The sequence below is a fragment of the Rosistilla oblonga genome (assembly GCF_007751715.1).
In the GTDB taxonomy this organism is placed as follows: domain Bacteria; phylum Planctomycetota; class Planctomycetia; order Pirellulales; family Pirellulaceae; genus Rosistilla; species Rosistilla oblonga.
Window position 1 is genome coordinate 6,286,193 of sequence record NZ_CP036292.1, and the last position, 230,686, is coordinate 6,516,878.

130 protein-coding genes, 1 pseudogene and 2 riboswitches (1 of these 133 only partly in view) are annotated in these 230,686 nt (G+C 58.4%); of the genes and pseudogenes, 63 read left to right on the forward strand and 68 right to left on the reverse strand.

The window, feature by feature from the left end; genetic code table 11:
• From CA51_RS22330 to CA51_RS22350, 5 genes and pseudogenes are all read right to left on the reverse strand, one after another.
• On the reverse strand, positions 1-5,462 hold the 5' end (the start) of the coding sequence (locus CA51_RS22330) for a GEVED domain-containing protein (RefSeq protein ID WP_145123360.1). It extends 7,744 nt beyond the left edge of the window; only the first 5,462 of its 13,206 coding nucleotides appear in the window; its start codon is at positions 5,460-5,462; its stop codon lies beyond the left edge, outside the window.
• A 454-nt stretch (positions 5,463-5,916) separates the two neighbouring features.
• Entirely contained in the window at positions 5,917-7,431 is a 1,515-nt protein-coding gene (locus CA51_RS22335; protein ID WP_231745837.1) for a serine/threonine-protein kinase, read from the reverse strand.
• Between the two features lie 196 nt (positions 7,432-7,627).
• Entirely contained in the window at positions 7,628-8,239 is a 612-nt protein-coding gene (locus tag CA51_RS22340; RefSeq protein ID WP_145123362.1) for a sigma-70 family RNA polymerase sigma factor, read from the reverse strand.
• A 277-nt stretch (positions 8,240-8,516) separates the two neighbouring features.
• Positions 8,517-9,320: pseudogene (locus CA51_RS22345) on the reverse strand (IS4 family transposase); the annotation flags it as partial.
• A gap of 290 nt (positions 9,321-9,610) precedes the next feature.
• Entirely contained in the window at positions 9,611-10,630 is a 1,020-nt protein-coding gene (locus tag CA51_RS22350; RefSeq protein WP_197451397.1) for a zinc-binding metallopeptidase family protein, read from the reverse strand.
• 414 nt (positions 10,631-11,044) lie between these two features.
• Here CA51_RS22350 and CA51_RS22355 point away from each other — a divergent pair, with 414 nt between their 5' ends.
• Positions 11,045-11,212: a DUF1328 domain-containing protein gene (locus CA51_RS22355; protein WP_145101520.1), complete on the forward strand. Its 168-nt coding sequence runs from the start codon at positions 11,045-11,047 to the stop codon at positions 11,210-11,212.
• Positions 11,213-11,508: 296 nt separating this feature from the next.
• On the opposite strand, the gene CA51_RS22360 is transcribed toward CA51_RS22355, so the two are convergent.
• Positions 11,509-12,990 (reverse strand): sigma-54-dependent transcriptional regulator, encoded by a 1,482-nt coding sequence (locus CA51_RS22360; RefSeq protein ID WP_145123365.1) that lies wholly within the window; start codon positions 12,988-12,990, stop codon positions 11,509-11,511.
• Between the two features lie 324 nt (positions 12,991-13,314).
• On the opposite strand from CA51_RS22360, the gene CA51_RS22365 reads away from it, so the two are divergent.
• On the forward strand, positions 13,315-13,818 hold the full coding sequence (locus CA51_RS22365) for a response regulator (RefSeq protein ID WP_145123366.1): 504 nt from the start codon (positions 13,315-13,317) through the stop codon (positions 13,816-13,818).
• A 21-nt stretch (positions 13,819-13,839) separates the two neighbouring features.
• On the opposite strand, the gene CA51_RS22370 is transcribed toward CA51_RS22365, so the two are convergent.
• Positions 13,840-20,007, reverse strand: a complete 6,168-nt coding sequence (locus CA51_RS22370) for a PAS domain-containing protein (protein ID WP_145123367.1) — start codon at positions 20,005-20,007, stop codon at positions 13,840-13,842.
• A gap of 488 nt (positions 20,008-20,495) precedes the next feature.
• On the opposite strand from CA51_RS22370, the gene CA51_RS22375 reads away from it, so the two are divergent.
• Together CA51_RS22375 and CA51_RS22380 are read left to right on the forward strand one after the other, a co-directional pair.
• Complete coding sequence (locus CA51_RS22375; protein ID WP_145123368.1) at positions 20,496-20,966, forward strand: PA2169 family four-helix-bundle protein; 471 nt, start codon at positions 20,496-20,498, stop codon at positions 20,964-20,966.
• Positions 20,967-21,135: 169 nt separating this feature from the next.
• Complete coding sequence (locus CA51_RS22380; RefSeq protein WP_145123369.1) at positions 21,136-21,318, forward strand: hypothetical protein; 183 nt, start codon at positions 21,136-21,138, stop codon at positions 21,316-21,318.
• Positions 21,319-21,517: 199 nt separating this feature from the next.
• Here CA51_RS22380 and CA51_RS22385 read toward each other — a convergent pair whose 3' ends face one another.
• The 6 genes from CA51_RS22385 to CA51_RS22410 all read right to left on the reverse strand — a co-directional run bounded on the left by CA51_RS22385 (position 21,518) and on the right by CA51_RS22410 (position 27,833).
• Positions 21,518-22,750, reverse strand: coding sequence for an alpha/beta hydrolase (locus CA51_RS22385; protein WP_145123370.1), 1,233 nt, complete (start codon positions 22,748-22,750; stop codon positions 21,518-21,520).
• A gap of 267 nt (positions 22,751-23,017) precedes the next feature.
• On the reverse strand, positions 23,018-23,389 hold the full coding sequence (locus tag CA51_RS22390; RefSeq protein WP_145123371.1) for a hypothetical protein: 372 nt from the start codon (positions 23,387-23,389) through the stop codon (positions 23,018-23,020).
• A 230-nt stretch (positions 23,390-23,619) separates the two neighbouring features.
• Positions 23,620-24,315, reverse strand: coding sequence for an N-formylglutamate amidohydrolase (locus tag CA51_RS22395; RefSeq protein ID WP_145123372.1), 696 nt, complete (start codon positions 24,313-24,315; stop codon positions 23,620-23,622).
• 46 nt (positions 24,316-24,361) lie between these two features.
• Positions 24,362-25,606 carry a glutamate-cysteine ligase family protein gene (locus tag CA51_RS22400; protein ID WP_145123373.1) on the reverse strand — a complete coding sequence of 415 codons (1,245 nt, stop codon included), beginning with the start codon at positions 25,604-25,606 and terminating at the stop codon, positions 24,362-24,364.
• Positions 25,603-27,078 (reverse strand): RimK family protein, encoded by a 1,476-nt coding sequence (locus tag CA51_RS22405; RefSeq protein WP_145123374.1) that lies wholly within the window; start codon positions 27,076-27,078, stop codon positions 25,603-25,605. The genes CA51_RS22400 and CA51_RS22405 overlap by 4 nt, the downstream gene beginning before the upstream one ends.
• A 20-nt stretch (positions 27,079-27,098) precedes the next feature.
• On the reverse strand, positions 27,099-27,833 hold the full coding sequence (locus CA51_RS22410) for a cysteine peptidase family C39 domain-containing protein (protein WP_145123375.1): 735 nt from the start codon (positions 27,831-27,833) through the stop codon (positions 27,099-27,101).
• A 275-nt stretch (positions 27,834-28,108) separates the two neighbouring features.
• Here CA51_RS22410 and CA51_RS22415 point away from each other — a divergent pair, with 275 nt between their 5' ends.
• Positions 28,109-28,498, forward strand: coding sequence for a heavy-metal-associated domain-containing protein (locus CA51_RS22415; protein WP_145123376.1), 390 nt, complete (start codon positions 28,109-28,111; stop codon positions 28,496-28,498).
• Between the two features lie 132 nt (positions 28,499-28,630).
• On the opposite strand, the gene CA51_RS22420 is transcribed toward CA51_RS22415, so the two are convergent.
• Positions 28,631-29,524 (reverse strand): alpha/beta hydrolase, encoded by an 894-nt coding sequence (locus tag CA51_RS22420; RefSeq protein WP_145123377.1) that lies wholly within the window; start codon positions 29,522-29,524, stop codon positions 28,631-28,633.
• 278 nt (positions 29,525-29,802) lie between these two features.
• On the opposite strand from CA51_RS22420, the gene CA51_RS22425 reads away from it, so the two are divergent.
• Together CA51_RS22425 and CA51_RS22430 are read left to right on the forward strand one after the other, a co-directional pair.
• A complete protein-coding gene (locus CA51_RS22425) occupies positions 29,803-30,825 on the forward strand; it encodes a DUF4261 domain-containing protein (RefSeq protein ID WP_145123378.1) in 1,023 nt (340 codons plus the stop codon).
• A gap of 89 nt (positions 30,826-30,914) precedes the next feature.
• Positions 30,915-31,862, forward strand: coding sequence for a lipoprotein N-acyltransferase Lnb domain-containing protein (locus tag CA51_RS22430; protein WP_145123379.1), 948 nt, complete (start codon positions 30,915-30,917; stop codon positions 31,860-31,862).
• Positions 31,863-32,102: 240 nt separating this feature from the next.
• Here the strand turns inward: CA51_RS22430 and CA51_RS22435 are convergent, their stop codons facing one another.
• The 3 genes from CA51_RS22435 to CA51_RS22445 all read right to left on the reverse strand — a co-directional run bounded on the left by CA51_RS22435 (position 32,103) and on the right by CA51_RS22445 (position 97,660).
• Positions 32,103-57,554 (reverse strand): Ig-like domain-containing protein, encoded by a 25,452-nt coding sequence (locus CA51_RS22435; protein WP_145123380.1) that lies wholly within the window; start codon positions 57,552-57,554, stop codon positions 32,103-32,105.
• Positions 57,555-57,934: 380 nt separating this feature from the next.
• Positions 57,935-77,896, reverse strand: coding sequence for a tandem-95 repeat protein (locus CA51_RS22440; protein WP_145123381.1), 19,962 nt, complete (start codon positions 77,894-77,896; stop codon positions 57,935-57,937).
• Between the two features lie 129 nt (positions 77,897-78,025).
• Positions 78,026-97,660 carry a tandem-95 repeat protein gene (locus tag CA51_RS22445; protein ID WP_145123382.1) on the reverse strand — a complete coding sequence of 6,545 codons (19,635 nt, stop codon included), beginning with the start codon at positions 97,658-97,660 and terminating at the stop codon, positions 78,026-78,028.
• A 663-nt stretch (positions 97,661-98,323) separates the two neighbouring features.
• Between CA51_RS22445 and CA51_RS22450 the strand changes: the two genes are divergently transcribed.
• The gene (locus tag CA51_RS22450) at positions 98,324-98,893 is read left to right on the forward strand and encodes a TPR end-of-group domain-containing protein (RefSeq protein ID WP_145123383.1); all 570 of its coding nucleotides are present in this window, start codon (positions 98,324-98,326) and stop codon (positions 98,891-98,893) included.
• 171 nt (positions 98,894-99,064) lie between these two features.
• On the opposite strand, the gene CA51_RS22455 is transcribed toward CA51_RS22450, so the two are convergent.
• The 8 genes from CA51_RS22455 to CA51_RS22490 all read right to left on the reverse strand — a co-directional run bounded on the left by CA51_RS22455 (position 99,065) and on the right by CA51_RS22490 (position 110,811).
• Positions 99,065-100,300 carry an AAA family ATPase gene (locus CA51_RS22455; protein ID WP_145123384.1) on the reverse strand — a complete coding sequence of 412 codons (1,236 nt, stop codon included), beginning with the start codon at positions 100,298-100,300 and terminating at the stop codon, positions 99,065-99,067.
• Between the two features lie 99 nt (positions 100,301-100,399).
• The gene (locus tag CA51_RS22460; RefSeq protein ID WP_145123385.1) at positions 100,400-101,899 is read right to left on the reverse strand and encodes a type II and III secretion system protein family protein; all 1,500 of its coding nucleotides are present in this window, start codon (positions 101,897-101,899) and stop codon (positions 100,400-100,402) included.
• A gap of 80 nt (positions 101,900-101,979) precedes the next feature.
• Entirely contained in the window at positions 101,980-103,014 is a 1,035-nt protein-coding gene (gene cpaB / locus CA51_RS22465) for a Flp pilus assembly protein CpaB (protein WP_145123386.1), read from the reverse strand.
• Positions 103,015-103,412: 398 nt separating this feature from the next.
• Positions 103,413-103,976: an A24 family peptidase gene (locus CA51_RS22470; RefSeq protein WP_145123387.1), complete on the reverse strand. Its 564-nt coding sequence runs from the start codon at positions 103,974-103,976 to the stop codon at positions 103,413-103,415.
• 294 nt (positions 103,977-104,270) lie between these two features.
• Entirely contained in the window at positions 104,271-104,441 is a 171-nt protein-coding gene (locus CA51_RS22475; RefSeq protein WP_145123388.1) for a Flp family type IVb pilin, read from the reverse strand.
• A gap of 159 nt (positions 104,442-104,600) precedes the next feature.
• Positions 104,601-104,674, reverse strand: a riboswitch (cyclic di-GMP riboswitch).
• 445 nt (positions 104,675-105,119) lie between these two features.
• Complete coding sequence (hemE, locus tag CA51_RS22480) at positions 105,120-107,054, reverse strand: uroporphyrinogen decarboxylase (protein WP_145123389.1); 1,935 nt, start codon at positions 107,052-107,054, stop codon at positions 105,120-105,122.
• Between the two features lie 65 nt (positions 107,055-107,119).
• Complete coding sequence (locus CA51_RS22485) at positions 107,120-109,471, reverse strand: DUF4159 domain-containing protein (protein ID WP_145123390.1); 2,352 nt, start codon at positions 109,469-109,471, stop codon at positions 107,120-107,122.
• A 173-nt stretch (positions 109,472-109,644) separates the two neighbouring features.
• The gene (locus CA51_RS22490; RefSeq protein ID WP_197451399.1) at positions 109,645-110,811 is read right to left on the reverse strand and encodes an aldose 1-epimerase family protein; all 1,167 of its coding nucleotides are present in this window, start codon (positions 110,809-110,811) and stop codon (positions 109,645-109,647) included.
• Positions 110,812-111,003: 192 nt separating this feature from the next.
• Between CA51_RS22490 and CA51_RS22495 the strand changes: the two genes are divergently transcribed.
• The 4 genes from CA51_RS22495 (at position 111,004) to CA51_RS22510 (ending at position 116,362) form a co-directional block, all read left to right on the forward strand.
• Positions 111,004-112,260, forward strand: coding sequence for a cupin domain-containing protein (locus CA51_RS22495; protein ID WP_145123392.1), 1,257 nt, complete (start codon positions 111,004-111,006; stop codon positions 112,258-112,260).
• 162 nt (positions 112,261-112,422) lie between these two features.
• A complete protein-coding gene (locus CA51_RS22500) occupies positions 112,423-113,442 on the forward strand; it encodes a sugar phosphate isomerase/epimerase family protein (protein WP_197451400.1) in 1,020 nt (339 codons plus the stop codon).
• 155 nt (positions 113,443-113,597) lie between these two features.
• The gene (locus tag CA51_RS22505; protein WP_145123393.1) at positions 113,598-114,728 is read left to right on the forward strand and encodes a Gfo/Idh/MocA family protein; all 1,131 of its coding nucleotides are present in this window, start codon (positions 113,598-113,600) and stop codon (positions 114,726-114,728) included.
• A gap of 281 nt (positions 114,729-115,009) precedes the next feature.
• Positions 115,010-116,362, forward strand: coding sequence for a DUF1501 domain-containing protein (locus CA51_RS22510; protein ID WP_145123394.1), 1,353 nt, complete (start codon positions 115,010-115,012; stop codon positions 116,360-116,362).
• 513 nt (positions 116,363-116,875) lie between these two features.
• On the opposite strand, the gene CA51_RS22515 is transcribed toward CA51_RS22510, so the two are convergent.
• Positions 116,876-118,156, reverse strand: coding sequence for a radical SAM protein (locus CA51_RS22515; RefSeq protein WP_145124303.1), 1,281 nt, complete (start codon positions 118,154-118,156; stop codon positions 116,876-116,878).
• 447 nt (positions 118,157-118,603) lie between these two features.
• Here CA51_RS22515 and CA51_RS22520 point away from each other — a divergent pair, with 447 nt between their 5' ends.
• Positions 118,604-119,860 (forward strand): DEAD/DEAH box helicase, encoded by a 1,257-nt coding sequence (locus CA51_RS22520; protein ID WP_145123395.1) that lies wholly within the window; start codon positions 118,604-118,606, stop codon positions 119,858-119,860.
• Positions 119,861-120,057: 197 nt separating this feature from the next.
• Here CA51_RS22520 and CA51_RS22525 read toward each other — a convergent pair whose 3' ends face one another.
• Positions 120,058-121,029, reverse strand: coding sequence for a 3'-5' exoribonuclease YhaM family protein (locus tag CA51_RS22525; RefSeq protein ID WP_231745839.1), 972 nt, complete (start codon positions 121,027-121,029; stop codon positions 120,058-120,060).
• Positions 121,030-121,398: 369 nt separating this feature from the next.
• Here CA51_RS22525 and proS point away from each other — a divergent pair, with 369 nt between their 5' ends.
• Positions 121,399-122,913: a proline--tRNA ligase gene (gene proS / locus CA51_RS22530; RefSeq protein ID WP_145123396.1), complete on the forward strand. Its 1,515-nt coding sequence runs from the start codon at positions 121,399-121,401 to the stop codon at positions 122,911-122,913.
• 368 nt (positions 122,914-123,281) lie between these two features.
• On the opposite strand, the gene CA51_RS22535 is transcribed toward proS, so the two are convergent.
• The 4 genes from CA51_RS22535 to CA51_RS22550 form a co-directional block, all read right to left on the reverse strand.
• The gene (locus CA51_RS22535; protein ID WP_197451401.1) at positions 123,282-124,967 is read right to left on the reverse strand and encodes a glutamine--tRNA ligase/YqeY domain fusion protein; all 1,686 of its coding nucleotides are present in this window, start codon (positions 124,965-124,967) and stop codon (positions 123,282-123,284) included.
• Positions 124,968-125,055: 88 nt separating this feature from the next.
• Complete coding sequence (locus CA51_RS22540) at positions 125,056-125,646, reverse strand: RNA polymerase sigma factor (RefSeq protein WP_145123398.1); 591 nt, start codon at positions 125,644-125,646, stop codon at positions 125,056-125,058.
• Between the two features lie 52 nt (positions 125,647-125,698).
• Positions 125,699-126,784 carry a protein arginine kinase gene (locus tag CA51_RS22545; protein ID WP_145123399.1) on the reverse strand — a complete coding sequence of 362 codons (1,086 nt, stop codon included), beginning with the start codon at positions 126,782-126,784 and terminating at the stop codon, positions 125,699-125,701.
• 27 nt (positions 126,785-126,811) lie between these two features.
• Positions 126,812-127,333 carry a UvrB/UvrC motif-containing protein gene (locus CA51_RS22550; RefSeq protein ID WP_145123400.1) on the reverse strand — a complete coding sequence of 174 codons (522 nt, stop codon included), beginning with the start codon at positions 127,331-127,333 and terminating at the stop codon, positions 126,812-126,814.
• Between the two features lie 257 nt (positions 127,334-127,590).
• On the opposite strand from CA51_RS22550, the gene trpE reads away from it, so the two are divergent.
• From trpE to CA51_RS22595, 9 genes are all read left to right on the forward strand, one after another.
• Positions 127,591-129,096: an anthranilate synthase component I gene (trpE, locus tag CA51_RS22555; protein WP_145123401.1), complete on the forward strand. Its 1,506-nt coding sequence runs from the start codon at positions 127,591-127,593 to the stop codon at positions 129,094-129,096.
• A gap of 492 nt (positions 129,097-129,588) precedes the next feature.
• Complete coding sequence (locus CA51_RS22560; protein WP_145123402.1) at positions 129,589-133,011, forward strand: PAS domain S-box protein; 3,423 nt, start codon at positions 129,589-129,591, stop codon at positions 133,009-133,011.
• A gap of 127 nt (positions 133,012-133,138) precedes the next feature.
• Positions 133,139-133,885, forward strand: coding sequence for a hypothetical protein (locus CA51_RS22565; RefSeq protein ID WP_145123403.1), 747 nt, complete (start codon positions 133,139-133,141; stop codon positions 133,883-133,885).
• Positions 133,882-135,390, forward strand: a complete 1,509-nt coding sequence (locus CA51_RS22570; RefSeq protein WP_145123404.1) for an ATP-binding protein — start codon at positions 133,882-133,884, stop codon at positions 135,388-135,390. Before CA51_RS22565 ends, CA51_RS22570 begins: the two co-directional genes overlap by 4 nt.
• 107 nt (positions 135,391-135,497) lie before the next feature.
• Entirely contained in the window at positions 135,498-136,763 is a 1,266-nt protein-coding gene (locus CA51_RS22575) for a response regulator (RefSeq protein ID WP_197451402.1), read from the forward strand.
• 139 nt (positions 136,764-136,902) lie between these two features.
• Complete coding sequence (locus CA51_RS22580) at positions 136,903-138,426, forward strand: sulfatase family protein (RefSeq protein WP_145123406.1); 1,524 nt, start codon at positions 136,903-136,905, stop codon at positions 138,424-138,426.
• A 101-nt stretch (positions 138,427-138,527) separates the two neighbouring features.
• A complete protein-coding gene (locus tag CA51_RS22585) occupies positions 138,528-139,685 on the forward strand; it encodes a glycosyltransferase (RefSeq protein WP_197451403.1) in 1,158 nt (385 codons plus the stop codon).
• Positions 139,686-139,706: 21 nt separating this feature from the next.
• On the forward strand, positions 139,707-140,705 hold the full coding sequence (locus CA51_RS22590; RefSeq protein ID WP_145123408.1) for a vWA domain-containing protein: 999 nt from the start codon (positions 139,707-139,709) through the stop codon (positions 140,703-140,705).
• 199 nt (positions 140,706-140,904) lie between these two features.
• Positions 140,905-142,665 carry an alanine/glycine:cation symporter family protein gene (locus CA51_RS22595; protein ID WP_145123409.1) on the forward strand — a complete coding sequence of 587 codons (1,761 nt, stop codon included), beginning with the start codon at positions 140,905-140,907 and terminating at the stop codon, positions 142,663-142,665.
• A gap of 116 nt (positions 142,666-142,781) precedes the next feature.
• On the opposite strand, the gene dusB is transcribed toward CA51_RS22595, so the two are convergent.
• Together dusB and CA51_RS22605 are read right to left on the reverse strand one after the other, a co-directional pair.
• Positions 142,782-143,819 (reverse strand): tRNA dihydrouridine synthase DusB, encoded by a 1,038-nt coding sequence (dusB, locus tag CA51_RS22600; RefSeq protein WP_145123410.1) that lies wholly within the window; start codon positions 143,817-143,819, stop codon positions 142,782-142,784.
• A gap of 199 nt (positions 143,820-144,018) precedes the next feature.
• A complete protein-coding gene (locus CA51_RS22605) occupies positions 144,019-144,444 on the reverse strand; it encodes a response regulator (protein ID WP_145123411.1) in 426 nt (141 codons plus the stop codon).
• Between the two features lie 410 nt (positions 144,445-144,854).
• Between CA51_RS22605 and CA51_RS22610 the strand changes: the two genes are divergently transcribed.
• Complete coding sequence (locus tag CA51_RS22610; RefSeq protein ID WP_145123412.1) at positions 144,855-145,733, forward strand: hypothetical protein; 879 nt, start codon at positions 144,855-144,857, stop codon at positions 145,731-145,733.
• A gap of 734 nt (positions 145,734-146,467) precedes the next feature.
• Here the strand turns inward: CA51_RS22610 and CA51_RS22615 are convergent.
• Genes CA51_RS22615 through CA51_RS22625 form a run of 3 tightly spaced genes read right to left on the reverse strand, consistent with a single transcriptional unit; the run spans position 146,468 to position 148,811 of the window.
• A complete protein-coding gene (locus CA51_RS22615) occupies positions 146,468-147,226 on the reverse strand; it encodes a TadE/TadG family type IV pilus assembly protein (RefSeq protein ID WP_197451404.1) in 759 nt (252 codons plus the stop codon).
• A gap of 32 nt (positions 147,227-147,258) precedes the next feature.
• A complete protein-coding gene (locus CA51_RS22620) occupies positions 147,259-148,380 on the reverse strand; it encodes a vWA domain-containing protein (RefSeq protein ID WP_231745840.1) in 1,122 nt (373 codons plus the stop codon).
• A 20-nt stretch (positions 148,381-148,400) separates the two neighbouring features.
• Positions 148,401-148,811 (reverse strand): TadE/TadG family type IV pilus assembly protein, encoded by a 411-nt coding sequence (locus CA51_RS22625; RefSeq protein WP_197451406.1) that lies wholly within the window; start codon positions 148,809-148,811, stop codon positions 148,401-148,403.
• Positions 148,812-149,308: 497 nt separating this feature from the next.
• Between CA51_RS22625 and CA51_RS22630 the strand changes: the two genes are divergently transcribed.
• The 3 genes from CA51_RS22630 to CA51_RS22640 all read left to right on the forward strand — a co-directional run bounded on the left by CA51_RS22630 (position 149,309) and on the right by CA51_RS22640 (position 152,623).
• On the forward strand, positions 149,309-150,535 hold the full coding sequence (locus CA51_RS22630; protein WP_145123415.1) for a peptidase associated/transthyretin-like domain-containing protein: 1,227 nt from the start codon (positions 149,309-149,311) through the stop codon (positions 150,533-150,535).
• A 175-nt stretch (positions 150,536-150,710) separates the two neighbouring features.
• Entirely contained in the window at positions 150,711-151,622 is a 912-nt protein-coding gene (locus CA51_RS22635) for a dihydrodipicolinate synthase family protein (protein WP_231745841.1), read from the forward strand.
• Between the two features lie 164 nt (positions 151,623-151,786).
• Positions 151,787-152,623: a hypothetical protein gene (locus CA51_RS22640; protein ID WP_145123417.1), complete on the forward strand. Its 837-nt coding sequence runs from the start codon at positions 151,787-151,789 to the stop codon at positions 152,621-152,623.
• Positions 152,624-152,743: 120 nt separating this feature from the next.
• Here the strand turns inward: CA51_RS22640 and CA51_RS22645 are convergent, their stop codons facing one another.
• Both CA51_RS22645 and CA51_RS22650 read right to left on the reverse strand, forming a co-directional pair.
• Positions 152,744-153,355, reverse strand: a complete 612-nt coding sequence (locus CA51_RS22645; protein ID WP_145123418.1) for a tetratricopeptide repeat protein — start codon at positions 153,353-153,355, stop codon at positions 152,744-152,746.
• A gap of 71 nt (positions 153,356-153,426) precedes the next feature.
• A complete protein-coding gene (locus CA51_RS22650; protein ID WP_145123419.1) occupies positions 153,427-153,828 on the reverse strand; it encodes a hypothetical protein in 402 nt (133 codons plus the stop codon).
• 313 nt (positions 153,829-154,141) lie between these two features.
• On the opposite strand from CA51_RS22650, the gene CA51_RS22655 reads away from it, so the two are divergent.
• The 19 genes from CA51_RS22655 to CA51_RS22740 all read left to right on the forward strand — a co-directional run bounded on the left by CA51_RS22655 (position 154,142) and on the right by CA51_RS22740 (position 172,807).
• Positions 154,142-154,351 (forward strand): RES family NAD+ phosphorylase, encoded by a 210-nt coding sequence (locus CA51_RS22655; RefSeq protein WP_145123420.1) that lies wholly within the window; start codon positions 154,142-154,144, stop codon positions 154,349-154,351.
• An 85-nt stretch (positions 154,352-154,436) separates the two neighbouring features.
• Complete coding sequence (locus tag CA51_RS22660; RefSeq protein WP_145123421.1) at positions 154,437-154,997, forward strand: hypothetical protein; 561 nt, start codon at positions 154,437-154,439, stop codon at positions 154,995-154,997.
• Between the two features lie 13 nt (positions 154,998-155,010).
• Positions 155,011-155,136 carry a hypothetical protein gene (locus tag CA51_RS26430; RefSeq protein ID WP_261343039.1) on the forward strand — a complete coding sequence of 42 codons (126 nt, stop codon included), beginning with the start codon at positions 155,011-155,013 and terminating at the stop codon, positions 155,134-155,136.
• Positions 155,137-155,188: 52 nt separating this feature from the next.
• A complete protein-coding gene (locus tag CA51_RS22665) occupies positions 155,189-155,380 on the forward strand; it encodes a hypothetical protein (protein WP_145123422.1) in 192 nt (63 codons plus the stop codon).
• 19 nt (positions 155,381-155,399) lie between these two features.
• Positions 155,400-155,623, forward strand: a riboswitch (cobalamin riboswitch).
• 170 nt (positions 155,624-155,793) lie between these two features.
• The gene (locus CA51_RS22670; RefSeq protein WP_197451407.1) at positions 155,794-156,849 is read left to right on the forward strand and encodes a DUF1559 family PulG-like putative transporter; all 1,056 of its coding nucleotides are present in this window, start codon (positions 155,794-155,796) and stop codon (positions 156,847-156,849) included.
• Positions 156,842-158,413, forward strand: a complete 1,572-nt coding sequence (locus CA51_RS22675; protein ID WP_197451408.1) for a cobyric acid synthase — start codon at positions 156,842-156,844, stop codon at positions 158,411-158,413. The genes CA51_RS22670 and CA51_RS22675 overlap by 8 nt, the downstream gene beginning before the upstream one ends.
• The gene (cobO, locus tag CA51_RS22680; protein WP_145123424.1) at positions 158,403-159,017 is read left to right on the forward strand and encodes a cob(I)yrinic acid a,c-diamide adenosyltransferase; all 615 of its coding nucleotides are present in this window, start codon (positions 158,403-158,405) and stop codon (positions 159,015-159,017) included. The genes CA51_RS22675 and cobO overlap by 11 nt, the downstream gene beginning before the upstream one ends.
• Positions 159,017-159,685 carry a bifunctional adenosylcobinamide kinase/adenosylcobinamide-phosphate guanylyltransferase gene (gene cobU, locus CA51_RS22685; protein WP_145123425.1) on the forward strand — a complete coding sequence of 223 codons (669 nt, stop codon included), beginning with the start codon at positions 159,017-159,019 and terminating at the stop codon, positions 159,683-159,685. Before cobO ends, cobU begins: the two co-directional genes overlap by 1 nt.
• Positions 159,682-160,677: an ABC transporter substrate-binding protein gene (locus CA51_RS22690; protein ID WP_145123426.1), complete on the forward strand. Its 996-nt coding sequence runs from the start codon at positions 159,682-159,684 to the stop codon at positions 160,675-160,677. Before cobU ends, CA51_RS22690 begins: the two co-directional genes overlap by 4 nt.
• A complete protein-coding gene (locus CA51_RS22695) occupies positions 160,678-161,682 on the forward strand; it encodes a FecCD family ABC transporter permease (protein WP_145123427.1) in 1,005 nt (334 codons plus the stop codon).
• Positions 161,679-162,476, forward strand: coding sequence for an ABC transporter ATP-binding protein (locus tag CA51_RS22700; protein WP_145123428.1), 798 nt, complete (start codon positions 161,679-161,681; stop codon positions 162,474-162,476). Before CA51_RS22695 ends, CA51_RS22700 begins: the two co-directional genes overlap by 4 nt.
• 5 nt (positions 162,477-162,481) lie before the next feature.
• On the forward strand, positions 162,482-163,468 hold the full coding sequence (cbiB, locus tag CA51_RS22705; RefSeq protein WP_197451409.1) for an adenosylcobinamide-phosphate synthase CbiB: 987 nt from the start codon (positions 162,482-162,484) through the stop codon (positions 163,466-163,468).
• Positions 163,465-165,207 carry a 5,6-dimethylbenzimidazole synthase gene (gene bluB / locus CA51_RS22710; protein ID WP_145123430.1) on the forward strand — a complete coding sequence of 581 codons (1,743 nt, stop codon included), beginning with the start codon at positions 163,465-163,467 and terminating at the stop codon, positions 165,205-165,207. The genes cbiB and bluB overlap by 4 nt, the downstream gene beginning before the upstream one ends.
• The gene (locus CA51_RS22715) at positions 165,204-165,686 is read left to right on the forward strand and encodes a MotA/TolQ/ExbB proton channel family protein (protein WP_145123431.1); all 483 of its coding nucleotides are present in this window, start codon (positions 165,204-165,206) and stop codon (positions 165,684-165,686) included. Before bluB ends, CA51_RS22715 begins: the two co-directional genes overlap by 4 nt.
• A complete protein-coding gene (locus tag CA51_RS22720; RefSeq protein ID WP_145123432.1) occupies positions 165,683-166,036 on the forward strand; it encodes a DUF2149 domain-containing protein in 354 nt (117 codons plus the stop codon). Before CA51_RS22715 ends, CA51_RS22720 begins: the two co-directional genes overlap by 4 nt.
• A gap of 116 nt (positions 166,037-166,152) precedes the next feature.
• A complete protein-coding gene (gene cobN / locus CA51_RS22725; protein WP_197451410.1) occupies positions 166,153-170,280 on the forward strand; it encodes a cobaltochelatase subunit CobN in 4,128 nt (1,375 codons plus the stop codon).
• A 15-nt stretch (positions 170,281-170,295) separates the two neighbouring features.
• Entirely contained in the window at positions 170,296-171,345 is a 1,050-nt protein-coding gene (locus CA51_RS22730) for a nicotinate-nucleotide--dimethylbenzimidazole phosphoribosyltransferase (protein ID WP_145123434.1), read from the forward strand.
• On the forward strand, positions 171,345-172,157 hold the full coding sequence (locus CA51_RS22735; RefSeq protein WP_145123435.1) for an adenosylcobinamide-GDP ribazoletransferase: 813 nt from the start codon (positions 171,345-171,347) through the stop codon (positions 172,155-172,157). Before CA51_RS22730 ends, CA51_RS22735 begins: the two co-directional genes overlap by 1 nt.
• Positions 172,154-172,807, forward strand: a complete 654-nt coding sequence (locus CA51_RS22740; protein WP_145123436.1) for a histidine phosphatase family protein — start codon at positions 172,154-172,156, stop codon at positions 172,805-172,807. Before CA51_RS22735 ends, CA51_RS22740 begins: the two co-directional genes overlap by 4 nt.
• A 92-nt stretch (positions 172,808-172,899) precedes the next feature.
• Here CA51_RS22740 and CA51_RS22745 read toward each other — a convergent pair whose 3' ends face one another.
• The 5 genes from CA51_RS22745 to accD all read right to left on the reverse strand — a co-directional run bounded on the left by CA51_RS22745 (position 172,900) and on the right by accD (position 177,216).
• Entirely contained in the window at positions 172,900-173,838 is a 939-nt protein-coding gene (locus CA51_RS22745) for a glycosyltransferase family 2 protein (protein WP_145123437.1), read from the reverse strand.
• Between the two features lie 228 nt (positions 173,839-174,066).
• On the reverse strand, positions 174,067-174,279 hold the full coding sequence (locus tag CA51_RS22750) for a hypothetical protein (RefSeq protein WP_145123438.1): 213 nt from the start codon (positions 174,277-174,279) through the stop codon (positions 174,067-174,069).
• The gene (locus CA51_RS22755) at positions 174,257-175,096 is read right to left on the reverse strand and encodes a hypothetical protein (RefSeq protein ID WP_145123439.1); all 840 of its coding nucleotides are present in this window, start codon (positions 175,094-175,096) and stop codon (positions 174,257-174,259) included. Before CA51_RS22755 ends, CA51_RS22750 begins: the two co-directional genes overlap by 23 nt.
• 296 nt (positions 175,097-175,392) lie before the next feature.
• Entirely contained in the window at positions 175,393-176,346 is a 954-nt protein-coding gene (locus CA51_RS22760; protein WP_145123440.1) for a serine/threonine-protein kinase, read from the reverse strand.
• 30 nt (positions 176,347-176,376) lie between these two features.
• The gene (accD, locus tag CA51_RS22765) at positions 176,377-177,216 is read right to left on the reverse strand and encodes an acetyl-CoA carboxylase, carboxyltransferase subunit beta (protein WP_145123441.1); all 840 of its coding nucleotides are present in this window, start codon (positions 177,214-177,216) and stop codon (positions 176,377-176,379) included.
• A gap of 384 nt (positions 177,217-177,600) precedes the next feature.
• On the opposite strand from accD, the gene CA51_RS22770 reads away from it, so the two are divergent.
• The 5 genes from CA51_RS22770 to CA51_RS22790 all read left to right on the forward strand — a co-directional run bounded on the left by CA51_RS22770 (position 177,601) and on the right by CA51_RS22790 (position 183,309).
• The gene (locus CA51_RS22770) at positions 177,601-178,392 is read left to right on the forward strand and encodes a phytanoyl-CoA dioxygenase family protein (protein WP_145123442.1); all 792 of its coding nucleotides are present in this window, start codon (positions 177,601-177,603) and stop codon (positions 178,390-178,392) included.
• Between the two features lie 123 nt (positions 178,393-178,515).
• Positions 178,516-179,592 (forward strand): Gfo/Idh/MocA family protein, encoded by a 1,077-nt coding sequence (locus tag CA51_RS22775; protein WP_145123443.1) that lies wholly within the window; start codon positions 178,516-178,518, stop codon positions 179,590-179,592.
• Positions 179,593-179,625: 33 nt separating this feature from the next.
• Positions 179,626-179,952, forward strand: a complete 327-nt coding sequence (locus tag CA51_RS22780; RefSeq protein WP_145123444.1) for a Rieske (2Fe-2S) protein — start codon at positions 179,626-179,628, stop codon at positions 179,950-179,952.
• A gap of 350 nt (positions 179,953-180,302) precedes the next feature.
• The gene (locus CA51_RS22785; RefSeq protein ID WP_145123445.1) at positions 180,303-181,979 is read left to right on the forward strand and encodes a DUF1553 domain-containing protein; all 1,677 of its coding nucleotides are present in this window, start codon (positions 180,303-180,305) and stop codon (positions 181,977-181,979) included.
• A 28-nt stretch (positions 181,980-182,007) separates the two neighbouring features.
• On the forward strand, positions 182,008-183,309 hold the full coding sequence (locus CA51_RS22790) for a DUF1501 domain-containing protein (protein ID WP_145123446.1): 1,302 nt from the start codon (positions 182,008-182,010) through the stop codon (positions 183,307-183,309).
• A 127-nt stretch (positions 183,310-183,436) separates the two neighbouring features.
• On the opposite strand, the gene CA51_RS22795 is transcribed toward CA51_RS22790, so the two are convergent.
• The 8 genes from CA51_RS22795 to CA51_RS22830 form a co-directional block, all read right to left on the reverse strand.
• Positions 183,437-184,720 (reverse strand): hypothetical protein, encoded by a 1,284-nt coding sequence (locus tag CA51_RS22795; protein ID WP_145123447.1) that lies wholly within the window; start codon positions 184,718-184,720, stop codon positions 183,437-183,439.
• Positions 184,717-187,374: a serine/threonine-protein kinase gene (locus CA51_RS22800; protein WP_145123448.1), complete on the reverse strand. Its 2,658-nt coding sequence runs from the start codon at positions 187,372-187,374 to the stop codon at positions 184,717-184,719. The genes CA51_RS22795 and CA51_RS22800 overlap by 4 nt, the downstream gene beginning before the upstream one ends.
• A complete protein-coding gene (locus CA51_RS22805) occupies positions 187,361-188,035 on the reverse strand; it encodes a sigma-70 family RNA polymerase sigma factor (protein WP_145123449.1) in 675 nt (224 codons plus the stop codon). The genes CA51_RS22800 and CA51_RS22805 overlap by 14 nt, the downstream gene beginning before the upstream one ends.
• A gap of 142 nt (positions 188,036-188,177) precedes the next feature.
• On the reverse strand, positions 188,178-189,524 hold the full coding sequence (locus CA51_RS22810) for a matrixin family metalloprotease (protein WP_231745842.1): 1,347 nt from the start codon (positions 189,522-189,524) through the stop codon (positions 188,178-188,180).
• Between the two features lie 91 nt (positions 189,525-189,615).
• Positions 189,616-190,050, reverse strand: coding sequence for a hypothetical protein (locus CA51_RS22815; protein WP_145123450.1), 435 nt, complete (start codon positions 190,048-190,050; stop codon positions 189,616-189,618).
• A gap of 448 nt (positions 190,051-190,498) precedes the next feature.
• A complete protein-coding gene (locus CA51_RS22820) occupies positions 190,499-190,786 on the reverse strand; it encodes a toxin-antitoxin system HicB family antitoxin (RefSeq protein ID WP_197451411.1) in 288 nt (95 codons plus the stop codon).
• Between the two features lie 2 nt (positions 190,787-190,788).
• Positions 190,789-191,247, reverse strand: coding sequence for a putative toxin-antitoxin system toxin component, PIN family (locus CA51_RS22825; protein WP_261343040.1), 459 nt, complete (start codon positions 191,245-191,247; stop codon positions 190,789-190,791).
• 461 nt (positions 191,248-191,708) lie between these two features.
• Complete coding sequence (locus tag CA51_RS22830; protein WP_145123453.1) at positions 191,709-193,901, reverse strand: peroxidase family protein; 2,193 nt, start codon at positions 193,899-193,901, stop codon at positions 191,709-191,711.
• 464 nt (positions 193,902-194,365) lie between these two features.
• Here CA51_RS22830 and CA51_RS22835 point away from each other — a divergent pair, with 464 nt between their 5' ends.
• Positions 194,366-194,668, forward strand: coding sequence for a hypothetical protein (locus CA51_RS22835; RefSeq protein ID WP_145123454.1), 303 nt, complete (start codon positions 194,366-194,368; stop codon positions 194,666-194,668).
• A 222-nt stretch (positions 194,669-194,890) separates the two neighbouring features.
• Here CA51_RS22835 and CA51_RS22840 read toward each other — a convergent pair whose 3' ends face one another.
• Positions 194,891-195,877, reverse strand: coding sequence for an AAA family ATPase (locus CA51_RS22840; protein WP_145102122.1), 987 nt, complete (start codon positions 195,875-195,877; stop codon positions 194,891-194,893).
• A 134-nt stretch (positions 195,878-196,011) separates the two neighbouring features.
• On the reverse strand, positions 196,012-197,349 hold the full coding sequence (gene hisS / locus CA51_RS22845) for a histidine--tRNA ligase (RefSeq protein WP_145123455.1): 1,338 nt from the start codon (positions 197,347-197,349) through the stop codon (positions 196,012-196,014).
• Positions 197,350-197,515: 166 nt separating this feature from the next.
• Between hisS and CA51_RS22850 the strand changes: the two genes are divergently transcribed.
• Complete coding sequence (locus CA51_RS22850; RefSeq protein ID WP_145102126.1) at positions 197,516-197,836, forward strand: P-II family nitrogen regulator; 321 nt, start codon at positions 197,516-197,518, stop codon at positions 197,834-197,836.
• A 161-nt stretch (positions 197,837-197,997) separates the two neighbouring features.
• Here CA51_RS22850 and CA51_RS22855 read toward each other — a convergent pair whose 3' ends face one another.
• The 3 genes from CA51_RS22855 to CA51_RS22865 all read right to left on the reverse strand — a co-directional run bounded on the left by CA51_RS22855 (position 197,998) and on the right by CA51_RS22865 (position 201,466).
• On the reverse strand, positions 197,998-198,444 hold the full coding sequence (locus CA51_RS22855) for a DUF4430 domain-containing protein (RefSeq protein WP_145123456.1): 447 nt from the start codon (positions 198,442-198,444) through the stop codon (positions 197,998-198,000).
• A 41-nt stretch (positions 198,445-198,485) separates the two neighbouring features.
• Positions 198,486-199,763 carry a tyrosine--tRNA ligase gene (gene tyrS, locus CA51_RS22860; RefSeq protein ID WP_145123457.1) on the reverse strand — a complete coding sequence of 426 codons (1,278 nt, stop codon included), beginning with the start codon at positions 199,761-199,763 and terminating at the stop codon, positions 198,486-198,488.
• Between the two features lie 101 nt (positions 199,764-199,864).
• Complete coding sequence (locus CA51_RS22865) at positions 199,865-201,466, reverse strand: aldehyde dehydrogenase (NADP(+)) (protein WP_145123458.1); 1,602 nt, start codon at positions 201,464-201,466, stop codon at positions 199,865-199,867.
• A gap of 23 nt (positions 201,467-201,489) precedes the next feature.
• Between CA51_RS22865 and CA51_RS22870 the strand changes: the two genes are divergently transcribed.
• Complete coding sequence (locus tag CA51_RS22870; RefSeq protein WP_145123459.1) at positions 201,490-202,968, forward strand: SGNH/GDSL hydrolase family protein; 1,479 nt, start codon at positions 201,490-201,492, stop codon at positions 202,966-202,968.
• A gap of 332 nt (positions 202,969-203,300) precedes the next feature.
• Here CA51_RS22870 and CA51_RS22875 read toward each other — a convergent pair whose 3' ends face one another.
• Positions 203,301-203,813 carry a YaiI/YqxD family protein gene (locus CA51_RS22875; protein ID WP_145123460.1) on the reverse strand — a complete coding sequence of 171 codons (513 nt, stop codon included), beginning with the start codon at positions 203,811-203,813 and terminating at the stop codon, positions 203,301-203,303.
• Between the two features lie 147 nt (positions 203,814-203,960).
• On the opposite strand from CA51_RS22875, the gene CA51_RS22880 reads away from it, so the two are divergent.
• Positions 203,961-205,739, forward strand: a complete 1,779-nt coding sequence (locus CA51_RS22880; RefSeq protein WP_145123461.1) for a glycoside hydrolase family protein — start codon at positions 203,961-203,963, stop codon at positions 205,737-205,739.
• 82 nt (positions 205,740-205,821) lie between these two features.
• Here the strand turns inward: CA51_RS22880 and mntR are convergent, their stop codons facing one another.
• A complete protein-coding gene (mntR, locus tag CA51_RS22885; protein WP_145123462.1) occupies positions 205,822-206,283 on the reverse strand; it encodes a manganese-binding transcriptional regulator MntR in 462 nt (153 codons plus the stop codon).
• 220 nt (positions 206,284-206,503) lie between these two features.
• On the opposite strand from mntR, the gene CA51_RS22890 reads away from it, so the two are divergent.
• The 5 genes from CA51_RS22890 to CA51_RS22910 all read left to right on the forward strand — a co-directional run bounded on the left by CA51_RS22890 (position 206,504) and on the right by CA51_RS22910 (position 211,482).
• On the forward strand, positions 206,504-207,628 hold the full coding sequence (locus CA51_RS22890; protein ID WP_145123463.1) for a DUF1559 domain-containing protein: 1,125 nt from the start codon (positions 206,504-206,506) through the stop codon (positions 207,626-207,628).
• Positions 207,628-207,969: a hypothetical protein gene (locus tag CA51_RS22895; RefSeq protein ID WP_231745845.1), complete on the forward strand. Its 342-nt coding sequence runs from the start codon at positions 207,628-207,630 to the stop codon at positions 207,967-207,969. Before CA51_RS22890 ends, CA51_RS22895 begins: the two co-directional genes overlap by 1 nt.
• Positions 207,970-208,275: 306 nt before the next feature.
• Positions 208,276-209,373 (forward strand): GNAT family N-acetyltransferase, encoded by a 1,098-nt coding sequence (locus CA51_RS22900; RefSeq protein ID WP_145123464.1) that lies wholly within the window; start codon positions 208,276-208,278, stop codon positions 209,371-209,373.
• Entirely contained in the window at positions 209,370-210,590 is a 1,221-nt protein-coding gene (locus CA51_RS22905) for a GNAT family N-acetyltransferase (RefSeq protein ID WP_197451413.1), read from the forward strand. The genes CA51_RS22900 and CA51_RS22905 overlap by 4 nt, the downstream gene beginning before the upstream one ends.
• Before the next feature lies 1 nt (position 210,591).
• Positions 210,592-211,482: a cupin-like domain-containing protein gene (locus CA51_RS22910; protein WP_145123466.1), complete on the forward strand. Its 891-nt coding sequence runs from the start codon at positions 210,592-210,594 to the stop codon at positions 211,480-211,482.
• Positions 211,483-211,616: 134 nt separating this feature from the next.
• Here CA51_RS22910 and CA51_RS22915 read toward each other — a convergent pair whose 3' ends face one another.
• From CA51_RS22915 to nhaD, 9 genes are all read right to left on the reverse strand, one after another.
• The gene (locus CA51_RS22915) at positions 211,617-212,300 is read right to left on the reverse strand and encodes an ABC transporter ATP-binding protein (RefSeq protein ID WP_145123467.1); all 684 of its coding nucleotides are present in this window, start codon (positions 212,298-212,300) and stop codon (positions 211,617-211,619) included.
• 62 nt (positions 212,301-212,362) lie between these two features.
• Complete coding sequence (locus tag CA51_RS22920) at positions 212,363-213,595, reverse strand: ABC transporter permease (protein ID WP_145123468.1); 1,233 nt, start codon at positions 213,593-213,595, stop codon at positions 212,363-212,365.
• Between the two features lie 274 nt (positions 213,596-213,869).
• Complete coding sequence (locus CA51_RS22925) at positions 213,870-214,646, reverse strand: hypothetical protein (RefSeq protein WP_145123469.1); 777 nt, start codon at positions 214,644-214,646, stop codon at positions 213,870-213,872.
• 125 nt (positions 214,647-214,771) lie between these two features.
• The gene (locus CA51_RS22930; RefSeq protein WP_231745846.1) at positions 214,772-215,293 is read right to left on the reverse strand and encodes a hypothetical protein; all 522 of its coding nucleotides are present in this window, start codon (positions 215,291-215,293) and stop codon (positions 214,772-214,774) included.
• Between the two features lie 281 nt (positions 215,294-215,574).
• The gene (locus CA51_RS22935) at positions 215,575-218,802 is read right to left on the reverse strand and encodes an efflux RND transporter permease subunit (RefSeq protein WP_145123470.1); all 3,228 of its coding nucleotides are present in this window, start codon (positions 218,800-218,802) and stop codon (positions 215,575-215,577) included.
• Between the two features lie 12 nt (positions 218,803-218,814).
• Complete coding sequence (locus CA51_RS22940; protein WP_145123471.1) at positions 218,815-220,338, reverse strand: efflux RND transporter periplasmic adaptor subunit; 1,524 nt, start codon at positions 220,336-220,338, stop codon at positions 218,815-218,817.
• A gap of 304 nt (positions 220,339-220,642) precedes the next feature.
• Positions 220,643-221,071 carry a hypothetical protein gene (locus CA51_RS22945; protein WP_145123472.1) on the reverse strand — a complete coding sequence of 143 codons (429 nt, stop codon included), beginning with the start codon at positions 221,069-221,071 and terminating at the stop codon, positions 220,643-220,645.
• Positions 221,072-221,250: 179 nt separating this feature from the next.
• The gene (locus tag CA51_RS22950) at positions 221,251-222,621 is read right to left on the reverse strand and encodes an NAD(P)/FAD-dependent oxidoreductase (RefSeq protein WP_145123473.1); all 1,371 of its coding nucleotides are present in this window, start codon (positions 222,619-222,621) and stop codon (positions 221,251-221,253) included.
• An 80-nt stretch (positions 222,622-222,701) separates the two neighbouring features.
• Complete coding sequence (gene nhaD, locus CA51_RS22955) at positions 222,702-224,048, reverse strand: sodium:proton antiporter NhaD (RefSeq protein ID WP_145123474.1); 1,347 nt, start codon at positions 224,046-224,048, stop codon at positions 222,702-222,704.
• A 619-nt stretch (positions 224,049-224,667) separates the two neighbouring features.
• On the opposite strand from nhaD, the gene CA51_RS22960 reads away from it, so the two are divergent.
• Complete coding sequence (locus CA51_RS22960; protein ID WP_145123475.1) at positions 224,668-226,215, forward strand: sulfatase; 1,548 nt, start codon at positions 224,668-224,670, stop codon at positions 226,213-226,215.
• Positions 226,216-226,819: 604 nt separating this feature from the next.
• Here CA51_RS22960 and CA51_RS22965 read toward each other — a convergent pair.
• Positions 226,820-227,806, reverse strand: coding sequence for an AraC family transcriptional regulator (locus CA51_RS22965; protein WP_197451414.1), 987 nt, complete (start codon positions 227,804-227,806; stop codon positions 226,820-226,822).
• Positions 227,807-228,073: 267 nt separating this feature from the next.
• Here CA51_RS22965 and CA51_RS22970 point away from each other — a divergent pair, with 267 nt between their 5' ends.
• A complete protein-coding gene (locus tag CA51_RS22970) occupies positions 228,074-229,600 on the forward strand; it encodes a DUF1254 domain-containing protein (RefSeq protein WP_145123477.1) in 1,527 nt (508 codons plus the stop codon).
• Between the two features lie 107 nt (positions 229,601-229,707).
• Entirely contained in the window at positions 229,708-230,640 is a 933-nt protein-coding gene (locus CA51_RS22975; protein WP_145123478.1) for a DUF1254 domain-containing protein, read from the forward strand.
• Positions 230,641-230,686 lie beyond the last annotated feature (46 nt).

Consider the following 230,686-nt stretch of genomic DNA (forward strand, 5'->3'; position numbering starts at 1 on the left):
AGCTGCAAGACGTAGACGGCACCTCGATTCATACCGCCGGTGTTGTCGTACGGAGAACCAACAGCGATATCAATGATCTCATCCCCGCTGACATCGCCAAGCGATGCCACGGACGCTCCAAACCGGTCATCTGCGGAAATGCCGATCCCTGTGCTCTGAGAGATGATGTTCCGGCCTTGCTCCGTGCCATCATCGTTCATGAACACGACGAAAGCTGCACCGCTGCGGCGATTGGCGAGCGCGTCAGAATAGGTCGGGGCACCGACCAGCAAGTCGGTCACAAGATCACCGTTGAGGTCCCCAAGATTGACGACCGAGCTACCGAAGTCACCCGGTCCTGTGATCACTTCGTAATCGTCGACCACACCATCCGCACCCATCAGGAGTATGAAGACACGGCCATCCCCTTCGAATCCCGCGGCCCCCACGGCCAGATCATCGTGTCCGTCCGCGTCGATATCTCCGATCGAAGCGACCGAGATCCCAAAACCGGCTAATTCAGACAGCGGTGGTCCATTTCCGCTGTCGCCTCCGATGATTGCGGAACCAATCGATTTCCCATCGCGACCCAGAAAGACGACATCTAGTCGGCCCGCGGCTTCGCTACCGATCCCAGTTGATCCGATGACGACATCGGGAATGCCGTCGCCGTTCAGGTCCCCCGATCCCGTGAACGATTCGCCCAAACGGTGCGTCTGAAGGTCGACAGGAATCGCGGTTGACTCCACTCGTTTCACGGTGCCATCCGGATTCATCAAATGGATCTCTACGCCGGGAGAGTTTCCACCGATCAACACCGATACGGCCAGATCAGTTGTCCCATTGCCGTCAATGTCTCCGATGTTGTGAAACGCCCCGACGACAAGCTGAGGCTGCGGCGTGGTCGCTGTGGAAACAATGCTTCCGGAGTTTCCGATCGCGGCATCGCCATAGTCAAACATCGTTTGTGCCGGTGCAGACGGTGTCTCAATCGTGACCAGATAGTCTTCCACTTCTCCATCGCTGGCAACACCCGTCGGCAATGCGGCGGCTTCGTCGGTGCTGAGTCGAAAACGAGCGTAAGTGACGCCTGCTAATCCGAGCGGCAACTCAGGGAAAACAAGCGTGACCGACTGGTTGATTCCGTATGGGATAACGTCTGTCGAAACCCGTTCGCTTTCGTCAAAGGATCCATCGAAATTGGTATCAATCCAACCGTACAGTTTTGCGTCGACACCGGACTCGTTGGTCACCAGTAGTTCGATGGTTGGCACACCTGTGATGTGCAGATCACGCACCGGGTCGACCACGCCGTCGTCGTCGTCCGAATCTGCAGCGGTCGAGAGGCTCGGCAGCTCATCGATGCTAACCGATTCGCCTAGATAGAGTCCCTCAGACATGCCATGTCGCGGACCGTCGTCCGTCAGAAACGTGTTGTAGTCCCACGCCGCCGTACCCTTTCCCACGTCTGGTGCATCACCCAGATCGCCAATCAGGGTGAATTCCGGCCTCGGGTAGTCGATCACCAGTTCCCGGCGGCCATAGCCATACGCTCTAACAAGGGTTCCTACAAGAATTTCATTGACGCCATCATTGTTGAGATCCGGAAGCGGCGTGGCGGAGAAGTCATAGACAGTACTGTCGTCACCTGCGTCTTTGATTGATTGCACTTTGACCGTTCCGTCGCTATTGAAGAGCACAATCCGCTTGGTGCTTCTCGTGTAGATCCTGAGATCGGGTACGGCATCCCCGTCAAGGTCTCCCGCAGGGACCAGCACGGCGTCCTCTAATGAAACGGTCGTTCCGATCCGAGATTCCTGGATGACCTGATCTACGATCATCGAGCCGTTCCGATCCAGCAACAGGACGTGGACGTCCGACAGATCCCTATTTGACTGATCAGATTCCGCAACCGCCAGGTCGGGAACGCCATCCCCGTTGATATCGCCCACAACGGTCAGTGACGCACCAAAGGCGAGAAGGCCATCAGCTCCTTGTAGACCAGGCGTATATTTGTCAACGATCTGCTGGCTCTTCACGCTACCGTCTGGGTTCATCAGCAGGATGTGAACACCGCCCCATGAGTACGCCGGTGCTTCGGTCCCAACGTTGCGACTGGGAGTACCGAGAGCAATATCAACGACACCATCGCCATCAATGTCCCCCAAGCCGGTTACGGCGGCGACTTCGTCGCCCACATCAATCGACGCTGTCGTGCGGACGGTCCCATCGGTATTAAGGAATAGCACATGGGCATTGTCACCGCCGACCAGTAAGTCCGTGATCCCGTCTCCGTCAAGATCTCCGATGTTTGCCACGGACGATCCAAGGCCGGGAATCGGTTCGGTGAGTCCCCCACGAAGTATTGTTCGCGCGTACGGATAGCTCACCACCTCGCTGGAAATCTCCGTCACTCGTTCGACCCGCCCGTTGTTACTATAGGGCAAGGTGCCGGCGCCCATGAACAGGACATGCAGGGCGCCCATCTCCGGGCTTCCCAAGACGATATCTGTCACACCGTTGCCGTCGAGGTCGCCCACAGTCGTCAGCGAATGCGCGTACTCCTGGTTGTCGATGGGACGCACGGCTTGATTGAAACTTTGGGTGGTTGTCGGCAAGCTCCGCACCAAGCCATCGATACGGATCGTTTCCGACGCGGCCGCCAGATAGACGAAGTTGTCGCCAGTGTGTCCTGGCAGCGCCGCCAGCGATGACATGGGAATATCCACATCGTCGTACAGGCTGTCCCGAATAATCCCCGTGCTGCGTTCCACAGTTCCATCGGATTCTAAAAAGAACACAAAAGCCCGATTCATTGCACCAACAGCCAGTTCAGCGATGCCGTCGCCGTCCATATCTCCCATCGACGCCAATGAGGCGCCAAATAGGGATTCGCCGTCATTCGGAATTTGAGTGAACGACTTGAAGCCAGCCGTTGAGCCTGCCAGAGGACTCTGGTTCATGAACAGCAGATCGACGCGACTCGATTGAGGCCCCGAGACCGCGAGATCGGGAACGGAATCGCCGTCGATGTCGCCGAGTCCGACAACCTCAGTGCCCCAACTGGGCTCCGTTCCAGGAGGGGAAGCAATCCGCTGCAAGCGCCCACCGGTCAAGTCCTCGTTCATCAGCAACAACTGTACCTGGTGCCGTGTACGATCCGCCGTCAGAGACGAAACCACCAGGTCATCGATGCCATCCCCGTTCATGTCGCCCACCACATCAATCGATCCGCCGAGCTGACTGAACGAAATTCCATTCGTATCAATGTCGAGCTTGACATAGTTCTTTACGAGGCTTTCCGAATTAAGGTACAGGACGTAGATGGCTCCCCGGCTAAATGAATCGCCCGGAGCGCTGACGAAGAGGTCCGTATAGCCATCGCCGTCCAGGTCGCCCGCTTCTGCCAATGCGGCTCCGAATCGGTCATTGGGGGCGAGGGGCCCCATGCCGCCCGTGTTGGAAGCGATTAGCTTCGCAGTCTGTGCCCCGCGTTGGAAGCGAATGATCGTTTGAACACCGCCACTGTCGAACCCAAATCCGCCATAGCCCGGGACACCCACTGCGATATTGGCAAGAGTCGCATCTTCGGCGACCGGCATACCCGACGCATCCACCTTGCCGATATAAGCCAGCGCTCGATCTTCGCAGGCAGGGCAGAGGGTATCGAATATGAAGGATTCCGTGAAGTCATCGATGTGATCTTGCCCTTCGTCATTGTAAATGGCTTCCGTCAGGCGACTGCTGATGAGTTTGCCATCCTGGAAACTGATTAGTTCGGTCGCATCGTCCTGAAGTGGAATTGCAGTCGAAGCGACCGAATGGACAATGCCGTCAAAAAAATTCGTCGAGGTCTGATGAGCAATCATCCCGTCAGTGTTGAGGAGATAAACATGGGTTCGCCGCGACGCTCCAACCGCTAAGTCCGGAACTTTGTCCCCATCCACGTCCCCCAGTGCCGTTAGCGAATCTCCGAAAACGTAGTCGCTTTCCCCAAGCCTATTTGATGACCTGACGGTGCCATCGGCGTTCAGGATCAGGATGTCGGCTGAGGAGACAGCCCCTACCGCCAGGTCCGGAATTCCATCGCCATCAACGTCGCCCAGACCGACCACAGACTTCCCCCATTCATTCCTGGCAGGAATTACGTCCGTACCGGACTGCAGCAACCGGGTTTCCTGAACTGTCCCGTCGGCGTTCATAAACAGCAAATGCACAGCACCAAGGCTCTGCTTTTGCGCGATCGCAAAGTCGCCGATTCCGTCGCGATTAATGTCACCCACGGCTGCGACCGTTGATCCAAATCGCCCCTGGTCGTCCAGCTCCGGCACTCCGTTCATTCCGGACGCATAGACCACACTCTTCTCAATGACCGTTCGGCCATCCACCACGTCGAGAAAGAGTAGATAGGCGGCCCCGCTGTCAGCGCCAGCAGTATCATCGCCTGGTGCTCCCACCAACAGGTCCGTGACCCCGTTACCGTCCAGGTCACCAGTGGCACTGACGGATGCGCCGAACAGATCGAAGTCGTTCAGTTCGTGCAGTCCCGACATCCCGGATGCCAGATAGTCGGTTTTCAGCACTGCGCCGAATTCATCGCGGTACAGCAGGTGCACGGCACCACGATCGTTCCCTCCCGTGTCGTCTCCCGGTGCCCCCACGGCGAGATCGATCGCGTCGTTTTCATCAAGATCGCCAATGGTCACCATGGAACTGCCGAAATCGTTGTCCGCCAACAGTCCCGACGAAATCTCGGTGCTCAGGCGCAACGGTGAAGATTCAATGCGTGTCGGAATGGTTACCTGCGCCTGGTAGTCTTCGATTTCCCCAATTCCCGCCGCCCCCGTCGGATTTTGAGCTGCGGTGTCGGCGTCCAGCCCTAGCCGGAAACGCGCGTAAGTTCTGCCGTGAAAACCGGGCTGAATTTCCGGAAACTGCAGCGGGACAGATTCCGATATGGCAAAACCGACGTCTGCCGACGCGCGTTCCGTTGCGTTATCAAATACCCCGTCACCGTTGAAATCGATCCAGCCGTACAGCGTCGCTGGCTGCCCGGTCGTATTGGTCACGAAGACGTTGACCGTGGGGCTGCTGGTCACGGTCACAGCCAGATCGAGAGTTGGGTTGCGAAGGCCGTCTTCGTCGTCTCTAGGGCCGGTTCGATCATCATCTCCAGCAGCCTGTTCATTGGGCTGGGCGTCCGCTTCCGAATCCGGGATCGCTCCCATGAACAACCGCGAGCTGACCTCGTGACTGGGCCCGTTGTCGGCCAGCAAGGTCTGGTAGTCGCCGACGCCGGTGCCGACGCCCAGATCCGGCGCATCGCCAAAATCAATTGCCAGCAAGTGCCGATCCTCCAACCGTTCGACGATCGACCGTCGCTTTCGTCTTTGCAGCGAGTTTTTGCGGCGTTTTGCCAGGGAACGGCGTGATTTGCTGGTAGCGACGAAGCGATCGAATTGGCGAATGGGTGAGAACGTCATGGAAAACTCAATCTTTTTGCGGAGATATCCAGGATTTACAAGCCATCATGTATCCATGCGGAAACCGAATCGAATCGGTCCACACTTTTCTGTTCTATTGCCAGACACGGCGGCAGCCTGGCTGTGACAATCGTTGACGAAGTCTGCCTCGGCGTTGCTGTTTGAATCGATTTCGGAATGCCCGTCATTGACGTGACATCGCAGCTTTCCCACGTTTTTCTGTCCGGCGTTCAGGTAGTCGGTGACGACGATGCCCGTTTTGTGCGAAAGTTGAAATGGTAAGACGGGCTCTACTGGTCTTAGGCGTCCGCGTCCGCGTCAACCGGAAAAGAAAAACCAAGAACTTTGACAGTTTTCGTTGAACGCCACCTCTGGCGAGCCTATTAACAGCATGCTGACAGAGGTTGCCTGGCAGAGTACTGGTAGGAATGACGGAGGCAGAAAGGTAGAATTTTCAAATCCCCGTATTCATTTTCCTACCTGCATGTTCCGACCTTGCCGCAGCTATCGTTGTTGGCTGATGGCGTTGCGTATTCCATCGATTCGCCAATATGCCGATCGATAGATAGATCACCTGCGAAAGGCTGATCAACAAGACCAAGGCGTGAAAACTCTTCTTGAAATAGGGGAACGGACCGTAAATGGGATCGAGCAAACCCACGAAATCGCCAATGATCAAGAGCGGCACAAAAACGCCTCCGCTTAACAACAGCAACATCGCGACTCCCATCGCCCAGATCTTTTTGCGAAGTCCCAAGACGGCCAAAACCAGTACCGGCAGATTAATGCAAGCGATGATCGCAAGGGCTTGAATCGCTGGTGTCCATGGATCGTCACCAGGAAACCATGGCCCCATCACCAAAGAAATGGAGTACAAGACCCAGACAATCAAAGCGGACATTGCTGCGATTGTAGAAATACATGCTTCGCGTGTGCGCCGAGCATCGCGACACCACACCAGTGCTCGTGCAAGCCATGTCATCTTGCGAGCGGAAATCGTTTCTCCTGCGGCGAAGGCGGCTAAGTCCGCCGCCAAGACGTCTGCGGATGCATAACGATTTTCCGGTGTCCTGCTAAGACACCTGTCAATGATCGTTCGGAGGTCAGGCGGAACGTCCGAATGGACAATCGATTCGCGCGGCTCATATTGAAAGAACGACAAGATCTCAACATAGGTCTTTCCACTTAGCGGCGGTTTCCCATCGATCAGTTCGACCAGTAAGACTCCTATCGAATAAATGTCCGTCTGAAAAGTGATCGGCCCCAAATCGGGCAGCAACTGCTCGGGGGCCATGTACAACGGAGTACCAATGATCAGACTGCTGCGAGTATCAAAAATCGGTTCATCAGAAAATTTGGCCAATCCAAAATCGGTCAGACGCGGTCGGTAGGCTGACAATGGTATCGATTGCGGGAGCTCAATTTCCGATGTGCCAGTGGCTTCCAGCCACTTGAGTTCCGACTGCCCCTTTGCATCAAAAGACAGCAACACATTGCTGGGTTTGATATCGCGATGGATCACTCCCTTGCCGTGAGCATAGGCCACCGCATCGGCCAACTTGCTGACAATCGAGGCAATTTCGATCACGCTCGGTCGCTTCGTTTGAGAACCGAGCCAAGTCGCCAAGTCGGGACCATCACAGTAGGACGAGACTAGGTAAACGGTTTCCCCCTCACATCCGCTTTCGTAGATGGGGATGATACCGGGGTGTTCGAGCGAACCTGCCGTGCGGGCCTCATGAATCATCTGTTTTCGGCGAACCGAGTCCTGGATCAGATCGCGTCGCGGAAGCTTAATCGCAACATCGCGACCGATCGCTTCGTCGCGTGCAAGATAGATGACGCCAAAACCGCCACTGCCAATCTCGCGAATAATTGTAAAACGACCAACCTGCTTCGGAATCGCATGACCGTCAGCGGCAAGCGGAACTTCGGGCGGTTGAGCCGAATAATGCTTGGCAAGTCGCATCAGCAACGCGGCTTTTTCGTGGATCGGTTCCTCGTCGTTTTTCTCGCCAGTTCCCGAAGCGGTGAACAACTCGGATATGGATTCCAACTGCTCGACACTTGCCCCAGTTGCAAGCAGTTGGAGTGTGTCATCCAACTCCGACAGATCATCGCAATTGCCTGGAATTTCATCATCGATATCACCAGGGGCATCCATATTAACCCCGACTTGAGCAAACCTGCGAATCAAATTGCCGCAGCTTGTGTTGGAGAAACTTCAAGATGCGTCCCCACCGCTTCCGCACGGTATCCTCTTTCATATTGATTCGAATTCCTATTTCGCCAAACGCTAGTTTCTGCTGGTACCGCAGCGTCAAGATCTGCTGGTCCATTTGATCGAGCATACCGATCACACGATGCAGTTCACGATCGAACTCGTTAGACACAGCGACACTCACTGGGGACTTTTCGCTGTTTATTAACAGCGGGCCCGTTAATCGATCAAGCGGCTGTTCTCGTTCCACGCTCCGCATCTGGGCAACCACAAACCTACGACGCGAGTCTTGCAGATTATGAGCCAGGATTGCCCGCAGCCACTGATTGAACTCAGCGATCGATGAGCCAGAGAAAGAGGAAAGCGTATTGGAAGCCTCGAGAAAGGTGTTTTGGACAATGTCCGACGCTCCCACTTTAGACTGCCACCTTCGCGCGATCGACTGGCGAGCGATCGTTGTCAACTGAGGAATTAGGCGTGCGATTAGCGATACGTCAAACGCTTCGCGGGAATCATTCGAACACTCCGCAATGGCCTCGGTTTTCGTATTGAGCATAACTGGAATCGGGAGGCTATATGGATTGGTATCGAAGCGGGGCGAAGCCCCATACCGGAGCACCAAACCGCCCCATTCTGGCGAGGCCGAGTAAAGTCCGCAAGTTTTTTTGACATTTATTTTCCGGTTACCGCCACAGCAGGCGCCTAGCACCTGCTTTAGCCCAGGCTAGAGTCCTGTCAATTAAAGACAATTTCGCTATCCCGACAGGAATTCCAGGCCAATAGCCCTGTCAGTCATACGCAAGTCATGGTGAGTCGTCGCGACCGAACGCTTGCTAGGCCAGCGAGAAGTCTTTCATTCGTCGCAGGCCGTTCCACATCGCTTCGGCACCTGGTGGTGCGTCACCGCGACGATTGTTGTGGCCGCCAAGCTGACCGATCATTGAAACCAGCTCGCCCAAACTTGGCGGATCGCTCGGTAGCGGTTCGTCACGGACCACTTTCCAAACCGGCTTCCACTCAAACTCATGGAAGACCGCTTCGCAGTCTAGATCAGGACACTGCCGCCCCAACATCGTCAGATACATCAGCCGCCATGCGACGACCTTGTAGATCATCAACGCGCGACGTTGCCGGGCGTTGGTTTCGAGTTGAATCTCTTCGATCTTACAGCCCGATTTGTAGACTCGGAAATAGGTTTCGATTGGCCAACGTGTGACATAAACATCGATCACCCGCTGAATCAGATCGATCGTGTCGATCGGCAGACTACTGAGCAGTTGCCAGTGAACTTCGGTGTCATCACCTGGTCCGTTCACCTCGCGGATCTCCACCACCGACAGTTCCACCTCGGGCAGTTCAGCCTTTCGCATCTGAGGCGGCTTGACGGTCAATCGCTTGGCACGAACGTCCAGCGTCGCTCGGCGAGCGGCACGCTTGGGCGTGGTAGGCAAGTCGACCTGCAGCCTCATCGCGACCGGAGCACTGGCGACTTCATCGGCAACCTTTTTGTAAACGTTTGGCCCTGTCGCGATGTCCCGCTCGGGCGTACAACGCGGCTGTTTGGCGCGAATAACGAAATCAGCCGAACTAGGATGCTGAGCCGCTTCGACAAAAATGTCGTACAGATCCGATTCACGATCGGAGACGCCTGATGACCTGTTTGTCGGGCGACTGACCGGCTAGCTGGCAAGCATGTCGGTAGCCCTGCAGCCAACGGAAGGACTCTTTCTCTTCGATCGGCAACTGCTTTCGCTGGTCGCTGTTTTGGCCGAGCGTTTCGGGGTTGTGCGAGAACAGTTTGACGTCCCTCACGCCCAAGTCAAAATAAGCCCTAGCCACGCCCGGGATCAGGTCACCACCTCACCTGCCCAACCGAGCAGCCGGACTGCGAGGTTGGCAGCGTGTGGATTTGTCACGCCGGTTCTTTCTATAGCGCCAGGCGTAGGTTGTCGATGAACTTCAGCTTTTCGACGACAGCTTCGGAATGGATTTCGGGGACGAGATCCAATAGCCCCATGTCGCGATTGAACTCATTGGCGACGATGCCGATGTCGCGATAAGCGGTTAGCATCTGGTTGAAGTCGGAGCCGTCGGCGGTGACTCGCGTGCGATCGAAGTGCCGCGCGGTTTCGACGACTGCCACGATATCCATGTAACCGGCAAAGGTCTCGGCAAAGTCCTCCCAAGGATGCATCGTAGAATACGCAGAGATGAATCGGTCCTGCCAATCGGGAATCGCGCCGTCGGCGTAATATCGCTTCTGCGCCTCCGCGTAGCTAGGTTCGCGTTCGTCGCCAAACAGTGATCGAAAGGCATCGAGACAATTCGGTTCCACCAGCAACTGCCAATAGTAGTGCCCTAGTTCGTGGCGGAAATGGCCGACCAGTGTTCGCTGTGGCTCGCCGAACTCGACTCGCGTCTGCTCCCGGTGCACGCTGTCGGCTTCGGCGATATCGATCGTAATCAACCCATCGGCGTGGCCTGTTGAAACCGGTTTAACCGCCGACGACTTGAACTCGAATTGCAACACTGGGCGACCGTCGGACGAACCGCTTTCGGTTTCGTTTTCGGGCTCGCTGACGATCGGTAAACCGATCCGTTCGATATCGAACAGCACGCGATGCTTGGCTGTTTCCAAACGTTGCCACTTCAGCAAATTATCGCCCACCGTGAGATCGGGAACGACGGAATTAAGCCGGCAGTAGCGGCACAGGGGCTGTTCCGACGCAGCGTCGACTCCACGGTTACAGACCGCGTGCAGCGTCGCATTGGAACACATCCGGCACTCGCGATGACAGTGATCGCAAACCAACGACCCGTCGTCGGCAACCGCCATCGAACGGACCGCGTTGCAATGCGGGCACATCGCCGTCGGCCGACTGCAAGCGACACATTGAACGCTGCCAAAGAAGAGGGTGCCGCCACACTGACAATAAAAGGATCGCATCGGATCGGAGCCGTTGGTTGGATTGATGAAGGAACGGGATCGAGCTGTAGCAGGAAGACAGCATTCGTCAACATGCTCCCGGCAGAACTTCGCCGGGGAAGCGTCAGCGTGTTGAGAAGGCAAATAGGATGCCGCACCGCAGCAACGCAGCGGAATCATCGCAACAAAGAGTAAGTAGGCACTTAAAAGGTACTGTTCGATGCGGCTGACGAGTGGAAGAGCGCGATTTGAAGCCATCGCGAACGCTGACCGTTCAGCTTTTGCAAGCTGACAGGAAGAAAAGCCGCAGATATCAGCTATCGGCGCAATTGGCACGACAATCGCGTTACCGTTGCCTTCAGCGAAACGAGTGGCTGCTGATGTTCACAACCACCTTTCGCAACTTTCTGTTCCTCAAACCATTTGGAGATCGCCATGTTAGGCTGGGCTTTAACGTTTCTGATTATCGCATTGATCGCCGGAGCTCTGGGCTTTGGAGTTGTCGCCGGTACCGCAGCAAGTATCGCCAAGATCTTGTTCGTCGTCTTCCTCGTACTTTTCGTGATCAGCCTGATCGCAGGTCGCCGCGGCCCGGTGGTATGACCGGCGATCGATTCGAATCGTGGCCCTGCGTGAACCGCATCGCCACGAACTCGATCGCCCGATCGATGCCCTCAACAACGGCGAGTCTTCTCCCCCGTGCATGCAGTACGGGGTAAGGCATCGCGGGGATTGGCATCGTGCTGACAACCGCTGCACTAACAACGCAACAACATGTACCAGGTGCGAGTCGTCAGCGGATCGCAGCGTCGCGATAGAGAAGTCGTCGCGACCAACGATCGCCCCGAGGCCCAAGCGGCAGCGGAGCGATGTCGACGACGATAGTTTGTGGCGGACGATTAGTTCGCCGACACGTCGCGATAGAGTTGAATTCCATAAGTGATCACGCGGTCGCGAAGCTTGCCGCGCGTGATGCCAAGAATCTCAGCCGCTTGGCTCTGATTCCCGCCCGTCTCCTGCAAGACTCGCAAAATCACAAAGCGTTCCAGATACTCGATCGTCTGAGCGTAGACGTCGGTCGACTTGTCCCGCAACAGTCGTTCGACCAACTCCGGCAACTTCGATCCGCAGACGCCTGAGTCATCCGCTTTCTCCGTCGCCGCTTCGCCGGAAGTTTCTTCAGCAGCCGCCGGTTCATTGGAATCGCTTGGCGCCGTCAGTTCTTTCGGCAACACGTCGGGTACGATCACTGGCATCACGCAATCGAGCACGCAGCGCCGGATTACCGCTCGCAACTGGCGGACGTTGCCAGGCCAACGATAGGCGTTCAGAAGGCTGAGCGTCTCCGGAGCGATCCCCTCGAGATCGGGCTTGTTCAGATCGTGCTTCGCCTGGGTCAGAAAATGCTGCACCAACAACGGGATATCACTCGACCGTTGACGCAGCGGCGGCAGATCGATCGTGACGCCGTTGAGCCGATACAGAAGATCCTCGCGATATTCTCCCTCTTCGACCATCTTCTCCAACGGGCGATTCGTGGCGGCGATGATCCGCACATCGGTTTGCAATTCTTTGTTGCCGCCGACGCGTTCAAACCGCTGCTCTTGCAGAACTCGCAAAACTTTAGCTTGTACCGACGCCGCCATATCGCCGATCTCATCGAGGAACAGCGTGCCGCCGTTGCATTGTTCGAACTTGCCGATGCGACGCGTTTCGGCGCCGGTGAAGGCACCTTTTTCGTGGCCGAACAATTCGCTTTCCAGCAAGTTGTCGGGGAGCGCTGCACAATTGACCGCCAGGAACGGCCCCTGATCGCGATGACTGTATTGATAGAGGGCGCGGGCGACCAGTTCCTTACCGGTACCACTCTCGCCACGGATCAGAACGGGAACATCCTGCTTGCTAACCCGACCGATCGACTTGAAAACTTCCAACATCGGTTGGCTCTTACCGATGAACAACTCGCTCGAATCATCGGGCAGTTTATCGTCGGCAGCAATCGCCACCGCAACGCTACTCATCTTGCGTTGCTCGATCGCTTTATTGACCAATTTTTGCAGAGGTTCCACAGCCAACGGTTTGGCGATGTAATCGAACGCTCCCAACTGCATCGCTTCGATCGTCGTTTGACTGCCCGCATCGGCGGTCATAAAAATCACCGGCAAGCGACGGTCGTGAGCGCGGATCTCACAATAGATCGCCATCCCGCTGCGGTCGGGCAATTGGATGTCCAACAGCACCACATCAAACGACTTCGACTTGACCTGTTCGAGGCCTTCCTCGCCCGTAAGCGCTGTGGTCACTTCGGCAAACGGCTCGAGCGCTTTGGTGGCCAACAACAGGATGGCTCGATCATCGTCAATGACCAGAATTTTTGGCATGCATACTTCGCAAGATTGGGAACACTCAGTGAAAAACTTCCAACAGCAGTCGGTTTTAGTATATCAAGGTCCGACGAATTCCAAGAGGTCCCCAAAGATTGGCCGATCGAACGATTCAACCGCCGCCGATTCCCGCACCGTCAATCACATGTCCAATCGCCACCACAATGCACAACTGTACACTTCTATATTGGCTGGATAAAATGAATGACGACGGAAGCCTGCGGGGCGAGTCGACACCGCCTGCGGCCGACGGACCAGTGGCACACAACTTGCTACTGATGAATGGTTTGACGAGCCCTCTTCTACGACGCGAATAAAAATATGCCGAACTCCGAACAACCCAAACGCTGTGTGATCGCGGACGACGTTCGAGCATCACGCGAGATCTTGAAATCTTGGCTGAGCGATTGCAACTTCGAATGCAGCTTGGCAACCGACGGCAACGAAGCCTGGGAGATGATCCAGCGAGCGCCAACCGATATGCTGATCACCGACATCGAGATGCCCAACTGCTGCGGGCTGGAATTGTTGCAGCGGATCCGCGCCGATCCGTCGCCGCAAATTCAATCGATCCCCGTGTTGATGATCACCAGTCTTCACGACGGGCAGATCCAGCAGACGATTCGCCGCTTGGGAGGCAACGGTCTGCTAGCGAAACCATTGGACCAGTATTCAACCTATTCGATCGTGTTGGCGGTACTGGCTGCTGGCGACGACCGCGATTCATTGCTGGTCAGCGATCCCAACGGCAAGATCAACGGCGATGGTTTGGTTTCGCCCACCTTCCGCCGATTGCTGAAGCCGCTGTTTGCAAGCGAGCCTTAACCGCGGCGCACCTCACAGGCGTCAAGCTTCTTGCGCCGTGGTGAAGCGGTGAACCATTTCGGTAAGTCGTTCGACGTTGATCGGTTTACTGAGGTAGTCATTGCAGCCCGATTCGATGCAACGCGACATGTCCCCCTGCATCGCATCGGCGGTCAGCGCGATGATCGGCCCGGTGTAGTCCATCCGCCGCAGTTGTTCCGCGGTCTGATAGCCATCCAATCGCGGCATCTGCATGTCCAATAGGATTAGATCGTATTCGCCCCCTTGGTTCCGTCTCTCTCGAACCATCTGCAGCGCGACCTCACCATCTTCGGCTTCATCGACGCGAGCCCCCGCCTTGGTCAACAACAGCTTGCTGAGAAAGCGAATATCGCGGCGGTCATCGACGACCAAGACGCCACAGTCCAGACGAATTTCGCTGGTCGCGGTGTCGCTTGGCGATGCCTCGCAGGCCAACCGAGGTTGAATCATCGGCACCTCTTGAACGTCCCCGGTGGCGATTGTCACGGTGAACGTACTGCCTTGGCTGAGATTGCTGCGGACCGAGATCTCGCCGCCCAGCATCTCCGTCAAACGCTTGCTGATCGCCAGCCCCAATCCGGTGCCACCAAACTCGCGGTTGACGTTTCCGTCTCCCTGCGAGAAGGGCTGGAACAACCGACGCTTCTGCCTCTCGGACATGCCGATGCCCGAATCGACCACGTCGAACTGCAACCGCGGCGATTGGCCCTGGAGAAAGCGGACGAGGATATTCACTCGGCCTTCGGTGGTGAATTTGATCGCGTTGCCGACCAAATTGATGAGGATCTGTTTGAGTCGTTTGGGATCGCTTTGAATTTCCGACGGGATCAGACCTTGATATTCGACATCCAGTTCCAATTTGCGTTCGGACGCCCGCACCTCCATGATCGAACGCACATCTTCGACCAACCGGTTGGGAGCAAACCGCTCGTGGCTGATCTCGAATTTGCCGGCTTCGATCTTGGAAATGTCCAAGATGTCGTTGATGATATCCAATAAAAAATCGCCGTTGCGCCGGATCGTGCGAACGTGCGCCAGAGTCTCGTCATCGTTGACCTTCTCGGCAATCAAATCGGTGTAGCCCAAGATCGCCGTCATCGGGGTGCGGATCTCGTGGCTCATGTTCGCCAAAAAGGCACTCTTGGATTCGTTGGCAGCGACCGCTTGTTCGCGGGCTTCTTTTAAGGACTGTTCGAACTGCCGCTGTTGCGTGATGTCCAACAACGTGCCGATCAACTGCGTCGCCCTGCGATTACCCTCTTCTCCCGGATCGTCATCGGCAAACAGCGGCTTGGCCTGCAAACGCACCCACCGCGTGTCGCCATTGGGACAAACGATCCGATGATCGATGCTGCGAGTCGCCGTATCGGGATGTTCCACGAGATCGCGGTAGTGCCGGGCGCAAGCCTCGCGGTCGTCCGGATGGACCCAGTTCAACATCTCATCGACCCGGATCTCGGTCTCGTTATCGACGCTGGAGACTCCCACCAACCGCTCCAGTTCCTGCGAGTAGGTGACGGTTCCTTTGACGAGATCGGCATGCAACATCCCAAAACCAGCCGCTTCGGCTGCGCTTCGCAATCGCTCTTCGCTCAGCTTGATCGCCAGTTCCGATTGTTTTTCGTCGGTGATGTCCCAGTTCAGTCCATGCATTCGGACGACGTTGCCGTGATCGTCGCAAATCACCGTCCCAACGCCAGCCATCCAGCGGATCTCGCCGTTGGAACGGACGATCCGAAACTCGGTATCGTAATCCTCTCGATCCGCAGCCGACTGGCCCCACACATGACGCAACGCCGACACGTCGTCGGGATAAACGTACTGAAAGAACAGATCGATCGTCGGATTCTCAACAGGTTCGATCCCCAGCAGCGCGAACATCGCCGGTTCCCAAACGCTTTTCTCCTCGGACCATTCCCAAGCCGCCATGCCTCCCGCTTTAAGAGCCATCGACATCCGCTGGTTGCTTTCGATCAACGCCAGATCGGCTTTCTTGCGATCGGTCACATCGCTGGTGATGCCGGTCAGAGATTGAGGATAGCCTTGCGAATCACGAGTCACCAAGCCACGGGTTTCGGTCCAACAGACCTTCCCGTTATCCGCTCGCACGATCCGCCAATCGAACCGAAACTCATCGCTTGTCCCTTCCAACAACGCCCGCAGCTGGGACGCTGCGAAATCGCGATCGTCGGGATGGATGATCTGCAACGACGACTCAAACGCTCCGTCGTAATGTTCCGCGTTCATCCCAAAAATCTCGAGCAGTTCATCCGACAATAGGAGCTGGTTTTCGCGCGGAATCCATTGCCAGCTGCCCAACCGCCCCGCGTTGAGCGACAGTTTCAGGTACTGTTCGTTCTTCTGATAGTCTTCCAACAAAGCGAGCAACTTGGTCCGTTCGGCCGACAGTTGTTCGGCGTGCGCCCGGACCTGATCCTCCGCTGCCTTGCGATCGCTGATATCGACTCCCGATGGAATCAGATATTCGACCCGACCGTTTTCATCCAAGACCGGCGCGATCATGAAATCGATCATCAAACGGCTATCGCCCTTCGCATAAAGCCCCACGTCGAACCTGACCCGCTGGCCGGCAAAGGCTTGATCCATCGCTTCTTGAATACGCTGGGCCACGCGGTCGTCATAGGTCCACCACGGGCACTCGGCGAAGTGTTTTCCAATCACATCCTCCCGCGTTAACCCCGCAATGCTCATCGACCGATCGTCGACTTCCCAAAGCTTGCCATCGAGCCCGATCACACCAACCAATCCCAATTGGTTATTGATCACGCGTCGCAGATGGGCTTCGCGGCGTTTCGTCTCCATCTCGGCTCGAGCCCGCTCGATGCGGATCCCCAAGCGGTCGACGATCTCCTGCAACAGCCGCAGGTCATCGGGCTGCCAGACGTAGGGTTCTGACTTAACCGCACTGAGGACAAATCGTGTCGGCAGATCGGTCACGTAGGCGGAGTTGCAAAACGCGGCGACCTGGATAGCCCGGAGGTTCTCGGCAACCGCCGGGTCGATCGAACCACTCTGCGTATCGCAGGAATAGATCTGGCGACCGGCAAGCAGGTTCCGACGCTCGGTTTCGCTGTGGAATTTTGCGGAGTCGTGCCTGCCAACGATACTGGTAAGCCCTTCGTCGCAGTGCTCATAAATCACTTCTGCGTTTTCGGTCGCCTCATCGAACTCGACCAGACAACACCGCGAGAGCCCCAGATACTCAGCCGTCCGCTGGACCGCGACCTTCATCAAGTCGGTGTCCGACATCAAGGGGCTGAACTGCGCTTGCAAGTCGGCGAGAAAACCGAGGTTCAGTTCCAGTCGTTTCCGCGCATCGATGTCGATGTTCATTCCGACCCAGCGGCGAATCGTACCATCGTGCCGACGCTGCGGGACCGCGCGAACATGATGCCACTTCCAATCGCCCGAATGATGCAGCAACCGATACTCGCCCGAAAAGGCTTCGCCCGTGTCGAGACTGGTCTGCCAGACGGTTAGCGTCGCGTCGCGATCATCGGGATGAATCACATCGGCCCACCCGCGGCCCTTCCACTGTTCGAACGTCTGCCCGGTGAAAGCTCGCCAGCTGGGCGAATCCTCGATGATATTCCCCTCCGCACTTGCGATCCAAACGATCTGGGCGGAGACATCGACCAACGATTGAAACAATTCATGGCTGTTTCGCAGTTCGCTGACATCGGTAAAGGTCACGACCAAACCATCCGCCTCTCCGGTATGCGAGCGGTAGGGCAACACGCGGCGGATAAACGATTTCCCCGATCGCGCGACAACGGTGTGTTCGATGACTTCCCCGTCGTGGATCGTTGTCGGATCGGGCAGTGGCGGCATCTGTTCGACACTGGGGACAAACATCTCCAAGGGTCGGCCGACGTCGGTACTGATCAATCCATAGATTTCACAAATCGCCGGAGTATAGCTGCGGATCGACAGATGTTGATCCAGGAAGACCGTGGCGATCTGGGTGCTGCGGAGCAGGTTTTCGAGATCGGCGTTGGACCGCGCCGTCGCATCGCTGCCCAGGCGGATCTCTTCTTTCGAAGTCTCCAGTTCCTCGTTTGCCGATTGCAGTTCCTCATTCATCGACAGCAGTTCTTCGTTGGACGACTTCAGCTCCTCATTCGCCGCTTCCATGTCTTGCATCGACCGATCGAGATCGCTGCGCAACGTCTCCAGCTCGCGTTCCATTTGACTGATGATCGCATCGGCATCACTCTCGCCGCTGCCGGCGGAAGCGTCGACGTCTTCGCGGCGAAAGGGGAGTCCAACGTCGTGAAAGACGACCATCAGCAGCGGTTCGTCTTCGCCCAACTGAGGCATCGGTTGAACAGTCAGCATCACGCGCTGGACCAGTTCGCCGACGCGGATCGATAAATTTTCATGCTCCACCCGCCGCCGCAGTTTCTTCGCCTCAGCAATTGCAGCCCGCAGACCGATCCGCAATCCGCTGTCAGCCAATTTGATGATGCTGGTTTGGATCGGGCCACCGGAGAAGTTCAGGTACTTCTTGATGTTCGACGAGCTGGTCAAGATCTGCCCCGTGGCATCGATCACAGCGGTCTCGGGGGTGAATTCGTCTAACGCGATCTTCTGCATCATCTCCGTCAGATCGACCGATGCATCGGGCAGCGACGAAGGATTTGACGGCTTCGGCATCCGCGGGCGGCGAGTCGACGTGTCGGTCGACTGCATCGCGGTCCCCTTACGCTGCGAGATCCGCAGCCTGGCATCGATCGGACGAAACAGTTCCCCATGGGAGGTGATGTTTTCGCTGGGCCCCAGAAACAAATACCCCGACGGCCGCAGAGCGTAGTGGAACAGCGGTATCAATTTGTTCTGCAGGTGCGGACCGAGGTAGATCAGCAGATTGCGACAACAGATCAGATCCTGTCGGGAGAAGGGAGGATCGTGGATCAGATTGTGCGTCGAAAAGAGCACCAAGTCTTGGATCTGCTTGGTCGCATGATAAGTGTTGCCTCGTTTGACGAAAAAACGCTGCAGGCGTTCGGCGGAGACATGTTCTTCGATCCCCACGGGGTAGGTTCCCGTCCGGGCAACCGCCAGCGCACGTTCATCGATATCGGTGGCGAATATCTGCACCTGCGGCGGTTCCGCCAAACGGTCCATCGCTTCGCAGCACAAGATCGCCATCGTGTACGCCTCGGATCCGTTAGCACATCCCGCAACCCAGATCCGCACGCAATCGTTAGGCCCCCGTTGATCGAACAGCTTAGGCAACACGTGCTGCGCCAACGCTTCAAACGCCTCCGGATCGCGAAAGAAGGTCGTCACACCGATCAACAATTCGTTGAACAGCGTTTTGGCTTCCTCTTCATGATGCTGCAAGTAGTCGACGTAATCGCTGGCCAGTCCGATCTTCAGGACTTGCATCCGTCGCTGAATACGGCGGGTGAGCGTATTGAACTTGTAGTGCTGAAAGTCGTGCTGAGTCGCATCAAACAGAGTTTGGGTGATCGCAGGAATCGCCTCTTCGATCTGATCCCGCAACCGCGGTTTTTCCGGTCCCACTTGCAGCCCCAGCAAATGCTGACGGTATTGCAACAATTCGCGAGCGATCTCCGCCGGCGTCAACACATGATCAGCCACGCCGGTCGTCGCAGCGCTGTGAGGCATCGAATCAAACTTTGCTGACTCGGGCTTCTGGGCAAACGTTAGACCACCGCGATCTCCGATCGCCTTGAGCCCCAAAGTCCCATCGCTTCCCGCCCCCGAAAGAATCACCCCAACCCCACGGTCTCGTTGATCCTCGGCGATCGCATCGAAGACAGAATCGATCGGAGTCGACGGTCGCAGCGTCCTCGGGCGATCGACAACTTCGACGACTCCACGCTCTAGTTCCAGCAATTTGTTTGGCGGACACACATACAGTTTACCCGCCGCCAACCGCATGCGGCCGGAAAGCTCGACGACCTCCAAATCGGTCCAATGCGCCAGCACCGACGACAACAACGATTTGCTGGACGGGTCCTGATGCTGGACAAAAACGATCGCCAGCCCCGCAGCGTCGCCGATCGCTTCGAGCAACTCTTTAAACGCTTCCAATCCACCAGCCGACGCCCCTACGCCAACGATCAACGGCGCCGTGGCGTGATTCGAACGATCGGTTGAACTATCGATGTCATTCATAGGTTCGAGCCCAGGTTGGACCTGCAGACAGCTGCGTGTTCGATTCGTCGCAAACAGAGTTCATCGATCGGGATGTCCTTGCGGTTTGGTCCACCTGCCCCCACAAATGGAGCGTCGTCGCGGGGAACGCTCCTGCCACCTACCAGCCAACCAGCGCATCGCTCCTCTCTGCTGATTGATTGAAGAGAATTCGCTTCAGTCGGTCAACTCCCTTCCACGACAGGCAGAGGTTCCCCAGGGGCAACTCCCGTACCGTCCGCTAGCACCCCGCGCGACCAGGCTGGTCGCTGGAAGATCATCTGCCGCATGCGACCTCTGAGTCACCGTCGTTGATCCAACGCGTTAACACTTGATTTCGTTAGTCATACGCGGCCAGCAGCTGCTTTCCCTACATTCCTGGCACGTGGTTTGCGTTACCTACCTCGCGATGCGGAGCCGATGTGGATCCCGCAGATCCAATGCTTTTTAGTTGCTACTGGAGTGAAATCATGAGTCTTGAAACGAAGACGAACCTCAACGAATCGACAGTCACCAAACTTCAAAAATTGATCCGTGCCAACATCGACGCCTACGACGGCTTTCGCGAATCGGCCGAAGAGATCGACGATATCACCTTGGCGAACCTGTTCCGCGAAGTCGCCAACGAACGGTCGGCACTGGCCACCGAACTGCAGAACTACGTCCAGTGGAACGGGGCCGAAGCGGAAGAGGACGGATCGGTCGCGGCGAGCGTTCACCGCAGCTGGATCAACGTCCGCAGCAAGATCAATGGCGGCGATCCCTACGTGATCCTGATCGAAGCGGAGCGTGGCGAGGACCACATCAAACACGCTTACGAAGACGTCTTGAAAGAGACAGCTGGCAGCGCGATGAACGATGTCCTGACGGCGCAATACGCGATCGTTAAAGCGGGACACGACAAGATCCGCGATCTCCGCGACAGCTACAAAAATCGCTAGTCCCGGCGTACAGAAGAAACACACAACGCATCGGAACTCTCCGATGCGCCGACAATCCCAGTTCCATTTCCCCCGCAGCGTTTCGTTGCGGACAGCAATCGGATTCGCGCCGCGAATTCCGACCGTTAGTTCGACTGGCGAAGACGCTAACTATTAATGAGGTTTCCCGATGAATGCGACCAAAGATCTAATGCGTGCCTTTTTACTGATCTCTGCTTTTGCGATGAGCTGCCTGTTGGTGGGTTGCGACAACGAGGAGACCTTGTTGGACGTCGACACTCCCGACGGCGGCGGAGTCGAAATCGAACGTTCGTTGGATACCGGCGCGCTCGATATCGATGTCGGCGAATGAGCCGCGACTGCCGCGAATTGAACAAGCGTCCGGAGCATCCCAGCGAGCGTTATCACCGTGGCGTTCCTAGCGGGCCGACGACGCTCGACGTCTCTAGATTCTCGCCGACAAAAGACTGTCGGCCCTCCCGCCGCCGAACCAGTCAGGCGAGCGGCGATATGAGCAGGCGGCAAATGGCGACAGCTAGTTCGCGCGACAGCTAGTTCGCCATCCGCAAGCTGCGGATCTCAGGCTGTCCGCCGACGTGCGGATGCCCAACTGCGTGCGGCGGCACCGCTCCGGTATCGAAGAAGATATTCTGCCGGACGAGCGATTCGATCCGCCGATCGGCGACGTATTCGAGATAATTATGATCGCTCCCCACACTGCGAGCTGCGTCGTATTGGTGGACGCGATCGCTGGCAAGCTGATGTCGGCCAAGACCGCAGAGCCCGGTATAACCGAGAGCGGGCGTGTGGTTATCCAATTTCAGAAAGCGATAAAGCTTCAGGTACTGGTCGCGAGAGTTGTGCAAAACGAACAGGTGATCGACTGGACGTAGTGCCGCGTTGCGGCTTGTCACGAAGCAATCGTTACGAATTGCAGGAGCCAACAGGGCCAGGTTGATCCAAGGGAGTTCCGGATCGGTCATGGGCAACCGAGAACCGCACAACGATCCGCCGCCCAGTAGATGCATCGCTCCGACAGCCAGCCGGCCACCAAAGCTGTATCCAATCACCGATACCTGTTGTTGCGGTTGGATCTCGGTAATAACGCGGGCCAGATGGAACGCGTGCAAGTCGGCTCGCGCCGCTTTGACGCGGACGTCTCGTAACTGGCCACTGATCTTATCGGCCGGCCACATCCAGATCACAAAACGGACGGCGGAGTCGGGGCGTTGCCAGTTCAGAACGGTTTGGTCGTATGTCTGCAACCCACGCCGCAACGCCTTCACCTCGGGCGTACGATTGCCATGAACAAAGAGAATCGTTCGCATCGGAAGCGGACCGGCGTTGTCGGCGAAGAAGCTCTCTGCCGACTCCGTCTGCCAACGATTCCCCTCGATGCGTCGACGAAACTGAAGCGACTGGACCGGCGCATGGTGCGACCCGACGCAGCGGCTGCTGATCGTCCAGACCTGATCCAACGAACGGACATCAAACTCCGCAAGCGGCGCCGTCTCGAGCTCTGCCGCAACAGCCTCTTTACCGACGACATCTTCGGCGACCGATTCGGTCGGCTCGGCAAGCAGAGAATCCCCGATCGCAGCTTCGCCTGATGCCGCGCCGTCGGCGGCCGGCGTTTCGATTGGTGTCGCAATCGCCGAAGGGGCCGCTGGCGGAGCGGCCTGAAGCTGCGATGGCGGGGCCGACTGCTGAGCCAGCAATTGAGCGGGGACCAGGATCAGGGACAACAACAGTCCGATGAGCAAACCAAATGGAGACGCCGTCATGTTTTTGTCAGTCAAAACCTGGGAATACTAACGGAGACGTCGTCGCGGGGCACAGGCCTGCAGCGCGATAAAGGGTTCCGCACGCGAGCTTTCGCCGTGCGGAATAGAGCGACGGACTCCGTTTCAGTTTAGCTTGTCGCGACGCGTTTCGCCGCTGGCACTCTATAATAGAAGCCCGGCAACCGAAAAGTTGCCGGGCGTCGGTAGGGATAAAAGGGCCTATCGGCCGTGCCGCAGCGGTCGGCCTGCGGCGACTGACGAAAGCGATTATTCAACCGCCTCGAGTTCATCAGCCTTCTCTTCGCCTCGTTCTTCTACAGCGTCGGCCTTGTTTTCGCCGCGGGCTTCCTTCTCGTCAGCGATCGCTTCACCGCGGTTTTCGATAGCATCAGCTCGCTCTTCCGCCCGATCCTGCACCGCGTCGGACGCATGGTCGGTTCGGTCGCGGAGATTTTCCGCCGCGTTCTGCGAAGCTTCGCGAGTCGCTTCGGCTGACGATTGCGACGAATCGCGGATATCTTCGGCTTGCTGCTGGGTTTGGTCACGGATCATATCGGCCTCTTGTTCCAACGCCGATTCATCGCAGCCAACAAACAAAATAGTACTGAGTGCCAATGCGCTAGCGGTTAAAGTCTTCATCGATCTCTCCTTGTTTTGCATTTAAATCTGCTCGCGAACATTCGCGAGCGGCAGAACGGGGAAATCGCAAACGCTGTGCCAGATGCCTCAGATGCAGGGAAAACACGATTCCACAGCGGTCGACCGATCGAACATCGACAATTGTGAACGCTTTTGCACCAACTCGATGATCTCCCGCCGACATGGCGCTTGATCCGCCCCGGCCCCGTTTCGGCAAGCGATAGGGTTGATCAAGACTTCTCCAAAGTCGCCTGCAGCGTGGCGGCGAGGTCCCGTTTCAACCGCTGCCAGCCGCTCGCCGGGCCAACCAACGCCTGGTTAACCTCCACTTCAATGCCGATGTAATACGGATCGGGAAATCGCTGTCGCAGCGCAGTCGTCAAACCGTCGGACCGTCCGAGATAGGGATAATTTCGGCGAGTCCGCAGATCGGGGCGGCTGATCTTCAAAGCATCTCGCCAGCGATCGCAAAGCGCTTTTTCAGCCGGCCGCCGCGGATCGTACAACAATCCGAGCTCGGCGGTCCGCACCTGCCCATCGAGTTCGGGAACGAAGGAGTGCAGCGATAGATGCAAAACGGGAATCGCCGCCGCGACGCGATCCTCGATCCATTCTTCGACTCTCTGGCGATAGGGCCAATAGTAACGTTGCAGGATCGTCGCTTTGTCGCGTTGATCGAGCGATCGGCTGTACTGCGAAAACAACTGCCGATGATTCGCAGATCGATTGACTTCGACCAACAGTCGCGAGACCGTTGTGCGAAACAGGACTGCGGAAAATCGCCGCTGCAGCATCCGGCCCAGAGCGAGCGTGCCAGGGTCCCAGCCGCGATGCCCCTGCAGCACCGATCGGGCATCGACAAACAGATGTTCGTATTGGGAAGGGATATGATTCGTCGCGTGCTCGCAAGTCAAAATCAACTCCATCGGACACTCCCTCTCCTCCGCCGAGCGGCCTCCCCTGCGGGTCGACCTATGCGATGACAAAGGAACGCCCGGCGGTCAAACAATCGCTCAACTCGCGGTAGACCTCGGTCAACCGCTGCGGCCGCAGATCTTCTCCCACCGCCCGCGCGATCCGCGTCGCCAACGAGCCATGACGCAGGATCGGCTGCAGATCCTTTTCCACGTCGCCAATCCGCGGCTCATGCTCCGCCCCGACCTCGATAAGATGCCGCCACAGCTGGCCGGCGGTGATCGATCGATCGGTGATTCCAAACTGCTGCAGGTATTCAGCCTCTTCGATCACCGTCGCTTCGACATCGGCCGAGACTCGATCCAACAGCGCCGACAGCGCCGGTGTAGAGACATGTTGTTGCATCGTCAACGGTTGCCAGCGTTCGGCGACGAGAGACTTCAGAGCCGCGATCGCCGCGACGCAAATGGCGATGTCGACCCCGGGATGCTCTTGCACATCCATCACTCGGATCTCGACCGAACCGCGATCGAAGCGAGCGATCGCGCCGCGGGCGTTCAGGAAATTGGCATCGAACACACCAGCCGAATCGTAGGGAGCGATCGCCGATCGCAGCCCCGCAAAGATCTGCTGGCGATAGCTCGCTTCGTCGTAGATCGGTTCGGGGATCATATCGCCGGTCAGAAACGGAACGCGTTGGCAATGCTCGCGGACCTTCTGCATCCGCATATCGCGCCACGGGCCGAATTTGCGCTGCACGATTGGCGAACTGGCGGCGAGCGCCGGCAGGATCGGCAACAGCAGACGCACCGCCGCGTGCAGCCGAGCGAATTCATCATCGTTGGCAAAGGGGAGATTCAGGTGGACGCTTTGCACGTTGGCCCAGCCGTGCGTGAAGCAATTAAAAATGGAGTGGTAGGCGTTGTAGATCTCCGCGCATTCGTGAGGCCACAATTGCGTCTCGGTCGCGGGATCCATCCAGGGATGCATTCCCGAGGGCATCAAAATCGCATCGCTGCTGGCCAAGGCCTGCTGCAAACTGGCAACGCCTTGCTGCAGGTTGGTCCCCAACGCGATCAGGTCGGCCGTCGGTTGCGATCCCTTCAGCTCCAAGACGTGCAGCGCCAGTTCGTTGCTCCACGTCGTCGGTCCGCAATCGAAATCGCTTGTCGGCCGCCCGGCGGCAGCTTGCAGCACTCGATCGGCGACCGGTCGGACATCGAGCGTCTGGCGGTCGACCACCATATACTCCAGCTCGATGCCAAACGCTTCAAAAAGTGACAATCGACGCGGTGCGTTCATTGCGTGAGATCCATCGATTTGATCCGTTCGATCCGTCGCAGGAACGACTCCATAATGCGTCGATAAAGATCGTCTCGGAGGTACTTGTCTTCGATCCCCGAATCGAGATTCGGATTGTCATTGACCTCGATCACGAAGAAGTGCCCATCGGCTTCTTTGATGTCGACGCCATACAGGCCATCGCCGATCAGATCGGCAGCCTTTTGCGCAAGGGCGACCGCTTTCCGCGGTGCGATCTCGACCGGCATCGTTTCACACTTGCCATACTTGCCATTTTTTTCTTCGGAGTCCTGTTTGATGATCTGCCAATGCCCGCGGGCCATGTGATACTTGCACGCATACAACGGGCGGCGATCCAAGATTCCGATCCGCCAATCGAAATCGGTCCGCATATATTTCTGCGCGACAACGAGTTCGGAATCTGCGAAATAGAGTTCCAATTGATCGGTTAGTTCCTGCAACGATTCGACTTTCACCACGCCTTGCGAGAACGCGCTGTCGGGACGCTTGAGCACGCATGGGAAACCGAGTTCGGCGGCGATCCGCTGCGCATTGCCGCGATGGGCGACAATCGTTTCGGGGGTCGCGATCTTGGCTTTATGTAACAGCTCTGCCAGATAGACTTTGTTGGTGCATTGCAGGATCGATTTAGGATCGTCGATCACCACCAGCCCTTCGCGTTCGGCGCGGCGAGCCAGGCGATAGGTGTAGTGGTTGACCGCCGTCGTTTCACGCAGGAACAACGCGTCGAACTCCAGCAACCGCCCGGCGTCTTCGATCGTCACCAATTCGGCGTTGATGCCGACGCTGGCCGCCGCTTTGACCATCTTTTGCAATGCTTTTTCGTCCGACGGAGAGTTCTCGGCTTCGTTCGGATTGTGCAATATCGCCAGATCAAATCGATAGGAAGTCCGTTTGGTCTTGCCGCTCGAACCGTGGTTGAAGTGACGCTGCGCCTGTTCGGCAACAAAAGGTTGATGCGACGCCGGGATATCCTCCAACCCGATCGCATGGGCGCTCGACAGCCGCCATTTTTTCCGCCGCACGAACTCGAACCGCAACAGCGGAGCTTGGAACATCGTCGACAGTTCCCGCGCCAAGCGGTTGTACCGCGTAGCGAGATTGCGTCCGAAATAGACGCTCATCGAAAACTTGTCCGAATGCAGCGGAGCCAGACATTGATTGATCAGCCCCTCTAACTCCAGCGGCACCAAGCGGATCGCTTGCCGCTGCTCGAGATCTTGAATCGTGACGACGCTTGGAAACGGCCGATGCCCGCGTGCTTCGGCCAACAGCGACACGTAATAGCCTAAGCTTTGATAGCGATACGAACGGGCCAGGTTATACAGCTTGATATTGCGACGGCGATTCCAGTCTTGACTTGTCAGATATTCATGCGGGTCGACGATCTCGACACCGGGAATATTGCGAATCCAATCCTGCTCTGCCTCGGTAACGATTACGACAGCCATCGATCTTCACGGTCCTTCAGCTAGGTTTGTGGACGCAGGACAAGAAAATTGGAATCAAACGTGACGATGCCCAACAGCACCGCCGCCGCCACGTGGTCGATCGGCGACCAATAATACGATTGCGATGCGCCGCCGGAATTCGGGTGCAGCGGATCGGCGATCATCACCGAATCGGCTTCGTCGTCATAACCGCTCAGCACAACAAAATGCCCAACCGGTTCGCCTCGCAGGTCATCGGGGATGCTGCTGATACCGCGTTCATCGGGCGGCTGAGGGCACTCGCGAGCCTCTTGATACAAAAACGTGGCGCTCAGCCCCGCGAGCATCGGGACGCGCTCGGTCAGATGCTGCCGGATCAACGGGCGTTCCAACGGTTGCATTCGCACCTGGCCACCCAACGCGATGAAACGCAGGTACGCGTCGGTCGCCACGGCCAGACGAGGGTTCGAATCCCCCTTGCACTCCCGCTGCCGCTGCAAGCGTTCGGCGAGATCGATATCGGACCGGTTGAACCAACTGGGGTCGAAGACTTGCACGTTATACGTGTAGATCGTCGCGGTAAAACCGCGGACCAGAGCGTGGCAGGCCAGCTGAACCGCCAGCGTTCCTCCCATCTCCAGTTGAGGAATGTCGGCCAGGATTTGGGAGACCGGCATGTGGACTCCCCAGTAGCGGTAGATCGCCTGGAGACAAGTCGCTCCACAGGCGGAATCCGTCGGCTGGGTTTCAATCTCAACGGGTAGAGTCAGCTTCATACGTGCAGGCGAACGGTAGAGACCATCGAACGCCGGCCTCGATCGATGAGCCGGTTTGCGCATGATAACACCGGCCGATCCTTATTGAGAAGGACTCAATTTGAAAATCGAATTGTCGCAGCCGCTGGGCGCGCTCTTGGTTGGGTCCTCGTTCCGACCTAGAATAGAAAGCCCGCGATGCTGGCAGCGTCGCTGATCGGTCGGCGGTGGATCCCACGCGCCGGCCGCCCACCATTAACAAACTCAATTCCCAAACACTCAAACCGGAGAATCCAATGCGATTCATGGTCTATGTTGTCGCCGTACTGATCGCCGCAGGCATCGTCTTTGTCATGGGTAAGCCCAGCGAAACCGCTCAGCAGAGCGATCCAAACGTTGCTAGCAGCACCACGCTTGCTGTCGATTCTGGATCGGACGTCGATGTCCAGAGCGTGGCGCTAAGCGTCCCTGGAATGCACTGCGCCTTTGGTTGTTACCCAACCGTCAAAGAGGCATTGGAATCGGTCGACGGAGTCCAAGGTGTCGAGCTGGCCGAGCAGAAAAGCGAAACCGAGCTGGACAACAAGACTGTCTTCGTGACCTTCAACAATGCTTTCAAACTGGAAACCGCATTGGCGAAGCTGGAAAAGGCGGGCTTCGACGCCACCAAGATCGACGCCAACTAACCGCATCTGTCTCGATCGAATCAGCAGCCGCAGACTCTCTGCGGCTCCCCGATTTCTGATTTCAACAACAGCCCACGCGATGCGGCCATCGCTTCACCGCGGTCGCCAGCGGTGGCGAGACTCACGTTGAAATCATTCCGCCAGCAGCTTGGCGAACAAAAAAGCTTGTGCGTTGGCAAACGGGGTCTTCGAGTGTCCGCGGATCGCCAGATGGCATTCCTGCCCAACGCTATCGGCTTTCTCTTTCATCTTGACGCCGTAGACGGGGTGATGGATTCCGTGCCCCGCATTTTTTGACGGCAGCGTCATGTCGGCGGAATAGGTCATGAACAGCGGAGGATCGTCGCTGCTGACGTGATTGTAAGGCGAGAATTCGACATACAGTTCGCGGTGCTTGTCGTAGTTGGCCAGCGCCCCGGCCATCGTCGCTTCGCCGACTGCCATGTTGATCATCCGGTGCTCCAGCACGCCCGGTCCCAGCCAGGGTTCGATGACCTTGGGGTCGATCGAGGTCTGTCCGGAAGAGACGGCAGCGGCGGTAACTCGCGTCGATTGACGGGCCACGGGGTCGCCCGATTTCGGATCGGCCAGATCGTCGTGGCACAACAGCCACATCGAAGTGCATGCGCCGGCGCTTCCGCCGGTCAATGCGATCCGGTCGGGGCGGATGTTCCACTCGCTGGCCTTGCTGCGAATGAACTGGATCGCGCGAGCGGCGTCGTGCACCGGAGCGGGCAACGGCACCTCGCCGGTCAAACGATAATTGATCGCGGCATAAGAGATCCCTTTGTCGAGGAACGGTTGGACGTCGGCGGGGCGTCGTTTTTTGTCGCCGCCGGTCCAGCCGCCGCCGTGGATATAGACCAACAACGGACGCGGCCCATCGCCTTCGGCCTGCCAAAAATCGATCACCTGCAACGCGTGGTCACCATAGGGAACGTTGGCGTGCGTCGGAGCTTGTTGGGCGTCGGCGGTCGATGCACAGATCAACAACGCCGCGAATGCGGCTACGCAAACAGATTTCATCGTGGCAGCTTTCTCGAGGGTGGGGATGCGTGGCTGGCCACTCCAACGGAGAGGGTCGAGGCGGCCAAACTAGTCGCGGCGACTGGGTGAGCTATGTTATAACAACGATTGCAGCCTGTTTCTATCAAATCCTCGATCGACCGCCGCTGTCGGCGGTCGCCGCACAGTAAATCGCGGTGGCAATCCAACAGCGGTCGCTGGCGGCATCGCGTCGCCCGGTCGTCAGTGTCACCAAATTGCAGTACAACGGTGGGCGAGAGGAGCGTCAAGGAAACGCAATGCCGAAGGGTTTTTTTTCGCAAGGTCTGTGTATCTTATTGAGCGAGCCGGTTTCGCTGGATCGGATCGCGCAAGCGCTACGCGGCTTTGAGATAGTCGGACAGCCGACTGGTGGTGACGATGAACTGATCGACCTGCCATCGCTGCTGCTAGGGTTCCGCCCCGACGTCGATGGCCAAGTTTTACTGAGCGTCGTCGAGAATCGCTGGCCCGACGAGATGGGAGATCCCCAAGAGCAGCCCGACGTGTTTGTCGCTTGGTCGCTGGGACAGTTTGGCCCGCTGGCTTACCCGGGTTGTCTGGAGCGAGCGACCGAACAGGCATGGGCTTGGGAGGAGTGCCGCGAGGCGACTCAAAAGCACACCTGTTTCATCCGCGTTCTGTGCAGCTACGTGATCGGAGTCGCCGACGAAGACGCGCCTCTGTTGCCCGAAGATTACGACGCCATCGACGAGATGGAGTATCTGACGAAGATCGCCGCGGCGCTGCTGACGATCCCCGAAGCGATCTGCTATTTCAATCCCGGCGGCGAAGTCTTGCGCGACGAGGATGGACTGCGGGAAGGGCTGAATTACGCCTGGAGCCACCATCTGCCGCCGTTGGACATGTGGACCAACGTCCGTCTGTTCCGCGCGACCGACGAGTGGTCGTTGATGGATACCGTCGGCAACGGACAGTTCGATCTGCCGGACGTCGAAGCTGCCTACCTGGCCGATAAATACGAAGCCACCGAAGTCGAAGGTTTCCTTCGCAACGCCTCGCTGTACATGCTCAAAGAAGGGGATGTCATCGAAGAGGATGACACCGCCGATGGCCCCGGCGACATCGTTTGGCGAGCGATCTTGTGCGACGATGCCCTCACCGATCCGCCTCGCCCGACGGTCCGCTGGTTCCCCGACGACGGCAGCGAAGCGCCGACGGAGTTGACCGACACGGGATTGTCCGACGATGAGATCGAAGAACAGCTGGATGAGCTGATGGACTTCGAAGATCCCGAAGACGACAACGAAATGCCCTTCTAAACGGGAATTGCAAGCGGGAACCGGTCGGTTGGTCCTCGCTAGCGTTGCTGCGGCCTGCGATCGCCCCTTCGTCTGGATGCAATTCGATCTTGACATGCGCTGCCACTTCGGCGATCTATGTCCCGATGCGGCAACGGCTTAACGCAACGAATCTGCTCCTGCTCCAAACGCTCTGCCTGATCGGCGGGGCGAGCGGTTGTGGCGTGTTGCGCGGTGACGTACCAGCCACCGAGATCGCCGAGAGCCTGCCGACGCCAGCAAAACTTGTGATCGACCTCGCCTCGATGGAAGGTCCTTCGCAGCGTCGCGATTGGCGTCCCGAATTAAGCGTGTTGCCCTACGCGGAATTCGACGACGAAGACGATAGCGTGATCGTCCACAACGTCCGCCAGTGCCGCTGGCGTTCGAGCGATGATTACGACGTCAAACACAACGACTGGAAGTTCCGCTGGGAAGACGTCCAAGGGGTCGACTTTATCGTCGTGCCGTTTCAAGACACGCCGATGCTAGCCCATACGATGCTCAGCTTCGATCTCGGGGATGATCGCCACATGGCACTCAGCATCGAAGCCCGTTTGGAAGCGGGCGAGACGTATTCACCGATCGCTGGCGTAGCGCGACAGTTCGACCTGATGTACATCCTTGGTGACGAAACCGATCTGCTGGGCATACGTGCCGAGGTTCGCCGGAACGACATCTTCCTCTATCGATCCAAAGCGACGCCGCAGCAATCGGCGCAGATCTTGCGAAGCGTCTTAGAACGCTGCAATCAGCTGGTGCAAACGCCCGAGTTCTACGACTCGCTGCGAAACAGTTGTGCGACCAACGTCGCCGACCACATCGCCCCCTTCGCTCCTGCAAGCCTGGCGACCGATTGGCGATTGATGCTCCCCGGGCACAGCGACAAGCTCGCCTACGATCTGAAACTCATCGACAACTCCAAACCGTTCGAACAGGTCCGCCGCGAGGCCTTTGTCAGCCTCAAGGCTCGCCAACACCTCGGTTCGAAAGACTTCTCACGGCTGATTCGCGAGTAACCTTCCGAAGCGATCGCCAGCAGGATCCGAGGGCGTCCCGATTCGCACCGCCGAATCGATCGAAGCCTCCGCCGCAAACTCCGCTCCGCTATTGGGGCCCGCCAGTTTGCCGGCGCTCCGTGGAGCTGCAAAGAAAAAGGCCGGCGACCGACACAGGAAAGTCGTGTCGACACCGGCCATGAGCGCTGAAGAGGCAACCGGTCTCCCAGTTGCCTCGGCAAGCTTTTTAAGGCAAACGCTTTAGAGTCCAAACTCGCTGAAGAACTGATCCAGCGAATCGTCCTGCGAATCATCGTCCTCTTCGTCGTCGCTCAAATCGACAGCGATCTGATCCAAGACGGCGTCGAACTCCAGCGGTCCGGCGACGGTCTGCGAATCGCTCTCCAACGTCGAGACAACGACGTCTTCGGGCAATGCTTCGCCGTACGCATCGGCTTCGGTCAACAGCGTTCCACTGGCCACGATCGGCGGTTGCGGTGGAACAGCCAAAGACTGTTCGGCTTCCCCGGCAAATGCCGACTGACGGTTCAAGTGGTTCAGAATCACCAACGCATCCAGCGGCTGGACGATTCCGTTACCGTTGACGTCATAGAAAGGACCGTTCAACGGGTCGATGACGTTTGCTTGGACCAACGAATCGACGTCGGTGACGTTGCTGCGGTTCAGATGATTCAAGATCACCAAAGCATCGATCGCCGAAACAAATCCGCTGACGTTGACGTCGGTGACACTCATCGCATTTTGGCCCATGCTGGCCGCGACGGGAATCGTGACCAGGATCGGATCCGAAGCGAATCCGGCGGCGTCTTCGATCGTGAACAGGAACGAATCGACACCCTGGAACCCGGCGGCACCTTGATAGGTCATTTCGCCCGTCACAGGATCGACAGTCACCCAACCGCCATTCACGGTTTGGATTGCTCCCGGGTTGCCCGGATCCTCGTTACCGTAGACGTGGATCGAGGCGGGGTTGAGCGTCAAACCACCGTTGAGATCGACATCGGTTACCGGATTGAACGACGTCGTTCCGCCGGTGACGATCTGGGAGGTGACAATCGTGTCCATCGAAGGCGTCGCTGTGACGCTGAGATAGACGGTTGCAGTCCCCGAAACAAGCCCTTGCGAATCCTCGACCGTGTAGGTGAACTGGTCGGCCCCCAGATACGATTCATCGGGAGTGTAGCGGATCACGCCGTTTGGCTGAACCACGACCGAACCGTGAGCCGGCTGAGTCGCTTGGACGCGGTCGGCGGCGATCTGACCATCGACATCCGTATCGTTGCCCAGCACGTTCAAGTCGGTAACTCGATCGGCAGCGACAGCGATCGGCGCGGCCAAGCTGCCATCGGAAACCGCGTTGGGGCGATCGTTGACTCCGGTGATCTCGACGCGGATCGTCGCCGCATTACTGCGTAGACCGCTGAAGCTTTGATCGCCCGCAGGATCATCGATCGCACGATAGACAAACGAATCGGTCAGCACGCCATTGGTCGTCAAAGCGTCGATCTGCGTGGAGGTCGACGGATCGTATTGAATCGAACCGTTGGCCAACAGCGTCACGGTGGCTCCCAATGTCGTTGTCGTCACGATCAATCCATCGGCACCAAAGTCGACGACTCGTGTCGCATCGCCATCGGGATCGCTGACCAACAAACCGGCGGTCCCCGCGGTTCCAGCGATTCCACTGATCACCAACAGCGTCGCGGGCTCTTCGCTGGTCGTATACGACTGACCAGCCGCCGGGCCTGGCATCGCGATCGGTGCGTCGTTGACCGGCGTGATGTTGATCGCCAGCGTCTGATCGATCGAACGGTTCTGGTTCGGCGATTGGCTCAGCCCATTGTCGGTGACATAGACACGAACCAAGATCGGCGAACCGTCGGGCGTCGACACAAACGGCTTCGCGGTGAAGCGTAAGTTGCCGTTTCCATCCAACGTTGGCTGAACCGAGAACAGACTCGACTGGCTCGGATTAACAAACTGGAGATGCATCGTCGGCAACTGGCCGCTGTTGATCTCATCCTGAGGTCCCACGACGATCGCAGCCGGATCGATCACCCGTTGGTTGAACGGCCCCGAGCTTTCAGCAACAGTGACCTCCGCGGTTTGCGGAGTCGCTGGGTCGGCTGGCGTCTCGGTGACTGCAGCGGTGAAGTCGAACGTGGGAGCATCGTTGATCGCACCAACGGTGACGGTAAATCGTTCGCGTGGATCGCCAGCTCCCGGGTAAGATGCCGACGGCGATTGGTCGTCGGTACCGACGATATCCAATACCGCGCGACCGCTTGCGTCAGGCTTCAGCTTCAACCGCAACGTGCCGTCAGAATCGATGCCGTACGGAGCGGCGAATTGATTCGTTGGAACGCCTTGGTTGTCCAACACAAAGTTGGCGTCGTCGAAGATCGAATCGGCGGGAACCTGCAGTTCGCCCAGGACCTGGGTGACGGAGAAGGTTACGACCTGATTCGCTTCGTCCTGAGCGGTATCTGGTCCACCGCGGACGCCGACGGCAAAGTCGACGACCACGATGTCTCCGGTCACCGGATCGTAGGCGAAATCGGCTCCCGATACGTTCTGATCCTCGCTGAAGATCTTGTCCGATCCGATGAAGAATTCAGGCGGATCGTTGACGGAATCTACGGCCAGCGAAATCGTTCCGACGCTGCGGCGTTGCGCGTTGGCGTCCATCTGCGGAGCAACCGAATCGGCTGTCTTGCCACCAGCGAAGTAATAACTGACGCCGTCGTCCTGAGTCACGTAGGTGAAGGAGTCGCGGAGGCCGCCGGACGAATTGAAATTGACGGGCGGAGTGTACAGCAACCGCGGCGGATTGGCGACCACATCGATGCGAACCGTTCCGCCTCGCAGCGTTGTGATCGGACCAACGTTCACTGCACCGTTGATGTTGCTTCCCAGGCTGTAAAGGCTGAGCGTCTGTGTCAGCGATTCGCCAACGTAGAAGACGCTGTCGGGACCAAGATCCTCGCCCGGACCGGCGGAGTCGCGCGTCGGTTGGACCGCGGCCAACGAGTCGCCGTTGTTGAGTCCGGTCAGGTCGACAAACAAGTCCGCCGGATCGATCGGCTGGTCGACGCTTCCCTCGATGATCGAGATCGGGTCGATGTGTATCTTGCCTTGCGGATTGTCGTTGACCGGCCAAATATCGACAGCGATCGTTCCGGTTGCCGTCTGCGGATCCGCGATTGGACCAAACGGATCGGAGGTCTGATTCAGCGTTCGATAGCTGATGCCGTCGTCTTGAACCATGTACTCGACCAAGATCGGCGGCGCGACGCGAACGCCAGCGGCCGACATCGTGTAGTAGTTCGTCGGCGGCAGGACGCGAATCGATCGATCCGATTGGTTGTAGGTGACGGTTGTTCCCGCCAGGACAGCGGGATCGATCGCTTGTAACAAGCCGTCGTTGGCAGCCGCTGCGGCAGCCGTGGTGCCAAACTCTGCACGCGCGATCTGCGCGGTGATCGTTGGGGTGCCGACGGTTCCACCGCTGACCGACGTGATCTCGATGATCTCGCTGCCCAACAGGTAATAACCCAACGGTGGCTGCTTGTCGAAGGTTGCCGAAGTCGCCGCGGCGGTGATCGGCTGGGTCAGCTTGGCGATCTCGCGGTCGACCGGAATCGATGTCGCTCCAGCCAGCGTCAGCCCAGCTGTCGTTTGGCCCGGCGTGTTCCCGGCATCGGTTCGATCTTCCAACTTGCCCGCGTCGGCTGGATCGTTGACGTCAAACGTATCCCAACGATCGTTTCCAGTTAACAGAGCTGGGAAGATCGTGGCCGCTTGATCCTCGATGATGTGGATCCGATCATCGTTGGCTCCCGGCGCGTCGTTGACTGGACGCACGGTGACGTCGACACGGAAGTCGGACATCGCGGGACTCGCATCAGGATGCGAATCGCGAACCGTCAGCGTCAGGAAATCGTCCTCGCCGAAGTAATCGGCGGGGCCGGTGTATTCCAGATCGTAGTCGCCGTTTGGCTTGCGAGCACTCAGCGTCAAGACGCCGCCCAAATCCGAAGTGGCGGTCATCGTGCCATCGAGATTCGTCGTGCCGCCGGTCAGGAACAAACCAAATCCACTGTTCGGATCGCTGGGATCAAACGGAATCGTTGGTTCCCCGTTGGGACCGCTGCTGACCTGTGCCAACGCCAATACGTTTTCGACGATCCGCGGCTGCCCATTGGTTCCGCCATCCTCTAACGCATAGAAGCGGAAAGGAGTTCCCACCGGTGCGTCGTTATCGGGCCGGACTTGGATCACAACCGTTCCGGTTGCCAACCGAGGATCGTAACTGCCGTAGGGCTGAACATCGTTGATGTCCAACGTAGCGGTTGAATTTCCACCACCGATCGCGAACGACCACCCATCGTCGTAAAAGTTGTAGGTGAACGAATCGGTGTCGCTGGCGTTGAGACTGAAGAAGTCCTCTTGAGGGATGAACAGCAGTTCGTTCTGCCCGGTCCCCGCGTTCAGCTGAACTCGCACCGTGTTGCCACGCGATGTCAGATAGTCGCCCGATGGTACCAAAGCCAGTGATTGCGTGAGCGTTGCGCTGTCGGCAACTGTATAGATTCCGTCGGGTCCAACGTCTTCTAACGGTCCCGCGGAACCTTGATCGGCAGCCGATGGTGGTGAATTCAGACTCAAGTCGCTGATGTCGATGAACAATTCGTCTTCAGTGATCACCCGCGTCGTCTCTTCGACAGCATCGCGGATCTCGACAGTGCTTCCGACGGGAGCATCGTTGACCGGCCAAACGTGAACGGTGACCGTTCCCCATGCCAATTGCGAATCCTCGATCGGCGCACCCACGGGAGTCTCGGGGCTACCGTCGTCGACATACGTTGTTCCGGTATCGCTGAATTGATAACGGAAGACAAACGGAGCGTGAACTTCATTCCCGTTGCGGTCGCGAGTATACATGTCCTGCGGCGCCCGGACCTGCAGCGTCGTTCCATCCCAGACGACCGAAACCTGATCGCTAGGCGTCGCTGGCAACGGATCGCCATTGATGTCGGTGAACAGCCCGGTCAACGAAAGCGTTGTCGGGTCGAAGTCTCCGTTGCCATCCAGGTTCGGATTATTGACGACATGGATCACGTCGGCGTTATCCGGAGTGACGACCGTATCTTCGGGTGGCGCGATCCCGGTGCGAGGATTTTGCCTTGGGAACGTGTCGGGCAAATCGTTACGCAACAGGAACTGAGCGTCGAAGGATGCAACGGTGTCCTCGAGAATGTGAACGCTGTCGGCAACACCCAACGGTGCGCTGTTGACCGGATAGACATAGATCCGCGTCTGGAACGGCACGTCGTGGATACGCGTCACGCCATCGAGTTCAAACAGCGTCAGGTCGACGGTATCGATTCCGAAGAAGTCGGCTGGCGGAGTGTAGACGACGTCGTAGTCGCCGTTGGCGGTCCTCGCTCCCAACGTCAACGTACCACCCTGGCTTGTCGCCAGCGTTCCGACGCTGGTGTCCAGATAGAGTTCATCCTCTTCAAGGATCGGATTCCCCAGCGAGTCCAAAATCGGATTGCCGGCGGCGTCGACAGCGATCGGTCCCGATTCGGCACCGACGTAGCTCTTCAAGAAGTCGACGAAGGTTACCGGCAAACTGTTTTCGATCACGGCACCGTCGACGATCACTTGGATCGCTTCGCCCGCGTCGGGGTACTGGGTCGCTGGATCGTTGTCGTCGTCGATTTCATCGGGAATGACCGGGACGTCGTTGACCGGCGTCACGTTCACCACGATCGAACCGTTGGGCATCGCTCGCAGCGAATTCGGCATATTCACGATCGTTCCGTCGGGCAGACGGACATAGTTATCGGGAGACGACAGATCAGCCGCCGTAGCAACAGGAACATCAGCCATCACGTAAGCGACAGTCGATTCGGCCCCGAGAGCCCCTGGAATCCGCAGCGTATGCGAATCGAGATAGTCGACGAAGAAGTTGAACTCAGCGAGGACGCCTTCCAATTCGGCAACGATCGCCGCAACGATCTGCTGTCCAGTCGCTGTGGGCAGGACGTCCACGTCGTAGGTGCTGGGCGTTCCATCTCCCATCGTATCGAGCCCGATCGTGATCACGTTCCCGGCCAGATCGGTTAGCGTGATCTGATCGTCGTCGCTGACACCAACGGCTGCGTTGGTTCCATCGCCAAACGTAACCTTCACCGCTTCGTAGTCTTCGACAAGGTATTCGATGAAATCGGGTTCGCCGCCATCGGTGAAGAAGTTCGCCGCGGGGGTGTAGGTGATCAATTGAGTGATCGGGTCGAATTCAACCGTCGCACCATACCGGGTCGGACTGATCACACCGACAACCCGCACGCCTTGGTCACCGGTTTCATCGATCGCCGAACTGCCACCGGAAGCGTCGCGACGCGGGCCCGGTTCGTCGACTTCAAAGAGACCACCGGTGCCAACGTTCGCTTGATTCTGAATCAACAGGTCGCGGACATCGATCGTAAACGAACCATCTTCGACAACGGTGTAGTTTCGAGCGCGATGATCGTCCGACAAATCGGTCAATGGATCGTCGTTGACCTTGTTGAAGTTCAGCTCGATCGTCCCAGTCGATTCGCTATCCGAGAGCGGATCAACAGGATGCGTTCCGGGGTTGTAGGTTACGGGAACCGTCGTGCCCGGCAGCGTGATCTGCGTGATGTTGCCATCGAAATCGCGATGCAACAGCGTCACATCGACAGGAATCACATCGGATCCGGTCGGCAGATCGAACTCGCTGGTACCAAACAGTGCCCGCGTGATGTTGTAGACGTTGGACGTCCCTACGCGGCCGGTGACGCGAACGAATTCATCGCCGATCAAATATTCGGCGTTGATATCCAATGGCGTGGTGCTGTTGACCACCATCGTCGATGCGCCCGTCAACAAAGGTTGCGACAGGACGCCATCGCGAAGCTCCACCGAAGGACTGGTGGGAGCGTTGTCGTACTGGATCATCACGGTCGTCGCATCTTTGCCGACGGTGCCGTTGGCCAGCTCGGTAGCATCGTTCAGAATCCGCGTGCCGTCGGCCAGGATCTGCGTTCCGTCGGCGAGGATCGCGTGGAAGTCACGCAGCGTATAAGTGAACTTCGCCAGCCCGACGCTGTTCTCCTGCGGCACGATCCGGATTGCGTCTTCGATACGTCCGTCGCCGAAGTCGTACATCGGCAGGAAGTTGACGTTCAATTCGACGTCGACCGCTGGATCTCCCACAGGACGAATTCCGCTGGCGGCGACGATACGCAGGGTTTGGCCCCCTTCGTTCAATGGCCCTGGCAGATCGCCAAACAGCAACGCCGATGCAGGCAGGATCATCTCCAAACGAGCCGATCCCGGTGCGTCACCGTACAAACCAAGGTTGCGTTGCACGATCGCTTGGAACGTTTCGCCGCCAAATTCCAAAGGCAAGGTCGAACGAACGATCTCGGTGCCGAAGGTGATCGACGCTTGGTCGCCGCTGGCGAAGGTCGTGCCTGGGCCAAAGACGACTTCGATTTGGTTTCGCGACAGCATCGTAACGGTCGGCGAAACCGTGCTCGACGCCGCCAATGCGACATCGACAAGACTTTCGTTGGCATCGAGGCTCTCGATCGTAAAGACAAACCGGTCGTATTGATCGGCTGCAAGCGTCGGCAGGTTGGCGGTGATATCGAATCGGATCTGATCGGGATCGATGTCGATCTCGTAACCGTTTGGCAGCGAAAGTTCAGGATCGCTCGCGTCGTCAGCGATCGTGCTATTGAAGCTACTGAGGACCTCGATGCCGCCTGTCGCGTCGCTGTTCTCGAAGCGTTCGACAACAACCGACTGGCCGAGCAGCGATGCCGGGGTCGGAGGCAGCAGGGTCGGTGCAACGGTCGTGCTGATGTCGATCCCCGCTTGATATCCGTCGGCGATCGTCATGCCTTCTTCGAACAGTACGATCAAGCCTTTGCCGTCGGCGGTGATCCCGACCGACGGTTGGGCGTTAGCCGATGCGTCGACAGTAAAGCCGGTAATGAACTCATCCACAGCCAGTCCGTCGAAGCGGAATTCATAGCGATCGAATTGACCAGCCTGCAGCGTGCCGCGAATCAACGATGGATCGGCGGGAGCGGTTGGCAGATCAAAGCGAATCGAATAGGCATCGACGTCGATATCGAACAGCGAATCGAATGGAGCGAGTTCCGGTTCGGCAACGTCTCGGTTTGGATCGCCCGGCAACCGCGGATCGTTGACGATCGTGACCACTCCGGCAGTATTGGCGATGCCAACACGCGGATTCCCGCCAGCGTCGACCAAGTCGTAGGTTCGCGAAATCGCAACGCGATCTCCCAGCCCCTGCGGGTCGCCATACCACAACGGTTCCCCGTCGAAGTCTTCCAAAACGTCGATCCGCGGGATCGCGCTGTCGCCGACATCAGCAGTTCCGTTTGGACGCGGCAACGGGACGTCGTTGACTGGATCGACGACCAACGTAACCGTCGCTGGACGGCTGGTGCCATCTTGGTGCACGCTGGGGACGCCGATTCCCGCTTCGGTATCGAGCACGTTGTAATAGAACAACAGCTCGCGGCCTCCGATGCCGTTGGGATTTGGATTCCCCGCCAACAGCGGCAAGTTGTCGGTGTTGTAGTTCGGCGCCAGTTCCAACTCAAAACTTCCGTTGGCAAACACCTTCAAGGTACCGGCGATATCGCCATACGAATCTTCAAAGTCGACGAAGGTTGTCGAACCGCCAAGCTCGATGACCTGCTTGCGTCCGGTGAATGGATTGATCACCTCAAGAACATTAACGGTCACCTCATCGACGTCGTTTGCGGTGACAACCAATGGGTTCCCCGCAGCGTCGACAGTTGGATTGCCTTGATCCTCGGTGAAGCGGAAGAAATCATTAGCAACGATCGGTGCGTTTCCGCCCAGCACGGTGATCTGGTAGTCCTCGACTTCACCGCCCACGGCGATGTCGTCTGCCAACAGATTGCCACCGTTGCTCAAGCGAACACGCATGTCGGTCAGTCCGCCGATCTTGGCGTTGACCGGAGTCACGATCTGGACCGTGTTGACGCCTTCGAAGACCGGTTGGTTGCGGAAGACTTGTTCGCCCGGATCGCCGAAGTCGCCGTCCTGGTTCCAGTCGACCCAGCCGTCCAACAGTCCCGATGCGAGCACTCCATCGCGCAGTCCGTCGACGACGTTGGCCGATACATAAACATCGATCTCCGCAGGACGCACCTGGTTCAGATCGTAATTGAAGACAGCCCGGTAGGCGGGGAAACGAACGCCATCGGCGACGCCGCCATCGGGATCCAGTCCCGCCCCCGGTGCGATCGGCGTGTCCCAATCGGCTTCGCGATCGATGCTGTTGCCAAGGATCGCGTAATCGGCTTGCTGCGGCAGGATCACGTGACGCGCACCACCGGCGGCATCGGTGTCCAACGGTGTCAGCGGCGATTCGGCAACGTCGGCGTTGCCAAAATCGAGGCCGGGTTCGCCTAGCCCCAACTGTCCTTCGCCGAAGATCACGATGAACTTCGATTCGCCATTGGCTCGGTTCGGCTGCAGCGAATTGCCCGCCAGGTCCTTGATGCCAGTCACAAAGACCGTCGACAACGAGGTCTTGGCTTCGTCGAGTCCGGTCAGATAGACCGACCCGCCGCTGACCGAAGCTTCCACGTCGAAGCGTCCCAACGTCGATTGCGACGCTGTCGCATCGTGAACCTTCGTGATCGCTCCGACCACTTGAGCTCCCAACGCATCGCTGGTGAAGGCGACGCTTGGGATGAACATCACCGGGACGGCTCCGCCCGAAACACCTTCGGCCAACAGGACTCCCGTCGCTGGGATGTTGTATCCATAACCTTCGTTCAGAATCACGCGAGTCGGATCGTCGGCGTCGACAGCGGCATCGGGAAGTCCCAAGATGCTGGAGTTGCGAATTGCAGCGGCCACTTTTTGGGCCAACGATTCGGCGGTGTCGTTATCCAGGAAGATCCGCGTCGCTCCGGAGATCGTCGCGCTGCCACCGCGAACGAATTCAAAGGTCTCCGTCACACCGGCGGGGTTGGTGATTTGGAACGATTGTCCCTGCAGGTTGTTGGCACCCGCAGTGCCGTCGATAAACGAATAGTCCCCCGCGGGAACGGCCAGCGACAGCGAAGCGGTAACGCCCGGCTGACCGACCACGGTTCCCGATAGCGTTTCGATATCGAACCGATCTCCCGCGGTGCCGCCGATATAAACGCGGCCCCCTTCGATCGCTTGAGCGCGATCCAATCGCAGATCGGCCGAACGCATCGCGGCGGCGATCTTGGTCGCAATCCCATCGCGTCGCACGCCATCGACAACTTGATCGTCCATCGCATCGCTGGCGAAGACGTAGACCGGGACGTTGCGTGGACTCAGCTTGACAACGCTGGCTCCGGCGTCCACATCGGCTGGTGGCGTTCCGTAGAAGCCACGCAGGACGGTCAGTTCGTCGCCATCGATCGCCACGACTCGCAACACTTCGTTGCCGATCAGCAGCAGGTCGCCCACTTCAGCTCCCAATCGCGCGACGTCGAAGACGGTGATCGTCGACGCAAAACTGGTGACGCCATTTACAACCGTTGTGGCTTCGGCCGCGTTCTGAGCGACGACGACGGAGGCGTCGGCATGGTTGACGGCGACCGAGTTCAATTGGCCGCGAGCAACCGTCAATCGGTTGGCAACGCGATCGACCGACAAGACCTTGACGTATTCGGCGGCTTGAGCCGAAGGAGTGGCGGAGAGCAACGCGGCACCACTGGCTGCCGCTGCCGCGACGGTCCCCAATTGAGCGCGTTCGATGTTGTAGGTGCCAGGAGATCCGGCCACAGCACCGCTGATCCGCACGACTTCGTCGCCGATGTTGTAGTAGCCATTGGGCAGTCCCAATCCGGCGACAAGCGTCAGACCGCTCGACGACAGCGACTGAGTCAGCGTGTCGACCGAAGCGCCCGTCGCGAAACCACCTGGAATCATCAAGAAGTCGCCCGCCGCGATGTTTAGCGCGGCGACGTCGTCGACATTGAGAACGGTCTCGTCATCGCGGAACAGCCCCGCGGTATCGAGCACGGCTGTCAAACCCGATGGATCCTTCAAGCCTTCGACCAAATTGAAGGCTGTAAATTCAGCTCCCACGCGGACGCCACCGGGGCCCGGATGCGAGGTCCCCAGTTGGCCGCGGTCGACGGTCAAGCGATTGTTCGCGTAATCGATGCTGCGAACCGCCATGACTTCGGTCTGGTTGGCGGCAAACAAATCGGTCCCCGCCGGGGCGAAGCCTGTCGATTCGATCGCCAGCACGCTGTAGGTGAAGCTGCCAGTCGTGAAGTCGACAAGGTCGCCAACCTGGATGATCGAACCGTTCAGTTCGTACAAGCCGGCTGGAATTTCGGCATCGACAGTCAACGTTGGATCGGCTGCGGCGAACGACGATGCATCGGTAGCGGCCGTCAGAGTCGCTGCGGCGAGGTTGCTGGAGAAGCCGCCTCGCACGACGACGTAATCGCCAGGAACGACTCCCAAAACATTGACATCGACGACATCGATTGTCGTCTGGGTAGTATCGACAGCGGTGGTCAGCGTCGACAGATGATCCGCACTCACGGGAGTCACGGTTGTTCCATCGATCGCGGGAGCGTTTGGTACCGTACCGAAACGACCGCGGACCACGGTGATCGGATTCGCCGACGCGTCGCTGACAACAAAGACTTCGTTGTTGACGCGGATGAAGTCGCCGGTCGACAACGCGTTTCCGCCACCAACGCTTAGATCGTTCAGCCGCAGTCCATCGCTGGCGTCGAACGCCGCAACGGGGAAGATGAACGTTCCGTCGACAGCTCTCGCAGCCGAGGTGCCCAAGACGCCACGCTCGACCGTCAACGTATTCCCAGCGATTGCGAGGACCTGGACGATCTCGTCGTTGATCCGCAGATAATCGTTGGCTGCGAGGCTCAACTGAGCCACGTTGGCAACGGTCAGCGTTGTGCTGGTCGATGTGAAGACCTGACCGGCGGGGCTGGCGATCGTTGCCACGTCGAGGGCATCGACCAAGAACACGTCGTCGGTATTGGCCGCCGCCGCAGGTGTGGTAGCAAACTGGCCTCGCACAACTTTCAAAGTGTTTCCGTCGATCGACCGTACTCGCAGCATTTCACTGCCGACGCGAATGTAGGTGTTCTGCGGCGGGACCATCGCTTGGTCGCTGGCGAACTTGGCGGCGATCGCTGTCGCGTCGGAAACCGTCAGCAACGTCTCATCGGCATCGAAGCCGCTCTTATCGAGCGCCGATTCGTTGACGCTGACGGGAGCCGCAAGCGCGAACACTGCTCCCGTGTTCTCGACCAACGCACCATGGCCGATGCTGGTCGCGGTGGTACCAAACTGGCCCCGTTCGACTGTCAATGTGTTTGCCGAGACACTGACGACGCGGACCAATTCATCGCCGATTTTCAGCAACGCATCCGGCAGGATCCCCGCCGCATCGAAGACTGTCAACGAAGTGCTGGTGGCCGACAGTCCAGCCGCCGCGTCGATCGCCGTGGCGTTTCCTTCGGTCAACTTGATCGTCGTGCCAGCGACTTCGGTCAGCGTGTGGATTTCAAACGTCTTGGAAATCCCGTCGATGCCCTCGTAATCCCCCGCGTCGCGGTAGGAGAACGTCTGGCCATCGGCAACGGTGTTCGCCGATCCGGAGACCGACATTCCGATCGTTGTCGGTGTAATGATCTGACCGGCGGTCGCTCCCAATTGAACGCCTCCGTCGACAACAACCGGCGACAACTGAAGATCGATGCTCACCTGTCCCTGCAACGCAACCATGATCGCATCGCGAACGTTGGTCGCCGAATCGCCGTTGGCGACGATCACGGGAACGCGGCCCGCGTTGCGAACCGCATCGGCTCCGCTGGCATCGACAAACTCGAAGACTCGTACCGGTCCTGCTGGCAACGCGATCGAGAACTGATCCCCGAGTCCGATTCCACTGCTGGTGACTCCCGACAAGACGTTCAAGACCAACGGTTGGTTCAGGTTCAGCACAAACCCGCTGTCATATTCAAACACGACGGGCGTGTCGCCATCGGACAACGTGAAGGTGTCGCCGTCGGAATGAGCGACCCCCGATCCAAATTCGTAAAGATTCGCATCTTGGTTCAGAAGGAGGATCTCGTAGACTGCGTCGGGACGCCAGATTCCAGCGGTGGGAGTCAGGGCGATCTGACGACTGGTCTTGCTGTAACCAAACGTGTAGTCCTTGTCTTCGACCAGCGTGCGGCCGTTCTCGCGGACGATCACCGACAGCGCCGAGATCGTCGAAGCGTCGGGGCCGATCTGATTGAACTCGCTCAACTGCACTCGGAACGACGACAGCACGCCGCTTTCGCGTGTGTCGCGGAAGACCGAGTTGGCGCGAGCGTCGCCGTCGATCAGCACGCCTTGCGACTGTTCGCCATCAAACGGAGTCAACAGTTGAGCCAGTGGGCCGCGGCGATCGGATCGATCAAGCGCTCCGCGATCCTTGATGATCGCTTGTCCTTGTCCCGAGCTGTTGTTGACCAGCGGATCGTCTTCACGCAACTGGCCGACCAAATCGCGGTTGGTCACCTTGATCGGACTCAGCCCAATCCCCACCGAATTCTTAGTGGAGGCAAACAGCGAGCGATCGTTTTGGTTTTCGATACTCTTATCGATGATCGGGCTGCCGGCCGCGGGATACAGATTCGGTACGCCGCTGGCAGGATCGAACTGGAACATGCCAAACAGTCCCGCCGCCCCCAGATCCAACGAATCGGGTTGCGACGGATCGCTGACCGTGTCGCCGACGATAAAGACATCGTCCCACTGGATCGCACCACCAATCGAAATCCGATCGGTTTCTGTAGCCGTTCCGGGAACCGAAGCCAACGCACCTTCGTTGACGACGGTTGTCCCGCGGATCACGGTGGTTCCGGCCCCCGTAATATTGATCCCCGTCGCATTTTCGACAAGCACGTTGTTCAACAACGTCGGGCTGGCACCGTCGTTGACTCGAATCCCAGTTCCCGGACCGTAGATCGTGTTGTTGACGACGCGAGCAAACGGCGCAGGGGCGCCGAGATTGCTGCCTGCGGCGGAACCGTCGCCACTCACAAAGATGCCGTTGGCATTGCGAATCAACAGATTGTTTTGGATCACCGCACCGGGGACCAAGTTGTTGGCGTTGAGCGTCGGGAAGTTCTGAACCGCACCGGGCTTAGGGCGATTCCCTTCATTGGGCACCTTGCTGCCTGGTGTGACATCGCCCGCGTCGACGACGATTCCGGTCGCCGTCGAGAAGCTGATCGTGTTCGAATCGATCACGAACTGCCCTTGATCGCGGTGCAGGTTGCGATCGCCATTGTCTTCACCACGACCGTTGTCGACACCGGTCACTACAGGATTCAAGATCGGCGTCCGCATCCCGTCGATCGCGACGATCAATTGATAATCGTCCGTCGGATCTAGCCGGAAGCGACTGAACGGAGTCCCCGACAAGATGTCTGAGATTGAAACAAGACTGGACAGATCGGGCAGATTTGCTGGATCCAAAAACAGCGGCAGATCCGTGTCGGAGATCTTCCCGATAACAATTTGATATTCACCCGGTGTGTCAATCGTGTGTTCTACGAATGGCGGATAGCCGAGGATTCCCGCAGCAAGAACCGTTGTGTTCGAGATATCGGAGAAATCGATCAACGCGATGATGCTGTTGAAGCTTGGATCGGGCATCTCGATATTGACTGTCGTTCCAGGCTCGTCGACGGTGAACCGATAATGATCGGCGCGTGCGGACGCATTTCCTTTGCCATCGATCGTGATGAGAGGACGAATCTGGCCATCGGGAGCGACCGCCAATTCGTACAACTCGCCGTCGAGGCGTTGAGCGTTCGAAGTAAACGCTTGCGTTAAGATATTGACGCTACCGAAGGTTCCACCCGCGTCGGCAACCATCGTTGGCGACGTAAATGTCGAACCGCCAAAGTTGTCGGTCGCTGCATATCCGTGCAGCACGATAGTGGTATCGCTGGCGTCGTTGAGTCGACCTCCGCTGGAAGTCGCTTCGATCCCCAGCACGGCGCGGACCGAGCTGCGATTGATCGCACCGCGAATCGCATCGGCGATCTCTCCGGCGGTACTGTCGATGCGGTACGAGACCTCGACATTGCCGGGCTCGATTCCCGAAACCGGCGCACCGGGAGTGACGTCGTTGAATTCAAAGGTCAGCGTTTCGTACCCGTTGGAAAGGTCGAAGGTATCGCCGTCGACAATGTGCGCCCCGCCATCGCCGATCTCAAGATTAAAGCCTTCGGCCAAGCGGTCGTTGATATCGAAGCGTTCTCCCTTGCCAACTTGGACTCCGGTTCCAGCCGGATCCGACAGATACTCGCGTCCCAAACGGACTTCTAATTGGTAGGGGCCTGCAGGAACATCGAGAGCAACGGGAGCGACACCGCTGGTCGATGAATAGACAAGCGCCTCGTGATAGGGATTGTCGGCCAAGTTCGACCCGCTGCCGCCGGTCGCCGATTCGCCACGTTCGGCCAAACCAACCACGATGTCGTCCAGATAGACGCCCATCGCTCCGCCCAGACCGCGCGACCGTTCACCCGCTCGCAACAGTTCCGCGACCGAATCGGTTCCGCCCGTGTAGACGCCAAAATCGGAGCCTGGCAGCGAATCATTACCGGCGTGTTCGCCACCGATCAACGCCATCGGCTTGTAGGCAGGTGCCAGGAAGGCCGCCGAATAAGTCGACGCATCCTGCGTAACGGTTGCATCGTAGAAGCGGATCGCATTGGACGTCGCGATCCTTGGGAAGCTCTCCAACTGCACCGGCGCTGTCGCATCTTTGATCGTGCCAGCCAAGACGGTTTGCGTCGCCACCAGCACCTGATCGACGTTCATGCTGTAATCGACGGGGATCGCGTTTGCCCCGCCCTGGACTCCAGGCGTTCCGACGACATAGTCGACAAGCGTTCCAAACCCATAGGATCCGGCCAACGTTTCGTTGCTAAATTGCAACAGCGATGGATCGCTTGGATTAACAAATGCTCCACCCACCGAGGCTGCAATCTTTTCAGCAACCGTCGCGGCGCTGTCGCTGGCCAAGATGTTCCCGCCGGTTTGCAGCGAGATGATTGTTGCGCCACCCGGTCGCGTCAAATCCAACGTGCCACCAGCGGCAGCAACTTGAGCTCCCGAAGGCATCCGCACGACCAACCCGAGATCGTATTCGAAGGTCTCCGAGTAGTTTGATCCAGCGAGCGAACCGGCAACAGTAAAGGCTTGGCCGTCGACGATTTGATCGCTCGGCAACATCTGCAGATCGGTTTGATCGGGGCGACTCTCGCCCGCCGTCGAAAACTCAAAGCGAATCTTGACGTCGTTGTCGCCAGCCCAGGGACTCAGATCGATCCGAGCTTGCCGGAAGACGTTGTCGTCAAACAGCTCTTGGACAAAGACTTGGTTGGCGACATTCGTGTAGCCACCGCTGCCAACGGGATCGTATTCGTGCACGTTACCGCGACTGTCTTGCCAAACGCGGTTGTTTAACGCATCGTCCATGTTGTTGGTGGCAACCAGCTTCCATTGCTGGTCGGCACCGGCGACATAAACGCGAAGCGAATCGCGCATCACGTCGTCGAGATTTGCTTCGCTGAACGACGACGGGTTGTCGTCAGCGTTGGTGTTTTCCGAATCGAGGATGTAGTTGAAGTACAGCTTCGGCAGGTCGGCGCCGTCGATCCCCGACAAATCGATCGATTCACCTTGGATGTTTCCGTGGGCACCGCCGAGGAAGTTGTAGCCGCTGAAACCTTGCAAGTCATCGGCGCGAACGGTGCCGATATCATTGCCTAGGTGGTTGTAGTCTTCGCCGAGGGTATCGAAACCAAATCGCAGGCTACCGCCGCCAAGAACATCGGGGCGATCATCCAACGCGTCCATCCCATGGCCCGCCGCCGGTGCGCTACTGGAAAGATGCCACAGGTTTTGGTCAAGGTTGCTGAAGAACAAACCCGCCAGGGCGCCGGAACCATCAAGTGTTCCATAGATAGGCACACTATCCGCACCATATTGGAAGATGCGCTGAGCCGTCCCGCCGGTTCCATCCATCGTAAATGCGTACAGGTTGCCCGTTGCACTTTCCACTCCAAAGTACATGCTCTCAACACCGGAGATCCCGTTAACCGCATCCGTGAAGTTTGCAGGCCCCTTGGTGACTTGAGCAAAGCTTAGCGTCGATCCGTCGGCAGCCTGAATCGCTTCGGCAGACGTTGGGTCGATCAACAGCCTCGGTGCGCCGGAGATATCGCCAGGATCATAGTTTGTCGTATTGTTTTCGGTGATCGACATCTCCCAGACCGCGCCAGTCGTGGTAAACGCGTAGAGGAGCGTCTGCCCTGCGGTGGTACTTGTCACGAGAGACGTAACATTTCCCGTGTTGCCACCCGTCGCAGGTGAAGTCGTCGGAATTTGAACCTGAGCGATTGCATTTGTACCCGCCCACGGTGCTTCCGATGGGATATTGAATCCGGTGTTGTTCTGAATCAGCGGATCTTGTGGATTTGCTGACTGGAATCCGCCAGGCATCGAAATCCCATTGCGAGACTGCACTGCGCCGGTGTCAGCACTCAACCGGTAGATCAAATTATTTGCGTTGATTGCCCCAGCATTGCCAGAGATCACGTCGGCCGTGTTCCCAGCATTCCGCCCGACGTTGCTCCCATTAAAGGTTCCTCGATTGGCGAGACCGTACAGATAGCTAGAGCTTGAGTTGTTGTCTTCATAGAACGCCAGGCTACTAAAGAGCATCCCGGAATCGGCATCGGTTCGATTGATGTGCGGGTTCGTTCCGCCCTGATTGAAATATTCGTAGGTCACAATCCCAGTTGCACCAACGGTGGTGAAAGATCCGTCGGCCGCAATCGAATAGACGGTGTCGGTGTTCGTATCGCTGGAACTGCCGATACTGCGTTCAATGGCAAGGACAAGCCCCGTCGAGCGCTGCGCCGCAGCGTTGATCGGGCTAGTATCTTCATCGATGATCGCATCGTGGCGACCTGTGTAGGGATTAAAGATGTTGATCTGAGAGTTATTGGTGTCCTGCACTCCAACGCGGCTGATCCCAATTAGCGGGATGTCGCCAAAGTGCCAATCGATCACGCTCTCGGGCGTAAACGCTACCTCTTTAGCAGAAGGCAATTGGGCGGGATTCGGATTGGTCGTCTCGAAACGCGAGTCCTCGGTGCTGAAGCGGTCGTCGATAATCCGGACCGTCGGATCCAGCGGCTCCAAGCGGAAGTTCTTATTGGCAGCGTTTTGTTGCGTGAACTGCTGCATGTCAGCCAGCATTTCCGCGGCGGTGCTGACGACGACCGAGTAGTTGCCGTTGGGCAGTTCCAATGGCCCGATAAACGCATCGCGAGTTCCCTGCGAACCGCGCGACAGGTCGGTTTGAGTCGTCGGTTGGCCGGGAACGACAGGGGTGACTTGATCGTCCAGAATGTTTGAATTCGTTCCCAAAGCGACCAAGTTGCCGCTTTGATCAAAGACGTACAACGTCGTGTCGGGGCGGACCAAACCGTCGGCCCAATCGATGTCGAAGACAAGCGACGTGTTCATTCCAGGAACGCTGCTGCGTTGCAACGAATCCTGAGCGATTTCGAAGGTGTACCGATCCTCCGACGCGTCGATATATCCCGAAGCGGAAACAGCGCCGCGGTCGGTGTTGGCAAAGCTGCCGATATTGATCGTGCTGTTCCCACCGGGATGCATGATTTCGGCGGCCAGCGGCGAATGAGCGGGGAGCCCGATAGCGCTGATCGCGGTATCGGCGTAACGCAGATCGGAATATCGCACAACCGAACCAGCCACCTCATCGGTCTCGCGCAAGCGGACCTGCATCTGGTAACCACCGGTCGTGCCGTTCTCTCCACTGACGCGGACGTAATATTTCTTAGTCGATCCCGTTGTGCCTGGAAGCACGATCCGCAAGCCGGCATCGCCGGGGTTCAGCGAATACAGATCGCGATAGCTGCCGTCGGCGTTGGTCAACGGATCGATATCCATTCGCATCGGCATCGCATGCCCATCGCGCACCGACGGATCGACATAGGTCAATTGCCCCGCCGCATCTTCGCTCGCCGAATCGGTACTGCGAGCCAAGACTTTGCCGTTGCCACTGCCATCGACCTCGATGATCTCGATCATCGAATTCAATCGAGGATCGGTGTTGTCGATATCGATCCAGACCATCGTTCCGGCAACGCCTTCGAACTGATAGGTATCCTGATCGCCGACGTCCGCGATGGCACCATAAACGGTGTAGCCCAAGCGAAGGTTTTCATCCCCCGACTTCTCATCTTTTGCCAACAGCCCCAGATCTTGATGGCTGCCGATCTGGCTGTTGATATCGCCAAACGCGCCGATCGATCCCTCGCGTTCGGTATAGGTTGCGACGTTGCGATCGTGGCTGTAAGGATCAAAATTCAAGCCCTGCCAATTCGTGCTCGACGGCAACAGAACGGTGTCGCGATGCGGTTGCCCCAACGGCGAGAAGCCTGCACCGACGGTGTCGTCTTCCGTCGATGTGATGATCACGGGGAACCCAGGTTGTCCCAAGACAAGCAACCGACCGCCGATGCGATCGGTGATATCCAACGATCGCCCGGTCGCCAGGATCTGCGCATCGCTGTCGGCTTTCACCACCAACGACTCGGTGCTGCTGCTCTGCAGACGCAAACCGCCGTAGGTGTGGAAGTCGGGAATCACGATATCGTTCCGCAACACGTGCACGATGTCGGTATCGTCCCAGACGACTTCGGTCATCAGCACTTCGCCGCGAACCAACAGACCGTTGATGCCATTGGCAAGCAATTTGCCATCGCTATCGGTCCCCTGTCCGAACTGGTTCCCGCGAATCACAGGGCCAACGTTGGCCGGTGGGACTTCGTAAGCGTCGACGTTGCCAGTCTGACGCCCGGTGTCGAAGCGGAATTCGGCATCCAGCGAGTTTGCGTTGATCGTGATCGCAGCGCCGTCGTTCGACTGAATCGTATTGCCCACGATCGTTGGCTGAGCCGCGGTGACGTGGATCGTTGCGCTCGAATTTGGTGCCAGCCCGCTGCGGCCTCCATCCTGTTGTGATCCCACGCCGTCGGCGTTGTCTTCGAACAAACTGTTCGCGATCCGCGCGTTAGCTTGATGGATCTGAATCACGTTGTAGAACGCGGTACCACCGTCGGTACCCGTCGTGCCGCCACCGAAGGAGAGCTGCGCGTGATCGATGCTCAGACCGCTCGTTGGCGAGGCGTAGATACCAGCCCATTCGCCCTTGCTGCCTTCGCTCGCTCCATCGTCATTGGTATCGAAACTGCCGCCGCGGCCAAAGCGATCGTCGGCGCGACCTGTAAAGATGATCTCGCGGCCCAACACGCCCTCGGCGATCAGGTTGGCGCCAAACTCCAGCTCGATCCGAGCCCCTTGGTTCTTGACAATCGTACCGGGGTCGATCACCAAACTAGCGTCGGTTCGCGGGCGAAGCGAAACCGGTTCCAAAACCGCAGCGGTCGGCGGTGCGGCGATGAGATCGTCGACGTAATCGAGCGTCGATTTATCGAGCTCAGCGACCAACAAGAATTCCCCGCCGCTGCTTGCATCGCTGCGATACAGCCGACGTGCAACAAAGTCGCCGGTGGCAGGCGAAATGTTCGCCAGCTTCACCGATTGGCCTGCGGTAAGCGTTACGGATTGCGCAGTCGAAGGTTGGCTTTCGTAACCAAACGCATCGACGTAGGTGTAACGATATTCGTAGTTGCCAGCTGGCAGATTGCCGCCAGCCTGTGGGATCAGACCAACGATCGGCGACGCAGGAATCCTGTGCAGCAGCGAGCCGCCCGCGTTTCCATTGACAACAAGGTTCTCTCCCAACACGTGAACGATATCGGTATCGTCGAATCGCGCGGCGACCTCCAATTTCAACAGCTCATCGCCAGCGGGCGTATCGAGCCGGACAAACAGACCGTTTGTCGAATTCCCCAACAACGTGTTCCCCGACACGTCGGGACCGATCCGGTCGTAATCGGCGACAAACCCGTCGCCGATCGATGAACGCTGGTAGCGTGGCCCAACAAACTCCGAAACCTCGAAGGTGCTCGGATCGGCTGAGATCGCCGCGTTGGAACTGTCGAGGATCGTGTTGTAAGAGATCTCCGCTCGCGCTGCCGACAGATGGACTGGATCGATCGTACGACCGACAGTGGAGACCTGTCCGCCGCCGAAAGAGATCTGCGCGTGGTTGATGTAGTTCCCGAAGATCCCTTGGAATTCGAGATCGCCTTGGCCCTGTTGGCGATCGACATCGTTGCGGATTTCGATACCGCCCCAGTCGCCAGGACCAGCGGGTTGGCTGGTGTCGCGGTTGGAGTTTTGCCCGATCGAAGTGTCGTTGTAACTGGTGAAATAGACGGGATCTTGAGGCGTTCCGAGGACCTTGATCGAACTGCCGCTGCGGTCGTCACCGTCGTCGCTGCTGCCGACCGAAATCTGGCTGTCCAAAAACTTCATGATCACGCCCGCTTCGACCATCAAGCTGACGCCGCCGGGCAGCAACAGATTGCGACCATCGGCCAAGGTGTCGTTCAACGATTGGACGTAACCGATCTCGTACGCCAGGTTGTCGTCGGTCGTTTGCAAATCGCCATCGTCACCCGCGTCGGGCAACAGTCGGACAACGACGTGATCGATCGAATTAGAAGTGTCATCGATGATCGTCTTGGCAGCATCCAGAGCCGCCGAGATGTTTTGATAAGGATTGTTGGCGGATCCCGGAGTGCCCAAGCCCGGATCGAAATCGACAACATCTTGCCCGGTGGGGATCACAAACAGAGTCTGTTGGCCGGCGACATCTTCGACGGGACGGAACCAGAAGTTGTAATTGCCCCCCGCGTTTCCGTCGCGGTCGCCATCCAATGGGCTTCCCGCGCCGTCGGTCAAAGTGCTGATCTTGGTGATCGTCGTTCCATCGGCCACGTCGATCGCTTCGGTTCCCAATTGAGCCCGCTGCAATTGCAGCACGTTGCCCACTGGCGGTGCCACGACGCGAGCGACTTCGCTGCCGATCCGAACAAGATCGCCAGCGACAAACAGACCGCCATCGACAACCGAAACGCTAGTCGCTCCGGCGGCAATGTCCACACCGCCATTAACCAACGGCGTGCCCGGATTGGCATCGGCTTTGAAGTCCAATCGCAGATCGTAGACTCCCTGGCTGACACCACCAGCCGATGTCGTTCCGGCGTTGGGATCGAAGAAGTCGTTCCCCTCGGCCGCGACGCCTACGTAATACGTTCCGGGCTGGACCGAATATTGGATAAACGAATCGGTCCCGAAGTAATCATCGTTCGATGAAACCAGTTCCAACCGTTTGTTCCCCGACACATCGGTCAACTCTTGGAACAGCGTCAAACGCGTATCCAACAGACTCGACACGTTCATTCGCTCGGCGATCGTCTGCGCTTCCAAGGTCCCTGGCCGGACGACATCGATCTTATAGAGATCGACATCCAACGCCTCTTTTTGCAACAGATGCTCGCCGTGAATCAAATCGGATTCCGCGGGGAACGCCCACTCCGAACTTGTATTCAGCGAGGAATACGCTCCCTCGGATCCCTGGAACGTCCCCGGTGGAAGATCGTAAGAGTGACCGAGTCCCAACACGTGGCCGATCTCGTGTAGCGCAGTATCGTAGAAGGAACCGCCGAACGTATTGGACGAACTGTCTTGATAATCGACGTAGTCCATCGTGACCTTAGTGCCACCCGCCACGCCAGCAACGCCACCTACGCCGCTGACCAAAGCGGGATCGTGCAAGCTGAGATCGCTCACCAACAACTGCAATCCACCGGCCCCTTCGACCTCGTAGAAGTCGATTCCATAAGCCTCGCCGTAGATATCGAGAATCTCGCGGAAACGCTGCTCCTGCTGGGCACTCATCTGATTGTATTGAGCCTCGCCCTGGATCGTTCCGATCGGAATGTTCCGCATGAAGGTGTAGGGCAGCGTCGCAATCGCGTCGTCGCCATCACGACTGCCAGGCGAGGCGTAGTGATCCTCGGCACCACCGGTATGCGTCACATCGATATCGCGATGGCCTGGTTCATCGACGGCCCCAGGGTTATCGGCTAAGCGAAACGCATCGATCGAAGTTGCGTTGCGGATCTCTTCGCTGACCAACAGCGACCAATTTCCGTCGACCGGAGGTGCGACCAGGGTTGCGGCATCGGCAGCCAATACGCCCGGATCGCTGCCGACGGCAGGAAGATCCAAAACCGCGGCGGCCGGCTGAAAGACATCGCCGACGCGGAGTCGCAGATTGTCGCCGTAGGTGGCCAACGGAGCGGCGAACAACAGCGTCACCTTGCGATCGTCATCGTCTCGCGTGACCGTGGTCGGTAACACGGGAACGTCATCTTCGGTGCTGACGGTCCCCTTGTTGTCGATCAACTGGTAGAAGGCGGCCTCATTGATCACCGATCCACTTTGGAACAGATCCAGATCGTCAAAATAGACTTCGATCTGATCCAACGCCGGCTGCATCGTCGTCGGATTGACCGGCTGTGGCACAACCGCCGTCACCCTCGCTCCTAGTTCCAATTCGAACCCAACGACCTCGCGGCTGGCGGTTGGGTTTCCAGGAACCAATTCGGGATAGATCGGTTCGAACGGCACGCCCGAGGCGTCTGTCAAATCCGATGTTACCGACAATTGGTAAAAGCCATCGCGGAGATTTTCGGCAAACCGAACAATCACCTGACTTCCCTGCACCTCGAGATGTCCAACCGGCACCTCGACAAATCCATTGGCAAAATCGCCGGTCTCGCTGTATTGCACCGAGATTGCACCGTCGACCGACGACTGGCGAATCGCATCGCGACTGGCAAACGAAAGCGTCAATTCCGTAGGGGCGACACGCCGGATGTTGTCGATCGATTGATCGTCGGGATCCAGATCGAACAGATCGCCATTGTTCGGCGCGACGGCGATCAATTGTGGATGCGCTTGGTTAAAGTTCGGAACCGTACCGGTGATCATGTACTGACCGACGCTGCCGTAGTCGGTGTATCCGGTCGGCGGATTGACCGATGGGTCACCAAATCCAATCCCATCGACGCTGACAAAATAGAACCCGGCTTCGAGATCGGTCGTCAGAGTCTTACTGAGCCCGGCACCGGTTGCTACCGCCAGCTCATTGCCAGCGATGTCGTACAACCGCGCATCGATATTCAAATTGCTGCGGTGCAATGTCTGCGACAAGTTGGTGCCAAAGTCGTCGCTGTTTTCGTAGCTGACCGAATAACTGCCCGCACCGTTGGAAGTGTACAGCCGCGAAGCGTACGAATCGAAAGTTAATTCGATCGTTCCGGATCCAACTTGGAATCCGAAGTAGTCCTTGTCGGTGCGATTGCCGATCACGCCAAACTGCGTCGCAACAACATCTTCCGCCAGCGACACCCCCGTCACGCTGAGATTGGTGGCGGTGTCGATCGTATCGCCATGATCATCGGGGCGGAAACCAAAACCGTAGTTGGTGATCCTCTCCATATCATCTTGGTTGGGGTTGCTGGTGTCGAAGTATTCACCGTTGTCCCAGGTATCGATGTGAGCCGAAAACGCAGCTCCCATGATCGAGCCCCAGCGATGTTCCCCGGTGCCATGGGCGCTGTAATAAGTAGCTCCCCCAGCGGCCAAACCGTCGTGCCCCAATCCCAACGCATGCCCTACTTCGTGCGAGATCGTGGTTGCGACCGAACTGACGCCTGCGTTGTAGACCCAAACCGGCGTATCGGTCGCTCCGGGGAAGTCGTAGCCGTCGTCGAAACTGCTGCCGTAGGCGATGCCGCCACAGCCGCAGGAGATCACATTATCGGTAGTCAATACAGCGCGCACGCCCCATGCATCGTCTCCCGCACCGGTGTTGACCAACGCAGCTTCGCCGGGATCTTCGGTCGTCACATTGACATCGAAGGGACTGAAGTCTTCAGCGACGCGTTGCCACAGATCTTGAATCCGCATCAACTCGGTCGTCGTAAATGCCGCCCCATTGTTCTCGGGATCATACGCGGGCGAGTTGATCGTCACACCGCCTTCCCAACGCGAGGTAGTCACTGCGCCATCGGCGTCGATGAAGATCGTGTGCTTGGCGCTCGGATTGCTGTGCAGACGAAACGTGTCGGCCAAAGGGGCAAACGCGATCCCGGCAACCGCCGAATCGCCCTGCGCCGAAAGCGAGTTGTAATAAGCCAAGTCGGCGTCGATCATCGCCTGCGTTTCCAGCAGGCCGTGATCGGCGTAAACCGTGCCTGTCGATCCGGCGACCGCGTCGTTCAGCGGAGTCGACGAGACGACTTCATGATCGTGCAACTCCGCTGCGGCTAGCGACGCTGCAAACGCGTCGACTGCGTACGGACCATATTGAGTCGTATGCGCTTCGGCATGCAGGGAGGGCAAAAACGAATTCGGCTCGACCGACAACAGTTGACGAGGCTCTAAGATCTCATTGAGCAGACGTCGCTTTTCCAAACGGTTTTTGATGCGGTTTTTCAGCTCGAGAGTCTTCTTTGATGTCCGCCAAGTCATGCGATTTCGCCCTTACAGAAAAAACGATCGGATAATTGATTTTTGAGGAAACAAATGCGAGGAATTGCGATCTAAATCTTCGTGAAGCAGATGGAATGCCGACCGCGATAGCTGCACGAGACCCCGCAATAGGTGGGGAGGTCTCATACTAGCTACGCGTTGTAGTCCATGCAATAAAATCGCAAGAATCGTTACGACCGTGAGCTGCAGAGAACTCTGCAGTTTCCAGGTCGCTATGCGCAGTGGCCCACATCGTGATGGCAAGATCTTTGCCGCGGGCTCGCGTTGATAACGAATCAGCCTCTGAGTTGTCCTCAGAATCCCTAAAATCGGTCCAAATTAACAAACATTTGGACCGATTCTGAGCTGTTCCTTAATCGCTAGAAGTTGCTCCAGAACTCATCGAGTCCTTCGGCGGTGGGTTGATCGTCTCGCGAATCGGCGAGTTCATCGATGACGGGATCCAATTCGATCCGGCGGCCAGTCTCCTCTTCGCCCAACTGAGTCAAAGCAAGCGATGTCGCCGCTTCGGGTGTCAGCTCTTCGGGCTCTTCGGCCGGAGCATGCATCCAAGTTGCAGCACCCACGACGACCGAGGAGACATCGGGAGCAACAACCGCTTCGAATTCACCGCTGGCACCATTGGTACCGTTGAGGTAATTGATAATCGTCAGCGCGTCCAACGGAGTGATCGACCCGTCGCCGTTGACGTCCATGAACGGCCCATCGGAAATCGAGATCGTGCCGTTATCGACCAACGCATCGACATCGTTTTCGGTGTTCCGATTCAGATGATTGATAATGATCAACGCATCGATCGGCGAAACCTCTCCGCTGTCGTTGACGTCGCGGATGTTGAGCGTGTTCTGCCCAGCACTTCGCGACACCGACACAACAACGCTGGTCGGATCGGAAGCCAAACCAAGCGTGTCGGCGACGGTGTACTGGAACTGCGCCGTTCCCACAAAACCGTTGGCGGGAGTAAAGCGAACCATTCCACCTGCCAGCACCTGCACCGATCCAACCGCTTCTGCAGGCTGGGTCGTGATTCGCAGACTGGCTGGATCCAACGCACCCGCAACGCCTTGATCGTTGACCAACACATCGATATCGACGGGGCGATTGATCGAGGTTCGAACAACATCGCCGCTGGTGATCGGCGTGTCGCTGACCTGCATCGAAAGCGTCAGCGGGCCGCTGCGATTCCCTTGCTCATCGGCGATCGTGAATTGGAATTCATCCGATCCCTTATAGCCTTCGCGAGGGCTGTAGCTGAGCGTGCCGTCGCCGTTATTGGTCAACGTACCGTTGAGCGAAGCGAGAGTCACAACCAACGATGCCGGATCGACGCCACCGGTCGATGATTCGGGATCTTCGACCAAATCCAACACGTTGATCACGGTCACTCGGTTGCTGGCAACACGAATCTGATCCTGCGTCAATCGCGGTGCATCGTCGCGTCCGCTGACAGTGATCGAAACACGGCCCTCGGAAACGCCGACGACGTTGTTCGAATCGACAACCTGATACGTAAACGTATCGACTCGCGACTCTCCCGTCGTCAAGCGATCGAGAATCTGCGAAGTCGACGGATCGTAAACAAATCCACCTTCCGCTTCGTTCTGATCGTTGAGGGTGAACGTGACAGTTGCTCCCAACGAGGTGATCCCCGTCAGCGTACCGGCTGGCCTGCCACCAAACGCGTAGATCGACAACACGTCGCCGTCGATGTCGACGTCGTTCGACAACACGCCAGGTCCATCGATTTCCAGCAGCGTATTTTCATCCGTGCTGTAGCTATCGTTGACCGGAACCGGAATGTCGTTGACCGGTACGATCGAGATCGTCAGCAGGATCGACTGCGATCGATTCATGTTATCGCCGGTCGCAAGTCCGGTATCGACAGCCGTAACCGTCACAACGGCTTCACCATTCTGATTTGGTGCAGGCGTAAACCGCAGCCCGCCGGTCGATGTGACCGATGGGGCCAGGGCGAACAATTCGGGTCGATCGGTGGTGACAACAAAGTTGACGCCTTGGCCCTGTTCGTCGAGTGCCGACGCGGGGCCCGCCGCGATTGGCGATGCCCACGTAGGATCGAGATAGAATCCGCTGCCCTCGGTCACTTTGATCCGGTTTGGATCGTCGGGTGCGTTGGGATAACCAAACTCGGGCGGATCGTTGACCGCGTTGACGGTAATCGTGAACTTCTGCGACTCCGATGCCAACGGATTGTTTGGATCGTCGTCGATCGCTGTCACGGTCACGATTGCGATTCCGTTCTGATTCAACTGGAGGTTGAATTCGAGATCGCCATCGGGGGAGATGCTGATGTCGGGTCGCTGCGTGACAACTCCCGACGCATCGCTGGAGATCTGATCGAACAATCCTGGGTTGGTCGTCGTGACTTCGAAGCGAACGTTTTGCGATGCTTCATCCAACGCGTCGCCAGGACCTGGACGAACCGATTTCACAAAGCCGGGCAGCGTCACGTGCCCAGGATCGTTGGCGTCGTAAACCGTCGTGTCCTCGCTGACGGTCACGTTTTCATCGATCACAAACTGCGGAGGATCGTTGACCGGAGTGACTTGAATCTCCACCGTTGCGGTCGATCGCAGCGGCGATGAATTCGCAACCGGGTTGCCGTTGGCATCCAACGTAAACGTGACGCCATCGTCTTGGATCGTGTACGTAAACGTATCGACCATCGCGGCTGTCGAACTAGCAAAGTTCAACGGCGGCGTGTAGAGAACCTGCTCGAATCCGTTTGTCAAATCGCTATCGGTATCGATGAACTGAACCGTTCCACCGCGGGATGTGGTGATCTCCGTCGAAGACGCGTTTGGCGACAGCACGATCAACTTCTGCGACAGCGTTTCGCCGGCGGTGTCTTTGATATTGTTGCCACCGAGATCTTCGTTTGGCCCCGCCGAATCGAGCGACGTCGGCAGCGATTGACCGATTCCCAAGCCGGCGACGATCGCGTCGGTCGGAATCAATTCGCTGACGTCCAACGTCAACGGCGTATCTTCGGTGACACGGTTGATCAAAGTGTGGACTTGGCCCAGCGGAGCATCGTTGACAGGGAAGACCTTCAACTGCAACGGCACGTCGACAGTCTTCGGATCCGCTTGAGAGACATAACCGCCGTTGCCATCGTCGACGAAACTGATCCCTTGATCGCTGAGCGTGTAGATCAGGTTCAACGGTGGTTGAGCGGAGGTGGTCGCGTCGAGCTCGGTGAAATAATCGCGTGGTAAGGTCACTCGCACGCTGCCATTGCCGAGCAGCGAAACAGCCGCTCCCGCAGGTGCACCCGCACCAAGTCGGATGCCTTGAACAACCAAACTCTGCGGCACGTTTCCGACGTTGTCGACGTCGGTTGTTTCATCGATCCCCGATTCGTTGACCAATTTGTCGGTGAACAACGGCCCCAGATCGATCACCAAGTTGGTGTCGTCTTCGATCGCGTTAACCGATGTTGGCGTCGATGCGTTTGGATCGAACGGAGCATCGTTGACAGGTCGGACCGTGGCGGTGATCTCGACGTCGGTCTGCAACGCCGGCGAACCACTGTCGGTAAGCGTCAAGCGAATGATGTCGATGCCGAAGAAATCAGCGGCCGGGGTGTAGGTCAGCTGATTACCAACGATCTCGATCGATCCGCCCTGAGTCGTCGTCAGGTCGTTGTTTGTCGCCGAGATCGTGACGTTGCCGGTTTCATTTGGCCCGTCGAAGATCCCGAAGAACGCAACGGCATCGTCGAAGACCATCGCTTGGTCTTCGAGCGTCTCGAACTCAGTCGTGCTGATCACGGGAGCGTCGTTGACAGGATTGACCGTCAGCGTGATTCGGCCGACTGTCGTCTTGGCATCGTCTTGCAAGCGAACCCAACTGCCATCGGCCAACTGTTGATAGCCCGTTGGCGGATTGTTTGGATTCGCTGGCGCGGCAGTCGGCACATACGACTGCGGCAATCCAGTCGAGGTCGCAGGGGTTGTCGGTGGCTCAAAGCCATTGGTCGCTGTGTCGACATCGCCGATTCGATAGAAGATCGCATCGGTGCCAAAGAAGTCGGCAGGAGGCGTGTAGAGAATGATCGGATCGCCCGCGAGGTTGGTACTCAGTACCGCGGTGCCTCCGTTTTCGGTCTCCAACTGGATTCCATCGGGGAACAAACCGTCGACGTCTTCCGCCAACGCAACCTCTTGGTAGGTCAACTCGAAGATATCGCGATTGCTGACTCGGTTTGGTGCCGCATCGTCGTCGCTCAAGATCGAATCGACAGAGATTTCAAACGCGGTATCCTCGATGGCTGTCAAGTTGAGGCCAGCGTGCGATGTTTCATCGGGAACCGGCGCGTCGTTGACCTTCAAGAATTCCATGGTCACGGTCGCGGCGATCGCCGATTGCAGCGGATCGCTGACGCCGTTGGTCATTCCGTCGTCGGTCACATGGTAGACGAACTGCGCGATTCCGACGGAGTGCTGTTGCGGCACGATCTCGATCATCGGCTCTGGCGTGCTGCTGTCATTGATGATCCGCACGGTTACGGGAACCGTCTGCGAAGCTGGCAGGCCTGGCGTGATCCCTTCGGCGAAGGTGATCTGCAGGTTCTCCAAAGCCGCTTCGTTGGCTGGGAAGCCGCCATCGTTGGCCAACAACACCGACCATGGAATGCGAACGACTTGGTCTTCGAGATAGCGGAACGCAGGCAGTCCCGAGGCGACCGAAGGATCGTCGACAACAACCGGCACGTCGTTGACAGGAGTTACTGTCAGCGTGACGGTTCCAAATTCGTTGGATGGCATCACACCATCGAACGCACGATAGGTGAACGTTCCGGTGCCGTAGAAGTTGAGAGCCGGTTCGAAGGCAAACGAACCGTCACGATTCAGACGCACTACGCCAGCGCGACCACCATCGATCGGGATCTGCTTAGGAAAACCGGTGCCATCGATATCGAAGACCGACAACCCGACGCCATCGTTTTGCAGAATGCCGCTGCTCGCGGGAATCGTAAGCGTCGTGTCTTCGGCGGTCGTGTAAGTATCGACAGCGTTTCCAGGATTGACGACCGGTGGCGTACCCACCAGGTTCTCGACGACGTAATCCTCGACCTCACCGCCCACAGCGATGCCAGTCGGGCTGACGCCGCCGGTTTGCGAAACGCGGAATCGTGCATAGGTGATCCCTGGAACAAATCCGTCGACCAGCGGCGCGGGGATCGCGATCGATTCGATTCCGGTGGAGACCGGTCGCATCGATACGATCTGTTCGCCCAAGTCGTCGAAGTCGCCGTCGCGGTTGAAGTCGACCCAACCATCCAGGACACCGGCACCTTGCACAGTGACTTGGATCACCGAAGCGGTGTAGTTCGGATTGAAGAAGGCCTGCGTCAGATCGACGCCATCCTCGGCGGCATCGCCATCGGCGGTGATTCCGACCACGTTGGCATCCGTCTCAGCAGTGGTCACACCGCTGCCAAGCGAAACGCTACCGGGAACGATGACGTGCCGGGCTCCGTTGTCGTCGAGGAGCGTTGCATACGGTGCATCGCCAAAGTCGAGCGTCAGACCTGGGGTCAAGATCGTGAATTGCGTTTCGCTGTTGGGGCGATTCGGTTGCAACGGGTTGCCAGCGATATCGCGGATCGCCGAAACGTCGACTGAACTGAGGTTGCCGCTTGCATCGACAACGTCGCTAACGCCACTGAGGAACAGCGTGTCGCTGCCTCGCAACGTTGCAACTCCAGCAAACGGACCGTCGTTCGGATTCGAAGCGACATCGATCTCGTTGATCGCTCGCACCAAAGCCAACGCCATTTGGCTGCTGCTAAAACTCAGCGGACTGAATTCGACGCGAACCGCTCCGCCAGCAACGCCGTCGGCGACCAAACCGCTGTTGTTCATATCGAACGTCGTTCCCAGCGGTTCGTTCAATTGAACGATTCCACCAGCTTCAGCGACAGGTTGAATTCCAAGGCTCGATTGGCCGATCACGCGAGCGATCTCCGCCGCCAATTCATCGGCGTCCAGCAGCACGTTGAGGCCCGGGATCGAAGGATCGGGCTTGGTCAAGCTGATCACCTGGTTGCCAGGCGTGGTTGCCGGATCGACGTTCGAATCGTTGAACTCGTAGCGGACCGTGTTGCCAGCAATCGTTAGAGTGAAACTGGTTCCATCGATCACCGTCGGAACGCCACCGGCGTCGACAGGCACTGCCAAGTGCAAGCTCTCTTCGACACCCGGGGTGCCGATCGAAACCAACGCCGAACTGTCGACGTCGACCGTGACGCTGGTAGTACCGCCAAGCTGCACCACGCCCTGTCCGAGATCGCGAGCACTATCGAGTTCGACCGACGCACCGCGAACCGCTTGAGCGATCGCCGCAGCGATCTCTTCGTGCGTCGCAGTCGGCTGGATCGCGATTCGTTCATGCCCAGCAGTGATCGTGGCGACCGAATCGGTATCGAATTCGAAGGTCGTCGTGCCAGCGGAATGCGTGACAGTCAACAACTCACCATCTTGAACGCCCGCTGCAACACCTTGCTGTGTCAGACCCGATTGCTCGTCGCCCGCGGTGCTCAACGCCAACGCAGGAGAGTTACCGATCTGGATCTTGTCGCCGGCAACTGCCACGGGTTGCAAGATCGTGGAATCGTTCGCTGGCAGGTTCGCCAACAACGTCGTGATCGCTGCCAGGATCTTGTCGCGCAACTGCGTCTGAGTATCGGTGACGTCGAAGGCGATCGGAGTCCGCGTGGCGCTGAAGTTGGCGTCGCTTGTCAGTTCGAAGACACGTGTTGTGCCGCCGTCGTTGATCGTAAACGTCTCGCCATCGACAACGGCGCTTCCACCGTTGGCGGGCACGACCAAAGTCAAGGTTTGCGGGACGATCAGCACATAACCGCTGTCGTATTCCAGCGTCGCTTCGATCCCGTTTTCATCGGTCACGATGACTTGGTCGCCATCTTGAACCGCCGAACCAGTCGGCGCGGTCAGGACCATCCGATCACGATTGTTCAGCGTGATCTCATAGATGCTCTCCGGACGCCAGATCCCGGTCAGCGGAGTCAGCAGAATCTTCCCGTTGGTCGGCGAGAAGCCAAGCGAATAATCGACTCCCTCGGTCAACAAGCGACCGTTTTCGGTGATGCTGATGGCCGACAGATCGGTCGGATCGCCCGCGGGATCGATCGTCGCGACATCGGGACCGGTTCCGTTGATGTCGGAGATCAGAATTTCGAAGTAGTTCAGCGAGCCCTGCGTCAATTGAACGTAGGTATCGTTGGGATCCTTGTCCTGCCCGCCGCTGTCGTTGTCCTGCGGAGTGACCAGGGCAGCGACTGGGCCAACAAAGTCGGAGCGTTCGAACGCACCGAGATCCTTGAACACATTCTGTCCGGTACCCGATGCAGGCGTGCTGGGGTCGTCGGTTCGGAATTGTCCCGTCACGTCGCGATCGGGAGCCAGGATCGGCGACGCGCCAATTCCCAACGGTCCCTTGATCGTCAGCATGTAGCTTCGATCGTTGATCACTTCGCGAGAGGTATCGATCGCGGGAGAATCGACAACGGGATAGAAGTTGCGATTTTCGGGGTCGACAAAAACGGGCGTCGCGGGATCGCTGACCAATACAAACGACGTTCCCAGATCGCCACCGCGATAGGTGCTAGCCGTTCCGGTGCGGTAATACAGCGACGTGCTGACTTCCGTCGTGGCATCGCTCGACGCATCGACCGAGATACCGGTTCCCACGTTGGCGACGATATTGTTGCTGAGCGTTGGGCCGGCATTGTTTTGGACCTGGATGCCGATCCCCGCTCCCGAACTGTTTCCATAAACAGTATTGTTAAAGATGCGTGCAAACGGAACTGCCGCGTCTTCGGTAGCTTCGCCCGCGATTCGGATTCCCGCGGTGCCACTGGCGACCACGATGTTGTTGAAGACCGAAACGCCGGGAGCCAAGCGTTCGTCGTTGAACTCTTGGGTTGCACGCGGCGGACCGGCGTGCGGTAGCGAACCGGCAAGCGGTGAGATCTCGACGTCGCGAGCACCAGGGATGATGTTGATACCGTAAGACAACGCATCGCTGATCACGTTGCCTTGCAACAGCACTTGACCTTGATCGCGTTTGCGATTGCGGTCTCCACCATCGACGCTGTTGAACTGGTCGACGCCGTACAGCGTGTAATCGTCCTGTTCGCCTGGGAAGACGTTGCCGAAGAAATCGGTGACAACTGGCGTCATGTTATTCAAGTCGGCAAAGTCGGAGTTGCCGAAGTTGTCGACCGCCACGGTTCCGTGAAGAGCCACGACGTAGGAGTTGCTTGGCGTCCCCAAAACCGTCGTCGATCCGCTGATCGATCCATCCAGCATCGAAGCCGTCACGCCCAAGGTCGCTTGAGCTTGAGCTCCATTGATGGCGTCGCGAATGTTACGGCCCAGTTCGGCGCGAGTCATATCGCCCAACGGATTGAATGGAATCCGAACGTTTCCGGCGACCGACAATCCATAACCAAGTTGGCCTGGTGTCAGCGTAGCATCATCAAATTCGAAGGTGACGGTGTTCGTTCCATCGCTGAGATCGAACGTCTGACCATCGTAAACCTGTTCGGGCGACGGAGCGTTCAACGACACACCGGTTGCCAATCGATCGTTTGTATTAAACGTGCGATAGACAAACAGATCGCGAATAAAGCCATCGGGCTCGGTACCGTAATCGGCACCGGTACGAATTTCGACCTGGTAATAACCGGTGTCGGTTTCCGCTTTCACACCGTTGCTGAGCAATGGTTCGTATTCGAGGTTGTCGACAAATCCAGTCTGGTCGGAAGTCGAATTGATCACCATTTCGCCCCGCTCGCGGAAGCCGACGATGATGTCGTCCAGATAGACGCCAGTGAAGGCGTTGTTCTGGCTGCGGAACGCATTGTCGATGCTGGTCGAAGTGAACTGACCAAACTCATCGCCCGGCAAAGCGTTTCCGCCGGAGCCATGTTGCGACAATCCCATCGGTCCGGAATCGAGCACGTTGTAGCCGTAAACCTTGATCAGATAGCCGTTGCGAACCGGATACGATGTAGTGACGTCCTGGGCTCCAGCGAGATTTAACGCCTCGGTGAGACTCTTCTGCACCTGGATCGCAACTTCTTCAGCGGTCATTCCCGAATGGACCGCGATCGGCGTATTGCCTGCGGTGACGCCCGGTTGCCCGACGATAAACCCGCTGGGCATATCGACCGAAGCTCGGCTGGTGGTCACGCCTTCGACACTGATCCGATTTCCCATCGTTGTATCGAGATGAGCAGTTAAACCAGCACTCAACAACTCATCCTGCAGGCGTTGAGCGATAGCGCTGGGCGTGTCGGTCAAATTAAAGTTGATCAAACCGTCGCCAACGACCTCGGTCCCGCCCTCTTGGAACGTGAAGCGATGAGCATCGATCTGCACAAATCCTCCCGAAGGGATCGTGACAGCACTTGGCACACGCATCTCCAGCCCGTTGTCGAACTCGAAGGTCGACAACGCGCCAGTGCTTGCGTCCCGCAACTGCATCGTATCGCCATCGGTGATGTTCGCTCCCGCGACAGCTCGCAGTTCTTCACCACCCAAGAATGGACTTCCGATCGCCATCGAACCCGCAGTCGAGAAATCGAATCGGATCCGAACGCCCGACATCCCAGCAAAATCGTCCAACGACACGCGAGCCTGACGCCAACTGACAGGAGCACCGTTGTCGTTGACGTCGTATAGTTCCTGAACCAGATCGGTTCCACCCGCAGTAAGCTCGTCGAATTCGTCGCCACTACCGCTATTGATAGCTCGCGGTTGGCTAGGGTTCAACCCGCCGTTAGTGTTAAATCCGTCAGGAGACCCACCGGCGTCGGTGCGATCGCTGTTGTTGGTCGCCAACAACCGCCACACGCCGTCTTCGCCGGCGGCAAAGACACGCAGCGAATCGAGCATCCAATCGTCGCGATTGGCCCCGTTGGAACCGGCCAGATCGTCGTTGGCGTTTTCGGTTTCCAGGAAGTAGTTGAAGTACAGAGCGGGACGATCAGCCGAACTGTAGGCCGACAGATCCAACGGATTACTTTCGATCGACCCCAACGCACCGCCGGGGAAGTTGTACGTGTTGTAGTCTCCAGCGTAGTCGTCGACCACGCCTGCACCGCTGCGATTGTCACCGATGTCGTAGATACCGTTCCAATTGCCGGTCTGGATATCGCTGCCCGAGGTGCGTGGATTCTCGAATCCGAAATACAAGTGATTGTTGCTGGTTCCCGATTCGACGTTGCGATTGGAATTGCCATCGGGCGAGGGGTCGACGCCGTAACCATCCTGATCGCTGGCGGCACTTCCGATATCGGGATTGCTGTTCGAAACGTGCCACAGGTTGACGTCGAGATTCGAAAACGCCAATCCGGTCGCGCCGAACTGATTGGTTTGCAACGACGTTGCCCCGTTGGCGAAGATCGCTTGTGGCCGGCCCATCGTATCAAACGCATAGATCGTACCGTTGGTCGCGACACCAAACAGCGTATCGCTCAAGCGACCACCTTCCAGGTTCCGTGGCCCGACCGTCAAACCCGAAAACTGGATCCGATTCCCATTGGCATCGGTCAACGTCGCGATGTAATCACCGCGATTGCTGGACGATCCTAGTTGGAACGGCGCCGCATTAGAAGACGACGTGTTTCCGACCACACGGTACAAGTCGCCTGTTTCACTGACGGCGAACAATTCGACTTCGTCAAAGCCATCGAATCGGAAATCGGTTTCCACGGTCGCCAAGCCGGTGATGTTGCCGCCACCGGGCGTGTCTTGAACATCGAAGGCACTGCTGATCGATGTGTGCTCGAACAGGCCATCGACAGCGACCAGTTTGTCGCCGTATTGATCGACGCCGAAGTTCAACGACTCCAACACACTCGCCAATCGCGTCGCCAACTCGGTCCCCGATTCCCCGACAACCAATGCCACGGGAACGCGTCCAGCCTGAACGCCCGCGGTGACTGGATCGCCAGAGACCGTCATGTAGGTCGCTGTGGGAGTGACACTGATCGCAGTGGCACCAGCAAAGATGGTCGACGTTCCAACGGCGACGGTATCCAATCGAGATCCGAAATCGGAGACGTCGAGATCGCCAAATGCTTCAGCGATCTCTTGGCTGGAAGCAAACGCGTTGATCGAAAGCGCAACCGCACCGGGAGTTGTAATCCCCGCCTGGCCAGTCGCCAGCAGGCCGCTGGAGCCGATCGAGATCGATTGTTCGCCTTGAATATCGATTTCGTCACCGACCGCAACTGCGGACAGGCCACCGATATTTGCTTGATTCACCGCAGCAGCGATCGCTGTCGCAAGCTGTGCCGATGTCTGCGTTGCTTGGAATGCGATCGCGATCCGGTTGGGATCGTCCAACGTGTTATTGCTGTCGAATTCGAATTCAAGTGGGAAACCCGACGCGGTCGTGACTGTCAACGTATCGCCGTCGCTGATGCTGGTCACACCGCCAACTTGTTGGGACTGTAAGATCTCGCCCGTGTCGACTTCGATCGCATGAATCGATCCCGACGAATCGGTGATCGTGATCAGATCGCCATCGGTTAGGGTGCCCAAACTGGTATCGAAATCGATCGACAGCCCGGAATCAAACTCCAACGTCCCCGTCCCGCCATTTTGCGAGACCGTAAACAGTTCCGCATCGAGAATCGACGGGAACGGTACGACATTCACAAACGCGCTCTGCGTATTCAGGATTTCATCGATGTCCGTATCGATGTATCCGCGTTCGACGACGACGGTACCCGATCGATAGTCTGGTGCCGATCCGCCGACCACGCCATTGGCGTTGGTGCGGTTGCCGCTTGGCGAACTGATGCCAGCCCCATTCGACGGATTGTGCCGGTAGATCCAGTTGGTTTCGTGAACATCATTAACGCTGACATCGGCGCGTTGCGACACCGAAACCAAAGCGAGATCCTTGGCAAATTCACCGATCTGCGTGCTGTTGCCGCTGGCGCCGACGTAGGTGATCGCTTCGAATGACAATCCATCACCGTTACGCGTGGTGCCACCTTGAGTGTTACTTTGGGCACGTTGTGCAGTGCCGTTGGCCGGATTCACCTCATACGTAAGGATCCCCGCATCGCCGACCTTGTTGGAGTCGCCACCCTCGGTCGACAACCGCAAGAAGTCATCGTAGTTGGCGTCGGTGATCGCTCCGCTGGTTTCACCAAAGCCGTACAGATTTCCGTCGGGACGCATCGCGATATCGCGAACGTTGTATCCCGTACCGCCGTCGGTCGAATTCGAAACGATCGACTCGCGAACCCCGGTGTAAGGATCGACTGTCGACAACGTCGAACTGGTCGTCACGTACAACACAACATCGCTAAGCGTATAGTCGATGCGGTTGCTGTTGCCATCGAAGGCCACCGTGACCGGTGCGGTGGCAGTCGTCGAACCGGCAAATCCTACCAACCCGTTGCCGGTGTTGAAGTAATTGTCTTGAATGCCATCGTCGTTGAAATCGTGATCCGATGAGATCCGTTCAACGCTGCTGATCGGTTCGACGCGGACCAACGGATTGCTTGGATTGGCGGTCTGGAATTGTTCCAGTTGTTCGCTGACCCGGCTGTTGTTGGTGACCGCCAAGTAGTAGCTGCCCGCGGTCAGTTCCATCGTCCCCAGCCAAGCGTCCAACGGACCTCCCGAACCACGCGACAGATCGTTTTGGTCGACGCCTTGGTTTGGAGCACTCTGGTCGTCGAGAATGTTCGAATCGGTACCGAAGGCCAACAAGCGGATCTCGTTGGCGCCGACGCCGCCGATATCGGGACGCCCGAACAACCAGATCGATGTGTTAGGCCGGGCCAAGCCGTCGGCATAATCGACGTCGATAACGACAGGTGTGTGCAGAACATTTTGGTTCAACGGATCGACCGAATCGGATTCGACCTGGAATTCGAACCAGTCGATATCGTCGGTACGGCTGGGGTTGGAGAGGTCGAAGATCTGTCCGGCAACCGACAACGCAGCCCGATCGGTCGCGTTGAGCGCGCCCAAGTCGATAGCACCGCCGATGGTATTGTTCCCATCGCTGCTGCCGGTCATCGGTTCGGAAGCTTCACCCAATAGCGGGCTGTGCATCGGCAAGCCACGCACCTCGATCGCCGAGGTTGCATAACGGATCTCGGCCTGACGAATCGTCGATCCACCATGCTCTTGCTGTTCGCCGATTCGCAACTGCAACTGATACGTGCCGCTGGTTCGTCCTTCGCCGACAAGATCGTTTTCGTACGCGACGCCATCGGCCGGATCGTTCACGATATCGCGGGGCTGAGGATCGTTCGGATCCTGGTTGTTGCTGCGAACACGAACGAAGAAGGTGTTTGTCGTCCCCGTCGATCCTGGCAATGTCAATCGCATGCCGGCGTCGTAGAGATTGGTCGAATAATCGTCGCGGAACGAACCGTCGATCGAATTGGTCGGTCCCAGCGGATCGCGTTGCATCACGTTGACGCGGTTGGCTGGCAGCAGGCTTTCGTTCGCCAACAGCGTGGTGGTCATCGTCGATTCGGCGTGCGAATTGTCGCTGAGTGCGATGATGTCGCCATTGACGTTGATGACTTCGATGATCGTATCCAAAGCCGACGAAGTTCGGTCGATATCGATCCAAACCTCGGTCCCCGCTTTGGCGTTAAAGCTGTAGACGTCGACGTCGGCAGGCTGGCTGATCACACCATGCACGGTGAATCCAAGCCGCAGGTTGTCGTCGCTGCTGGTTTCCGATGCCGCCAAATCGCCCAGGAACTCGGCGCTGCTGGGGTTGGCGTTGTTGCCGACAGCGTTTTGCGATTGCACGCGGTCGGGCGATTCGGTCTCGTTGACGGTTTCGACGTTTCGGTCGTTGCTGAATTCATCCAGCACCAAACCCTGCCAATCGCCAGCGGCCGGTGTCGTTGCGTTTCCGTTGCCATTGGTGTCGCTGAGCGCTTGCCCCAAGGGGTCGAACCCGGCACCCACGGTGTCGTCGTCCAAACTTGTCAAGACAACGGGGAATCCAGGAGCTCCCAATACGTGCAGCGTGCCGCCGACGCGATCTTCGATATCCAGCGGTCGCCCGGTGGCGATGATCTCAGCTCCCGTACCAAACTTGACAACCAAGCTCTCCTGCGGATCGCTCTGCAATCGCAGGCCGCCATAGCTGAACAGATCTGGGATCTGAATCAATTCGGGACCGCCCTGCAGGTCGGGGCGGAAATTATCGACGACGTGTACGATGTCGGTGTCATCCCAGACGACTTCGGTCGTCAATGTGCCGCCGCGAACCGCCAAACCATTGATCGCGTTGTCGCCCAAGCGGTTTCCGTCGACCAGCGGACCAAAGTTGGTGCGGACATCGGTGCGATTGTCGGCAGTTCCGGTTTGACGTCCATAATCCAACACGATCTCGCTGTTGAGCGCGTTGACGTTGATGCTGATCGCAGCGGTCAGCCCCACGTCGTTGTTGCGGATCACGTTGTCGACGATCACCGGTTGCGCGTTGCGAACAAAGATCACCGCGGGCTCGTTGAAACCGTGCCCGTCGCGTTGCACGCCAGCTTGGCCACCCAGCCCCGATGCGTTGTGTTCGAACGTTGTATTGGCAACGCGGCCTTCGGCTTGAATGATCTCCAAGGCGTTAAAGCCGGCAAACGTACCACCGGTCTCCACGACACCGCCAGCAAACGCGATATACGCGTGATCGATGCTGACACTACCGATTGGGCCGATGTAGATACCGCCCCAATCGCCAGCCGATGCGACCGTTGCCGCAACGTCGCCGTTGGTGTCAAAACTTCCACCGGCACCGTATCGGTCGTCCGAAGACGAGGTAAACAGGACCTGTTTCCCGTCGGTTCCCTCGGCGATCAATTGAGCGCCAAATCCGGTTTCGATTCGGGCGTCGTCCATTTTGACGATGATGCCTGGATCGATCGCCAGCCGCGCATCGGTCCGCGCCCGCAGTTGGGTCGCGCTGATCGTCGGCAGGCTGTCGAGCGGATCGCCAGTGATGGTTCCGATGATCAGAGTCGAACCATCGTCGACAAAGCTGCTCTCGTTGAGATTTGTGATCCCAGCCACATCGAACTCACCGCTGACGGTGTTCAAGCGATAGATCACGCGGAACTGCGTCTCGCCACTGAAACCGGTGTTCAAAGCGCCCAACTGAGTGATCGGCGACGAACTGGTCTCCAACCCCGAGAAGTTCTCGAAACTCACCTGTTCGCCGGCGGCTGTCGTGACGCGGATCACCTCGTCGAAGACAACTTCGGTTTGATTACCGATCGAGGCCTCGTTCAGCAGCCCAATCCGATAGACGTGGGTGCCAGCGGGGAGCGTCGAATCGATGTTCGGTTCCGCAGTCGCAACGGTTGCGTTAAGCGTAGCGCCAAGGCTGGTGCCGAGATCGACATACGAGGTGCGGTTACGGTCGAGTTCCGCAACCAATTCGAACTTACCGGCGCCATCGGGTTGGCTGCGATACAGTCGCCGTGCAATGAAGTCGCCCGTGGCCGCAGGTAGGCTGGTCAGCGCGACTTGTTCTCCAGCGACAACGTTGATCGACGCGGTTGCATCGCTCGGCAACGATTCTCCGCCAAAGCGATCGACGTAGGTCACGCGATACGTGTACGTTCCGGTCGCCAAGGTGCTGTCGGCGTTGGCCGAAGCGTTCGACACGATACCTGTCGCTGGCGGCTTGGTCGACTCCAGAATCGGACCACCTGGGGTCCCTTGGATCAACAGGTTTTCGCCGATCACATGGACGATATCGGTATCGTCGAAGCGGGCGGGAACCGACAGTTGTTTTGTCGCTTCACCAGCAGGCGTGTCGACGCGAACGAACAACCCGTTGGTCGAATTGCTCAGCAGGACGTTGCCGCGAATATCGGGACCGACGCGGTCGTAATCGCTGACAAACGCATCGTTGCGTTGGTACAGCGGAGAGTTGAAGTTGGTCTCCAGGAAGCTATCGCCATCGGCGCTGATCGCCGCGTCGGCACTAAATTGGATCTCGTTGTAAAGCAGCGTCGGTCGCGCGGCCGACATATGGATTGGGTTGACCGTCTGGCTTTGGCTGTTGACGGTAACACGACCACCGCCGTATTGGAAATCGCCATGCCCGACGTAGTTCAAGAAGATGCCTTGTCGCTCCAAGTTGGCGCGTCCCTCGGCATTGTCGACGTCGTTTTTGAATTCGATACCGCCCCAGTTGCCACTGGCTGGCGTGGTCGCCAGCGGGTTGGTGTCGACGCCGATCGATTGATCGTCGTAACTTGTGAACCGCACCTCGCCGTCGCCACGGCCAAAGATGCCATTGGTGCCGACCAGAATATCGTTGGCGTCGCGGAGATCGTAATACGGGGTGCCGAGCACCTGCAACGAACCGCCACTGACATCGACACTGCTGCTGCTGCTGCCAGCGACGATCCGAGCGTCCTTCAATTTGAAGATCGCCCCAGCGTCGATCTGGACATGCACGCCCTGCGGAACTTCCATCGTCGCACCATCAGCCAACGGTGCATTGGACGAACCACCGCGACCGATCTCGTAAGCGAAGTTATCGCCCAGCGTGGTCATGTTGCCATCCAAGCCACCGTTGCCGACGATCCGAACCGTGTCGCCCGGACGTGCGGCGGCAAACGCGTTTTTGATGTTGTTGTAGGGATTGTCTAGCGTGCCGACCAATTGCCCCACACCGTTGTTGGTGCTGTGCGATTTATCGACATACAGCGTCCGAGGCTGCGTCGGCGTCTGCCCCGCCAGATTGCCTTCATCCAGCACGCTGCGGAACCAGAAGTTGAACTCGCCACCGGCGGCGCCGTCGCCATCGCCGTCCAACGGCGTCCCCTGCGTATCGACGATCTGAGAAACCGAGTTTGGCGAGAAGTTCACCAGCAGTTCATACGTTCCCTCGCTGGTTCCTCCCATGCCGCTGTCGGGCAAAGACAGGTCAAACGCTTCGTTACCCGAAGCCGATACGGCCAGATAATATTCGCCCGGCTCGAGGTTCAATTCGATGAACGCATCTTCGCCGTAATAATCGTCGTTGCGGGCGATCAGTTCCTGAACACCATCGTTGTCGCGATAGACCGACAGATAGGAATCCAACAGGCTCGCCGAACCGTTCAATCGTTCCGCAAACGTCTCAGCGGTGAAGACACCCGCCTCGGCGACTTGGAATTTGTAGACGTCGATGTCGCGACTTTCAGGCCGGTACAGATGTTGTCCCAGAACGTTGTCGACGTCGCCAGGGAGCGATGGTTCGACAGGATTGACGGCTGTCAGATTCGTGGCGCCGTTGTTGGCATACGTCACGCCAGCCAGCAAATTCTCTTCGCCACCCAAGGTGTAGTTGCGGATGACTCCCGAAGCGACGGTGCCGGGAGGGGCTTCGCTGGCCGATCCGACTCCCAGGGCCGACATCACCAACGTCATCGCGTGGGCGTAATAGCTGAGCCGCGAGGCGTTGAGCGGATCGGGGAGGCTCGATTCGTTGAACCATGATTCGCCAGCATCCATCAAGACGACGGTGCGGCCAAAGGTGTGAGCTTGTTGAGCGATTTCGGGTTGATTGGCGACCGAACCGAAGACGCCGCCAGGGCCGCTCTCGATACCCGCCACGACAAGATTGCCGGTCACGATCGTCAAGCTGACGCCATCGATGCCGTTGACGCTGTGCGAATTGGTTTCGACAAAGTCGATACCCCAGCTATCGCCCAAGACCTCAAAGATCTCCCGCACCCGCTGTTTTTGCGCGTCGGTGATCGCATTAAACAAACTTTGTCCGAACCCGTCCTGTCCGTAAGGTAGGCTAGTATTGAAGTTGTAATATAGTCGCGAAATCGACGATCCCGTGGTGCCATCGAGCTCGTCGCCGTCTTGGAACAAGAAATGGCTCAGTTGATCGAAATCGCGCAGCCCCTGTTCGTCGTATCCGCCGGGATATTCCAACGCGTAACTATCCAACGCTCGGATCTCTTGTCGAATCAGCGTCGACGTCGATCCACTCAACGCGCCCAACGACAACGAATCGGCTCCCGCAAAACTGCTGCCGACATCGCTGGAAACTCCCAATCGCAGATTGGTCGTCGAAACCGTTTGTCCCTCGCGAGTGTCGATCGCGATTCCATCCTCGGTGACCACCGGAGACAGATTCAGTTCGGGATGAGCTTCGAGCGCCGACAGAATCGCGTCGCGGATCTGTGCGTTTGTCGCGCCAGCCGAAATCACGATCGGCATGTTGGTGGGCGAGCTGATCGCGGTCGACGAATCGGTGAACTCAAAGGTTACGCTAGTTCCGTCGGTCAGCGAGACCGACATCAGATCGCGTTGGACTCCCGAAACGATCGGGTCGGTGAAGTTCAGGTCGGCGGCGTTGCCGGTGAAACGCAGTACAGCCGGATCGACTGACGCGGGCTGGATTGGATGATCCTTCGAAGCGACTTGATCGCTGCTGCCGACGCGCAATCGGAACGTCGCCTCTCCGCTGGCGATTCCCGCCAGGACCGGAATCTGTGCCAAGTCCGAGATACCAGTCGTCCCCGACGTATCGGTGAACTCGTTGAACGTCAGGACGGCGCGATCCAAGCTCGGATCGTAACTGATGCTGGTCGGTTGGACGACGACGTCGTCGTTTCCTGAAACCGTATCGTTTGTCAAAATCAGCTGGTAATACTGCGGTTGAACCACGCGTGGCTGATTCGCCAACGTCGCCGGATCGGACGAACTGGTGATCACGCCAGCCCCCAGGTCCGAGAGATCGTCGTCGTTGAAGTAGACGACGATCTGATCTTTCCGCTGGATCAAATTGCCAACCGCATCGCGGCCGATCGGTTGGGGAACGACAGCGACAACCTGCGCGCCAAGTTCCAATTCGAAGTACAGCGTTTCGATGTTGTCGTTGACGCCATCGATCTCGAAGCCATTCACATTGGCTGGTTCAAACAGCACGCCGCCAACGTTCTGGCTTGTCGAAACGGTGCGAACACCCTCGATGTCGCGGCTGGCATCGTCGAACCCAAACACGCGCACGCGGTAGCTGTCATCGGGCAATGTTTCGCTGAACCGCGCGACGACGACTCGCTGCGTTTCATCGAGGCCCAGATAACCAGGAGTGATCGTGATGTCATCGCCATCGCCAAAGATGCCGTTGACCGAACGCGTGATCTCGATTCCCTTGGCCAACGTGTCGGCATCGATCGCGTCGTCGCTGGCAAAACGGAGCGTCAGTTCGGTCGGCGCATCGTCCAACAGATTGCGTGGCGACAGCGTGGCGAGGTCCAACGACCCGGTACCGCTGGCAAAATCCTGAGTGCTGGCAAACAGGCTGCCCGCATCGGGATTGATGCCGATCAATTGTGGCCCGCCTTCGGAATCGTCGGTCGTCGGCAGAGACACCTTGTCGCGAGTTCCGATGTTGTCGATCAACGCCTGCAGCGGATTGACCACCGCGCCGCCGGCTTCGGGGCTGGTCGCCGAGAGAGCGAATTCACGGCTGCTGATAAATTCCTGCGGCTGTGCGTCTTGCGGGTTGGATCCCAACACGCCCATCGCTGGCGTCAGGCCACGCAGCGTCTGAGCTCCCGCGGATTGCACGTCGGTCAGCGTCAGCACCTGGCCGAGTTCGTGCAGCACCGAATTGGCGATCGAGAGGGACGTGTAGGTCAGATTCCCCGACGTCAGCGCGTCGCTGGGCGTCAACGTGCCGGCATTCAATTGGCTGTTGAGATTGTCGACAAAGACGGTTCCAATCGAACTGCCAACCGCTGCGGTGTTGGGATTGCCAGCACCATCGCGAACATCGTTTTGCAGCGTTGTTCCGACCAGAGCGGGCGATCCGCCAACCGTGTTGCCGATCAACAGCGTGTAATATTCGCTGGCTCCGTTGATCGGAGCGACTCCCGCGTCGCCGATATAGATGTCGATGTCCAGTTCTTGCCCCGCAGCCAGTGGGCTGGCGGAGTTTGTACCGGCATCGGGGATGTTCAAAAAGCCCGACCGAACTTGAGCCAAGACTTCGTTGGCGATCTGCTGCTGGTCCCCCGCGGCGAACCCGAAGCTAGAAGCATCAAAGGGAGCGACCGTGTTGCCGCTCTTGTCGACCAATTGCCCCTGAGTCGATTCGACGAAATCGAGCACAAAAGTGAGCGAATTGGCATCCAATAATTGCCGCGCTTCGAGCACTTCATGCCGCAAAGCACGTCGCGACAGCTTATTGCGCCGTTTGGCACCGATATCTCGTCGGCGATTTTTGTTGTTCAAAAGCTCACGTTCGATGCTTCTCTTCATCGATTTTTTCCTTGGGAACTAGCCAAGCGACGCGGCAACAGAAGCTGCCGGTCGCTTGAAATCGCTTAGTAACGAATATGGTGGTGGGGCTATTATCTCAATCAATAACTCGAAGGGTTGCCTACGAGTCTAGTCATTCAGGCGGAAATCACCCAGCAATTGGTCGATCGCAGCATCAAATGTTTCCGCGGCCTCCTGCTCTCCATCTTCCGACCCGGGTACCGCGATGGCATCCAGAACCAAATCCATTTGGTCGTTGTGCAAACTGTCAACGACCTCAGCATGATCAACGACCCCATGATTCTCAAGATCTTCGATCAAATCGGTCGTCGAATCAGCATCGGATGCCGCCGGCTTAGGATTGACCAACTGAGGCACATTCACCGCACCGCGACCGGCAACGACCGAACTGGTCGCATAGTCGATGGCGTCGGTCGAATCATTCGCCTCGCCCTCAGCCGATGGTGTGGCGGATCGCTGATTCAGAGCATTGATCACCTGCAGGGCGTCGATCGCCGTGACATAGGCATCACCCGAAACATCGTAGAACGCCGGCGGGGTATCGAGATCGAGCACCGAGATGGCGGTTCCCGAACTACGGTTCAGCAGGTTGATGACCAACAGGGCATCGATCGGCGAGACCGTTCCATCGGCGTTGACGTCCAGCGAGTTGCTTGGGTTCTGGTGCGACAACAACGGGGTGCCGATTTCCAACAAGACTGTCGCAGTGCTGCTGAGCCCATTGGAATCGGTGATCGTGTACTGGAACGAATCGACGGTTCCAGTCTCTCCCGAGGTATTCGTGTAGACGAATCCGCCGGTCGCCGCATCGACAGTGATCGTGCCCGTGTTGTTCAACGGTTGCGTGAAGTTGGTGATCGTAAACGAATCGCCATCGCCATCGAAATCGTTGGCCAACAGTCCCTTGGTCGGATCGCTGACGCGGTAGATACCACCTTGGAAGATCTCTGCCGGATTGGCTGGGTTCGGATAGACGTCGCCAACGGCTGTCGGTGCGTCTTCGACCGAATTGACAGTCACCAAGAACTGCTCCGAGACAATGAAGCCCGATCCGTCACCGACTTCCACCGTGATCGTGGACTGGCCGCTGGCGTTTGGCACCAAGGTCAGTTCCAGTTGTCCGGTGGCAGGGTTGTAGACCGCGGTCACAACACCTTCGTCGCTGCTGGTCACGTCGAACTGCAACGTGTCCCCATCGGGATCGTTGAAGATGTTCGCCATGTTGATCGGCGCGATCTGTGCGTCCTCGGGGACCACCAGGTCGTCCAACGTTCCGATCACCTGAGGTGGATCGTTTTCTGGATTAACCCGCACATTGATCGTCAGGCGGTTGGAGATCAAGCCGGTGGAGTCTTTCGCCTTGACGTAGACCGTCGCGATTCCCGACGCATTGGCTTGCGGCGTGATCGTCAACAATGGTCCGGTCACGTTGGCATTCACTTGAGCACCGCCAACACCCGGCACAACAACCTCTTCGACCTCGTAGGTCAAGAAGTCACCGTAGACGATATCGGGATCGGTGAACAAGCCGTCGAGATCGACGAATCCAGGAGCTCCGTCTTCGGTCAACAACACGCTTGTTGGAGTTGCCGAAACGGTGCGAGGAGCGTCGGGCTGCGACACAACCGTGATCGTTACATCGGCGGTGTTTGTGCTGCCGTCGGCATCGCGAACCGTGTACGTGAACTGATCGGTTCCAGCGTAATCGGCTTGCGGAGTGTAGACGAACTGGCCGTCCGGAGAGATCACTACGCTGCCGCCGGCTTGAGTCGTGATCGTTCCGGTATTGGTAACAATCAACACGTCGCCGGGGTTGCCGTCGGGATCGCTCGCTCCGGTCAACAAACCATCGATCAGGACGGCACTGTTGTCCGAATCGAACGAGACGTCTTCGTTTGTGGTCACGAAGTGGTTTCGCAGTACCGGTGGATCGTTGGCTTCACCAACATCAACCGTCACCGTCACGTTGACGCCCTGCGATGGAACACCGTTGTCGACCACGCGGTAGACAAAGCTGTCCTGGCCGCTGAAATCGAACAGCGGAGTATAGATCAGGTCGGTTCCCTGAATCCGTACGGTTCCACCACCGGCGGTGGCACCGCCAGCGGTCAGTTCGATGCTGAGCGTTTGATCCGATTCGTTTGCTGGGCCCGGAGTGAAATCGTCCGACGTCGTCGCAGTCAGATTTCGCAACAGGCTGTCGATCGGAACCGTCAGGGCAAAGTCTTCGTTGGTCGCCAGCGTTTGCTGTGTCGCACCGCCGCGAGGAGCATCGTTGACGCTGCCCACGTTGATCGTGACTTCCGCAGGTGCCGAGACCAGCAAAGCGCCGGTGGCATCGAACAGAGTCTGATCAAACGCTCGGTAGCTGAACGTCTCGGTTCCGAAGAAGTCGGCGTTTGGCGTGTAGGTGAAGCTACCGTCGGCCAGCAGTTCCAGCGTACCGTTGGCAAGGGTTCGCGTTCCAACATCCTCGGCGTAAACGCTGAGCGTTGTCGATGGGCGAGCCACATCGTTGCTCAACACACCTTGGCTGGCGTCGAGGCTAAGCACATTGTCTTCGAAGACGCTGTACAAGCCGCCGACGTCGGGATTGGCAGTCGTTTGACCGCGGACGATGCGAACCTGATAGTCTTCGACTTCGCCGTCGAGCGCCAGTCCGGTAGGAGCCGAAACTCCCGCGGTGCTCAATCGGAAGCGAGCCATCGTGGTCACGCCCTCGGGAGACTGCAGGATCGCTGCAGTCGAAGGAACAGTGATCTCGAAGGTCGTCTTCGACGAGATCGCAACGTGCTCGAAAATGCGTTCGCCCGGATCATCCCAGTCGCCATCGCGATTGAAATCGATCCATCCGTCCAACAGGCCTTCGCCGGTTACGTCGACTGTCAAAATCGTCGTTTCACCAACTTGCAAAACGGTGGTCGGCGATTCTGGCGAACCAAACGTGACGCCGTCTTCATCGTCGGCGATCAGAGTCAGATTCGATCCCGAAAGCGTCTTGCCAGCCAACTGCAACCCGCTGCGACGGATGGCGTCGACCAGGTTGGCCGCCAGAGCGGCGGGAGTTGTCTTGGCACCGAAGTCCCCATCGGGATCAAACGCGATGCGGATATGGTCTTCGTTGAACATGCCGTCCGAATCGACTTCGAACGTGACGCGTTCCAAACCGTTGTCGATAACCAACAACCGACCTTCGAACGACGCGGGGATTTCCGCGTTCGCAGTGCTGACCTTGATCGTTGGTCCGGCGGGGTTTTCCGCGGTGATCGTGAACAGAGCAGGTTCGGTTGGATGAGCGGCATCGTCGGTCAACACGACTAGCGAGCTATCGTCGCCGTCGGCAGCACGTTGCGGCTGGCCATCGGCATCGGCGTCGACCAACTGACCCAAGATCGGACCGTCGGGGACCAACAAGTGGCGAGCCCCGTCGTATTCACGCGACGTTGGGTAGCGTCCTGGAACGTCGTCGACTGGATCGGGAGCGTCGCCGTAATCGAACTGAGCTCCCGACAACAAGATCGTAAACGTAACGGTGTCGTCCAACTGGTTGCTCTTCAACGGATTGCCCACGTTGTCGGCAACCGCACGCAAGTAGTAGTTCGGGATCGACTGGTCGACCGTCGTGGCACCTTCCAGGAAGATCGTGTTGTCGCCTCGCACGCTTGCACTCAGCGATGGAACACGCGAACTGTTGATCGCTTCGATGATCGCATCGCGAACTTCGATATCCGAAACGGTGCCCGAGCGGACGACGGAGATCGGAACCGCACCGCCCGGTGTACCGCTGACCTCGACCGAATTGGTGTTGGCAACATCGATCGTTGTTTGCGAGGTCGCACCATCCATCGTGATCTGGCTGCCGTTGACTGTCGTGGCAATTCCCAGGATCGAATTACGGATCGCTGCAGCCAAGCTGACTGCGACGTCGTCGGACGTTCCGGTGGAACTGAAGATCACCGCTTGGTTGCCCGCGCGAACTCCGCCGCCACCAACGCTCCGTTCGAATTCGAACGTCACGGTTTGGACACCGTCGGAGATCGTGACAAACTCGCCATCGCTGACCGTGCCGCGACGGCTGGTCAACGGTGTGCTCGCCGGGATCACCAACTGCGATTCCTCGACGCCATCGAGTTCGACCGAACCGCCAACGCTGGTTCGCGATGTGATTCCCAAGCCCGATGCGTTGATCGCCGCTTGGATGCTCGCAGCGATCTGCGTTGCCGAGTCGCCCAACGTGTAAGGGATTGCCACGGAGTTCGGATTGTTCAACCGGGTCGGCGTGTTGAGATCGAACTCGAAGACAACGGTCTGGCCGTTGTTGGTGAGCGTAAAGGTCGCTCCATCGGGAATCGAAACACCGCCGGCAGGTTGCACGCTCAAGACCAACGGCCCGGCGATCGTCAACGTCGAGTTGGTGGTCACGCCAGGTTGCCCCGACGCTTGCAGTGGCGAACCGTCGATGATTTCCATCACCAAGCCAGCTTGGCCACCGATCGAGATCAGCCCGCCATCGATTGCCGTTGGCGACAACCCCAGCCCGGTTTGGGCGGCGATTGCAGCGACGGTATCTTGAGCGATGCGTTCGTTCGAATCGGTCAGTTCAACAGGGATCAATTCGACCGAGGAATCGGGCAAACCATCGCCGTCGGCGTCGACATCGATCGCCACGTCAGCCAGCGGTCCGTCGGTCAAGATCGGCAGACCGGTGTTCGGATCCAAAGGATAGGTGAGCACGCGATTGGATTCGATTTGAATCGCGATCGGCACGCGGTTGGTGACTCCATCGCCACCGATCTCGCCATTGTCGTCGGCGTAGATCAAGGTGCGGATATCTTCGAACCCGTCGCCGTTGATGTCGCGTGGGAACCGCACATCGAGGATGCCATCGCCGTCGAAATCGGCTTCGTAGGCAACCGCCGAGCGTGCAGGGTAGAACAACGGTCGATCGACATCGCCATCTTCGTTCGAATCGATAGCGATCGTGACCGCGGCAAACGTCGATCCGTTTGGCCCAGGCAACATGATCTGCAACGCTTCGTTGACGCCGTTTCCATCGACGTCCAGGAATTGCCGGACGTCTTCGAATCCGTCTTGATCGAAGTCGGCGGGGAACCGCAGATCCAATTCCAGGTCGTTGTCGAAATCAGCCTCGAACGGCGTGATCATCAACGCTGGCATATCGATCTGAACATCCAACACGCCATCGAGATTGCTGTCGAACGTGAAGGTGAAATCGGGAACCAAGTTGCCCAAAACATCTTGCTGCGAAACGCCATCGACATCGATTTCGACGCGTTCGATCACGCCATCGGAATTGCTGTCGACAAAGGTGTAGACGTCGACAACGCCATCGGAATTTAGATCCGTTGGAACCGTGAAGTCGGCCAAACCGTCGCCGTCGAGGTCGTGCGAGACAACCGCACCAACGATCAGGCTCGACGTTGGAACGTATTGGAATTCAACCGTGCTGCCGCCGTTAGCCGCGTCGCCACTCGAGAGCGAGAAGCCATCGCCATCTTGCAGCGGACGAGCGTATCCGACCGACGAAACACCGCTGCCGGTGGTCGTCACGCTGGCACCTTCGGAGAGTCCTAGGAAGATGATCCGATTGCTTACGACTTCAGGCTGTGCCGCCAAGTCGGAGACGGAGATCGCTTGAGCGATCGCGTCGGCCAATTGACGGGTGGAGGTGAACGTCGTGATATCGATCGCGACATTGTTGCCCGACGTGTTGCCGTCGGTATCGAGTTCGAACGTGACGCTCAAACCACCGTCGTTGATCGTAAACGTCTGACCATCGGCGACGCCACCGATGCCGAAGCCCAATTCGGAGATCGACAGGGCGATGCTGCCCACGGGCTGGCCGATCGCGCTGAATCCGGTATCGACAACGGTCCCCGATTGAGCCGCGAGGAACAACGTTCCAGGATCGATCGATGGATCCGAAGACGAGATCTCAACCGCAGCGATCGAGAACAAGCGACTGCGGATTGCAGCGGTGATGCCATTGGCAATCTGTTGCTGATTGGTCGTGCTGGCGAAGGTCATCGCCACGTTGCCGTCGGCTACCGAACCATCGGTGTCGACTTCGAAGACAAAGCTGTCGCTGCCCGAGGTGATCCGCATCAGATCGCCATCGTAAACGATCGTGTTGGCGGGCACTTGGACTTGCAGATTGCCATCGACCATCGTGCTGCTGAGTCGCGAGACAGGAGCCGATGTGACCGTCGCGGTCCGTGCTGGCTTTGGAACCAACGTGATCAGACCACCAACCGGCGCGGCGGCCGTCTGGAATGGGAACTGATTGCTATTGATGCTGTTGATGCCGGTTTGGATATCCTCGGCAACCAACGTTGGGTTGGCGGGATTGCGGATCGGAATCTGAAGATGATTCGTCGCGACCGCTGCCGTTCCAGCAAAATCCAACTCGAAGGTAAACGTCTGCGTTCCCGAGGTGATCACGATCAGATCGCCGTCGGCAACCTGTCGCACAGGATCGACTTGGATCTGCGAATTGACTGCCGAATTGGTGACTTCGATCGCGGGAACCGTCGGCTCGTAGCTGACCGATACCGTTTCGCCCTGCTTCGGCGTCAACAGGATCAAACCATTGCCAGCGTTGGCGACGGCATCCAGTGGGAAACGTGTTCGGTCGACCAAGACCTCGTTCAACGAATTCACGATATCCGCTTGTGTGTCGGTCAACACAAACGGAACGGGAACGTTTCCTGCGAGCGTGGTTCCGTCGCGGTCGAACTCAAACGTTGTGACCGTCAAACCATCGGGCGAAGTGATACGGATCCGATCGCCATCGCGAACGCCACCCGCTCCGCCGCCTGCCAGCGGAATTTGCAGGTTGATGTCGGTCGGCAACTGCAACTGGTATCCCGTCTCGTATTCGAACGTGACGGTTCCACCTTGCGTATCGGTGACGACAAACTGCGATCCATCGACAGCTTGGGTTCCCGGAGGTGCCAGCAACACAAAGCGATCGCGATTGTTGATGCCAATCTGGTAGACCGCATCGGGCAACCAAGCACCAGCCAACGGATTCAGGATCACGGTTTCGGTTGTCGCGTCGTAACGGAAGGTGTAATCGACGCCCTCCTCCAACAGTTTGCCGTTTTCGAACAGCGTGACCACGGCACCTGGTTTGCGGAGATCTTCCAGAGCGGAGTTGATCACCGTGTTGTTGTCGATATTCGATCCGACAAACGGATCCGATGGATCGGCAACGTCTTGCAGACGGATGCGGAACTCCGACGGCGGCGGCGACTGCAGATCGACTCGGGTCAGGTTCCGATCGGTATCGGTTCCCGCACCATCGTTGTCAAACGGCAGGATCAGCGTCGCACCGGGACCAACAAAGTCGGCGCGATCGACAGCACCGCGATCGACAAACACGTTACCACCGATACCCGGCGGGGTCGCGACCGACGGATCGTCGACTCGCAACAGACCAAACACATCGCGGTTTGGTGCCAACACAGGGCTTGGCGAGATTCCCAACGCGTTCTTCAACGATGCGAACTGATCGCGTTCGAGCAGCGATTCGATCGACGAATCGATCGCGTACGAACCTGGATTCGGGATAAAGTTATCCCCTTCAGGGTTGTTGACGATCTGCTGGCCGCCAGGAATCACGTCGTTGAAATCGTCGAACACGTTCCCTGGATTGACGTTCGATGCCGAACCTCGCACGCCTTGGAAGATGTTGTTACCAACGATCACTTCGTCCTTGCGAGCAGGATTTGGGCCCAACACGCTAGTCGTTTCATCGACGACACCGTTGCGGGTGTTCATGATGATGTTGTTCAAAATCGTGGGGCTTGCACCACGCACCATGATCGCCGATTCGGGAAGGAATCGGTTTTGATTGGTGCTCAACGATTCGCCAGTCAACGGCGTGCCGTTAACCGAAATCGTGGCGGCGTTGCTGATCACGACAAACTGCTCGGTGGTACCATCGCCGGTGCTACCGGTGCTGTTCAAGCGATCGTGTCCAAAACCGTTCTGCGAATCGATCGCGGTTCCCAAAGCATGGTGGAACCGCAACAGGATCTCGTTGATTCCGGGATCGTCGCCCGAGATACCGCCCAGAGCAACCGCTTCGACGCGTGAGACGGGACCGTTGAGTCCGCCTGGGCCGTTGCCATTTTCGTGGTTTGGCAGCGTGTTACCGGCGGAGTTATTGATCGTTGTCGCCAAGTTGCGAGCTTGGTCCCAAGGACGATCGTTTGCGGGAACCGTAAACGTGTTGGTGTTACCCGCGACGTCGGTGATTTGGACCGTGTCGCCAGCGTTCAGGTCGGCCAGAGCCAAGATGAACTCGCGTGGAGCCGAGACGTTGATATCGATCTCATAATCGCCTTGTCCGTTTCCATCAACACGTCCGGCCAAGCTCAACGGGTCGTAGCTCTCGTTGCCCGCCGCACTGACGGCAACGTAATAGGTTCCCTTGTAGGTCGCGGTGAAGTCGAGATACGGATCGTTGCTCGCCGCTTCGCCAGGAGCTTGTCCGGATTCGTTGAAGTCGGCTTGAATCGCCAACCCCGATCCGAGGCTCGCCGGACGTCCTGCACTGTCGAACAGACGCAGCACGGTGTCGACTGGGTTGATGATCGAGCTCGCTCCAAACGAATCGACATCGACTTGAACGCGATCGCCCGCGTCGAGTTCGATTCGGTAGATATCGACATCTTGCAAGGCACCCAACGATGGCGAATCGCCGATCGCGCCGGTGGTGCTAAACGACAGCGGCGTCACTGCCGAACCCTGATGCGTGACCACGGCTCCCGCGATCGTGTCGTTGGGTTCGTCGACTCCCGAGCCTACCGAATCCGTCAGATTCCCATCGGCACCATAGATCGTATTGTTAACGATCCGCACAAACGGCTGAGGAGCTTCTGCAAGGGTCAATTCGCGAGCTGTCAACCAGCGGCGTGCTTGAATCGGTTGGATAACAACGTTGGTTACGCCTTCCAGATAAAGAGCTGGATTGACGAAGCCCATCTCTCCGGCACCGTTGCCGGTGTTCGAAGTGATGCTGTCTTCCAGCACGCTTGGGCCGATCGTCGGCGTGACCAAACTGACCAGATTGTTGGTTACCAACACGCTGCCCAAGATCGCATCGTACATCGCCGCGACGACTTCGTGTTCGGTATAGCCGAAGCTGCGGTTTGGTGCTGTCCCCTGCGGATTGTAGGTCGTCCCACCGGCATCCTTACGGATGTAGATCGGTACCGCACCGGCGGAAACGCCATCGCCACCACGCACGCCGCTACCACCGTCGCCGGTGACGTCGCCACTGATGTCTTCAAATTCGAACAGCACCGAGATGCCGGCTGCCCAAATGGTCATCTGATCGCCATCGGAGATCGCATCGCCAAAGTGAACCTCGGGAACTCGCGGTGTATTGGTCGCCGCGGTCGCTTCGGTCGTATCCTCAGCCAATCCAAAGTTGCCGTTGGTATTGATGATCCAAGTCGGCGTTGTCCCTTCGACAGTGATCCCAGAAACGCCAGATTGATCGATGACGTTGTTGACAACCACGGCACCGGGAACCAAGCCCCCTTCGACCGAGTTGTTCAGAGCGCGAAGGTTGCGAACCGCCCCGCCGTAGCTGCGTCCCAGATTCGGCTGGCCAAGATCGCCGTGAGGCGTTCCGCTGCCGAAACCGGTGGGCGAGCCATCGGCGCGGAAGTCTTCAGGATCCTGTTCGCGGTCGGCACCTTCGATCCAAACACCGTAGACCTGCGAATCGCTGATCACGTTGCTGTGGATCAACAATTGGCCCTGCTGGCGTTTGGCGTTTGTGTCGCCAGTGCCCAAGTGAACGATCGCTGGCAAGGTTACGCGGCCGTCGACGGCGATCAGGTTCGGGTTCCCAGCATCTTCGCTGGAGATCGAACGGGCGCGGATGAAGACTGCCGAATCGTTGGCGTCGACAGGGCTGAGGCTGTCCGCCACATCGGCGACAACGACCTTCACGGTGTAGACGCGAGAAGCGACCAAGCCGCCGATCGTTGCTGTCAACGGACGCGAGATTCCGTCGAAGCCGGTCTCGGTCAAGAACTTGCCAGCCATGTTCGGATCGTTGTTGACGACTTCCGCTTCGGGCAGGTTACCCGCTCCCACAGCATCCAGTCCATTGATAGGCACTGGTACCGTCACAGGAATCGAATTCAGCGGATCGCTGTCATCCATGTACGAAAGGAAGACAGCCGCAACATCGGGGTTGGCTCCGTTTTCGAAGAACTCTTCCGATGCAAAACCAAGCTCCAGGAACAGGCTCTTGAGCCCGCTGACATCATCGAAGCTGAACTGGAATTCCAGCGAAGTCGAATCGACCGTGGTGCTACCGGCCGGCAGGACTCCCGGGGTATTGTCGACGTCGTTGTCACCAAAGCCCGACGCCGAAGCAGTCGTGTTGTCGCTGAGGTTGAAACCGGTCACGGTCGACAGGTCGCCGTTGGTCAAGACAACGCCTTGATCCATTCCCAGCACCTGCGATCCACCGGTGAAGCTGCCAGCGTTGCCGTTCAAGAGTGCCGAACCCGATACCAGAGTCAGCCCATCGCCCAACAATTGGCTAGCCAATGCGTCGGGATCGGTGCTTGCGGTAACCGACAGCGATTCGTCGGCAAGCTCTGCAAAGTCGCCGCGGACGCTGCCGAAGAGGTTGATCCGCGCGTCGCCTTGCGTGCTACCCTGAGTGATTCCACCGCTGGAAGCCGCACTGAAGCTGGCTTTCGCTGCAACCGCAGGACTGTTGATCGCAGCGATCATCGCCCCGGCAACCGTGCTGGCCGAATCGGTCGGCTGGAACGGAATCTGCACGCGGCCCAGCGTGACGCCGCCGGTCGAATTGAATTCGAATTCTTGTGTGATGAAGCCGTCGCTGAGTTCAAAGAAATCGCCGTCGGCCAACTGATAACCGGCGGGAGCGATCACGGTGATCGATTCCGACTGGCGATCGTTGGTGTCGAAGACCTCGCGGACGTTCAGCGAAGTCCCCACGGTGTCGGCGTAATCGGTTCCAGGTCGGACCTCCAACTGATAAGCACCCGAGGTGAATGTCCCCGGCGTACCTTGTTGAACGAAGTCGACGTTGGAGGCGGTCACGAACGAAGAACCGGTGACAAGTTCACCGTGCTCTGCGAAGCCAACGATAAAGTCGTCGACGTACAGACCTTCGCCCGTCGAACCGCCCGGCGTGTTGTATTGGAATTCAACCGTCACGCCCGAATCGCCAGCGAAATCGGCCAGCGAAATTCTCGCTTGACGCCAGATATTGTCGTTTGTCAAAACGCTACCGCTGAACGCCGTATCGCTCGACGCAACCGTTTGTCCCACGGGATCATCATTGCTGGTGATTCGCACCGAGACCAGATCGCCGGGATCGGTATCCAAGGCGTAGTTGAAATACAGGAACGGTTGATCGCCGGCGGTGTATCCCGACAGATCAAACTGGTTCGCCGAAAGAGTCCCGCTGCCAGCAGCTGGATTGAAATGCAGACTCTCGTTCAAAACCGAACCGCCCAACGCACCAACAGCATGTCCTTCGACCGACACATGCAGGGTATAGTTGCCGTTTTCGATCAACGTATCCGGAGCGGTATAGGTTCCGGTGGTCGCGTTAAACGTCGAACCGTCTTCGACCACGGCGACCACGTAGGTTCCAGGAGCCAACGTCGTGTCGATCATCGGATCGGCAAAACCGCCAAACGAACTGCTGCCGGTGTCGAAACCGTTGTCGACACTGACGGCCACGGGAGTCGTGAGATTGGCATCGACGCCGGTGATCGCAAACAACTCCAACGTGAAGTCGTCCGACCCCAACGTGTTGAGGAAGTCGAATCCGTTATCGATGTCGAGGATCACGCGGTTGCCAGCACCGGCATTGGTGTCCGGAACCGTGAAACGGAAGAAGTCGACGCTGTCATCCAAAACACCTCGAATCGAAGTGTGCGGAATCGTGGTCGATGTGTTGATGTCGACAAAGTCTTGGGTGATATCGCTGTTGAAGTTCAATCCCCAGTTGGCCGCAGAATCGATGCTGTCGGCCGAGAACAACGTGTCGTTCGATTCGACCTCGGGCTGTTCAGCCAACAGAGGGTCGATCCCGATGCGTTCCCCATCAAACGTCGAATACAGGCCGTGCCCGACTTCGGTCGCTCGATTGGTCGTGACTTGCCATCCGGCAGGCAGCGTCGATTGATCGATGAACTGCAGAACAGCAGGTGGGTTATTGGTGTTTGGATCGATCGCTTCGATATGATCGTCGACCAACCGCTTGATCGATGCGATCGGTTCGCGGCGGAGCAGCGGATCGGTTGTCAGAATCGAAGGCACTCGGCTCGATTCGGTTACCGCGACAAAATACGAACCCTCTGGCAATTCGACCGATCCGATAAACGGATCGCCCGCGCCAACGCTACCGCGATCGAAGTCCAAGGCGGGATCGCTGTTCAGCGAATCGCTGCGGTCTTCGGCAATATTGCTGTCCGCACCGGTGTAGACCAGTCGCGGCGGCAGGCTGCCCGATTGCCCATCGGCGTCGTAATAGACCCACAGCGTGGTGTCTGGACGTCCCAGATCGTCGGCGTAATCGACGTCGAAGACGGTTGGGAAATGGGATCCCGAACTGCCGTCGGTGCTGATGATGTCGAACTGATAGAAGTCGATATCGGTCAGATTCGACAGTTCGCCACCAACGCTCAAGACGGTCAAATCGCTGTTCAACAGGTTGCCGACATACTGAGCCCGATCTTCGGAAGACGCGGCGTTGGTGAAGATGTTGTCGTTGCTGATCGACGAACCAGGACCTTCATCCTCCTGCGCCTCACCCAACAATGGGCTGTGGTACGGCAAGCCCTTGGCGTGGATACCGTGCTTGGCATAACGGATATCGGCGTACCGAACCGTCGAACCCGAGAACTCCTGTTCCTCTTGCATCCGGATCTGGAATTCGTATTTGCCAGTCGTGATACCGCCGGCGAAATCGTTTGGATCGACCGATGCCGATCGAATTCGGACGTAATAGGTATCGCGGGCACCGCGGACACCCGGCAGCGAGATGCGGAATCCAGCGTCGCGCGGATTCGTCGTGCCGTATTCATCCAGCAGACCAAACTCGTTGAAGTTGTTGAGCTCTTCGGCTCCCTTCTGCAACGTTCCCAGTTGCTCGTCACGCAAGCCAAAGTTCTCGAACAGTTCGTCGGTGCTATTGGTGCTTCGCGCCAACAGCTGGCCTTCGGAATCGAGCACTTCGACGACGGTGTCCAGGTTGAAGCTGGTGCGGTCGATATCGAGCCAGACTTCGGTACCGGCAACAGCGCTAAACGCATAGACGTCGATGTCGTTTTCGGTCAAGAAACCGGAGACTTCAAAGCCCAATCGCAGCGTGTCGTCGGAGTCGTATTGGCTGGCGGCCAAGTCACCGATCACTTCGGGGTTAACCGTATCGGCGTTCAGACCAGGCGCTGGCGCGTCGTGCGCTTCGCGTTCGAGCACGACCTCGACGTTGCGGTCGTTGGAGAATTCATCCAGGTAGATACCGCGCCAATCGTTTGGCTCTGGACGCGTTGCCCATAGATCGTTGTTGGTATCGGTATGCGGAGTCCCATCGGGCTTCAACGAAGCACCGACGGTATCGTCGGACAACGCCGTCAAAACAACGGGCGATCCGGGAAGACCGATAATCTGCAACGTACCACCGACGCGATCGTCGATGTCGCCAAGAGTTCCCGTTGCGGTCAGACCGGTTCCATAAAACGGATCGGCCGAACTGCCCGAGCCGATGTCTTTGCCTTGGCTGGTCGTCTCGGAGCCGGCGAATTTCACGACCAAGCTCTCGTCGGGACGGCTCTGCAATCGCAGACCGCTACTGCCGTGCAGGTTCCCCGTGATGAACTGCTGGTAAGGGACGTGCACGATGTCGGTGTCATCCCAGATGCTGCGCGTCGTTAGGATCACAGCGGATACCGCTAGCTCGCCAGCGGACAAAGGATCGCCTGCGACCGTGGTATTGACCGTGATCACATTGTCGGGCGTTCGAACATCGTCGACCCCAGGAACCCGGTCGCCGACGACGTTGCCAACCGTGTATTGGCTCGTCTCGCTGGTGAACTCGCGTCCGCCGACGAAGATCGTGTCGCGTCCGCGAATTTCCAGACCGTTGAGCCCGTTATTGTCCATCCGGTTGCGGCGCACCAAGGGGCCGTAGTTGTCGTCGAGATCATCGATCCGCGCGATCGGGCCGGTATCGCGGCCGATGTCGACGATGTATTCGTCGGTCATCGAATTACCGTCGATGTTGATCGTGCTACCGACGTTGTTGATGAACGTATTTCCAACGATCACCGGTTGGGCACCGCGAACGAAGATCGTTGTTCCGCTGAGCGCCCGGAACGATTCGCCAGCATCGGCCGATGGCGCGTCGCGAAGATCGATCGCAACGTTGTCCAAACGTCCCAAGCGGTCGCGAGGCCCTTGGCCGCCCAAGCCCTCGTGATTGTCTTCGAACGAGGTGTTGGTGATCCGCGCCGTCGCTTGCTGCAGCTCGACAGCACTGAACGCACGGAATGTACCTTCGATGCGTGTCAGACCACCGCCAAACGCGACGATCGAATTGTCGAGGCTCAGATGCGCCCCGGGAGCAAAATACAAACCGCCCCAATCGCCAGCCTCTGGAGGCAGCGGATTGACGCCATCGATCAAGCCACCGTTTTCGGTATCGAACTCACCGCCAGCACCGTAGCGATCGTCAAGGATACTGGTGAAGATGATCTCTTGACCATCGAGACCTTCGGCCAGCAACTGCGTTCCGAATTCAAATTCGATCCGCGAACCCTGGACCTTGATCACGCTGCCTGGATCGATCTTCAACGACGCATCCGGACGCGCCAAGCGAACCTCGGTGCTCGTCACGTCCAACTTGATCGGAACGGTGTTCAAACGGTCGCCGCCATCGATGAAGTCGGGATCGTTGGCGTCGAGAATCGCAACCAGATCGTACCCGGTTCCGGCAGCGTTCAATCGATAGATGCGACGGAACAAGAATCCATCTTCAGCCGGTGGCAGACCGCTGAGCGTGATTCGCCCCTCGGTTCCCACCAGTACTGGCGAGACGATTGCATCCGAAGGCAGCCCTTCGCGGCCAAATGAGTCGACCGAAACGATGCGGTATTCATAAGCCACGCCCGCTGGCAACGAACCGCCACTGGAAGCTTCCGTGTTGACCAGATCGACGGGCAACCGACTCTCGTACAAACGTGGACCGCCCGGCGTGCCGTCGACGATCAAGTTCTCCGCGATGACATGCACAACATCGGTGTCGTCGAAACGACCGGCGACTGTCAATTTACGCAACGTCCCGCCGGCTGGCGTCGTGGCGCGAATGAACATCCCGTTGATGCTGTTGTCGGTCAACTGGTTTCCGTAGACATCGGGACCAACGCGGTCGTAGTCTGCGGTAAACGCGCCGGCCAATTGGTATTCGACGGTTTGGAAATTGGTCTCTTGGAAACTGTCCGGCGTCGCGCTGATCGCGGCATCGGCACTGTTGGAGATCGTGTTGTTGGCGACCGTCGGACGCATGTCGACGATCTGGATAGGATTGACCAACGTCTGGTTACCGTCGATCACCGCGCTGGCACCACCACCGTATTTGATCTCGGCAAATCCGATGTGCTGCAGGAAGATACCTTGATCTTCCAGATCGGCGCGACCTTCGATCTGATCGATGTCGCGACGCAACAACAATCCGCCCCAATCACCCGCGCCAGGCGTTGTCGCCAAACCGGCTTGTGGCGTTCCGATCGAACTGTCCAGAGCACTTGTGAAGTAGACCGATCCCTCGATCGCGTTACCCAACGCGTCGCGAAGCACCGCACCGTTGTCGTCGACAAGTGTTGGCGTACCCAAAACTTGCAACGCACCACCGCTGCGATCCACCAACAGGTTGCTGCTACCGACACCGATGTACGAGCGACGCAATTTGAAGATCGCGTTGGCGTCGATCATCGCCGTCACGCCCTGCGGTACCTCCATCTCGGTACCGTCTTGCAACACCTGGCCTGGCAGCGAACCGAAACCAAGCTCATAAGCAAAGTTGTCGTTGAGCGTCGTTGGATCTTGGTCTAAACCGCCGTTGCCAACGATCCGCACGATGTCGCCAGGATGCGCCGCCGCAAACGCGTTTGGAATCCCCGTTCCCGAAATGCTGTCGAACGGACGATCCGCCGAACCATCGGCGTTTGGACCGCCAAAGTTGTCGACAAAGATGGTCCGTCCCATGACGTCCATCGCGAGGAAGTTGTCCGGTACCGTGATCTCCTGTTCGCCAGTGATCTCGATCACCGTACCGTTGACCGATACCGAATCGAGGAACGATCCGCCGGTGACCACAGCCCCTTGGAGCGCCGCGGCAAACTTGTCCGCCAAAATCTCTGGCGTGTCGCTGTCATTATAAGCGACCATGATCCGGCCCGATGCAACCGAACCATCGTTGGAGAACTCGAACCGCCGCGTGATTCCGCGGTAATTGGTAACCTCGATCACCTGGCCATTGGTGACGCTGTCGCCGCCGCTGACAAAGTCCAGCTGCCGATTCAGTGGTCGTGTTTGGAACCAGAAGTTGAAGACACCACCGGGAGTCCCGTCGTTGGAAGCGTCGACGCGCGTTCCTGGCAAACGGAATGGATCGCTGCTGTCGAGATTGTTGCCGTCCAAGTCACGCAACACATCGGTTTCGTCGACCTGCGGACGGAACTTCAACAACAGTTCGTATTCGCCCTGCGTTGTGCCACCAAATCCGGTGCCGCTGATCGTTGGATCGGGAAGGTCGTTGCCCGATGCGGTGACACCGATGTAATAAACGCCGCTGCCGAGTTCGACCTCGAGGAACGAATCCTCGCTGTAATAATCGTCGTTGCGAGCTACCGAAACGATCCCGCCGCCGCTCAACAACACTCGCGGCGCATCTTCTTGCAAGCCGTTAAATGTTGGGATTTCGGTCGGATCGATGTCCTCGCTCAATTGCAGCGATGCCGTCACCAGATTCGCCGCCGCTGGCGAAGCATTGATCGCATCGACCACCTGCTGGACCGTCGTGTTGTCCGGGTCGGACATGTAGACGCTGATCTGGTTTTCGGTGACTTCCACCGTCGGCGTCGGGTTGCTGCCCGCAGGCGTGATCACCAACTGCACGCTGGTTCGGTTGCCCAAGTCGCCCGGTTGGACCGCGGTAAAGTTGATCTCGAAGTTGCCAAACACACCAAAGTCGGTGGTCACGCTGGCTTGTTGTTGCTTGTAGAGCGTCAGCGAGGTGTCCAACAAACTGCTGTCGCCCAAGCGTTCAGCAAACGTTTCCGCCGTCACGACGGCCAGCTTAGTCGGATCGTCGAGGTCGACCTCAAAGCGATACAGATCGATGTCACCCGATTCCGGACGCCACAGATATTGGCCGTGCAGAATGTCGTAGTTGCCCGGGAAGACAGGTTCCAAAGTCGAATTGTTCGCCAGGAAGTTGCTGTCCAAATTCATCAGCGTCGAAGCGGGCAGGTCCTCTGCCTGTTCCAAGCCCAACAGCAAACCGATTCCCGCGATCGCGGTGCGGAAATAGTCTTCGCCGTAGAGGTCTCCCCATTCGACAAACGAATCCATCACCAGCGTCGCGTTGGTGTTGGCACCCGTCGTTGTGATGTCGGGATCGACGCGTACACCAAAGGTCGATTGAGTGAACACGTTGCCGGTCGGCAACGGAGCTCCGGTGCTTGGATCGTTGTCCAAAACCGAGAGGTCGCCGGTGGCGAAGGTGAAGCCTTGGTTGTCGGTCTCGTAGAACTGCACGCCCAGTTCGCTCGCCCACATGTCGAGCGCTTCGCGGATCCGTTCCTTCTGGCGTTCGGAAACCGAGTTGACGCGCGACGTACCGTTATCGTCGATACCGTAATCGCTGCGGAAGTTGTATGGGATCGTTGTGATTCCCGGCGTCGAATCGGCGCCGAAATTATCGTTGACGTGCTGCGAAAACGCGTCGTTGAGATTCTCGACGAGATCGCTGTGCCCCGGATCGTCGTTGCCACCCAACAGTTCCAACCGATAATCGATCGGATCGATCGCGCTCGAAAGCACGACGCTGCGGAAGTTGATCGCGTTGGGGTCGATTCCGAAGGTACCGATGTCAGCCGCCGCGGTGAACGAATCGCCCGGTTCCAACAGCGAAACAGGAGCGTAGGTTGCCGGTGTGGTTCCGACGCTATTGCTGGCCAGACCGTCGACGCTCGATTGAACCAGCAGCGAAGCCGCTGGGTGCGCATTGATCGCGTTGGAGATGTCGGCAAACGTCGTCCCCGCACCCATGTCGACAGTCACCACCGAACCGGCGACCGCTACGGAAACCGCGCCGGTTCCCGATCGGACAAATTGAACCTGCAGATCTGCGGGAGCGCCCACGACCGATTGGAATCGCAAGACCGATTCGCCACCGGTGTTCAAGTCGGTCGCGCCCACGGCGCCACCAAGCTCGACGCGCTGCGGTGCCAATGGAATCGCTTCGGCCGTACCGACTCGCAAACGGAACGTCCCGATCCCACCATCGCCGCCGACCAAGTCGGAGAGATCCGAATCGAAGACCAACGTCGCGGTGTCGGCGGCTGGATTGTAGACCACGCGCGTTGGAGCGATCTCGACGTCGTCGCGATTGCTGACCGAATCCTGCGTGAAGATCAAGGTGTAGAAGCGAGGGTTCTCAGCCGATCGGTCGGTTGGCGTGCCGTCGGAGAAGTTCTCGACAAACAGATCGTCATCGTTGAAGTAGACGACGATCTCGTTGCGGCGTTGATTCAAGCTGCCATCGGCCAAACGAACCACAGGCTGCGGAACGACCGCTTGGACCTGAGCACCGAGGTCGAGCGTGAAGTCGACGACTTCCTTGCGAGCTCCCTCTTGCCGCGGAACCAATAGCGTGTCGGGATCGCTCGCCGAGATGCTGCGAAGTCCGACGATCCCCAACGCGGGATCATCGAATCCGAAGACTTCGATCCGGTAGTCGTCGTCGGGCAGCGCATTGGAGAACCGCGCCACAACTTCGTTCTGATTCGGGGCCGCACCAACTTCCAAGAAGGTCGGGATGATCTCTACGTCTCCGCTCGACGAGATATCAAACGCGGGCAGGGTGCTGACGGCGGGATCGCGCATCAATTCTGCGTCGCTGTGGCCACCCTTCAACTGAGCGCTCAGGAAGGTGTTGACAGTCGTCGAGGCATTGAAGGCTTCCACGAAGGTTCGCGCCGTCGTGCCGGGAGCCAGAGTGACGGTCAGCGGAACGGTCCCCGCGACGCTCGCCCCTACAGCAAACTGAGGCGCGGTGCCGACTGGCAGCGCATCGTTGCGAGTCACAGTCACGCGAACCGGTTGCCCCGATGCGATCTGCGTCAATTGAATGTCCACACCGCCGGTCAGGTCGATCACCGAAGTGTCGGGATCGCGATAGACGCTGCCGAAGTCGCTCGAACCGACGGGTAGATCAAACGTCCCGTCGCCACCGCTGCGGACGATTCGGATCGCATCTAAGGTCGCCGCATCGATGACTTGATTTTCGTCAAATCGGAAGACGAGTTCACTAGGCGACTCGTTGCGAACACTACCATCGGTGATCAAATCCCCGCTGTTTGGCTGGATTCCGATCAATTGCGGGCCGGCGGCCAACAATTTCCTCGGTTCCAGGGATTCCAGCATCGATTTGCGAAGAGAATTCCTCTTCGTTACCTTTCTCACCGAGTGGAGGCGGCTTGAAACATCTTGCCGTTTGCGATTGGCCATGGAGCGAACCTTCAAATGATTTGGGCAAAGAGTGCTCTTCGAGAACCGTCTCGAACGACACAAACGCCTCAAATCAAACGACTTACGAACTTGTGAAAATTGAACAGGAACCGACCTACCGAATTCGGTCGGCCCACGCGAGAAAAGTCCTCGAACCCGAGGAGATCACGGCTGGACCAGCAAGCACCGAGTATAGTTAGCTGCATTTTGGACGCAAATTTGTTTTGCCTATCCGCCGCAGCCTCGCCATCTTAACGCCTGGAAATTTCGGTTTTGTCGATCATTCGCGTTGAACGGTTGCGAATCACATGCACCTGTACAAATCTCTACCGAGGCTTTTTCGGCGCATGCGCGTTCCTGTTTGACGCCAGTATTTTCACTAAGTTCCCTGCAAACGACGCGACCCACCCAGGCTGACTGCCCAGCCCCCGCAGAATCGGTCCGCGAGAGTGTCTCAGCTGCCGAAACGCCTGGTTTTCAAGGGCTTCGCCCCCTTTGACTTGGTTATTCCAAGCGGTTGCGTAGAATGGAGACACACCGATCGCCGGTCACTCTCTCCTCCGCAGCCCACAGCGATTCATGTCTGTCTCCAAGCTCCGCTACTATCAGAACTACCGCAGTCTGCGGCAGGCCCAAGGACTCTTGGAATTGATCTCGTGCAACGACGATCTCTGGGGTCTCGATCCCGAAATCAAGCGACGGCTGGCCCGCCGAGCGCTTGCGATGCTGCAAGGCGCTCGTCCCCGCGGCCACCGACGGGCGGCTTGGTACTATCTTCGTGGGCGGGCTTGGAGCATGTTGGGGAAATACCATCGGGGGATCCGGACCTTCAGAAGGGCGGCTAAGCTGGATCCCCACCATATTGCGACCTACCTGTCGCTCGCTTGGTGTCTGAAGCGAGTCGACCGCCTGGAACAATCGATCTCGATCTTGAACCATGCGATCGCGCGAGCTCCCCACCACCCGCTGGTCCGATACAACCAAGCTTGCTACTTGAGCCTCGCTGGTCAGCCGCAGTTGGCGGCGATGGAATTGTCGATCGCGCTCGAATTAAAGCCCGACCTCCGCAGCAAAGTCGCTCGCGAGGCGGACTTCGATCCGATCCGAAACCATCCGGCGTTCGACGCCGCCCTGCAGGTGGTCGTCTAAAAAAGAAGTCGCTCGCCAAACGAGACTGCTGACAGCAGCGGGGGCAGCATGCACCCAAACAGCGGGGGACGGCGGAGGCGTCAGAGAACGCGGAGCGATATAAAATCGCGGCCGAGAAGATTTGGACGGGAAGCGAGGTGCCGCGGATCTCGCGGCACCTGCTGCCATACCTTAAGACTTCTTTTGCTTGCCGCCGCGCGGCCAGAAGTTCAACCAGCCGCTACTTTCGTTGACCGCAACGGCTTCGCCCGATTCCTCCTCCTGCGTCTCTTTCGAGGAACCGCTCAACCGCTCGACCAAACCAAGCATCGCCAGCGTGATGGCGGCTTTGGGATCTTGTTCGAACAACGGCACGCCGTTGTTGCGGACTTCGACCATCGTGCGGTAGTCGTTGGGCAATTGGGCGTAGATATCGCAACCGATCGTTTCCCGCGCCTTGCGGATGCTGATCGGGCCCGACTCCAAGCCCGCGCGGTTGACGACCACGTGGACCTTCTCTTTCAAGCCTTCATATTGCTCGAAGCTCAACAGCAGCCGAACGACGTTTCGCAGGCAGGGAACATCCAACTGGGTCACGAGGATGATCTTTGCCGCCATCTGCATCGCGGCCATATCGACTTCGGAGTAGGTCTTCGAGAGATCGATCACCAGATGCGTGAAGGAAGCCTTCAGCAGCGTGATCACTTTTTCGATGCTGTCGCCGTTGATGATCGACATGTCTTGCAGTTCGACCGGCCGCGGCAACAGGTACAAACCCGAGCTGTGTTTGGTCAGCGAGCGCTTCAGCAGCGTGAAGTCGAGCCGGGCGATGTTCTGGGTGACATCGGCCAGCGTGTAATCGGGGATCGAATCCAGGAAGACGTCGGCGTCGCCAACGGCTAGATCGAGGTCCATCAGCGCGACCGAGTTGCCTTCTCGCGACGCGAGCATACATCCCATGTTGACTGCAACACTGGTTGCACCGACACCGCCAGTCGCTCCGGCGACAACGATCACTTCGCAATTGCGATTCCGCGAATCGCTGGCGCCAAATTTCTGTTCGCCGATCCGGTGCAGCGCCGCCGAAAGATCGCCTCCGCTCAACGGAAGCGTCAAAAACTCTTTCGCTCCCGCTCGCATCGACTGCAGAATCAACTGACCGCTGGTGCTGCTGCTGACGACCAACAGCGCACAATCGGGAGTTGTCGAGCGGATTGTGTTGAGCAGTTCGATTCCGCGCTCGGGGTCGCTGTCTAGCGAGACCACGCCGATATCGGGGTGTGTTTGCGTAACGACGTCGGGAAAGAATTCGTAACGAGAACACTCCGCCTCTAGCCAAACGACATCCAGCCCCAACAACATTGCTTTGAGGTCTTCACGAGTTTTATCGTTAGGATCGACGACAGCCAAGCGGAGTACGTTAGGCATGCTCTTCACCAGAGGATTCGGTATTTGTGATTAGTAAATAATACGGGGCACGGTACATGACACAGCAATCTGTCAACATGCAGCTCCAATCAATCAGGTTCACGGTTGCGATACAGGGGCAGTGTAGGTGCTGCTTTCTTGAACGGGGAGCGTTTGTTGCATCGCGGGGGCCAGCGGTTCGTAAACCGGCTCCTGCATGCAACCCTCTTCGTTGATGCTGTCGACACGTGGCACTTCGATGTAGCCCTTGAAGTACAGTTCGGTATCCGATGGGACCGTCGTATCGACTCCCGGTCCACCCGGCATCACTTCGTGTGGATCCATCGCATCGACCAGTTCCGGCGTTACGGTGACTAGCAATTCGATTTCGTTTTCGACCGATTCCACATGGCGAAACAACGTTCCAATCCAGGGAACCGAGATCAGGAACGGAGGTCCCGTCGAGATCGTTTCGGTGCGAGTCTGCAACAGACCCGCGATCGCATAGGTTTGTCCGGCTTGCATCTCGACAGCGGTTTCGACATAACGTTGCCGAATCGCGGGAACGGTGAAGCCATTCAACGCGACGCCATTGGCATCGTCGCGTTCGCTAACCTCGGGGCGAATCTCCAATCGGACACGTCCTGGGCCGACCAAAAACGGCAGGAAGTCGACGCTAGTACCAAATTCTTCAAACGTCACCGTCGATCCACCCTGACCATCGGGCGCAATGATCGGGAATTTACCGCCGACGATAAACCGACTCGGCCGACCGTGTGTGGCGACGACGGTTGGTTCGGCCAAGATCTTGGCGCAATTGTTCTGTTGTAAAGCTCGGATCAGGAAGTCCAGCGATTCGCCGTTGCGGAGCAGACCGACCCGCGCATTGGGCGCTCCGGTTGCCACGACGCTACCGATCGAAGACTTCAACGCATCGACGGTTCCATTGATGCCGAAGGCAAACACGCTAGTCGAATTGGCGGTACCCCAGTCGAGCCCGAGGTCGCGAAGCTTGGTCCGCGAGACCTCCATGACTTTGGTGTGCAACAGAATCGTCTGCACGCCAACAACCTTGATGTTATTGACGACCTTTGGATAAAACTGTTCGGCCACCGCCATCACGCGATCGATGTCGTCGGTATCGGTTACCGTACCGTCGATCACCGCGCCGGTCGGCAGCGGCGTGATCCGTAGACTAGCGTAGGGGAACTGAGCCTGCATGACAGTGCTCAGCTCGCGAGCGTCGCCGGTCACGATCACATCGACTGTATATAAAGTGTCGTCGACATCCCACAGATTCAACTGAGTGACACCAGCGGCTTGAGCGGAGATTTGAACCTGATTGGGCGCCACCGGATTGGCAATCAGGATCTCTTCGTTTTGAACCTGAAAACGAGGGACGACCTTTTCGAGCTTCAAGATCCGGCTCGAATTGACGATCATCTCCAACCGCTGCGTCGGCTGCGAGACGGCGTAGGTTACCGCAGAAGAAGACGATCGCGACGACGCGGCATAGGCGTCGACCGATTGTGCAAGTGCAGGCGCGCTGTTTCCAACAACACATGCGACGATCATCATGATATGGGAGGGTGAAACACCCGCCATGGTCTGCTTGAACATACCTGCGCATCCTTGCGATAGGTTCTAACGAACAATTATTTCTTTAGCATGTCAGCCGGTAAACGATCCTTCGTTTCTGGCTAACGCGCTCGATTAATTCGATATGCTTCGTTGACAGTGCTGCTGTCTCCCGCATCGACTTGGGGAACGCTAGCCGCTCCGGGAAGTCCCGAACTTGCATCAGGTGCAACCGCGCCAGCATCCGCCGCGGACGTCCCCGCCCCCAGCTGTGCATCGTTTGGCGCGTGCTCCTGAATCAACTCCATCGTCTGCGTTCCCTTGTTCCATCGAAATAATCGATAGCCCTTGGGAGTTAACATCTTGATGATCTCACCACCTGGCTTCTCGACCAACACCTCGGTAGGCTTTGTCTCTACCTGACCAAGTCGGCGTTCTTCAGCATAGTCATCGAGCCATTTCATGAATTCTATGCCAGCCGCATTTGGAGTGTTCGGATTAACCGGTTCATTCGGATTTCCCAACGTCAGCTGTAGCGACCCAACCTTCTTGGCCCAGTTCCAAACCCGTTCGTCCTCTTGCTTGATCAGCAACAAGATCGAACTGACCGGGCCACGTTTGGCTTTCTCTTCGGTCTCGCGACTGGTTCGCCCATCGACGGCGAAGATCTTCACGTTGCGAAACACGTCGCGGTGTGTCGTTTCCGGCACGATATCGCTCTTCTCAAAGAACCCGATCACGTTGATCCGGTCCCCCGGTTCGATCAGGTTGGCGATCCCTGGATCGCTGCCGATGCTATACGTAACGACGGTGTGCCCCGGCGGAATCCCGACGGTCGCCCGTTCGGTCGCGTCGACCACCTTTTGTTTCAGAATCGCTTCGCCCGCATAGATGTGCTGCTTGGCGTATTTGTTTTCGATCGCCGTGACATCGGTGATCGCCCCCTCGGGCGTCTTTCCGGCCGGCCATTTCTCTAACATGATGTTGTCCGCCGCGATCTTCGCGTTCGATGGGATATCCATCGATGCGACCAAGATCTCGACCATCTTTGTCGGCTGCGCTTCGCTGCCGCTCATCACGACCTGGCTGATTCCAACCGACGCAATCATTCCGCAACCCAGCGCGATTGCGAGCAGTATGACAGATTTGTTTCGCATGATATTGGACGCCTTGGGCGTGGCTGAAAAGCCGCACGAGTCACAATGCCGTCCCGGCTCGGAACCCGACAACGTTTAGTTTTTTGATCCCATCGAACGCTTCAAAAGCGTTCCGTTCACCTGGCGTGGTATCACGCCCAGTGTCTACTCCATTGGCAGTTCGGGTGGGTCCGCTTCAGCATTTTCCAATCGAGTCGCATAAACCAACCTTTTGGAAAACTACGCACACCCGTTGCGAGCCGAACGACCAATCGCGTCAAAACTCCCCGAGCTGGAATTTTTGGGACAAGAGGTAAGATCGGAACATTCCGCACAACCTCTCCAAACGATCATCGGGAGTCCTTAAAGACAACCCCGATGACCAGCCCAACGCAGCTTGAATTTGCTAGCACGTTCGCTTAAACGAACATCCCTGCGTAAGCAAAATACAAAATTGATCCGATTGCCATCGGAATTCCGTATGGCAACAGCTTCATCGTCGGTTTTCGCTCTCGCGCGATCGCCGCTAGCTTCTCTGGATTGCGGATCGTGACGAACTCTTGAATGATCTGATGGAACATCGCGTAGTGCTTGAACCAGTTGCCGCTCATCGCGATCATGATCACGGCGATGATCCCGCCGACGACCGTCGTCCAGACAAACGCCCACCAGGCGGTCGAAGCACCCATCCAGGCGCCCAGGCCAGCCAACAACTTCACGTCGCCAGCTCCCATGCCGCCAACGGCACGCACAACCAACAACAGCATCATGCCAACAAAAGTTCCTAACAGACTGTATCCCAGTCCGTTCCATCCGCTGGCCATCGCGGCGTATACCCATCCCGAAATGATGAACGGGTAGGTCAACCAATTTGGGACCTTCAAGATCATCCCGTCGATCACGGCCGCCACGATCATCACGACGGCAACCAGCCAGACGTGCCAGTTGTACATCAGAGATTCGATCAGTGTATTTGTATCCATCGTCTTCTATTCCCCCCGGAATCGATATTCTGTTTATTGCGACCGCAGCGCCCTAGGCTATCTCAGCGCGTTAGCGTCCCAAGGAAAACCAGCTGAACATGGCCATCACAATCGTGATGACATAGCACGCGATTTGCCATGCATGTTGGGCGGCGTCGACCGGCAGCAGCGGATAGTTCATAGTGTTTCGTTCTTAAGTTGAAAAATCGCCGGTCACACACGGCGGCCTCAAACAGGCCACCGTGCGCTCCGACGAATCGACTCGTATTGACGCTGGGTAACCCCAGCCGGCAATTACAGGTTGTCGGCGATCTTGGTGAACTGGCTGTTCGCCTTGGTTCCGATCGTCTTCACTGTGCTCAAGCACACAACGATGATCAATGCCATCATGACGGCGTACTCAACCGCGGTTGGTCCGTCTTCTTCCTTCAAGAAATTAACTACTTTTTCGGTGAACTTCTTCATCGTGTCTTCCCCTACCAGGTAGTAACTTGCGTTACTGGAAACAAACAGTTGGTTGCACCACCGCGGTGCAATCCTCTGCAGCCTCAATCTCCTAACACCATAGGTAGCAGTGGGGCAGGACAATCAACAAGCATCGCTCGCTGACTTACCCTCTGCGCCATTGGCAGTCCGGCAATCCCAAAGGACCCGTAACTTTGCGCCCCGCCCTTTCGAACGGTTTGCCTTTTTCAAGGGAGCGTTGGCCGGCTGGACGCGTTTAATGCTTCCGCATCACGCCCAGCAACGAATCGATCTGATTCGCTCTACAGGGAAAGTACGACACAATTCGGCTCAGTCAAAAAGAAACGATCGGGTAGTTTGCAAGGCCTCGACTAACAAACCGACCGACCAAGGGGCTCGATCGCCTGTGGATGGCCACACACAAAACCCAAAATGCCCTACATCTCGCATCCAATCGTTACAACCAACACACGCTGGCGGCCGAAGCGAACCAAAATAGAGACATTCACTGATCGCTGGTCCAACGCAATAAAAGCAAGTCGGGGAAGCAGGGCGTCAAGCGCCCTGTGGGAATTCCCCTGACAGCGTTCCAGCTGTAGCGATGCTGCCGGTCGTCCGGTTGAAAGCAACCGGAAACTCACGTCGCAGCAGAGAAAGAAGTGGCTGCCGCCGGCCGTTTTAAACCGCGCTCAGCTCTTTGACCATCTCGACCAACGCGATCACGTTTTCGACAGGCGTCTGTTGGAACACACCGTGGCCAAGGTTAAAGATATGACCAGGCCGCCCGCCCGCTTGCTGCAGCACCATCGCCGCCCGCTCTTTGATCAATTCGGGCGTTCCCAACAAAACGGCAGGCTCCAGATTGCCTTGCACCGGCCGGTCGGCACCGATCATCTTCCAGGCGGCATCGAGATCGATCCGCCAATCGACGCCGACGACCGTCCGCCGATCACCTCGCATCAACGGCAACAGCATCGGATTGCCGGTTCCGAAGTTGATCACCGGTACGCTCGGGTCGACTCCTTCGAAGATGTGCCGCATGTGTGGCAACACGAACTGCTTGTAATCGTTGGTCGACAGGCAACCGACCCAGCTGTCGAACAATTGAACACAGTTGGCTCCGGCGGCGATCTGTTCGTTCAAATAGAGCACGATCGCTCGCGACAACCGGCTCATCAACGCATTCCAAGCCCCAGGATCGGTGTACATCAATTGCTTGGTATTGGTGTAGGCGCGGCTGCCGCCCCCCTCGATCGCATAACTGGCAAGCGTGAATGGGGAACCCGAGAACCCGATCACTGGGATCTCGTCGGGCATGTCGGCTCGCGTTTGCCGAACGGTATCATAAACGAACTGCATGCTGCCCGGTTCGTCCAACTCTTTCACGCGATCGACTTGCGCCCCGCCGCGAATCGGATTGTGGATCACCGGGCCGTCTCCCTTGACGAACTCCAGGTCGAAGCCGAGTGGTTCCAGGATCGGCAACAGATCCGAGAAGATGATCGCCGCGTCGACCCCCAGCTTGTCGACAGCGGTGCACATCACTTCGCTGCACAGCTGAGGATTTTTGCACAGATCCAGGAAGCTGGTCTTGGCTCGGACCTCGCGATATTCGGCCATGTAGCGTCCGGCTTGACGCATCAACCAAATCGGCGTCCGCTCGGTTGGTTCTCCTCGGCAAGCTTTCAAAAACAAGCTCTGCTGCCACGCCGGTCCAGTCGTCTCTGCTGCGTTCATCGGTAACTCATCGTGTATTGGCATCATCTGAATGGTATGCCGATTGGTATGGATCTCGCCCGCTCGGCGAGCGGTGTCGACAACGAGATGTCCCATCTTGGGATGCTCAGGTTCCAGATCGACACGAATCTCCGACTCCTCCAGCATCTGGCTGGTCGTCGGGCCAATCGACGCAACCACCATCCGCTTCAGCCCCTGCCGCAATTCGTTGACCAATTTCAGCTCTTCGGCACAGCGCAGCAGGTTCACCGCTTGGTGAGCACTTGTGAACATCACCACATCGCGCTGCCCCGACGCCAACGCTCGCACGTTCTGTCGCAGCAAAGTCTGGTCTTCCGGGAAATCCCACGCATACGGACGAACCGGAAAAACCGTCGCTCCCCGCGCTTCCAAGCCCGCGATCAAACTGGTGTTCGTGACGCCGTATTCCTGCAGCCCGACATTCTGATTGACCAGCGAGACGTTTTCGTCGAGCGTCGTCAACAACTCTCGCCACGTGTTCGGCTCGGGAACCCGATGCGTCGGCTTCAGCCCCACTTCTTTCATCGCCGCGACCGGCTTGGGACCGCGACAAACGGTCACGATGTCCGACAGCGAATCCAAAAACTTCTGGTTGTCCAGATGCTTCTCCGTCGCTCGCAACAGATGCCGGAACCCAACGCCGGTCGTCAAGATCACGACGCCGATCTGTCCCGTCATCACCTTGTAGGCAAAATCGATCGCGTCGCGATTTGGTTCGATCGGAACCTCGCGCATCGAGGGACTGACAAACGCAACGCCGCCATGCTTTTCGATCATCCGCTTCAGATCGTCAGCCCGGCGGCTTTCGAGTGCTGCAACGCGCAGGCCGCCAAAATCTGGTTTTCGATCCGTCATGGGAATTTCGCCTTCCGCTGGTATATCGCGATTCGGTGGGGGACAAACCAGTTTGTCTTACCCCGTTACTGCAGCATTGCATAGAGGATCAGATTAATTCCAATCTTGGCCGCGTCCACCGTGTCGTAGCCGGCGCACTGAATCCCGCCTTGATTTTCCAACGCGCAACTGAGATCAAACGGAGAGAAGAAGACGCAATCGCGATCGTCCTGCCGCATCACTTCGATTAACGGCGCGCCGACCTTCTGGCTGACCACGATCCCCGACTCTCCTTCGACCGGCTTCCGCAGCGTCACCGACGACAGGTTGTATCCGCGGAACCGCGACGTAAACGCCTCGTGATCGGCAGCCAATGGCGACAGCGGAACGCCCGGCAACACAAGCTGCATCTCGCGGCGGAACGACTGAGTGAATTCGTCGTTGCCGCAGATCGCTCCCGCAAAAATGGTCCCGCCGCCGGTCAAGAAATCGTGGAGCACGTTCCGCTGGGCTTCGGTCAGCGTGAAACTGTAGCGACCGTGCATAAAGACGATGCTATAATCCTGCAACGTCTTGGCATCGAAGCCGGCCATCTCGGCCGGGCTGGCGATCTCGGTGGCAACCTGCCGCCGCATCCATTCCATCAAGTTCGGTAGCGCTCGCGGCGCTTCGTCCCCACCGGCGCCGATCTCCAATTGAGGAACGATCAACGTATTCCGCGGCGACATCGCCAGATCGGTCTGCGGCACCAAGACGGTCTGTCCGTCCAGCTTGTCCCGCAACCGGCGTCCGGTCGCATAAGCGATCACGTTTTGCCCCAAGTGCGCCGCCGTTTCGATCGCCGGTTTCCAACGGTCCGGCAATTCGCGGCGTCCCGTCGGATCGCTCAGCTCCCACAAACAGGCCAGCGAAACCGGACTGTAGACGATGCTGGTCCGGCAGCACGCCTGAACGCCATACAACCAGAAGTTGTCCGGCATCTTGGTCGGCTTCAAACGATACTCCGCATGCCAGATCGGATGATCGACCGGCAGCTTCTCCAACGGCGCATCGAACAACTCCTCGACCAACTGCCGTAGCGATTGTTCGAACTCGCGGCTCGGCTGGCATCCGCTGGCCGCTGTTGCTTGAGCGAAGATGAAGCCCCCCTGCTCGACATACTGTTTCAGCACATCGCGTTGTTGTGCCGTCGTCACAAGCGGCCCGCTGCCGCTGATAAACAAGACGGGCGACTTCAGCAGTTCCTCGACCGACGCACCAGCCAGTTGAACCGTTTGCCATGTCAGATCCTGCTGCCACTTGCGTTCCACGTGATGCGTCAACTGACGCAGCGCGTCGGGATGCCAGTTCCAATCGGATGCCACGCCGTGTTGCAAGCGGCTGATCACCACCTGCCGCTTCCCCTTGGCAAGGAACAGCAGCGCGAACGACGTGCCGACCGTGGGAATACTGTCGTCGTGCCCGACGCCGCGCCAAAAGCCTTCGAAACCATCCTGACGTTTCAGTAGATATTCAGCTCCTTCGCGATACCAATCGTGCCCACCGATCAATCGATGTCCAGTCAAACGACCGACGCGTTCCAACGCATAAAGATAATACAGCCCATGCACCCGCACGCCTGGATTCGCCGACACAAGAAAATTCTTCCCCAACCAGTCCAAGCCCGCTTGGATCGGATCGCGCTCGTCGATGTCGGCTCCGCAGCACTGGATCATCCCTTTTTCGATCCTCGCCTGGCTCTTGCCCGTTCGCCCGCGAGTGATCACCAGCGATGCGATCCCGGCGCACGTCATGCTTCCGCTGGCGGGAGCCCCTTTTGCGGTGGAGGAATAGGTCCAGCCTCCCTGACGCTGCTGGCGACGCAGCCAATAGTCTTCGGCGATCTCGAACACTTCCTTCGAAACCGCCACGCCCCGTTCCTCCGCAGCGCTTAGCGCCAGCAGAGCGAACTGCGAATTCGAGGGATCGCCGTTTCCTTGCCCTGTCTGATACGGCCATCCGCCCGGTTGCATCGGACCGTCGTCGCGGCGGATCATCAAATTTTCCAGCAGCCGCACGTTGGTCAGGATCGTCGCCAGATCGCGAGCCTGCCGCGCCTGGCAAAAGACCATCGTCTGCAGCGAGATCGAATAGGTCCGCTTCGGTTCGCATTGGCGCAAGTAGTCCAACGCGCGAGCGACCGCCGGATCGTTGTGATCCAGGCCACAGTTCAACAGCGCCAAGGTGCACAGCGCCGACAGCCCGCAGCTCTGATTCGTATACTCCTGCCAACCGCCGGTCTCCGCCGACTGCTGCTTCTTCAAAAACGCAACGCCTCGATCGATCGCGTGCTGGACCGCTTCGGCGGTGACCTGAGCCGACGCCGCGGATACCCAGCTCCACGCGACACAAACCAAGACAACCAAGCGGATCTTCGAAGTGGAACGGAACCGGTTCATTGGATAGACAGTTTCTTTTTGCACCGCGTGACGGGCGTGACGACGTCACGTTTCACCCTCCACTAACTTATCCGCACCGCTGGGGTGCGCGATAGGCTGGTGAGTTCCCTGCGATCATCCGCCGCTAGCATGGCTGCGGTTCGTTGCCTCGCACCGCGGCCAATCCGAGACGCTCAAGACGCCCAGTCGGGGTTCGGCTGTTGATGCACCGTCGGCTGGTCATTCCCTTGCAGAGCGTGAACCTTCTCGGCAAACGAGTCGACGTTTTCCTGGCCGACCAACGGGTGCAGATTCACCCGGTGGGTGATGCTTCCGCCAGCGGGAATCGTCGCCACGCGGCCGCGTTCCCCTTCGAAGCTGCGGGGATTGGGGAAATTGGTGGCAGGTTCGAGCCCCGTGACGTAACCGTCTTCGTGCGCCGCGGTATTCTTCCAAACGATGAAATAGGGCAGGGTGCTCGTATCATAAGAAAGGCCAAAGCCTTGTTGGCCGCCGGGGGACTGCAGCATCATCGCCGTCGATCCCGCTGCGTCGGACTTCACCCGGAACAGATGCACCTGTTCCTGATATCCCGACTTCGGGCCGGGATACCGATCCCAGGTCGGGATGTCGCTGGCGGCGTGATCGTTCCGCGGCGACAGCTCTTCGTATGCTAGCAACAACTTCGCCCCCTCCTCCAGGACTGGGGCCCCGACATTAATATGATACAGCATCTGCGTTTCGGCCGGCTGCGAGCCGTGGTTGCTCACGGTGTCTTCGATCTCGATCTCGCGACCACCGGGGGCGACGGAGACCCGCGTGGTCAGCGTTAAGTTATTGAAAAACAGTCGCTTTTCGTGCGTTTCTCCCGCGACGACGCATCGTCCCTCGACCTCCTCCGACCACACCCGCTCTGCCGGAGTGTTAGCGATCCGGCCGTGCAGCGGGTACCGCAACCGGCCCGATTCCTCGAATTCGGGAGCTCCATTGCTGACCAGACCACATCGGACCAGCAGTTCATCAAATCCTTCCAGCCATCCGATCCCGCCCGGATCGTGGACGGGAACCAGCGACGGATGGACGGGGCCATCGACGGGCGAGTTCCATTTGAAGGGGATTCCATCGCAAATCACTTGCCAAATCGCCATCCCGCGGGTCGGCAACAGGGTCACCTGCATCGGTCCGGTGTCGATCTGCACGACCTCGATCCCCGCACCGCGCCCGCTAGCGATCGTGCCGTACTTCAGTGCGACCTGCCCCTCGGCCGACTCCATCGCGGCCAAGCAGCCTTCGCCCGGCGGATGCCAATCGATCGCGGGGAGCGTGCGGGGGGCTGCGGGATTCTGAAAATCGGTTGCCATACGGGGCCTCGAGCAGGTGAAAGGGGGTGATTTTTTGTCGATCTTTTGTTGCATCACGAATGATCGAATCGCCGACACTGACTTGTTTCAGGCGTCGATGCCGAATAAAACATCGTGCGCCGGTCTGACCGCCTTATTGGATGGGTCACCGGCAGAATATCAACAGGTTATCTCATTAGGACACCACGAAAAATGCCTCAAATTAGCCTCGACGAAGGATTGGTCAAATCGGACAACGTCGCATCAATCTTGGATTCGGCAATGAACGCAGGCGGTGGACTGCTGCGTTTAACACCCACTTGGGTGCCTCGATCCTTCCTTCAACCGGGGCGCCGGATCAAGCTGCACCCGAGCGATTATTATCGCTTCGGCGCCGATCGCGGTGGCATCGATGAACGCTGGTTCGGCAGCACTACCGAAGCTGCCAACGAGGGACGCGTCTGGCACGAAGGACTCAGCTTCTGCCTGCACGAAGGGCAAAAGTTCCTGCTCAAAGATGCCGTTGCCGAAGCGGGCGACCGCTTGATCGGTAAAGACATGTTCGCGAAGTACGATCGCTGGCCAGTCTACAGCAAGTTCTTCGACAACATGGGCCCGATCCCGCACCACATGCACCAGAGCCAAGAAGATGCGGAACTGGTCGGCCAGGAAGGTAAGCCCGAGAGCTATTACTTCCCGCCACAATTGAACAACGTCGACAACAACTTTGCCTACACCTTCATGGGCCTCGAACCAGGCACCACCAAGGACCAAGTTCGCAAGTGCTTGGAAAACTGGAACGAAGGGGACAACGGAATCCTCGACCTCTCGCGCGCCCACCGCCTGAAGCGCGGCACCGGCTGGTTGATCCCGCCAGGCGTTCTGCATGCTCCCGGTTCGCTGTGCACCTACGAACCTCAGTGGGGCAGCGACGTGTTTGGCATGTTCCAATCGATCGTCGAAGGCCGCTACGTGCCATGGTCGCTGCTGGTCAAGGACATGCCCGAAGACAAGCACCAAGACCTCGACTTCATCATCGGTCAACTCGACTGGGAAAAGAACGTCGACACGCACTTCAAGGAATCGAACTACCTGGAGCCGATCGTCGACACCGACCGCAGCGGCGACGGGTACGAAGACCTGTGGATCGTCTACGGCCGCGTCGATGGCAAACAATTGTTCAGCGCGAAAGAGCTGACGATTCAACCTGGCAAGAAGTGCACGCTACAGGAACCGGGTGCCAGCAGCTGGATCACGATGCAGGGCAAGGGGAAGATGGGCAGCTTGAACCTGCAAACGCCAGCTTCGATTCGCTTCGGCGAAAATACCGAAGACGAAATCTTCATCTCGTACGAAGCTGCCAACGCCGGCGTTGTGATCGAGAACACCGGCAGCGAGCCACTTGTTGGCCTGCGCTACTTCGGCCCCGATGTGCATCCGAATCTGCCGCTGCACGGCGGATCGAAATAGCACGCCGCATCCGGTTTGCCGCCAGCCGAAGTCAAAGGATTTCGGCTGGCCTCGGCAATCGTCGAACGGCCTCTTAGCATCTCGCTACAATAACCCAACAGAACCAATGTGGGTCGTTGCCCACACACCAAAGCAAGTACAAAGCACGGAACAGGAACAACGATGAAACTACACAACGCGATGTGGCCCGGACTGGTTGGCAAAGGGACCGACGAGGGACAAGAGCCGCCGATCAGTCTCGAAAAGATGCTCGACCTGACAGCCGCTGCCGAAGTCAACGGACAGAAGTTCGATGGCATCGATTATTTCCTGTTCCTGCCTCACACCAACCCTGAAGCGAGCGACGACGAACTGCGTCAGATCGCCGACCTGATCCAAAGCAAAGGCTTTGCCGTCGGTTCGCTGGTCGCCCCGGTATGGCCCGGCACGATCGGCGATTCCGCGATGGGAACCGCCGAACAACGCGAAAAGTTCCTTTCGGCAGTCAAGATGGCCTGCCGCGTCGCTGGCATCTTCGATAACCATGGCGTTCGCAAATACGGCGTGATCCGCATCGACAGTGCCGAATTCGGCGTCGAAAAGTGGAAAGAGAACCCGTCGGCCAATACCGCTCAAATCGCAGCGACCTTCAAAGAAGCTGCCAAGATCGCCGCCGATCACGGCCAGCGTCTGGCTGCCGAAGGCGAGATCTGCTGGGCCGGCATGCACAGCTGGAAGGACATGTTAGACCTTCTCGAAGCGGTTGGGATGCCAGAGAGTCTCGGTTTCCAAGCCGACCTGGCTCACACGTATCTGTACCTGATGGGCTACAACGCCGCCGAACACGCGCTGCTGCAACCGGGCTACAGCGACGAAGAGTTCTACGCAGCTTACGAGAAGATGACCGACAAGCTGCGTCCTTGGACGATCGATTTCCACGTCGCCCAAAACGATGGCGAAGTCCACGGTGCCGGGTCGCACGACAAGACGGGCAAGCACTGCCCGGCGGACGACCCCAACGGCAAATTGGACATCGTCCGATGCGCCAGCTACTGGCTCAAAGACGCTTCGTCGCGCGGCATCCAACACATCTGTTGGGACGGCTGCATGTTCCCCAACGCGACGCTGGAAGATCCCAAGACCTGGAACACGATCCTCGACACGATGATCAAGGTTCGCGACGCCAACACCAGCTTGGTGTAACACCCGCGGGCTGCCGGCCGCCTTTCGCTCTGCGAAAGAGCGGTGGTCGACGCACTTTCGCGGTGCGAAAGACGACCATCACGGCAAGCGACGCTTGGCAGCCGATCGGCATTGAATAGACCCTCACAACACTTTAGAAACGAGACACCACCAACATGAAAAACGTCAACATCGGAATGATCGGTTACGGTTTCATGGGCAAAGCGCACACCAACGGCTACGCCCAAGCGAACCACTTCTTTAAGCTCGGCCACAAACCGGTCCTCAAGGCGCTGTGTGCCCGCAACGCGGAAAAGGCTCAAGAGTTTGCCGACAACTGGGGCTACGAATCGATCGAAACCGACTGGCGTGAACTGCTGAAGCGCGACGACATCGATGCCGTCGACATCTGCGTGCCGAACAACTTGCACAAAGAGATCTCGATCGCCGCTGCCGAAGCGGGCAAAGCGGTTCTGTGCGAGAAGCCGTTGGCGATCGACGTCGCCGAAGGCGAAGCGATGTGCGAAGCCGTCGAGAAGGCGGGCGTGCCGAACATGGTTTGGTACAACTACCGCCGCGTCCCCGCGGTTTCGTTGGCCAAGCAGATCATCGATGAAGGTCGCTTGGGCAAGATCTTCCATTACCGCGCCAACTTCTTGCAAGACTGGACGATCAACGCCGACGTCCCTCAAGGTGGCGCAGCGACCTGGCGCCTGGATGCCGAAGCGGCCGGCAGCGGCGTGACCGGCGACTTGCTGGCCCACTGCATCGATACAGCGATCTGGCTCAACGGCAACATCAAAGACGTCTCGGCGATGACCGAGACCTTTGTCAAGGAACGCATGCATGCCGAAACCGGCAAGAAGGAACCTGTCACGATCGACGATGCCTGCATGTTCCATTGCCACTTCGAGAACGGCTCCCTCGGTCTGTTCGAATCGACGCGATACGCCCGCGGCCACAAGGCGCTCAACACGCTGGAGATCAACGGCGAACACGGCAGCCTGGCTTGGGATCTGCACGACCTGCATCGCCTGCAATACTTCAACTACGCCGACGACGGGATCGTCCGCGGCTGGCGCGACGTCCACGTATCCGATGGCGACCAACCCTACATGGGCAACTGGTGGGTTCCCGGCCTGAACATCGGATACGAGCACAGCTTCATCCACCAAGTCGCCGACTTCTTGAAGAGTCTCGACGAAGGAAAGCCGGTTCACCCATCGTTCCGCGACGCCCTGGAAACCCAAAAGGTCTGCGACGCAGTCCTCAAGAGTGCCAAAGAACGCGCTTGGATGGACGTCTAAGCAGCCATCGTCAGCGACGGCTGGAACCGAGGCTTCAGCCGAACAGATCCGCGTCGCGATCTGTCTCTTTACACCGCCGGCAGCTCTTTCCTGCCGGCCTCTGGCCAAATCGTGCCATCTCTGCCGCATCGGTTCGCCCTGCGGTTTTGGCACCGGAGGAAGTCGGCTGAAGCCTCGACTCCAGCCCGCGCGATCGATCTGGGCCCCGCCGCGTTGTATACTGGGATCCGCTGCAACGACTACACCCACCCCATATCCCACCTTCACAGGAGCCCATACCGATGTTGAATCGACGCGCGATGTTGCGAGTTGGAGGTACGGGGATGCTGGGGATGTCGATGCCCAAGTTGATCCGCGCCGCGGAACAGACGCGGCAGATCAAGCCGAAGGCGAAGTCGGTGATCTTCCTGTTCCAGTGGGGCGGGCCGAGCCAGTTGGACACGTTCGACATGAAGCCCAACGCGCCGGCAGCGGTACGAAGTCCCTATCGGCCGATCGCTTCGAGCGCCGATGGGATCGAGGTCTGCGAGTTGTTGCCCAACATGGCCAAGCAAATGCATCATGTGAGCTTGATTCGCACGATGACTCACAAGATGAAGAACCACGCCTCGGCTGGCTATTACGCCCTCAGCGGTCACGAACCGCCAAGCGATGACCAACGCCTGCGTGATTCGCTGGATCTCTTCCCGGCCTACGGCAGCGTCGTCGACCACCTGCTGCCAAGCGATTCGGGCATGCCGTCGTTTGTGTCGTACCCTCACGTGATCCGCGACGGTTCGATCGTCCCCGGCCAACACGCCAGCTTCCTCGGCAAGGGACACGATCCGCTGCTATTCCTGGAAGACCCGAACGACAAAAATTTCCAGCTCCCCGAACTCAGCCTCCCCGACGGGCTGTCGATCGATCGGCTGCATCGCCGTCGCGAAATGCAACAGCTTGTCGACAGGCAGATGCGGTTGATGGAGCATTCGGGCGAGGCTCGCGGCTTCGACCAATATTACGAGCGGGCGATCTCGATGCTCACATCGGACAACGTCCGCAAAGCGTTCGACTTGTCAGCCGAACCGACAGCCGTTCGCGAGGCGTACGGCCGGACCAGCTATGGGCAGAGCTGCCTGCTGGCTCGGCGGTTGGTTGAATCGGGCGTGAAGTTTGTCACCGTCTACTTCTCCAACAGCATCGGCGGTCGGCGCGTTGGGCAGGGAGGCTGGGATACCCACGGCTTCGACAACACGCGGATGTATAAGATCGTCGACAAATACCAAATGCCGCTGACCGACCAGACGCTGCCGACTCTGATCGACGACCTGCACCAACGGGGCCTGCTGGACGAGACGCTTGTCGTCTGGATGGGAGAATTTGGCCGCACGCCGGAGATCAACAAGAACGTCAGCCGCGACCACTGGCCCCAGTGCTACACCGCGTTAATGGCAGGCGGTGGCGTGAAGGGAGGCTACGTCCATGGCAAGTCGGACGAACGGGCGAAGTTCCCGCTGGAGAAGGCAGTCAAACCGGAAGACCTCGCCGCGACGATGTATCAATTACTGGGGATCGATCCCAACACCGAGATCTACGATCGCGACAACCGACCGCTGATCATCGGCGGCCGACCGCTGTACGACGTCATCGCCTAAGCGCGTTTCGACCAGCGGCAGCGCGGTGACGATTCAACACACCCGCCCGGCGGAGCCGGGAGGGTCGGAAAACGTGCGTTTAGCAAGTTTTCCGGGGAGGGCCGACCGCGCATCCTCGAGGCTCGACACACACTGACGCCCCTCCCCGAACGTTGCTGCGCTCGTTCGACCCTCCCAATCAAACTTCGTTTGAGGGAGGGTGAAGTGTTGCACGACTGCACCCGCTCGGCGAAGCAGGGAGGGTCGGAAAACATGCGTTTAGCAAGTTTTCCGGGGAGGGCCGACCGCGCATCCTCGACTCTTGACTCATACAGCACTCCCCTCCCCGAACATTGCTGCGATCGTTCGACCCTCCCGATCAAACTTCGTTTGAGGGAGGGTGAAGTGTTGCACGACTGCACCCGCCCGGCGAAACAGGGAGGGTCGGAAAACGTGCGTTTAGCAAGTTTTCCGGGGAGGGCCGACCGCTGGGTCGAACGGCGGCAATGCGATTGGCGTCTGGACGACGCGTCGTTACTTCGACGAGATCACGGGCAACTGTGATGGAGATCGTCCGCCTGCCGCCGCCGGTGATTCGCCTGGATCGGTCCATTTGGCCTGCGAAAAGGCTTGCTGGTCGTAGGCGCCGAAGTCGCTGAAGCAGAACTTCTTGGCTAACCGATAAGCGAGATTGCGTTCGGGAATCTCATTGCCCGGAACGTATTGGCTGCGGCGCGGCTGCATCGCCTTCAGCTCCTCGATCGCAGTTCCACGAGCGGTCGTATCGCGGGCACCGTGCTTTTCGGCGATCTGGACCAAGATGTCGGGACGCTCCATCACGACACAGCCGCGCGTGTTCTGCGCTGTCATGTGGCGGAAGTCGCGCAAAAACTCCGACTCGTTGAACTTGTCCTTCAACGGCCGATCGTCGTGGATCGTTTCGGCAGCCAATTGAATGATCGGGCAGGGCTCGATATCGCCCCATGGGCCGATGTGGTGCGTGAAGCCGGTGACCGCCGGGCAGAGAGCATTCCCCGCGCCGTCGTGGTAGGCATCGACAACGATGATCGGTTTGGTGGCTCGCGTGTCGACAACAAACTGCCGCACGCGGCGCTGTTGGTCGCTGGAGAGCGAGAGATCGGGACTGGCATCGGGACCGCAGGGACGATAGACGTGGAACCAACAGTACATGACTCCCATCTCGATCAACCGATCGACCCAGGCGTCGTTGACAAGGTCGTCGATATTCGTCTGACAAACGCTGGTACAGACACCCACCATCAGATTGTGTCGCAGCGCGGTCTTGATTCCTTCCATCGTCTGATTCAGAACGCCCTCGCGGCCGCGGCGTTGATCGCTGATGATCTCGCTCCCCTCGACACTGATCAGCGGCGTGACGTTCCCCAACCGATGCAGCTCCGCCGCGACCTCATCGGTGATGAAGTGGCCGTTGGTGAAGACCTGGAAATAGGCGTCCGGATGCGACCGGAAGATCTCCATCAGATCCTTGTGCATAAACGGCTCGCCGCCGAGGATTCCGAAAAACGAATTCCCCATCGCCTTGGCTTGCGTGATCGTCTTGTTAGCCGCCTCGACCTCGATCCGGCTCTGCTTCGCCCCGACGTCGACCCAACAGCCTTGGCAGCGGAGATTGCAGCTGTTGATCACCGACATATATAAGAACGGCGGAAAAAACTCGCCTCGCTTCAGCCGCCGCTTGTGCTTGTGGACACTGCGAAATCCCTTGATGCCCATCAACCAAAACAGCTTCCACAGCAAACGCTTATCGGTTTCCAAAGCGAGCCGCTTGGCCATTCGCAGGTACATATCAGCAGATCCGAATTCAGGGGGGAGAGTTCAGGCAAGTGAGCGACCGACCGAGCCGCCGATCGCAAACATCAACTATAGCCTGCCAGTGCGGCAAATAACACACCGAGGCGACGCCAACCGCACCGCTCGCACACAGATCCCAACGCGTGGGTGGTAAGCAAAGGCGTCAGCGGTGCAGGGGGGTGAATGGGGTAAACGCACTGGCAACAATCAATCGCGGCGAGCCATGCCCCCCACCAGCCTACCCATTCCGCAGCACCGTTATATTAGGAACCACAGACCCCGCTTGAGAGCCCTGGTTGGAATTAGCCCGATGTTCAAAGGCTTTGATTCCCATTACAACTTACGGTACAAAATTTCCTGCTAACAACGTCAGCACTGGATAGGCCGGTGCCTTCGTCGCGCGAACGCGTCTCCATTCTCAGTCAAAACATGGAATCTAACTCTTCGGAGCCATCGCTGTCCTTCAGCGATCTCGATCTTTCGCCCATCATGCTGCGGGCGTTAAAGATTTGCAAGTTCGAGAACCCCTCACCGATCCAAGCGGGTCTAATCCCGCTTGCCCTGGAAGGGGAGGATGTGATCGGCCAAGCGAGGACCGGCACCGGCAAAACCGCCGCCTTCGGCATCCCGATTCTGGAACAGCTCGATCCGCTGGAGGATCACTGTTTGCCACAAGCCCTGATCCTCGTGCCAACTCGCGAACTGGCCGACCAAGTGGGGCAAGAACTGACCCGGCTAGCCAAAGGTGTGCCGACCAGCATCGCCGTCCTGGCGGGTGGCAAAAACCTTCGCAAGCAAACGCAACAGTTAAGCGATGGCGTGCAGGTTGTTGTCGGAACGCCCGGTCGCGTGCATGATCACTTGCAACGCGGAACCTTTAAGACGCACGACATCTGGTGCGTTGTGCTCGATGAAGCCGACCGGATGCTCGACATCGGATTCCGTCCGCAAATCGAACGCATCTTGCGCAAATGCCCCAAAGACCGACAGACTCTGCTGCTGTCGGCCACGATGGCGCCGCAGGTTCGGATCTTGGCCGAGCGGTACATGTACGAACCGAAGACTGTCGATTGCAGTTCGAAGGACATGTCGGTCGAAACGATCGAGCAGCACTACTTCACCGTCGCCGCTGACAAGCGACTGGAACTGTTGATGCGACTGCTGGACCGCGAATCGCCCGAACAAGTGATCATCTTCTGCCGCACCAAGCGCGGCACCGACAAACTGCATCGCAAGCTGAGCGAGAAATACGACGGCGTCGGTTGCATGCATGGTGACATGCAGCAACGAGAGCGCGACCGCGTGATCAAGCAACTGCGCAGCAAGGACCTGAAGGTCTTGGTAGCGACCGATGTCGTCGGCCGCGGAATCGACATCACGACGATCTCGCACATCATCAACTTCGACGTCCCGCAAGACTGCGACGACTACGTCCATCGCGTCGGACGCACAGGGCGGATGGGACGCGATGGCGTCGCCTTCACGTTCATCGTGCCGGGCGAAGGAGATGTGCTGACCTCGATCGAGCAACGGATCAACAAGCAGTTGATCAAAGACGTGATGGATGGCTTCGACCACCCAGTCCCCGTCAACCGAGTCGCGGAAGCCGAAGAGGCAGCAAAGCCAAAGGAGCCGAGCCGCCCGAAGCTGAACCGGATCGTTCGCCGCACGCGGAAACGCTTCTAAACGATACCGCGATACACAGCACTGCAGCCCGGATCCGCCGGGCTACCCGCTCTCTATCTGGTCGCATCGCTGACCAGCCTCTCTCGCGGCAGGCCGCTAGCGCCCCCAAAGCTGCCGCCGCTCGGCAGCTGGATCTCGCAAACATCCTCACGCGAACCACGGCAGCCAAGCACCGCGGTCCCAAGTCGCCAAGCCTTCTATTCGATCGGCGACTTCCAGAGCTTCTTGCCCATGCTGGGGTTGTAGTTCGTCCAGTTTTTGTCGCCGCTGATGTCGCTGTCGATGATGCTGGTCGCGGCAGCTAGCTTGGCGTCCAGATTGTCCAGGTGATGCAGCGCGATCGCTTCGCGCGTCAGCGGTACCTTCGGGCTGCCATATTCCAGCAGGCCGTGGTGGCTGAGGATCAGATGCTCCAGATGCCACTTCAGCTGCACCGGGAACGGCGACTTCGTTTCGGCTTCGACCACCGCGATCCGATCGGCCAGGTACTGGACGCCGATCACGATGTGGCCGACCAATTGGCCGCGGTCGGTGTAAGTGAGCTCGCCGCCCGAGGAAAGCTCTTCGGTCTTGCCGATGTCGTGCAGGAAGGCACCGGTGGTCAGCAGATCGATATCCAATTGCGGATAACGCGGCCCGATCAACTGAGCCAATTCGATCAGGTCGACGGTGTGCCGCAGCAAGCCGCCGGGAAAGGCGTGGTGATTGGTGACTGCCGCGGGGGACTGCTTGAACCGCGTCATAAACTCTTCGTCGGCCAAACAGGCATCCAACAACTGACGCAGGTGAATGTTGCGGACACTCCCCAACAGTTCCTTCAGCCGCGCGAAAGCCTGCTCGCTGGCCGAGGCATCGAACATATCGAAGTCGGCCGGATCGACCTGCGACGGATCGACGGGACTGATCCCGGTCACGATCATCTGCATGTTGCCGTTATAGATCTGCGTGCGGCCTTTGACATGCAGATATTCGCTGTCTTGGCAGCGCTCGAAATCGCGATCCTCCGCGTTCCAGAACATCCCGGTCAGGGTCCCCGTCCGATCGGCCAGCTTCAGCAAAATATACTTGTTCCCCTGCCGATTGGCTCGCAACTGCTTATCCGCAGCGCGGTAAACGTCGTCAACTTGGGTTTGTTCAGACAACTGGTTGATAAAAAGCCGCTCAGACACCGATCACTCCTTGGATATTTACGTAACGTTTCCCGCCGACCAACGTAGAATGCCCCAACGCCGCTGCCAAGTGCTGGCCCGATCAGAATCAGCCGCCGCAGCGGCCACAATCGGCAAATTTCGAGCGATAGTGGGGCCGGAACCGGCATTCCCATTGCCTCGACCAGGTCCAATCCAGTGCTTGTGTTTCGGCAGATTAGCTGGCACGCGATTTCGCCGGGCTCCGGTGGATGATCGGAGGCCAGCGAGTGCCGGCTGATACATCAAAATGAAACACCGAATAGCCCGGGGCCTAGTCCCCCAACCATCGGAATGTTCCTACAATATTCCGTTTGACCAATTCACTCTTTATCTGAAGCCGAACCTGCCGTGAACAAAGCACCGAAAACCGCGATCACGCCCACCCGCGTCGACGATTATCCCGAATGGTTTCAACAAGTCATCAAAGCCGCGGATTTGGCAGAGGTGTCGCCGGTTCGTGGATGCATGGTGATCAAACCGTGGGGATACGCGCTGTGGGAAAACATGCAGCGTGTTTTGGATGACATGTTCAAAGCGACAGGGCACCAAAACGCCTACTTCCCGCTGTTCATTCCGATGAGCTTTCTGGAGAAAGAGGCGGAGCATGTCGAGGGTTTCGCCAAGGAGTGCGCTGTCGTTACGCACCACCGCCTGGAACCCGACGGCAAGGGAGGCCTACAGCCAGCCGGCCCGTTGGAAGAGCCGTTGATCGTCCGCCCAACCAGCGAAACGATCATCGGGTCGATGTATGCGAAGTGGGTGCAGAGCTATCGCGACCTGCCGATCTTGATCAACCAATGGGCAAACGTCGTTCGCTGGGAACTGCGAACGCGGCTGTTCTTGCGCACGGCCGAATTCCTGTGGCAGGAAGGGCACACCGTTCACGCGACCTCCGAAGAAGCGTTGGAAGAGACGCGGAAGATGATCGACGTCTACGCCGACTTCGCCGAGAACTGGATGGCGATGCCGGTCATCCAAGGCGAAAAGACACCAGCGGAACGCTTCCCCGGCGCGGTCTCGACCCTTTCGATCGAGTCGATGATGCAAGATCGCAAAGCGTTGCAGGCCGGAACCAGCCACTTCCTGGGCCAGAACTTTTCGAAGGCTCAAGAGATCCAGTTCCAAGACCAAGACGGCAACATGCAGTTCGCATGGACGACCAGCTGGGGCGTTTCGACGCGACTGGTCGGTGCCTTGATCATGACTCACAGCGACGACGACGGCTTGGTCCTGCCGCCGAAGCTAGCTCCATCGCACATCGTGATCCTGCCGATCTATCGCGACGACGAACAACGTGCGGCGGTGCTGGAATACGTTGGCAAGCTGCGTGAAGAACTGTCGGCGCAATATTACAGCGGCCGACGGATCAGCATCGAAGTCGACGACCGCGACATTCGTGGCGGCGAAAAGAAGTGGTATCACGTCAAGCGTGGCGTCCCGTTACGACTGGAGGTCGGCCCGAAAGACATCGACAAAAACGCAGTCTTCGTCGGCCGCCGCGACACCGGCGAAACCAAGTCGATGGATCGCGATCAATTGGTCGCCGACGTCATCGGGATGCTCGATTCGATTCAGACGAACCTGTTCGACCGAGCACTCAAGATGCGAGAAGAGAACACCCGCGAGATCGACAACGTCGACGATTTCCGCGCCTACTTCACCGCCAAGAATCCCGACCGACCGGAGATCCACGGCGGCTTTGCCAGCTGCTACTTCAGCAATGAAGACGACCTGGAACCGCTGCTGAAAGAACTGAAGGTGACGATCCGCTGCGTTCCGCTGAAGGACAACGACACGCCCGGCACCTGCTTCCTGACCGGTAAGCCCGCCGAAAAGAAAGCGATCTTCGCAAAGGCCTATTAAGCAGCAAGAGAAGAGATATCTAGTTTAACCGCGCGGGCATCGCCCCGCGCTTTCCAGGGCCACGCGGCCCGATGGGCTCGCGGTTAAACGAAAAAACACAATGCGATCTGCTTAAAGAAGGCTGCGTCGCGAAGACCACCGTCGACGATTGCGAGCACCGGAGCCGCGGATGCGGTCGGTGCTTTGGGAATTTATAGCGGACGGTTCGCGCGAGAACCGGACGCTAACGGCTTGTCGGTTTAACCACAACGAGCTTCTCTGCATTAGCCGTTTGGGCGTTAGCCCCGGTTTAGCGGCGTCGGAACCGGGGCTAACGCCCAAACGGCTAATTAAACCGACACGCGGTATCGCGAGTGTCGCGGCGCGGTTTAGCCCTTAGCTTTTGCCTTGGCCCAGCTGTCGCGGAGGCCTACGATCTGATTGAAGACCGGCTTGTCGGCGGTCGAATCCTTGTCGACGCAGAAGTAACCCTTGCGTTCGAATTGCACGCGATCCTCCGGCTTCAGTTCGACCAGGCTCGGTTCGACCATCGCGGTGATCGTCTTCAACGAGTCTTCGTTCAAGTGATCCAAGAACGATCCGCCCGCGTCGTTCTTCTCGGGGTTCTCGACCTTAAACAAGCGGTCGTACTGACGCACTTCGATCTCTTTGGCGTGCGGTGCACTGACCCAGTGGATCGTCCCTTTGACCTTGCGGCTCGACGTGTCGGCACCACTTTTTGTTTCGGGATCGTACGTGCAGAGGACTTCGATCACGTTGCCGGCGTCATCTTTGACGACATCGTGGCAATCGAGGATATAGCCGTAACGCAGTCGCACGGCGCCACCCTTCTTCAAACGGAAGAACTTCTTCGGTGCTTCCTCTTGGAAATCGTCCTGTTCGATGTACAGCGAACCGCTGAACGGCAACTGCCGCGTGCCGGCGGTGGCGTCTTCGGGATTGTTGATCGCTTCGACCATCTCGACCTTCCCCTCGGGCCAGTTGGTGATCGTCAGCTTCAACGGATCGAGGACCGCGTTGCGTCGCGGGGCAACTTTGTTCAAGTGCTTGCGGAGCGCATTTTCCAGTCGCCCGGTGTCGATCATCGAGATGAACTTGGCGACGCCGATGTCATCGCAGAAATCGCGGATCGATTCGGGAGTATAGCCGCGACGACGGAGGCCGCAGATCGTCGGCATCCGCGGATCGTCCCATCCGCTGACGTGCCCCTCGTTAACCAACTGCAACAGTTTTCGCTTGCTCATCACCGTGTAGGTCATGTTCAGCCGGGCGAATTCGATCTGCCGCGGATGATGGATCTCCAACGATTTGCAGAACCAATCGTAAAGCGGGCGGTGGTTTTCGAATTCCAACGTGCAGATCGAAAACGAGATTCCCTCGATCGAATCGCTCTGCCCGTGAGCCCAGTCGTACATCGGATAGATGCACCACGTGTCGCCGGTGCGATGGTGGTGAGCCCGCGAGATGCGGTACATGACCGGATCGCGAAGATTCAAGTTCGGCGATGCCATATCGATCTTCGCCCGCAGCGTCTTGCTGCCGTCGGGAAACTTCCCGGCTCGCATGCCGCGGAACAATTCAAGGTTCTCCTCGGGCGTGCGGTCGCGGCCCGGGCTCGGTTTGCCCGCTTCGGTGATCGTGCCGCGGTATTCGCGCGTCTGTTCGGGAGTCAGATCGCAGACGTACGCCTTCGAATCGACGATCAACTTCTCCGCCCAATCGTACAGTTGTTCGAAGTAATCGCTAGCGTAGTGCAGCGAATCCCACTCAAACCCCAACCAGCGGACGTCGTCCATGATCGCATCGACGTATTCGGTCTCCTCTTTCGACGGATTGGTATCGTCGAAACGGAGGTTGCACTTGCCGTTCATTCGCCGGGCTAGACCGAAGTTCAGACAGATCGCCTTGGCGTGGCCGATGTGCAGGTAGCCGTTCGGTTCGGGCGGAAACCGGGTCTGCACGGTCGTGAAGCGACCGGCGGCAAGATCTTCTTGGATCGCGGTTTCGACGAAGTTCAGCGGACGGGCTTCAGGTTCGTTAGCCGAATCGTTCACGAGGGGACACTCCAGGCGGGGTCGAGCAGACGTAAAATCAGTACAGATCGGTAGATTATGACGACTGGGGCAGGCGTTCCGAAGGGGACTACCGCAGCTCGCCAGTCGCTCCGCCCTGCGACTCTTGCTTGCTTTCGATCTCTTCGAGAACCAGCTTCAAGGCAGCCCGAGCGCGACTCAACCGACTGCGGACCGTGCCGATCGAGATCTCCAGAATCTGAGCGATATCTTCGTACGCACAGTCCTGCATTTCACGCAATACCAAGATCACGCGATGGTCTTCGGTCAACTGATCCAACGCCGTGCGAACCGTTTGCACGCGGTCGTCGCGGATCATCGCGGCGTCCGGCGCGTCGACCTTATCGACCGGTTCGATCCCGCCCGATTCGCGAGCGTGTTCCAACGAGACGGTGCTCCGCTTGCGACGCCGGTGGCTCAGAGCGCTGTTAAACGCGATCCGGTACAGCCAGGTAAAGAACTGGCTTTGCCGTTGGAAGGTGTGAAGCTTGACAAACGCCCGCACAAAGGCGTCTTGGACGACATCCTCCGCGTCGTCGGACGACCCGGTCACCTGCAGCATCGACGCGAACAGGCGATCCTGGTAGCGGCGTACCAATTGCCCAAAAGCCGCTCGATCACCCGCGAGCGCCTGGTCGATGAGTTTTGAATCGTCGTTCACGCGCAGAGGAGAGGTGGCCGGTACGGAAGGGGGGGAGCGGACGTTACCTGCTTTAGTTTAGTTCCGCCGCGCCGTTGGAACCACTATCGCTTAAATGACGCTGCAGATAAGAGGCCCGTTCGACGTTCCGGTCGGCCGAACCAAGCGTGCGGCCGCGGAGTTTCTGCAGATGCGCCGGCTGGGTGTGGATAAACAACTTATTAATCGTCGTGATCGGCAGGTCGTCGATCAGCCCCAGATTGATCCCCATCCGGACCTTCGACAGATAATGCATCGTCTCTTCGCTGCTGATCTTCTTGGCCGTGGTCAGGATCCCGCGAGCCCGACTGACGTCGTCGTGCAGATCCTGTTCGCTCTCTTCGACCAAAAATCGCCGCGCCCGCCGCTCGTAATCGATAAGCACCGGGATCACTTCGCTCACCTGTTGGACCAACTCTTCTTCGCTGCGGCCCAAGGTGATTTGATTGCTGACCTGGTAGAAATCGCCCATATACTGCGATCCCTCGCCATACAGACCGCGAACGGTCACGCTGATCTTCTGCAGGCTGCGGAAAACCTTGTCGATCTGGCGAGTGATCACCAGCGCCGGCAGGTGCAACATCACGCTGACCCGCAGGCCGGTTCCGGCGTTGGTCGGGCAGGCGGTCAGATAACCGAATTTGGAGTGAAACGCATACGTGATCTCGCCTTCGATCAGATCGTCCAAAGCGTTGACGGTCTGCCACGCCTCTTGCAAGCTGAGCCCGCTGTGCATGACCTGCAACCGCAGATGATCCTCTTCGTTGATCATCACGCTGAACTGTTCGTCGGGATCGATCGCGACGGCTCGCGCCCCTTCGGAATCGGCCAGCTCGCGGCTGATCAATTGGCGTTCGACGAGGAATTGGCGGTCGACCTCCGAAAGATCGTCGACCATCAGATAGCGGACATCTTTCCACTGGGCCAATTTTTCCATCTTGCCCCGCACGGTCCGTTCGATCGCTTGGCGGTCTTCGGGGCTACATTTCTTGATGAACGGAAAACCTGCCAGATTGCGAGCCAGCCGAATCCGGCTGCTGATCACAATATCCGACTCCGGCCCGGTACCGCGCAGCCATTCGCCGCATTGTCCCGCCAATTCATCCAACTTCGGATCCATGTCCACGTGCGTACCTTCAGTGTTTGATTAGAGATCGCTCGACGTATCCGATTGACCCGATTCCAAAGTGCGAATGCGATCGCGAATCTCCGAGGCTCGCTCGTAGTTTTCCTTTTCGATCGCTTCCTCCATCTCGCGGCGCAGCTGAATCAATTCGGCTTGCCGATCGGCCGATGGAGCCAAGCGGGTGGGGCGTTTCCCCTTATGTTCGCGCGAAGCATGGATGTTGATCAACAGCGGTTCAAGATCCTTCTGGAAGACCGTGTAGTCATACGGACACCCCAGCCGTCCGGCGTTGCGGAATTCATAGAACGTGATCCCACAGACCGGGCATTCCTGCTGGTCCAATTCCGCCAACTCCTCAGCCGTCTGCCCCAGTTTCAGCTGCTTTTCCAGATGATCGGCAACCAAGCTGGTGGGCGTCGACTGCTCTTTGGACAGATAATGCCGCGCGTGTTCTTCGCAAAGATGCATCACCTGGGGACCACTTGGCTCGGTCAATTCAGTAATGTGAAAGGTCGCTGGCTTTTCGCAGTGTTGACACTTCATCGTTCACACGCCTTTCTCAAAACACCATCCTTATTAAGATATCACCTGCAATAACAGGCTTGCCGATTCTAACTGTCCCCCTTGAACCGTCAACCAACGCAACCGGCTGGTAGCGACCGGCGGCATTTCGCCCTCGCCGTTGTCTATTGTACGGGGCCGGGACGAATTACACGATCAGTCTTCAATCGAATCTCTCGAACCCGCCAGGCGGTCTGACGCTCTATGACAGCAAATTCCGCCAATCCTCGGTAAACGCAATGCATACGCCCAACGAAGATCAATTCACCCATCTGGCCAGCACCCACGATCTGGTCCCGGTCTCCCGCCGTCTGCTCAGCGACAGCTTAACGCCGGTGAGCGCCTTTCGGCTGTTGGACAACGGCCGCAGTGCGTGTCTGTTCGAAAGCGTGATTGGCGGCGAGAAAGTCGGCCGCTTCAGTTTCCTCGCCGTCGATCCGATCATGCGGTTCTGCGCCCACGGCCAATCGGTCTCGATCACGCGAGGCGACGCTTGCGAAACAAAAACCTGCGACGATCCGCTGGATGAATTCCGCGGTCACTTGGCTGGCGTGACCTTTGCCGACACCGGCGACCTGCCTCCATTTGTCGGCGGAGCGATCGGATACGCCGGCTACGATGTTGTCCGTTACGTCGAAAACCTTCCCAACGCTCCCGAAGACGATCGCCAGCTGCCCGACCTCGATTTCGGTTTCTACCACACCTTGGTCGTTTTCGACAACGTCACCAAGACGATGACGATCGTCGCCGTCGCCCGTCCCGCCGATTTCGATTCCCCCGCGGAAGCCTATCGCGACGCCAAGCAACGGATCGATGAAACCGTCGCCCAGCTGTCGCGACCGGTTCCGCACCTGGAAACCGCCGACGTCGAACAGAGTCACGACGAGCAGCTGGATATCTCATCGAACTTCACCCGCGAAGGTTTTGCCGACGCGGTCGAGAAGTGCCGCGAATACATCCGCGCCGGCGATATCTTTCAAGTCGTCCCCAGCCAGCGGTTTGCTGTCGACACGTCGGTCGATCCGTTTGAGATCTACCGCTCGCTGCGAGTCGTCAATCCAAGCCCGTTCATGTTCTACATGCGGACTCCCGAATGCACCCTGATCGGTTGCTCTCCCGAGATCATGACGCGCGTGGTCGATGGTGTCGTGACGGTCCGCCCGCTGGCCGGCACCCGCCGCCGCGGCGCAACCGAACAAGAGGACCTGGCGCTAGAAGAAGAATTGCTGTCGGATCCGAAGGAGCGAGCCGAACACGTGATGCTTGTCGACCTGGGGCGCAACGACATCGGCCGGATTGCAAAATTTGGAACCGTCGAATTGACGGAGGTGATGGTGGTCGAGCGATATAGCCACGTGATGCACATCAGCAGCGAGGTCCGCGGCGAATTGCGAGACGGGCTGGACGCGTTTGATGCTCTGAAAGCCTGCTTGCCCGCCGGAACCGTTTCGGGCGCCCCGAAGGTTCGCGCGATGGAGGTGATCGACGAACTGGAACCACATCGCCGCGGCCCCTACGGCGGCGCCGTCGGTTATATCGATTATCGCGGCAACATGGATACCTGCATCGCACTGCGAACGATGGTCGTGCAAAACGACAAGGTCTACGTCCAAGCCGGCTGTGGCGTCGTCGCCGACAGCAATCCCGACGCGGAGTATGAAGAAACGGTTAACAAAGCCAAAGGCATGGTCCGCGCGATCAGCCTGACTCTGTCTCGATTGAACGCAAACAAGCGGAACGCGTAGTCGACCGCGCCGCCAAGGCGGCCGATTCTCCAAACTCTCGCTGCGGCAAACTCTTCTCGCGGCAAAACCGGCTGTTCTCCAATACACTTGGCTTCCCGCTGCCCCCTCCAGCGGACGGCAAACCCCGCCATTGGGATCGTATTTAGCGCAGACCTTCTTGTTTGACGCGCCCGTTTGCGACGGCGCAACTAAACGTGTCCTATCTTTGCCAGGACCTTGATTCACACTGCGACGCTCCGACGGACCGGTTCGTTCGATTGTGATGATTGTCGGTTGGCACCTGCCCTGGCTGCTGCCGTCGATCGCAGGCCCGCCCCCCCTTCGTCGTAACCGTAGAGTAAATAGGCCGCTTTGAGCGAAGCACTGATTCACTGCTTTCCGAACCGCATTTGCAAACCGCCGTCAGGCAGTCTGTTGTGCGTCGGTTGCAATGGCGCAAGCTGGACCCAGAGTCGACAATAATTTTTCGCCGTTAAGACAATAAATGACGTAATGAATAGACAAACCATAGGCATCATGTGCCTAGCTGCCGCGTTCCTAGCGAACGTTGCAGCCGTAGTTGCGTCGGACGGGGCTGCTGCAAAACACAACCGATCGCATCTCGATCTCCCCACGGCAGCGATGCCGATGGCGGGAGAATTGCGCGCCGCGGGGCTGTTCCCCGATTCTTTGATCGCCTTGAGCGGTTGCCATTTCGTCGCCCATTCGACAGCCAACATCGCTTCGTCAAACATTGTCGGACGCTCTCGAGTTTCCGACTTCTCGATTTTCTTAGCCTATCTCGCGATTCCAGCCACCCTCGGTTTCTACCTGCTGTGCCGCAAAGACTGTCCGGTCTCCAGCGCGCTGTGGATCTTTGCCGGCTTCATGCTGGTGAGTGGTCTCAGCCACCTGGCGCAGACCGGCCGTGGATGGTGGCCCGCCGATCGACTCTCCCAACCATTGGAGACGCTGACCACACTGGCCTCCTGTTGCACGCTGATCGCCTTGGCTTGCCTGATGCCAAAACTGCGTCCACTGTTGTCCCAAGCCGAATTGGTCCGGCAGCTGCAGCGCCGAATGACGAAGCTGGACTTCGCCATCGAAGCGGGCAACCTGGGCGTCTGGGAATGGAACATCACCGAAGACCAACTGGATTGGGACGCCAAGACGCGACAACTGTTCGATACCGATCCCGACGCCAGCAACCTCCGTTACCAAACGTTTCTCGATGCCTTACATCCCAGCGAACATGAACAGGTGCGCCGGCGGGTCGAAGCATGCATCGCAACCGGAACTCATTACGACACGACACACTGCGTCGTTCATCGCGATGGATCGATCCACTATGTCCATGTGTTAGGGAAGCACATCAACGACAAGGGAGAACCCGAAAAGTTCATCGGTGTTTGCATCGATTGTACCGAAGCTCAACGCCAGCGCGACACGCTTCAGGCGAGCGAAAGCAACTTCCGAATGACATTCGAAAAGATCGCCTTGGGGATCGCCCACGTAGCGCTCGACGGGCGGTGGATTCGCGTCAACGAAGGGATCTGCAAAATCCTCGGCTACAGCAGCCAAGAACTGCTGGCCAGCTACTTCCAAGACGCGACTCACCCCGACGACCTCGGCAAATGCTTGAACTTAGTAGAGCAAGCGATCGCGGGGCAGCGTGATTCGTTTTCCACTGAAAAACGCTACATCCGCAAAGACGGCTCACCGGTCTGGGTAAACGCAACGGTATCGCTGGTCCGCGACAGCAGCGGCGATCCGTCGCATTTGATCGGCGTGGTGGAGGATATCCAACGCCGCAAGGACGCTGAAAAAGCGTTGTGCGAATCGTCCGAAAGGACCCGCGCGATCTTAAACTCCGCTTTCGACGGGATCTTGACGATCGACCGGTGCGGCACGATCGGGATGGTGAATTCGGCTGTCGAACGGATCTTCGGGTTCACCGACAAAGAATTGATCGGCACCAACGTGAGCAAGCTGATGACCTGGCCGCTGCCTCCTGAACACAACAAGACGCGCGAGATCATCGGCACGCGTCGCGACGGAAGCAAGTTCCCGTTGGAGTTTAATACAACCGAGGTGGGGCTGAGCGGGTCGCATCTGCTGACCGTCTCGGTCCGCGATATCACCGAGCGAAAGCAGGCCGAAGAAGCACTGCAGACTGCCAAGAAAGCCGCCGAAGATGCAAGCATTGCCAAGAGCGAATTCTTGGCCAGCATGAGCCACGAACTACGGACTCCGCTCAACGGCGTGATCGGAATGACTGAACTGTTGGCCGACTCCACGCTGGACGAACGGCAGCGACGCTTCGTGACCGCATGCCAAAGCAGCGGCAACGCGTTGCTGACACTGATCAGCGATATTCTCGACCTGACCAAAGTCGAAGCCGGCCGCTTGGAACTGGATGAACATCCGTTCGACCTCCTGCAATTGCTAGACGAAGTCGTCGGCTGCATCCCCCTGCGGGCGGAGCAGAAGAAGGTCGAATTGTTGTACATGCTCGACAGCCCGACCACGCTGAACTTGATCGGCGACAGCCATCGGCTGCGGCAAGTGCTGACAAATCTGTTGGGCAATGCGATGAAGTTCACCGACGAGGGGCAGATCACATTGCGCGCCGAACCGCAACATTTGACCGACGACCGGGCCACGATCCGGTTCTCGATTCAGGACACCGGGATCGGCATCCCCCAAGACCGACTCGACAGGTTGTTCAAATCGTTTTCGCAGGTCGACAGTTCGATCAGTCGCAAGTATGGCGGATCGGGGCTGGGGCTTTCGATCAGCAAAGCGATCGTCGACGCATTGGGCGGCCAGATCGGAGTCGAGAGCAGCGAGGGAGTCGGATCGCGATTTTGGTTTACGGTGACGTTCCGGCACAGCGAACAAGATCCCGATTTAACGCAAGATTGGTCGTTGGGACGCTTGTCGAACCTCCGCGTCCTGCTGCTCGAACCGCAACCGGCGATCCAAGAGATCCTTGTCCAGTTCCTGCACAACTGGGAGATCCACGTCGACACCGCCTCGACCAACGAGCGCGCCGTCCAAAAAATGCAGCGAGCCACGGCGATCGAACGCCACTACGATTTGATCATCGCCGACGAAGCGTTCTGCAGCGAGAACAACGGCCAATGGATTCAACAGCTCGAAGCGCATCGATCGCAAACGGGGAGACCGCTGCCGATGTTCGTGATCGCATCACCGGAGCGTGAAGCGGCAATCGATCCGGCGCATTACGAACGCTGCTTGGCCCGTCCGGTCGGACAATCGCATCTGCTCGACGCGTTGGTCGATCAATTCTGCCGCGGTCCAAACCGACGTGAGGTCTGCGTCGCCGACACCGACTCGGGACAACAACTCACAAGCGACGACACCACCACGACGCGGATCCTGTTGGCGGAAGACAACGCCACCAACCAATTGTTCGCTCGCGAAATCTTGGCTCGCAACGGCTGGAACTGCGATATCGTCGAAAACGGAGAAGAGGTCCTGGCGGCGCTCGAATCCAATCCCTACAGCGTGATCTTGATGGATTGCCAAATGCCGATCATGGACGGATTCACCGCGACCCAAGAGATCCGCCGCCGCGAAGCCGATGGAAGATTGCGGCATACGCCATCGATCGTCGCGCTGACAGCCAACGCGATCCAAGGCGATCGGGAACGCTGCCTGCACGCCGGGATGGACGACTACCTCGCCAAACCGTTTAACCCCGCACACCTGACGTCGGTCACGCAGAGCATGTTAGAGCTCGCTGAAAAACGATCCAAGCGAGCCGCGTTGGAAACTCCAAGCGATGCTCCCTTCCCAGCCGCACCGCTGACACCCGATGCAAACCGCAACGAACGACTCGAACGGATACCACAAATCGTCGATCCCAATCGCGCGTTGACCAGCATCGACACCGCCAGCTTGCAGCATTGACACAAGTTCAAAATTCGTCGCTTCGACGCGGCGAGTCGTTAAAGAAAGTTTCCGACGCGGTGCCGGACGATCGATCGCGCATTACACCTTTCCATTTGCACAACTCACACGACGGGGAGTCAGACCGATGACAAAATCCGCTCTCGACAGCCATCTGGCCGCCGATCGGTCCGTCGTGAACAGCGCGCCTCGAATCCGCAGGATCTGGATTGTGGCGTCGCTCGCTTGGCTGCTGTGCGTCGGCGTTTATTGCTACTGGATGACTGAATACGGACTGCGAGTCAACGACAACAACCTCCAACGGAACGTCGCCACGTGGCCTTCCGACACGTCGCTGCCACGAGACGCTCAAGCCCCGACGCTTGTACTGTTTCTGCATCCGATGTGCTCGTGCAGCGAAGCGACGGTGGAAGAGCTGCACAGAATTGTGGCGGCGGCGAGCAACCACCACAACTCCGCGGCCCCCAAGACACTTATCGTGGGCAGCATGCCAGCTGACAAAATTTCGCGGTGGTCCGAAAGTCGCCTGATCCGGCAGGCGGTCCAACTGCCCAACTCAACATTGCTTCCCGATCTCGATGGCATCGAATGCGATCGCTTTGGGGTCAACACCAGCGGAACCGTAATGCTGTTCGACACCAGCGGCCACAGGTTGTTTTGCGGCGGCGTCACGATCGCGCGCGGACAAGCTGGCGAGAGCCTCGGTGGCGATTCGTTAACCAAGCTGCTGTCCAACGTCGACTTGGCATCCAACGCTCCCGACGGCCGAACGCCTCGCCTTGCGTCACCCGCTTTCGGATGCAAATTACTTTCCCCCAACGGGCCACAAATCGTAGCGAGTTCGGCGTTGTTGGCGAAGGAGACTAGCGAATGATCGACTCGATTGAATCGACGCGAAAATCAGCCCCCAGCCAAGCTGAGCGGGACCTGTTTGATTTACACGCTTTGGCGATCTACCGCCGAACCGATCGCATGTTCGCCTACCTGATGGTCCTGCAATGGGTCGTGGCAATCGCGGCGGCCTATTGGTTTTCTCCGCGGACATGGGACGGCGTCCAAAGCAGCATGCATCCGCATCTGTTGATGGCGATCTTCGGGGGCGGTCTGTTGGCCAGCCTCCCCGTCGCGTTGGCTTGGCGGATGCCCGGCCATGCGATCACGCGATACGTAATCGCGATCAGCCAAGTCCTCTTCTCGAGCCTGTTGATCCACATCACCGGCGGCCGGATCGAGACGCACTTTCACATCTTTGTGTCGCTCGCGTTTCTGGCTGCCTATCGCGATTGGAAGGTCCTTGCGCCGGCAACCCTGGTCATCATCGTCGACCACGTAATTCGCGACATCTGGTGGCCCGAATCGATCTTCGGCGTCGCGACCGCATCGCACTGGCGTTGGCTGGAACATGCCGCTTGGGTCCTGTTCGAAGACTTGGTCCTCGCGTTTACCATCCGGCAGAGCATTCGCGAAATGCGGGCTCTCGCTTTACACACCGTTCAATTGGAACAAGCTCGCCAAGTCGCCGAAGAGGCGAGTTGCGTGAAGGGGCAGTTCCTCGCGAGCATGAGCCACGAACTTCGCACGCCACTTAACGGCGTCATCGGGATGACCGAACTGCTGGCCGATTCTCCGCTGAGCGAACGGCAACGACGGTTTGTTAACGCCTGCCAAAGCAGTGGCGCGTTGCTGCTGAGATTGATCAACGACATCCTCGATTTCTCGAAGATCGAAGCGGGACATTTGGAACTGGAAGAACATCCATTTGAACTGCAGCAATTGATCGAAGATGTCATGTCGGGAATGCCGCCGCGGCTGCACGAAAGAGACGTCCAACTGATCTGTCGACAGGACGACTCGACACCGTTGCACCTGCTGGGCGACAGCCACCGGCTGCGTCAAGTGCTCGTCAATCTGTTGGGCAACGCATTGAAGTTCACCGAACGTGGCGAGATCACGCTCCGCACCGAACGGCAACACATCTCCGACGACCGCGTTACGCTGCTGTTTTCTATCGAAGACACCGGAATTGGAATTCCCGCCGATCGCATGGATCGCTTGTTTCAATCGTTCTCCCAAGTCGACAGCTCGATTCGTCGCAAATACGGCGGGTCGGGACTGGGGTTATCGATCAGCAAGGCGATCGTCCACGCGATCGGTGGCGAGATCGGCGTGGAGAGTCACGAGGGCCTCGGTTCGCGATTTTGGTTCGCGGTCAACCTGCGCCGCGACCACGATGCCACCAACGAATTCGATTCCCCCGCGATGCCTCCTTCCAGCTTCGAGGTCCAACCGGCTCCGCGACACGTGGCGCCGGCACAGGTTCCCTTTGTTCCCGAAGCGGCGGTATCGCTGCCGAGTGAATTCGTTGGTTCCAACCACTAATTAGCGTCCCAGATCCCATCCACCAAAGATTGCCAGCCCGTTCGACCCAGTGCGATTCGAACGAAGCAACCTGATCCAAAATGTTGCCACATCCAAATCCAGATCCCATGAATGAAACGCCCCCCGACCCGATCGCGGACCTGCGGCACAGGTACCTGATTTCGATCGGCGCAATCGTTGTCATCTCGCTGATCGCTCAAACGGCGGTTGCATGGGGCACCGCAGCGTCGATCGGGCTGATCGAAACGATCTTTGCACTGACGATGCTGGCTGTGCTGATCGAAGTCTTCTTTGTCTTCGAGCCGGCAGTGCGAACACTTCAAACTCAGTTCCTCGATCTGCAACGAATGCTTGCCACGGCGCAGGAACATTCCAATCCACCATCCAGCGACCAAGTTAAACCGCAAGAGGTGTTTGCCGTGTACCGCGAAGCAAACGAAACGCCCCGTCAACCGTCGCAGCAAATCGCTGCAATCCTGATCCCTCAAGCCGCCGAAGCAACCGTGATCGAGAACGTCCAGGCCGACCATCCGACTTCCAACGCACTATCGACGAACGCCCTTCCAGCGCCGCGAGAGGATAACGCGATGACACCAAAGATCCTGCTGGTCGAAGACAACCAGATCAACCAGATGCTCGCCCAAGAGGTGCTCGTGAGTAACGACTGGCAATGCGACATCGCCGAAAATGGCGTCGAAGCTCTCGACGCGATCGGTGTCAAATCATTTGACCTGATCTTAATGGACTGCCAAATGCCGGTCATGGATGGCTTCTCGCTGACTCGCGAGATTCGCGCCCGCCAGCTCGACGGGCGATTGACCAGCCGCTGCCCGATCATCGCGGTCACCGCAAATGCACTCACAGGGGATCGGCAGAAATGTATCGACGCCGGCATGGACGACTACCTCGCCAAACCCTTCAACCCCAATCAACTGACCGAGATTGTCGAACAGTGGCTCCCCGCCAACACGCCGCGCAATCCGCCCCGCGCGATCGCCGCCGATCCCGCCCCCGAAGCTCCGCTCCCCTTTGTTCGCCAAGAGTTCATGGAGCGGTGCATGGGAGACCTTGGATTTGCCGAATCGCTGCTGGAGTCATTCCAGTCGGACAGCCTTGCCCGCGTCGATGAGATCGTCCAGCACGCCAGACAACGCAATGCAACCGCCGCCGGCAACGCAGCGCATACGCTCAAGGGCATGGCAGGAATCCTCGCCGCCCATCCGCTTCAATCGATCGCCGCGGACATCGAACAAGCCGGCCGCCAGGATCAACTCGACCAGATCGATGACCTGATCGACGACCTGCAAAACGAGGTCGCCCGCTGCCTCGCCTACATCCCCAAATTGACCCAGGGCGAACTCGAGTCGGCCTGAACCGCGGACCGCACCACCAGAGGGGCACCGGCGAGCCTCCGCCTGGAAACGATCGCGAACACTACCGACCGCATCGGAACCAACTACAATAGACGAGCGGATTTTGCTCGTTTCCATTGGTCCTGTTGAGTTGCGTCGCATGTCAAAGTGTTTCATCGCGTGGTTGGCGGTCGGTCTGTTAGCCGCACAAACAAACGTTGCCCTCAGTGCAACCTCTCATCCCAACATCGTCGTGATCTACGCCGACGACCTTGGTTACGGTGACGTTAGTTGTTACGGCGCGACGGCTGTCGCGACTCCGCACATCGACCGGATCGCCGCCGAAGGGATTCGATTTACCGATGGCCATGCTCCCGCAGCGACCTGCACGCCGTCGCGATACGCGATGCTGACCGGACAATACGCTTGGCGTCTGAAAGGGACGGGCATCGCACGCGGCGACGCTCCCGCGATCATCAAGCCCGGCCGCGTCACGCTCGCTTCGATGCTGCAGGATTCCGGCTACAAGACCGGCGTCGTCGGCAAGTGGCACCTGGGACTGGGCCCCGACGAAGGAGCCGATTGGAACGGCAAGATCGCTCCGGGACCGCTGGAGATCGGATTCGATTATTGTTTCCTGATTCCCGCCACCGGCGATCGCGTCCCCTGTGTTTATGTCGAAAACCATCGCGTCGTCGATCTCGATCCAAACGACCCGATCGAAGTTAGTTTCAAAAAGAAGGTCGGCGACGAACCGACGGGAGCCGAAAATCCCGAACTCTTAAAGATCCACCCCAGCCATGGGCACGATCGAACGATCGTCAACGGGATCAGCCGGATCGGATATATGTCCGGCGGCAAGCGGGCGCGTTGGGTCGATGAGGATATGGCCGATCGGATCACATCGAAAGCTGTCGCGTATATCGAAGAAAATAAGGCCGATCCGTTTTTTCTGTTCTTCTCGCTGCACGACATCCATGTTCCGCGAGTCCCTCATCCGCGGTTTGTCGGCACGACGGCGATGGGCCCGCGCGGCGATGCGATCGCGCAGACCGATTGGTGTACCGGCGAGATCCTGGCGGCGCTGGATCGATTGAACTTAGCCGACAACACGATCGTGCTGTTTACCAGCGACAACGGCCCGGTTGTCGACGATGGCTACAAAGACGAAGCCGTTGAGAAGTTGGGGGATCACCGCCCGGCCGGCCCGTTTCGAGGTGGCAAGTACAGCAACTTTGAAGGCGGAACGCGGGTCCCGTTTGTGTTGCGTTGGCCCGCCAAAGTCAAAGCGAATCAAACCAGCGACGCCTTGGTCTGCCAGATCGATCTGCTGCATTCGTTTGCCGCGCTGACGGGGCAAACGCTGGCTGCCGATGCCGGTCCCGACAGCCACAACATCCTCGATGCCTTGCTGGGCGAAGATCCCAAAGGACGCGACCACTTGGTCGAACACGCCCGCACGCTGGCGCTGCGGCAGGGAGATTGGAAATACATCGAACCGGGCAAGGGTCCGGCAGTCAACAAAAACACCAACACGGAGGTGGGTGTCGCCCCCCAGGGTCAACTGTACAATCTACGTGCCGATTTGAGGGAACAAAAAAATCTCGCGGATCAAGATCCACAGCGGGTGGTTAAAATGAAGGCGATGTTGGACGAAATTCGATCCGATGGTGCCAGTCGATAAACAGGAACCGCGGCCACGACTGACAACAGCGTGGTCGCATCGCAGCGGAAGCCGGGTGTCGGCGATTGTGTGCGTTAACAATGATCGGTGACAGGCCACCCATGGCAAGACCGTACAATGTATTGCTAATGGCCGGGTCGATGGACGGCGGCGGCAGCGAACGACAGACCTTGCATCTGCTGCGTCATCTCGACCGGCAGCGGTTTGCGCCGCATTTGTTCCTCTGCTACCGACAGGGCAGCCTGTTGGACCAGATCCCCGACGACGTGCCGGTGACTGCGTTTTGGGATCAACACCGCAGCCCGCGGCTGTGCGTTCCCGGGGCGATCCACCGAATGCAAGTTCGGGCGCTCCGCGATCTGATCATCGCCAACAAGATCGATCTGATTTACGACCGCACGTTTCACATGTCGATGCTCGCCTCTCCGGCAGCTCGCGGCCTGCAGTGCGGACGCGTCGCCACGATCGTCAGCCCCCCGGATCGCGACGTACCGGCGGCCGAGACGCGTTTTGTGGCGGTCAAACGCTGGTTGTTGCGCAGATCCTATCGCCGCGCCGACGCGATCGTGACGGTCAGCCAGGCAGTTGCCGACGCCGCGGCTCGCTATTACGGCATCGACCGGCGGCGTTTTCAAACGATCCACAGCCCCGTCGATCTGCAGGCGATTCGCAACGAAGCCGCATCGGCCAACGGCGATCCGGCGATCGATCCGGTCGATGTCAACATCGCCTGTGTCGGGCGAATGACCGAAGAGAAGGGACACCGTTTTTTGATCGACGCGATCGATTCGTTGCGCGATCATCCCGTCTTCGATTGCTTGCAATTGTGGATGGTCGGCGACGGGCCGCTGCGGTCGGCGCTGACCGCGCGAGTCCGCGAATTGAAGCTCGATCGGCAGGTCCATTTTGTTGGCCAGCGAGCGAGCGCGGTGCCGATCATTGCTCAGTGCCAACTTGCCTGTGTCCCGTCGCTGTACGAAGGCTTGCCCAACGTCGTGCTCGAATCGATGGCCCTGGGCGTGCCGGTGATCGCAACCACCGCCGGCGGGTCGCCCGAATTGTTTGGCGATCGCACCTTCGGCGACCTGGTTGCTCCCGGGGATAGCGCGGCGCTAGCGTCAGCGATTTTGCAATTTGCCGAAGAGCCCGAATCGGCGCAAGAGAAATCGATCCAAGCCAAGCAGCATGTCTGCGACAAGCATTCGATCGAGGCGGTTGTTCCGCGAATCGAACAGGTGATGTTGAGTGTCATTGAATAAACTATTCTGGAGGCCTGGCCGTTGACACTCGCATATCGCCCCGATGACTTTGTGCCAACTCATCGCCGCTTGCCGGGATGGATGCTGTCGACGCTGCTGCATATTGTGGTCTTGGTCGGCCTAGCGTTGATGATGGGGCAGGATTCTCACGGAACGGGGGACGCGCCCGATCGGCCGGTGGGAATTGCGATCGTTCACCGGATGCCCGACCGAACCGAATACGAGACGGCTGCGGAACAATCTCAAGCGACCGAACAAGCCGCTGCGTCGCAGGCCGCATCGGCCGCACAAGGCTCTCAAGCTGCGCTCCCCGCCGACGCCGCTCCGCCACTAGATCTCGACGGCCTGCTAGCCGCTGCGCTCGACACGCCTCTGCCGGCTGGCAATCCGGGAGAGTCCGATGCGATGCAAGCCGCGGCGGCATCAGCGGGCAAACCGGGCATGAACCTTGGTCCCAGCGGATCGCAGCACACGACCGAAGTCTTTGGGATCTCGGGGACGGGCAGCCGGTTCGTCTACGTCTTCGACCGCTCCGAAAGCATGAACGGTTTCGGTGGCCGGCCGCTGCTGGCGGCCAAGATGCAATTGGTTCGCAGCATCGATTCACTCGGCCCCGAACAAGAATTCCAGATTATCTTTTACAACAACCAACCGCGGCCATTTGTCCCCCGCGGCCAGATCGTCCGTCTGCTCAACGGCGACGAACAGACCAAGCGAAGCGCCGAGCAATACGTTCGGGCGATGACCGCTTTTGGCGGCACGCGGCACATGGATGCGTTGCTGATGGCGTTGCGGATGAGCCCCGATGTGATCTTCTTTTTGACCGATGCGCGAATCCCCCGCCTTAACGGTGCTCAATTGCAAGAGATCAAGGCCCGTGCGCAGCGCAGCGGCACGACGATCCACACGATCGAGTTCGGCGACGACCTGGAACCGCCCCGAGACAGCTTTCTACGCAACTTGGCAACCGACAACGGAGGCCAATATCGTTATCTGCACGTGGGAGCCCTGGATGGCTAGTTTTGCCCAACTTAATTCCGACGCATGGGTTTTTTTGTGCTTCACCTACGATACGATAGCACCTCGTCCAGCAAACCTATGCTGACCCGTTCGGGTTGCGATACGGAAGCATTCCCCAAATGCGCCCCGGACCGACGCACCTCGCCCACCACGGATCATCTTCCACAGCGTTCTCATTTCAACGAAGGAGCTAGACGGAATGTCGCTCACCTATTCTCGCTTACGACTGCCGATCACGACTCTATTGCTAATGCTCTGTTTCACCGGGATGGTGATCGGGCAAGACGATCTCCCTGCGGATCCTGCCGCCGCAACCGCAACGGAGGTCGACGCCGAGGCAAGCGCCGCTGAACCGGCCACCGATCCGCCTGTAAGCAAGAAAGCGGCCTGGGTGGTCACCATCGACACCTGGTTCGGTGAGCATCTAGTCGGCCCGTTGGCGACGTTGTTCTTCTACGACTTTGGAACGGGAGTTCCCTTTGTCGTCGCTTGGCTGTTGGTCGCGGGAATCTTCCTGACGCTCCGCATGATGTTCATCAACATCCGCGGATTCTGGCACGCGATTCGGCTGACACGCGGCGATTACGACGATCCCGCCGACGTCGGCGAGGTCTCGCATTTCCAGGCGCTTGCGACGGCGTTAAGCGCGACGGTCGGCCTGGGGAACATCGGCGGCGTCGCTGTCGCGATCGGGCTGGGTGGCCCCGGAGCGGCGTTCTGGATCTTTATCGTCGGTTTTCTGGGAATGAGCACGAAGTTCGCCGAGTGCACGTTGGGCCAGCTGTACCGTACGAACGACTCCGACGGACATACGCTAGGCGGCCCGATGCGTTACCTGAAAGCTGGCTTGGCAGAAATGCGGCTCGGCTGGCTGGGGATGCTTTTGAGCACGATCTTCGCGATCCTCTGCATCGGCGCCAGCTTCGGCGGCGGCAACGCCTACCAAGTCAGCCAGTCGTTGTCGGCGGTCAAAACGGATGTCGTCTTTTTGCAGAGCTATCCCTGGGTCTACGGCTTGGTGATGGCAATGGCTGTTGGTGTGGTAATCATCGGCGGCATCCAATCGATCGGCCGCGTGGCATCGAAGATCGTCCCCTTGATGTGTTTCGCCTATTTCGCGGCGGCACTGTGGATCCTGTTCCAAAACGTTTCGGCGCTCCCCGATGCATTTGCATTGATCGTATCGAGCGCGTTTGAACCCTACGCGCCGCTGGCGGGCGGAGCGATGGGAGTGTTGGTGATTGGGATCCAACGCGCGGCCTTCAGCAACGAGGCGGGCGTTGGTTCGGCGGCGATCGCTCACTCCGCCGCCAAGACCAACGAACCTGTCAGCGAAGGAATCGTGGCGTTGTTGGAACCCTTCATCGATACGATGGTCGTCTGCATGGTGACAGCATTAGTCTTGGTCGTCAGCGGAACTTATAACCCACGCATTCAAGACCCGGATTCGCCCGATAGGTTCGCGTTTGTCGAAACCCATTCCCCCGAAACCGTCGTCGCTTCGGTTTTGGGATCGGTCGATCCCGACCAACCGCTCGACGAGCAAGTCGACGCCGCACGGGCAAAACTGGCGCATATGGTCGAGCACAAAGAAGGGGCCGGGATGACCTTGGTCGCCTTCCGCAGCAGCGGATTCCATTGGTTCGGCTACATCCTGTTTGCCGCAGTCGTGCTGTTCGCCTTCTCGACCTGCATCTCGTGGTCGTATTACGGCGAGCGATGTTGGGTCGGACTGTTTGGGACGCGATCGTCGGTCATCTACAAACTGCTGTTCGTCTCCTTCACCTTCCTCGGATCGATCGTCACGGCGACCAACATCCTGGAATTCAGCGATCTAATGATCCTTGGCATGTCGCTGCCGAACCTGTTGGGCGTCTTCCTGCTCAGCGGTGTCGTTAAGCGTGCTCTCGATAAGTACTGGCAGAAGTATCGCTGCGGATCGCTGGAAAGGATCCTCTAAGCGAGCCCCGCCCGATTCCAGCCGCTGGCGCACGAGCCGCGGCCAGCGACAGAGCAGCCGCGGCGACCAAAGCCTCGGCAGCCACTTCGATGGCGACCGCTAAACAGTGGCGGTCGCTATTGAGCTGCTGCTTCGATGGCGTCGAGATCGCGAGGGAAATATTCCTCGACGACGCGGTAGAATTCGCTTGCGCTCGAGACGCGAGCGACATGGGTTCGGAAGTGCCGGGCCCCAAACTTGCCTTGTGCGTAACAGCAAGCAAACTTGCGCATCAAGACGGTTCCCTTCGCTTCACCAAACCGCTCGACGATCATGTCGTAGTGACGCAGCATGCATTGCCGCTGCAATTCCAACGTCGGTTCGGCAGGAATCGGTTCGCCGCGGAGCGCCGCGTGAGCTTGAGCGAACAACCACGGTCGGCCCAGCGAAGCCCGGGCGATCATCACGCCGTCGACTCCATAGTTCTCAAACGCCGCGACAACTTTGTCGGCGCTGTCGAGATCGCCGTTGCCGATCAACGGGATCGAACGCAGATGTTGTTTGATCTCCGCGATCCGGTCCCAGTCGGCGTTGCCGCTGAAGAAATCCTGAGCGGTGCGGCCGTGAACCGTCAGCGCCGCCGCTCCCGCCTCTTCGACCACCTTGGCAACATCGTCGCAATTGACGTTGTTCCGCGTGCAGCCCAGCCGAATCTTAGCGGTCACTGGGGTCGGCGCGCACGCCTCGACCAACCGGCTGATGATCTCGTACATCGTCTTGGGATGTTTCAGCAGATAGCTGCCGCTGTGCGCTTTTTCGGTCACCTGTTTCACGGGGCAACCGAAGTTGATGTCGACGACGCTGACTTGGTAATCGTCGACCAACCGCTTGCCGACCTTCGCCATCACGTCGGGCTGGTTGTCCCAGATCTGAACCGCCAGCGGGCGAGCTTCCTCGCGGACGCCCCACAGTCGATCGGGATGTTCGGCTTCGTTTTCATCGAGCCAGACAAAACCGCGGGCGTTGACCATCTCGGTCGCGTGCAAACCGACGCCGCCATATTCGCGGACGATCTGCCGGAACGCGTAGTTCGTGAACCCAGCCATCGGCGCCTGAAGAATCGGCGGATCGACTTTGATAGAACCGATCCAAAGAGGTGGGGGAGTCGATGTCATGCTGAAGAATTTGCCGAGCCAGAGGGTCGAGACTTGTCCGTTACGCGAGCTACTCAGCTTATCAAGCCGAGCCGCGTTTCAACAAGTGACGCCCGCCGCACAGCCGCCTGAAAACGGAGGCTCAGCAAATCGGAACGGGCTCGCCGATCGATTTCGATGCGATCGGTCGCTGCGGAAAAGAATTGCAGCGACGCGGCGGCTAGGTCCCGATGCAGAAGGGAGTCAGCGTTTGGGTGATGTGGCGTTGCAGGCTGGGCCACATTCCGGTCGATTTGGGGACAAAGTGGGCGTTGTCGTCGCGGACCCGTTGGATCATCGAAGGCGTTGCGCCGCCGCTGACGATCACCACCGGAATGTCCGACCAAGTCCATTCGCTGCGGATCATTTCTAGCACGCACATGCCGTTGCCCGCGGGCATATGGATATCGAGAACGATCATGTCGGGGCGATCGCGTTTGATCAGCACCAGTGCCGAGATCGCATCGTGAGCGATCGTTACGCGGAAGCCAAGATGCATGATCCGCCGCGACAATGCGGCGACCAGCTCGCGGTCGTCATCGGCGATCAGAATCGTCGGCACGGTTTGCGGATTGGGATCGGAATCCCCGCCAGTGCTATCGATCATCAAACAATTCAGATCCGGTCTCGAATCTGCCCTACGAATAATGGAAGTCGGCACAGCAATCGCCGTTGCCCGATCGCGGATCTCACCTGATCCACCGATCTGTTCATCGCGAGTATACGTTGCAAAATCGCATCGGCAGGGAAAGTTGAAAAGAACCTACGGCGATCCCCGCCGTTGCAAATCGGCGACATCCGATTCGCTGTGGCGTTGATTATTCGCCTCATCAACCGCCGTGCGACGGGGCGTGGCGACCGCCCAAGCATTGCGTTTACCTAACGTTTTCCCGATCCAACGCTCGATCGCCGCCGCGTTGCCGGGCCCGTTGGCATAAATTCTGCTTTGCTTGATGTCGCAACAGCCCTCGGGCCTCTCCCAATTCCATTTCGCCCCCCGCCGAAGTAATCCACCTCATGCACGCTGCAATGCTGGCCGAACTGGCTTCCTCTCTCGCTCTTCACGGCCCGAGTTTGCTGGCCGATGGAGCTTCGATTCCCCCCGCCGCCCTGCAAGACTACTGGGTCGTGTCGCGGAATCGCTCGACCCGTTGGCATCAGACCCTGGCGATGCATCGCCAGCTCGATCGATCCGGCGACCGGATCGGCTTGCAAGCCTGGTGGGAACAGCACCTGCCGACGCTCGAGGAGATCCTGGTCAGCGAGATCCTGACGCGAGTCTACGCGGCGTTGGGGCACGGATTGGACGCAAAGCACGCCGAACCGGAGATCTATCCTGTGGTGCACAGCGTCCACATCAGTCACTTAGAGGCGCGGAACCGGGTGCTGGGGCTGATGGTCGCTCAGCGTGGCGGATCCAGCCAAACGACGGCTCGGCTGAATCAGTTGCGAAAATCGGTCGAACGCTGGACCGACGTCCTGGTTGCACAGATTGCCGCGGTCAATCCCGACGCCGCCCGCTATGGGACCGTGCTGGAACGAACGCTCGAGTTTGCCGATGAAGCTGCCGACCAGGCGGGAGCAGTTCGCCAAACCCATCGCCGTTTATTGACAGCAACGCTTCGCAGCAGCTTGCTGCGTCAGATGCACGCAACCGCAGCCAACCCCGATGAAAACGGCAAGATCAGCGATGCGGTCTTGGTCTGCATTCGACCCGATATGTTCGATTCGCTCGGCACGCTGCAGTCGTTGTGGCTACATCGCCTGAAACATTCGGCGGAACAAACCGACAGCGTGCTGACGCAATTGCTGGCGCCAAACCTCGCCACCGCCGACCTGCTGCCGGACTTCGAAGCCGTTCGCGCCCCTGAATTCGCCCGACGTTTGCGGCGCTAGGGATAATGAACCCACCCGGCACCGCAAACGTGGAGCGCGAACAAATAAAGGAGTAGAACCAGCGAGGAAGTCGGTCGCAATCCAACAAGTGGCAGCGGCTGTTATCTCCAAGCTGGTCCCGATTGGATACGCGTAAAACCACCGCACACTCCGCAGCAACTTTCGGAAATAGTCCGATCTTTCTCCATCGCGCCGTGCGACGACCGTCCAATTCCTATCCCTCATCTGGCTACGAGAGGCCAGCGAAGAAGCTCTGCTAGCAACCTCAAACAGCTCGCACCGGCGCCACACAAGTCGTCTCCTGACAATGAGTTACGACGACGATGCGTTTTCATCGCACCGGAACCCAAGGAGCTTTGGTCTGGAGAAGTCTGTCCGCCGAGCATTTCCCGCATCACCGACAGCCACGCCTCGGAAAAAACTTATTTCCCGTACATCTTTATCGGGCCCCCCGCCAGAGTATCGGCCAGGGGGAGAGCGAGTCCGAGTTACCGCAAGCCTTGGAAACCAGCGGTATTCTCCAGCGGGACAAATCCCCTTCTCCGCATTGGAGCGTCAGAGCAAACGGTAACCCGACGCGTATGCGAGAGCTTCACACAGACACTCGCTCACGCGTCGGGTTACCAATAAGCCCCAGATTCCAACAGTGATCTGCGTGGAATTCTCCAGCAGAGCGTGCTGAACGAGGGACCACTCTCCACGCCTCTTCCGACGCCCACCGACGCGGAAAGCGACTAGAGCTTCGGTTTGGGGGGTGGTGGAGGCGTGGGATCTGGCTCAGGTTCCGGCTCGGGTTCCGGCTCGGGTTCCGGCTCGGGTTCCGGCTCGGGTTCCGGCTCAGGTTCCGGCTCAGGCTCAGGCTCAGGCTCAGGCTCAGGCTCAGGCTCAGGCTCAGGCTCAGGCTCAGGCTCAGGCTCCGGCTCGGGTTCCGGCTCGGGTTCCGGCTCGGGTTCTGGTTCCGGCTCAGGCTCCGGTTCCGGGGTGGGAGTCGGTGTTGGGGTTGGCTTGGGGGGCGGTGGCGGAGTTGCGATCGCCGACGCGAGAACGGTTGCCGCCCGTTCGGTCAACAGCGAGGTCTCAGCCGAAAGCGCGCTGCCGCCGGTATATTTGGTCAGATACCATGCGTTCTCCGAGGCCGCTGCGGTGATCGCGACAGTGACCTCCGGAGTGCTCTCGAGAATCTGATTCGGGGTGACTTGAATCTTCGCAACCGACAGCCCGTAGCGATTCAAGATCTCGTTCGCTCGCTCCGTTGCTTCCGCCGTCGACGCCCCTGGCACGATCACTCTCCGGCACGCTTCATAAGAAGCCGAATCGAGGGCGTGGCGGATGTTCGAGATCCGCACAAATTCGATCGAGCCTAAGATCAGCATCAACAGGATCGGCAAGATCACCGCGCATTCGACAACGTACGCGCCGGCGCGGCTAGTGAACGGCAGCTGGCGATCAGTCGATCTGCTTTGCCGCCGGAACTCTTGGTTTCTATTCTTCATTTCGTTAAACAGGTCAACAGAAGGTTGGTCGATTATTTTGTCAGAAGCGTCGGCATGCGTTTCGCAATCTCGGAAAAGACGACTTTTAATTCGTCACCGTTCTGAGCATGAAAGTGTTTGCCGTATCCCTTTTCGGCAACCTGTTTCATGCGGTTCTGGTCGGCTTCGTCGGAGAAGGTCACGCTGAAGATCATCGCTCCCCACTTGCTCGCCTGCTTGGCGGCGTAAACAGGATTGGTTCCTTCGTTGTGGATCCCATCGGTCAAGACGACGATCACTTTGCTGGCACCGTTGCGAGCTTCGATCCGGTTGACCAACGCGTCGACTCCTTTGACGATCCCGCCACCGATATTTGTCCCGCCGGCGCACAGCGATTGAGTGTAGACGTCCAGGGTGCTGCCGATCTTCGTAAAGTCGGCGGTCAGCGGCTGGTCGAGGTCAGCCGATTCGTTGTAGGTGACGACGGCGACTCGTTCGTCGGTAGGTGAGTTGGTGATCTCTTTCGCAAACACGTCGACTGCCGCCACCATGTCGCGCCATCGCGAGTTGGGCGGGGCGGGGTGGCAGAAGTCCCAGTCGACGGGAGCCGAACTCGGAGCGGGAGGATAGACCGCGGGTTCGTCCGATGCGTAGGCCATCGAACCGGATCGATCGATCACCAACGCGATGTCGACCTGGACCTGAGTCGAGATCGCGTGCTGTTCGGTTTCGATCGTGTTGCGTCCCAAGATTCCAGGCATTGGCAACGAGATCGGACCGTCGGCCGACTTGCCGTTGCGTCGCGCAAAGATCCGTACCGAATTGGGACTCGCGGTCCCGAGGATGAAATCATAACGAGCGGTTCCATACCGCGTGGCGGTGCCAAATTCGATGTCGCTGTCCTGCAGAGTCAACGGCATGTTGCCGACTTTGTTCCGCAGCGCCAACTGTTTCGCTCGCTGCCGCGCCGCCTCTTCGCTCTGCGACATCGTCAACTCGCGGCCACCAGCTCGGGCGGCAACATCGCTGACGATTGCGAGTTCGGTGCGCCGCAGTTCGATGCTGGCGGTGTTGATCGCAAACGCGGCGAGGATGAACATCATCGGCAACACGATGCTCATCAACACCAACACGCTCCCTCGACGCCGCAAACCGGCCGCTCTCGTGAGCTGCAAATTTCTATTTCGCTGCTGGATCATGTTCCGTGCTCCTTCATCACCGTGACTTCGCCAACGACGCTGCGGTTGGATAACACCAACAACGGCCCCAAACTGTTCCCCTCCAAATCGGCGCTGACGGTGACCGTGATCTCGGTCCCGTAGTCCTTATTCTGATAGTCGCTGGGAGTCACTTTGACCGACGCGTTGACAACGCGCCGAGCGAGCAAAATCTTGTCGCACGTCGCCTTCACGTTCGCTTCGGTCGTATCGGGCTGCAGGGCGACACGAGCTGCTTCGTAGGCGCAGATCGTGAGCGTCTGTTGAAGATGAATCGCAGCGGTAACCTCCTGAACGCCAAACGCGATCAGAAGAATCGTGGGAGCGACGATTGCCATCTCGACCGCCGCCACACCTTTGCGGGACCGATTACCAAAGGGCAGTTTCACGATTTGTTTCACCATCATTGATTTGAGGGGCAGACAGAGATTCCTCTCCATCGATTCGATGTCGATGGAGCCGTGGGAATCGCGCGCCGAGAACCGACGCGTCGTCGTGGCGAGCCGATGTCGCTTCAGGAATCTAGGTCAGCCGCCTTCAGGTGGCCTCTTGGATCGGCCGATCGATTGCGGGAACCCGAAGATCGAGCCTCAAACCTCGCGGCTCGTGTCGATCGAATTGGTTATGAGAAAACCCTTTGCTTAACGATACACAATGCTTTCATAGGCCTCCGAGCAGCAAACCCGCTCGCCCTAATCCGCCCCGTCTCGCCAGCTATCCACGCCTCCCCCAGCTAGGAAATCGCTGCAATTTACTTGCAACCAACTCCTGCCATCGCTACGCTCAGTGCAATTAAATACACAGTGTTCATAAAAACACGTCCCTTCGAGTGCTTTCCTAGTTGGGTCCGCCGCTTTCCAGCGACAAATTCCAGGAGACTATCATCGTGCGATCATGCCTACCTATCTTATCCCTGTGTGTCGGGTTCTCTGCGTTTTTCACCACGTCGCCGTCGAGTTTTGCCGTCGGTTTCTCGGCCACCGACGGACAGTTCCCCGCCCAGCACTGGGTGGTTCTCGATGCCAGCGGCTCGTTGACCGGAACGGTTGCGATCGGCGAAGCCGAAGCGTCTCAAGCCGCCTCCGACACGCAGGTGATCCTCGTTCCGCTTGCCGATCCCGAGCAACGGGTCTGCACCCGAACCGATGCCGAAGGAAACTTCTCGATTGCCAACCCGCAAGTCGGCGTCTACGGACTTGTCGCGTACGGGCGACAGGGAATGGCCAGCTACACCATCCACGTCCTGCCGCCGATTAGCGTCGATTCGCTTTCGCCCCTGCCGCAATCCCATCTGCAAATCGCACTGGCCGGCGCCGACCAAAATCTGTCGAAGCGGATGGTCCGCAGCTACGGCCCCGTTGTGACAACCCAGCCGACCAAGCACCGATATCAGTTGGCTAGCGTGAAAAGTAACGTCGCCGACGATCCGACGTTGCGCCGCGTCGAACTCTTGCCATCGGGCGATCTCGAGGGGCAATTGCGATTGCCTGCGACCGATCCGGGAGAATCCCAATCCCTGGACAGCTTAAACGTGATGCTAGTTCAAAACAGCAAGGTCGTCGCCCGAACGACAGTCGACAGCGACGGTCACTTCCGCATCGCCGAACTGAAGCCCGGTTCTTATGGATTGATCGCGTCCGGAGCGGCCGGCTTCGCATCGTTCGGTTTCGACGCCGTCATCAGCGCCGCGCGGACTACGCAAATGCCCAGCCGAGCTTTATTCCGACAGGCTTCGACGCAGATTCGACACGGACAAAGCGTCATCTGCTGTCCGCCACTGGTCTGCGAAATCTGTCCTAGCCCAGTCATCACCGTCGTCGAATCCTGCGTCGAACATGTCGATTCCTGCGACTGTTGCCAGGAGGAGGAGTTTGATGTGGAAGACGAAAGCATCGGGACCGAAGACGAATTCGCATCGGCCGATGCCGGCTTTGGTGGAGGCTACGGCGGCGGATACGGTGGTGGCTTTGGCGGCGGCGGTGGAGGAAGTGGTGGCTTCGGCGGACTCGGTGGGATCGCCGGCCTTGCTGGACTAGCCGCTGTCCTCGCAAACGACAGCAACAGCGGCAGCGGTTTCGGGCTGCCTGTCGTGACGAGCCCATTCCTCCCATAACGCGACGCCGGGTTGCCTGGCGAACAGCCCAGCAGCACCCTGCGAATGTCGGCAGCACTTGCAAGTCTATAGAGATTCGATAGACTCCAAGCCAACAACCGACAAGCCTTTGGTGGCGACCAGCGTGGTCATTCGGTGAACGAAATCCTACCTGTTCGCTGCGGAGCAAGGCATCGTGATTCAAGGCATCGTCCCACCATTAGTTACGCCACTATCCAACCAAGACGCGCTTGATGGCGACGGACTGCAGCAGTTGATCGAGCATCAAATCGATGCGGGAGTCGACGGGCTGTTTGTGCTCGGCACAACCGGCGAAGGCCCCAGTCTCAGCGCCGCGCTTCGAGCCGAGATGATCGCCCAGTCGGGCCGATTGATCGACGGGCGCGTTCCGATGTACGTCGGGATCACCGACACCTCGCTGGTCGATGCGGTGAAGTTGGCCGGAGTTGCCGCCGACAGCGGAGCCGCCGCGGCAGTCGCCGCGCCGCCGTTCTACTTCCCCGCCGGACAGACCGAACTCCGCGGCTGGTTCCAGCGACTGGCCGATGCCTTGCCGCTGCCGCTGTTGCTGTACAACATGCCCAGCTGCACCAAGATTGCTATCGAACTGCCAACGATCGAAGCGCTGATCGATCACTCCAACATCGTTGGCCTCAAAGATAGTTCCGGCGACCTGAAATACCTTGGCGAAGCTGTCCAATTGGCCGCCGCTCGTCGTCCCGATTGGCCCGTCTTGGTCGGCCCCGAAGCCCTGTTGGTCGAAGCGATGGGATTGGGAGCTGTCGGTGGCGTTGCCGGTGGTGCCAACTTGGCTCCCAAGCTGTTCACCGAGCTGTTCGCGGCAGTGCAGCGCAAAGACCAAGCGACGATCGACCGGCTGCAACCGATCGTGATCCAGTTGCAGACGCTGTACGGTTTTGGCAAATACGGATCGTCTTACCTGAAGGGGCTCAAGTGCGCGTTGGATCTCCGCGGCATCTGCTCCGGTTTGCTAGCTGCACCATTTGACGTCTTCAAGCCTGCCGATCGGCAACGCGTGGCGACCTGGCTGGATGGCTTCGCCGACTCCGGCTTCCTGGCTCAGTGATCGGGTAACGACTGAATTTTTTTCAGCAATTTCGGCTCCCCTCTGCTTATAGCGTGCCGATTTTGCCGATCCGACCCTAGTGCGGATGTGTGTCGATCGAACCGGTCGACACACGCTAGCGTCGGATACCGCGGCACGAATAGATTTTTCTCGGGGGGGAAACGATGCGCGTCGAAACCGAAAATCCATTTCTGACTCAACGATCGCAAGTCTTGCAGCAGGACCATCAGGTTCAAGATCTCTTCAGCCAGATCCTCGAATCGGTGGGGCGCCAAGGCTACGCATCGGCCGAACCTCTCGGCGAGGAACCGATCACAAGCGATCAGATTACCGAATCGTGGGGGACGTGGTTCGACGTCCATCGCAGCGGGCAATACTCCAGCGCGGATCAGCCCGATTCTCTGCGGCAAGCCTACGGTGAAGTGCTGGCAGGTGCCTACAGCGACGGCGGCTACGTCGCCCCCAAAACGTTTTTGAAGGGGCTCTCGAAGGAGCAACTGAAAACAGTGCAGGAGGTCAACGCACTAGCCGATCCGATCCACGTCGACAACTTGACCGAAGAGGGTGCGTTGAACCTGTTGTTACCCCGCGCGGCACAGGTCGACATCAATCGCGATGGATTCACCCAGTCGGGACGCGGCTACGGTTTCCGATTCCCCGACAGCACGACACCGCCAGACGTTGTCCAGGCGTGGGAAGAGACGACCGCCGGGATGTCGTGGGGCGAACGTGCGATGCATGAGTTGCAGATGAAAATGCCGTTGATAAGTGCGAACTTCTTCGTCGACGCCAACGGAGCCTACTCGCACCACTACGAACCGGGAGATCCCGAGTTCACCAACCCGATGACCAAACCGGGTTACTCCTATCAGAAAGTGGCTCAAGGCTGGTTGGACCACTACGAATATCTCAAAAACGAAACGCCTCCAGAACAATACGCCCAACAAACCGACTTCTGGAGCCGGTTTAAATCGGCATTGATCGAGCAGGGAGCCGATTAGGGTCGCGCCGCATAGAACACGACGCGGCGAATTTGGCGGCTCGCGTCAAACCAACGCCGCCAATCCCGCGCGGTTACAACCGCGCGGGGCTAACCGGTATCGATAGCGATCCGCGGTCGATCAGACGGCGAGTCCAAATCGCCCGTCGCGCGGCAGATCCTGCTGGCGGACCACGGTCTCGAAATCAAACTCCCCCGGCTCGAAGTCGAGCGGGACGTGGCAGTTTGCCGGTTCGATCCCGTTGATCTTCCAGTCGAATCGCCGCCACCAAGACAGCGACTTGGCCCAACTGCGAATCGCACCGGAGATCCGCACCGCCATCGGATGATCCAGCTCGTGGGTCTCCGTTAACACCGAGACCGCACCGCTCGGGGAACCTTTCATCAGCAGCGCCGTTGCGAAGTTTCGCTTGTAGGCATTGCTCAGCTCTTTTCGCTCGGACACTCCGTCGGCTTGCAACACAAACTGACGAAAGACGGCGACAGCTTCCTCGGGTCGCCCCGCCCGCATCAGGCAGACGCCCAAGGCGTTGCGGATCTGGATATCAAAACCGGCGGCTCGCAGGACTTCGACAGCTTCTTCGTAATCAGACTCCCGCACCAGACTGGCGACGCGTTCAAAGACCTGATGCTTGAACCCGGCTTTGGTAGGACTCAGTTGCGATTGGTTGGGGTGCTTCTTCGCCCCCTCGTGACTCTTCTTCGATACGTTGGATAAATTGCGCGCAGACATCGAGACAGCTCTCTATAGAAAGAGGAATATGCGTAGATAAAAACAGATTTCAAACAGACCGTGGAGGTTGTTTAAATCTGCAAACGCACATTCAGCCCGACCAGCGTCGCGCCGCAGCCCAGCATCGATCGCTGAGAGGATGCCGCTATCGCCAACGAACTCCATCGGCTCGATACAGAGTCCAGCAGCGCCACCGCGTTGCCAAACGGTTTGGCCTCTTGCTGTCGAAACTCGCCCTGCTGAGCACCGTTGGGCAGCTCGACTCTCAGGTACGGTTTGGCAACAACCGCACCATCGATCGCTGCCTGCTCTGCAGCTCCACCGCGCGAAGACGCAGGACGCATCCCCAGCGGTGCGACTTGAGCTACCGCGACGCAGATCAGCAACCCGATCACCGGCCCGGCGGCGCAGCGATTCCCCGAGGGCTGAGCCCCTACAGGTTTAAGATCGCGAGGAGATGCTTGACGCGGCATCGTAAGAAAGCGAGCAGAGGAAAAGCGCAGCCGAAATGGAACATGAAATTAAAAGGCTTCGCATACATCATCTATTATCGGCCCGCAGCTCCCAACGGCAAGAGCGAATGATCGCAGGCCCTGGGCAATTCAGTGTTTCAATTTGAGGTATCAGCCGGCACGCGTTAGCGTCCGGTTTCACAGGAGAACGCCACGCCAGCGTGTGCCGGCGATTACGCCGCGGGTTACTGCGGCGGCAAAAGTCGAGCTAAGCAAAACGCTTGACCTAACCCACTCCAAGATCCGGAAAACGTTAGGATTCGACTAGAAGACGTTGATCCAGGAAGACTGGAGAGCCTTGCAAAGAGTGGGCGAGGAGTCCTGGACTCAAGCCATTGGTCGAGGTTCCTGCATCGCAAAATTCGAGGCCCTAATTGTTGCCTCTGCGCGAAAGATCGACGGCAAGAACATTGTCATCTTTCCCCAGAATCTCTCCAACACCAGCAAGATCGACATTCTCGGCAGCGACCAACTGCCGACGTGAAGACGCATTCAAGCATGCACAAATGCAGGAAATAATGCTTGCCGATCTGCTTGCGTCCGATAGAATACAACAGGAGGATTCGAGCATGACAACCGAAAAGCGTACGCCAAGAGCAAAGACGGCAAAGAACCGACCAACCAAAAGAGCGACCGCGAGAGGGGGGAAAGTCCAGGCACGATCAAGCAAAACGGGCAAGCGAACGGTGTCGCTGAAAACAGTGTCGACCGACGGTACGATTGTTTCTGGAAATCGCTCCGGTGCTAAAAACGTGATCGTCAGCACGGGAGTACGCGGCCTCAAGGGACAAGGACTACTTCAAGTTGGACAAGTGAAAAAGCTTGAACTTCGCGATCGTTTAGGAATGCCCCGGCAAATGTTCGGGCGCATCGTGAACGTGGCGGAGCGAACGATTGCCAAAGTAGAATCGGGCAACGCTGACGCCGACAAGTTGATACGACCTTACAACGAAGTTTATCGGCTTTGGGAAGCGTTAGGCGATTTGGTTGACCCCGAATCGCTTGGCCTATGGTTCCAGACTCCCAACGAGTCTTTCGATGGATTGAAACCGGTCGAGGTCATCGAGCGTGGCGAAATTGATCGACTCTGGGACATGGTGTTCGAGTTGCAAACAGGTATGCCGGGATAATGAAAAGATTGCAATGAACGCTGACTCCAAAGAATCCGCTTTCGGGCAGGACAGCAACGACCAAATGATCGCCAGCGGTGGGAAGTTGGGCGAAACTCGTGAGCCGCAAGGGGCTAGCCGCGAGTTTTGGTTGGGCTAGCGACTTGCCGCTCATGCCATGTCCTTCTGGATCAGCCCACTGAGGTTCCCGCATGAATATCACCTCGCCACAACAGATTGATACATGGCTGTCGTCCCGATCAGAACACCAAAGGCTGGAGTTCAAAGAGGCCAAGGATCAGTTCGACAACAAAAAGCTGTATCGTTATTGCGTCGCGATCGCCAACCAAGGCGACACTCACCCTCCCACCTGGGGTGGATGGCTTATAAGAAAAGACGATTGACGACAGCCATGCAATCGATAATACTCGGGCCGTTCGAGGTGACGGGAGTGTTGTTGCACTGCCCGTGAACAGGGAACTCCGGTGAAATTCCGGGACGGTCCGGCCGCTGTGTGCCGCTGGCAACCTCAATCGGGTTGCATCGATTGCTTCTTCTTTTGGCCATTGCTCGGTTAGCGAGTGAGAAGGCGTGGAGCTATCGAAACGGTGGTGAGTCAGAAGACCTACCTCGCACAAGATGATTCTGTGCCTTCTCGGATTGAGGCGGTTGTCGCGATCGAATGTCATCCCATTCGATCGGAATGATTTTCTTGCAGTGACCAATTTGGCGTACAGCCCATCCTCGTCTCTCATCCGCTGCGCTTTCGAGCGCGATGGCAAGAGTGCGGTTGTGGCCAACGACGCCCAAATCTCTTATGTCCCATTCCATCAAACACGAGTTTTCGTACGCAGTTGCCCCAACCAGCCTCGCCAAAAATTCAAAACGCGGTTTCACGCTCGTTGAACTTTTGGTCGTGATCAGCATCATCGGGGTCCTCGTCGGCCTGTTATTGCCCGCCGTCCAAGCAGCTCGCGAAGCTGCACGACGGATGTCATGCAGCAACAATCTAAAACAGATCGGCCTCTCGCTTCACAACTATGAATCGGCGTTCCGAGTCTTCCCGTCCCAGTCGTCATCGCCGGGGCCGGGTGCAGAGTGGACGACGCAGCGGGGCAGCTGGTTCACGTCGATCCTGCCGTTCATCGAACAAGACGGACTCTTCAGTTCCTTCGACAGTGACTATCACTGGCACGCCCCGGAGAATCTCGAAGCGGTGTCGACGGAAGTCCCAATGCTTCGCTGCCCATCGGCTCCCGATCGCACTGGGTTTGAGTGGACGGTGCTTGTCGATTATCCCAACGGTTCGTCGACCTATTCGCTCACCGCGAGAGACACCTATTACGGCGCCACCACCGACTACGCCAACGTCGGCGGTGTCGGATCGCAGCTGAGTGCAACGCTTCCACCACAGCAGCAACTCTCCGATCCAAGCAACTGCGGCGTGCTCAAATCAACCGCCGTACGATTGGCTGAAATCATTGACGGCTTGTCCAACACCGTCTTGCTGGTGGAATGTGCCGGACGGCCTGTGCTGTACCAAAACGGACGTGCGGTACCCGACGGTGCCACTCCCAAAACATGGAGCGGAAGCTCCAGCGTGACGCGGCCCCTGCCGACCGGTGGCGTCTGGGCCAGCCACAACAAAGGGTTTCTGGTGTACGGATCCCAACCCGATGGCAACACCGCGATTCGTCCCGGTCTGTGTAGCGTGAATTGCAGCAACGACAACGAGGTCTATGCGTTCCATCCCGGCGGAGCCAATGTGCTGATGTCCGATGGGGCGGTGCGGTTTATAAGCGAATCGCTCCCGATCGAGCAGCTTGTTGCGTTGGTCAGCCGCAATGGGCGGGAGGTCGTTTCGATTGACTGATCCGCCGCAAGCCAAAGTGTTGATGGTCGTGGGAACCAGTTCGTCGGCGGGCAAGAGCCTGTTGACGGCTGCGATCTGCCGTTGCTTCGCTCGACGCGGTTTACGCGTCGCACCGTTCAAAGCGCAGAACATGTCCAACAACGCAGCGGTCTGCAGCGGCGGAGGCGAAATCGGCAGGTCGCAAGCACTGCAAGCGATTGCCGCGGGCGTGGCCCCCAGCTTGGACATGAACCCGGTTTTATTGAAACCCGAAGGGCAGACCCGTTCGCAAGTTGTGGTCAATGGCCAGCCGACGCAAACGCGTGAAGCGACCGATTACTTTCAACGCCGCGAACAATTGTGGCCCATCGTCACATCGGCTCTCGACCGACTGCGGGCCAACAACGATGTTGTCGTGATCGAAGGGGCTGGCAGCCCGGTAGAGTTGAATTTGGCGGGCGTCGAACTGGTCAACATGTCGGTTGCCCGCTACTGCCAGGCTCCCGTCTTGCTGGTTGGCGACATCGAACGCGGCGGCGTGTTCGCGCAATTGCTCGGCACCCTGTGGCTACTGTCGCCCGAAGACCGCGCGCTGGTGCGGGGGCTGATCGTCAACAAGTTTCGAGGCGATCTTTCGCTTTTTGATTCGGGAGTGGAGATCCTGGAGCAGCGCGGCAAAGTTCCCGTGCTTGGCGTTCTCCCCTGGATCGGATCGCTGCACTTGCCCGAAGAAGATGCGGTGGCGCTGGACTGTCTGGCCCAGCCCAGCGATCCTTCAAGCGAGACAGACGAAGGCCGGCGCGTCGACGTCGCCGTCATCCGGTTGCCTCACATCGCCAACTTCGACGACTTCGATCCCCTGGATGCCGAACCCAACGTTCGGCTGCGCTACGTTCGTTCGTGCAGCGATCTGGGGGATCCCGATGTGGTAATCCTGCCTGGCACCAAAAACACCTTTGGCGATCTGAAATGGTTGCGCGACGTCGGGCTAGCCGATCGAGTGAAGCAATTGTCGGAAAAGGAAACGCACATCATCGGCATCTGTGGTGGCTATCAGATGCTGGGCCGACAGATCAACAACCCGCAAGGTCTGGAAGGCGGAGCGCATCGCGTCGAAGGACTGGGCCTGCTGGATGCCGAGACCACCTTCGGAGCGGCCAAACAGACTCGCCAGGTTCGGTTTGAAGTCCTCGACGAATCGGTCGTCCAAGGGATGCAAGGACAGACAGTTGTCGGCTACGAAATTCACCACGGCCAAACAGCAACTCAATCCGCTTGGTTGAAAAAGACCGACGCCCAAGAACCTTCGGAAGCAGCGGGCGCCGTCGATGGTGCCAGCGCCGCCGGGGGCCGGATCTGGGGATGTTATCTGCACGGCCTGTTCCACAACGATCCGTGGCGCAGCGCATTGTTGCGGAAACTAGGAATCTCGCCCGCCCCCGCTCAAGCCCTCTCATCGCACGACCAACTGCAACACTCTCTCGATCGGCTCGCCAATGCCTTTGAGGCACACGTCGACTTTGATCGATTGATGGACATTGTGTTCGAATCCTCCCCTCCACAAGAGCCCCAACATGACGGATGAAACCAACGAAGAACATCGCAAGCGGATGGTTCGGATCAACGAGATCAAAGATCGGCAACTAGCCAGCGCCACCAAGGAAAAGGGGCTGGTGATCGTTCACACCGGTGCGGGCAAAGGCAAATCGACGGCAGCGTTTGGGATGGCGATCCGCGCCCTCGGCCAAGGCATGAAGGTCGGGATCGTGCAGTTCATCAAGGGAGCGATCCCAACGGGAGAAGCCGAATTCATCAAACAGATCTCCGCAACCGGCATGCCGATCGAAATGCACACGATGGGCGAAGGGTTCACTTGGAAGACTCAAGACCGCGAGCGCGATATCGCAACCGCGATGAAAGGCTGGGAGCAGGCGGTCCAACTGATGCGCGACCCGTCGTTCGACCTGATCGTGTTGGACGAATTAAACATCGCAACCAAATACGATTACGTCCCCGCGTCGGTGGTCGTCGACGAATTGTTGGCGAAGCGGCCGATGTTGCACGTCGCGGTGACCGGCCGCAACGCCAGTCCGGAACTGATCGAGATCGCGGATTTGGTATCCGAGATGAAGGTCATCAAACATCCGTATGCCCACGGCATCCAACCGCAACGTGGAGTCGAGTTTTGATGTCGCAAGCTGACGAGCAAGATCAATCTTCCGGTCCGGCCGGCTCGGTGACGCTGGTTCTCGGAGGCGTGCGGAGCGGCAAGAGTCGGTTTGCGCAAGACCTCGCCGCGCAAATCGGCGGCGACGACGTGCTGTTTGTTGCCACCGCACAGGCTTCGTTTCAAGACCAGCCGGCCGACGAAGAGATGACGCGCCGCATCGATCATCACCGGCGGTCGCGTCCGTCGGCGTGGTCAACGCTCGAGCAACCACGGGACGTGGGACAAGCGATCCTGCAGACATCGCATCTGGCAAGCGTCGTGCTTGTCGATTGCTTGACCCTGTTGGTCAGCAACGTCATCTGCGACGGCGACCACTCCAAAAGTGGGCTCCACGATTTGGAAGCCCGCGTGATCGCGGAGGTCGATGCATTGATCCAGGTCGCTGCGAAACGACCGACACATTTGATCATCGTCTCGGGCGAAGTCGGTTGTGGCATCGTCCCCGAACATCCGCTGGGACGCACGTTTCGCGATCTGCTTGGCTTGGCGAACCAACGCCTCGCCGCCTCCGACGCGACAACCTACTGGATGGTCGCTGGACTGGCGATCAACGCGACAGCGATTGCATCCTCCACCGAACAGGCGGCTCAACAGATCCAACATCTCGCCAACGGAGCAGTCCAATGAACCACGCTCATCGTACGCTCCGATTTTGGTTGCTGCCTCTCCTAACGCTGCTCGCATTTGCCGCGGGCTGTCGCCAGGAAACGTCCAGCAGACCGGAGACCTCGCCGTCGGCGAGCGTCCAAACGATTTCCGATCGCCTGGATCGCGAAGTTCCGGCACAGCAACCCGCACAGCGAATCATCAGCCTCTCACCGGCGACCACGGAACTGTTGTTCGCCCTCGGACTCGGCGACTCGGTTGTCGGCGCAACCAAACATTGCAACTTCCCCCCCGCAGCACTCGAAATCCCACGCGTTGGCGGCGGCACGCTGGAGAGCATCAGCGCCGAAGTCATCGTCGCGGCTCAGCCGGATCTGGTGCTTTGCAAATGGGACTATCATCAACCGTTGATCGAATCACTGGATCGGTTGCAGGTCCGATCGATGGCGATTGGTGCCAAGAATCTGCAGGAGTTGTTCGAAGAGGCGAGGTGGATCGGAAAGTTGACCGACCGCACCGCGGAGGCCGAAGCGTTGGTCAGCAGGATGCAAAACCAACAACAGCATCTGTTGAACGTCGTCTCGCGCGTCAAACACGATCCTCCGATCCGCGTCTTCTACGAAGTTTGGGACGATCCATTGATGACCGCGGGACCGGATTCCTTTATCGACGAATTGCTGACGATGGCGGGGCTGCAAAACATCGTTTCCGACACGGCGGTTCGGTACCCAAGAATCAGTTCCGAAACGGTACTGCAAGGCGATCCCCAGTTGATCCTGGCACCAACAACCCATTTTGAGCAAGTCGACCTCGCGGAGATTCGCTCCCGACCGGGCTGGGATTTGATCACCGCCGTGACCAACCAGAGAATCTACTTGATCTCGGGCGACGAGATCTCTCGCTGTGGACCGCGAGTTCTCGATGCGTTGGCAGAGATCATCGTGGCGGCATACCCCGAAGCACGCGAGGACCTGCAGTTGGATGCAACCGACCAAACGAAGGTAGCACCCTAGATGTCAGCTCGCTGGAACATTCTGTTTGCGTCGATGGTGATGCTAGTTGTGGCGGTTTGCGTCTGCCTCGTGGGAGCCACCTCGATCTCGCCGAGCGAACTGTTTGCTGCGGCGACCGGCGGAGCTAGCTTAAGCGAATCGGACCGCGCGATCTTGTTCCAGCTGCGTCTGCCGCGAATCGTGGCTGCCGCATTTGTTGGCGGATCGCTTGCCGCAGCCGGTGTCGGCTTTCAGGGACTGTTCCGCAACCCATTGGCCGAACCGTATGTGATCGGCGCATCGAGCGGGGCAGGGCTGGGGGTGGCGATCGTCGTGATCTGCGGTCTGCGGGCATCGATCTGGTCGATCGGCGCGGTCGCCTCGCTTGCGATGCTTGGTTCGGTCGGGGTCGTGATGTTGGTGTTGATCGTCGGCAGTTTGGCGCGAACCACCTCCACGACGTCGCTGTTGCTGGCGGGAGTGGTGATCAGCAGCATGGTCAATGCGATCGTATCGGCGCTGATGTTCTTGTTCGACCAAAAAGCGGTTGTGATCCTGTCGTGGTTGATGGGATCGCTTGCCAGCAGCCACTGGGGAACGGCGATCTTGGCGGCCACTTTGGGTGGCGCAGGGATGATCGGAATCGGTTTACTGTCGAGGCCTTTGGACGCATTCGCCTTGGGCGACACCGCCTCGCAATCACTCGGATTGGACCTGTCCCGATTCCGCTGGTTGATCATCGGCGCCGCCAGCTTGGCGACCGCGGGCGCCGTGGCCGCCTCCGGAGTGATCGGGTTTGTCGGTCTGATCGCACCTCACATGGCGCGGCTGTTCGTCGGACCTCGACATGCTGTTTTGATTCCGATGAGCGTTTGCATCGGGGCGACGTTGATGCTGCTGGCGGATGCCGTGGCTCGAACGGTGATCGCTCCGGCAGAACTGCCCGTCGGCATCGTCACCGCACTCCTAGGGTGTCCTGTCTTCCTGTGGTTATTACTCAGCCGCCGAACGGGAGCATCCGCATGACGACTCTGTCAGCCCGATCGATCCGCTTTGGGTTCCATCGCGACAACGACGTGATTCGCGACCTGTCGCTGGATCTTGCCGATGGCGATGTGCTGGCGTTGTTGGGCGGCAACGGCGCGGGCAAGACGACGCTGTTGCGTCTGCTGGCTGGGCAATTGGTGCCTCAGCAAGGCGAGATCCTGCTGGACGACATGCCGATGCAAGCGTGGTCGCGGCGCGAGATTGCCCAACGCGTCGCGTTGATGCCACAGTCGGAGCGGTGCGAAGCAGGGCTTTCGGTTCGCGAGATGGTTCGACTGGGCCGAGCTGCTCATCGCGGTTGGTTGATGCCGTTGACCGAGGATGACGAACAAGCGGTCGACGAAGCGCTGCGGGTCACCGACATGCATCAGCTTCATCATCGGCAGGTCACGACGTTGTCGGGAGGCCAGTTGCAACGAGCGATCTTGGCGCGGTCGCTCGCCCAACACGCTTCGGTCCTGCTGTTGGACGAACCGACCAGCGGGCTCGATCTAAAACATCAATACGACTGCTTGAACCAAGTTCGCCAGCTGGCAAAAGAGCGGAATCTGATCGCCGTCGTCTCGATGCACGACTTGAATCAAGCGGCGATGTTCGCCGATCGAGTTGCCTTGTTGGCCGACGGGCAAGTCTTGGCGATGGGGGATTGCGAGTCGGTCTTTACCGAGGACTTGATCTACCAAACCTATGGCATCCGTGTGACCGTTGCGAAGCACCCCATCCACGACACGCCGCTAATCGTCCCGTTGTGCCAGGAAAGGTCACCGGGATGATACCGATGTTTGTAATTCTGATTGCTGTTTTGCTGGACGTTCGTTGGGGCGAACCGCCCAACCGTTTCCACCCTGTCGTTTGGATGGGATCGCTGATCGCATGGGCGAAAAAGAGATGCCCCGGCGATTGCGAAAATCGCAACGGCAACAAGCTCCGTTTTTTGTGGGGCATCGCAATCGTTGTCGTCGGTTCCTGCCTGGTTGGACTGGTCGGTTGGATCATCCAGGTCGGAAGCTCGCGAATGATCGCGGGGGAATTTTTCCAAAAACCGTTCGCCTGGGTGATCGTCGTGTTGGTGCAAGCCTTGGTGCTGAAATCGTGCTTCGGCATTTCGGCACTCTATCGTGCTGGACAATCGGTCTTCGAGGCACTCAGCCAAGAGGACATTCCGCGGGCGAGAACGCAGCTCGCCTATCACTTGGTCAGCCGCGACGTCGAACATTTATCCGCGTCGCAGATATCGGCCGCCGCGATCGAATCGGTCGCAGAGAATACGTCCGATTCGATTGTCGCCCCGCTCTTCTTTTATGTTACCGCTGGTTTGCCAGGCGTTTTGATCTATCGCTTTGCCAACACCTGCGATGCGATGTTGGGTTATCGCACAACGGAATTGGAGTGGCTCGGAAAACCAGCTGCTCGCTTCGACGATCTCCTGAACTTGATCCCCGCACGCATCACCGCGGTTCTGATGATCGCTGCGAACAATCCATTTCGCCGCGAAGCGTCGTCGGCATTAAAAACGTGGCTCCGCGATGCCCGCGCGACTGCCAGCCCCAACGCAGGGCATCCGATGAGCGTCGCTGCGGGACTGCTGGAGGTCTGCCTTGAAAAGCGAAACCATTATCGGCTGGGTTGGGAATTCCCGCCGCCAACTCGTGCTGACATCTCCCAAATGCTGGTCTTGTTCCGGCGCACGGTTTGGCTTGCCGTGATTCTCGCATCTGCATCCTGTCAGATCGCAATGTTCCTTCCATCCAGGAGCACTCCATGAAAGCGCCCCCAGCATCGACTGGCGAAGAGCACCACGGTGGCATCGATTCGAACGAACTCAAAGCCCGCCAGATCGATCCGCGAAATGTGCTCGACCTCAGCAGCAACCTGTTGTTTGTCGACCATCCGCAACGCGTCAAGAATGCGATCCGGACATCCCAATTCTCGCACTACCCCGATCGCGATTGTGGTCCGTTGTTGGATGCGCTGGCAGCGCGACACCAGATCCCTACCGATCGCATCTTGGCGGGAAACGGTTGCTGCGAATTGATTCACTTGGTCGCCAGCACGCTGTTGGATTCCGGAGACCGCGCGATGGTGGTCGGCCCCACTTTTTCAGAATACGCGCGGGCGTCGCGGATCGCTGGTGCGAATGCCTATGAAGTGCGTTCGCACGCGTCCGAAGCGTTTGCAGTTCCCACCGAAGCGCTCCAGAACGATCTGGAAAGTCAGCCGCCGCGACTGGTCTGGATTTGCAATCCCAACAACCCGACGGGGCAACGGATCGACGCTGTGGTGATCCAACATTGGGTGGAGTCCTTTCCGCAAACGACCTTTGTTGTCGACGAATCGTATATCGATTTCTCCGTGTCGACGCAGAGTCTTGTCGGAAACGAAGCCGCAAACTTGATAGTCCTACGTTCGATGACCAAGTCGCACGCGTTGGCTGGGCTGCGATTGGGATACCTGGTCGCATCGGAGCCGCAGATCCAAGCGTTGACCGCGCGACGCATCCCTTGGTCGGTCAACGAACTTGCCCAAGCCGCCGGTGTCGCCGCGCTCATGTCGCAGCCCCATTACGATGCCGCGATGCAGCGTCTACAAACCGAACAAGCGCGTTTGATCGGCGAACTTCGGCAACGCGGCTACGATCCACTTTCCAGCGAGACCGGTTTCTTCATGCTGCCGGTAGGAAATGCCACGGCGTTTCGCGATCGATTGTTATCAAGCGGTGTCCTGGTGCGAGATTGCACTTCGTTTGGACTTCCCGAGCATGTCCGGATCGCGATCGGTGACGCTTCGGCAACCGACCGTTTGCTCGCCGCGATCGACGGCCGCCCGCTGATTGCCACGACGCCAAGCGATGCGGTTGAGTCCGGCAGTGCGCCGACTTGGGGAGACGATTTTCGTTCCCAGCTGTACCAACTGTTTCGCCTGCGACGCGATGTGCGACGCTTCCGTACCGACCCCATCGCCCCACAGCTGATGGCTCAATGGATCGAAGCCGCCTGCATGGCACCTTCGGTTGGGCTGTCGCAACCGTGGCGATTCCTGTCGGTCGATCAACCATCGCTTCGCGAGCGGGTTTCGGCGGAGTTTGAATTGCAGAACGAATCGGCAGCAAGCGGATACGAGGATGCCGAACGCCAGCAGTATCAAAAACTGAAGCTCGCCGGACTTCGCGAAGCCCCCGAACAGCTCGCTATTTTTGTTGTCCCCGAACCGTCGCAAGGGCGTGGGCTGGGGCGGCAAACGATGCCCGAAACGGTTGTCTATTCCGTCGTCGCCGCCATCCAGAACCTCTGGCTGGCAGCCCGCTGTGACGGCGTAGGTGTCGGCTGGGTTTCCATCCTTCGACCGGATCGCATCAGCAAGATCCTGGCGGTCCCCGATCACTGGCAATTGATCGCCTATTTGTGCTTAGGGTACCCGAGCGATCCCGCCCAAGAGATTCCCACGCTTGAGCTGGCCGGCTGGGAAGAACGCATGCAGACAAACCAATTGTGGACTCATTCATGACATCGATCGAAAATTTGTTGTTCGACATGGCACAACTGTTCTGGTGGCCGGTGCTGCTGCTGGTGCTGTTCACGTTTGCCTACGCGCTGTTCAAACTCGGCGGCTTCCTGATCGAAGCGTTCCTGCGACTGCGGCTGCCGCAGCGGCATTGGGTCGTTCCGACCAATGCAACCGGTTCGCTCGAATCGATGGAACTGCTTGTGCTTCGCGAGCTGGAAGGGTTGCGACTGTGCAGCCGGATCGCACCGATGCTGGGACTTGTCGCGACGATGATCCCTCTTGGGCCTGCGCTTGCCGCCGTGTCGTCGGGGCAGTCGCAAATCACCGCCAACAGCATGGGGGGCGCGTTTGCAGCAGTGATCATCGCGTTGGTCGCGGCGTCGATCACGTTTGCGATCTATACCATCCGGCGGCGATGGTTAATGCAGGAATTGACGCATTGGATGGAATCCCAAACCAGCGAACCGGAGTCGACATGAACCGACGCCGTATCCAAATCCTCAGCAGTGACGACAGCGATCCGATGCTCTCATCGATCAATTTGGTCGATGTCTTCTTGGTCGCGTTGGCGATCCTGATGATCGCGTTGATGAATCACCCGTTGGCCGATTTGGCAAGCGGCGATTTCACGCTGATTCGCGATGAGGGGAAGCCGACGATGGAGATCATCGTCAAGCAAGGGAAACAACTGTCACGCTTTCAGTCGACGGGGCTGTCTTCCGAAGGGAACGGCACCGAAGCCGGCACCGCCTATCGCATGAAGGACGGGTCGATGGTCTACGTCCCCAAATCGAGCCCTTCGGACAACGAACATCCATCCCAACCATGACCTCATCACAACACGACTTCATTCGACACATTGCACTCAAAGGCTCTCGGTTGTCACGCTACGATTCACACACAGAACGGTGTTCCTTGGTTTTACAAAACGTTCGACGCCCCTGGTTGTCCACCGGTTCGATCCTCGCGATCGCCCTGGCGTCGGGCCTTTGCATGGCCTGCAACCGGCAAGCGTTCGCCGACGAAGAGGACAAGTCGGTGCTGGTCCTGCATTCCTATTTGATCTCGCCGGCGCGGATCGCAACGCTGCAATCGGCGACGAAAGAGGCACCGGTCGATTTGCGTTTTTTGGCAGCCGACTCAGCTGACGCCGAAACGATGCGATCGGAGATCGAACAGGCCGACTTGGTCCTGTTGGATGTTGCTCATGAGAGTGTGCTGACGCCGATCGTTTCCAAATCGGCGGAGGAGATCCAGAAGTCCGATCTCCCCTATATCCTGGTGCCGGGACTCGATCGCGTGCGTCGGGGGCAGCTGATACAGGCGGCCTCTATAGCAAGCCAACACAAGGTTTCCGAAGCGGCCGCGGAGCGGATTCGCCAATACTTCCGATACGGCGGCCAAGCCAACACGTCGCATCTGATGGCAGCGTTGGCGACCGATCTCAGCAACACACCCGCAGCCGATCTGCCAGCCGCCGTAGCGTTTCCAGAACAGGGGTTTTATCACCCCGACTGGACCGAGATCGAAACAAGTCGAGACGTCATCCAGACGAAGCTCTCCGACTCAGCCAAACCGGTTGTCGCGATCGCGATCAACCCAGCCACCCTCTCCTCGGGCGATACCCATTGGTTGGATGCGATCCTCGCGGCGCTGAAACAGCGCGACATCAATGGCTATGCGTTCTACGGGCCGCGACAGAACAGCCGGCTATTTACCGAGATGACTTGCCGCGAAGAGGAGGGGAAAGCTGTCGCTTTCGCCGACCTGATCATCAATGCGGCGTTGATCTTTCGCCCCGCCGAACGCAAGGTCGAACTGGAGCGGATCGGCGTGCCGGTGCTGCAGACATTGCCTTCGCTTGAGCGCGACGCAGATCAATGGGATGCCAGCGACGATGGCCTCGCGATGGCGAACGTTTCCTACTATTACGCATCGAGCGAATTGGCGGGGATGATCGCCCCGGTCTTGATATCGGCTCGCAACGCCGACACAGGATTACTCGAACCGATCGATCAACAGATCGAAGCGTTGGCCGATCGGGCAGCCGAGATTTGCCGACTGCAACAAAGTCAGCGGGCCGAGCGACGGATCGCGATGATGGTTTACAACTATCCTCAAGGCGAAAACAACTTCGGCGCTTCGTTCCTGAATGTTCCCAAGAGTCTTGTGAACGCGATTGCTGCGATGGAGCAGGCGGGATACGCAACCGAGACGATCGATGAAGCAAGCCTGACATCGGCGGTCCAATCGTCGCTGCGAGCACTTTACGATCCTGCCGCCTTGGTCGCGCAGCAAGCAGCCGGAAAAGCTGGCTTTCTGTCGTTGGAGCAATATCAATCGTGGTTCGACCAACTGCCGGCGGCGACTCGAGAGCGCATCGAGAACCACTGGGGCGATCCACGCTCAGCGGCCGTCCGCACCGACGCGGGCGAGACCGGTTTTGTAATTCCCGGCGTTCAACTGGGTAACATCCACGTGATCCCACAACCGCTCCGCCATGAGGTGACTGCGGCGACGGAGACCGAACTGCGGAAGCAGCGGATCAATCACAATTCGGCGGTCCCGCTTAGCCACAAGTACCTGGCGACTTATCTGTATTTGCGAGAGACGTTGGATGCCGATGCAGTCGTCCATTTTGGCACGCACGGAACGCTCGAATGGGCTCCCGGCAAACAACGAGCCCTTTCGGTCGACGACGATCCGCTGCTTGCACTCGGTTCGCTGCCGAACATCTACCCCTACATCATGGACAACCTGGGTGAAGCCACAACGGCCAAGCGACGTTCCCAAGCGGTGATGATCAGCCACATGACGCCGATGTTCTCGCCCGCCGGATTTCGGCCGGGGCTGCACGCGATGCACGACCTGATGCACGACTGGGAAACGATCGCCGACGGGCCGGTTCGAAAGCAGATGGAGAAACAACTTGTCGATCGTTTCGCCGAACACAATCTCGATCGCGACCTCGGTTGGTCGACCGATCGGATCGCTGGCAACTTCGAAGAATTCATGGAGGTCCTGCACCCTTATTTGGATGACATCGCTCAAACCGCACAACCGCAGGGATTGGCGGTGCTGGGGGAGGTGCCCAATCAACAGCGACGCTTTGGGATGGTCATGCAAATGCTTAGGAAGCGGTTGATCGAGGCGTTGGGAGAAGACATCGACGAAGTCTTCCTCCTGGATGCCGACAAGGTCGGTAATTCACGCCCGGCGCGTTGGCTGCGATTGGCGTTGGAAGATCCGCAAGCCGCTTCGCAACTGGATCTCCGCAAGATCGACAACCTCGATTCCAGCAAGCACACCTCGGTCCCCAACCGCGCTGCGGGAAAGTCGTTGGACGCAGCCGTGCTTCTCGAACTTGCGCTCGAAGCGCAGCGACTCGATGCCTTGTTGGCAACCAACAATGAAATCCCAGCTCTGCTTGCCGCACTCGATGGCCGACACGTCCCTTCCAGCTACGGCGGCGATCCGGTACGCAATCCCGACAGCCTGCCGACGGGAAAAAATCTGTACGGCTTCGATCCCTCGCGAGTCCCCACGCGGCAAGCTTGGGAGATCGGCGTCGGCGTCTTGGACGACTGGATCGCAAGCTATCGTCTGCGGCACGACAACGCTTTTCCACAGAAGATTGCATTTACGATGTGGGCAGGTGAAACGATGCGGCACCACGGCGTGATGGAATCGCAGATCTTTCACGCTCTGGGAGTCCGTCCGCGATGGGACGATACCGGCCGCATGCAGGGCATCGAACTGATTGAAGATTCGGATCTCGGACGTCCTCGAATCGATGTGCTGATGTCGGTCACCGGATCGTACCGCGACCAGTTTCCCCATTTGATAAAGTGGATCGACGAAGCTGTCGTGATGGTGGCAAATCTCGAGTCAACAAACTCCGATTCCGACGATGCCGAAGCAGGGGCGAACTTCGTTGCCGATCATGCCCGTTCGCTGCGAGAGCAATTGATCGCCGACGGGGCAACCGACGAACAAGCCGAGCGTCAATCGACCGCCCGCGTCTTCTCCAACGAATCGGGAAACTACGGCACCGGATTAAACGACGCCGCTTATGCCAGCGACCTCTGGGAACATCAACAAGCCAACGGCGGCGACGCGGAGATGGCAAGCCTGTTCGTTAACCGCATGGGATACGCCTACGGCGAAGGACTCGATGGCGTCGCGGCATCGGAACTGTTTGTCAAACAGGTCGCCGGCGTCGATGCAGCTTTTCTGTCGCGATCCTCGCACACCTACGGCGTCCTCACCAGCGACGATCCATTTGCCTATCTCGGTGGCTTCGCCCTTGCCGCTCGCGCTGCCGGTGGCGACAAGTCGCCTGAACTGTATGTGCAAAATTTGCGTGACGAATCCGAAGTCATCCTCGATTCCGCCGCCAGCGCGATCGCTAAAGAGATGCAATCGCGGTACCTGCACCCGCAATGGATCAAGGCGCAACAGGCCGAAGGATACAGCGGCACTCTGCAGGTTTTAAAGGCGACACAGTTTCTGTGGGGATGGCAAGTCACATCGCCCGAATCGGTCCGGGAAGATCAGTGGCAGTCGATGCTGGATACCTATGTGAACGATCAATATGAATTGGGAACGCGGCAGTGGCTTCAAGAACACAACCAACACGCTTTGGCACAGGTGCTGGAACGGATGGTGGATGCCGTTCGGTTGAACTATTGGCAACCCGACCAGGAGACTCAGCAGACTCTCTTTGCCGCCTACCACCAAGCGACACGTTCCAGTGAATTGATCGAAAGCAATCGTCTGGTTGCCGAGTTCGTTTCCCAGCAGCTATCGCCATCGGAACTCGCCGCGGATGCTGCGGTTCCTCCACCGCAAGCCACAACAACACCGCAACCGACACAAGATGTCACACCACAAACATCCGAAACCGAAGCACCTGAACCAACAAAGTTTGTCCAGGGACAGGAACTGCGGCCGACCGACGCGGCCGATGATTCGCCACAAGTCACCAACTGGAACGCCGCGATGATGCTCGGCCTCTCCTTGTTGCTTGTGATCATCGGTGCCTTTCTGCAGCATCGCCGGCTTGTGAAATAGCTAGGAGAACACGTCATGACAAATACGACACCGCGCGTCGACAGCGACGCGATCCAATCCCAACTCGCCCAGCTTTGCAAGCCGCCGGGGAGTCTGGGGATGATCGAATTCGCGGCCACGCGGCTCTGCGAAACTCAACAAACGCTGCACCCCCAAACGCGTCCACGACACGTGACGGTCTTTGCCGCCGACCATGGGGTGACGTGTGAAGGAGTCACGGCGTGGCCCAGCGAGGTGACCGGCGCAGTGGTCAAGGTGATGCAGACCGGGCGTACGGCAAGCGGAGTCTTCGCGCGAACGTTGGACGCGAACTACGAAGTCGTCGACGTCGGTCTGTTGCAATCGATCCACAACAGCGGTGATGCGGTTCCCGCCACGTCGCTTCGGGATGCCGCCAAACGACGCGGCACCGCAAATCTATTGCGCGAGGCGGCGATGGCGGAATCCGATTTCGACCATGCTTGGGACGTCGGCGTCGAACGAGCCGAAGCGGCGATCGCCGAGAACAGCCAAGTGCTGATCGGAGGCGAAATGGGGATCGGAAATACGACCGCAGCAACCTGTTTGATCGGCCTGCTTTGCGAATCGGAGATTGGTTCCAACGTTGCCGAAATCGTCGGTCGCGGCGCGGGGCTCGACGATCAACAGCTCTCCCACAAACAGCAGGTCGTCGTAGCGGCGATCGAACGCGTGCGAGCGATGGGACCACTGAATGCAAAACAAATCGGATGCGAAGTTGGCGGACTGGAGATCGTCGCGTTGGCCGGTCTCTACGCTCGAGCGGCCCAGGCAGGTCGGACCGTCTTAATCGATGGCGTGATCGCGACGTCGGCGGCGGTGCTGGCCGATGCGATACATCCCGGAACGCGAGCTCAAATGATTGCCGGACATCGGTCGACGGAGCCTGCGCATAATGCGGCGCTGGCGAAGCTGCAACTGATGCCGATTGTCGATTTGCAAATGCGGCTCGGAGAGGCAACCGGTGCGATCGCCGCATTGCCGATCCTGGATCTTGCCGCGGCAATGCTCTGCGAGATGGCTACTCTTGGCGAGCTGGAACTGTGATGTCAGAACCAACGCAATCCAGCGATCGGCAAGCCTGCTCGCCCTGGGAATGCTTTGTGATCGCGGTTCAGTTCCTGACCCGCGTTTCGATTTTTCGTCAGCGACAGCTTTCGAGCGACCAATACCGGCTGGCCCTTCGCCGATCGGTCCTCTTCTTTCCTATCGTCGGCGGATTCGTCGGGCTCTTCACGGCGGTGACCTTTGCAACTCTTCTGCTGGCCGGAGTCCCCGCGTTGGTTTCCGCGTTGGTCGCGGTCGGTTTCGAAGCATTGCTGACCGGCGCGTTCCACGAAGATGCGTTCGCCGATACGTGTGACGCGTTGGGTGGTGGATGGACGCGAGACCAAGTGCTGGAAATCATGAAGGACAGCCGGCTGGGCACCTATGGAACCATCGCGTTGGTTGCCGGCGTGGGGGCCCGCGCCGCGGCGATCGCTGCGATGGGAGAAACGGACATCCGTTGGTCGATCGTTGCCATCGTCGCCGCGGCAGCGATCGGACGGATCGCGATCGTTGTGATGATGGCCACGACGTCGCCCATCGACGATCGCGCTTCGCAAGCCCGAGATGTCGCCGGTTCGCAGACGCTCAAGACAGTCATCGCAGCCACCCTGGCGAGCCTTCCTTTCTGGAGTGCCTGGTTGATGCTGTCCCCTTCGTGCGCCGCAGCTTCGATGTTGGTATCGGCGATAACCCTGACTTGGTTTCGTCGCAAGATCATGCGGCGGATCGGTGGCACCACAGGCGACTTATTGGGGGCCAGCGGATTCCTGATTCAACTTGTTGTCACGATCGGAGCGACAGCAAGATGACAGTCCCACAAGAAAACCTCGTTCAAGAAGTCATCATGGTGCGTCACGGCGCCGTCGATCCGCAGTGGAAGGGGATCTGCTACGGTGCGATGGACGTTTCGCTGAGCGAACAGGGATACAGCGACTCTCGGCAGGCAGCTCGACAGCTGAGCGAACGCTTTCACCCGTCGGTCATCTTCCACAGCGGCCTGTCACGCACCCGATTCTTGGCGGAAGAGATCGCCCAAGCGTACGGCGGCGCAGTTCCCTGCATCGAGGACCATCGCTTGCGAGAGCGCGACTACGGAGATTGGCAGGGACAAACCTGGGACGCCGCCTACGCAAGCGATCCCGACAACTTCGATGGCCTCATCGAAGATCCCGATCACTATCGACCGCCCGGCGGCGAAACCACTTCCCAGATGCAAGCGCGCGTCGCCCAGTGGTTCAGCGAACAACTGAATCCATATGGCCACGATCGACCGAAAACTCTGATCGCCGTCTCGCACAGCGGCCCGATCGCAGCGTTGGCAGGTCATATACACGAAAAACCACCGACACAATGGCAGCCGTACACGATCGGCACGCTTGAATCGATCCGGGTGAGACAGATCGCCAGCGGAGAGCAAACACGCTGGCAGATCGACCGACAAACAGCCGGCATGCGTTAGCGTGCCGGCTGTCCAAGCGAACCGGACGCTAACGCGTGCCGGCTGATACCTCAAATGGAAACCCTGATTTGTCCGACGCCAACGGCACAGCGTTACGCTGCGCGGCGAAGCGGTTCGGAGACGGGGAATGCCAGCGTCTGCGGCTGCGATTCCTCGAACGCCTGGGGCGATTCGATCGACGCCGAGGCAAGCTTTCGCAGATCGCGATCGATCTCTTGTCGACGCTTGCCGGCCAAGATCGACGCTGCAACCCGGCCTGCTGCCGTGGTCCAGGTTCCGATCCGATGCGGCTGAGTCAAACAAGACAGCATCGCAAAACCGATCGTTGCCGCGGCACCGCTAGCTGGGCCAGCCGATTGCAATTGATATCCCGTGCGGAATCCAACGCTCTCGATCTCGACGGCATCTTCGTACGTCGTGACTCGCGATTCGCCAGCGATCTGAATATCGTAAGCCGCCTTCTTCACCCACCGCGATGCGAAGGCTTCGAAGTCGACTGCGGTGGCGACCGAACTGGCTTTTAAGCACTGCCGGAGCGCCGAAACTCTCCAGAACGATGCAGCCAGAAACAGTCCGCTGATCCGGTCTGCTTCCAAGCGGCCAACCGCCGTCGCACCGTGGGCGATCGGACGTCGCAACCGCAGCGCATTGGTGGTCCAACCGGCAGCCAGGATCAGATCGTGATCGTCCATGTCGCAAACCAACGGCGAAGCGCAAGCAACGTCGTGATCTGCAAAGGTTTCGTCGATCGAATCGGTCCAGCCGGAGGTGGCTTGAAAGCCATCCGCCAACACGTGAACGATTGGACTGGTGGCGATTTCGCTGCCCGCCCGCACGAGGTTCAGCAGCGTGCAGTCGTTACCGACAGCAAAACAAACCTCACCGGCCAGTTCAAAGGGGTCTTCATAATTGCCGTCGTGGGCAACGATCACTTCACAATCATCGGGACGATTCTCCAGCACGGAAACCAATGTGGTTTCGAAGTCTTCGGAATGGGATCGCAGCGGAATAATGATCGATAAACGTGGCACGTTTACCTCCTGACACACATCGCTTGAGATAGCGGATGGACCTGAATGGCGGGCCTCAAATGTTGTCGCTCGCACTATGCGGATTTGATCGGAACGCGATGCAAGACAACGCAATCAATCCAATTCAGATGGCAGATAAAATGCAGTCAGCCAAGGTCGCCACTTTGCCAATCGGTACAGTTTACCGATTGGCAGTGCAGGAAGAATTGCTAGCAATATGCCAGCTGGCTATGCCAAGAAGGTCCGTAGGACGGGGGCGATCGATGCCGATGCCGGTTGAGCGTCGCGAGTGTTCCAATAAGGGAAATCGCCGTAGGCTTTGAGTTCGTAATACAGCAGGATGCAGGCGATCAACAGTGCCAACGCACTGGCGATCAACATCACTGTATAGACACTCAACGCTTGCTTCTGCTTGATATTATTTGATGCTTGTGTCGACACGGTCGCCCTCCTTCATGATTCCGCTCTGCAGCTCGGGCAGGATCTCAGCGACGCTTTGATTTGGTTCGGTCTTGCGAACTCGCAGCCGTCCCAGATACTTGCCACCGCGTGTGACCTCTAAGAAATGTCCCTCTCGCAAGCCTTCGTCGTAACCGATCGAGACCTGAACCAACCGGCTCGGCTGGCTGACCAACAACACGACGCCGTTGCGTTTGGGCGGTGCGTTGTCGATCGGGTCTTCGGGATTGATGTCCGAAGCGGTGAGGACTTCTTTATAACGCGTGTTCTGAGCGATCAGTTGCGTGTTGCGTTCTTGCATCTCGGAAACGACACCCTTGGTCGCGTTCAGTTCATCGCTGACCCGAGCTGCGGTGTAGAACAATTGATCGCGGTCTTCACGCTCTTTGCGAATCTGAGTCCGCAGGCCGGCGTTCTCCGAAGTCAAACGCGTCAGTTCTTGCGTCTGCGTGTTGACCTCTTGGGTCAACGCGGTCTTCAGACCCTCGAGCGTTTGAACTTCGCTGACCGCATTCTGCAGATTGCTACGCAATTCAGCAGCTTCGGTCTGCAGCGCCGCAAGCGCGGTCCGTCGAGCGGCTCGCTCGTGAGCCAACGCGACTTCGGCACGAGTCAACGACTCTTGCAACTGTTTGATTCCCCGCTCCTTCGCTTCGACCATCTGCTTGAGACCGGTCGATGGATTGATTGCGGCGTCACGCCAGTTTTTGTGCGTTGCGGTAACCATGATGGCGAGCAACAGGAAGCTCATGCTGAGCACAAAAATCAGCGCTGAAAATATCTTTCCCAGAAAGGTCATGGAAGGTTTCCCTACACGTTACGGAGCGAACCGAGTTTGCCCGTCAGGTCGCACGAGAATTGGACGACAGACAAGGTTAGGACCGGACAAATATTGAAGCACGTTTGAAGTATAGTCAGCGCCAGAAAATGATTCAAACATTAAACCACGAATCCCAAAATGCCTCGCAAGAGGGGGTGTGGTTGCAGCGAATGAGCGAGTTACCAGCTGTAGAGCGACTCGCCGCCCCCGAATCGTCCCCAACTTTGCCGGTTGGGGAATTCATGAGTCCGCCGGTTTGCGATCCCGGTTTCGAATTAAGCCGGTGACTTCAGCTCCGACCTGACCCCTTTGATCTGCCTTAAGAAGGCTTCCATCGAAGGCATCCGGTCCTGGACGTTGGGGCTGATGCAACGCATGATCGCCGTCGCCAACACAGGATTCAGGTCGGGGCGGAACTGCAAGATCGGGATCGGTGGATGCGTGTCGTGCTGCAGCGCGGCTTTGCCAGTCGTGTCGTTGACAGGCCACGGGAACTCAAACGCGCACAACGTGTAGATCGAAACGCCAAAGGCGAACACGTCGACGCGTTGGTCGGTCTGCCGACGGCGAACGATTTCCGGCGCCATATAAAGAGGCGTCCCGGTGCGGTTGCCCGGCTGCATATAAGGAGGCAACGCGGGGACGGTCAAACCGAAGTCGATGAGCTTTATCCGATCCATGTCGGAGGAACAGATAAAGTTGCGAGGGCAGATGTCGCGGTGAATGAATCCCTTCTCGTGGACGTATTTCATCCCCTCAGCCATCTGTCGGATCAGCGATAAACGCTTCCCGGCCAAGGTCTCTTCTTTCCGCGTCTGGATGACCTGCAACAGCCCAGGGCCGTCGACATATTCCATCACCAGATAGGGTTGCCCCTGCTTGGTGGTCCCATATTCGTAGGTCTCCACGACGTTGGGGTGCTGCATTTGCACAGCGATCGCCCCTTCGATCGGTTTCTTGAGGCCTTTGAAGCGGGCTTCGAAGGTGGCTACTTTTTCCGCGTCGCACAATTTCAGCCCGACCACGCGGTTGTATTGCCGATCCCGGGCGGTGATGAAGTTACTCATCGTCCCCGAAACTGCCGACCGCATCCGCTCAAAGCGGGCTTCGACATCCAGGCTGTTGCTCCCCTTGGTTTGCTTGCTCTTCGGAACCGCCGCGGCGCCGGAATCTCCCTCTTCCGTCTTCTTTTTGCCGATCAGCGATTGAATTTTGTCCAGCAGACCCATAAACGTAATTCGTAGTCGAGGGGAGGAGTGTTATTTGCCACAGTAGTCGATGACGCGGGCGATCTCCGATTTCAAGCGATCGCGAGCGACGATCCGATCGATAAAACCATGCTCCAACAGGAATTCACTGGTCTGAAAACCCTCGGGCAATTCGATGCCGATCGTCGCTTTGATCGTCCGCGGTCCGGCGAAACCGATCAATGCCTTGGGTTCGGCGAAACAGAGATCTCCCAACGAAGCAAAACTAGCAGCGACGCCGCCCATAGTGGGGTTGGTCAAGACGCTGATGAACAGCCCGCCCGATTCGTGATATCGAGCCAGCGCTGCGGAGACCTTCGCCATCTGCATCAGCGATAGGATCCCTTCGTGCATCCGAGCCCCGCCGCCGGAGCCACTAATAATGATCAAGGGTAGGTTCTGTTCGGTCGCTCGTTCGATCAACCGCGTCAACCGCTCGCCGACAACCGATCCCATGCTTCCCATGATAAACGCACTGTCGGTAACTCCAAACGCAACGCGGCGAGCTCGGATCATTCCGGTTCCGGTCAGAGCGGCATCGACCAATCCGGTCCGCTTCTGTTCGGCTAACAATCGCTCGGCATAACGTTTTCGGTCAGCAAATTCCAAGGGATCGGTGGGCCTCAGCTCTTCGTCCCAGGCTTCAAACGTCCCTTCATCCAAGACCTGTTCGACTCGATCGGCAGCCGAAACGTAAAGATGGTGGTCGCACTTAGGGCAGACATTCAGCCGCCGTTGGACCTCTTTGCGGTAGACGCTCGACAAGCATCCGGGGCATTTGATCCACAAACCCTCGGGAATTCCGCGTTTTTTGGTATTGGGGGCTTCGCTGTTCGATTCGACGGTCGCCATGCAATTATTCACCCATCAAAGGGGCAGTGAAGATATTAAATTCGCGTTGTTCGCGATCCAAATATATCGGTTATCGCAATTTTTCGCTGCATCGGTTGGATCGGGGCCCCAGCCCCGCAACGCTTCAGCCCCGTTAGCCTACGATACCGCTAAGGATTCTTCTAGGCATATAGCCAGGGCTAAGTGGTGTTTCAATTGCAGGCATCAGCCGGCACGCGGTAGCGACGTGTTCGCTTGGACAACGCCGCGCCGCCGCGGCTCGCCTCATTCGCCGAAGCACAAACACTTAATTGCCCTGGGCATATGGCGTCCGACGTTCGCCCGTGAGAGCATAGGCACCTATTGTAATCAGCTTTTGCTGTGCCGCACGTAAGGAGGTTTCCGATGACCAGCCGCTTGCAGATCACTGCCGACGACAAAGCCACCTTCGACCGCGAGGGTTTTCTGATGGTCTCCCAACTGCTCTCGCCGCCGGAGGTCCAGCTGTTGGAACAAATCGCCCGCCGCGATCGCGAGATCGAATCGGCAGCGACCGCCCGCAGCGACGCCGCCGGAGGCCAAACCGTGCTGGCCGTCCGCGATCATTTATCCGACGACATGTTCAGCGCCATCGCACGCTGCCAACGCGTCGCCGGATCGATGCAGTCGCTGATGGGAGAAGAGATCTACCACTACCACCATAAACTGATGCTCAAAGAACCTCGCGTCGGCGGGGCCTGGGAATGGCATCAAGATTACGGATATTGGTACAACTACGGCTGCCTGTTTCCGCGGATGGCCAGTTGTTACATCGCGATCGATCGCGCCGGCCGCGACAACGGTTGCTTGCAAGTCATCCCTCAGTCGCAACAGTTGGGGCGGTTGGAGCATGGCAAAGTTGGCGGCCAGACCGGCGCCGATGAAGCTCGCGTCGACCAGATTCTGAAACGACTGCCCCTGCTGCACGTCGAGATGCAGCCCGGCGACGCGCTCTTCTTTCACGGCAACCTGCTGCATCGTTCCGACCAAAACCGCAGCGAGCATTCGCGTTGGTCGCTGATCTGTTGCTACAACGCCCGCAGCAACAATCCCTACGAAGTCATTCGCCACAACGGATACCAGCCGCTCGAAATGATCGGCGACGACGACGTGCTGACCGCCGGCACGAACCAGTGGAACGCGCTCACCCAAACCTAATCAAGTAACAAATAGAATCTCCTCGTTTAACCGCGTGGGCATCGCCCCGCGTTTTGTAATGCCCGCGAGGCCCGCCGGCGCAGACGCTCCCTACTTAAACAGACAGCTTGAAAGACGAACCCGATGGCACGTTGGAAAATCGCCGGCATCAACTTCGAACATTTTCACATGGGCGACAACTTGCGGCTGGCCGCAGCGTTGCCCGACGTCGAAATCGTTGGCCTGTGCGATGAACAACCCGATCGCATGCAGCAGGCGATCGACGAATTGCAACTGCCCAGCGAAAAGGTCTTCAGCGATTGGCAGGCTTGCCTGGACCAGACGCAGCCCGACATCGTGCTGCTGTGTCCAGCCGCTGCGGGGCACGGTCTGTGGACCGAGCGCGTGATGGCTCATGGAGTTGATGTGCTGATCGAAAAACCGATGGCGGCGTCGCTCGCCGAAGCCGATTCGATGATCGCCGCGGCGCAGCGGGCCGGTCGGACGCTGGCGATCAATTGGCCGATGACCTGGTTTCCCACTCATCGCACCGCCCACCGTTTGATCCGCGAAGGGATGATCGGCGACGTGATCGAGGTTCATTATTACGACGGCAATCGTGGCCCGCTACACCATGCGGCGGGCAAGCAGCAGCGAACGGCGGAGCAGATTGCCGCCGACAAACCGAACAGCTGGTTCTATCAGAAGGCGGCTGGCGGCGGAGCGTTGTTGGATTACCTGGGCTATGGAGCGACGTTGGCGACATGGTTCAACGGCGGCCAACGGCCGATCGAAGTCACCGCGGTCGTCGACCAACCGGCGGGGCTGGAAGTCGACGAGCACTGCGTGGCGGTGCTCCGTTATGCAACCGGACTCAGCAAGCTGGAGACCCGTTGGGGAACGTTCACCGATCCCTGGACACACCAACCGCAACCGCGATGCGGATTTGTGATCGTCGGCACCGAAGGGACGATCGGATGTTTCGATTACCAACCGACGGTCCGACTGCAGACCCGCGAAGAGCCCGCCGGCGTGGAGATCCCTGTCGACGCGCAAGCGTTGATCGACAGCAACCCCGTCGCCTACCTGATCCACTGCTTGGAAAACCGCCTGCCGATCGAAGGGCCACTCTCACCGGAAACCTCCCGGATCGGACAACAGATCGTCGACACCGCGATCGCCAGCGCCGCGGCCAAGCAAACGCTGCCGCTGTTGGACTAATCGAACACCTTCTGCAACCCCGAAACGATAAGTATGAACGCCGCTGAAAACTGGACCACGATCGCGAAATCCGAAGAGATCGAAGAGGGGATTGGACGCGAGTTCCTGGTCGGCACGCGGATCGTCGCCGTTTTTCGAGTCGATGGCGAATTGTTTGCGATCGATGGAATCTGCCCGCATCAAGGCGGACCGTTGGCCGATGGAGCGGTTCGCGACGGCTGCGTCACCTGTCCCTGGCACGGCTGGCAATTCGAACTCACTTCGGGCCGACATACGATCAGCGGCCGCAGTTTGGCCGAAACGTTCCCGATCCGCGATCGCGACGGGATCGTCGAATTGATAGTCGCCGACGAGGTTTGAACGAACTTTCTTTCGAATATCGATTTTTCCGACCAAGCTTCCCCAAGGACCAACGAACAGTGTGATGGTCGCCTTTCGCCATACCAGCACGAAGCGCAAGCGAGTGTTCCACTTTCGCCTCCGCCATACCAACACGAAGCGCAAGCGAGTGATACGAAAATGAACTGGTACATATAACTCCGCAAAAATCACTCGCTTGCGCTTCGTGCTAGTAATACGCGCTAGTAATACGCGTTCGTAGCAATAAATCCGCAGCGAATGCCGGCGAACGTTATATTGGATTACGTCTCACGACCGTTTCGATAACCACAATCCACTGCGAAACCGCAAATCGCGTCCGGTGATGACACATGAAATGGTATCAATCGCTCGCCCGTTGGACGCTCCTCGCAGCCGTTGGCTTGTTGGGCATCGGCTACCTTGCCAACGGCCTCTCCGGCGATGGGCGATCGACGCAGCCGCCGCCGATACCGAAAGCCAGCACCGCCAGCGAGACCGCCGATTGGATGGAGGTCGTCGCTGACGTCGACGCCGAATTTGAAACGACCTGGACTCGCGAGAGTTTATCGAGAGCACCGGACGCCGATTGGCAGACGGTCAGCCGCCGCATCTCGCTAGCTCTGATCGGCAGCAGCATCTCGCTAGAGGATATGCGGTGGTTGGAGTCGCTGCCCGAAGGGACTCAGGTCGATGCGTTGACCGAGCGGTTGTTGGCCGACCATCGCTTCGCCGACTACTGGGCCGAACGCTTAGGCCGGGCCTACGTCGGCGCCGACATTGGGCCCTTCATCGTCTACCGCCGCCGACGCTTTATCACCTGGCTGTCGCAACAACTGCACGATCGAGTTCCCTACTCGCAGATCGTCCGCAAACTGATCACCGCCAAAGGGATCTGGACCGAAAATCCGCAAGTCAACTTCCTCACCGTGACGCTGGACACGACGGAGAAAGGCCGCGTCGATCCGGTCCGTCTGGCAGCCCGCACCAGCCGCGCGTTCTTGGGAATGCGGATCGATTGCTTGCAATGCCACGATGACTTTCTCGGCAACGTCACCTTGGGAACCAATTCGGATCCGCTCGAAGGAACGCAGCGCGACTTCCATCATCTCGCCGCCTTCTACAGCACCGCAGCGAATTCGATTCAGGGGATTCGCGACGACGGCAAGACTTACGAATATCAATTCCTTTATGAGGACGAGACCGAAGAGGTCGAACCGATCGTCCCCTTCCTTCCCGAACTGCTGACGACCGATCCGGCTGCCGAAAAACTTCCCTCGCGGCAACAGCTTGCCCGCTGGGTCACCCATCCCGAAAACATCCCCGCCGCCCGCGCTGCGGTCAATCGCGTCTGGGCGTTGATGTTTGGTAAACCGCTGTCTGATCCAGTCGATGACATCCCGTTGCACGGTCCCTTCCCGGCTGGCCTGGATCGCTTGGCTCACGATTTCGCCGAGCACGATTGGGACCTGCGTCGCTTGATTCGGATCATCAGTCACCTGCAAACCTTTCAACTCGACAGTCGATGCGACTTCGAAGTCACCAGCGAACACGAGCAGGCTTGGGCGGTCTACCCGTTGATTCGGCTGCGGCCCGAACAAGTTGCCAGTTCGATCATCCAGTCCTGCCGTCTGGCCACGCTCGATCGCCAATCGGCACTGCTGGTTCAATTGCATGCCTTGGGCGAGAAGCACGACTTCATCAATCGTTATGGCGACACCGGCGAAGACGAATTTGGACAGGATGCGATCACGATCACGCAACGCCTGCTTGCGATGAACGGCAAACTGGTCAACGAGCGGACGGGGAAAAACCCGTTCATGAACGCATCGTCGCAGATCGCGATGTTCGCAACCGACGATGCCCACGCCGTGGAGATCACGTATCTATCGATCTTGAATCGGCGACCGACCGAGGAAGAGGCGGCCGCGTGGGTTCGGCAATCCGAACAGGGCGTTTCCCGTCGCCAGTTCGTCGAGGACCTGTTTTGGATCCTGATCAACAGCAGCGAATTCAGCTGGAACCATTAACCCTCACTCGCCTGCGAAAGTCCATTCCATGAACATCGACTGTGGTTCACACGATCACCTCTCGCGGCGCTCACTGTTGCAATCCGCCGGCGCGCTCAGCATGACCGCATTGGCCAACCAACTGGCTCGCGGCAGCGAACAATCCTCGAAGCCTGTACGGCCGAAATCGGTCATCATCCTGTGGCTCAAAGGAGCTCCCAGCCAATACGAAACCTTCGACCCTCATGCCGGCACAAAATACGGCGGCGAAGTCGCAGCGATCGACACGACGGCTCGCGACGTGCAGATCTCTGAGTTTCTTCCCCAGACAGCCGAACAAATGCACCGCGTTGCGTTGGTCCGCTCGGTGACCAGCAAAGAAGGTGACCATGAACGCGCGTTTTACAACATCCAAACCGGCTGGCGTCCCGACCCAACCGTGGTCCATCCATCGATCGGATCGATCGTTTGCCATGAGCTTCCCGGCGGCGCGGACATTCCTCGGCACATCTCGATCCTTCCCGATAACTCCGCCGGACGCGGCGGCTATCTAGGCGCGAAGTACGATGCCTTCAAGGTCTACGATCCGGCCAACAAAGTTCCCGACATTCGGCCTTATGTCGGTGAGAAGCGGTTCCAGCGCCGCGTCGATGGTTTGATGGATGTGGTGGAATCGAATTTCCGCAAAGGCCGGTTGCGTGATCTCGATCGCGATCGCACCCTGCACGGGATCGCCACCAAGAGTGCGCTGACGATGATGGACAGCGATCAATTAGCAGCGTTTGAAGTCGACAAAGAATCGAAAGCGTTGCGAGCTCAGTTCGGCGAAACAGCCTTTGGCCGCGGCTGCCTTGCCGCCGCCCGGCTGATCGAAGTTGGCGTGCGATGTGTCGAAGTCGGCCTGTCGGGCTGGGACACCCACGCCGACAATCACAACGGCCAGCGGACGCAGTGCGAAATCCTCGACCCCGCCTACGCGACGCTGCTGCAAGTGCTGGCCGATCGCGATCTACTCGATTCGACCTTGGTTGTCTGCGGCGGCGAGTTTGGTCGGACACCGAAGATCAATCCCGTCGGCGGCCGCGATCACTGGCCGCACGGCTTCTCGATCGCATTGGCCGGTTGCGGCCTGCGGCAGGGAATCGTCCACGGAGCGACCTCCCCCGATCCCAAGCTCGACAACAAGGAAAACGATCTACTGACCAACGTCGGCGATCCGGTGACGGTTCAAGATATCCACGCCACGATTTTGAAGGCGTTGGACGTCCAATTCGAGCGCGAGCTGATCACGCCGATCGGCCGCCCGCTGAAGCTCAGCGAAGGAACACCGATCGAATCGATCCTCTCCTAGCGCATCGCCCGCCCCGATCGTATAACCGCGCGAACACCCCACCGCAGCTCTCGTTTAACCGCGTGGGCAACGCCCCGCGCGTCCAAGCACCAGCTCAACCAAAACGCGCGGCCCGATGGGCACGCGGTTAAACGAAATCAGCCGAGTTTCGGACCGTCTCAGTTCGCGACCTCCGCATATAAACCACTCCCGCGATCGTGATCACCGCCAGCGACGCCGCTTCGTACCAGGCGAGGCTCCGCTGCGAATCGCTTTCGGCGGTTGGTTCGACCGGCGATGGAATCCGTGGTGGCGTCGCGACGGTGGGCAACAGCGCCGACGACAGCGAACGCTGCGGCGCGGCCGGCAGCACGCTTTCGAACGCCTTAAAAACGCCAATCCCTACGTTCCAACCGGCGTCGGCGTTGGCGATCGATTCGCCCGACCGAGGCGGCTGCGGATCGGCGACAGTTCGCGAGCTGGAATCGTTCTCCAACAGCAGTCCGCTGGTCTCCAATAACCACTGCTGGCTATTGCTCTCCGGCGGGACAGCTTCCGCCGCTGTATCGGGCTGCAACTCGGTCCCTTCGGGCAATTCGAAAGCCTCGGGCTCCGCTGCCGGATCCTCTTCGGCGAGGTCTTCGATCGCCTGGTCCAATTGCTCGATTTGATCTCGGAACGCGTCGGATTGATTCAACCATTGATCGACCGCCTCGATCGCTTCGACCGTCGACGGATTCGCGAACGTCTCGCTTTCGGCTCTCAAGACTTGATCGAAACTCTCCGGACTCAGCTCCCACAGCTCGCCCTGCGGAGTGACCGAGACCAGCACGGTCTCGCTGACGCCGTCGACGTCGGCTTGCATCGGCCCGAGATCACCTTGTTCGCCCGACAGCCCCGGAACCGCTGGGTTTGAGTCGACGCCAGGCCCCGATGAAGATACGACAGGCGTGCGAATTGGCGATGTCGAATCGCCAATCGACGTCGACGATGTTTCGGTGCGAATCGTCACGTTGACAACGTCGGGGAGCGTCGTTGACGATTGATCGTTGTCCGTGATGGTTGGCGTTCCGTCGCTGCTGCCACGATCGCGACGTGGTGGTGGACGATCGCCGTTGCGATCCCCGCCGCGGCGCTCTCCACCAGGACGCTGGTCATCCAAGCGGCCTGATCGAGAGTCTTCGCGATCGCCCGAATCGCGTGACTCGGGTCCGCCGCGATCGTTGCCCTGTTGAGCGGCTGCGTCGCGTGGGCCTCCACCGCGCGATCCACTATCCACGATCTGCGTGTCGGAAAATCGATCGCCTTGGTCCCCGCGATATCCCAGGTCGTCGCTGGCCAACGTCAACGGATTGGCGCTCAGCATCCAGCGTCCCTCCAATTGCTCGAGCCTCAGTCGACGCGATGACGATCGTTTCAGCGGTGCTTTCATTGCGCCACCGCCAATTCGTTGACGGCAGCCAAATCGCGATCGGCTTGTTTTTCGGCCGCTCCATTTCCCGCGGCCGCCGCGCGATAGCTGACAGCCACCGCATCGATCGCTTGCCAACGTTTGCCACGAGCCAAGCAACGCAGCAAGCTGGAATAATGAGTCGGCAAAAAACGCTTCGCTTCGGCGTGCTGCGGGTCGATCGCCAATGCCAGCTGTTGTTGATCGATCGCTTGTTTCCATTGCCTTTCCGCGGCTGCCAATTCACCGAGCGCCAGCATCGAACTGCCGCGGTTGTGCAGCATCGCGCCGATGCGGCTGTGCCCCGAGGCGTCGCCGTTGCTGAGCTCCAGGCTCGCCTGTTGCAGCGAGATCGCTTCATCCAACGCTTCGATCGCTTCGGCGTGTTTTGCTTGCTTTTGCAACGCCCTCGCGACGTTGTTCAAACTGGTCGCCAAATCGCGGCGATGCTGATCGATCGCCGGAGCGATGCTCAACAGTTGACGCTGCAGTCCAGCCGCTCGCGTAAACGCTTGCTCCGCCGACGCCCATCGTCCCGCGTGCATGTTCGCTGAACCTAGATTATTCAAAAGCGTCGCCAGTTCGCCCGAAGCGCTCAACCGATTCGATGACTCGCCGACCGAAGCGGCTCGAATTTGAATCGCTCGCTGCAACAGTTCAATCTCGCTGCGCGGATCGTCGACGGTGACGGCGCTCCGGTTGGCCAGTGCGGATGCAAGTCCACGAGCGGCCAGTTCGTCCTCGGGTTTCCGTTCGACAATTGTCGTCAGCCGCGCGATCGCATCGTCCAACAGGGGCCTCGCCTGAGCGACATCGCCATTCTGAATGAACAACAACGCCAGATTGTTTGTCGTTAACGCAAACTCCGCCGCGTAACGCTCGTTTTCCGGATCACTCTGCACCAGCGCGCCCTGGATCGCCAAAGTCTGCCGATAGTTTTGCAACGCCTCGTCAGACTCGCCGATGTCGGCCAGCGCCAGCCCCAGATGATTCAGGTTCTGCGCGGCATGATAGCGCGTTTCCACAGCCGCCAGCTCCGCGGGAATCGACTCGGGACGTTCGATGATCGCCGCATAACCCTCCGCGGCGCGGCGAAAATGCCCGATCGCATCGCGCGGCGATTTTAATTCTTTGACGATCGTTCCGATCCGCGAATGGGTCCGAGCCACTTCCGCGGAGAGTTCGGGATCGCCGGTCGCTTGCGCCGCGAACTGTTCGTGATACCGCAGCGTCTGTAACAACAGCGAGTGCCGCACCTGTTCAGCTCCCGGCACGGAGGCCAATTGCTCAGCGACTTCGGTTCCCAGATGATCGACCGCCGATTGGGCGTGCCGGAAATATTGATCGCGTTGGACGGCGCTCCATTTGGCGTCGTTGCTCTTTTGCAAGATGATCAAACTACTGGCGACCAACCATAACATCGCCACCGCGCAGACCGAAGCGGCGACAGCGACCGAGCGACGATGCCGCGCCGTCCAGCGTCCCACGCGGGCGACGACCGTCGGCGGCTTAGCCAATGTGGGTCGACCATCGAGGACCGCTCGCAGATCGGCGGCCAATTGGTCGGCCGATTCGTAGCGATCATCCTTGCGGCGAGCCATCGCTTTTTGCAACACCACGCTCAAGTCGGCGGGCGTGTGGGGCAACAGACTGCGCAGCCGCGGCGGTTCGTCCTGTTGGATCGCTCGCAGCAAGGTCGGTCCGTCCTCGCCGACGACTGCGGTTCGCAAAGTCAACATCTCGAACAGCGTCGCGGCCAGCGAATAGATATCGGTCCGATGGTCGACCGCTTCGGCTTTGCCCGTCGCCTGTTCGGGACTCATGTAACGCATCGTTCCCAACAGATCGCCACTGACGGTCAGCGAGCGATCGTCTTGGCAGCGAGCCAAACCGAAGTCGGCGATCCAGATTTTGCCCGCGGAATCAAGCAACAGGTTCGACGGTTTGACATCGCGATGGACGACGCCCGACGTGTGGGCATAATGCAGAGCGTCGGCGATATCGATCGCCCAAGCGACGATCGATCGCCAATCGCGCGACGTCGACGCGGACTCACGCTGCTGCAAGATCCAAGCGTCGACGGGCAGGCCATCGATCAACTGCATCGCAAAATAGTGGATCCCGCGCTCCGAACCGACACTGTAGACCGGGACGATGTGCGGATGTTGCAGCAGTCCCGCGGCACGGGCTTCGTTTTTAAAGCGGGCGATTTGGCGAGCGTCCAACAGCGACGCCATCGGCAACAGCTTTAAAGCGACCTGCCGGTTCAACGACTTCTGATTCGCTTCGTAGACGACGCCCATCCCACCCCGGCCGATCTCACGCTGCACCGTGAAATCGCCTAATGTCATCGGGCTGCCCGAGGTCGGCTGCAAGTCGCTGAATTGATCGGTCGGGTCTTGGAAGCCGACCGCGACGCCGTAGAGTGCGTCCAACTTGCTTAGATAGCTGGCGAAGACCTCCGACAAATCGGGATTCTCGCGATCGAGCGTCTCCAGATCCAACGGCTCGCCCGATTCGAGCGACTGGAGATAGCGATCCAGTTGCTCGGTCAGGCGTTGCTTCTGATCGTCGTCCAACGCCCGCAGCAATTCCGGTTCGTCGCAGGAATCGAGCACCGAATCATTCACAGACATCGCGAGCTTCTCCCTGCGTCTTGAAGGCTTCCAGAGCTCTCAGCCAAAGCATCCGCACCGCACCGCCGGAACGATCCATCCGCTTGGCGATCTCGTCGAATGACATTCCCTGCAGGACGCGGAAGACGATCACATCGCGGTAGGGTGGATGCAGCTCGCTCAATTGGTCGGCCAACCAGACGGCGCGCTCACGAGCTTGCATCGGAGCGCTCGGCGATTCACCTCGGTTGGGCAGGATCGAAGCGAGGTTGATGGCGGAGTTTTCGAGTCCGTTGGCCACGGCGTCCAACGACACCTCGCGGCGGACGTCCCGCTTGGCGACTTTGACATTCGCGGCAAAAGCGCGATGCAGCGTGTGGATCAGAATCTGTCGCAGCCAGCACAACAGCTCTCCTTGGCTCTGGCCGCGAAAATCGCCGAAGTCGCGGTGGGCGGCCAACATCGCTTCCTGAACGATGTCCGACGGATTCAACCGGCGTTGCAAACGGCGATCCAATTGCGTGCTGGCCAACAACGTTAAGTAGTTGGAGTACCATTGCAGCAAACGGCCCAAGGCTTCCGAATCGCCATCGCGAGCCGCTTCCAGCAGCGATCGAAACTCTTGCGTTTGGCCCGACTGGCTGCTGGAATCGGAACGGTGGGTCGAATCGGTTGCGATCACGGTGCTTGCCTGCGCTGAAGGGTTTACCGGTTTCCAAAATTAGGGAACGGAAACGTCGCGTTTTGTTTCAACCGCGCGGCTGAGAAAATCAAATTTCCACAGCCGACCGATCCGTGTGCCAGTTCGCCCCAAGTTAAACGATTCATCGAAAGAATCCGCGTTGGCTCGCTGCACGCCCTAACAGTGAAAACGCTGCATCGACGCAGTGGTGGAATCCGCGATGGGAGTGATGCCCGCCGCGGCGGTGAAGCGAGTTGCCGTCGTCCAACCAAGTAGACAATTCGTCCAGCGAAACCGCTTCGTCTGCATCGCTATCGGCATCGGAGACCTTTTCCCAAAACCGATCGCTCACTTCGTCGGCGGTCAACAAACCATCTTCGTTGGCGTCCAGGGCACTGAAAAAGTCTTCGCGAGCTGTCGCCAACGCCGCTTCGACTTCCGCCAACGTGATCACCGCGTCTCCATCGGCATCGATCTCCGCATCGACCAAACGATCCCACAACCGACTGGAAACATCCTCCTCAGTCAGCTCGCCATCTTTGTTGGTGTCCAACCGCGTCAGCAGATCTTCCGCCGTCGCTCCCGTCAAACCAAGCCCCACGCCAAACCGAAACCGTGAGCCGTCGAGGCAATGTGCGTCGGTCTCGTCGGTCTCGTCGGTTTCACCACCATCCAACACGCCCCCGTCATCGACCGGTTCTAGCGAGTCATCATCTTCGGCGGTCGGATCGTCCACGGTTTCGGTGCCGTCGTCGACAGGATCGAGCGTTTCTTCATTCTCTGTATCGCCGGAATCGAGTGTATCGTCGTCGGTCGTATCGTCGTCGGAGGTGTCGACCAGATCGGTGGTCGCATCGGAATCGTCGACTGGCAAGATGCTGTCGTCGGCCGCAGCGTAAAGGCTGGTGATCTCGGCAATATCTTCGCTCGACAGTCCCGCAAAACTTTGGCTCGGCGATACAAACGGTGCTAGCACCGCACTGGCATCATCCAAGTGGTCCAGTCCCAGCGCGTGACCGATCTCATGGACCGCGACCCAGACGAGATCGAAGGCTTGATTGCCTAGCGAATTGCCAACCTCCCAAACCTCGGAGGAATCAAATTGGATGTCGCCGGCAATCCTCGCGGGATTCACATCGTCGGGAAAATAGGCTTGCGCCAACGTGCCGCCGTCACCATCGATGTTGGTAAACGAAATGTCGATCGAATCGCGCAACCCCGATTGGTCGGTGGGGGTAAAGCTGACATCGACGACACTCGACCAAGCGTTCAACGCCGTCTCGATCGCCGCGTCGGTTTCCGCTTGCGTCAGCGAACTCGGACTGCCGGAGATGTTGTAGGTCAGTTCTGCGTTTCCCAAGCCGGGGCCATCCCAGCCGACACTGGCAGTCAGCACGCGGCGCGATTCAAGTGTCTCGGTGACAAGGATTCGCGACTTGCGGCGCTGCAGTGGCTTGCGTTTTTGCGACATGATTGAACGACGAAACATGTGGACCTTCTTCCTATCAAAGGGGATGACTGACGGTTTTCCAAAACCAAGCGACGCCACAGAGTGCGGCGCCGCACCGATCGACCTTTCGCTAACGCATGGCGACGACGGTCTCGGCCGACGCGTAAGATTCGCTCGCCGAGGCCTCCGCTTCGCGCTCGGCTTGGCGAGCTGCTTTGAGTTGAGCGATCCGTGCGTCGCGGGCTTCTCGCTTCAACATCGCTCGTTCCTTGCGTGCGGCCAATAAATCCTGTCGCTGCTGGTACTTCTGCGCCACCTGTTGTTGATATGTCTGCTGCCGCATCGCATACAACTGTTGGTTCTGCAGGTACCTCTGTTGCTGCAAGGCGTAGTCGCGTTGATAGGCCAGCGGATCGTAGCGTTGGCCCAGGGCATAACCGGTTCCCGCCGATCCTCCCGACGCACCTCCGCGTCCTCCAGAACATTGGGCTTGGGCATCGTTGCCTGCCAACAAGATCGTTGCGGTCACCAACCCAGCCAACATCAAGGCTCGTTTAAACGTCATCGAACACCCTCCTGCGAAAAGCGAGAAAAGAGAAGCAGTCGCCTCGCGCAGTCGACATCAACCGACAAGGCTCAGGCAATAGGGGCGTTTTCCCTTCAAGAAAGTCACACCCGCAGTCGAGCTTTTTCGGAAAACTTTGCACTAAGGCCGATCAGTGAACGTTAGCCTCGGCAACGCGGTCGTTAAGGGCACGTTGTGAACCCGGAGATTTGCGTTTGAATCCCATCCAGGCCGGAGGCCGACACAACGTGAGCGAGAGTCTGTCGCCCTCCGGGCTATCCAATCCGCTCGATTCTCAGGCCGGAGGCCGACACACGATCTGCCGGCGGTGTAAGCCGCCGGGCCGAGAATGGCAACAAACGCACATCACGGACGGATACCGTCACGTCGTGCGAGTCCAGAAGCCGCCGGCAGGCCTGTTTCAATTCCGGGTGGCGGACGATTTAGTTTAACGGCTCCCGACGTCCGACTTGCCTGCGATCGCTCGTTCGATCTCGACTGGAGTCGGTTCGGGGCCGCTCTGTGTCGCAGACATGAACTTCATGACTCGAGCACGCAACCGATCTCGATCGACACCATCGAACTTGTCACCCATCATCGCCAGCGTTTCCGCTTGCGCGACGGTCGCCGCCAGCGTCGCATTGATGTAGCTGTTCAAGGAAACCCCTTGTTCGCTGGCCAACTGTTGAGCCTTTGCTTTCAAGTCGTCTCGCATTCGCAAGGAGAGGGTTGCCATGGTCAATTTCCTAAATCGTAAAGTGTCGAAAATTCGACTGGTGTCATCACATCCCATCCATGCTTGACGAGAGCGGCACAATCAAAATCGCGAACGTTATAGGTGATGATGATCGCAGTTGCGGCGACCGCAGCTTCGATGAACTTATTATCCGCTTCATCGCTCAGATTCGGGCGCCAACTAAAACGCAGTTGCGTTTGGTGTGACAGCGAAATGAGTTCCAAGACCAAATCGGAATTCTGCTTAGCCGTCAGGCCAGTCAATTTCCGTACCGTCGGCCGCGACAAAACGTCTGTGTACTCCGCAATGATCCCCTCGGTAAGCATCAGCGGAACGCGACGGTTAAGCACCGCCATCAGCACGCGATAGGCCATGCTTTGTTCGTGTCGACACGCTCCAGCGACCAATACATTTGTATCGAGAACGACAGGAGGGCAGACAATTTTCAATGGATGACTCACATACCGCCGCCAAATGCTTAATACCGTATTGTGCTACATCGAATTCTTCGCGTCAACAAATATTGCCGAGCCACTCTCGCGATGACAATCGGGAGAGTGGTGGTAGACAGCAATTCCCTGGCGTAGATCGGCAAGCACCTCTGAATAAATAAGAGTATGCCGCCCTCCGGGCTATCCAAACCGCTCGATTCTCAGGCCGGAGGCCGACACAATGTGAGTAAGAGTGTGTCGCCCTCCGGGCTATCCAATCCGCTCGGTTCTCAGGCCGGAGGCCGACATACGAACTGCCGGCGGTGTAAGCCGCCGGATCGAGAGTGGCGACCGAAGCATATCTAGGCCGGATGCCGACACAATGTGAGTGCGAGTCTGTCGCCCTCCGGGCTTGGCATCGCCTGCAGCTTTGGGACCGGAGGCTGACGCACTCCGGCAGTTCGTATGCCGCCCTCCGGGCTACCAAACAGTTAGACGACAATCTCGAAATCGAGGCCTCGCAAGCGGGTGGCGCCGTTGGAGACGAGGAGGTCGAGTGTTTCACCGGTCTCGGCGAGACGGATCTGATATTCGCCCGTGTGGACGAAGTTGCTGAAGCGATAGCTCCCTTTGCGATCGGTCGTCGTGCTGTCGATCACGTTCCCTTCGTCATCCAACAACTCCAATTCGACTCCTTCGACAGCGACATCGCGACTCGAATTGTTGTTCCGATTCAACGACGAGCTTCGCGACCGATTCGACGCGGAATTGTCGACGGCTCGTGTAACCGTTCCACTGACCGTGGCGTTCATGAAGAAGACGTTCTCCTGCAACCCTTCGACGTTGGTGTTTCGCTCGATGATGTCGGCCAACGTCGTCTGCTGCAACTCTTTCAGCTCGCGACCTTCGAAAACGTTCTCATACCAGAACCGATCTCCGTCGCGGATCCTTTCGAATTGATCGGAGATGATCGCTTGATGAGTTTCGCCAACCGACGCTCCGCGAACATGATCCTCCGCCAACAGACCGACCCACAGATCGATGTTGTTGACGTCGCCATACAGCGACTCCAGCTTGCCTTGCAGTTCGACATCGCTGGTGATGTCGGCGAAGCTCTCGACCGGATCGAGTCCATAGGCGACGCGGGTGCTGTTGTAGTCAGCCAGGCCGTGATCGCGGCCGCGTTGGATGTTCAGCGATACCAGATCAAAACCGCCGGCACCGGGAGGCCCGAACAGAAAGTTTCGCAGACTATCGACGACCTCCAAATCGATCTGCATCGATTGCGACGACGCATCGTATTTCAGGATCGAATCGATTCCCGTCTCTTCCAACAGCGAGGGGTTGAAAAACGCTTCGGTCAACGAAATTTCATCGCGGACCTCGAGCCCGTCGTTATCGAAGAATTCGATGTCGTCGTTGAGCGTGCTGTGGCCAAACCGGAACGCGGCAGTCGAGAACTCGTTGGCGATCGAAGGATTGACCGACGCGTCGTAGCCATCGTAGGAGTCGACCGCATTGTTACCCAACAGCGCCGGCAGGAACTCGTTGTAGGTGATCGATTGGATTTCAGCGATCACGATCGCGCGGGCTTGTTGGTAGATCTCCTCGTCGATCAGATCGGGATCCGCCGCAGAGATCTCGTCGGCCAGGCGATTATGTTCGCGTGCGAACAACGTTTGGATCGCGGTCAGCGAAATGTTTTCGCTGGCACGAATGTCGCCCGCGATCACCATTCCCGATTCGTCCAACGGCAGCAGGCCGTCGTCGGTGATCACCAAGCGGCCTCCTTCAAACGAACGCAATCCGTCGGCGGTCTCTTGATCCGATCCATAGACCTGCGAACCATCGATGTAGGCGGTGATCGCGTTGACCTGTTCCCGCGGATTGTCGACCGAAGTTCCGGTGGTCAAATCGTACACCGAACGACTCAGCCCAATCGTCACCTCCCCCGTACCGCTGGGGTCGAAGTACGGATCGCCAGCGGGCACTACGATGTCGAACGTTTCGCCATCCTCTTGAGACAACGAGAGATCGATGTCGTGGTCGATGAACTGTCCCCAAACGTAGAGGAACGCCGACAGGCCACGATCGTTCCCCTCGCTATCGACGCTGGCATCGCTCAACACATTGCTGATCTCCCGAGCGCTCGGCCGATCCTCGCCACCGGGCTCCGAGATCCCATCGGCATAGTCGGCATCGGCGACTCGCAACAACGTCGTTCCAGCGGCCCCAAGATCCTCATCCTCCAAGTTGTTCCCCGTGCCGTCGATCGAACGGACCTCATCGGGCAGGTCGGGGATCGTGCTGCCATTGTCGATCGGCGAGTCGTGGCGATCCTGGCCACCGCGATTGATCCGGTTGAGCACACGAAGCGCGTCGATCGGACCGCGTCGACCGTCGTTGTTGACGTCGGTGAACATCCCTCCTTCGTCGCGTTGATTCCGCTGAATCGCATTTAAAATCGCCAACGCATCGACCGGCGAAACGATTCCGTCGTCGTTTACATCTTCGGCATCGAAGTAGTTGTGTTGGAACAGATTCAGATCGGCAGCCAGCATCTGACGCGATTCGAGCGTTTCGCTGCGCAGTCGGCGACGGCGGCGGCGCGGCCGTTTGGAAGCGCGATTCGATTTGGACCACAACGAGTTGTAAAGCGCACGAAAGGTATCTGCAGGTTTCATACCACACCTTTGTCCAATGACTGGAGAAGAGAAGAAGAGAGTCACGCTTCTCCTGAAAGGCAATTTGCCGGGCTCATTTGTCACGCGCGATGGACAAATTTTTCTGAGTCGACAGATCGGACGTCCCTCGCAGCGGCGCCTCACGCCACCTCGCAAGCAGTCACACCAGGCAGCCCGCGACAGCCAGAGGGGCCACCACGCTCTAGAGATATTCAGTCTTTTTCAGCCTGAAAAATCGACCGGCACGCTCTACCGATCGGTTCTCCAGCCAACCGGACGTTAACGCGTGGCGGCTGATTCCCACTGCACGCACCGACCGCCGCACGCTTTCCCTTCCGCGGTATTTTGCTACAGTGAATCGCACTCCGAGTAGAATCGATGCAGCTCGCGGCGATATCTCAACGCGAACTCACCGAACCCGCAAGCTGATAAACGACGAACACATTTTGATAGTCCCTTCGATAATGACCGACCCGATCCTGATCCGCTTTGGCATGGCGACCTGGTTCTCATTTATGCTGACCAACCTGTCGATCGCCGCGATGGGGATCGAACTGCGACGGCGAGGCGTGCCGATCCGCTGGCTCTCCTATTCGCTGAACATGCGAGTTCGACTCGAGAAGATCAACGAAGTGACAGCTGCCTATTGGGAATTCAAAAGGGAGCGCGGTGAGTTCCCTCTGTTCGCTTGCGCATTGCTGACCGCGGCGTTGGGGTTGTTGGTGATCCCCTTTACCGCGTTGTTATATCGCCTGTTGGCCAATTGAATCGCCCGCCAGCTCCCGTAGCGGAACTCGTCAAGAGTTTCGGGACCTCGCGTCGTGAATCGAAAGTCTTGACGGGCTGTTGATTTAATCGCGTGCGAACTTCTTGAATTAGCCGTTTGGGCGTTAGCCCCGGTTTAGCGGTGCTTGAACCGGGGCTAACGCCCAAACGGCTGATTAAATCGACAGGCCGTTGACGACTTCCGCTACAAGATCCTTCGCCGGTTATGGAACGGGGACGTTGTCCAAGATCTGCCGGATGCAGTCGTCGACCGTTTTGCCTTCGGCTTCCGCTTCGTAGCTCAACATCACCCGATGCCGCAGCACGTCGGGAGCCAACGATTTGACATCGTGTGGTGTGATGTAGTTGCGGCCTTGCAGGAACGCATGCGCCTTGCTGGCCTTCATTAGATTGAGCGAACCGCGCGGGCTGGCTCCCGTTTCTATCATCCCTTCGAGGCCGCGGACGCCCAATTCCGCCGGATTCCGCGTCGCCCGAACGACGTCGACGACATAGTCGCGGACTTTGTCGTCGCACCAAATCTTCTCGACCACGCCGCGGGCTCCCATGATATCCTCGGGCGTCGCGATCGCACTGATCTCCGGCATCGGTTTGCCACCGGCCATCCGATCGACCACTTTGCGCTCTTCGTCGCGAGTCGGGTAATCGACCATCACCTTCAGCATGAAGCGATCGACTTGAGCTTCGGGCAACGGGTACGTTCCCTCTTGATCGATCGGGTTCTGCGTCGCCATGACAAGAAACGGATCCTCAAACCGGAACGTCTCGGTGCCGATCGTGACCTGCCGTTCCTGCATCGCTTCCAACAACGCAGCTTGCACTTTGGCAGGGGCTCGGTTGATCTCGTCGGCCAGGATCAAGTTCGAGAAGATCGGCCCCTGCTTGATGCTGTACGTCGCCTCTTTGGGATTGAAGACCTCGGTCCCAATCACGTCGGCGGGCAGCATATCGGGAGTGAACTGGATCCGCGAAAACCCTGTATGAATCGCTTTGGCTAGGCTGCTGACGGTCAGCGTTTTGGCTAGCCCCGGCACACCCTCGAGCAGGATGTGACCACCGGTCAACATGCCGATCAACAGTCGCGAGACCATCGCTTCTTGCCCCACCAGCACCCGGCCCACCTCATCGATCAGCTTGGTGCAGGTTTGCGAATATTGGGCGATTTGTTCGTCGATTTGTGGAGCAGTCATATCGTGATATTGGGATCTCTTGAGCAGGTCGTATTGTATTTTTTCGTTTAACCGCGAGCCCATCGGGCCGCGCGGCCTTGAAAAACGCGGGGCGATGCCCGCGCGGTTAAACTAGAAAACTTCCTGCTTGCTGCTTAGGATTTCAATTTGCTACGAATCGCGTCGAGCAACGGTTCGGGCTGGTCGGCCGACCACTGCACATCGGTTGTCGATTTATCACGGAGGTCTTTGACCTGGCACGTTCCGGCTTCGAATTCCTGATTGCCAGCGATCAACGCCAGAGTGAACCCGCGGCCGTCGGCATACTTTAGTTGTTGCCCCAGCTTCTTCGGTTCCGGGAACACCTCGACACCAATCCCCGCGGCGCGGACGGTTGCCGCCAGCTGCAGGTAGGCGTTCAGTTGCCCCTTGTCGAAATAAGGGATGAAGACCGGTGCCGGCGTTCGGACTTGCGGAAGCATCTCCAACTGTTCCATCGCCGCCAACAAGCGATCCAGGCCCAGCGAAGCCCCAACGCCCGGCAGGTGCTGCTTGGTGAACAATTCGGCCAAGTTGTCGTAGCGACCGCCGCTGCAAACGCTACCGATCGATGGCAACGCGTCGAGGAAAGTCTCGAAGATCACGCCGGTGTAGTAGTCGAGTCCACGCGCGATCGTTAGGTCCAACTTCACTCGCGACGCGGGAACGCCGGCGGCGGCGAGCCCTTCACGCATCTGTTGCAAACGCTCGATGCCGAGCGCTGCGGTGGCGTTTTCGCCGGTGATCTTGCTCAATTGAGCATACAGATCGTCGGCGTCGACATCGATCTCGGCCAAGGCGAGGACGGCGCGGGCCTGCGACTCGGAAACGCCCGCCGTATCCTGCATCTCCTGAGCGACTTTGTCGGCTCCAATTTTGGCCAGCTTGTCCAACGCGCGAAGCACCAAGACCGAGTGCTCAGCGATTCCCAAGTGCCCCAACAAACCGGTCAGCACGCGGCGATCGTTGATGTGAATCTTGAACGCTTCAAACCCAAGTGCCAGCATCAGCGAGTGGATCACCAGCGGCGTCTCGATGTCCGCAGCGACACTCTGCGTGCCGATGGTATCGAAGTCGCACTGAATGAATTCGCGATAGCGGCCCGCTTGCGATTTCTCGCCACGCCAAACCGGCGCGATGTGATAACGCTTAAACGGCGTTCCCAATTCGTTGATGTGCTGGGCGGCAAAGCGGGCGAAGGGGACGGTCAGATCGAACCGCATCCCAACCTGTCGGTTCCCTTGATCGGTAAACTGGTACAGCTGGCGATCGGTCTCGTCGCTCCCCTTGCCGGTCAAAACCTCAAGGTATTCGAGCGCCGGCGTATCGATCGGGGCGAAGCCAAAACTGCGGAAAACTTCGCGAGCGATCTCCATGCAGCGTTCCCGCGGCATCATGACTTCGGGCAGATAATCGCGGAAGCCTCGCAGCGTTCGCGGCGTGATTAGTGACATACGATTTTGCGTGCGTGAAGGAGGAAACACTCAGTTAAGATGGGATTTTAACGCGAACCGCCTCAGGGCGTAAGCAACCCACGGCCTAGCTTGTTGCCGGCTAGCGAAGCCGGTTATAGTGGACGGTCGAGTCGCAACTCCAGTCGTCGCCTACGGATTCCGTTTCGTGAAACAAGTCATCGCCGTCGTGAAGCCGTATCTCGCCCAGAAAGTCCTGGGGAGCCTGGAACGTGCGCCGATCGAAGCGATCACGGTCACCGAGGTCAAAGGTTTTGGACGCCAGAAAAGCTATCTAGACCAATACGGCGACAGCGAATATTCCGAGGCGTTTCTTCCCAAAGTCGAGATCACCGCTTGGGTGGAAGATGCTCGCGTCGAAGAGATCCTGGCCAAACTAGTCTCCGTCGCCCGCAGCGGCCGGATGGGAGACGGCAAGATCTTCGTGATGCCAGTCCTCGGGTTCCTGGAAGAACCAAGCGGCACTTGAGCCGCCGGACGCTCTGGCCCACTGAAACGCCGCCAGCGGCTACCGATCGCGCGATCAAACGCTCATCACATCGTATTTTGGGTCAATCAAGCGTCTTCAAGATTGTGCCAGACTAAAAACGCGGGGCGTTGCCCACGCGGTTAAACGAAAAGCTAGCTTGCTTAGAACTCCGACTCGCCATAGGTCCAGCGAACCAAATCGCCATCTTCCAGCTCGATCGCCCCAACGCCCTCCTGAGCCCATTCTTCGTTCACGTAATACGACCAGCCTTCGTTTCCGGAAGTCGTCTTGCCGTTGATCGATTGAACAAACGTCATATCTCCCTTGCCGACGATTTCCAACTGGACCGTGTCGGGCATCTCCGCAATCTGACGCATCGCATCGGCGACCGTCGATCCATCCGGCACCGCATCGAGAGCGACTTCGACAGGTTCGCCCTCGCCAAATTCGAAGACAAAGCGAACCGCGATCTTCGGCCCATCCGCTGGCGGCGCCGCGGCGGGCTCGGTCGCATTCTGGCATCCGACCAAAGCAAGCAACAACAAGCAACCGATCCCAGCGATCCGCTGCAGGCTGGCAACGGAGACGGTTTGACAGACGAACATCATGAGAGATTCCTCGAGTAAAAGCTGCGGAAAACGGGCGTTCGTTAGACGAATCGCAGCAGTGCGTATTTCTTCTTGCCGCGCCGCAGCACCATCACCGATTCGCTAGCCAGATCGGCTCGCGTCAACTTGTAGTCGATATCCTGCTGCCGCTGGTTATTGATGTAGGCGCTTCCTTCTTGGACCGCCCGACGGGCTTCGCCGTTGCTGGAAACCAGCCCCGATGTCTTGAACGCTTCGACGACCCAAAGCCCCTCGCCTTCGAGCGCCGACTTCGGCAGCTCCTTGCTCGGAACATCGGCGAAGATCTGCGTCAGCTCTTTGTCCGACAGATCGCTGATCTCACCACCAAACAGGATCTGCGAAGCGTTCAGCGCGCTCTTCAATCCCGCATCGCCATGCACCAACTGAGTCAACCATTCGGCCAACCGCTTCTGCGCGACCGCGGCACCGGCATTATTTTCCAGCTCCTGGGCCAGCGACTCGCATTCCTCGCGATCGATCTCGGTCAGGTAGTGCAGGCAGGTCATCACGTCTTTATCGTCGACGTTTCGCCAGTATTGGAAGAACTCGTAAGGGCTCGTCCGTTCGGCACTCAACCAGATCGTTCCCCGTTCGGTCTTGCCCATCTTTCGGCCATCGCTGGTCAGCAGCAACGGCGAGGTCATGCCGTACAACTGCGGCGTCCCCATCCGGCGACCGAGATCGATTCCGGCGGTGATGTTGCCCCATTGATCGCTGCCACCCAACTGCACGCGGCAACCGAGCTTCTTGTTCAGTTCGACAAAGTCGTAGGCCTGCAACAGCATGTAACTGAACTCGGTGTAGCTGAGCCCAGCCTCGCTAGTCAGTCGCGACTTAACCGATTCCTTCCCCATCATCACGCCGACGGGAAAGTTCTTGCCGACATCGCGGAGGAAGTTCAGGTAGCTGAAGTTCTTCATCCAGTCGAAGTTGTTCACCAACTGAGCGGCATTGTCGCCGTCGGAGTCGAGGAAACTCTGCACCTGCGATGCGATCCCCGCGACGTTTTTCTCCAACTGGTCGGCTGACAACAGGTTCCGCTCTTCGCTCTTCCCGCTCGGGTCGCCGATCATTCCCGTCGCGCCGCCGACCAACGCAACTGGACGATGCCCGGCGCGTTGAAAACGACGCAGCATCATCAGCGGCAACAGGCTGCCGACGTGCAGACTGTCGGCCGTCGGGTCGAAGCCCGCGTAGACGCTTTGAGAACCTTCGGACAAGAGTTTCGCAAGTCCCGCTTCATCGGTGACTTGATGGATCAGGTTCCGCCAGCGGAGTTCCGAGAGGATGTCGGTCATAGGTCTGAAAACAGCAGCGTGATGTAGAGAATGAAAACAATACGAACACAGGCCCGACAGTCGGGCCTGCGATTTGGTTCACGAAAATCGAGCCAGCCGAATCAAACGTCGGCTTGCGACCACTGGCCGTCGATGAACCGCCAAGTCGAGCCGGTCGGATTTTTGTCCTGCAGTAATTCGGGCAAGCGAGCTGGGCGAACGGCATCGAAGCAGGTCAGTTTGGCGAATCGCGGCAACGCGGCCGGAATGCCGACGGCGGTGAAACCGGGGTGGCCGGTCGATGGATACGGGCCGCCGTGATTCATCGCGGGACTGACGGCGACGCCGGTCGGCATCTTGTCGTTCAAGATCCGGCCGACCTTCGGTTCCAGGGCAAACGCGACTTGCGGATAAACCGCGTCGTCGGATCCGTCGTTCGCCGAATAGATGCACCCGGTCAGGTTGCCTTCCAACGAATCGATCACTTGGGTCAATTGATCGATGTCGTCGGCAACCACAACCATCGACGCGTTGCCAAACGCTTCGGTCTGGAACGTTTCGGGATCGCTCAGGAATTTCTCGCCTGTTGTTTTCAGCAGCGTGTTGGATCGGGCACAGCGACCTTCGACCGGATCGCCTCCGCCGCAAACCAATTCCGCTCCCGCATCGCGCAACGTTTGGATTCCCGCTCCCAACGACTTCGTGACCGCGGGCGATAGCAACGTGCCGGGCGTAGCCGCTTGATAGGCAGCCGAGACCGCTTCGACAAATTTGTCCGCGTTTTCACCCTTGGTCATCAGGATGATCCCGGGGCTGGTGCAGAACTGGCCGGTTCCCATCAGGGCGCTGCCGACAAAGTCTTTAATGATCGCATCGCCGCGTTCGACCATCGCACCGGGAAGGATCGCGACGGGATTGACGCTCGACAGTTCCAGATAGATTGGTTTGCCAGCCCGATCGGCAGCCGCTTTAAGCGCCAGACCGGCGCCACGCGAACCGGTATATCCGGTCGCGCCAACGCGAGGATCGGCGACCAATCGCTCGCCATCGGCGTGGTTCAAACGATAGATCAATTGAACCGTTGCGGTCGGCAGATCGGTCGCTTGCAGCGCGGCAAACGCTTCTTCGGCGAAGATCTTGGTCGTTTCGGGATGCGAGCTGTTCGCTTTGCCGATCACGGGGTTGCCCGCCGCGATCGCGGCGGCGAAGTCGCCACCGCTGAGGCTGCCGAAGGCGAACGGAAAGTTATTGGGTCCAAAGACGCAAACCGGCCCCAAGGACTGGTAACACGATCGGATGCCAGCTTTGGTATCGATCGTCGCTGCGGCCCAATCGCCGCTGCGGCAGGCGGCGGCCGCCAAACGCAACTGGTTCGTCGTCCGCGGCAGTTCGACGTCGGCCAATCGCGGGCTGGCGGGCAGGCCGGTTTCGCGGTTGGCCGCGGCGACCAAGCGATCTTTGGCAGCGTCGATGCGGTCGGCAAAGGCTTCCAAAAACGCAGCGATTCGCTCGCGTGGCAGCTGACGCAGTTCAGCATAAGCGGCAGCCGCAGCGTTCAACGCTTCGTCGCAATCCTGCCACGAACTGACCGGAAAAACAGGGCTCAGCAATTCCATGTTGCTTGGATCGGTCGCTTGAAATACGTTAGTATTCGCGGTGTCGAGCGAAGCAGGCCGCCATTGACCGGCAATCAAAACAGGTTCGGATTGGGCTGTTGTGGACATGATTTTCCAGGATTCGTTGGGACTTGTATCCAATCAATAAGGCTTCCAAGCATATCGCCCGAGCTGGCTTTTGGCGAGTGTGCCGAGCCCGCGGGATCGCCTTTCGATTGATCGCCCTCGCGATCGGCTTGCTGCCATTGCTGATGATCGAATCGACGCTCTGGGTGCTCGATTTGCCGCGAGCCGAATCGAGGATCGAAGCGATCGGCGAAGCCAATGGCACGCGTCGCCTGTTCGTTCTCAATCGGGCGACCGGACGTTATGAGATCGCCCCGGATCGGTTGAATCTGTTCCGCCCCGATTCTTTTGTCGCTGAAAAGCCAGCCGACCTGAGACGCGTTTTTGTCTTGGGAGGTTCGACCGTCCAGGGCCGCCCCTATCAAATCGAAACGGCCTTTTCGACTTGGCTGGGGCTGGCGCTACAAACGTGTGATCCCCAGCATCGATGGGAAGTTGTCAATTGCGGCGGCGTTTCATATGCCAGCTATCGCGTGGCGGCGATCCTCGACGAAGTCCTCCAATATCAACCCGATGCGATCATCTTATACATCGGACACAATGAATTTCTGGAGCGTCAGTCGTTCGGCCAGCTGCAACGCTTGCCCGACTGGATAGTTCCGGCGCTAAGTGCGGTGGAGCGGATGAGGACGTTTCAATTGCTGCGCAGCCAGATCTTCGCCGACGCCGCGTTGGAACCGAGCACCCGCGAACTGCTGACTCACAACGTCGAAGCACTCTTGGACAACCAAGGCGGCCTGGCGGAATATCATCCCGATGCGCCGCCTCGTGGGGCGGTGGAAGAGGCGTTTGCCGATAACCTCGACGCGATGATCGCCTATTGCAGGCAGCGGAATGTGCCGGTCATCGTCTGCTGTCCGGCGAGGAACCTTGTCGATTGCCCGCCATTCAAATCGGAACCGCTGGTGCCGCTGGACGATTCCGATCAGCGAGCATTCGACGTGGCGATGGCGACAGCGACCGACGAACAGGCCGCGGCAGCCGATCGGATCGCGGCGCTTCGCACGGCGCAAGCGCTCGATCCCCAAAACCCAAGCGTCGCATATCGGCTGGGGCGACTGATGTTGCAGGCTGGGGAAATCGAGACGGCACGGCAGCAACTGACACTTGCCGCCGACAACGACAGTTGCCCGTTGCGGATTCGCAGTTCGATGCAGAGTCAGATCCGTGCGATCGCCGCGCAACGACAGGTGCCGCTGCTGGACGTCGATCGACTGATGCAATCGCACAGCCGCAACGGCTTGGTCGGGGCAAAGTGGATGGTCGACCATGTCCACCCGACCGTCCACGGCCATCAAATGATCGCCGATGCCCTATTGGAGATCCTCGTCGACCAGTGGCTCACAACAAGCGACGTCGATTGCCAAAGCAACCGCGAAGCGGCCTATGCCGATCACCTGCGATCGCTCGACGAAAGCTACTTCGTCCGCGGCCAACAACGACTGGAAGGACTCAAGCAATGGGCCGCCGGCCGAGCGAGATAGTGACGCACAGATTCCCAGGCCAATGCCTCAGTGGCGCAACCACGGCATCCGCCCAGCATCGCGGGCCGAAGGTCCAGCAATTTGCATAACCCAGCCTGCAGGGCTGGGTATCAGCCGACGGCGCCCGGTTTCATTTCACAACGGGCGAAGGGGCAACGCCCCGGGGGGAGGTGGTGACAATCCGTCGGGCCTACAGCCCAACCATGTCAATCATCGCCGCTAGAACCCAGGCCGATGGCCTGGGCTATGCAAATCGCTGCCCCTTCGGGACGCCTATTTTTGTTGCCGGGTGCTACGCAAACGGCACGTCCCGAAGGGGCGTGCCCGATCGGCTAGCTCTCCTCTTCGGTCGCTTCGCCCGACGATGCCGACTTTTTCTTCGCGCGCTCGGCGAGGCGGAGGGCTCGAGTCAGCAGGCGGTCGAAGGTGGCGGCAAACGCTTTTTTATCGGTCTCGCCGTAGGGAGCGGTTCGGCCGACGACCATCCCCGCACCGCGAAGGTCGTCCATAAAGTTACGCATCGACAACCGACTGGTGATCGTCTCGGGCGAATACTCTTCGCCGCGCGGGTCGATCACAAACAACCCTTTCTCGACTAAGTCACCCGCCAACGGCAGATCGGCTGTGATCGCCAGATCTCCTCGCTGGCCCTCCGCTGCGATGTAGCGATCCGCCTGATCCGCTCCCTCGCGAACCTGGATCGATCGAACCATCGACAAACTGGCGGGAACCTCCATCATCCGGTTGGCGACCAGAATCGTTTCGACATCCAATCGCTTGGCGGCGCGAAACACGATCTGCTTGACATCCATGGGAGCCGCATCGGCATCGATCCAAATCTTCACTTCGCTGAGCTCCTGAGCGTCGCCGCCTCGGACGGGGCACTTCAATTTTTCCAAGATTCCAACCGCAGCCAAAGAACCGACAACGGCAGTCGTGTAACATAGTTCCAGCTTACCCTCGTCTGCCCACCTTTGAAAATCCTGCCCCAAATGAATCGCATGCAACTCTCCTTCTCAAACCGCATTGTTGTCGCGGTCGCCTTGTTTCTCGTGGCTCCCGCCTGCGGTGCCGCTGAACCATCGATCCGCGAACTGAACCGCTTCGCCGCCGCCGAAGCCCATCAGGCCGTCGCCGTCGACGCGACTTCTTATTACGCGATCTCCAGCCGAGCGATCGGTCGCTATGAAAAGCAAACCAACAAACCGATCGCCAATTGGACAGCCCCCGCCGATTCGACGATCCAGCATCTGAACAGCGGCCTCGTCTACGACGGCCGTCTGTATTGTGCCCATTCCAACTGGCCCGCCTCGCCGCTGAAGAACACGCTTGAAATCTTTGACGCCGCGACGCTGAAACCTTTGGAGAGCAAGGCGTTTCCCGAAAGCGAAGGAGCGATCAACTGGATCGATCGCCAACACGACGCGTGGTGGATCGTGTTTGCGTTTTACGGCGAAGAGGCCAGCCGAACCCAGCTGGTTCGATACGACGACAACTGGAAACCGACAGGCCACTGGAGTTTCCCGGAACCGGTCGTTCAGCGATTCCTGCCCAACAGCAACTCCGGCGGCAGCTTTGGCCCCAACGGCAACCTGTACGTGACCGGGCACGATCGCGGCGAACTGTACGTCTTGGAGGTTCCTGAGGCCGACGGCGAATTGATCCATGTCAACACGCTGGCCGCGCCGATCGCGGGGCAGGGCATCGCTTGGGACCGCAGCGACGTCGGATCGCTGTACGGGATCGTCCGTCGCAACAAAGAAGTCGTTGCGATGCAGATGTCCAACACCGAAGAGTTCACGAAATTGAAGCGTCCGGTGGAGTGGGTTCGCAATAAAAACAATCCCGTGATACCGCCGCGGGGCGAAGGATTTGATGCCACGCGTTGCATGAACCCATGGGTCGTCCGCAGCGGCGACAACTATCGCGTCTTCTACGCCGGCAGGGACAAGTCGGGGACGCACACGCTCGGGATGGCGACGTCGGCAATTGGCGACCTCGCCGATTGGGAGCGAACAGGTCCGCTGTTCGGCTCCGGCGCCCCCGGTTCGTTCGACGCCAAGTGGTGCGTGCTGCCACATGCTGTCAAATTTGGCGACGCGCAGTGGCATCTGTATTACACCGGCAACGCCGGGCGTGGCGTGGGGCTGAGCTCCTTTCCAGGACTTGGCGTGGCGACCAGCAGCGATGGAATCAACTGGACGCGCAGCGATCGCCCGCCGGTTCTAGCTCCCAGCGGAGAATACGGCACTCCCGACGCGATCGGGATCGCTGGCGGATCGTTGATCGCGGTCGATCAGCCCGACGGGTCGAAGCAGTGGTGGTTCTATTACACCGGATGTCCAACGACCGGCAAGGCGCATGCGCTCAACCAGCAGAAGACGATCTGTCTGGCGGTTTCCGACGACGGCATCCATTGGGAAAAGCGTGGCGCCGTGATGGTACGCAACCCCGAACGCGACTACGAAAACATCGCCGTTGCTGGCCCCGTGGTGCTGCGGGATGACGACGGCCTGTACCGCATGTGGTATTCGGCGATCGGCACGCGATGGGGCTTCTATTCGATCGCGTACGCCGAATCGGACGATGGCATCCATTGGCGCCGTGGAGTTGAATCGGACGACAACCTGCAACTCACTCCCAACGGTTCGGGCTGGGAAAAACAGATGGTCGAATACCCAACCGTGATCCGCGAAGGAGACCATCTGCGGATGTTCTATTGCGGCAACGGCTACGGCACCACCGGAATCGGAACCGCTGTCTCGAAGTAGCCATCGAACCGTGCTGCAACATAGCCTCCGCCGCTTGAATTCAAGCGGTGAGAGGCCGGTCAACCCAGCCGATACGCCCGAATTATTCGGGCCAACCTTTGGTCAGGACGCGTTTCATCGCAGCCAGCGTTTCTTTGCTGACATGATGCTCGATCCCCTCGGTATCCGCGGCGGCCGTCTGCTCGCTGACTCCCAATCGACGCAGAAACGCCTCGACAATCTCGTGCCGCTTCCGCGATTGCGTCGCCAATCGCTTCCCCGTCGCCGTCAGTTCGATCGGCTGATACGGCTCGGTGTGGACCAACCCGTCCCGCTGCAAACGCCCGATCGTATTGTTGACCGTGGCGTGCGTGACAGCAAATTGATTGACTAAATCGACGGCGCGACAGACACCACGCTGAGCGATCGCGTCGGCGATCGCTTCGACATAGTCCTCCGCAACCTCGCTAGCGTGGTCGGATCGAGTGCGTTGATGCGTCTTGGAGGGCAAACCTGGATCCCTTAAAGGTGCGGATGCGGCGTCGGTTCCGCTGTCAGGCGGCAGAAATTCCCGGCTCGCGGGGGACCCTGGATTCTATCAATTTTGAATTTTCGACTGAACCCCCTTGATCTTGCCCCACCCGCCGCACTAGTTTAGCACCAACTAAGTTAGCCCGCACTAACTCGAGGCAGGTACAACGAAGAACCTGCCTCTTCTACTTGCATGCAAACTTAGCCTCCGCTAACTCTGCAAGTTCAACCAACCACAACCGAAGGGTCACTTCATGCGAGTCGAACGATTTCTCAGTCGCGCAAATTTTCAAACCGCCCACCACAAAAGGTCTCGCCGACGAGGGTTTACGCTAGTCGAACTGCTTGTTGTGATCGCGATTATCGGGCTGTTAGTCGGCCTGTTATTGCCAGCCGTTCAGGCGGCTCGCGAGACGGCGCGGCGGATGTCGTGCAGCAATCAACTGAAACAAATTGGACTGGCGACGCACAACTACCACTCCACCTTCGGACGGTTCCCATCGGGCTACGTCTCTTATCCGACAAGGAACGGTTCGGCACCCGCTTCGGTTCTGATCGATCCGCTGACCTGGGACGCCGGTCCCGGTTGGGGTTGGTCGACGGGGTTGCTGCCGTTTGTCGAAGCAAACACGCTGCTCGACAACATGCGAATCGATCAACCGATCTGGTCGGCGGCAAACCGGCAAGCGATCGCAACCACACTGCCATTGTTCTTGTGCCCCAGCGCCACCGGCGGCGACGAACCGTTTGATGTTCAAGACGCCTCGGGCAATCCATTGGCCATCGGCGGCGGGACGGTTCGCGTCGGACGCAGCCACTACGTCGCCAGCCACGGTCAAGAGAGTTGTTGGGGCGAATGTGGTTCGGCGGCGACGGGAGAGATCTTTACCAACATCTATACGTCGACGACAACGATCGTGGCGATCGATGGCGATGCGGGGCGAGTCGCCGACGGACCGTTCTATCGGAACTCCAAAACGCGTTTCCGCGACGTGACCGATGGGACCACCAACACGATCTTTTTTGGTGAGCACAGTTCCGCGCTGAGCGACAAAACGTGGGTGGGCGTCGTGCCGGGTGCCTACACGCATCCACAGTTCTCTTCGCCCGAAAACGGTCCCGACGCCGCGGCGACGCTGACGCTGGTACACGCCGGGCCATCGGGAGGCGAGCTAGACATCACGGGCAGTCCGATCATTCACCCCGTCAACTTCCCCACCTATCACGTCGGTCAAATGTATTCTCAACATCCCGGCGGCGGGATGGTTTGCATGGGAGATGGAAGCGTTCGCTTTATCAGCGAATACGTCGATCTGTTCCTGTGGGCGGAACTGTCGAGTATGAACGAAGGGGAAGTCATCGCTGGGGAGTCGCTGTGATGGGAACTACGAACTCCAAAATGTCGCTGCCGCGGTTCGGCGTGGCAATCGTTGCGGTTGCGATCATCACTGCAGGGCTGTGGTGGTGGATGCGGCCGCCGGCACCGCTCAGCGAAAACGGATACGACCTGACGATCGCTCTCTATCGCGTTTGCAACCAACGCAGCGACGAGGGGCTGCAGCGGATCGAGCAACTGTTGGCCGAGAGCCGATCGACGGGCCAAGCGAGCGATCCATCGCATGGGATCGTCGCGGCGATCGTTGCTCAAGCGAAAGCCGGAGACTGGGAATCGGCAGCCCGAGCATCGCGTCGGGCGTTGGAAGACCAAGTCAAACGCTGAGCGCCGGGCGGTGCTGCCGTCATGTTCGGCGCGATCGCTGCGATCGGTGCAGTCTCATCGCCGCGATCGGCCGATCGGATCGGTTGCTCATAATTCGAACCTTCCCAGTCGGCTGGCGGCAGATTTGTGATCTACGTTTACTAGGCGTGCCCGATCCATCGATGCGATCGCATGCGGCTTCAAACCCTTCTAAAAATTGCACGTTGAACACGCCCGGCGATGGGCTGACAGCGGGTGATGAACGCGCATCTATCCTCGGCGCGATGAAGCCTCCACTCACAACTCAAGACGCTGGTAAGCCGACGAATGAATCTACGGATTGTCAAAAGCGAAGCTGAATTCATGCAGCTGCAGGAAGCCTGGGACGCGTTGGACCCCGCACCGATGCAGAGCTTCGCGTGGAACTTCGCATGGTGGCAAAGCTTCAGCCGCTACAACGCGCTGCGGATCTATTGCTACGAAGATCAAGGGACCGTTGTCGGAATCGCACCCTTCTATTTTGACCGTCGCCTTGGCCAACGCGCTTTGAAGTTCCTCGGCAGCGGGATCACATGCAGCGATTACGCGCAATTGATCGTCGCCGACGAACACCGCCAAGATTTCCTTTCCGAGATCGCCGAAGACGTCCGCCAGTCGCGGTTCATCCGGATGGTCGAACTCGACGGCGTCCTAGCCGATCCCTCCCAAAACCCCGACCTCAAGATCGTCGACCAATTGGGAACTCCCTTCTGGCGATACGACCGCGACGTCGATTCGTCTTGGATTCTGGAGCTGCCCGATTCTTGGGACCAATTCCTCAAGCAATCGGCTTCCAATTTGCGCCGCAAGGTTCGCAAAGCTGCCCGCCGGATCGACGGCGGCGAGGTGCAGATCCGTTCGACCCGCGACGACCTGCCGGTCGAATCGGCATTTGCGACGCTGGTCCGTCTGCATCTGGAACGAACCGATGCCAAGGGGCTGCAGTCGGCGTTTTGCGATCCCGAATACGTCCGCTTCCTGCACGCCGCCGCGGCCGATTTGATCCCTCAGGGGAAAGCTGAAATCCTGACTGCGGAGCATCAAGGCAAACCGATCGCCGTCAACTTCAACTTGCAGGGCCCACGCGGTCCCCAGTTGTATCAGTCCGGCGCGTCGCGCGATGCAATGGAACTGGAACCCGGATATTTGCTGTTCACTCACGTCATCCGGCGGACGATCGATGAAGGGATCGCGGAGTTCGACTTCCTCCGCGGCGACGAACCGTACAAAAAGTTCTGGGGTGCTCGCCCTGTCCCTTTAGCGACGGTTCGGTGCGTTTCGAAGAGCTTGTTCACGACTGCCGGGCATAAGTTGGCCCTCGGCGCCCGTCGACTGAAAAACGATCTGCGCAGCTTCCAATGGCGTGGGCTGGGAGTGGCTCGATGATCCAAAAGCTGTCGACGTCACTGCTAGAATCAACGGCTTCAAAGCCAAAAATCGGGCAAAAACACTACCGCGTGGCCGAAGTCGATCTGCCGCAACTCGACTTCCACGGCCGAATCGTTCGCGACCTCGAAGAGCTCGAATCGATCGCCGATCGCTGGCAGCGATTGATGGAAACCGCGATCCAACCCAATCTATTCTTCGATCCCGATTTTCTGATCCCCGCGCTACGGCACCTGAACGATCGCGATGCGGCGGTGCTGGTGATCGAAGCCCCGCGGCGGATGCATCCCGAAGGGGATCCGGTCCTGTGCGGGCTGATGCCGTTGGTCGCGAAACGAATTTACGGCCTGCCATTGTCCGGCCGCGAAATCTGGAAACACGATCAGTGCTTCGATTGCACTCCGCTGTTACGCCGCGATTGCGCCGCCGAAGCCTGGCGGTTTGCGCTCGAATATTTGGCGACCGAGCAGGGCGTGCAATTGCTGAGCATGAATACGGTCAGCGGGCAGGAGCAATTTGCGAATCTGATCACCGATCATTTCTACGCCGCGTCGACGACAGTCTTCCACCGCGACGCATTCACGCGAGCCTGCTTCCAGCCGGCCCCCGATGCGGAAACCTATCTGAATGCTCAAGTCTCCAAGAGCACGCGAAAGGGAACGCAGCGATTGAGTCGTAAGCTGGCCCAGCAAGGCGAACTGACAACGCGTTGCGCCGATCAAGACGACCACGCGACGTGGATCGAAGAGTACATCGCGTTGGAAGCGGCGGGATGGAAGGGACGCCAAGGGACCGCGTTTGACAGCAGCGATGGATCTCGTGAATTCTTTCGCGAGATGGCAACGCGGATGCTGGAGAAGAACAAGATGCAGATCCTCAAGGTTTCGCTCGACGATCGCCCGATCAGCATGATGTGCGATCTAGTGACATCCGAACGCGGGGCGCATTTCAAAACCACCTTCGACGAAACGCTACACGAATATTCGCCCGGCTTGATCGCCGAACTCGAGAACATCCCGATCATGCACGACCGTGGACTGGAGATCGTCGATTCGTGCGCCGATCCGGACCACTCGATGATCAACCGCGTCTGGCCCGACCGGATCCGATTTCAAAGTCTCGTCGTGGCATTGGGCGGCAAGCTGTCGCAACTCGCCGTGGCCAGCCTACCGATGCTCCAGCTGGTTCGTCACTCATTTAAGAAGAAGGGAAAATAAGATGCTACAACCACTCCCCACCGCGCTCAGCCAAGACCATCTGTGCGACCTGGACCAGCAGAAGTTCATCGACGATTTCAATCGCCGTCCGTTTAAGATCGGACATCAATTGAGCGATCATCCGTTGTTCGCATTGGAATCGTTGATCGCACTGTCGAAAGACCTGCCGGCCGACCGCGTCGAATACAACGCTGGCAACCTGCCGGTATCACAAGACCCGACATCGACGCCACAAAACGGGCTGTCGGTGGAAGAGACGATCCAACGCATCCAGCAGTGCCAATCTTGGTTGGTGTTGAAAAATGTCGAACTGAACAATCAGTATGGCGATCTGTTGGATCAATGCCTGGACCAAGTCAAGCCGCTGGCGGCGTTGGTCTCCGAAGGGATGACGCACAAGCAGGGCTTCATCTTCATTTCGTCTCCCGGTTCGGTGACGCCATTCCATATCGATCCGGAGAATAACTTCCTTCTGCAGATCCGCGGCACGAAGAAGGTCTGGATGTTCGGACAGAACGATCGCGAAGTCCTCCCCGAAACGCAGGTCGAAGACTTCTTCTCCGGCGCTCACCGGAACATGCAGTTCGAAGAACGATTCCGCGAGCGTGGCGAGCAGTTCGATCTGTCGCCCGGCGAAGGTTTGCACTTCCCCGTCGTGGCGCCGCACTACGTCGAAAATGGCCCCGAGGTCTCGGTCTCGTTCAGCATCACCTTCCAGACCCAAGACTCCTCGGATCGGCAAACCCTTCATCGCTTCAACCGCCACCTGCGACGGATCGGTTTGACTCCGTCGAACGTCGGCGAGCGTCCCGGTCGCGACAACGCAAAATTGGCGATGTTGCGGACGCTGCGGAAGGTGAAGAACATCGTGCGACAGCCCGCCGACGCGTAGCCGTTACCCAGGCCTTCTGCCTGGGCTATGCAAATTGCTGGACCTTCGGCCCGCGATGGGAGCCGAAATCCCATTCGCAGGCCTGGAGCCTGGGTTACAAAAACTTGCTGGGCCGTTCAGCCCGCCAACACGCGTTAGGCCGCTTTGGCGGTGGCGACTTCTTGCGTCACGCCGGCGACCAGGCGAATCGTTCGGTTGGCGAACGACGCGGTTTGGGCATCGTGAGTGACCATCACGATTGTGCGGCCATCGTTGTGGAACTCGGTCAGATATTCCATCACTTGCACGCGGGTCTCGGCATCAAGGTTTCCCGTCGGTTCGTCGGCCAAGATGATCTGAGGATCGTTGGCCAACGTCCGCGCCAGTGCGACGCGTTGTTGTTGCCCTTGACTCATCTCCGACGGTCGGTGATCGCTGCGGTCGGCGAGACCGACGCGGTCCAACAGCTCCAACGCGTGCTCTCGCTGCTGTTGAGCGCTCAGACCCGACAGCATCAGCGGGATCTGCACGTTTTCACATGCGGAGAGCCAATGGATCAGATTGAACGACTGGAATACGAAGCCGATCTTTTCGCGCCGCAGCTCCGCTCGGCTCTCGATCGAAAGATCGTACAGCGACTGGCCATCGAGCATGATCTGGCCGGTCGTGGGAGCCAACATGCCTCCCAACACCGACAGCAACGTCGTCTTTCCGCTGCCGCTGGGACCAACGATCGCGATGAAGTCGTTGTCGGCGATTTCGAGATTGGAGTCGTCCAGAGCGGTCACGATTTGACCGCGACGCTGGTACGTATGAGTGACCGATTGCAAGCGATACATGACAGTCTTTCCTAGGAATTGAGTGAATTGATTTGTAGTGAGGGTTCGCGATCGCGCGCGAATCAGGCGTCGTTGAACACCAGGCAGGGATCGACTCCCGCGGCGCGGCGAGCTGGCAGCAGGCTGGCCAACACGGCGACGACCGTGGCGGTGGCCATCCCAACCCCAAGCAGGCTGGGCATCGGTTGGACGTGAACGCCCAACAATTGAGGTCCCAGGATCGCGGCCAGGATCGTTCCGGCAGCGAACCCGCCGACACCGCCGGCCAAGCCCAACAGCGTCGCTTTGCCCAAGAACATTTTGGTGACGAAGCCGCGCGAGGCCCCCAGGGCCATCAACGTGCCGATCTCTTTGCGGCGTTCGGTCACGTTGGCGTACATCACGCTAGCGATGCTCGCTCCGCCGACCAACAACAGGATCGAAAAGAAGACCCACGACAATCGCGACATCAGACCGTTGACGGCGATCTGAGTTTCGACCACTTGGGCGATCGTGATCACTCGCGTGTCGGGCAGCTCCGCCGAAAGGTTGCCGATCAATCCGCCGGCTGCTTCTTCGCAGCAGGCCATGATCTCGATCACGTTCACAACCGGGCCCGCTTCGGAGAGATCTTGCACGCTGTGCAGGTGAGCGAAGACGCGGCCGTCATCGATCGTTCCGGTCGAGGGCAAGATCGTCAACACTTCAAATTCTTCTCCCAGCAACGGCAGCTTGTCGCCGACATTGGCTCCCAATTGCGTGGCGATATCGCGTCCCAAGATCACATCGCGATCGCCCAGTTCGTCGATCGTGCGATTGGTCGCCAAGGAATCGGGATCGCTACCGCCAGCCGAAGGAACCGAAGCTGTGGGAGCACAGCAACCGGCGTCGGTGCCGACGGCATTGGTCAGCATTCCCAGCCCCTGCCAAGCCGATTTAGCTTGGAATTCGCTTCGCGGCAAGATTCCGGTCAGCGTCACCGGAATCGAATCGACCTCCGCGGCGACGCACAGTTTGGGAGCCAGATTTTCGACGCCCGCCATCCGGGCCAAAGCCAACCGCGTGACATACTCTTCGGGCATCGTGTGGCCATGCATGTCGGCCGAATAATAATCTTGCAAGCTAACGTTCGGTGGCAGCACCAGCACGTTGGCTCCCAACGATTCCATGTCGCCAGCGATCTTCCGTTCCGAGAAAACTGTGATGTTCTGGATCGCGACGAGCGCCGTCACGCCAAGCGTTACCGCTAACAGGCTGGTCAACATCGGGGTCGGCCGCTGCCACAGTTCTTTCCAAATCATGGACTTCAGTTGCATGGATTCCGTTCCTTGAGAGTGCGTTACGTTTTTCGTATTTCGTGGGAGATGTTTTTCCACGCCGGGGAGCCGCTCGTATCCGCCAAACGCAATCGGTTTGGCGGATCATCGGGCGAGGAGGCCGCGGCGTTTCCTGCGACGCAGATTCTAGTGCTGCGTCAACACTAGAATTCAGGGTAGTGGACGAGGTCACGAGTCCTTTCGCGCCAGAGATTATGGGGACTCGTGACCTCGTCCACTACCATCAGTCCTCAAATCAAAGTTTGACAAACCACTAGCGGCGAGCGGGTTGGGAAGCGCCAGCCGATTTGTGATGCTTGCAATTTTCGTCGTCACAGCATTTGCCCGCCGCAGCCAGCTTTTGAGCCAACGTGCTGTGGGTGACGCTGCCGTTGTAGATCCCGATCATCACGCCCGGAGGCGCCATGAAAGCGACGACCGAGGTGGGTTGATCGGTGCGAACCTTCAATTGCTTCAGAAACTTCGCTTCGCCCGGATCGTTGGCTTCCACGGTGACGATGGTCGAGCGATCCTGGTAGAGCGAGTCGGCCACGAATTGGCGAACTCCCATCGGAATCGCTGCCCCCGCCGTTGGCTGAGCACACAGCAGGACGATCTTTTTGTCCTGCAACGCTTTGAGGCACTTCGCTTGTCCGGGCGAGACGATCGCCGATGTCAATTGGTTCCCGGTGACGCGTTGCGGGAAGACGCTGCAGACGGCGCCGTTGGGAGCCAACACGGCGACCGCTGGCATCGGCAAACGCGTGGCATCAAATCGTTTCACGAGATCGCGTTCGGCGACATCCGTGATCTGCACGGGCAGGATCGCCGCATCGCGTCGCTCGGCAAAGGTCGATTGCAATACGCCGTGCATGCTTTGCGTGGCAGCATCGTTGTTGCGATAGAACAGGATGTAGGCGAACTGTTGATTATTGGCGACGGTGTCGAGCATCTGCTCGACAGGGCTGGCCCCACGAGCGGTTGAACTCTGGACAAGGCAAGTGGCGATCAGAGTCAACGTCAGTGCGAACTTGGTGACATTCCGTGTCATGGTTTGCATCCTTTGATAGCTGCCGAGGTGTCGATCCGATCAGAACCCGCTCGGCAATCGGGGTCTGGCCAAAATAGTGTGCTGAGAACCGACGTTCGCGATCCTCAAGTGGCTACTCTCTACTCTCAGTGATCGTGTTCGTCGTGGTTTTCTCCATCGTGATCGTGATGGATCGTCCCGCGATACGATTTGCCATTGATGCTCAACACCAATCGCGGCTCGGCTCCCTCTTCGTCTAGGTCTGCCGCTAGTTCTTTATCGGCTGAAACGAACCGCGAGGATTGGCCTTCTGGATCGTTCTCGTCGGGGGAGGCTGCTAGCAGAAACTGTTCAGGCGTTCCATCGTGAGTGGCATTGATCGCGATCTCCGTCGCCGCGATCGGCACCTGCGCTGTGGCTGCCGAATCGAGCACATAAATCGTGACCGTCCCCGCAGCGTCGTCGTGAACCAGTTCAGCGTGGTATTCCTCGTTGCCCAATTCGATCAACGAACCGTGATGCGGGCCCTCGGTGGGATGAGCATGGGCGGCCTCTCCTTGATGTGCGTCGGCCGCCTCGGAATTGGCGGTGGGTGCGGGTTTGCAGCCGGTCAGGCTGATGGCAAGGCATGTGAAGCCGATGGCGAACGTGGTAGTCAGTTTCTTCATAGTGTGCTCCAGTGAATACGCTATTTTTCAGTTGGGGGTGAGAGCAAAACGCAACAGGTTTTGCTAGCCATTCGATTGCTAGCGATTTGTTCAACCAACGCGTTGCTCGTGTTGAGCGACCGCATCGGCAAGGGGGTGAAAATTCGTAGCGGAACTCGTCAAGAGTTTCGGGCAACTCGTCAAATTTCCCGTAGCGGAACTCGTCAAGAGTTTCGAAGGACAACCGCCGGGGAACGAAAGTCTTGACGACTTCCGCTACGGGGAAACAAACAGGTGTTGGGTTATGGGACCACCGGTGTCGTGAGCGGTGGATGGTTCGTTGTTGATTCGTGGTCCAGATCATCCGACTCTTCTGTCAGCTCCAATTCGTTGCCCGATTCTTCGACAACGCGGCGGGCTTCATCGATTCCGAACAGCCAGAACAGAGCGGGGTGAACAAAAAAGTCGAGCATGGTCGAACTGATCAGTCCGCCCAGGATGACTGTCGCCACCGGGTAGAGGATCTCTTTGCCCGGTTCGCCAGCCGCCATGACCAGCGGAACCAGTCCGATCCCCGAGGTGAGCGCGGTCATCAAGACGGGAGCCAAGCGTTCCAAGCCGGCGCGAACGATCATCTCCTGAGTCCAGTCTTCGCCTTCGTGGCGGACCAGGTGCAGGTAGTGGTTGAGCAGCAGGATTCCGTTTCGCGACGCGATTCCGGCCAGCGAAATGAAGCCGACCATCGCGGCGACGGTCAGCGTCTGGCCAGTCACCACCAATGCGATCACCGACCCGATGAACGCCATCGGCAGGGCGGCCATCACTTGCAGCGAAAGGTTGACGCTGCGGAACATCGTGAACAGGACCAAGAAGACGCCGACCAATGAGACGGCAAACAGGGCTCCGATCACGCGCGACGCCGATTGCTGGCTCTCGAACTGGCCGCTGTACTGGACGAAATAGCCCGGCGGCAGCGAGGCCACGACCGGCGCGACCCGTTGCTGAATATCTTGCACCACATCGACGACGCCGCGATCGGCGACGTTGCATTGCAGTACGATCCGTCGGCGAACGTTCTCGCGGTTGATCGTGTTGGGGCCCCCCGATTCGTAGATCTTCGCGACAGCTTCCAACGGCAGCATGCCGCCATCTTTCAGGTTGATCGTCAAGCGTCGCAATGACTGCAGATTTTCGCGGTAGTCTTCGTCCAGGCGGATCAGCAAATCGAAGGTCCGCTGGCCGATCAGGACTTCGGAAACGACCTGTCCATTCATCGCGGTCTCGATAAATTCGTTCACCTCCGCAGGCGTCAGTCCATGGACAAGCAGTTTGTCGCGGTCCAGTTCGATCCGCAATTGCGGGATCGTCACCTGCGGTTCGACCATCAGGTCTTTCACTCCCGCGATCGTCCCAATCGCCGACTGCATCTCCTCCGCCTTGCGACGCAGCGTGTCGAGATCGTCGCCATAGATTTTGATACCGATCTGAGCTTTGACGCCCGAGAGCATGTGCGAAATCAGGTGGGCGATCGGTTGTTCGACAGCAGTCACGATGCCGGGGATATCGGCCATCGCTTCGCGGATCTCTTCCAGTTGCGACTCGCGCGGCCGAGGCGATTCGGGATCCAGTTCCAGGATGAACTCGCTCATGTTCACCCCCTCGGCATGTTCGTCCAGTTCGGCTCTACCGGTCCGGCGAATGAACTGCTGGACATCGTCGATCTGTTGCAGCCGCTGTTCGACACGTTGGGCGATCTGATTCGATGTCTCCAACGAAGTCCCCGGCGGCAGCACGACGTTCAACTGAACTGCTCCCTCGTTAAACGGCGGCAGAAAATCGCGTTCCAGGCTGTACGCAAACAGCCCCGCCAACGCGACCAGCATCGCGGTGACTGTCAGGTTCAATCGCGGCAGTCGCAGGCTGAATCGAATCACGCGGTCGCCGATCCATTTGATCCCCCGCAGCAGCAAGCCATCCCGCTCCTGCTCGGTAAACTTTTGCTTGCCCAACAACCAATAGGAGAGCACGGGCGTGACGGTCAACGAGACCAGCAGCGACGACAAGATCGAGACGATGTAGGCGATCCCCAGTGGCGCGAACAGCCGCCCCTCCATGCCCGTGAGTGCAAACAATGGAATGAAGACCAGGATCACGATCATCGTGCCGAAGACGATCGAGTTGCGGATCTCGACGCTGGCGCGGAACACGACCAACAGCGGCGGCTTCGGATTCGCGAGGGCTCGGTTTTCTTTCAGCCGTCGGAAAATATTTTCGACGTCGACGATCGCGTCGTCGACAAGTTCGCCGATCGCCACCGCCAGTCCGCCCAGCGTCATCGTGTTGATCGAGATTCCGAAGAACGAAAAGACGATCGCTGTCATCACCAACGACAACGGGATTGCGGTCAGCGTGATGAAGGTCGTGCGAACGTTCATCAAGAACAAAAACAGGATGATCACGACCAGGAATCCGCCGTCGCGAAGCGCTTCGACCACGTTGGCGATCGCCCGATCGATGAACGATTTCTGCGTGTACAACGGTTCGATCCGCAGCCCCTCGGGCAACGAAGGACGTAGATCGTCGATCGCCGCCAGGACGTCATCGGTCACGCGGCGAGTGTCGGCTCCGGGCTGCTTGTTGATCGTCAGAATAACTGCAGGGCCGCCGGAAAACTCACCTTCGTCATCGCGCAGATAGGCGGCGCTGTCGCCGCGGCGAACCTGCGGCCCAGCGACGACAGTGGCAATCTGGCCCAACGCGATCGGTCGGCCTTCCCGCATCGTGACGACAACTTTTTGCAGATCCTCGATCGACTGAACGCGTCCCAACGCGCGGACCAGCAATTCGTTGGGCCCCTGTTCATCCAGGTAGCCGCCGGTCGCGTTTTCGTTGCTGTTCTGGACCGCTTGTTTCACTTCGTGTAACGCCACGCCAAATCGCAGCATCGCATCAGGATCGACCAGCACTTGGAACTGCTTGCGCCCCCCTCCCATCGTGAAGACTTGCGAGACGCCGGGGATCGTCAGCAACCGTTGCCGCACGACCCAGTCGCCCAACGTACGCAGCTCCAACGGCGGCGTGCTGTCATCCTCGCTCCACATCCCCAACATCAGGATCTGGCCCATGATCGATGAGATCGGTGCCAGCGTTGGCTTGACGCCTTCCGGCATCCGCTCTTGGACCAATTGCAGCCGTTCGTTGACGATCTGGCGGTCGTTGTAGATGTCGGTGCCCCAGTCGAATTCGACATAGATCACCGAGATCCCGACGCCCGACGCGCTGCGAACCGCTTGCACGCCGTTGGCTCCGTTCATCGTCGTTTCGATCGGAAACGTGATCAACGTCTCGACCTCTTCGGGGGCAAGCCCCGGTGCTTCGGTCATGATCACGACTCGCGGTCGGTTCAGGTCCGGAAACACATCGATCTGCGAATGCATCGCTTGCCAGGTTCCATAACCGACAAGAAACAATGCAGCGGCGATCACCAGCAACCGCTGGTGGAGCGCGAATCGGATGATTGCGTTTAACATGTGCGATGCCCTTTAGTGGTTGTGGCCTGCGTGCGGATCGACTCCGCCGCCAGCTTTGTTCTTCAGGGCCATTTGCATTTGATGTGCACCACGCATCGCGACCACGTCGCCGGGGAACAGCGATCCATCATTGTCGATCACCGCCGAATATTGATCGCGGTATTTGACGTGGACGGGAATCCGATCGAAGTGGTTTCCGTTCTGTTGGAAAACGAAAAACTCAGCTCCCTCGCGAGCGACCGCTTCGACCGGCAAGACGATCTGTTGTGGCCATTCTTCGACCGGCACCCGCAACTGCAGACGCTGGCCAGGAAGATAACGCCACTCGATATACCGGTTGCCGTCGGCGCGTTGATCCTTCGTCACTTGATTGGTCAACCGGACGTAGAAGTTCAACGTTCGCGAATCGGGATCGACGCGATTGTCTAAATAGACGATCCGCAGTCCTGCCACGATCTGCTTTTTGTCATTGGGTTGGTCGAAGACGGCGTCGACAGTCCAATCGTTCTGCGACGCGCGACGCAGTTGATCGATGTCCTGTTCGAAGGCCAGCCCTTCGATAAACAGTTCGTCGTATTCGGCCAGGATGCACAGCGTCTCGCCGGCACTGACCGACTGGCCCTTGTGGACCGCCAATTCTTGCAGGATCAAAGGTCCCGCCACCGCGGGCAACCCGTCGGCCGGTTGCGCGGCTTGGCGATTGTGCGTATACGCGGCAGCTTGGATTGGATTCATCGACAGCCGTAATTCCTCTTCGGGATGGTTGTCGACCGAGGGAGCGTAGATCTGCAGTTCTCGCAACAAACGACGTTCGCTAGCGATCTGTTCGACTTGTTTATCCGACAGCCCGTGCAGTCGCAGCGATTCACGTTGGGCGCTGAGCGCGGCTTCCAATTTGTCTTTCGCATACTCTCGTTCCAGCAACACCTTGCCCGCCACGGCACCGCTGCGGGTGACGTCTTGAAGCCGAGCGATCTCCCGCTTCTCGACATCCCATTCGCCAAGCGTCTGGACGAATTCGGTCTGAGCTTGCACAAGGTCTTCGTGGGTCAAGCGGACCTGAAACAGTAGAGCTCCCGGCTCGATCGCTTCGCCCTGAACCGCGTGGACATGGGTGACCACTCCCGTCATCGGCGTGGCGACTTGAACGCGAGATCGTCCCGGTCGCTCGACAACCACTGCCGGAACGGTGATCGATTTGCGATACGTCTCCAATCGGATGGGTTGGATCGTTTCATCCGACAGGCCGATGTTGCGGATCGCTTGGGCCGAGAGCTCCAAGGAGGAGGCTTCGTCGTGACCGGCATGTGCGTGTCCCGAGTGATCGTGCCCGGCGTGCGGATCGGCGGCGGATTCGCCTTCATGCTCCGATTCGGGACCGCCCGACCTGAAGACCGCAACGGTTCGACCGACCCACGACTGCGTCGCGGGGAACCACCGCTGCCAGGTGAAACCTGCGACCAGCACCACGAGCAACAGGCCGCCGAGCCAGGCCCATTGGGCGAGTTTTTTTGATTGAGGGATACGGAACTTCATCGCAATGATTCCAACGAAACATCCAGCCGAAGAGCATTTACTTATCCAGAGACCGACTCGTAGCGTTGGCCGCGACATGCGCAGCGGTTCGTCGAAGTAACAGTCCAAGGATTGGTAGAGAGACAACGCGCAGGCGTGTCGATCGATCAACAAGATGTGAGAAGGCGAACCGAAGCGTTTTGCATGCGCAAGCGACACCACACACCAACCTCAGGAAAAGGTAATTGGCGCGTTCGATATCAGCAGACAAAACACGAGCGGAAGACAATCCCATCGATCTGTTGAAGATCGACGGAGGGCCGCTCTACAAACGCCAAACCTGCGTCAGAGTGCGCAGTGGCTGGTTGCCGAAGAAGAGATCGGGTGGATCGTTGCTACCATAGCGGCTGGTCAGCGACGCTTGAGCCGAACGGGCGGCGGTGTAATCGAGCGCGGGAACCCAAGTGGTTACCGAGAACAACAGGCTGACATCGAGATTGCGAACGACCGAGATCAGACTGCAATCGATTTCATCGCAAGGAGGATGAGGAGCGTCTTGGCTCTGTTGATCGCTTTGGCCATCGTTGCATCGATTGCCAGCATCGTGGTGATGCCCATGGCAATGATCCATCGATTGAGAAACCGCCGAAATCTCCTGCGACGCGCAAGCATGTTCGTGATGCACACAACACCCCAACAGTGCGTGAAGCACAATTGCGACCGTGGTCGATAGGGTGAGGATGTTTTGAATCATGTATCGCTTCATCTAGCGTCGAATCGGCATTGGAATAGGGTCGCCGACCTACGTTAATTTGTATCGGTTAAGTGGCGGTTGGTCTACATTACTTCTCGTTAAAAGCGGAAGTAACCAAAAGCAGAACAAACCGGCGGCACCGCAAATTGCAAGCATTTGCATCCGTTTTGATCAGCGAATTATCCCTTCCCCGAATCGGCGGACAGCTTGCCAGCAGGCTGCGCCGGCGAGTCCTCTTCCGTCGCTTCGGTTCCATTGGGTTGTCGCACGATCACCACGTGATCGTCGCCGGTAATCAATCGCGCACTTCGATTGAACGTGGCGTAATTCCAAGCCCACTGAAACAGGATCAGCACCCGGTTTTGGAACTGCACGATCAACAACAAGTGGACGAACAGCCACAACAGCCAAGCAAAAAATCCGCAAAACTGACGCTTGCCGATCTGTACCACCGCGGCGGCGCGACCAATTGTCGCCATCGTCCCTTTGTTTTTGTACCTGAATGGTTCCGACTGGCCTGTCCCAGCGACTCGTGCCGCGATCGTGTCGGCGACATAACCACCCTGCTGCATCGCCACGGCGGCGAGCCCCGGCAGCGGCTTCCCGTCTTCATCCAAACACGTGGCGATATCCCCGACAGCAAAGATGTTTTTGTGTCCCACCACATTCAGAAATTCATCGACGGGGATGTGCCCCGCGCGATCGGTCTCCAAGCCACAACCGGCAGCCAGTCGCTTGCCCAGCGGGTTCGCTTGCACGCCCGCTCCCCACAACACAGTCCGCGTCGGCACGATGGTTTCACAGCCCTCGGAGCTCATGCGGACATGATCGGCGGTGATCTCGTTGACTCGCGTGTGCGTGTGGACTTCGATATGGAACTGGCGAATTTTATCGGCTGCTCGCTGGCTCAACGCCTCATCGTAATGGCTCAATACATGCGGTGCGCCTTCGACGATCATGATCCGCGCGTCCTGAGGGCGGATGTTGCGGAAGTCGCGGGCGAGCGTATGTTCGGCGATCTCCGAAAGCGTCCCCGCCAATTCGACTCCGGTCGGGCCGCCACCGACAACAACGAAGGTCATCAGCGCTTTGCGAGCTTCCGGATCGGGCTCCCGCTCGGCAGCTTCAAACGCGAGGTAGATGCGGCGGCGAATTTCAGTCGCGTCGCCAAGCGTCTTCAGTCCCGGCGCGAATTCGGCCCATTGGTCGTTCCCGAAGTAGCTGTGCGTTGCTCCGGCGGCCAACACCAGCGTGTCGTACGTGAGTTCACCATCGGCCAAGACCAAGCGGTTGTTGGCGACATCAAAATCAGTCACCTCCGCCAGCAGCACCTGGCAATTCGCTTGCTTCCGCAGAATCGCACGCAGCGGCGTGGCGATGTTTGCTGGCGACAAACCGCCCGTCGCCACTTGGTACAACAACGGTTGAAACAGGTGGTAATTGTGGCGGTCGACAAGCGTTACACGAACGTTTGACTTACGAAGCTGCTTGGCCGCTTGCAGGCCGCCGAAACCGCCGCCGACGATGACGACATGAGGTTGGGTGTTCATCGCTTGAAAACTGCTGGGTCGATGGTTCAACAACTGCAACGCCAAAGACGTTGATTATCCGAAACACAATCGCCCATAGGTTAGCTGATAAACGTTTGCATCGCGATAACCACTGCCGCGCCAGCCAAGTAACCAGCAACCGCCCAAGGAGCGATTCGTTTTAAGTACCACATGAAATCGACGTGCTCGATTCCCATCGCCGCCACCCCCGCAGCCGATCCGATGATTAGACAGCTGCCGCCGGTTCCCGCACAATAGGCCAGCAACATCCAAAACGGATGATTCATCGGCAGGTCGTACATCTCAATTCCCGCCGCGACCAACGGAACGTTATCGACGACCGAAGAGACCAGCCCGATCACAACCGCCACCACGTCGCGATTGGGGAGGACCGAATCGAGCCAAGTTGCCGCCGACGCAAGCGTACCGGTTGCTCCCAAGGCACCAACGGCCAACAAGATCCCGAGAAAGAAGAGGATGCTCGACATGTCGACTCTTCGCAGCGCAGGCAACACCCCCGTACTCGATCGCGTCTGTTCATCCAACGTATGGCCGACCAATTCCGAGACAACCCACAACACCGACAGACTCAACATCATGCCCATATAAGGTGGCAGATGCGTGATCGTTTTGAAAATCGGAACGCCGATCAGCCCCATCACGCCCAGGATCAGAAACAGCCACTGGTGCCAGGGGCGAATGTCTTTATCGACGTGTGATTCGTCGACCTCCGGCGGTTGAAACTTGCCAGGCATCGAACGCATCAACCCGATCAGCGGAACGATCAAACAGACCAGCGATCCGACGAACAGTTCGCGCATCACTTCGACGGTCCCCAGTTTGTGCTTGATCCACAACATCGTCGTCGTCACGTCACCGATCACCGTCCAAGCACCGCCCGCATTGGCGGCGATCACGACCAAGCCGACGAACCGCAACCGGTCCTCCCGGTCGCCGATCAGTTTCCGCAACAGCGAGACCATCACGATCGTGGTCGTCAGATTGTCGAGGATCGCCGAGAGGACAAACGTCAGCAGACCAACCGTCCACAGCAGCGTCCGCTTGTCGCGGGTTCGGATCCGATCGGTGATCAACGCAAACCCTTCGTGCGAATCGACAAGCTCGACGATCGTCATCGCTCCCATCAGAAAGAAGAGGATGCTGGCGATCTCGCCGGTCTGGATCAGGTGCTGGGCATCGATCGCATAATGCAGCCGCACATTCTCCACCTGTTCGGCGATCGCTTCCTGGCGAAACCAATCGGGAATCGCATCGCGAGGCAACAAGTCGTTGACCTCAACCGTGTAGATCGACCAACAAGCAACGCCGATGAACAGCGCGGTGGCGGCTTTGTTGATCTTCAATTTGTGTTCAAACGCGATCGCAAGGTAGCCGGCGACAAAGATGCAGAGGATCAGAGTAAGCATAGGTGGTGAAGCAGGTTCGTTGTGCAATAGTGAATGGGTACCGACAATCCAAATTCAGCACGGCGGTTGGTCACTGGACTGCAGGCACTTGGACTCACGCCCTTTCCATCGAAGATAAAACCGTTCGCAGGCAGTACTGCGACGCCCGCGACACAACTGGCGGGTAAGTCTGCGGAATCGCGACGGAAATGCGGCCCCTAGAAAACGCGTCGGTGAGAGCGGATTGTGGAACAAAAATTCCTGGCATCGGGGAAACAAAGCGGAGCTTCCAAAAGGAGACCGTCGCAAAAGGGAATGACGCCGCCCACATAGGCACTCCCTGTGCCAATCGCCACGACCTCGATCAAATTGCCTTAAAAGAGAGGATTCCCGCTGTCGACCGTCGGTTTATTGGAAATGATTTGCTCGCCACGACCAACAAATGCTCGCCGCCAAATTGCACATCCCCAGCGAAGATGTGCGGTGACACCGGCATCAGATACAGCCCAGTGCCGCGTCGGGAATCATCCACGTGCCACAACGTTTCAGCTAGACTGTTCCATGCTCCGGCGTTGCAAACGGGCTGCAAATCGGACAGGCGAGCGCGAAAGTTACGAATGAATTTGAAGAGGCGACGACGATGAAACAGCTGACGATCGGAATCCTACTAACCCTGGCGACAACTCTGTCGGCTGACGACACACGTCCCAACTTCGTCTTCATCCTCGCCGACGACCTCGGTTGCAAGGATCTCAGCGGTGAAGGGAGCACGTTTTACGAGACGCCTCGAATCGACAGCATCGCCAACGACGGGATGCGATTCACGCGGGGCTACGCCGCTTGCCAAGTCTGCAGTCCCTCGCGAGCCAGCATCATGTTGGGAACCTACCCGGCACGGCATGGGATCACCGATTGGATCGGTGCGGCCAGCGGGATGAAGTGGAATCGCAACGATCGCGTCTTGCCAGCTGAATACCAACACAACCTTCCACTGGACCAAACAACGGTCGCCGAAGCGTTGCGTGACGCGGGCTACGCCACATTTTTTGCTGGCAAGTGGCATCTTGGTGGTGAGGGATCGATGCCCGAGGATCATGGCTTCGACATCAATCGCGGCGGCCATCATCGCGGCAGTCCGCCCGGCGGATTTTTCTCGCCGTACAAGAATCCAAAATTGACCGACGGTCCAGCCGGCGAATCGCTGCCGATCCGCTTGGCCGACGAAACCGCCGGCTTCATCCGCGATTCAGCCGACCGCCCGTTCTTCGCTTTCCTATCGTTCTACAGCGTCCACGGCCCGATCCAAACGACGCCGGAACTGTGGAAAAAATATCGCGACAAAGCGATGGCTGGCGAACAGCCCGAAGAGCGGTTTCTGATCGATCGCACGCTCCCCGTCCGGCATGTCCAAGATTGTCCGATCTATGCCGGGATGATGGAATCGATGGACAACGCCGTCGGCATCGTACTGGACACGCTGAAGCAGACCGGACTCGACAAGAACACCGTCGTGATCTTCACCAGCGACAACGGTGGCGTCTCCTCTGGCGATGCCTTTGCCACGTCGAACCTCCCGTTCCGCGGCGGAAAGGGACGACAATGGGAAGGCGGTATCCGAGAGCCGTTCTACATCAAAGCCCCCGGCATCGTCTCGCCCGGCAGTCGCTGTGACACGCCGGTGATCGGAACCGATTTCTATCCGACTCTCTTAGAACTCGCAGGCCTCGCGCCCACCAAAACGATCGATGGTGTCAGCCTTGTGCCGCTGATGCACGGCCGATCGATTCCGGATCGCCCGCTGTTCTGGCACTACCCGCACTACGGCAACCAAGGTGGCGAACCGTCGTCGATCATCCGCGATGGAGACTGGAAACTGATCCATTACTACGAAGATGGCCGCGACGAACTCTATCACCTGCCCAACGACATCGGAGAGCAAAACGATTTGGTAGCCGAGCAGCCCGAACTGGCCAGCCGCTTGCGAGGCAAACTGGATGCATGGCTGAAATCGACAGGAGCTCGGATCCCCCAGCCCGATCCACGTTTCGACGCGGCGAAGAAGGAACAGCAACAACAGCAGATACGAAACAAACGCAAACCGGCGCTGGAACAGCAGCACGCTCGCTTCCTCGCAGAAGATTTTCAGCCGAACAAAGATTGGTGGGGCTCGAAGCTGACTCGCGATTGAGAGGCCGGAACTGTAGCCGCTGGGGCGCTGGGGTTTCGCGGGGCGAAGCTCCAGCAATTTGCATAGCCTTCGGCCAACGGCCAGACAACAACGGCCCAAATACAAAACACGATCTCCCCCAGGGCCGAAGGCTCGTCAATTTGCGTAGCCCAGGCCAGCGGCCTGGGAACGACGGGCGAATAGCATAAACACGCCCCTCCAGGGCCAACGGCCCGGCGATTTGTCGACAATTTCCCGGGCCTTCAGCCCTCCCGATAATGACGCGGGATGTGGTCCCAGGCCGTTGCCCAGGGCTATCCAATTCGCTGAGCCTTCGGCCCGAAATCCCGAAGGGATATAAGAAGGTAGCCGGAGGTCGCCCGCGCAGTGGCGCACCTCCGGAATGCGTCCCCCGACGCGTGGTGCTCCCGGAGGGATCGCAGATCGATCTGCGCCCCGGTTGGGGACGCGAATTTGATGATCATCGGTATCCGGTGGTGTTCGCTTCGCTCAAACCATCGGCTATCCTCTGGGATTGCTAACCGACGTTGCGATCCCGTGGCAGGTTGGTGCCAGACTCCGGCGTGGCGAAGCTCCAGTCAATGGCTTCGTGGCGACGACGAGGCTATTCAGCCTCCGCATTTCCGCCCCGGCTCTTCCGCCTGTATAACTCGGGCGTTGTACCTGTCATTCGCCGAAAACTGCGAATGAAGTTGTTTGTGCCAGAATAACCGAGCCGACGCGCTATCTCTCCCAACGGGACGTCGGCGTCCAACAACAATTCGCATGCCGAATCGAATCGGATACGGTCGAGCAACCGTTGGTAGGTCGTCCCCGCTTCGGCGAGACGACGTTTCAGGGTCGCCTGGCTGACATCGACCCTACCTGCCACTTCTCCTAATGTCGGTAACTCACCGCTCGGAAGACAAGAAGTTAAAAGGCGATGCAACCGCTCCACCGTAGGCGCACTCCCTTCGGGACCGAATTGCCAAGGCTGACTGGGCGATTCCACTCCAAGACTATTCGGCAACCGGCGGCTCAAAAACTCCGTGGGAAAAGCGAGTGCCGTGAGGTTGGGATGACTGGCGACTTCGCATTGTTCGAAGTATCCAACGCCGCGGTGTCTCTGGTTGGTTTCGTTGCGAATCAGCAGCCATTCGGGATGCCAGTCTTCGTTGACCAGCGCGCGAATCAGATGCGAATAGACAGTGAGCGTCATGTCGTTAATGAACGTCTGTCCCGCCGAAGCGACGTGCGGTTCGCGGTAGCAGATCCAGGAGGTATCTCCGCCTGTTCTTAAAAAGTACTCATTCCCTTCATACGCGGTACCGCCGAGACGGAGCCCAACTTCCAAAGACTCTTTCACCGTCTTGCAGGCCGCCATCGCTGTCGCGATCGGTCCGAGATGCGAGATATCGAAGTCGAGGTACGCATCGTAAACGGCCTCCGGGCAGCCGGTCCTTCTCACAACATCGAAAATGAAGTCATAAGCCTGCCTCTTGCCGATCCAGCCGCCGACTTCGATAAGCTCAACTGGGATACCAGCACGGCTCAGGAACGGTTCGGCCCGCGCACCTGATCGCTGCAAAAAGCCGACCAAGGGAGCGAGCATTCGGGCGTCAAAGAGTTCTATCTGTAGAGTCATGCAGGAGGCTTCGATGATTGAGCCGAAATGAGCGCCAGAAAAACGTTATACGCCATCTGGCCTTCTGTTACCATTCATTGGAAGAGTCCGCCGCCCGCAGAAATCAGCTGATCAAGACCGAGACGCACTCCTTTATGTAGTCGGTCTCAAAGACGCGCCGGCACCAAAGTCGTTGGGGTAATTCAACGACTTCGACGCCGTTCTTTCACTCAACCATTCAACTGAGTCTACCCCATGCGTTTCACTCAAAGAATCTTCTCCTTGGTGATTGCCGTTGTCGCAACCACCTCGGTCGGGACTGCGCAGAACAGCCGCTTTTCCGAACTCGCGAACCTGCCGCTGAACCACAACCGCGCCACGCCGGAAACCGCACAAACGCTTAAGGATGAGCTGATTTTTCAACGAGCCAGCCAGACCTATCTGTGGGCCATGCCGCTGCTGAACACCATGGGCATGCGAGACGGCTTCCAGGAGTCTTTTGGCACCGGATACAACACCATGGCGATCTGGGAGAAGCGGCTCGACGCCAAAACCCGCATCACCACGCCAAACTCGGACCTGATCTATGGCATGGTCTTCGAGGACCTTTCGAAAACCGGCCCGTTGGTTTTCGAGGCACCGCCGAAACTGCAGGGCATCCTGCTCGATTTCTGGCAGCGTCCGATCCCGGTCGACGGCGGTAAATTTTTTGGCGACCTTGGCCTGCCCGGTCCCGATGAAGGGAAAGGCGGTAAATTCCTGCTCCTGCCTCCCGGCTACGACGACGAGGTTCCCGAGGGATATTACGTCTACCGTTCGGGCACCAACAACGTCTTCATCTTCCTGCGTTCTTTCTATCAATCGCTGGATAACATCCAGCCCGCTGTCGACGTGCTGAAACAATCCGTCTTCTACCCACTCGGGAAGAAGGCCAGTGCGAAAAAGATGCAGTTCCGCGACGCCTCCGGACAACCGCACAACATGCTGCCCCGCACCGACATCGAGGCCTTTAAACAACTCAAGTACCTGGTCGACACCGAGAGCTCGAATCTCGCTGGCCCCGATTGGCTCGGCATGCTCGCCGGACTCGGCATTGCCGAGGGGAAGGAGTTCAGTCCCGATGAAAAGACCACGGGGATCCTCGGTGCCGCGGCAACCAGCGCCTACAAAACCTCGCGGGTCATCGGCGCCGAGTATGGCATCGGCGACGCCGACTTCCGCGTTTACGAGGACCGACAATGGCTGAATCCGATCAACAACCTCTCCTCGCGTTGGCCGGATTCCTTCGTCGATCTCAGCTTCACCGATCGCAAACTCGGAGCCCGCAACCTCGATGCTCGCGCCTGGTTCTTCACCGATTACTATTCGATCAGCCCGGGCATGGTTTCGATGACTCCCGGCAAGGGAGCCTTCTATATGATTGGCTTCAAGGACTCCGACGGTGAATGGCTCGATGGCGAGAATCACTACACGCTGAATCTGCCCAAAGATATTCCGGCAGCCTTGTTCTGGTCGGTGACACTCTATGAAGCGGGAAGCGCCTCGGGGCTAGTCAATGGTCAGCCGTTCCCATCGCTCGGAACGTTGAACCATCCGAAAGAGAACCAGGACGGTTCGATCAACCTCTACCTCGGACCGAAGGCCCCCGAAGATAAGGCGAGCAACTGGCTCGCCACCGTGCCCGACCAAGGCTACTTCGTCATCCTGCGTCTGTATGCACCCACAAAACCCGCCCTCGATCTGACTTGGAAACCCGGCGACATCCAAAAGGCTAAACAATAGTGAAAACTTCAGTTATCCCCATCTGCTCGGCTCTGTTTCTAGCATGCGTTCTTTCCGTTGAGTCCGCCGAACCGACCCCGGTAACGGATGAGAACTTTGCACGTGCGATGACCGATCTTGCGATGCAGAAGGAATTCGTCCAAGACGCTGACAATACATGGAATCATCACCGCACGCCGATGCCGCTTAACGAGCAGCCAGCGCCGCTGATGAATCGCGACACGCTCTACTCTTTTGCCATCCTCGACGGTCGCGGCGACGTGGCTGTAACGCTGCCGGAAAATGATGGACGCTACATGTCGCTGCACGTGATGAACCACGACCACATCACCTACAAAGTGCTCTACGGTCCGGGCCGATACGTGCTCCCAGCCAGCGGCACTTCCGACTTCTTTTACGCCAACGTTCGCATGCAACTCGATGCCAAGGATCCGGCCGACGTGAAAAAGGTCAACAACTACCAGGACCAGCTCAAGGTCGAACACCTCAACGGATACCAACCGGAATCTTTCCAAGTCACCAACTGGAACATGGAGGACTTCGCGAAGGTCCGCACCAAATACGTCGCCGAAGCCAAGAAGGATGGCGTCACCGGCACGATGGGAACCGTCGAGAAGCCGGTCTCACTCGATGCCCGCAACCGCGGTGTCTCCATAGCCACCGGTTTGCTGCCCGACAACGACGCGACCTACTTGACCACGATGCACGAGGGCGAAATGGGCAAGTCATACAAGGCTACCTTCGCGGTTCCTGAAATGAGAGATCCGCATCTCGGCTTCTTCTCGCTGACCATCTATGGTGACGACCAATACCTCAAAACCGACGAGGGCTCGATCATCAATAACCCCCAGATCAAGCTGAATGCCGACGGCAAAAGCTTCGATCTCTGGTTTGTTCCCGAGGCCGATTTTGGCAAGCGCAAGCACGACAACGAAGTCATCGTTCCCACCGCCCCCTTCTGGACCTGTTTCCGGGTTTATATGCCCGGCGACTCCGTCCTCAGCGGCGAATACAAGCTGCCAAGTCTTAACAAACAGTAGCCGAAGCGACCATCTAGACTGAATCGAAAACCGCTCCCCTTTGGAT

Bases quoted from the DNA above. Each gene is read 5' to 3' on its own strand.
- CA51_RS22880 (WP_145123461.1), top strand. From the start codon at position 203,961: ATGAATCGCATGCAACTCTCCTTCTCAAACCGCATTGTTGTCGCGGTC.
- CA51_RS22575 (WP_197451402.1), top strand. From the start codon at position 135,498: ATGAATGAAACGCCCCCCGACCCGATCGCGGACCTGCGGCACAGGTAC.
- CA51_RS22975 (WP_145123478.1), top strand. From the start codon at position 229,708: ATGACCGATCTTGCGATGCAGAAGGAATTCGTCCAAGACGCTGACAAT.
- CA51_RS22340 (WP_145123362.1), bottom strand. From the start codon at position 8,239: ATGCTCAATACGAAAACCGAGGCCATTGCGGAGTGTTCGAATGATTCC.
- CA51_RS22370 (WP_145123367.1), bottom strand. From the start codon at position 20,007: ATGAATGACATCGATAGTTCAACCGATCGTTCGAATCACGCCACGGCG.
- CA51_RS22720 (WP_145123432.1), top strand. From the start codon at position 165,683: ATGAACCGACGCCGTATCCAAATCCTCAGCAGTGACGACAGCGATCCG.
- CA51_RS22950 (WP_145123473.1), bottom strand. From the start codon at position 222,621: ATGAACACCCAACCTCATGTCGTCATCGTCGGCGGCGGTTTCGGCGGC.
- CA51_RS22595 (WP_145123409.1), top strand. From the start codon at position 140,905: ATGTCGCTCACCTATTCTCGCTTACGACTGCCGATCACGACTCTATTG.
- tyrS (WP_145123457.1), bottom strand. From the start codon at position 199,763: ATGACCGACATCCTCTCGGAACTCCGCTGGCGGAACCTGATCCATCAA.
- CA51_RS22935 (WP_145123470.1), bottom strand. From the start codon at position 218,802: ATGTTAAACGCAATCATCCGATTCGCGCTCCACCAGCGGTTGCTGGTG.
- CA51_RS22665 (WP_145123422.1), top strand. From the start codon at position 155,189: ATGAATATCACCTCGCCACAACAGATTGATACATGGCTGTCGTCCCGA.
- CA51_RS22500 (WP_197451400.1), top strand. From the start codon at position 112,423: ATGAAACTACACAACGCGATGTGGCCCGGACTGGTTGGCAAAGGGACC.
- CA51_RS22780 (WP_145123444.1), top strand. From the start codon at position 179,626: ATGAACGCCGCTGAAAACTGGACCACGATCGCGAAATCCGAAGAGATC.
- bluB (WP_145123430.1), top strand. From the start codon at position 163,465: ATGAAAGCGCCCCCAGCATCGACTGGCGAAGAGCACCACGGTGGCATC.
- CA51_RS22445 (WP_145123382.1), bottom strand. From the start codon at position 97,660: ATGCTGGAATCCCTGGAACCGAGGAAATTGTTGGCCGCCGGCCCGCAA.
- CA51_RS22760 (WP_145123440.1), bottom strand. From the start codon at position 176,346: ATGGGTCTGCTGGACAAAATTCAATCGCTGATCGGCAAAAAGAAGACG.
- CA51_RS22960 (WP_145123475.1), top strand. From the start codon at position 224,668: ATGAAACAGCTGACGATCGGAATCCTACTAACCCTGGCGACAACTCTG.
- CA51_RS22415 (WP_145123376.1), top strand. From the start codon at position 28,109: ATGCGATTCATGGTCTATGTTGTCGCCGTACTGATCGCCGCAGGCATC.
- nhaD (WP_145123474.1), bottom strand. From the start codon at position 224,048: ATGCTTACTCTGATCCTCTGCATCTTTGTCGCCGGCTACCTTGCGATC.
- CA51_RS22570 (WP_145123404.1), top strand. From the start codon at position 133,882: ATGATCGACTCGATTGAATCGACGCGAAAATCAGCCCCCAGCCAAGCT.
- CA51_RS22355 (WP_145101520.1), top strand. From the start codon at position 11,045: ATGTTAGGCTGGGCTTTAACGTTTCTGATTATCGCATTGATCGCCGGA.
- CA51_RS22360 (WP_145123365.1), bottom strand. From the start codon at position 12,990: ATGCCAAAAATTCTGGTCATTGACGATGATCGAGCCATCCTGTTGTTG.
- CA51_RS22730 (WP_145123434.1), top strand. From the start codon at position 170,296: ATGACAAATACGACACCGCGCGTCGACAGCGACGCGATCCAATCCCAA.
- CA51_RS26430 (WP_261343039.1), top strand. From the start codon at position 155,011: ATGAACGCTGACTCCAAAGAATCCGCTTTCGGGCAGGACAGCAACGAC.
- CA51_RS22910 (WP_145123466.1), top strand. From the start codon at position 210,592: ATGCTACAACCACTCCCCACCGCGCTCAGCCAAGACCATCTGTGCGAC.
- CA51_RS22615 (WP_197451404.1), bottom strand. From the start codon at position 147,226: ATGAAGAATAGAAACCAAGAGTTCCGGCGGCAAAGCAGATCGACTGAT.
- CA51_RS22905 (WP_197451413.1), top strand. From the start codon at position 209,370: ATGATCCAAAAGCTGTCGACGTCACTGCTAGAATCAACGGCTTCAAAG.
- CA51_RS22565 (WP_145123403.1), top strand. From the start codon at position 133,139: ATGACAAAATCCGCTCTCGACAGCCATCTGGCCGCCGATCGGTCCGTC.
- CA51_RS22940 (WP_145123471.1), bottom strand. From the start codon at position 220,338: ATGAAGTTCCGTATCCCTCAATCAAAAAAACTCGCCCAATGGGCCTGG.
- cobO (WP_145123424.1), top strand. From the start codon at position 158,403: ATGACGGATGAAACCAACGAAGAACATCGCAAGCGGATGGTTCGGATC.
- CA51_RS22515 (WP_145124303.1), bottom strand. From the start codon at position 118,156: ATGGCCAAGCGGCTCGCTTTGGAAACCGATAAGCGTTTGCTGTGGAAG.
- CA51_RS22700 (WP_145123428.1), top strand. From the start codon at position 161,679: ATGACGACTCTGTCAGCCCGATCGATCCGCTTTGGGTTCCATCGCGAC.
- CA51_RS22550 (WP_145123400.1), bottom strand. From the start codon at position 127,333: ATGAAGTGTCAACACTGCGAAAAGCCAGCGACCTTTCACATTACTGAA.
- cbiB (WP_197451409.1), top strand. From the start codon at position 162,482: ATGTTTGTAATTCTGATTGCTGTTTTGCTGGACGTTCGTTGGGGCGAA.
- cpaB (WP_145123386.1), bottom strand. From the start codon at position 103,014: ATGCGAAACAAATCTGTCATACTGCTCGCAATCGCGCTGGGTTGCGGA.
- CA51_RS22830 (WP_145123453.1), bottom strand. From the start codon at position 193,901: ATGAAACCTGCAGATACCTTTCGTGCGCTTTACAACTCGTTGTGGTCC.
- CA51_RS22385 (WP_145123370.1), bottom strand. From the start codon at position 22,750: ATGACGGCGTCTCCATTTGGTTTGCTCATCGGACTGTTGTTGTCCCTG.
- CA51_RS22390 (WP_145123371.1), bottom strand. From the start codon at position 23,389: ATGAAGACTTTAACCGCTAGCGCATTGGCACTCAGTACTATTTTGTTT.
- CA51_RS22810 (WP_231745842.1), bottom strand. From the start codon at position 189,524: ATGTTTCGTCGTTCAATCATGTCGCAAAAACGCAAGCCACTGCAGCGC.
- CA51_RS22350 (WP_197451397.1), bottom strand. From the start codon at position 10,630: ATGCGATCCTTTTATTGTCAGTGTGGCGGCACCCTCTTCTTTGGCAGC.
- CA51_RS22840 (WP_145102122.1), bottom strand. From the start codon at position 195,877: ATGACTGCTCCACAAATCGACGAACAAATCGCCCAATATTCGCAAACC.
- CA51_RS22485 (WP_145123390.1), bottom strand. From the start codon at position 109,471: ATGAACCGGTTCCGTTCCACTTCGAAGATCCGCTTGGTTGTCTTGGTT.
- CA51_RS22890 (WP_145123463.1), top strand. From the start codon at position 206,504: ATGCGAGTCGAACGATTTCTCAGTCGCGCAAATTTTCAAACCGCCCAC.
- CA51_RS22925 (WP_145123469.1), bottom strand. From the start codon at position 214,646: ATGACACGGAATGTCACCAAGTTCGCACTGACGTTGACTCTGATCGCC.
- CA51_RS22930 (WP_231745846.1), bottom strand. From the start codon at position 215,293: ATGAAGAAACTGACTACCACGTTCGCCATCGGCTTCACATGCCTTGCC.
- CA51_RS22420 (WP_145123377.1), bottom strand. From the start codon at position 29,524: ATGAAATCTGTTTGCGTAGCCGCATTCGCGGCGTTGTTGATCTGTGCA.
- CA51_RS22450 (WP_145123383.1), top strand. From the start codon at position 98,324: ATGTCTGTCTCCAAGCTCCGCTACTATCAGAACTACCGCAGTCTGCGG.
- CA51_RS22395 (WP_145123372.1), bottom strand. From the start codon at position 24,315: ATGGAGTTGATTTTGACTTGCGAGCACGCGACGAATCATATCCCTTCC.
- CA51_RS22785 (WP_145123445.1), top strand. From the start codon at position 180,303: ATGAAATGGTATCAATCGCTCGCCCGTTGGACGCTCCTCGCAGCCGTT.
- CA51_RS22470 (WP_145123387.1), bottom strand. From the start codon at position 103,976: ATGGATACAAATACACTGATCGAATCTCTGATGTACAACTGGCACGTC.
- CA51_RS22640 (WP_145123417.1), top strand. From the start codon at position 151,787: ATGCGCGTCGAAACCGAAAATCCATTTCTGACTCAACGATCGCAAGTC.
- CA51_RS22755 (WP_145123439.1), bottom strand. From the start codon at position 175,096: ATGACCTTTCTGGGAAAGATATTTTCAGCGCTGATTTTTGTGCTCAGC.
- CA51_RS22660 (WP_145123421.1), top strand. From the start codon at position 154,437: ATGACAACCGAAAAGCGTACGCCAAGAGCAAAGACGGCAAAGAACCGA.
- CA51_RS22440 (WP_145123381.1), bottom strand. From the start codon at position 77,896: ATGAAGAGAAGCATCGAACGTGAGCTTTTGAACAACAAAAATCGCCGA.
- CA51_RS22435 (WP_145123380.1), bottom strand. From the start codon at position 57,554: ATGACTTGGCGGACATCAAAGAAGACTCTCGAGCTGAAAAACCGCATC.
- CA51_RS22335 (WP_231745837.1), bottom strand. From the start codon at position 7,431: ATGCGACTTGCCAAGCATTATTCGGCTCAACCGCCCGAAGTTCCGCTT.
- CA51_RS22380 (WP_145123369.1), top strand. From the start codon at position 21,136: ATGAATGCGACCAAAGATCTAATGCGTGCCTTTTTACTGATCTCTGCT.
- CA51_RS22695 (WP_145123427.1), top strand. From the start codon at position 160,678: ATGTCAGCTCGCTGGAACATTCTGTTTGCGTCGATGGTGATGCTAGTT.
- CA51_RS22520 (WP_145123395.1), top strand. From the start codon at position 118,604: ATGGAATCTAACTCTTCGGAGCCATCGCTGTCCTTCAGCGATCTCGAT.
- CA51_RS22965 (WP_197451414.1), bottom strand. From the start codon at position 227,806: ATGCTCGCTCCCTTGGTCGGCTTTTTGCAGCGATCAGGTGCGCGGGCC.
- CA51_RS22580 (WP_145123406.1), top strand. From the start codon at position 136,903: ATGTCAAAGTGTTTCATCGCGTGGTTGGCGGTCGGTCTGTTAGCCGCA.
- CA51_RS22455 (WP_145123384.1), bottom strand. From the start codon at position 100,300: ATGCCTAACGTACTCCGCTTGGCTGTCGTCGATCCTAACGATAAAACT.
- CA51_RS22670 (WP_197451407.1), top strand. From the start codon at position 155,794: ATGTCCCATTCCATCAAACACGAGTTTTCGTACGCAGTTGCCCCAACC.
- CA51_RS22690 (WP_145123426.1), top strand. From the start codon at position 159,682: ATGAACCACGCTCATCGTACGCTCCGATTTTGGTTGCTGCCTCTCCTA.
- CA51_RS22740 (WP_145123436.1), top strand. From the start codon at position 172,154: ATGACAGTCCCACAAGAAAACCTCGTTCAAGAAGTCATCATGGTGCGT.
- CA51_RS22715 (WP_145123431.1), top strand. From the start codon at position 165,204: ATGACATCGATCGAAAATTTGTTGTTCGACATGGCACAACTGTTCTGG.
- cobU (WP_145123425.1), top strand. From the start codon at position 159,017: ATGTCGCAAGCTGACGAGCAAGATCAATCTTCCGGTCCGGCCGGCTCG.
- CA51_RS22460 (WP_145123385.1), bottom strand. From the start codon at position 101,899: ATGTTCAAGCAGACCATGGCGGGTGTTTCACCCTCCCATATCATGATG.
- CA51_RS22610 (WP_145123412.1), top strand. From the start codon at position 144,855: ATGCACGCTGCAATGCTGGCCGAACTGGCTTCCTCTCTCGCTCTTCAC.
- CA51_RS22405 (WP_145123374.1), bottom strand. From the start codon at position 27,078: ATGGCTGTCGTAATCGTTACCGAGGCAGAGCAGGATTGGATTCGCAAT.
- CA51_RS22795 (WP_145123447.1), bottom strand. From the start codon at position 184,720: ATGAAAGCACCGCTGAAACGATCGTCATCGCGTCGACTGAGGCTCGAG.
- hisS (WP_145123455.1), bottom strand. From the start codon at position 197,349: ATGTCACTAATCACGCCGCGAACGCTGCGAGGCTTCCGCGATTATCTG.
- CA51_RS22920 (WP_145123468.1), bottom strand. From the start codon at position 213,595: ATGCAACTGAAGTCCATGATTTGGAAAGAACTGTGGCAGCGGCCGACC.
- accD (WP_145123441.1), bottom strand. From the start codon at position 177,216: ATGGCGACCGTCGAATCGAACAGCGAAGCCCCCAATACCAAAAAACGC.
- CA51_RS22410 (WP_145123375.1), bottom strand. From the start codon at position 27,833: ATGAAGCTGACTCTACCCGTTGAGATTGAAACCCAGCCGACGGATTCC.
- CA51_RS22790 (WP_145123446.1), top strand. From the start codon at position 182,008: ATGAACATCGACTGTGGTTCACACGATCACCTCTCGCGGCGCTCACTG.
- dusB (WP_145123410.1), bottom strand. From the start codon at position 143,819: ATGACATCGACTCCCCCACCTCTTTGGATCGGTTCTATCAAAGTCGAT.
- trpE (WP_145123401.1), top strand. From the start codon at position 127,591: ATGCATACGCCCAACGAAGATCAATTCACCCATCTGGCCAGCACCCAC.
- CA51_RS22490 (WP_197451399.1), bottom strand. From the start codon at position 110,811: ATGGCAACCGATTTTCAGAATCCCGCAGCCCCCCGCACGCTCCCCGCG.
- CA51_RS22915 (WP_145123467.1), bottom strand. From the start codon at position 212,300: ATGTATCGCTTGCAATCGGTCACTCATACGTACCAGCGTCGCGGTCAA.
- CA51_RS22800 (WP_145123448.1), bottom strand. From the start codon at position 187,374: ATGTCTGTGAATGATTCGGTGCTCGATTCCTGCGACGAACCGGAATTG.
- CA51_RS22365 (WP_145123366.1), top strand. From the start codon at position 13,315: ATGCCGAACTCCGAACAACCCAAACGCTGTGTGATCGCGGACGACGTT.
- CA51_RS22815 (WP_145123450.1), bottom strand. From the start codon at position 190,050: ATGACGTTTAAACGAGCCTTGATGTTGGCTGGGTTGGTGACCGCAACG.
- CA51_RS22505 (WP_145123393.1), top strand. From the start codon at position 113,598: ATGAAAAACGTCAACATCGGAATGATCGGTTACGGTTTCATGGGCAAA.
- CA51_RS22820 (WP_197451411.1), bottom strand. From the start codon at position 190,786: ATGGCAACCCTCTCCTTGCGAATGCGAGACGACTTGAAAGCAAAGGCT.
- CA51_RS22895 (WP_231745845.1), top strand. From the start codon at position 207,628: ATGGGAACTACGAACTCCAAAATGTCGCTGCCGCGGTTCGGCGTGGCA.
- CA51_RS22900 (WP_145123464.1), top strand. From the start codon at position 208,276: ATGAATCTACGGATTGTCAAAAGCGAAGCTGAATTCATGCAGCTGCAG.
- CA51_RS22475 (WP_145123388.1), bottom strand. From the start codon at position 104,441: ATGAAGAAGTTCACCGAAAAAGTAGTTAATTTCTTGAAGGAAGAAGAC.
- CA51_RS22510 (WP_145123394.1), top strand. From the start codon at position 115,010: ATGTTGAATCGACGCGCGATGTTGCGAGTTGGAGGTACGGGGATGCTG.
- CA51_RS22545 (WP_145123399.1), bottom strand. From the start codon at position 126,784: ATGGATCCGAAGTTGGATGAATTGGCGGGACAATGCGGCGAATGGCTG.
- CA51_RS22855 (WP_145123456.1), bottom strand. From the start codon at position 198,444: ATGATGTTCGTCTGTCAAACCGTCTCCGTTGCCAGCCTGCAGCGGATC.
- CA51_RS22735 (WP_145123435.1), top strand. From the start codon at position 171,345: ATGTCAGAACCAACGCAATCCAGCGATCGGCAAGCCTGCTCGCCCTGG.
- CA51_RS22865 (WP_145123458.1), bottom strand. From the start codon at position 201,466: ATGTCCACAACAGCCCAATCCGAACCTGTTTTGATTGCCGGTCAATGG.
- CA51_RS22970 (WP_145123477.1), top strand. From the start codon at position 228,074: ATGCGTTTCACTCAAAGAATCTTCTCCTTGGTGATTGCCGTTGTCGCA.
- CA51_RS22375 (WP_145123368.1), top strand. From the start codon at position 20,496: ATGAGTCTTGAAACGAAGACGAACCTCAACGAATCGACAGTCACCAAA.
- CA51_RS22770 (WP_145123442.1), top strand. From the start codon at position 177,601: ATGACCAGCCGCTTGCAGATCACTGCCGACGACAAAGCCACCTTCGAC.
- CA51_RS22585 (WP_197451403.1), top strand. From the start codon at position 138,528: ATGGCAAGACCGTACAATGTATTGCTAATGGCCGGGTCGATGGACGGC.
- CA51_RS22400 (WP_145123373.1), bottom strand. From the start codon at position 25,606: ATGAACGCACCGCGTCGATTGTCACTTTTTGAAGCGTTTGGCATCGAG.
- CA51_RS22495 (WP_145123392.1), top strand. From the start codon at position 111,004: ATGCCTCAAATTAGCCTCGACGAAGGATTGGTCAAATCGGACAACGTC.
- CA51_RS22650 (WP_145123419.1), bottom strand. From the start codon at position 153,828: ATGCCGCGTCAAGCATCTCCTCGCGATCTTAAACCTGTAGGGGCTCAG.
- CA51_RS22775 (WP_145123443.1), top strand. From the start codon at position 178,516: ATGGCACGTTGGAAAATCGCCGGCATCAACTTCGAACATTTTCACATG.
- CA51_RS22425 (WP_145123378.1), top strand. From the start codon at position 29,803: ATGCCGAAGGGTTTTTTTTCGCAAGGTCTGTGTATCTTATTGAGCGAG.
- CA51_RS22945 (WP_145123472.1), bottom strand. From the start codon at position 221,071: ATGATTCAAAACATCCTCACCCTATCGACCACGGTCGCAATTGTGCTT.
- CA51_RS22645 (WP_145123418.1), bottom strand. From the start codon at position 153,355: ATGTCTGCGCGCAATTTATCCAACGTATCGAAGAAGAGTCACGAGGGG.
- hemE (WP_145123389.1), bottom strand. From the start codon at position 107,054: ATGACGGATCGAAAACCAGATTTTGGCGGCCTGCGCGTTGCAGCACTC.
- CA51_RS22560 (WP_145123402.1), top strand. From the start codon at position 129,589: ATGAATAGACAAACCATAGGCATCATGTGCCTAGCTGCCGCGTTCCTA.
- CA51_RS22835 (WP_145123454.1), top strand. From the start codon at position 194,366: ATGACCGACCCGATCCTGATCCGCTTTGGCATGGCGACCTGGTTCTCA.
- CA51_RS22605 (WP_145123411.1), bottom strand. From the start codon at position 144,444: ATGATCGATAGCACTGGCGGGGATTCCGATCCCAATCCGCAAACCGTG.